This window comes from Pseudomonas sp. NFIX49 (genome assembly GCF_900115915.1).
GTDB classification, from domain to species: domain Bacteria; phylum Pseudomonadota; class Gammaproteobacteria; order Pseudomonadales; family Pseudomonadaceae; genus Aquipseudomonas; species Aquipseudomonas pharyngis.
Window position 1 is genome coordinate 114,531 of sequence record NZ_FOYE01000007.1, and the last position, 225,412, is coordinate 339,942.

A 225,412-nucleotide genomic window follows, 5' to 3' on the forward strand; every position below is an offset into this window, starting at 1 on the left:
CTACCCTTGAGGTAATACAGGACTGGCTTGTAGCCGTAGCGATAGGTGTCGAAAGGAAACTCGGTGACCCGGCCCTGGACGCTGATCGGCCGCGATTCGAGTTCGGCGAAGGCGCTCTTGTCGGTCGAGGCGAGGTTGCGGCTCAGGGGCAGGACTTTCACCTGTTCGAGGAAAATCGGCGTGACGTCGAACGACCACTGCAACGGTTGCAGGCGCAGACGCAGTTCGTTGCGGCCCAGGTCATAGCGGTTGAAGGTGCGTTCGGAGACCACCACTGCGCCGCTGAGCATGAACTCGCCGCGCAGGTTGTTGGTGATGCGCAGGGTCAGTTGATCCTTGCCCAGCAACGCCGCTTCGGTGTTCGGCGGCGTGCCGCACCAGGCGGTGCTTTCGCCGACGCCACCGAGATGACCGCCACGGTTTTCGTTGAACACATAGATGTAACCGGCCCACAGCGTCACCATCAGCAGCAACGCGGTGATGCCCAGAATTTTTTTGCCCGGACTCACTGATCAGACTCCCTTCTTCGTTCCGTCGTCCAGCCGAAAACCCGCTGGCGACGGGGACTCTACCAAAAGGCCACCATCGACCCAAGGAAAAATCCCCGATTCATCAGGGTTCTAAGGGTTTCCCCTGCATCACCGGCGCCGGAACAACGGTCGCGGTTCGATCACCGAGCGCCCGTACAACACGCTCATCCCGGCCAGTCCCTTGAGTGCATCCTCGGCGGATTTGTCCTCGCGCACGGCGAAGCTGTCGAAACCGCACTGGCGCATGTGGCTGAGCTGGTCGCGCAGTACATCGCCGATGGCGCGCAACTCGCCTTTCCAGCCGAAACGGCTGCGCAGCAGATAGGCCTGGCTGTAGGCGCGGCCGTCGCGAAAGCTCGGGAAGTCGAGGGCGATCAGTGGCAACGAGCTCAGCCACGGCAGCAGGCTTTCGACGCCGTCGTCCGGGCCGAGCCAGACCGCATGGGTCGAGGGTGATTCGAGCCAGTGGGCCAGTGGCAGAATCAGCATTTCAGTGCTTTCAGACGTTTCAGGCGAGCGGATCAGCGTCCACGGATCATCCAGCACGATCCGCGCCCCACTCTCCTCCATGCGCAACAAATTGTTCATGCCGACACCTCCAGCGCTTTCGGGTAGACCCGCTCCTTGAACGGCTCCAGGCCGATGCGCGCCACGGTATCGACGAACAGTTCTTCGGCCTCGCGATAACGCACGAAGGTGCCGATGATCCGCTCGATCACCTGCGGCACTTCGGCGGCGCTGAACGACGGGCCGATGACCTTGCCCAGTTCGCTGTTCTTGCCCTGGGCGCCGCCGAGGGTGATCTGGTACCACTCGCTGCCGTTTTTATCGACGCCGAGAATCCCGATGTTGCCGATGTGGTGATGGCCGCAGGCGTTCATGCAGCCGGAGATGTTGAGGCTGATGTCGCCCAGATCATGCAGGTAATCGAGGTTGTCGAAACGCGCCTGAATCGCTTGGGCAATCGGGATCGACTTGGCATTTGCCAGCGCACAGAAATCACCGCCGGGGCAGGCAATGATGTCGGTCAGCAGGCCGACGTTGGCGACGCCCAGCCCCTGCTCTTTCGCCAATTGCCACAGCGTGTACAGATTGGACTTGGGCACATCCGGCAGGACGATATTCTGTTCGTGGGCGATGCGGATTTCGCCGAAACCGAAACGCTTCGACCAGTCGGCCACGGCCAGCATCTGCGCATCGGTGACGTCCCCCGGCGGCGAGGCCAGGCCCGGTTTGGTCGACAGCACCACGCTGGTGTAGCCCGGCACTTTGTGCGGCTGCACGTTGCGCGCGACCCAACGGGCGAACGCCGGGTTGTCGGCCAGGTGCGTGCCGTAATCCAGATCGGTGCCCGCCAGCGTTTGGTAGCTCGGCGGTACAAAAGCACTGGCGACCCGCTGATATTCATCTTCGGTCAGTTGCGCCGGGCCGTCCTTGAGGTGTTGCCATTCCTCCTCGACCTCTTTGGCGAACGCCTCGATGCCCAGCGCCTTGACCAGAATCTTGATCCGCGCCTTGTACTTGTTGTCGCGTCGGCCGTGGCGGTTGTAAACCCGCAGCACCGCCTCGACGTAGGACAGCAAGTGTTGCCACGGCAGGCCATCGCGAATTTGCAGACCGAGAATCGGCGTGCGCCCCAGACCGCCGCCGACGATCACTCGCAGCAGCATCTGGCCGTCACGACCGGGGTAAAGGTAGAGACCGATGTCGTGCATCATGATCGCCGCGCGATCCTGCTTCGCCGAGCAGATGGCGATCTTGAACTTGCGCGGCAGGAACAGGAATTCCGGGTTGATCGTCGACCATTGCCGCAGGATTTCCGCCAGCGGACGCGGGTCGATCAGCTCGTCCGCCGCGACTCCGGCGAAGGCTTCGGTGGTGATGTTGCGCACGCAATTGCCCGAGGTCTGGATCGCATGCATGTTGACCTGGGCCAGACGCTCGAGAATGTCCGGCACCTCGTGCAGCTCGATCCAGTTGAACTGCATGTTCTGCCGGGTGGTGAAGTGGCCGTAACCACGATCATAGTCCCGGGCGATGCTTGCCAGTGTGCACATCTGTTCGGCGCTCAGCGTGCCGTAAGGAATGGCCACCCGCAGCATGTACGCGTGCTTTTGCATGTACAGGCCGTTTTGCAGGCGCAGCGGCAGGAACTCTTCTTCGCTCAACTCCCCGGCCATGAAGCGCTCGACCTGATCGCGAAACTGCGCAACGCGCTCGAACACCAGCGCCCGGTCGTAATCATCGTATTGATACATGCAACTGCCACCTCATCAGGAGTTTCCCACAGTTTTGTAAAAGCACTATGACGTTGCAGCGCAGCCCGTTACAGATTCACCTGAACGCATAAAAACCGTATCAGGACGCGGCAGATGGCCGCAGGCAGCGCCTGGATCTGATCCGCATAAATGATCAATTCCTGAGCCTGTTTTGTTTCCGGTGGGGTTTCTACAGTGCAGTTCGTGCCAGACCGGGTGGCCTGGCAAGACTTTGCAACCGTGGATGAACTGACCATGAGCACAGCAACAATCGGACAGGCTTATAACTACAAGGTCGTCCGCCAATTCGTCATCGCGACTGTTTTCTGGGGTGTCGTGGGCATGGCGATGGGGGTATGGATCGCCTCGCAACTGGTATGGCCGGACATGAATCTGGACTTGCCGTGGACCACCTTCGGCCGCTTGCGACCCTTGCACACGAGCCTGGTGATTTTCGGTTTCGCCGGCAGCGCGCAATTCGCCGCCAGTTACTACGCCGTGCAGCGGACCTGCCAGGTGCGGCTGTACTCGGACAAACTCGCCGCCTTCACCTTCTGGGGTTGGCAATCGGTGATCGTGATCATGCTGGTCACCCTGCCGCTGGGCTACACCACCACCAAGGAATACGCCGAGATCGAATTCTCCGGCGCGGTGTGGATGGCCGTGGTCTGGGTCGCGTACGCCGTGGTGTTCTTCACCACCGTGGTGCAGCGCAAGACCAAACACATCTATGTCGGCAACTGGTTTTTCGGCGCGTTCATTCTGGTGATCGCCATGCTGCACGTGGTCAATCACCTGTCGATCCCGGTGGACTGGTTCAAGTCCTATCCGGTGTATTCCGGCGCCACCGACGCCATGGTGCAGTGGTGGTACGGCCACAACGCGGTGGGTTTCTTCCTGACCACCGGGTTCCTCGGGATGATGTATTACTTCGTGCCCAAGCAAGTGAATCGGCCGGTGTATTCGTATCGCTTGTCGATCGTGCATTTCTGGGCGCTGATCACCCTGTACATCTGGGCCGGCCCGCACCATTTGCATTACACCGCGCTGCCGGACTGGGCGCAGTCGCTGGGCATGGCGATGTCGCTGATCCTGTTGGCGCCGAGCTGGGGCGGCATGATCAACGGGATGATGACCCTCTCCGGCGCGTGGCATAAATTGCGCACCGACCCGATCCTGCGTTTCCTCGTTCTATCGCTGGCGTTCTACGGCATGTCGACGTTCGAAGGGCCGATGATGGCGATCAAGACCGTCAACGCCCTCTCCCATTACACCGACTGGACCATCGGCCACGTCCACGCGGGGGCACTGGGCTGGGTGGCGATGATCACCTTCGGCGCGACGTATCACATGGTGCCCAAGGTCTTTGGCCGCGAGCGGATGCACAGCACGCCGCTGATCAATCTGCACTTCTGGCTGGCGACCATCGGCACGGTGTTGTACATCGCTTCGATGTGGGTCAACGGCATCACGCAGGGCCTGATGTGGCGGGCGATCAACGAGGACGGCACGCTGACTTATTCGTTCGTCGAGGCGCTGCAGGCCAGTCATCCGGGGTTTGTCGTACGGTTTGCCGGCGGGGTGTTCTTCCTCAGCGGCATGTTTCTGATGGCCTACAACGTGTGGCGCACGGTGCGAGTGGCGGATGTTGCGATTGCCCATCGTGAAGCGCAGATCGCCTGATCAAGGGAGCTGGTCATGTTCGATGTTTTATTGAATGTGTTGGGCGTGGTGTTTCTGTGGCTGGCGGTTGAGTACTGCTTGCGACACGAGACGGCCGAAAGTCTGGATGAGGCGAGTCTGACGCCGTTTGCGGATGATCCGGAGGTGGCGCGGCGGGTTGAGATGGCCACCGGTAAAACCGTGAAAGCGGTGGCGCCGGAGATAGCCAAACCGGGCTGGATCAACCTCGAAATGTGAGCCACCCCTTACTGATCGTTCCCACCCTCTGCGTGGGAATGCCTCAAGGGACGCTCCGCGTTCCAGCTCCGGAAGGGACGCGGAGCGTCCCGGGCTGCATTCCCACGCAGAGCGTGGGAACGATCAAGTGTGTCAACCTCGGTCGCGGGGGATGAGGCTTTGCAATTGCTGCGCGAGGAAATTCGCGTCGAAGGCAAAGGTATCCGGATCCTTCAACCCATTGGTCTTGCGCCACTGCCACTCCCCGCCCGGCAGTCCCACCAACGAAACACTCCCATACCGCGCCGCCGTCAACCCCATCACCGCCAGCGAAATCTGCCCGCCGCTGCCCATCACGTCCGGCACAAACTCGACCGGTTTGCCGGCAATCACGATGCTCAGTTTTTCAGTCTTGAAGGTTGAGGTCTCAACCGGTGTGCTCGGCCCGAACGCCACATAAGCCTCGCGACTCACCTCCAGCAACCCCGGCGCCTGCACCGGTTCCAGCCATTGCTGGATCCGCCCGAACAACTCGGTGATCCGGGTGGCCCAGGTCGCCGATTGCGTCTCGAACAGTTGCTTCTTGTGCGCTTCGCTGTCGGCATAGTGGCGAAGCATTTCGCCCAGTTGCTGTACGTCGTCCATTGCGGTGTTCCTTTGAGGAAGCAGTGCTGCGGACTCCGAGCATGGCAGATGCCGATGACGGCCGTGCAAGTCATTTGCCTGCACGGTCGCCCCATCGACCATTGACGGACAGAAGGTCAGCGTTTGCGCAGACGCGCCATGCTCAAGGTGTCGACCCATTGCCCATCACGCACGGCGTAATCGCGGAACAGGCCCTCATTTTCGAAGCCGAACTTGCGATAGAGGCCGATGGCCGCCTCGTTGTCGGCGTACACCGAAAGCTCGACCCGGTGCAGGTTCATCCAGTTGTCGGCGATGTCCAGCGCCGCTGCCAGCAGCTTCGAACCCACGCCCTTGCCCTGCCACGCCACCGCAACGGCCATGCCGACACTGCCCGCATGGCTGCGGCGAATTCGTGAATACTGCTCCAGCCCCAGATTGCCGATCACCACCCCCTGATGCAGCGCTACCAGTTGCACCACCCGCTCGTTGTCCGGCGCCAGGCGTTTGCGCCAGACCTCGGTGGTCTGAAACGGCATCTGCAACACCTGCCGGGTCACGGCCGGGTCGTTATAGAGCGCGGTGATGCCCTCGACGTGGGATTCGTTGTAGCGCTCAAGGTGAATGGCGGGGTTGTGCTCAGGCATGAAAGATCCCTCCTGGATCAGTGCGTGGCGGGTCACTTTAAACCGCTTCGTCGCGGTTTCGCCATGACCGTTTAAAACCGTTAACCGAAACGTCCGGCAAGCCACAACGGCTTGCGCCATTGCCTACGCATCCGCCAGAATCCGCCGGCTTGTGCGCCTTGAGGGCGGGCTCTATCGTTTCCGGGTCGCTGATGAATCAGCGATCGGGTTTCGCAGCCCGGATCAATCAAGGCGCCCAGAGCGTCGTTTCCGTTCAGCATTCTTTGCTGGTCGCGTAATGGCGGTTGTGCGCGGGATACCTTCGGGTATGCCGGGTTCCTTGATTCCCGGTCTGCGAACCCGCGTACAGCTGCCACCTCCATTCGTTTCGCAGCGAACCGTGGCAGCTCCATCAATCAGGGAGTACTACCATGATCAAACCAACGCCAAATCCACCCGAAACCGATACTACCTCGCCCTACGAATCCCTCGATTCCAAGACATTCCACGAAGCCGCCGAACGCGCCCTCGACCACTACTTCAATCCCCTGCTCCCCAGAAAACCGCTGCTCAAACCCAACACCCGCTACCTCATCGCCCCCGGCATCGACAGCGAAGAACTGCTGGCCGACGCCTGCGAAACCCTGACCTCGGCCAAAACCATGGCCACCGACTTCGCCGGGCTGGTGGACGGTTCGCATCGACACGTGCTGCTGGGCATTGCGCAACTGATCATGCTGGGTGAACTGGCGGTAAATCGGGCACTGGATAATCTGGAGTTGAAGGCCGAGGCGCCGCTGTAACCTGATCGCCTGATCGTTCCCACGCTCTGCGTGGGAATGCAGCCCGGGACGCTCCGCGTCCCTTCCGGAGCTGGAACGCGGAGCGTCCCTTGAGGCATTCCCACGCGGACGGTTCGACGCCTCGACGTGGGAACGATCTAAGTCCGCCTACTCAAACCACTCCTGCCGCTCATTGAACGTCCGCTGAATCAACTCAACCAACGTCTGTACTTCAGCCACATCCTGCGATGCGGAATTAATCGCCAACCACGCCTGCAACCGCATCGCCTCGTCAAACAACCCCGGCAACGCCACCAACCCGCGATCAAACCGGCTCATGTACATCGGCAGCAACCCGATGCACGCGCTGCACCGGATCATCTCCAGCATCAGCTCATAGGACTGCATCTGCACCACCCCGGCCAACCGCTGTTCGACCAGTTCGTTCCACGGCCGAAAGCTGTCGATCTGCCGATCGTGCTGCCATTGCACCAGCATGAAATCGGCGAGGTCATCGGGGCTTTCCGGGCGTGCAGTCACGCGCGAATAGCGTTTGGCGATATGCGGCTGGTATTCCAGTTGCGCGAGGCGTTGCGGTTCGCTGGTGGCGAAAGTCGGGCCCGGATGCGGGGAGTCGCCGTGGGCGAGCCACAGCACGATGTCGGCGCTGACGGCGCGCAGGGCCAGTTCGCTGTCGAGGGCGATGATCTCGAGCCGCACGCTGGCGTTGCGGCGCAGCAGTGCGATGAGGTCGCGGCCGAGGATGTCGTGCAGGATCGATTCAGCGACGGCCAGCCTTATCAGCGGTTGCTCGATCACCGGCAGTTTGCGTTCGTGGGCCAAAGCGATCAGTTGCGCCTGCAATTGCTGGCCTTCGCGGGTCAGGCTGAGCGCGCTGCCTTGAAAGCTGAACAGCGCGCATTGCAGTTGTTGTTCAAGTTGCGCCAGTTGTTTGCGCAGCAGGGTCGAGCGCACGTTGAGGCTGCGGGCGGCCTGCATGAAGCAGCCGCAACGGGCGCTGACCAGAAAGTATTGGGCGACGTCGCCGTCGAGGGTCGCGGCCTGCGCCAGCCAGGGTTCGTCCTTGTCCCGGGGCCAGCGGAAATCGGCGCTGCTCTGTCGTGCTGCGGGTTCGGTGAATGACATCGATGACTCCCTGTCGATCTTTGTTTTGATGTGCAGCGCTTAAGGTTTGGTCTCCAGCACCTTGTTGAGCTCGGCCCCGTCAATGCTCAGCGTCGCGGTGTTGAGCATGCCGTCCAGATACGCCTGGGCGATCTGCTCCTGACGTTGTGCCCGCAAGGCCTGGGTCAGTTGATCGCGCAACTCGTCGAGAGTCGCGGTACGGGCCGGTTGTTGTTCGGTGAGTTTGATCACGTGAAATCCGGCGCTGCTTTGAACGGGATCGGAGACCGCGCCAACCTTGAGCCGCGCCACGGCGCCACGTACTTCCGGCACCAGTTGCTGCAACGGTTGCAGGCCCGTGTCGCCGCCGCGTTCGGCAGTGAGGCGATCCTGGGAAAACTCCTTGGCCAGCGCTGCAAAGTCCGCCGGGGTTGCCTGGGCTTTCTTGCTCAACTCCGCCGCCTGCTTGCGCACGGCCTCAAGATTCTGCGGCTCATTCACCCCGAGGAAAATCTGGCTGACCCGATACAGCGCCGGCGTCTGCCAGTTGGCCTTGCCCGCGTCGTACGCCTGCTGCAACTCGGCGGCGCTCGGGTAATCCGCCGGCACTTGGCTCACCGACTGCAAATAGTCGCGGAACACGATCTGTTCGGTGGCGGCGCGGGTTTGCCGAACCACGTCCGGGCGCTGCGCCCAGCCTTGGGCGTCGGCCTGTTCCAGCACGGCTTTTTCGGCCAGGCGTGAACGAATCCAGCGCTCCAGCGCCTCACGATTACCGCGCAGTTGCTCGCGGGTCTGCGGCGGGACGGCCGCCAGCAGCGCCTGCAATTCCTCCGGCGAGACCTGCTGATTGCCCAATCGCGCCACCGCAGGCCCACTGTTCGCCGCAGTGACCGGCGCCGGTTGCTGGGCGGCGACCGGGTCATTACCCGGCCGCACCACCAGCGCCACGGCGACCACCAACAGCGCCACCGCAGCGGCGCTGATTACCATGGCAGGTTTTGTCACAGCGCGACTTCCTCTTGCTCAACTTTTGGCGCCTGGGCGGCAGCAGCGTTCTGGGTGAAATCACGCAGGTACACGATGAACTCCTGCAACAGGCGATCCCACAATTCCAGGTTGCCGCGCAGGTAATCGCCGCTGACGCCAGCAGCCACCACCACGTCCATCTCCATCACCAGAAACTCGCCCTGCAACGACAACCGGGCAAACCGGCGAGTCGCGTTCCACTGCTCAGCCACACCGGCCGGCAACTCACCCTGCACGCGCAAGGCGCAGCTGAACGTGAAGTCGACGTAGCTGCCCTGCTCCGCCACCGCCGGGTTGCCGAAACGCACGGCATAACCGATGCCCTGGCTGGCGCTGAGCAACTGGACGATGCCGTTCTGTTCGGTCTGGTTGACGCGGTAACCGGCAGCTTGCAGCACGTCGGTCAGGGATTGCGGGGATACGTGGGAGATCAATTGAGTCATTACTTCTTCCTTGTCCATGAGTCTTTTAATCAGTGCGCAATCGCGGCTTGCGGCGCATCGAATTGAGTCTTGTACAGTTCATCGCCAAAGCCCTGAGCCAGTTCATCGAACTTGACCCGGGCACTGCCGGCGAAGGGCTGGCGGATCTTCATCACCTCGGCCACATCGATGTTTTCGTAGGCGGTGAGAATCTGCTTGGCCACGCCGTACATCTGCTGATTCTTGACCGAACATTGCTGCACTTGTGTGTCACGTTCAGTCAATTGCGCTTGAAGCTTAGACCGTTCTGCCTCTTTGGCACGGGCCATGACCAACAACTCGTCATAGGCTTTCTTGAACTTGCCGGTCTGCTCGTTGCTGGCCGCGACTTGCGCCTGGGCCTGGCTGTGCAAGGCTTGCTGCTGCCCGGCCAGTTGCTCGGCGAGGCCTTTGGCCTTGGCCAGTTCGGCGGTCAATTGCTTGATTTGTGCCTGCGCAGCCTTGGCTTCGTTCTGCGCCGCCAGTTGCGCGGCGCTGGCCTGGGCCTGTTGGCTTTGCAGGGCTTGCAACTGCTGGGTGGTGCTGCGCAACTGGGTGCGCAGGCGTTCTTCCATGCCTTCGGCGCTCGCCCCGGTGGCGATCAACATCCCGAGCCCAAGCCATAAAAAGCGGATTTTCATATCCCTCTCCCGGCGCTTAGAAGCGCGTGTTGATCTCAAGCTGCATGACGTCGATGTCGAACGGCGCGCCATACACCGCCTCCGAACTCAGCCAGCGGCCGGTGGCGTAGACGTTCTTCGCCAGACCGTAATTGCCGCCCAGGAAGTAGCCCTTGGCGTTGGTGCCGCCGAGGTGGAACGACGAATCGTTGAAGCCGTCCGGCAAGGCATCCGGCTGGATGTACTTGTAGCCGGCGAACAGGTTCCAGTCGCCCTGCTTCTTCAGCTCCAGTGCGTTGCCGAGGGTGAACTGGACCATCCACGCATTGGCGCCGCTTTCGATGTTGCCGTTGCTGTCGAGGTTATTGACCAGTTGCCCGGCCGAGCGCTTGCGCATGTCGCCTTCGTCGTAGCCGAGGTTGTGGATGTAGTTGCCCTGGCTGCGCAGTTTGAAGTCTTCCGGCAGGTCGGCGTCCCACACCACGTTGAGGTCCAGCAGGTTGAATTCGGACGCCAGACCAACGAATTGAGGCTGCGGCGTAGTGCTCGGGTTGAGCGGGTTCGGCGTGATGTCACGCAGCAGGAACACGCTGTTGCCCTTCTGCATGAACGCCGCGCGGGTTCCGTCGCTGTCGCAGCCCGGTGCGCCGGCCCACGGTTCGCAAGGACTGGAGCGCTGGCCTTCGATGTCGTCGAAGCGGTAGTAGGCCAGCGCGCCTTTCAGGCGGTTGTTGCTGTTGATCGCCCATTTGGCGCCGATCTGCGCGCCGTACAGCCATTTGTTGTCGCTTTCTTCCTTGTCGAAGCCGTTGCTGGTGGTGGTGTCGTTGGTGTAGTCCACCGGGAACGCGCCGACGGTGCCGAATACGCCCCAGTCGCGGCTGAGCTTGTGGTCGAAAATCGCCGCCACGCCGTCGAAGTTCAGGTCGTTGGAGTACAGCATGTCGGTGGACATGAACGGGTTGGCGAAACGGCCACCGGTCAGCGTCAGCTCATCCGACGGCTTCCAGGTCAGGTAACCCTGATCGAGCCAGATGTCTTTTTTCGAGAAACCGCCGCCGAGGTTCTGGGTGGTCGACACCGGGTTGTTGTCCGAGCCGGTGCCGATGCGGATGCCGGCGGTCCATCGCGGCGAAATCTCCGCTTTCATGCCCAGTCGGGCGCGCAGGCGGAACAGGTTTTCGCGGTCTTCGCGGGTGTTGAGCAACGGGGGCAATGCGGTGCTGCTGTTGGGGTTCACGTCGTACGGGCCGTTGTTGTTGAGCTTGGCGAAGTCGACGATTTCGTTGCTGTTGCTGCCCGAGTAATAGCGCGATTCGTCACGCAGACGGATGTCGCCGTCGAAGCTGATGCGCGAAGCCCAGTCCGGGAAGGTGTTGGGCGCAGCCCAGTTTTCCTGCTTGGCGGTGGCCATGACCTCGGCCTTGACCTGATCGCGGATCTGGTCGCGCACCGCGGCCGGCACGTATTGCACCCGCACATCGCCAGGCGCTGCGACCGGCCCGGCGGCCACGGCAGTAGACGCCGCAGCCTGCTTGGCCTGGGCCGCTTCGTTCTGGGCCTGGGCGATCAGTGCGTCGGCCTTGTCCTGTTTCAGAATGCCCTGCTCGACCAGCAAGCGGATCAGATTGATCGTGGCGTTCTCCGAGGGCGCAGGCGCTGCCGCGGCCTGACCGACCAGGGTCGCGATGACCATGCCGACCGCCAGGGACAATCGATTCACGTTGGAAATCATCTGCACACAACTCCTTTTCATACAGCTTTATGAATTCGGTTAACCCGGACGCCGCCCTTGCAGGGACATGCGCACAGGCAAGGTGATGGAGGCCGGTGGCCGTTCGCTCAGGTGGGGCGCGTTACGCAAGGCGGCCAGCACCTGACTGTCAATCTCGGGGTTGCCGCTGGACTTGATGAGCTCGACCCGGGTGATCTCGCCGACGCTGCTCAGCCACACATCGGCCTGCAGCGAAAACGCCAGGTTGCGCAGGTCGGGGTTCTCGCGCAGCAGCTTCTGGAAGGTGAACGCCAGGAACTGGCTGTAGGTGCCGTTGCCCAGTCGCCCACCGCCGGAACCGGCCATGCCGCCGCCCTTGCCCGCGCCGATGTTGAAGGCGTCGCTGCCGCTCTGGGCGTCGCCGTCCATTTGCATCGGGTTGGCCAGGTCGTCCGCCGGCGATGGCGGTGCCTCTTCCTCGGGCTTGACCTCTTGCGGTTCGGGCGTTGGCTCGGGCTCGACGATTTTTTCTTCCACCGGGGTTTCCGGCTCCGGCGGTTTTTCCGGCGGCGGTGGTGGCGGTGGCGGCAACGGAATGATCGTCGGCACCTTCGGCGCTTCCCGGCGGATGCCGCTCATGTCGTTGGCCCACTGCCACAGCAGAAACGCCGCGACGGCGCCCAGCAGCAGCCCGGCGCCCCACTTCGCGTAGCGCAGTGGCGACTTCTTCACCGGCAAAGGCTCGATTGGCAGTTGTGCAGTCATCACTCAGCCCTGCGTCGGTTTGCCGGTAACGAGACCGACCTGGGACAGTTCGAGCCGGCGCAGCAGGTCCAGTACTTCGATGACCTTCTGGTATTGCACCGTGGCGTCGCCGCGCACGATCACCGGGAAGTCCGGGTTCTGCGCTTTTTCGATGCGCAGGCGTTCTTCCAGCTCCGGCAAGGTCACCGGGTAGGCGTCGAGGAACACCTGGCCGCCGTCGTTGACCGAAATCGCCTTGGTCTTGGCTTCGGACAACGACACCGCGGCGCTGGCCTTGGGCAGGTTGATCTGGATCCCGGAGACCTGCGCGGTGGCGGTGAGGATGAACATCACCAGCACCACCATCAGCACGTCCACCAGGGGCGTGATGTTGATGCTGTCCACTGCGGCATCTTCGTCATCGTCGTGGGAGGCATTTACGGACGCCATGTCTGTGCTCCTCAGGCCGGTACGGAGTGGTTGGCGTGATGACCGCGCTGATGCGCCGCTTCACTGGACTGGCCTTCGCCGTGCATCTCCGCCAGACGGGTGATGAACTCGTCGACGAACACGCGCATGTCAGCGCTGACTTCCTTGTTGCGGGTGATCAGGCGGTTGTAGCCAAACAGCGCCGGAATCGCGACGAACAGGCCCATGGCAGTAGCGAGCAACGCAGCCGCCATACCCGGCGCGATAGCGTTGATGTTGACGTCGCCGGCCATGGCCGTGCCGAGGAACACCACCATGATCCCCAGCACGGTGCCGAGCAGGCCGATGTACGGGCCGCCGGCGATGGCGTTGGACAGGGTCGAAAGTTTCGAACTCAGCTGCTGGTTTTCCCGGGTGCGCACGCCGTCCATGGAGCAGCGGATCGCTTCGATGGTCGCCGCCGAAACCGACGAGGTATCGGCGCCCTGCTCGCGGCGGGTGCGGATCTCTTTCACCGCCACCAGATACAGGCGCCACAGCGACGAGTGCTGCAAACGCTGGGCGAGTTGGGTGTCGTCGGCGAACATTTCCAGGCGAGTACCGACCTTGGCGAATTGCACGCGGAAGTCTTCGTTGGCAGCAGTGACGTGGCTCAGGGTGCGGTTCTTGCGCAGCATGATGATCCACGACTGGAACATCATCAGCACCAGCACCGCGATGATCACCCAAGCGTCCACCGGCACCGCGTTGAGCAGGAAGCCGAGGCTGCCGAAACCGAAACCGGACTGTTCTTCATCAACGCCATAGGCGACCAGTTTCGACTCGGCGCCTTGCGAAGTGGCGTCGGCCAGCAACAGCGGTGCCGGACGGGCGACTTTCGACAGGCGCAGTTCATCAATGGCGCCCACGAATGGCTGGAACGCGCTCGGGGAAAGATCAGCACCAATGGCCATGACCGAGTTGAACGCCGGCATCGCCTGAGCCAATGCCGCACTTTCGCGACCGTTGATGTACAGCGTCACTTTGGCGCCTTCAGCGGTCAGTGCGACGTGCTGCCATTGGCCCGGATTCAGTGGCTGCGTGGCCACGGCGCGCTGGCCGTCGATGTCCACGAACGGCACGCCCTGATTCACACCAACCAGCAGGCTGTTGGCGCCTTCGCGGCGGGCCAGAATCAGTTGCTCGCCATTGGCCTGATCCAGACGCAGCCAGGCACTGAAGGTGAACGCGCTGCCGGCGTTGTGCTGCAACGACGGACTGGCCGGTAACAGCAACGGCTGGCCGCTGAACTGCAAGGCCCGCCCTACTACGCCGTCAATGCTTGCGCCGGTCGCGCTCTGCGCGGTGTTGCCGTAAGCAGTGGTGTCTTTCGCCGGAGTGCCGGTGGCGCCGTCGAAGTGATAGAGCGCGGTGTAATTCGGATCGAACGTCAGTTGTCCGTTGCCGGTCGCCGGGGCTTTCTGATTGCCGTAATACATCCAGATGTCCTGACGCTGACCGCCCTCGACATTCGGCACATCGACCCAGATCAGCGCCATGCCCATCAGCGCGTCGAAGCTTTCGATCTGGTGGTTGAGCACGGTCTTGTCATCGGCGGCGACGAAGCGCAGGTCCGAGCCGTCCTCTTTAACGCCGTCGAAGGTGAAGTTGCCGGTGTGCAGGCGCACCAGCAGCGCGGTGCGGCCCAGGGCCTGATTGATCGCGGCGCCTTGCGGCGTGGTGTCGACGGCGATCTGTTTGCGGTAATGCCAGTCGTCCTGCCACCAGGCCTGAGCCGTGGCCGGGAGCACGAAGCCCAGGCAGATGAACAACGAAAGGAAAAGGCGCTGCATGAAAAGTGCTCCTGTTAGAAAGTGGCCTGAAGGTTGAAGTGCAGGCGCGATTCCTGTTTCGAGGTGTTCGGCCCTTCGAGTAGCGGGTAGCCCCAGTCGAGGCTGCCGGACAGCCATTTGCTCAGGCTGGCGCGGGTGCCGAGGCCGACGCTGGCCAGGGCGTAATTGGCGTCCTGATCCGGCAGTTCGTCGCGCAGGTAGAGTTGCGCGCCCTCGGCGAAGGCGTAGAAGCGCCAGTCCTGCATCCAGCCGCCGACGTACTTGGCCAGCGACGGTGTGCGCAGTTCTTCGCTCAGCAGGAAGCCGTCATCGGCGGTGCGTTCGGCGGCCAGATAACCGCGCACCGAAGTGGCGCCGCCGGCGGAGAATTGCTCGTTGGAAACCAGCGGTCCCGATGCCAGCTGGAACGCGGCTTTGCTTGCGCTCTGCCAGTCGCTGTCGAAGGTCCAGGTGAAGTTGGTATCGCCCTTGAGCACGGCGAAACTCGGGTTGGCGCGGTAGCGTTTGTAGTCGAAGTCTTCGTCGGAACTGCCGTAGCCGAAGATGCTGCGGGTGGCGGCGACCAGGCTCAGGCCGAGGCCGAGCTGGCTCTTTTCGCTGTAGCGATAGCCGTTGTAGGCGAAGGTGAACGGCGCGTATTTAAGCGGCACCTTGTCGCTCTCGCCGGACAGGGTCAGGCGTTCATCGAAGTCCTTGAAGTCGATACCGGCCGACAGCGAGTTCGACCAGTTGCCGCTGGACGGGATCGTGTAGATCGCCGCTACGCCGTAGGAATGGCCCTTGCCGAGCACGTTGCTGCCGCCGATGGTGGCGACGTTGCTGTCGGACTGGTAACCGGAGAACTGCACGCTCCAGCGCTCGGTCAGCGGCGCGGTGTAGGAGCCGGACCAGACCTTGGCATTATCGGTTTCCTGTGGCGCGGTGAAGAACGTCAGGTTGACGCTGTGTCCCAACTGCCAAAGGTTGTTGTAGCCGAGGCTGGTGACGGTCCGCAGTTTTTCGGTGTCGGCGCTGTAGTCGTTGTTCAGGCCGACGCTGGCGGTCCACGGGTTCTGGTCTTCGACCTGCAAGTCCACGTCCATGGTGCCGGGACGCTGACCTTCGCGCACCAGCGGCATCACCTGCCGGCCCGGGGTCTTGTTGAGTTGCGCCAGTTCGCCCTGGACCTTGGCGAAGTCCGGCACCTCGCCTTCCTTCAGCGCCGGGACGTTGTCGCGGATATCCAGCGGCGAATAGTGTTTGGCGCCGACCACCCGCACCCGGCCGACCTTGGTTTCGCTGACTTGCAGGTAGACGATGCCGTCGGCCACCGCCTGCTCGGGCAGTTCGACGAACACCGATTGATAACCGCGCTCCTGATAGGCCTTCTGCAGGGCATCCCGCGCGCCTTCGATGTCGCTCAAGGCTTTTTGCGGGCCGAGGAACGGGTACACCGCTTCTTCGATCGCCCGCGCATCGAGCACGGTGTTGCCGCGCACGAAGTATTCGTTGACGTCCACCAGACGCTGCGCCGCTGCGTTTTCGGCCCCCTCGGCGAACGCCGGCTGCGCACCGGCCGTCACCAGCAGCCAGCCCCACAGCGCCAGCCGTGACGTGAAAATCTGATCCACACTACCCCCTGAAAATTCGCGATGACCTGTTGGCGCTTTTGCGCCTTGCGTGTGCGTCAGTTACTGGCGTTCTTGATTGCTGAAGTGCAGGCCCCGGTGTGCTTGCCCAGCCAGGTGTGCAGCAGCGCGAAGTTCAAGGAGAACTCGGGCATTTGCAGCAGCGCGCCGCAGAACACTTCACCGATGATTTTCTGGATGAGCTGCACCGCACGCGGCTCGTTGAGCAGCGTGGCGATGTCGCGACTGAGGACGTTGAAGCTCCAGACTTTCTGGTTCAGGCCCAGGCCGACGAACCAGCGGAACAGCAGGTTGTAATTGAGCTGTTCGTAGAGCTGCTGCTCGCTGGGCACCGAATACAGCAGTTGCAGGAGCAGGATGTGCATGACCGTCTGCGGGGCGATCAGCATGCCGGGTTGGGCATTGAGGTCGTGCAGGAGGTCGCGGTGGGCGTCGAGCAAATCGTCGATCTGCGGGCGCAGTAGCACCAGCGAATGCCCCGGCGGAATGTAGCTGGAAACCTCTTTCAAGGCGCCCTGCCAGTCATCCTGCGACACGATCCAGACCCACGGCGCGCCGTAGCGATACACCGAAACCGGCTTCTTGCGCGCGGCCTCGACGATCTTCGACAGGCGTTGATCGAGTTCCTGCATGCCCACTTTCGAGTAGCGTTCCATAGTCCCCATTGCCTCACTCCCGGCGTCCCGCCTCGGCTTGTGAAAAGCGCCCCTCAGGGCCCCTCAAGCGCGTTACATAGGCATGACCGGACTGGCGATGTGCTACCGAACTTTTGTCATAAAAGCTTCATTACAGAAATTGATCGGGATTTGGCAGACAACACAAAACCCTGTGGGAGCGAGCCTGCTCGCGAATGCGGTGTGCCAGTCAAATAGATGCTGACTGAAAGGACGCCTTCGTCGGAACGCCGCCCGGAACAAGCTCGCTCCCACAGGGGGGATTTGTGGTGGTTTTGAGTCAGGTGTAGACCGGCCAGATGTCGACGATCTTACCGCCACGCACCGCCAGCAAGTCGCCGAATTGCAATAACACCGCCTCGGTCTGGGTCGGCCGCAGAAAGACTTGATCCTCCACCGTCAGGCCAACGGCATTCGAACCATTGACCATCTCCTGATTCGAGCTACGCCCATAAACGCCATTGCTCTGCAATCCGGGCGGTGATTCGAACTCGGCCATCCAGTTGCCGCCGTAGATGAAAAAGGTCTGCCGCTGGTTGGTGTCCCACCACGAAAACAGCCTCGACTTGTCATCCAGCGCCGGGATGTTCACCGGCCCCGTGCTTTTCAGCACCGGGGTGGAGATGTACGTGGCGGGCTCATGTTCAACCAGCGACGGCAGATCGTAATGCGTCGGCTTGAGCATCGCCGTCCCAACCGACACCTCACTACTCAGGCTCTCGTTTTCATGCATGCGATAACTCGGGCTGCCGGCGGTGTTCAAGCACAAGCCGTCATGCCACAGCGCGGGATATTGCTGCCGGGTGAAGTCGACGCAGCGCTGATAAATCACCATCACCTTGGCGAACAGTTCCTCGGGCGAACCGAGAATCCCCGGCACGCCCATACCCACGAACGGGTCGTAGCCCATGAACCCGGCGAACTCCAGATGCTGCGGGTTGGCGGCGATCAGCGCGAGCATCTGCCCGAGCACGTTCACGTCACTGACGCCGCCCCGGTGCAGGCCGACGTCGAGCTCGATATTGATCCGCATCCGCGTGCCCAATCCCTGGGCCAGCGCGAGGTATTGCTGCAAGCGTTCGGGGTTGTCGATCAGCCATTGCAGTTGCTTCGTCGGGTCGAACGGACCTTTGTGGGTTTGATAGAACAGCTCGGCAGAACGCACCGGCAACGGCTTGCCGAGCAGGATGTCGGACTGCGGGAACGTCACCGCATCGTGATTGAGAAACGGCTGATGAAACGACATCAGCCGCTGCGTCCCCGCCCGTTGGCCGATGTAGCTGAGCAACCCCGGTGACGGCAGGGATTTCTCCACCAGCCGCAACTGCTTGCCCGCGCGTTTGACCGAGCGCATCACCACGTCGATGTTGTGATCGAGGCGATCCAGATCGATCAGCAACACCGGGCGCATCGGGCCTTTGGTCTTGAGTTCGTTGTTCAGCGCTCGGAAATAGTCGCTGTAAGGCCCGCCGCGATCCCCCGGCCGCAGCCACGCCCCCACGCCCACAAGCAGGGCACCGACACCCAAAGTCCCGAGCACGAAATTACGTCGATTGACCGCCATCAGCTCACCCCCAGAATCGACGACAGATGCCCGTTGAGAAACTTGCCGCTCGGGTCCAGCGCCTGGCGTACCTGAATGAATTCCTGCCAACGCGGATAGAGCGTTTGCAACGTGCGGGCATTCAGCGTGTGCAACTTGCCCCAGTGCGGGCGGCCGTTGTATTTCCAGAAGATCGGCTCGACGGCGGCAAAGAAGTTGTGATGGTCCATCTGGTAGTGCTGGTGGACCGAGATCGAACAGCTGTCGCGGCCTTCGAACATGCTCAACGGAATGTCGTCGGCCTTGACGTAGCGGTACTCGATGGGAAACCAGGTGCGCAGGTCCTTGTCGCGGATCAGCTTGAGAATCTCGCGCAGGCAGGCCGGGCCGTGTTCGGCGGGCACCGAATACTCCATTTCGTTGAAGCGCACGGTGCGCACGTTGGCGTAGATGTCGAACGAGTCGCCGACCCGATCATCGAAACTCGCCAGATGACGCAGGCTGTTGAGCAGCGAACTGCGCAGGTTCGGGAAATCGCTGCCGTACTTGTCTATTTTCTCGATCAACGTCACGAACTCGTTGCCGCCCCCCTCTTCGGGCGGGATCGGTGGCGTAGGCGGGTCGGTGGTTTCGTTGAGGGCGATCGACAGGGCGTAGTCGGAATGGGTGACGACGAGCATTTCCCAGTGCTGGTTTTCGCTTGTGTTCTTGTCCAGGTCTTCCAGCAGTTCTTCGGTTTTGGCGATCCACTGGCGCTCCCGCAGGCGATAGGCCGGACGGTTTTGCAGACGGATTCTGGTGGCCACGCCCAACGCGCCGAGGGATACCCGGGCGGCGTTGAATACTTCCGGATGTCGCTGGCTGTCGCAGTCCAGCACTTCGCCGCTGGCAGTCACCAGTTGCATCCCGCAGACGTGGGCGGAATAGGACTGGAAGGTTTTGCCGGTGCCGTGGGTCGAGGTGGAAATGGCCCCGGCGAGGGTCTGGTAATCGATATCGGCCATGTTCTGCAGGGCCTGGCCGATGTCCTTGAGCGGCGTGCCCATGCGCGACATCGGCGTGCCGGCAGCGAATTCGGCTTGCAGGGTTTTCGGGTCGTGGTCGAGCAGACCGTTGAAGTAGCTCAAGGACAGCAACGTGCCGTCGGTGGGTACCAGCGCGCTGAAGGAATGCGCCGAACCGACCGGGCGAATCTTGCCCGGTGCCTGCTGAATGACCGTCGTCAGCTCATCGAGATTCTTCGGCGCCACCCGCGCCGCCGGCAGGCAACTCTGCCCGCCCGACCAGTTGCGCCAGGGAATCAGCCGCGGCGCGCGCATCAACTGGCCCAGCGCCGGATTGGAAGCCAGCGCGCTGAACGCGCCGACGATGCTTGCCCGTTGCAACAACTGCCGGCGTGTCAGATCTATCGGCATGCCAGGATCCTTATTGTGGGAGCGGCTGGTCGGCCATGAAGCCGATCAACTGAAGGAATTGGTCTTCCGAGCACTCGACGCACTGGCCCATCGGCGGCATGCCGTTGTAGCCGTTGATGGCGTGGTCGAGCAGCGTGTCGGCGCCCTGCTGGATGCGCGGTTCCCAGGCCTTGCGGTCACCGGTCAGCGGCGCATTGGCGGCGGGGTTGGCGTGGCAGAGCTGGCAGCTGTTGGCGTAGATCTGCGCCAGCGCCGGGTCTTTGGGAATGGTGTTGTTGGTGCTGGCCGGGGGTTTGGGGTCTTCGCCGCAGCCAGGCAGCGTCATGGCCAACGCCAGTAATAATGTGAGTCGGATTGCCCGCATAACGGCCTCGCTTATTGTTGTGGTCACACCTTAAGGCAGGCGGGTCGGCGGGTTGAGGGCATTGCGGGACATTGAGGGGGGCAAACGGGGCCAGCCCATTACCTGAAGACGATCGTTCCCAGGCTCCGCGTGGGAATGCAGCCCTGGACGCTCTGCGTCCGCTTGGAACGCGGAGCGCCCCTTGAGGCATTTCCACGCAGAGCGTGGGAACGATCATGTGTGGATGCCCGCTCTGCTGTGCGGTTTCGCGTGACATTCGCGTGACATTTGCGGGTTTAAATTTCCGCGCATTCAGGCGTATAACCTGTTGAGACTTTTTGATCTGCATGCGGACATCAACACGGGGTAGCGACATGACCACAGCAAACATCCTTGGCAATCTGTTCCCTTCTGTCAGCGACATCCCGGAAAAATACCGCCTCGACGGTCAGGTCGAGCAACGCGAATACCTGGTCGATGGCGAGTTGCGCCGCTGGGACGGCCCGCTCGCCACCGTGCGCAGCCCGGTCTATCTGCATGGCGACAACGGCGATGAACAAGTGATCCTCGGCAGCACGCCGCTGCTGGACGCCGACACCGCCCTCACCGCCCTCGACGCTGCCGTGCGTGCCTACGACCGGGGCCAGGGCCTGTGGCCGACCATGCGCGTGGCCGAGCGCATCCAGCACGTCGAAGCTTTCCTCGGGCGCATGCGCCAGCAGCGCGACGCCGTGGTGAAACTGCTGATGTGGGAAATCGGCAAGAACCTCAAGGACTCGGAAAAAGAGTTCGACCGCACCTGCGACTACATCGTCGACACCATCAATGCGCTGAAAGAACTCGACCGCCGGTCAAGCCGTTTTGAGCTGGAGCAGGATACCCTCGGCCAGATCCGCCGCGTCCCGCTCGGCGTGGCGCTGTGCATGGGCCCTTACAACTATCCGCTGAACGAGACGTTCACCACGCTGATCCCGGCGCTGATCATGGGCAACACCGTGGTGTTCAAACCGGCCAAGCTCGGCGTGCTGCTGATCCGTCCTTTGCTTGAAGCTTTCCGCGACAGTTTCCCGACCGGCGTGATCAACGTGATCTACGGCAGCGGCCGCGAGACCGTCAGTGCGCTGATGGCCAGCGGCAAGATCGACATCTTCGCCTTCATCGGCACCAACAAGGCCGCCAGCGACCTGAAAAAACTGCACCCGAAACCACACCGTTTGCGTGCCGCGCTGGGGCTGGATGCGAAGAACCCCGGTATCGTCCTGCCCGAGGTGGATCTGGACAACGCGGTCAGCGAAGCGGTCACCGGTTCGCTGTCGTTCAACGGCCAGCGCTGCACCGCGCTGAAGATTCTGTTCGTGCATGAAGATGTGGTCGACAGCTTCATCGAGAAATTCAACGCCAAACTGGCCAGCCTCAAACCAGGCATGCCGTGGGATAGCGGGGTTTCGCTGACGCCGCTGCCGGAGTCGGGCAAGGTCGATTATCTGCACGGGCTGGTGGCCGACGCGCAGAGCAAAGGCGCCCAGGTGGTCAACCCGAATGGAGGCGAGTCGCGGGAATCGTTCTTCTATCCGGCGGTGCTGTACCCGGTGACGCCGCAGATGCGCGTTTATCAGGAAGAGCAGTTCGGCCCGGTCGTGCCGATTGTGCCGTACCGTCACCTCGATACCGTGATCGACTATGTGCTGGAGTCGGACTTCGGCCAGCAATTGAGCATCTTCGGCACCAATCCGGTCGCCGTCGGCCGCTTGGTCGATACCTTCGCCAACCAGGTCGGGCGGATCAACCTCAACGCCCAGTGCCAGCGCGGCCCGGACACTTACCCGTTCAACGGGCGCAAGAACTCCGCCGAGGGCACGCTGTCGGTACACGATGCGCTGCGGGTGTTTTCGATCCGTACGCTGGTGGCGACCAAGTTCCAGGAACCCAACAAGGATCTGATCAGCGAGATCATTCGCGGGCGCGATTCGAACTTCATCGCCACCGACTACATCTTCTGAGGAGGAATCAGCGCTGAGCACTTTCAGCCCCCACCGTTGGCCGCCGCTGTTGCGGCGGATCCTGCGGCCATTGCTCGACCCGTATCGACGTTATCGCCATGCACGAACGATTCACGCGGTGCGGGTCGCGCTGGGATTGCTGGCGACGATCCTGCTGACCACCGGCATCAACCTGCCCCACGGCGAGTGGGCGTCGGTGACCATGCTGGTGGTGATCGGCGGCTTGCAGCACCACGGCAACATCGGCAAGAAAGCCGCCGAACGCGCCATCGGGACCTTGATCGGTGCTGGCGTCGGTTTGTTGATAGTGGCGCAACAGGCGTGGCTGGGAATGCCGTGGCTGACCTATTTTGCGATGGCGGTGGTGTGCGGATTCTTCTCGTATCACGCCATCGGCAAGGGCGGCTACACCGCCCTGCTCTCGGCCATCACCGTATTCATCGTCGCCGGGCATGGCGACAACCCGATCACTGACGGGCTGTGGCGCGGGGTCGATATCCTGATCGGCATCGCCCTGGCCCTGGCCTTTTCCTTCGCCCTGCCGCTGTACGCGGTGTACTCGTGGCGCTACAACCTGGCCGATGCGCTGCGCGATTGCGCCACGGTGTACGGACGGATCATCGGCGGCCAACCGGTGACCGCCGACGAACACTTGAAGTTGATGAACCGACTGAATGCGGTGATGGTGCAACTGCGTTCGCTGATGCCGTCGGTGTCCAAGGAAGTCAAAGTGTCGATGACCGAACTGGACGCGATCCAGCGCAACCTGCGCATGTGCATCAGCACTCTGGAAATCCTCGGCAACATCCGCCCGGACGCCAACGACCCCGACGCCATGACGCACCTGCAAGCGGCGCTCAAGGCCGAACACCGGCACATTCGCGTGCAATTGATCGGCATGGCCCGGGCGTTGAAAACCGGTGCGTCCGGTCGATTGGGGCGTCCGGTGGAGTTGCCGGACGCCAGCCTCGATACGCCTGTCTACAGCCCGCTGGACGGCTACCGTTTGTTGACCCGGCAACTGGCGGCCAACATCGGCGAGATGCGCCAGCGTCTGGCGAAGACTGCGCCGCGCTGGAACATCTGATAGCCATTTTTCGATGTAACAAACTCGACATCCTCTCTACAATGCGCCCCCACAACGGACGTGGATGGATGCCTCAATGCAATTCAGGACGAATATCAATGCCCTGCGGGCGCTCGCCGTGCTATCGGTGGTGCTCTATCACTTCGCTATTCAGGGATTCGGCGGCGGATTTGCGGGCGTAGACGTGTTCTTCGTCATTTCCGGCTTCCTGATGACCGGCATCATCTTCACCGGTCTGGAACGGCAGCGCTTTTCGCTACTGGGGTTTTACGCTTCGAGAGCCCGGCGCATCATCCCGGCGTTGTTGGTGGTGTGTATTGCCCTGCTGCTGTTCGGTTTCGTCTTTCTGCCGCTGGATGACTTTCGCGACGTCATCAGAACGATCAAAAGCAGCCTGCTGTTCAGTTCCAACTTCTTGTTCGCCAAGGGTGGCAGTTACTTCGACGCGCCGCTGCACGAGAACTGGTTGTTGCACACCTGGTCGCTGTCAGTCGAATGGCAGTTCTACATGCTGTATCCCTTGCTGCTGATGGCGCTTTACAAGTGCCTGGGCGCACAAAAGACCCGCTGCAGCTTGTTGATACTGGCTGCTGCGTCTTTTGCCGCCTCGACTGTCATCACACGCTCGGATCCGGTGTTTGCCTTCTACATGCTGCCGACCCGAGCCTGGGAATTGATTGCCGGCGGACTGGTGTATCTCTTTCCTTTGCACCTGAGCAAGCGCCACGGATCTATTGCTGAAGGCGTGGGGCTGCTGGCCATCTTGGGTAGTGTGTTGTGTTTTTCGGAACAGGACCTTTGGCCGGGTTACCTGGCACTCTTGCCGGTTCTGGGCACGGTACTGGTGATCTACGGTAATACCCGATCGGTCTTCAGCACGTTCAAGCCACTGCAATTGACCGGCACCATTTCCTACTCGGTTTATCTGTGGCACTGGCCGCTGGTGGTTCTTCTCTACACTTGCGGCCTGCTCGATAGCTGGCCACATGTCTGGGGCGCAGTAGCGCTGTCATTTGTTCTGGGTGCCGGGTCGTATTACCTGGTGGAATCCAGGGTCAAGCCGATGACGTCGGTACGCGGTACGCTCTTCAGGTTTGCATCGTGGGTGATCGCAATGGTTGTCGTGTCCGCCGCGACGGCGTCGCTGGTCAAGGAACACCCGACACTTCGCTTTGCCTTTGTCGACCTCGGGCAGCCCGAGTACACCAGCAAACTCTATACCCAGGAATGTAATCCGAATGCGTACGGCGCCGCTGATTGCAAACTGGGTAACGGCGAGGTGTCAGTCATTCTGTTTGGCGACAGTCATGCGCAATCGACCGCCGCCGCTGTGCAGATGGATAATCCGCAAGCAGCTTTGTCGTGGTCCCTGGGCGGTTGTCCGACATTGCAGAACTTCCAGATGCACGACAAAACACTCGAGCGTCAATGTCAGGCGTTCAATCGTGAAAAGCTGAAAATACTGAAGCACTCGTATGCGGCGATTCCCGTTGTGCTCTTCAGCAGAGCGGCGCTGTATGCCGATCCGAGCCGCAACAACAGCTATCGGATTCGTTTTCCCGACCAGCAGCAAAAGTCTTTCAGTGAGGCCTACGTTGATGAATACGCTAACACCGTGTGCGCCATCGCCGAAAAACATCCGGTTTACATCGTCAAACCAATCCCGGAGATGCCGTTCAGCGTCTATAAAGGCCTGAATCTGCATCAACGCATCTTTGGTGATACAGCCGATATTTCCATCCCGTTGCAGGATTACGAGCAACGCAACCGAATCGCCAACGATGCCATTGAAACTGTGGCGAAACGGTGCAATGCACAGGTGCTGGACCCGACCCCGCTGCTTTGTCCGGACGGTAACTGCATGGGGTCAAAGCAAGGTGTGCCACTTTATTTCGACGACAACCATCTGGTCGATGCCGGCAATCAACAACTGAAAGGATTATTCAAATCGGCAATCAAGGAGATCTGACTCACTGGGCCGCCAGACGGCGTGATTTCAAACCCCACCCCTGTTGCATGCCGGCCGCGGCCAGCAGAATGGCTGCCACGCCGATCCATTGCAGGGTTTGCAGTTGATGGCCAAAGGCAAACCAGTCGACGAAAATCGCCGCGATCGGGTAGATGAACGACAGCGCGCCGGTCAATGCGGTTGGCAGTTTTTGGATCGCGCCATAAAGCAGCACGTACATCAGACCGGTGTGGACAATGCCCAGCGTCACCAGGCTGGCCCAGGCACTCGGGGCCTCGGGCATCGCTGAAAAATGCGCGAACGGCGCGAGCAGCAACACCCCGGTGCAGACCTGGATCAGCGCAATCAGGTGCGGCGGCGTGCCGGTCAGGCGCTTGATGATCAATGCGGCGATGGCGTACAGAAACGCCGCCCCCAATGCCAGCGCGATCCCCATCAGGTAATCATTGCCACCCTCGCCCTGCCCCCCATGGGCACTGACAATGGCCAGCATTCCCATAAATGAAATCGCCAGCCAGAACAGCTTCTGAAGGGTGATCTTCTCGCCCAGAAACAATGCCGCCAAACCCACCAGCATGAACGGCTGGACGTTGTACACCGCCGTGCCGATGGCAATCGAGGCCCGTGAATACGAGGCGAACAACAGCACCCAGTTGCCGACGATTGCCATTCCGCTGAGCACCGCCAGCAGGAAGGTGGTGCGGGTCAGGATGCCTGGGCGCAGAAAGCCGAATGCGGCGCAGATCAGCAGCAAGGTCCCGGAGCCGAACACGCAGCGCCAGAACACCACGTCCAGCACCGGTTGCCCCGACACCAGCACGAACCAGCCGATCGTCCCGGATATCAGCATGGCGGCAGTCATTTCAAATGAGCCGCGACGGATTGTTTTGTCCATCATCAATCTCCTTAATGTGTGGCAAAAGTATGCCAAGCGTGGCCGGGGCTTCTCCAGCGCAAAAAGCAGGCTAAACTCGATTTCTGCCTTTTTTATCGAGGGTGGTTTGCATCATTCGCCTAATGCGGGAGTTTTTTTATGACCGACGATATCGACCAGATCCTGATCGGGGCCTTGATGGAGGATTCGCGGCGCTCGCTCAAGGCGCTGGCGCAGATCAGCGGGTTGTCCTCGCCCAGCGTGGCCGAACGCCTGCGGCGTCTGGAGGAGCGCGGTGTGCTTAAGGGTTACACCGTAGAGATTGACCCGAAGTGCTTCGGTTATCAGTTGCAGGCGATTGTCCGGGTGCGGCCATTGCCGGGGCAGTTGCAGGAGGTCGAGCGGCAGATCCTGTCGATTCCCGAGTTCACCGAATGTGACAAGGTCACCGGAGAAGACTGTTTTATCGCGCGCCTGCATGTGCGCTCGATGGAGCAGCTGGACACCCTGCTTGATCGGTTGAACACGCTGGCGGAAACCAATACCGCGATCGTCAAGAAGACCCCGGTGAAACGTCGGTTGCCGCCGATGGCGTGAGCGGCGTAGATTGTGTTTTTTCCGGCGAAGGATTGGCGGTATGAAAATTCAGGCATTGATGCTGGCGATGTTGATGCTGGCCGGGTGCGGGACGGTGCAGACCGTGGCGTTCAGCGATAAGTCTTCCACCGACCAGTTGAAGACTAAAAAATCCTACTGCGGCGCTGTACCGCGCATCTACAGCGGCGTGACGTACGATTTCTGCATGCTGCACGCCGAAAAGCCGGATGACGTTGATGCGTTCAACTACAAGAACGCGACGCCGGGTTTGATGGTCGATGCGGCCGTGTCGGGAGTGCTCGATACGTTGCTGCTGCCCTACACGATTTACAAGCAACAGGCCGATGGCAGCATCGTGATCAATTGATCGCCCGCTCTCTTTTTCGCAGGCAACAAAAAACCCGCTTTCGCGGGTTTTCTGTTTATAGCGGTGCAGCGATCAGTCGTCGCGGCTCATGATGCCGAAGATCTGCAACAGGCTGACGAACAGGTTGTAGATCGATACATACAGGCTGATGGTCGCCATGATGTAGTTGCGCTCGCCGCCGTGGATGATGGCGCTGGTCTGGAACAGGATGCAGACCGACGAGAACAGCACGAAACCTGCGCTGATCGCCAGTTGCAGGCCGCTGATCTGAAAGAACATGCTCGCCAGCGTTGCGCCCAGCAGGACGAAGAAACCGGCGGTGATGAAGCCACCGAGGAAGCTCATGTCCTTGCGGGTGATCAGCACGTAGGCCGACAGACCACCGAACACCAGCGCAGTCATCGCGAACGCGGAGCTGACCACTTCAGCGCCGCCCTGCATGCCCAGGTAACGATTGAGGATCGGGCCGAGCAGGAAACCCATGAAACCGGTCAGGGCAAATGCCGACACCAGGCCCCAGGCGGAATCACGAAGCTTGTTGGTGAGGAAGAACAGCCCGTAGAAACCGATCAGCACCACGAAAATATTCGGGTAGCCGACCCGCATCTGCTGGGCCACGAACGCCATCACACCGCTGAATGCGAGGGTGAGCGCCAGTAGACCGTAAGTGTTGCGCAGGACGCGGCTAACCTCTAGCTGCTCAGCCTGCACGCTGTTGTGAACTGCGTAATCCTGTTCGCGCATGGCGACACTCCTGTTGGTTTGAAACGTTCAGTCGCAAAGATCATAACAGACGCTCTGTAACAAGCCATGCACAGAGTTTGACAGTGTGTTTCATTCAGGTATTATGGCGCCCGCAACGCAACGGAGGTGTGGCCGAGTGGTTTAAGGCAACGGTCTTGAAAACCGTCGACTGTAACAGGTCCATGAGTTCGAATCCCATCGCCTCCGCCATATTTGATACGACAAAGCCCTGATTATTCAGGGCTTTGTCGTTTCTGGCATCCGGAAATTTTACTCCTCTCCCTCAGGAGGGTTTGCGCATCTTTTCGGTCATTTCCGCCCCCCTGCTCTTCCGACACGGCTGCGCGCGCCCCCAAAAAAATTTAGTTCCTCCACCTCGCAACTGAGGGAGGCAGCTGTCTTCAACATGCGGTTTTCAGTCAAAAGCCGACAGTCCCGAAATCAAGCGTTCTGACGTCCGAAACCTGACAATTGTGTTCGGAATGTAGAAAAGTCTTTCCCTGATTCGCTCCTGTTTCCACAAATCCCTCGAGCCTAAAGTTCGTCCTGCCAGCAAGATCACATTTACTTCAGGGAATCTCATCATGAAAACTGCAATGATCATCGTCGCACTCTTGGGCTTCAGCTCTGTGGTAGCGGCACAGGACGGTACTGCCAAGAATCAACAGGTCGAGCAATATGGCTACGGCACCCACCTTGATGTCGCCAAGGTCATCTCTGAAGACCCGGTGCCGGATATTTGTGCAGTCGTACCGACACACATGACCTACCAGGATTCGCAAGGCAAACAACACGTACTGGCCTATAAAGTCATGGGCCGGTGCAGCCAGGGCTAAGTAACCTGTTCGCCGATCATTGCGCCTCGGGAAGTTGCTTCATCGAGGCGCAAATACCTTTCTGCCCCGCAGCGTTTCAACCGATAAGTGCTTTGGCCGTGGCTGCCAGCTGACTGCCAACCTGATCTTTCAACGTTTCGATGAAACGCGTGATTTTTGCATCGACGAACTGTCGCGAGGTATAGACGGCATACACGTTACGCTCGTAGGTATGGTAGTCAGGCAAAACCCGCACCAGCTTGCCGGAGCGCAGATCGTCGATGGCCGTGAAACCGGCCAGCAAGCCAATCCCGGCACCCTCTCGAATGGCAAGCGCCATCGCATCCATATCGTTGACGCTGAAACTCGGCCCTGTCGGGATAAATGTCGCGTCCCCCGCCTTGCTTTTGAGCTGCCACTCATCCCGCGCATAGTCCACCGTACCCAGCAGCAAACACTGGTGATCACGCAGATCTTCAGGCGTCTCAAGAGGCGCATGCCGCGCCAGGTAGTCTGGCGACGCCACCAGAACACAATGGCTGACACCGATCTTTTGGCTGACGTATGCGGAATCGGGTAGCGCTCGGGCGATCAGAATCGAGACATCCAATTGGTCTTCCAGCAGGTTAGGCATGCGTTGCGAAAGCAGTAAATCCACGGACACATCCGGGAATTGCTGGCGGTAATCCAGCACGGCCCGCGTGACCAGATGCCGAGCCAACCCGGGGACGCAATGCACCCGCAGTGTTCCCCGAGGCTCCAGCGCCGCATTGCTGGCTTCGGCTTCGGCACTCTCCAGATCAGCCAGAATTTTCGTGCAGCGCTCATAGAACCGTCGCCCCGCATCGGTGACCGACAGGCGCCGCGTCGAGCGCTGCAACAGTCGTGCGTCGAGCACGTTTTCAAGCGCAGATACAGCACGCGATACGTTACCGACCGTGGAGTCCAGATGATTGGCCACGGCCGTGAAACTGCCCATCTCGACAACCTTTATGTACACCGACATGTTCGAAAGCTTATCCATCGCGACCTTCCTGTGGATCTGGCGCACACCCGTGATAACCGCTTTTTTCAGGATGCTACACGGTCGGCCCGCAGCCCGATATTACCTCTGCGGACAACAATGATTCCCTTTGGCCCGACTAAATCAACGGGCCCTCCTTCCATAGACTTGGTTGCACAAGCTTCCTGATCTGGCTTTGCAGTACAGCCCATCAGGCACCGAGCTTCATACGAATCTCACAACCAACTGAAGGCCACATCATGAAGACCTCCTACGATCCGCTTTATCTTTTCATCGGTGGTGAATGGCTCAACGCCGAAGGGCGCGAGACTGCCGCCGTTGTTAACCCGGCAACCGGCCGGGAAATCGGACGCGTCCCACTCTCCACCGCAGACGACCTTGATCACGCCCTGGCAGTGACTCGCCTGAGCTTCGAGCAATGGCGCCAGACCGTGCCCGACAAACGCGCAAAAATTCTCAAACGTGCCGCCGACCTGATCCTCGAACGTGCACCGCAGATTGCTGCGCAGATGACCCTGGAGGAAGGCAAACCGCTGGGTGAAAGCCTGGATGAAGTGACCCGCGCGGCGGAGTATTTCGAATGGTTCGCCGAAAGTGCCCGGCGCATCGACGGCCGTGTGGTCCCGGCCAATCGACCAGGCGTGCTGCAACTGGTCAAACGCCAGGCCATCGGCCCGGTGGCCGCATTCACGCCCTGGAATTTCCCGGCCATCACCCCGGCACGCAAACTCGCGGCAGCGCTGGCCGCGGGTTGCAGCGTCATTCTCAAGCCAGGTGAAGAAAGCCCCTCCACAGCGCTGGCCCTGGCGCGTGCACTCGATGATGCAGGATTGCCCAAGGGTGTGCTGCAAGTGGTCTTTGGCGTACCGGATCAAGTGTCCAGCCATCTGATCGCCTCGCCGATCATTCGCAAAGTGACGTTCACCGGTTCGGTGCCCATCGGGCGCCTGCTCTCCGCACGAGCGGCTGAAGGCGTGAAGCCCATCACCCTCGAACTGGGTGGGCACGGACCGGTTCTGGTATTCGAAGATGCCGACATTGAAAAAGCCGCCATCGAAGGTGTCGCCAATCGGTTTCGCGGGACCGGGCAAGTGTGCATTTCATCCACTCGGTTTCTGATCCAGCGTGGTGCCTATCAAGCCTTTGTTGATCACTTTGTCGCTGCGACCCAGGCCCTGCGAATCGGCGACGGCTTGCATCCTGACACCCAGGTCGGACCATTGGCCAACCCAAGGCAATTGGCAAAGATGGAAGAACTGGTCGCCGACGCCGTCGAAAAAGGTGCACGGGTATTGGTCGGTGGTGAAGCCTTGTCAGGCGAAGGCTACTTCTTCCAACCCACGGTTCTGGCGGATGTGCCGATGGATGCCCGCGTGATGCACGAAGAGCCTTTCGGCCCCATCGCCGTACTGATGCCGTTCGATGAACTGGCAGATGGTTTGAAAGAAGCCAACCGCCTGCCCTACGGCCTCTCTGCCTATGCGTTCACCACCAGCGCTCGCACGGCCATTGACGTCGCGGACGGATTGGAGGCCGGGATGATCGGGATCAACCAATACCGCATCGTCGCTACCGAGCTCCCCTTCGGCGGGATGAAAGAGAGCGGTCACGGCTCCGAAGGTGGCATTGAAGGTATCGAGCACTATCTCACCCACAAATTCATCAGCCAGGTTTAAGGAGCTCGCCCATGTCCAGGATCAATTTCAACAGTCCTCGCGAAGCCGCGCGCGCGTTCACGCCAAAGCTGGCGCAATTCGTGGACTCGACACTATATCCGCAAATCTGGAGCGATCCGGCGCTGTCCCCGCGCGACCGTAGCCTGATCACCGTAGCGGCGTTGATTGCCGGTGGTCATTCGGAAGAGTTGCCTGCCCACTTACGCCGCGCGGCTGGCAACGGTGTAACCCAAGACGAACTGGCGGCAGCGATCACCCACCTGGCTTTTTACGTGGGTTTCCCCGGCGCGATCACCGCATCGGCGATCGCCAACGCCACGTTCAGCGCAACGGAGAACAACTGAATGAAAGCCATCGACATCAGAGCGTTTGGTGCGCCAGACGTCCTCGAACTCGTAGAAGTTGCCAGCCCTGAAGTCCGTCCTGACGACCTTCTGGTACGTGTCTATGCCGCCGGGGTGAATCGTGCGGACCTGACTCACCGGACCGGTGGGTACGGCCGTCCTAATTTCGGCGACTCAATGATCATCGGTCTGGAAATCGCCGGCGAAGTGATCGGGAAAGGTAGCGCGGTGACGGGGTTCGAAGCAGGAGATCGAATCATGGGCGTGGTCGGTGGCGGTGCCTACGCCGAACTGGCACGCATCGATTACCGCATGGCCATGCACATCCCGGCGCAGCTTGGCTATGTACACGCGGCAGCCATTCCCGAGGTCTTCGTCACGGCCCATGAAGCGATGATGCATCTGGCTCGGCTCAAGGCCGGCGATTCAGTGCTGATTCATGCGGCCGCCGGCGGCGTCGGGTCGGCCGCGGTGCAGCTGGCGTACGCTACGGGTGCCACGGTGTATGCGACGACCGACGGCAGCAAGTTGGCGCGTGTCGAGCATTTGGGCGCTGACGTGGCGATCGACTACAAGACGCAGGATTTCGCTGACGTAATCGCCGCCAAAACCCAGGGGCGCGGCGTCGATGTCATCATCGACTTTATCGGGGCGCCCTACTTCGCACGCAACATTGCGTCCCTTGCAAAGGGCGGTCGCCTGGTGCAAGTGGGCATCCTCGGCGCAGGCGGCAACGTGACCGTAGCGCTGGAGGACATTCTTTACCGCCATTTGCAAATCATCGGTACGGTGATGAAGTCGCGTACGCAGCCGGAGAAGCACGACATGATCAAGCGCTTCCGCGAGCACTGGCTTGATCGCTTTGAGGGGGCCGGAAGCCTTGAGCCTGTCGTCGATAGCACGTTTGCGTTATCACGGGCTGCCGATGCTCACCGCCGAATGGAGTCTTCCGAGAACGTCGGGAAAATCATTTTGACGATGCAGCCTGAAGACTTGCTTTGAGTCTGGCCAAAACGGGGTGAAGACGCCTCCTGGAAAAATCGGCAAGACTATTTTGCTAACATCGCGCGCTCCAGCCCAATTGCACGAAGTAAACCGCAGGTATTTACATGTTCGACAGAAGCGACTTCGATCAACTATCGAGTGACCAGCAGATTTGTAGTGCTGCACGAAGTGAATGTCGCGGTCTCTACTACGTCACCTATCCAAACGACGCCTTTCGATATTCTGAGTCGCAGGAGACCATCAGAATAACTCGCGCACCCAAACGGCATGGTGAAGACGGACTGAAATTCTGGCTCCAGGCGGAGTACCTGGATTGGCGACCTGAAAGTGACAGCCGTTTCCCGCAACACGTATCCGACGCCAAGTTTGAGAAAATCCCGGAAGCTGTTTTCAATCAGATGATTGTGGATCGGACGATTGATTTGATTGCTCCGCTCAAGCAACCGCTGCATGAGCCGACAGGTTTTGTCGGAGCGTTGTTGATGTACTCAATGAAGACGGATTTCATCGTTTCACTGTTCGCGGAGTATGAAGACGAGTACATCCATTTCCACTGGTACACGATTTCATAAGCTCTGGCACCAAGGGCTCACGCGGACGTTTCCGGGGTTTGGAAATGACGAGCCAATAGCGCCAGGCTGTTCACGTGCGCGGACAAAGAGGTCCGCCAGAACGGGCCTCGATTTCCTGCATTTATCGCTACATCGGTTTGACTATTGCAGCCCGCGCCCTGGCGTCGGGACCGATCTTGAACCAGATCGAGTACATCGCGGGCAGGAACACCAACGTCATGACGGTGCCGACGAGCGTACCGCCAATCAGGGTATAGGCCAGCGTCCCCCAGAACACCGAGTGTGTCAGGGGAATGAACGCCAGGATCGCCGCCAGGGCCGTCAACAGTACCGGTCGCGCACGTTGCACCGTGGCTTCGACGACAGCGTGAAACGGATCCAGCCCTTCTTGCGCGTTGTGATGGATCTGACCGATCAAAATCAGCGTATTGCGCATCAGGATCCCCGACAGTGCAATCAACCCGACCAGCGCATTGATGCCAAACGGCTGATTGAAGATCAGCAGTGTCGGCACCACGCCAATCAAGCCTAACGGCGAGGTCAGGAACACCATGATCATCGCCGAGATCGAACGGACCTGCACAATGATGATGACCAGGGTCATGGCGATCATGATCGGCAACAACGGCAGGATCGCCTTGCCGGCCTTGCCGGACTCTTCGATCGCACCCGCCTGCTCGATCCGGTAACCGGAAGGCAGTTTCTCGATGATCGGCTGCAGTTGCTTCAGCAGCGCACTGGAAACGTCCGGTGGCTGCAAGTCTTCGGCAATGTCGCCGCGCACGGTGATGGTCGGGGTGCGATCACGCCGGCGCAGGATCGGATCCTCCATGCGCACATCGACCTCGCCTATCTGCGACAACGGGACCCGCTGCCCCGACGCACCGACCAGGGTGAAGCCTTCGATTTGCTGTGGATCGAGCCGGACATCGCCCGCTGCCCGCCCCATGACCTGTACTGAACGAATATCCTCGCGCACCGCCGTAATCGGTACTCCGCTGAGCAGGAACTGCAATTGTTGTGCAACCGCAGTCGATGTCAGCCCCACTGCCTGCAGACGGTCCTGATCCAGGTTGAAATGCAACGACGGCGTCAGCGGGCCCCAATCAGTGTTCACGGTTCTCATCATCGGGCTGTCCTGCATCACGCCCCGCACCTGCTCGGCGATCACGCGCAACTTGGCCGGATCAGGCCCCATCACCCGGTAGGCCACCGGAAACGGAGAGTAAGGACCAAACACGATTTGCGTTGCCCTGAGACGCGCCTCCGGGGCGAGCCCTTGAGCGACCGCGTCACGAAAACGCAACTTGAGGGTTTCCCGCGCTTCCTGACTGTCGGTCAGCACCACGATCTTGGCGAACGACGGATCGGGCAGTTCCGGCGCCATCGCCAGGAAGAAACGCGGCGCCCCCTGACCGATATAGGCCGTGACGATTTTCGCCTCATCCTGCTGGCGCAGCCAGGCTTCGACCTTGGCGGCCGTGGCGCTGGTCTGCTCGATGGAGGTGCCGTAGGGCATTTGCACCTCGATCATGACTTCGGGACGGTCAGAGGTCGGGAAGAACTGTTTCTTCACCAGGCCCATGCCTGCCGCCGCCACGAAGAACAGCGTAATAACCATGCCCGCGACCAGCCATTTGCGCGCAATGACCCGGGTCAGAACCCGGCGGAAGCGGTTGTATCGCGGCGTGTTGTAGATCGCCGCGTGTCCACCCTCGACTGCCTTGATGTCCGGCAACAGTTTCACGCCCAGATAAGGAGTAAACGCCACCGCCACGACCCATGAAGCGATGAGAGCGATGCCCACAATCCAGAACATGTTGCTGGTGTATTCGCCGGCCGTGGACTGAGCGAAACCGTTGGGCAAAAAACCGATCGCCGTCACCAGGGTTCCGGACAGCATCGGCGCCGCCGTGTGGCTCCAGGCATAGGCAGACGCCTTGATGCGATCGTAGCCCTCCTCCATTTTCACCACCATCATTTCAATGGCGATGATCGCGTCATCGACCAGCAGCCCGAGCGCCAGAATCAACGACCCCAGGGTAATACGATCAAAGTTTTTGCCGGTGGCCGCCATCACCACAAACACGATCGCCAGGGTCAACGGCACCGCAGCGGCGACCACCACGCCGACACGCCAGCCCATGCTCAGAAAGCAGACGAGCATGACCACCAGCAGCGCGACAAAGAACTTGACCATGAACTCGCCAACGGCGGAGTCGATATTCACCGCCTGGTCGGTGACCTTGGAGAGGCTCATGCCCAAGGGCATTTCCTCATTGATCCTGACGGTCTCGGCATCCAGCGCCTTGCCCAGATCAAGGCCGTTCCAGCCCTCACGCATCACCACACCGAGCAACAGCGCCTCTTCGCCGTTATTGCGCACCAGAAAGGTGGCCGGGTCTTCGTAACCGCGTTCGACCGTCGCCACATCAGACAACTTGAGTGTCCGCCCCTGCACGATCACAGGGGTGTCGCGGATTTTTTGCAGCGTGTCGAACGCACCATCGAGACGCAGAAAAACCTGCGGCCCGCTGGTTTCGATTGATCCGGCCGGGGTCAGTGCGTTCTGACTGTTCAGCGCGGCGAAGATGTCCTGCGGCGACAAGCCCAGAGTCGCCAACCGGTCATGCGAGAAAGAAACAAATATCCGTTCGGCTTGTTCGCCGATGATGTTGACCTTCTTCACACCCGGCACATGCAACAGGCGCTGGCGCATGGACTCCGCATCGCGGACCAGCAGACGCTGCGGCTCGCCCTTGGCTTTCAGGGCGAACAGCGCAAAGGTCACGTCCGAATACTCGTCGTTGACCATCGGCCCGATGACGCCCGCCGGCAACTTGATCGCTTCATCGTCGAGTTTTTTACGCGCCTGATAGAACTCTTCCTGCACTTGCGAGGGCGGCGTGCTATCGAGCAACGAGACCATCGTGAAAGCGAGCCCTGGCCGCGTATAGGTTTCCGAGCGGTCGTACCATTTGAGTTCTTGCAGGCGTTTTTCCAGTGGCTCCGCGACCTGATCCTGCATCTCCTGTGCGGTCGCCCCCGGCCACGCCGTGATGACGGTCAACTGCTTGACCGTAAACGGAGGATCTTCGGCACGCCCCAGCTGGAAGAACGCCAGGGTGCCGGCAACGGCGATCAGGAAAATCAGAAAGACCGTGATCGAACGCTCGCGAACGGCGATGGCAGAAAGGTTGAATCGGCCCTCGCTCATGGACGACTCCCGGCAACGGTCGCCGCATCAGGCACGGGCATTCTTACTCCTTCACCTTCGCGCAACAGGTGAGCGCCCAGCGCCACAATCTGTTCGCCGACCCGGAGATCGCCAGCGACTCGCGCTGAATCGTCGCTCAACCCCAACACTTGAACCGGTCGCCAGGTCACGGTTGGCGGTGTGCCGGCGATGATCCACACGCCAGGACCTTTACCGGCGTCGTAAAGAGCGGCAACAGGCACTTGCAACGATGCGGCAGGTGTCGAACCCTCGGCGATTCTGAGGGTGACTGTCGAACCTATCGGCGCATTGGCCAGCGCGCCTTCCAGTACATAGCGCGCCTCGAACGTACGCGTCGTGCGGTCCGCCGAATCCGAAAGCAACCTCAGTTTCGCGGTAACAGCACCCGAGGCGTCGCCATAGAGCGTGGCTTGCGCAGTGGATCCTGCTGCGGGGCGCAAGGTCTCGGGCAAGTGCACGATGGCCTCGCGCTGCCCTGCCCGCGCCAATCGAACCACCGGTTGTCCAGGGCTGACGACTTGTCCGGGTTCGGCGAGTGTTTCCACCACAACGCCGTCGGCATCGGCAACCAGCACCGCATAACCGGAAGCGTTGCGGGCAACGTCCGCTTGCGCTTCAGCGGCGCTGAGTTGGGCCTTGGCGGTATCTGCGGCGGCTCTGATCTGATCGTAGGCCGATGCGGAAATGGCGCCGGCGCTGACCAGAGTGCGATAGCGGGCTTCGTCATCGGCTGTCTGCCTGGCGCGGGCCCGTGCGGCGATGACCGACTCCTGCTGCGCGCGTGCCTGCAACCCCAAGTCGATGGGGTCGAGCCGCATCAGCGGCTGACCGCGTTTGACGCTCTGCCCCGTGTCAACCAGACGCTCGAGCACCTTGCCCGAAACGCGAAACCCCAGGTCGCCCTGAATGCGCGCAGTCACCACTCCCGTGAAGGTGCGAGAACCGTCAGCCGCAGCCTGAACGGCGGTGAACCTGACCAGAGGCGTCTGTGTGCGCGGGTCTGCAACGGATGAGGAATCACCGCACGCCGCCAGGGCGAGTGGCAACAGGCATGCGGCAATGGGGGAAATTCGAAGCCGGCGCATAGGTTCACTTACTGAAATAGGATGATCATCATATTCTCATCCTTGTGACCAACATCGTCAACAGTCACATTGCATGAGATATTCGACGCTCCGGTTTTATCATTTATGCCGTGATAGCCCTTTCAAGCCTAATTGACACATTGTGACCATTACGTAATATGGTCACGAAAATCTCGTTAAGGAACGCCGATGCCTCCCCTGCGCCCGATTGCTCTTTTAGTTACCGCCAGCCTCATGGCAGGTTGTGCGGTGGGTCCGGATTACCATCGTCCGGACGCCCCGCTTTCAGATCATTACCTGGGGCAGTCTGCTGTCGAACCACGATCCGGATCGACACCGGACAGCCTTGCCGCCTGGTGGGAAAGCTTCAATGATCCGCTGCTGACCGACCTCATCGACCAGGCCTTGCAGCAGAATCTGGATCTGGCACAGGCTTCGGCGCGCGTCACCCAGGCCAAGGCCGGACTGGGCGCCGCAAATGCAGCATTGCTGCCCTCGGCGAACATCAACGCACAGGCGGCACGCGCTTATCAGTCCGTCGAGACACCTCTGGGCCAGGTGTTGAATTCAACACCCGGCTATGACCGTTACGGCAATGCCTACGAGGTCAACTTCGAGGCGGGCTGGGAAGTCGATGTCTTTGGCGGACTGCGCCGTGGGCGTGAGGCGGCACTGGCTGAGTATCAGGCCTCAGCAGCCGGTGTCACGGCGACGAGGTTGGCGATCGCTGCGCAAACGGCCGATATCTACATCACTCTGCGCGGATTACAGGCGCGGCTGGACATCGCCAACCGGCAAGTCGATACCCGGCGTGCGTTGCTGGAAAAGGTCCGGTTACTTTACGGCAAGGGTCTGGCCGCGGAGTATCAGGTGCGCCAGGCCGAGGGTGAGTTGTCGCAAGTCCAGGCGACCGTTCCGGTACTGCAAAGCGGTCTGGAGGCAGCCATGAATGCGATGGACGTGCTGCTCGGCACGCCTCCCGGCACTCACCGCACGCAACTGGCACGTGAGGGCGAGATTCCCGATGTGCCGTCGCTGACTGCGCTGGGTACACCGGCAGATCTGCTGCGGCGCAGACCGGATCTGATCGTGGCCGAACGCCGTCTTGCGGCCTCCAACGCGCGTATCGGTGAAGCGATTGCCGAGTACTACCCGAAATTTTCCCTCAGCGCCTTGCTCGGCAGCGCGACAGCCGTATCCGGCGGCAATCTTTTCACTGGTGGCGCAAGCCAATCTGCCGGTGTGTTGGGTTTGCGCTGGCGGCTATTTGACTTCGGACGCATCAACGCCCGGATCGATCAGGCCAAAGGTCAGGAATCTGAAGCATTGGCGGCCTATCGCCAGTCGGTACTGCGCGCCACCGAAGATGTAGAGAACGCGCTGTCCTCACTGGTGAATCGGCAAACCCAGACCACGACCCTGACCGGCGGCGAAGCGGCGCTGACTCAAGCACGCCAGTCCTCGTTCACCGCCTATGAAAAAGGCACCGCCAGCCTGATCGATGTCCTGCACGCCGACGAAACATTGCTGCAGGCCTCCGACGCCAGAGCGCAGGCGCGGACGGAATCGGCCCGTGCGGCGGTGGCGGTATTCAAGTCGCTGGGCGGGGGCTGGCAACCCACTGAATCACAACCTGTAGCGGCACGCTGAGCAGCACCACCAGATCGCTTTCAGGTCAGGGCATCAGGCTACGCAGAATGAGGTTGGAGGTCAGCGTGGGCGCAACCTCGATAAAATCGAGATTGTGCTGCAGCAGCAACGGGTTTACGAAGGGGCGCAAGGCCAGATGAATCGCCTCGACGGTCTCGTCCAGCGGCGTCTTGCGCTCGAACTCTCCGAGCTCCCGCCCTTCACGCACGATGTCCAAGATAAAGCGCTTGATCTGCTCCTCATACACCTGAGCACTTGGCCAACGCTCCGCTGCCGAGAATGCCGCGATGTCGTAAAGCTTGCGATCATTGAAGAACAGGTCCACACCCGTGGCAATCACGGTCTTCACCAGCCGGCGTAAACGCTCGGTCGGCGAAATCGCCTCTGCGTTAACAGCCTGTTCGACCGCTGCAACCATTTGCCCCAGACAATTTGAGCAGATCGCTTCGCCGATCGCCTGCTTGGAATCAAAGAATTTATAGATGTACGCCTTGGAAAAACCGATGGCCCTGGCCAGATCGGAAACCGTGGTTTTGCCATAGCCGTATTGGCTGAAATGTTCATTGGCTGCCGCGACGATCTGATCACGAATGTCGTGATCGACTGGGCCACGTGGGCCGGGCGAAGATATGGATGGCTGATTCATGGGCGTAGCTTACTCACCCTGTCGAGGTCTTACAAATCGTGACCAATAGCGTACATATTTCACGAAAATCCGACTGGCTGAAAACGCGCTGACGCTCAAGTCATCGAACAGCGCGGATCGGCCCTTCTACGGCGTTTCCACTTCATCGACCGGCAGCACCGGTAATGAAGCAAACATTTCAGCGCGGCAAACCTCAAGAATTTCATCCGCCAATGCCGAATCATCCGGGCAAGCGCGTGACAAGACAATCGCGCCGACCGCACGCGACAGCAAGTCGATCATTTTCTTCCTCCCCTCGCCCTCCGCGGCATCCGGCCCTGTCGGATATTTTTCCCCCAGAGTTTGCAGGGTGCGTTCAATGCCTTCGGCAAACGTGGCTTTCACATCGTCCGACTGACGCGCCGCGTCGCCACACAGTGCGGCCATCGTGCAACCGCTGCCGCGTCCGTCGCGATGTTCTCTGTTCACGTAGACGTCGATGAAACCGGGAACATCGAGCGCCTGGGCGCCGGTCAACGATTTGCCAAGACTGCAGGCCGAGGCTTCGGCCATCAGATCAGCCTTCGAGCCGAAGTGCTTGTAAAAGCCTCCATGGGTGAAACCGGCAGCCGCCATGAGATCCGCCACACCGACGCCGTCAAAGCCACGCTCACGGAACAGCTCTGAGGCCGTCTCAACGATGTGTTCTCGATTGGCCTGCGCCTGGGCCTTGGTCACTCTCACGTGCAATACCTCGTGTTTAGCGGGAATTCCTACGTCCGATGATACATAGATGTCGCCCATAATCAAAACCGTTGACAGTTTAGATTTCGATCATCATCCTAATTTCACACCCACCGATCTCCATTCACGGGCACGGAAGATTCATCAGATGACCAAACAGACTCTTTTCTCCCCTTACACGCTAGGCAGTCTCACGCTGTCGAACCGCGCTGTTCTCGCGCCGCTGACACGCAACCGCGCGGGCCAGGGCTTTGTCCCGAGCGAATTCGCGGCGATCTATTACAGCCAGCGCGCCAGCGCCGGTTTGCTGATCAGCGAAGCGACGCAGATTTCCCGACAGGGTCAGGGTTATCAGGACACCCCCGGGATCTACACACAGGCGCAGATAGACGGTTGGCGCACGGTCACCGATGCGGTTCACGCCAAGGGCGGAAAAATCTTCCTGCAGCTGTGGCATGTCGGCCGCGTTTCACACGTTGACCTGCAAGAAAACGGCGCCGCACCGGTGGCCCCGTCTGCGCTGCGTGCCGCGACCAAAGTGTTCGTCAACAACCGTTTTGAAGACGTTTCCGAACCCCGCGCGCTGGAACTCGACGAACTGCCGGGGATCGTCTCCGATTTCCGCCAGGCCGCGGCCAACGCGGTCGCGGCCGGGTTCGATGGCGTGGAGATTCACGGTGCAAACGGCTACTTGCTGGATCAATTCCTCAAGGACAACGCCAATCTGCGCACCGACGCTTACGGCGGTTCGATTGAAAATCGTGCGCGTCTGTTGCTCGAAGTGACGGCGGCGGTCGTCAATGAGATCGGCGCGGATCGCACCGGTGTGCGCCTGTCTCCAGTGTCGCCAGCCAACGGCGTATCCAGCAGCGATCCGCAGGCGCAATTCAATTACGTCGTCGAGCAACTCGACGCCCTTGGTGTGGTTTATCTGCATGTGGTCGAAGGCGCGACCGGCGGCCCGCGCGACGTGGCGCCTTTCGATTGTGGCGCCCTGCGCCAGCGCTTCAAAAACACCTATATCGCCAACAACGGCTATGACCTGGACCTGGCGAACGCGCGGCTCGCCGAAGACCAGGCCGACCTGATCGCCTTCGGTCGCCCGTTCATTGGCAACCCGGATCTGGTGGAGCGCCTGAAGCAGGGCGCGCCGCTGTCCGCGTTCAATCCCGCCACCCTCTACGGTGGCGGCGCGGCGGGCTACATCGACTACCCGACGCTGGCTGAATCAAGCGTCAGCGCAAGCTGAGCGCGTTCCGTTTCTCACCTCCTGAAAGAGAGATACCCCATGAGCACTCGCCCTACTGTTCTCATCACCGGCGCCTCCACCGGCATTGGCGCCGTCTATGCCGAACGCTTCGCCAAACGTGGTCACGATCTGGTACTGGTCGCCCGCGATCAGGCTCGCCTGGACACACTGGCAGCGCGCTTGCGCAGCGAGCACGACGTCGCCGTCGATGTCATCCCGGCAGACCTGACCCAACTCGGTGATCTGACCACCGTTGAAAGCCGCCTGCGCGACGACGCCCGTATCGGCATCCTCGTCAACAACGCCGGCGCTGCGCTGTCCGGCCACTTTGTCGACCAAAGCACCGACAGCGTTGCGCAGCTGGTTGCCCTGAACACCACGGCGCTGGTGCGGCTCGCCAGCGCCATCGCCCCACGCCTGGCCAAGGCCGGCGACGGCGCAATCATCAACATCGGTTCGGTGGTGGGCCTGGCGCCGGAATTCGGCATGAGCGTCTACGGTGCGACCAAGGCCTTCGTGCTGTTCCTGTCCCAAGGACTGAGCCTGGAACTGTCGCCGCAAGGTGTCTATGTGCAAGCCGTGCTGCCCGCCGCCACTCGCACGGAAATCTGGGATCGCTCCGGCGTCGACATCAACACCCTGAGCGAAATCATGGAAGTGGGTGATCTGGTGGATGCCGCACTGGTCGGTTTCGATCGTCGCGAACCTGTGACCATCCCGCCGCTGCACGAAGCCGAGCGCTGGGATGACCTGCAGAGCGCACGCCAGGGCCTGCTGGGACAAATCCGCCAGTCTGCGGTTGCCCAACGCTACCAGACGCCACAGTGATTTTTTGCTAGCGAGCATTCGCGGCAGATTCGATGCAGGCACAGAGCATTGCATCGAATCCTGCCCGCTGGCCGGAGTGACAATGAGTTCAATACAGACAAATTCCCGCTCGGGTTCGCCGACGTCATTCATCGACGCGGCGAACCAGTCGATCACGGTCAACGGCATTCCCTACGCCTACCGCGACACCGGGCCCGCAACCGGCGTGCCCCTCGTGCTGTTCAATCATTGGGGCGCGGTGCTGGACAACTTCGACCCCGCGATCATCGATGGCCTGGCGCAAACCAGACGCGTCATCACCACCGACTATCGCGGCATCGGCAACTCGGGTGGAACCGCGCCACTGACGGTGGGTGAAATGGCCGACGATGCGATCCAGCTGATCAGGGCGCTGGGGCTGAAAACCGTGGATGTGCTCGGTTTTTCCCTCGGAGGTTTCGTCGCTCAGGACATTGCCCTCAAGGCTCCTGACTTGGTACGCCGGTTGATTCTGACCGGTACTGGACCGGCGGGCGGCACCGGCATCGACAAGGTCGGCACAGTGTCATGGCCATTGATCCTCAAAGGCTTGCTGACCCTGCGCGATCCCAAGTTCTACCTTTTCTTCACCTCGTCGGCCAATGGGCGACGATCTGCCTCGCAGTATTTAAGGCGCCTCAAGGCACGCAAGAACAATCGCGACAAGGGCCCGACACCACGCGCCTTCCTGCGGCAATTGAAAGCCATCACAGCGTGGGGCAAACAACCGCGGCAAGCGCTTGGACGCTTGCGCACACCGACGCTGGTCGTCAACGGCGACAACGACATCATGGTGCCCAGCGTTAACTCGTTTGAACTGGCCAGGCTTATCCCCGACGCACAGTTGGTGATTTATGAGGATGCCGGGCACGGCGGGATTTTCCAGCATCACGCCGACTTTGTGGCCAAGGCGCAGGCGTTTCTCGATGCTTGACCCCGTCACGCAGCAACACCGCACCCCACCGACTACCCTCCGTACAACCAGCAAGAGCCGCACCACGATGAAAGCATTTCTGATTGATGGCTATGGCAAGAACCCCGGACGCATTGACGAAGCGCCCGCCCCCGCAGTCGCTGCCCACGACGTCTTGATCGAGGTCCATGCGAGCAGTGTCAACGTGCTGGATTCGAAGATCAGCAAAGGCGAGTTCAAACTGATCCTGCCCTACGCCTTTCCGTTGATCCTGGGCAATGACCTGGCGGGAGTCGTGATTGAAGTCGGTTCGAAGGTGACACGCTTCAAACCGGGAGACGCGGTATATGCTCGCCCGCCCGAAGCGCGGATCGGGACGTTCGCCCAATTGATCGCCGTGAACGAAAACGCGGTTGCCCTGAAACCTGGCAATACCGACATGGTACAAGCCGCGTCCTTGCCCCTTGTTGCACTGACTGCGTGGCAAGTACTGGTTGAAACCGCCCGGCTGCAAAAGGGCCAGAAAGTGCTGATTCACGCAGGCTCGGGCGGCGTTGGCACCATTGCCATTCAGCTTGCCAAACACCTCGGTGCGTTTGTCGCCACAACCACCAGCACCGCCAATGTCGAATGGGTCAAGGCGCTGGGGGCCGATCTGGTGATCGACTACACACAGCAGAACTTCGAAAATGTACTGCATGACTATGACGTGGTGCTGAACAGCCTCGGCGCCGACGTACTGGAGAAGTCACTCAAGGTCCTGAAACCTGGTGGCCAGCTCATTTCCATCTCGGGCCCACCCACTGTGCAGTTCGCGTGGGAGCAAGGGTTGTCCTGGCCATTGCAGCAAGTCATGCGCCTGCTGAGCCTTGGCATTCGTCGCAAAGCGCGCAAGCAGGACGTCAGCTATGCGTTTGTGTTCATGCGAGCCAATGGCGCTCAACTGCAACGCATCACCGCGCTCGTTGAGGGCGGAATCATCAAACCTGTGGTTGATCGCTCCTTCCCCTTTGAATCAACGGCCGAGGCATTGAAGTACGTTGAGCGGGGACGCGCCAAGGGCAAGGTCGTTGTTGCGCTCAAATGACCACGCCGCCTGTTCCTGAATCGAACGTAGACACTGCACACCCTTTACTGCTGGAGCGGCCCTCAGCCGAAGTGATTTCGCCAGAGGAGCAGCAAGTGCTTCAACCGGATGATGTGCAGGTTCAACCGCCCGTTATCGTTTGGCACAGTTTGATGCTTGAGCCATAAGGAAGGTTGCAGGTGATCTCGTCAGGCTGTCGCGCTCGACTCGACAAGATGAATTTGCGTGGCATTGCGCCCGGCCAGCCAGGCCAGCACGGAAGCGGCGACCAGGACAGCGGCGCTAAGCTCGAAGGTGGCTTTGTAGCCGCTCAAATCAAAGGCCAGACCGCCAATGATTGCGCCGCCGGCGATCGCCAGCTGGACGATGGCTACCAGCAAGCCGCCTCCCGCTTCAGCATCATCCGGGAGCGTCTGCGCCAGCCATGTCCACCAGCCGACCGGTGCGGCCGTGGCGACCAGCCCCCAGAGTCCGAGCAACACGGCGGTCAGCACCGGCGATTTGCCGAAGCTGATCAACGCCAGCGCAATCACCGCCATGATCAGCGGAATGGCGGTCAGCGTGCGGTAGAGGCCGCGCCCCATAAACCGTTCGATCAGAAAGGTGCCGATAAACCCGGCCAGTCCCAGCCCCAGCAGCATGAGCGACAAGGTTGAGACACCGACGCCCGTCACGCCCTCAAGAAATGGTCGCAGGTAGGTGAACAGCATGAACTGGCCCATGAAAAAGACGCTGACGGCGACCATGCCCAAGGCCACTGGCAATTGCTTCATCAGACGCAGAACGTTGCCGCTACCTGCCTGGCGTTCGGCCTTGAAGGACGGCAGGCTGATCAGCAGCCACACGGCGGCAAGCACCGCGACCGGAACCACACAGAAGAATGCGCCGCGCCAGCCGATCAACGAGCCCAGGAAGCTGCCCGCCGGAGCGGCGATGACCGTGGCCAAAGCGTTGCCGCCATTGACGATGGCCAGCGCACGGGAAACCTGTTCAGGCTTCACCAGGCGCATGGCAGTCGCCGCCGACAACGACCAGAAACCACCGATCGCAATCCCGATCAGCGCACGTCCGAACATGAAGGACGGGTAGCCCGGGGCGAGCGCGACGACCGTTCCGGAGACGATCATAAGCAGGGTCAGGCCCAGCAGAAGCTGCTTGCGTTCGATGCGAGCGGCGACCGAGGCGATCAACAAACTGGTGATCAAGGCAAAGGCACCGGACACGGAAATCCCCTGCCCGGCCTGACCTTCGGTGATATGCAGGTCCGCCGCGATGGGCGTCAGCAGACTGACGGGCATGAACTCTGAAGCGACCAGGGCGAATGCGGCCAACGACATGGCCAGCACGGCGCTCCAGCCGCCCGTTCTTTTAGAAGATTTTGTAGAAGGTAACGTCATGAAAACTACCTGTGGTGCGAAAAAACGTAGGGGGGTGATGCGCAGGGGCAAGCAGTTTGTCGCCCGTCCGGGCACTGCCCCTGTAACAGATAGACACATTCTCCCGGTCAATCCGGTGCTTCCCTAGTGCATTCCTCTTGAATGCTTGCCTGATCCTCTGGGGATGCAGGGTGATAGATAGGAAACGTCTCGCGCGCGCATTAGAGTTCGGTCAAAGGAGTGAGCCCACATGATCCCTACCCCTCTGCCCCAGGAATCACATTTGGCACGGCACATCGACCCGCGTGTGAAAGCACCGGGTGACTTCGCCACGTCGATACCCGGGCTGTCGCTGTTTCGTCGCGACCAGCCGGCGCCCCCCGTGGTGTGCATGATCGAGCCCAGCCTGATTCTCGTGGGTCGCGGCGAAAAGCGCTTGTGGGTCGGCGGTGAGGGCTACAGCTATGACCCGTCGCGGTTTCTGGTCACGTCGCTGGACCTGCCCGCGAACTCCGAAGTGATGCTCGCCAGTCCCGGACAGCCCTGCGTCGGCCTCGTATTGAAACTGGATGTCAGCATGCTTGCCGAGGTCATTACCAAGAGCGGCTTGCCCTCGAAACGCCAGCCATCAACGGGTACGGGCGCTGCGATTGGCAGCCTGTCGTCAGCGTTGGAGGACGCGCTCGATCGCCTGCTGGCATTGCTCGATGAACCCGAGGCGATCCCGGTCCTGGCGCCGCTGATTCTGCGAGAAATCCACTATCGGCTGCTGCACACCGACCAAGGCCCACGGTTGCGGCAGATCACTGCCGTCGACGGTCAGGGCTATCGCATCGCCAAGGCCATTGACTGGCTCAAGGTCAACTACACCGATGCCCTGCGCATCGACGATCTGGCCGCGCGGGTGCAGATGAGCACGCCGACCTTTCACCATCATTTCCGCCAGCTCACCGGCATGAGTCCGCTGCAGTACCAGAAATGGCTGCGGCTCAACGAAGCGCGCCGACTGATGTTGGTCGAGCGCCTCGACGTGTCGCGGGCGGCGTTTGCAGTCGGCTATGAAAGTCCTTCGCAGTTCAGCCGCGAATATGGCCGGCTGTTCGGCACCGCACCGAGCCGCGACATGGCCCTTTTGCGCGGGCAGCCATTCGAGGCAGAAGCCCTCGGCACAGTCGCGAATTGAACGAAAACCGGTGATGCGCCGCGCCGCGTGTCACCGCTCATAACAATGCACGTCAACCGATGATCAGCGGGTGAATCATGGAACTACGAATCAACCAGAAGACCTATCAGGTCGATGCCGACGCCGATACGCCCTTGCTGTGGGTGATCCGCGATGATCTGGGCATGACCGGCACCAAGTACGGCTGCGGACTGGCGCAATGCGGCGCCTGCTCGGTGCTGGTGGACGGCAACGTCGTGCGCTCGTGCGTCACGCCGGTGGCCGGTGTGGTCGGCCGCGAGGTCACCACCATTGAGGCCATCGAGGCCGATGACGTGGGCAAACGAGTGGTCTCGACCTGGGTCGATCTGCAGGTCGCCCAGTGCGGCTACTGCCAGTCCGGGCAGGTGATGGCTGCCACCGCGCTGCTCAAGCAGAACCCCAAACCGAGTGATGCGCAGATCGAGGCGGCGATGGTCAATCTGTGCCGCTGCGGTACGTACAACGCCATCCATGCCGCCGTGCATGAACTTGCCGGCAAGGGGGACGCGTGATGAACGTTCGTATCGATCCTTCACAACACGCTTCAGTCCTGGATCTGCAGGAACCGATCAATGTGTCGCGCAGACGTTTTCTGACCGGTACCGCCGTCGGCGCACTGGTGCTCGGTTTCGGTCTGCCACTCGGTGCCACACGGGTGCAAGCTGCAGCGGCGACGACGGCCGAGCGCGGCACGCAGGTCCCGGCGTTTCTCGAGATCCGTCCGGATAACCGCGTGCGTCTGCTCTGCCCGTTCATGGAAGGTGGACAAGGCACGTTCACCGCCATGGCGCAGATCGTCGGTGAAGAACTGGATGCCGATCCGGCGACCTTCCTGGTCGAAGCCGCCCCGCCCGGCGAGGCCTACGTAGTCATGGAGAACGGCATGCGCATCACCGGCGGCAGTATGTCGGTGCGCATGAGTTACCCGGTCATGCGCCGCCTCGGTGCCCTTGCCCGCGCCATGCTGTTGCAGGCGGGCGCGCAGCAACTGGGCGTGCCGGTGAGCGAGTTGAGCACCGAGCCTGGCAAAGTGGTGCACGCCAAATCGGGCCGCTCGCTGGCCTACGGTGAACTGGCCGAGCGCGCGATGGATTTGCCGGTTCCCGACCCGGCCTCGGTGAAGCTGCGTGATCCGAGTCAGTTCCGCTGGATCGGCAAACCGGTGAAGCGCCTCGATGCCTACGACAAATCCACGGGCAAGGCGCTGTACAGCATCGATCTGAAGGTCGACGACATGCTGCATGCCGCCGTTCAACATGCCCCGCGCCTGGGGATGACGGTCGGCAATTTGCGTAACGAAGAGCAGGTCAAGGCGATGAAAGGCGTGCATTCCGTGCATCGTCTGCCGGGTGCCGTGGCGGTGGTTGCCGAGCGCTGGTGGCACGCCAAACGTGCCGTCGAGGCGATCCAGGTCGACTGGCAAGAGCCGACGGCCGACAGCCAAGTGCGGCCGATGCCCGCCGACTTTTCCAGCGATGCGTGGTTCAAGCGCCTCGCTGAAGATAAAAGCCCCGCCAAAGATGATGAACACGAAGGCGATGTGGCTTCGATTCTCAAGGACGCCAAGACCAGGATCGACGCCACTTACCACAACCAATACCTGAACCACGGCCAACTGGAACCGCCTTCAGCCCTTGCCCGATTCAATCCGGACGGTTCGCTGGAAGTCTGGTTGCCGAATCAGGCGCCGGACATGTTCCGCGCCGACATCGCCAAACGCACCGGGCTGGATCCGTCGCGCATCACCTTGCATTCGCCGCTGTTGGGCGGGTTCTTCGGTCGGCATTTCCTCTACGACTCGGCCAGCCCTTACCCTCAGGCCATCGCGCTGGCCAAAGCGGTTGGACGCCCGGTTAAATTGATCTGGAGTCGCGAAGAAGAGTTCCTGCGTGACGTGCTCCGACCGGTTGCCGCCGTGAATTTCCGTGCCGCGCTGGACAACGACGGCTGGCCGCTGGCAATCGAAGCGATCAGTGCCACCGAAGGCCCGACCGAGGCCCTCGCCGGCAAGCAGGGTGAAAAGCTCGACCCGACGGCGCTCGAGGGCTTATCGGGCAAGTCCTATGCGATCCCCAACAAGCGCATCGCGCAGATCTACGTCAAAGGTCCTGCGATGCTCGGCTATTGGCGTTCGGTGGGCAATTCCCTCAACGACTTCTTCTATGAATCGTTCCTCGATGAACTGGCCGACAAGGGCGGCAAGGACCCGTTCGACCTGCGCCTGCATTTGCTGCGCGGCAACCAACGGCTGACCACACTGCTGCAAGCCGTGGGTGAACTGTCGGGCGGCTGGAAGCGTGGGCCGTTTACCGCCGAGGATGGCAGCCGGCGTGCGCGCGGGGTGGCCATGGCTTCGCCGTTCGGTACGGAGACGGCGGTGATCGCCGAGGTGTCCATCGAGAACGGCCAGGTCAAGGTGCATGACATCTGGCAGGCGATTGATCCGGGCAGCATCGTCAACCCGGCGATTGTCGAGGCTCAGGTCAACGGCGCCGTGGCGCTGGGTCTGTCGCAAACACTGGTGGAAGAAGCCGTGTGGATCGATGGCAAACCCCGGGCGCGCAACTACGACTTGTATCCGATCCTGCCGCCTGCGCGGATGGCACGGGTCCATGTGCGTGTGGTCGAGAGCGGGGAAAAAATGGGTGGCATCGGTGAACCGCCGTTGCCTGCGGTCGCACCCGCTGTCGCTAACGCGGTGGCAGCGCTGACCGGTCAGCGGGTGCGCAGCCTGCCCTTGAGCCGACACACCTTCAGTTGATCAGCCCCGGAGCGTCCATGAATAACAGCCGATTCGCAAGAACCGCTGGCTGGCTGGCGGTGCCGTGCCTGGTCGCGGCAGGCCTGCTGGCCTGGTATGTCACCCGCGAGCCTGTCTCGCGCCTGGAAAACACTCAGATCGCCGTGGCCGATATCGACCCGGCGCTGGTCGCCCGTGGCGAATACGTCGCCAGGTTGAGCGATTGCGTGGCCTGTCACAGCGTGCCGGGTGGCGCGCCATTCGCCGGCGGCCTGGAAATGGCCACGCCGCTGGGCGCGATCCATGCGACCAACATCACCCCGGACTCGGAAACCGGCATCGGCCACTACAGTCTGGCGGACTTTGATCGTGCCGTGCGCCACGGCGTGGCGCCTGACAGTCGCCGTTTATACCCGGCCATGCCCTACCCGTCCTACGCCAAGCTCAGTGATGACGACGTGCGAGCGCTGTATGCGTTCTTCATGAAAGGCGTGGCGCCGGTCAAACAGGCGAACATCCCCAGTGCGATTCCGTTTCCGCTGAACCTGCGTTGGCCGATTGCACTGTGGAACGGTGTGTTTGTCGACGTCGAACCTTATGTGACCAAACCGTCGCAGGATGAGCTGTGGAACCGCGGCGCTTATCTCGTGCAGGGCGCCGGGCACTGTGGCAGTTGCCACACGCCGCGCAGCCTGGCGTTCAACGAGAAGGCACTGGACGAGTCCGGCAAGCCATACCTGGCCGGTGCCCTGCTCGATGGCTGGTACGCACCGAGCCTGCGCGATGACCACAACACCGGGCTGGGCCGCTGGAGCGAGCAAGAGATCGTGCAGTTCCTCAAGACCGGTCGCAACCAGCACGCGGTGGTCTACGGCTCGATGACCGAGGCGTTCAACAACTCCACGCAGTTCATGAACGATGACGATCTGACGGCCATTGCCCACTACCTGAAGTCGCTACCGGGGGATCGCGAACGGGATGGCGCGCCTTGGCAGTATCAAGCGGTTTCGGCAGCGCAACATCTGGACTCGCCCGGTGCGCATACCTACGTGACGCGCTGTGCGTCGTGCCACGGTCTGGACGGCAAGGGTCAATCGCAGTGGATGCCGCCGCTGGCGGGCGCCACCTCGGCACTGGCCAGGGAAAGTGCCTCGGCAATCAACATCACTCTGAATGGATCGCAACGAGTGGTGGCGGCCGGCGTGCCGGATGCCTATCGCATGCCGGCCTTCCGTGAGCAGCTGTCGGATCAGCAGATCGCCGAAGTGCTGACCTTCATGCGCAGCACCTGGGGCAATCAGGGCAGCGCTGTTGATGCAAACACGGTTGGCAAGCTACGTGAGCACACCGATCCGGCCAGCAGCAGTCCGATCATCCTGCAGATGCGTTAAGAGGAAAACCCGACGAGAGCCATCGACTTGCGTGTGGAAACGCCCTTGCGCCGTAGCACATTCCACACCTCGTCGAATGAACATACATTCATCTAAAACATCGTTCCAAACGTCTAGTCTGCGGGTTCCGACATAGTGACTACAGGAGTTACCCACCATGTTCTCGCATGAAAGCATCCCGCTGATCATCATCTTCACCATCATGCTGCTTGGCGTTCTCGTCGCCGTCCTCCACCCGGTACATGCTGTCGTCACGTGGCTTCGCAGACGCCGCGAAGCATCTGCAACGCAACGTACGCGAAACGCCGATTCGCGCTGAATACGTCCATCACCCGCCCGGCAAGGTCCGGGCTTTCGGCTCCCCCCTGCGCTGCACCCGGTTAAAACGGCCAGGGGTGAATACGAGATCAACCGCCAGTCAGCTCTATCTGTTTCACTCTGGACTAACGCCACCTGCAAGTCCTCTCCCACTTGCATCCAGCTGAAGTCAGGGGTAGGACATATAAGAGCGCTCACGTATCACTGCGCGCACAGCGTCAAAGTCGACACCGTTTCATCATCAGTCTCACTTGCTCTGCTCGGGAACCTTGTCTTTTTGTATTTGCAACGACGCCTTGCTTTTGTCGCCATCCTTGTTCGGAGCGTCATTCGAACCTTCGAAGCATCCCTGCAACAGGAAGACCGAACAAAGCCCCAGACAGACAAGCATTCTTCTCAAGGTTGCACTGGCGTAACTGATAGTGTCCGGCGCCTCGTGCATGACTGTTGGGACACCCTCAGCCTTCACATCGTGAATGTCGTGGCAGGTCATTGCTCGCATGGCGAAATCCTCTGGCGATGGAAATGGAGTTCCTCTTCATGTTCGGAAGGGCTCACCCACAGCGAGTTCACTCTGCTTTGCGTATTCCGGATCAGCGGGGTAATTGCCGTAAGTAAATCGTAAAAGGCGTGTCGGGGCGCTGGTTACCGGCCTCAGCGCTGCGGCGGTACATGAATCTTGCCGCTGAAAATCCTGAAGCCGTAAGTGTTGTAGGCCAAGGAACCCGGCTTCAAGAAAAAACGCCGCGAGCACTTCATGGAACATCAACGGCCCGAGATTATCTCCAGCCCGAACCGAAAGACGTGACCAGTTAAGACCAAACTGGTATTCCAGAATCAGCCCGGACGCCGTGCCTACCGCTACGGTCAAGGCAAACACCTTCAGCCAGTAGCGCTAGATGTCCAGGTAGAGCTGGCGTCCACTCCTGAGCCACAACGCCTCGAGCACCATCAGGAAATTCGCCAGTCCGATGGTGAATGCCGCCAGCACGATATGAAAACCGATGGTAATGGCGAACTGGATACGTGCGGCCAGGAGCGCGGATTCGAGGGTGTCCATCAACAGAAGCCGACCTCGCTACTTGGGCTTGCCGGGCAACACTGCCCCCAGTACCTGTTTAGCCGTTTGCACGATGACACCCGCTTCGTCGGGGTCGCCCTTGAGCAAGGTGGTGGCGAATTTCTTCGCTTGTTCCAGCTTGATATGCGGAGGCAACGGCGGCACGTTCGGGTCGGTCTTGAATTCGATGACGACCGGCACCTCCGAGGCCAATGCCTTTTCCCAGGCAGCGGCGACGTCTTCTTCCCGATCGACAAAAATGCCTTTGAGACCGATGGAAATGGCGAACAGGTGGTAAGGCACATCCGGAATACTCTGCGAGGCAACGAATTTCGGATCGCCCTCCATCACGCGCTGTTCCCAGGTGACCTGATTCAAATCCTCGTTGTTGAACACGGCGCAGATCCACTTCGGGCTGTCCCACTGCCGCCAGTATTTGGCGACCGTTATCAGTTCGGCCATGTTGTTCATCTGCATGGCGCCATCGCCGACCAGGGCGATCACTGGCCGTTGCGGGAAAGCAAACTTCGCCGCAATCGCGTATGGCACAGCGGCGCCCATCGAGGCCAGGCCACCTGAGAGCGAGCACTTCATGCCCTTGCGGATTTTCAGGTCACGGGCGAACCAGTTGGCGCAAGAACCGGAGTCGCTGGTGATGATGGCCTGCTCGGGCAGACGCGGTGACAACTCGTACACCACCCGTTGCGGGTTAACCGGATCGGCCTTGGCCATCGCGCGCTTCTCGAGGGTTTTATCCCAGCTCGCCCGCCAGCCTTCGACCTTTTTACGCCACTTGCGCAGCGGCTTGTGTTCGAGCAACGGTGCCAGTGCCGCGAGGGTCTCGGCCGCGTCGCCGACCAGATTGACTTCCATCGGGTAGCGCAGACTGAGCATGTCGGGCTGCAAATCGATCTGGACCCCGCGCGCCTGCCCCTCCTTCGGCAGGAATTCGGCATAGGGAAACCCCGATCCGATCATCAGCAGGGTGTCGCACTCCGTCATCAGTTTGTAGCTCGGTTCGGTCCCGAGCAGACCGATACAACCCGTGACCCAGGGCAATTCGTCCGGTAATACAGCTTTGCCGAGCAGCGCCTTTGCCACACCGGCGCCCAGTTTCTCGGCAATCGCAAACACTTGCTCGCTGGCGTGCAGCGCTCCGGCCCCCACCAGAATCGCAACCTTCTCCCCTGCATTCAGCACGTCGGCGGCACGTTGCAGATCAGCGTCGTAAGGCAGCACCTTCGGCTTGCTGTAACCGATCCCGGAATGCGCAGTGCCATGGGCCCGGGCGGGGGCCTTGTATTCGATGTCCTGCAGGTCGTTCGGCAATATCAGCGCCGTCACCCGGCGTTCGCCGACCGCCGTGCGTACCGCGCGATCCAGCAGGTGCCGGACCTGCGATGGTGCCGAAGCCTGCTGCACGAATGCGCCGGCCACATCCTTGAACATCGAGACCAGATCCAGCTCCTGCTGATAATGGCTGCCCAGTGCCGTGCGCGCCTGCTGCCCGACAATCGCCAGCACCGGCATGTGGTCCAGGCGAGCGTCGTAGAGTCCGGTGATCAGGTGCGAGGCGCCGGGGCCGGATGTCGCGATGCACACACCCAGTTCACCGGTGAATTTGGCATGGGCGGACGCCATGAACGCCGCCATTTCCTCGTGACGCGCCTGGACGAATTCGATCTTGCCACCTGCCCGGCTCAACGCACCGAAGACGCCGTTGATACCGTCGCCCGGATAACCAAAAATGCGCGTCACACCCCATTGGCTCAGGCGTTCGACCAGAAAATCACCCACTGTCACCGTCATGTCCGACCTCATCTTTTCATTGCGTATGACATCCCGGTGCGCCGACATCCACGACACGCTCGGGAGATGTAAAGGTCTGGACAGCCCGGCGGACGGCGAAGTTTCGATTAGTTGCGCCCTTGCCCCCTTCCACGCCGATACAGGCTACAGAGCGATACAAAAACATCGCTGCATGACACATCCCGGGTACACGCCAATGCAAAAGTGTGGGCCATCGGAACCTTCGCTGTCCGACATCAACCATCACTCAGGCAGGTATTTCCATGATCAATCAACTCGACACCGTGCTGTACACCGGCAAGACCCGCACCACTGGCGGGCGCGATGGCGCATCGCGCAGTTCGGACGGCAACCTGGACATCAAGCTTTCGCCACCGGGCTCGAATGGCAGCGGCACCAATCCGGAACAACTGTTGGCAGCCGGTTGGTCGGCCTGCTTCATCGGCGCCATGGGCAAGGCAGCCGCGGCACAGAAGATCAGGCTTCCGGCGGATGTGGCGGTCGAAACCGAAATCGATCTGGGCAAGGCCGGCGACGCATTCTTTCTTCAGGCGCGCTTGAATGTCAGCCTGCCGGGGCTGGAGCCTTCGGTCGCTCAGGCGCTGGTGGACGCTGCGCATCAGACCTGTCCTTACTCAAAGGCCACTCGCGGCAACATCGACGTCACCCTGCGGCTGATCTGAATCAGCCCTGTTTGATCCTGCAAACCGCCCGATGCACGGCTTCGGGCGGTTTTTTTTACAGGGTTGAGCAATGCCGATCCTCCGGTTCAAACAACCAGAGTCGCGAACGGTCATTGAAGGATTTACGCGAACGATGTCTCGTGCTCGCTTTCGTGGACGTAAATCCACGAAATACCCGATGGCGAATCCGGGTCGAGGCGCATGAGCGCCGAGTCGACTTTCTTCTTGGTGATCCCGTTCTTGACCAGGTCGAAAACCGTCAGGAAGAAGTCACCGGGAAGCGGCGTGATCGAGAGATTGATGATGTGCGACTCGGGGCTTCCGGCACGTTTGCCGTGCAGGCCCCAAAGACGTTCCCAGTAGTTCTCGCGGTCCATGATCTGACCGTCCGTGAGCACCACCCGGAAATCATTCGCCAGGGCATCGTACAAAGGCTTGATCGCGTCTTCCGACTGGGAAGCCACACCGCGCGACCACGGGAAAAAGAGGTTGTACCAGCGGTACACCTCGGCTTGGACCAGCGCTGTTTTATCGGTTGTTTCGGTGACTCGGCTGATTGCCATCTGCGTTCTCCTTAACGAGCTCAAAGGCGCGGGTTCTCCGTTACGCATCGCCTGGGCGATGCTCCGCGCCTCATTCAAGATCCATCCTGAAATCAACGTCACGGGGTCAGCTCGAAAGCGCTTAATGACTTCAGAATGTCTCCTGTCATTTGGCTGACCCGGCCACAAAAGTAGACACCAACCTGTTGGTTTGCATGGCAAGCTGACCAACGGTGTAACCGGCTCCTGCGCTGCAAGTGACGCGCTTGAGCGGTTCCTTGATCGCGTTTGCCCTCTCCCTCTCCTCCTGCGCTGTTTCACATTTTTTTCACGAAGCGCTTTGTTGCTGTAAAAAACCCTGACACAATTATTGGCAATGATTCTCAACTGCTCTTTGTTTGCTATTTAAAATCAGGAAGCCTCAATGTCGCGCCCAGCCTCGCCGCATCGTTTCAACCCGTCACGCAACCTCCTGTCCATGGCCATCTGCATGGCCGTCATGGCCCCGGCGCTGGCCGATGAAACCCGCGAGGCGCAGGACACCGCCCCGCCCGCCACCCTCGAGCTCGGCGCGACCGCCATCACATCGACACAGCTGGGCAGCACCACCGAAGGCTCCGAGTCCTACACCACCGGCACCATGGCCACCGCCACCAAACTGCCGTTGACCCTGCGCGAAACACCGCAAGCCGTCACCGTGATCACCCGCCAGCGCATGGACGATCAGGCGATGACCAGCATCAACGACGTGGTCAACGCCACGCCAGGGCTGTTCCTCGACTACTCCAGCGGCCCAGGCCGACAGGCCTACAAAGCCCGGGGTTTCGACATCGACAACCTGATGTACGACGGCATTCCGAGCGGCTACAACGGCGTGAACGTCGGATCCCAGCCGAATCTGGCGATGTTCGATCGGGTTGAAGTCGTTCGAGGCGCGACCGGTCTGGTCACCGGTGCCGGCAACCCTTCGGCGGCGATTAACCTGGTGCGCAAACGGCCATTGGCCGAGCAGCGCGTGACCCTGACCGGCGCCGCCGGGACCTGGGACAACTATCGCGGCGAGCTCGATGCTTCCAGCCCGCTCAACGACAGCGGCACCCTGCGCGGCCGGGTGGTCACTTCCTATCGCGACGCCAACAGTTTCATCGATGACGTGGACGAACAACACGGCCTGTTCTACGCCGTCACCGAAGCGGATCTGAGCGACGACACCACCCTGACCCTCGGCTTCTCGCACCAGAAGGACAGGACCAACTACTTCTGGGGTTCATCAATGATCGGCCTCGACGGCCATCACCTTGATCTGCCGCGCTCGTATAACCCCGGCACCTCCTGGGAAGACAAAGATCAAGAGATCAACACCGTATTCGCCGAGATCCGCCAGCAACTGGCCAACGACTGGAAACTGCAGGTCAACGCCAACTATTCCGAGCAGAACGCGCTGTTCTCCGGCTCGTACCAGTCGCGCTGGGTCAACGACACTCTGGCCCGCACGGTTTACCAGTCCAAGGCCGATGAAAACCAGGCAGGTCTCGACGCCTTCTTCAGCGGTCCGTTCGAAGCCTTCGGGCGCAGCCATGAACTGGTGGTCGGCGCCAGCAAACGCATCTACGACCTGACCACTCACAACTACTCGCCCTACGACACCAACTGGCCGATCAACGCCGGCAAACCGGACTTCGTCCACACCAACAACACGCGTGAAGTCACCACTCAGGACGGCGTGTACCTGACGACTCGCCTGAGCCTGGCCGACCCGCTGAAGCTGATCCTCGGCGGACGTCTGGACTGGTACGACTACGACAACCGCGATGGCGACGGCGACTACAAAGTCACCCGCAACGTCACCCGCTATGCCGGCCTGATCTACGAGCTGGACGACCATCATTCGGTGTACGCCAGCTACAGCGACATCTTCACCCCGCAGAGCAACAAGGGCACCTCCGGTAACCCGGTCAAGCCGATCGTGGGCAAGAACTACGAGGTCGGCATCAAGGGCGAATACCTGGGCGGCGCGCTGAACGCCAGCCTCGCCGTGTTCCGCGTCGATCAGGAAAACCGCGCGGTGCAAGTGTTCGTCCCGAACTGCCCGCAGTCGTCCTGCTATGAAGCCTCCGGCGAGATCCGCAGCCAGGGTATCGACCTCGAGCTGCAAGGCGCGCTCACCGACAACTGGCAGATCGGCGGCGGCTACACCTACGCCCGTACGCACACCATCAAGGACGAGGCGAACCCGCAGAACGTCAACAAGCAGTTCGACACCGACACCCCGGAGCACCTGTTCAAACTGACCACCCGCTACAACTTCCAGGGCCCGCTGGAAAAACTGCGTGTGGGCGGCAACATCTCCTGGCAGAGCCGCATGTACAACGACATCGAACTGCTCGATGGCGGCAACTACCGCCTCAAGCAAGGCGCGTACGCCGTGACCGACCTGATGGCCGGCTACCGGGTCAATGAAAACCTCGATCTGCAACTCAACGCCAACAACATCTTCGACCGCAAGTACTACTCCACCATCGCCAACTCCGTCAGCTACGGCGGCGACAGCTATGGCACGCCGCGCAACATGATGCTGACGGCCAAGTACACCTTCTGAGTTGTCCAGGCGCAGGGACGCGCCAACCCCGCAGCACTCCTCCCGCCACGCCCTGCATACCAAAGCGTTAATTTCAAAAACCCATGTCTGGTGGTCAGTCGTACCCCTTTGCCCAAAGATTACCTTCGGCCAGGGCTGCAGCCTTGCGCCGCCTGTGCAACTTCTTTAACTCAATGGGTGTTCAAAATGACTGACGAGAAAAACGGAACCACCCGTCGTGGCTTGATCACGACGGGCGCCATGGCCGCAACCCTGGCGGTGGCATTGCCGGCGCTGGCGACACAGCAGACACCAGCATCCGCGTCAGGGGTCAGCAAAAGCGCCGGCAACGGCAGTGGCTCGGGAATGCTCACCGTCAGGGATGGCACGCAGATTTTCTACAAGGACTGGGGCCACGGCCAGCCGATCGTTTTCCATCACGGCTGGCCCCTTTCCGGTGATGACTGGGATGCGCAAATGCTGTTCTTCCTCAACAAGGGCTTTCGCGTCATCGCCCATGATCGACGTGGCCATGGTCGCTCTTCGCAGACCGCCACGGGCAACGAAATGGACACCTACGCCGCCGACGTTGCCGAGTTGATGGCGCACCTGAACATCCGCAACGCCGTGCACATCGGCCACTCCACCGGCGGCGGTGAAGTGGCGCGCTACGTGGCGCGGCATGGTCGCGGCCGGGTGGCCAAGGCCGTGCTGATCGGCGCCGTGCCGCCGATCATGCTGCGCACCGCAAAAAATCCCGGCGGCCTGCCGATGGAGGTGTTTGACGGGTTGCGCAAAGCACTCGCGCAGAATCGCAGCCAGTTTTATCGTGACTTCCCGAGCGGCCCGTTTTACGGCTTCAATCGCCCAGGTGCGAAAGTGTCTGAAGCGATCGTCGAAAACTGGTGGCGTCAGGGCATGAACGGCGGGATCAAGGCGCAATACGACTGCATCAGCGCGTTCTCCGAAACCGACTTCACCGATGACCTGAAAAACATCGATGTGCCGACCCTGGTGCTGCACGGTGAAGATGACCAGATCGTGCCGATCACCAATTCGGCTCACCTCTCAATCAAATTGCTCAAGCACGGTACGCTGAAAACCTACCCCGGCCAGCCCCATGGCATGTGCACCACCCACGGCGACACCATCAACGCGGACCTGCTGGCGTTTATCAATGCATGAGGTTCCGGGGCCGCGCCCTCACGACAAGCCACGTACAGCCCCCTGAAAAGAAAAGCTCCGATCGAGTCGGAGCTTTTTTTATTGGGCGAATCACACAGCCGTTGCAGTTATCTACCGGGCCATCATCAACGCCTGATCGACGGGCAACGCCGGGCGTAATTTTGGCACTACCTGCAATTCAATCGGCGTACCGAAAAACGCCTGGCAGCGCGAACGCAGCCAACGCTGAGCGCAATCGTTGTGCGCAGCGGCACGCCAGACCATGGAAAGCTCCCGCGATGGCAGCAACAGAGGGGCCGGTTCAGCCCTGACACCCTCAACCGAGGCCATGGCCCTGGCCACGTAATCCGGGACGATGACCAGCATGTCGCTCTGCGCCAACAACCTTGGCAAGGCACTGAACTGCGGCACCGCCAGCACCACTTTGCGCCGACGCCCGAGCAGGTCCAGCGCGTGGTCGGTGTCATCCCTGGCCTTGCCCATGGACGACACGATGGCATGCGGGCGCTCGCAGAACTCATCGAGCGCCAGCAGGCCCGGGCGGGTATCCGAGCGCAGGAGCATTGGCCGGCTCGACCGTAGACTCTTGCGTCGAGCGTTGGCCGGCAGATCGAGCGTAGGGCTGATGCCCAGAGAAATCTCGCCATTGAACAGCCGCTGCGACATCTGCTGCTGATCGACGCGCAGCACCACCAAGGCAATATTCGGCGCCTCGCTACGCAGTTGGCGCAGCAGTCGCGGGAGCAGCGCGTATTCGACATCGTCGGACAGGCCGACCTGAAAGGTCACCTCGCTGGTAGCTGGGTCGAAGGGCTGGCAACGGCTCAACGCCACGGCAACGCCATCCAGCGCCGGCGTCAGGTTGGCGAAAATTTCCTCGGCCCGCCTTGTCGGCTCCATCACCCTCCCCGCACGAACGAACAACGGATCGTCAAAAAGCACACGCAAACGCCCCAACGCGGCACTGATGGTCGGTTGACCGAGAAACAGCTTCTCGCCGACCCGGCTGACGTTGCGCTCATGCATCAGCGTCTCGAAGACCACCAGCAGATTGATGTCGACACGACGGAGTTCATTTCTGTTCATGAAGTTCACCACCCGGCACGCAGCCATTGAGATCGACGGAGAGCTGTTAAAGGTTAAGGGCGCGGCTGCCGGACGTCTGTGGTACTTGGGGACAGCGGGATCATGCGTTAGGTGAGTGTTTTGATACTTGTGTATGAACCGTTTGAAACCGATAGCTGCATCGGGCCGCACAAAGACCGGTGCAATGGCCGTTTTTTCGGGTTTTTTGTCCTAGCTGACGGCGTGCTGCGCCACTACGATGCTTAACCGTCTATCTACTCACGCCCGCACCTGCGCAACGTGTCGCACGGCGCTATCGCCAGCGGACCGTGTCTCTGGTCGGGCATCAACCCGCACGAGCAAACACCGGCCGCCGGGCCGAGGGATTCGCCACAACGTCACAACCTTTTGGGAAAAGAGCAATGAACAACAATCCCATCAGCAACAACCCCAGCGAGCCGGTGGTATTCATCGTCGACGACGATGCCGCGTTGCGCGAATCCCTCGACAGCCTGTTGCGCTCCATTGGTCTGCGGGTGGAGCTATTCGGATCGGTCGCCGAGTTCATGACGTATCAACGTCCGGACACGCTGAGTTGCCTGGTACTCGACGTGCGCCTGCAAGGCAGCAGCGGGCTGGATTTCCAGAATGAACTGGCCACCGCCGGAATCAATGTGCCAATCGTGTTCATCACCGGACACGGCGATATCGCCATGACCGTGCGCGCGATGAAAGCCGGCGCGGTGGACTTCCTGACCAAACCGTTTCGCGAGCAGGACCTGATCGATGCCGTCTGCGCCGCACACTCGCGGGACAAGCAGCGTCGCGAGTCAGGGCGGCATGCCGATGAGCTGCGCGCCCGTCATGGGACGTTGACACCCCGGGAGCAGACGGTCATGGCGCTGGCGGCCTCAGGCTTGATGAACAAGCAGATCGCCGGGGAAATCGGCCTCAGTGAAATCACTGTGAAGATCCACCGGGGCCAGGCCATGCGCAAAATGGGCGCGCGCTCATTTGCCGACCTCGTGCGCATGGCCGAAGTCATCGCGGCGCTGCCTGCACATCGGTGACCGAATGAAACGATACGGTATGGTTCAAGCCGCCGTGGCTGGCAGGCACCATCAACACTCAAGTTCCGAACAACTAACACTTGGGTATATCCGCTTCATACGCAGTCATACTGCAAATGACCCAATGCAGCAGTGCCAGCGTAGAAGTCTTCGAATAAGATCTTTATTCAAATAACCATTACTCAATACAACGATTGGTGAATGACAGACAGTCGCCAACAACCGTCATGCCTGAAAAACAACTTCAGACTTTTTAACCTCTTCATCAATACGCCTTTCATAGCGTTTGCCTGCTTCATCGAAAGAACACGCCCTGCCGTCCGATAGCAAAAATCTGGAAGAATAAATGTCTATCATCAAACGTCGCGCACAACTTCTTTGTTCAGACGCCTTCGCCTGGCTTTGCGCCATAGCGGTCGGCAGCATGATCTATATCACCAATGCGTACCTTGATCTGGACGTTGCGCCGACGTTGTTCTACATCACGCTGGTATTCATGTCAGCGAACATCTTCCCGGTACCGGTATTTCTTGCCGTCGCGTTGGGTTGCCTCACACTGCTGACGGCCGACTTTCTGGTCGATGAAGGTTATCGCGATCACCGCAGCATCGCCGGATTCGTCAGGTGCCTGATCGCGCTGACGACTATTTCCCTGCTCGCGTTGCGCAGCAAACGCGCCACTGAAACGCTGCGGCGCAAGGAAGCGTTCTTTCTGGGCGCACAGAAACTTACCCACACCGGCAGTATCGGTTTCATCATCGATAAAAAAGTCAGCGTGTCATGGTCGCAAGAGTCGTCGCGTATTTTCGAGTATTCGCCGGACGTCACCCCGACACTGGCGCTGGTCAAGTCACGCACTCATCCCGACGACCTGCCGGTTATCGATCAGGTGCTGGAGCAGTTTGCGCGCCGGCAGGAGCTGGTCGAAGTCGAGCATCGGCTGCTCATGCCGGATGGTCGGATCAAGCACGTGCAGATGATCGCCAGCCCGTTGCCCAGACATCACGGGCGGACGCAATACGCCGGGGCGCTGATGGACGTCACCGCCAGCAAACAGTCGGAAGAGGCGTTGTTTCACTCGCAAGCCACCCTCGCCCACGTCACGCGCCTGACTTCCATGGGCGAACTGGCGGCCTCCATCGCCCACGAAATCAATCAGCCGCTGGCAGCGGTCATCACCAGCGGTGAATCCTGCAAACGCTGGATCAACCGGCCCGAACCCAACCTGGAAGAAGCCCGCCGTTCGCTGGACCGGATCATTCAAAACTCGGTCAGGGTCTCCGATGTCATCGCCTGTATTCGAGCGTTATCGCGACACAGCGAGGTGCAGCGCAATGTCGAAGTGTTCGACGAGATCGTCAGTGACTCGCTGACGCTGATGCAACATGACATCAGCTTCCATGAGGTTCGCCCGCACGCCCAACTGGGCACTCACGGTGCGCGGATCAAAGGTGACCGGGTACAACTGCAGCAAGTCATCATCAATCTGATCATCAACGCCTGCCAGGCCATGGCCAATGTGCTTGACCGCGCCCGGACGCTGCGGATCACCACCTCGATCCAGCACAACGAGGCTGTGCTTGAAATCGCCGACTCCGGCGTTGGCATTGCCGAGGACATCCTGCCTTCGCTGTTCGACCCATTCTTCACCACCAAGCCCACCGGCCTGGGAATGGGCCTCTCGATTTGCCGTTCGATCATTGAATTCCACGGCGGCCGCATCTGGGTCAACAGTACCGAGGGCGTCGGCACGCAGTTTGTGTTTGCGATTCCATTGGCTGCGCTCGAATACGATCAATGACAACCATCCACCCCTGATGTCGCCCGGTGGCGATATGGAGACCCGCATTGTCTATCCAACGTACAAACCCCGGCGCAGACCCCGAAACCCCGGTACACGAACGAACCGTCGTTTTCGTGGCATACCCGCAAATGGGCCTGCTGGATCTGACCGGTGCGCAGACCGTTTTCTGGGCGGCGACGTGCGGACTGGCGCAACTCGGTTTGCCCGGTTATGCCTTGCACACCGCGAGCCTGCAAGGCGGGCCGGTGCAGACCGGCGAAGGCCTGGTGGTTCAAACCCGGCGGCTGGATGAGCTCGGCGACGAGCCGATCAATACGTTGATCGTTCCGGGCTCGGCGTCCATCAGCCAGGCGTTGCGAGAACAATGGAGTCCACTGCTGCAATCACAACATTCAATCGCGCACGAGCGCTAGCCGGAGACGGTGGTCATGAACGCACCGCACAAACTGTATTTGGTCAGTCACCCGCCCTGCGTCACCCGCTATGGCACGCACACATCGTTGTCCACCGCTGAGCGCGTGGAGATCATCGACGCATTGACGCAGACCCTGAGCGCGACGCTGAGCATTCTGGCGCGGCTCAGGCACAGCCAGCAGACACTGCACGCTGTCAGCTTTTTACCGGTGCAGACGCTGTTTCGCAGGCTGTTGAATGCCAATACCCGTTACGCCGACTTTCTCGTCACCGGCATCACCGACCTGGGCGGCCATGCCCAGCGCGACGCGCTCTACCACCTCAATGAGGCTCCCGAACCTTTATGCTTTGCCGACTGCCTTAAAGGCATTGACCGCGCCCTGCGCCGACTGCGGGCCGCCGATGCCTTGTTCCGCGACTGTCGCGCCAGCGCAATTGCCAACAACGATTGCGCCAGCCGACAACTCTTTGAAGCCTGCACTCGACATAACAGTTACTTTCTTTCGTTAATCAACAACCATTTATTTGCTGAACATTGATTAACTTTCGCAACTAACAAAAAAACCAACTAAACATACCCACGTATACTATCCCACAATTTTTGAAAGCGTATCTTGCAAGTATGGCGGGCGCGACAGACACCCGCAAAGAACGCAAGGTTTCCCATGTTCAACTCAGCTATTGTTTCAGTTGTCGATGATGACGAACTTGTTCTGGTTTCAATGGACAGTTTGTTGCGGTCTTGCGGTTATACGGTCAAGACATTCAACAGCGCTTTTGCATTTCTTGAATCGAGCGCGCCAGAGCAGACCGGGTGTCTGATTTCCGACATTCAGATGCCGGGCATGTGCGGGGTCGAAATGTACGAGGCACTGGCGGCCAGGAAGATCCACATTCCGACGATCTTCATCACCGGCAAGCCAGGCCTGCCCCCTGAATTCAGCACCCGTGTGAAGACGCCGGAAGGCTACTTCTCCAAACCCTTCCATACCGAGGCACTGCTGGCCTGCATCGCGCAGGCGCTGATGCGCGGACGTTGAGCCCCAAAAAAGAGCCGCCTCCCTGCCCGACCGATAAACCTCAAAGTAAAAAAGGCCCCGCAAGTGATGAACTTGCGGGGCCTGATTTTTATCGAGCCCGGCCGAATGCAGCCAGGCCGCCGACAGCCGATCAGTAATCCCAGAACGCTGCAATCCAGCGGAACGCATCGCCATCGACCGCCACGCGGCCCACCGACGGGAACGGCAGGTGGGTGGCGACAAACCACTCGCCACTCGCCGCCGCCTCACGCATCAGGCGTACGCGGACACGCACCGACTCTTCAGGATCATGCTCGAAACCGTTGTGCCATTCCGGATGCTCGAAGGCCACCGGAAACAGGGCGTCGCCAGCAAAGGTCAGGCGTTCGCCGCCCGAGTTGACGTAGACAATGCTGTGCCCCGGCGTATGCCCGCCGGTGAGTTTCACCACCACCCCCGGCGCCACTTCGTATTCATCCTCGAAGGTGCGCACCTGGCGGCGGTAATCGTTGATGAACTGATTGGCCGTCGCGCGCAGAACGTCAGGCACCGGCGCCGGCATGACGGTCTGGGTGAAGTCCGGCGTCTCCCAGAACTCGACCTCTTTCGCCGAGACGTGGATACGCACGTCCGGACGCAGCCGGCTCTTCACTTCATCCACCAGCAGACCGCCGACATGGTCCATGTGCATGTGCGTGATCACGATGTCGGTCACGGCTGCCAGATCGATTCCGGCCGCTTCCAGCCGTTTCGGCAGCTGGCCGGCCCGAGGGAAACCGGGAAACTGCCCGCCCAGTCCGGCGTCGACCAGTATGATCTGCTCGCCGCTGCGCACCACCAGCACGTTGAGTGCCCAGTCAAACGCATCAGGCCCCAGGAACATGTCCTTGAACCAGGCGGCGCGAGCCTGCGGGTCGGCATTTGTGGACATGGTCGAGGTCGGCAGCGGCAGCACGCCGTCGCTGATCACCACCACGTCGATGTCGCCGACCTGCAGTGCGTAGCGCGATGGCACCAGCTCCTGCGCCGGAGCGAATGGCTGGCGGGTGACGGACGCCTGCCGGTCATCGGTTGCGTTGGTTTGATTGGAGTGATTCAGATACGTTGACATGGTCGCTTTCCTCTTGGCTGAGTCAAAATTTCCCGGACGAATGCCCTTGCTGGCGCAAGCGCTGAATGGCGCGCCTTGAAATCGAGTGTGCATCGCGACCACGACGTCCAACACCATACGCGGGTATAGGGCTTGAACCACATCGACCGAGTAACGCCGCTGTTGAGGTGGCTGTGGCCCATACCAATGTATATTCGCGCTCCTGCCCGCAAACACCGACACTACGGCGCACCGGATCGCCGAAAAGCGGGCGATCATCAGGTCCCTGAGCAGTCATGAACTCTATTTTTCACCAACCCGACCCTCTCACCTGCTTGCTCGCGCAACCGCGCATGCTGGTGTTCCTGGCGTATCCGCAGATGGGCTTGCTGGACCTGACCGGCGCACAAACCGTGTTCTGGGCTGCGTCCAAGGCGATGGCCGAACGCGGCTTGCCTGGCTACGCGTTGCACACCGCCAGCCTGGAAGGCGGATTGATCGCCACCGCCGAAGGGCTGTCGGTCAACACCTTGGCCCTGCGCACCTTTGACGAGACAACCATCGATACGCTGATCGTGCCCGGTGCGCCGAACATCCGTCAGGCCATGCTCGACAACGTTGCGTTGGTCGACTGGCTGCGCGCGGCATCGGCCAAGGCCAGACGCACCGCCTCGGTGTGCAGCGGCACCTTTCTGCTGGCCCAGGCCGGGCTGCTGGAAGGCTTGCGCGCAACCACGCACTGGGGCATGTGCGACATGCTCAAGGGTGGTTTTCCGAGTGTCGATGTCGACCTTGATGCGATCTACATCCAGCAAGGCAACGTCTGGACTTCCGCCGGGGTCACCACCGGGATCGACATGGCGCTGGCGCTGGTCGAGGCCGATTGCGGCCGCGCCGTGGCGTTGAAGGTGGCGCGGGAGCTGGTGGTTTTTCTCAAGCGCCCTGGCGGTCAGGCGCAGTTCAGCCAGTTGCTGCAAGCGCAGATCGACGACAGAGGCTGCTTCGAAGAATTGCACCTGTGGATCAGCGAAAACCTCGGCGACCCGCAATTGAGCGTCGAATCGCTGGCCCGACAGGCGCAGATGAGCCCGCGCAATTTCGCGCGGGTCTACAAACGCAAGATCGGCCGCACGCCGGCCAAGGCACTCGAGCTGTTTCGCCTGGAAGCGGCGCGACGAATGCTCGAAGACTCTCAGCGCAACATCGACCAGATCGCGCAGTTGTGCGGGTTCGGCGACGAGGAACGCATGCGCGACACCTTCTACCGTCACCTCTCGGTCTCGCCCCGGGAATACCGCAGCCGGTTCTCGCGCTGACGCCAAACAGCGCAATGGCGCCGGGCTCGCAGACGTTCAAATACTGTCGCTATACACACGTATAAGTACGCCGCCGAACCGAGCGGCGTATCGTGCGGCAATGCGGGCGTCCTCGACGGGCTACCCGAGATCAGCCCTGGTAAAGCAATGTCCCACACCGCTGTTGTATCGGTTGTCGATGATGATGAGTCCGTGCGCATGGCGCTGGACAGCCTGTTGCGCTCTCACGGCTACACCGTGCAGTTGTACCCGAACGCGGAGGCTTTTCTGGCGATGAAGGCGCCGCACCGCCCCGGCTGCATCATCTCGGACATCCAGATGCCCGGTCTGTCCGGCATCGAGATGTACGATGAGCTGTGCGCCCGAGGCGTGCGCATCCCGATCATTTTCATCACGGGTTACCAGGGGCGTCCGCCACGGGTCAACGCAGCATTCCCCGAGCCCCTCGCCTATTTCCCTAAACCCTTCCCGTGCGGCGAACTCATCACCTGCATCGAAAGCGCATTCAATCGCGCCGTTTGACTGCCCTCTTTCTATACCTGTGTATACCCCAACCCATACCTAAGCATGTCGGCACTGACCCTATGTAGAAGTGTCGCGCCGCACCTTCCCCGATAGCATCTTCCCCAGCGAATCGAACCGGCTCTGCGGTTGTTCACAACCACCTGCTTCGTGCAGTGCGGCAGACGGTCACGCATGAACGGACAATCCGTTCAACGACCAGAATTTCCACAGGAGTCATCCGATGAAACAGCACATTTTAGTGATAGGCGCAGGGTTTGGTGGAGTCTGGAGCGCCCTGAGCGCCGCACGTCTGCTGGACCAGCATGATCGTAACGACGTGCAGATCACCGTCCTCGCGCCCCAGGCAGAACTGCGCATCCGTCCGCGCTTCTACGAGCCGAATGTCCACAACATGAAAGCGCCGCTGGGTGAACTGTTCGATGCCGTGGGCGTGAAATTCGTCAAAGGCATCGCCGACAACATCGACACCGCCAGCAAGCAAGTGACCTACAGCGATGCCTTCGGCACACAAGGCACGCTGAACTATGACCGACTGGTATTGGCTGCCGGCAGCCGAGTAATCCGGCCACCGCTCAAAGGCATGATCGAACACGCCTTCGATGTCGATCAGATCGAAGAAGCAGCACGCCTCGAAGCCCATATCAAGTCGTTGAAGGACCAGCCGTCGAGCGCTGCGCGTAATACCGTGGTGGTCGCCGGTGGTGGTTTTACCGGGATCGAAACCGCCACCGAAATGCCGGCCCGCCTGCGTGCCGCACTGGGTGACGATGCGCCGATCAGGGTCATCGTGGTGGATCGCGCGCCGCAAATCGCCGCGACGCTGGGTGACGGTATTCGGCCCTCCATTGTGGAAGCGTCCCGAGAGTTGGGCATTGAATGGATAGTCGACGCCTCGGTGGCCTCGGTCGATGCCGGCGGCGTGACCCTGGCCGACGGCAAACGGATCGAGTCCAGCACCGTCGTCTGGACCGTTGGCTTCCGCGCCAGCCCGCTCACCGAACAGATTCCGGGCAGCCGTGATCCGCAAGGTCGCCTGCACGTCGACGGTCACCTGAAAGTGCTGGGGCACGTGGATGTCTTCGCTGCCGGCGACGTCGCTTATGCCGCCACGGATGACCTCGGAAACTACGCCGCGATGTCCTGCCAGCATGCAATCAGCCTGGGCCGTTATGCCGGCAACAATGTGGCCGCTGACCTGATCGGTGTCGCACCGGTCACCTACCGCCAGCCCAAGTACGTGACCTGCCTTGACCTCGGGGCCTGGGGCGCGGTGTTCACCGAAGGCTGGGACCGTCAATTGAAACTGGTCGGGCAAGAGGCCAAAGACCTCAAGACCCAGATCAACACCGTGTGGATCTACCCGCCGGCCGCCGATCGCGCAACCGCACTGGCCGCTGCCGATCCGTTGATTCCGGTGGCCTGATCACCCGACGGTTCACACTTCCCTATCGCTGCGCATTCCCAGGCGCCCGCCACGGTTTTTTTGGCGGGCGCTTTTTTATGCAGAACTCACAAAGCGTCGGGCGGCAATAAACGGCTCTCTAGCGTTGACGCGATGGCTCCGCCACCAGAATGTCTTCCAGAAAGTCGATGAACACATTGATACGGCTGGAGCCCCGGTGATTGGGCAGGTACAACGCATTGATGCAGCAGCTCGCATTACCGGGGTTGACTTCATAACCCTCCAGCAGCCGCGTCAACCGACCGGCCTCGACGTCGGCGCGCACCAGCCAGTCGGCCAGCAGGGCCACCCCGCGCCCCGCCACCGCTGCTTCGCGCAGGATGTCGGCGTTGTTGCTTTGCAGGCGACCATGCACATTGAGCTGGATGGTTTCCTCGTCGCCCTGGAACGTCCAGTGCTGGTGCGAACCCGCGTAGTCGAAGCGCAGGCATTGATGCTCGAGCAAGTCTCGCGGATGCGCCGGCACAGCGTGACGGCTCAGGTAATCCGGACTCGCCACCACCCAGCGCTGGAAGCCGCCCACCCGCTTGCTGACGATATCGTCACTGACCACCGATGATCCCAGGCGCACCGAGACATCGATCTGCTCGCTCAGCAGATCGCTGACCTGATCGCTCAACGACACACTGATTTCAAGCCCCGGATGGCGGTCGAGCAATACACCCAGTTGCGGTGCAATGATCTGTCGGCCGAACTCCACCGGCACGCTGATGCGCAGGCGTCCCTGCGCCTCGCTGCCCCGGTCGGCAACCACCGCGTCGGCCTCATCGATGGCATCGAGAATGGCCACCGCTTTCTCGAAATAGGTTTGTCCGGCGACCGTCACGCTGGTGTTGCGTGTCGTGCGGTTGAGCAGGCTGGCGCCCAACTCGTTTTCCAGCCCCGCCACCTGGCGTGTCACCGAAGAAGTGGAGATGCCGAGTTTGCGCGCCGCCGAGGAATAACCACCGCAACGGACGGTTTCAACGAACATCTTCAGTGCCAGCAACTTGTCCATAAGTGGAGCCCGATCGAAAGGAAACGGTGATGATTGTGCATCACCGTTCGCCAATCGTCTTGTAGGACCGTGCTTCATCGGACTCAGCGGTGCCTGCGGTTCAGGCATCGGCCTTGCGGCTCAGGAACAGCGCCAGGGCCAGCGCCGGCAGCAACGCCACGGTCACGGCGGACAGGTTCCAGCCAAAATGCTCGTAGAGCGGACTGGCGACCAACGATCCCAGCGCGCCGCCGACGAAGATGCTGGTCATGTACACGGCATTCAGCCGGGCCCGGCTGTGCGGGTCGATGGCGTACACCTCGCGCTGACCCAGCACCATGTTCAGTTGCACGGCGAAATCCAGCAGCACCGCGCAAACCACCAGCCAGACATAGCTGCTGCCCGGCAGCGCGGCGATCAGCAACGAGGCCGGCGCGAGCATCAGTGCCACGAGCGTCCCGCGCCGACCGTGCCCGGCATCGGCCAGGCGCCCGGCAATCGGCGCTGCGACCGCGCCGACAGCGCCGACCAGGGCAAATATCGCCACCTGTGCCTGACTGAAACCGTGGTGCCGCATCAGCTCAATCGGTGCGAGGGTCCAGAACAGGCTGAAGCTGGCAAACAGCAAACCCTGATACAGCGAACGCTGACGCAGAACCGCGTGCCGACGGGCCAGCGCAAACACCGAGCCGATCAGCGCCACGTACGTCGCCTGATGGCTCGGAACGCGGCGCGGCAAGGCAATCGCCGTGATCAGGGCGATGACGGCCATCAGTGCCGCTGCGCTGAAAAACACCCCGCGCCAGCCGAACACTTCCACCAGCAGACTCGACAGTGGCCGCGACAGCAGAATGCCCAGCAACAGGCCACTCATGATGTTGCCCACCACCCGGCCACGGGTCGCCTCGGGCGCCAGATGCGCGGCCAACGGCACGAGGATCTGCACCGCCACCGAAGTCAGGCCGATCAGCAACGACAGGACAAGGAACATCGACGGCGAATGCGTCAGGCCGGCGCACAACAGCGTCACGCTCGCCGCGAGGGTAAACCCGACCACCAGCCGACGGTTTTCCATCAGGTCGGCCAGCGGCACCAGCAACAGCAGGCCCAGCGCATAACCGAACTGCGTGAGTGAAACGATCAGACTGGCATTGGCGCTGGACAGGCCGATCTGCGGCGCGATCAGTTCGACGATCGGCTGAGCGTAATAAAGGTTGGCCACGACCGCGCCGCAGCAGAATGCCAGGAACGCGACCATCAGGCCGGAAAGAGAAGCGGATGGTTCGGCCTTGGCCGCCGCTGCCGGATTGCCCGTGAGCATGATGACACCTCGATGAGTTGGGAAAGTGACGCCAAGGCTAAGGGTCGCGCAGGCCTTCGAGTATCCATCCCAAAGGCAATTGAGTGATGCGCCAAATGCAACGACCCTCGGCGTTGCACTTGGCGCAACGTGCTATTGCGCGGTCTGGCAATACTCGGACGTTTGCACCTTCTCTACCCTTGGGCACCTGGCGCAGGGCTTTACATCGGCGCCCTTCCCCGGTCGTTCAAGGAGTTGTCGAAGATGCCGAATCCGTCCCTCACGCCCACCGCGTGCCTCTTGGGCAACCGCTCATGAACGGCCATTTCATGAAATCCAGAGCGCTGTGGGTCAGCGCGGCAGCCCTCGCGTCGATCGGTGCGATCGCGGCCCTGGCGCTGATGTGGCGGCCGGCAATTGCGCCGGTCGAACGCCCGCAAACCTTCGATTCCGCACAACTGCAACGCGGCGCGCGCGTCGTCGAGGCGGGCGACTGTGCGGTGTGTCATACGCGGCCCGGCGGCCAATACCTGGCCGGCGGACTGCCGCTGGTGACGCCGTTCGGCACCCTCTACAGCACCAACATCACCCCGGATCCACAGACCGGCATCGGCCAATGGTCGTTGCCGGCCTTTGAGCGGGCGATGCGTGAAGGGATCTCCCGCGACGGCCACTTCCTGTACCCGGCCTTCCCCTACGTTCATTACCGGCGCATGAGCCAGGACGACATCGCCGACGCCTATGCGTACCTGATGAGCGGCCCGGCCGTGAGCTCGCCGCCACAACAGAACCGCATGAACTTCCCGATGAACATCCGGCCTCTGGTGTCGTTCTGGAACCTGCTGTTCCTGCATGGGAAGCCGCTGACGCCGCTGGCGGAGCAATCGCAGGGGTGGAATCGCGGGCGTTACCTGGTCGAGGGGCCCGGTCACTGCGCGGGCTGTCATTCGCCGTTGAACCTGATCGGCGCCGAGAAATCCGGCGAAAACCTGGCCGGCGGCAGCGTGGATGGCTGGGACGCGCCGTCACTGCTGGGCATGGCGCACCGGGCAAACCCGTGGAGCAGCGAACAATTGGTGAGTTACCTGCGGGCCGAAGTGGTCGACGGACACGGCACGGCGGCGGGCCCGATGCGCCCGGTCAGTCTCGGTCTGGCGCGCTTGCCCACAGAAGATGCCCAGGCGATTGCCGAATACCTGCTGAGTCTGCCGGCGAAAACCGCGATCAACGAAATTCCGAGCGCCAGCGCTGAACCTGCGGATCGATCCTCTGGCGCGCTGCTGTTCGCCAGTGCCTGCGCCGGCTGCCATGCCCAAGGCGCGCCGATGCGTGACATCGACGGACGCCCGGCACTGGATCGCACCTCGGCGCTGCAGTCCGCCAGCCCGCGCAACTTTGTGAAAACCGTACTCGAAGGCATCCCGGCAGAACCCGGCCAACCGGGACCGGTGATGCCCTCGTTCGCCGCCAGTCTCGATAACACCCAACTCAACGCCCTGGCCGTCTACCTGCGCCATCAGGCCAGCCCCGATCAACTGTGGACCGACCTCCCTGCCACCCTCCAAGCGCTACGTCAGGAGACGAAATGACTCAGATCACCCTCAACGTCAACGGATCTTCCCGGGCTCTCGAGCTGGAACCGGACATGCCGCTGCTCTATGCGCTGCGCAATCACCTGGGCCTGAACGGCGCCAAGTACGGGTGTGGCCTGGGCCAATGCGGCGCCTGCACCGTCATCGTCGATGACCAACCGGTGTTTTCCTGCCTGACACCCTGCGCGGGTCTTGAGGGCAAAAAGGTGCGGACGGTCGAGAGCCTGGGCACGGCCGAACGCCCCGGCACTCTGCAGCAAGCATTCATCGACAAGCAGGCCGCTCAATGCGGTTACTGCATCGCCGGCATGTTGATGCGTGCGCAGGCACTGCTGGAAAGCAATCCGCATCCCGACGAACAGACCATTCGCGAGCACATGGCAGGAAACCTGTGCCGCTGCGGCACGCACTTGCGCATCATTGAGGCGATCAGCGTTGTCGCCCGGCAAAACGGGAGTGCGCAATGACCACGATCAATGAGGTCGATCACAGTCGCCGTGCGTTCCTGCGCGGGGGCGCGCTGCTGGTGGCGTTTGCTTTGGTGCCGGTCTCGCGCCGCGCCCTGGCTGACACCGAAGTCGATACCCTCGGCACGGTCGTCTTGGCGCCGGACCTGCCCGGCAGCCTGCGCACCAACCCCTGGCTCGATGCGTGGATCCGCGTCGGCCACGACGGCATCACCGTCTACACCGGCAAGGTCGAACTGGGCACCGGGGTCAAAACCGCGTTACTGCAAATTGCCGCTGAACGGCTGGAGGTCTCCCCGACCGCGATCAACCTGCTCACCGCCGACACCGCACTCACGCCGAACGAAGGCTACACCGCCGGCAGCCACACGATTTTTGACAGCGGCACCGCGCTGTTCAACGCGGCGGCACAAGTGCGCGAGATGCTGCTGGAATCGGCCGGACGCAGCTGGAACGTTGCGCCGGCGCTGCTGACGACTCGCGACGGCAGCATTCTCGGCCCGACCGGGCAACACATGTCTTACGCCGACGCCGTGCAGCAGGTCGATCTGCACCGCTATGCAACGTCCGAGTCACCCTCGATGCCGCCGGCGTCGTTCAAGCTCATCGGCCATTCGCTGCCACGCCTGGACATTCCGGGCAAAGTCAGCGGCGGCGCCGCGTTCGTGCAGGACATTCGCCTGCCGGGCATGCTTCACGCCCGGGTCATCCGCCCGCCGCGTCCCGGCTGCACGCTGGAAGCCATCGATATTGAATCGATCAAGACGCTGTCCGGGGTGGTGCAGGTGATTCGCGACGGCAATTATCTGGCCGTGGTAGCGCGGGACGAATGGCAAGCGATCAAAGCCATGCGTCATGGATACGCCTCGGCGCGCTGGAGCGGCGGACAGGCGATTCCCGAATCGCGGGACATCCATGCGCTGCTTGAGCGCCTGCCCTCGCGTCGTTATCCGATCAGCCATGAAGGCACGCCACAAGGCGCGACCGACAACGAATATCGCGCCCGGGTGACCAAGCAATACCTGATGCACGGTTCGATCGGTCCGTCCTGCGCCGTGGCCTGGTTCAAGGACGGCACCCTCACCGTCTGGACCCACACTCAGGGCGTGTATCCGCTGCGCGCGGGGATCGCCGAGATGTTGCGTTTGCCGCCCGAGCGCGTGCGCTGCATCCACACCGAAGGTTCCGGCTGTTACGGCCATAACGGCGCAGACGATGCCGCGGCCGACGCGGCGTTGATTGCCATGCGCGTACCGGGCACGCCGGTGCGGGTGCAATGGATGCGCGAGCAGGAAAACCTCTGGGAGCCGTACAGCTCGGCGATGGTCACCGAGGTGCAAGCCAACCTTGACCCACAGGGTCGGCTGCAGGACTGGAACTATGAGCTGTGGACCACGCCGCACAACGAACGCATCGTCAACGCCGGGCGCTTGCTGCCTGCACGCCTGCTGGCCCGGCCGTTCACTTCCGCACCCTCGGTGCCGATCGCCCAGCCTGAGGGCGATGGCGATCGCAACGCGGTGCCGCTGTACGCCGTGGCCTCCTCGCGGATCGACATGAACTTCATCACTGAAATGCCGTTTCGCACTTCAGCCATGCGCTCGCTGGGGGCGCACATCAACGTCTTCGCCATCGAAGCCTGTATCGACGAGCTGGCCACCAAGGCCGCAGTCGATCCGGTTGCCCTGCGCCTGGCACACCTGACCGATCCTCGGGCACGGGCTGTTGTGGAAAAGGTTCGCGATGCCGTCGGCTGGCTGCAAAAAAGCAGTGAACCCGGCGCAGGCCTTGGCTTTGCGTTCGCGCGCTACAAAAACATCATGGGTTACTGCGCCATTGCCGTGCGTCTGCGGGTGCATCCGCAGACCGGCGAAGTGCAGATCGATCACGTCGTCACGGCGGTCGACGTGGGACAGATCGTCAGTCCCGATGGCCTGCGCAACCAGGTCGAGGGCGGGATCGTGCAGTCCACCAGCTGGACGCTGTATGAAAAGGTCGCCTATGACGCCGGCGGCATCCGCAGCTACGACTGGAGCGGCTACCCGATCCTGCGTTTCTCGCAACTCCCCAAAAAGGTCGACGTTCACCTGCTCGACCAGCCGGGGCAACCGTTTCTGGGGGCCGCCGAAATCGTCCAGGGCCCCATGGCGGCTGCCATCGGCAACGCCGTGGCGAATGCCACCGGACGGCGCTGGCTGAACCTGCCCCTGACCCGCTCGCAGCAGCCTGCCTGAACCGCGCCACGTTGCATTTCACGCAATGCAGCGTGGCGTCGCGTGTGGATTATCAAGCACCGGACAGCCGCTTAACGTAGGGCCATCCGGTGTCGGACCCAATGTCCGACACCGCCCTGCCGATCCTTTTCGAAGACTGGAGAACCCCATGACACAACAACTGTTCCGTCCCATCGCCCTCGGCCCCTACACACTTCCCCATCGGGTGGCGATGGCGCCGTTGACTCGCTCCCGTGCCGGGCAACCGGGCGACATCCCGACATCCATGAACGCCGAGTACTACCGCCAGCGGGCGAGTGCCGCGCTGATCATTACCGAGGCGACGCAGATTTCCCGTCAGGGCCAGGGTTATGCGTGGACGCCTGGCATCTACAACGACGAACAGGTGCAAGCCTGGCGCGAAGTCAGCCGCCAGGTACACGAGGCCGGCGGGTTGATCTTCATGCAGCTGTGGCATGTGGGCCGCGTATCGCACCCAAGCTTTCAACCGGACAACGCGCTGCCGGTGGCGCCGAGTGCATTGCCCGTACCGGGCAAGACCTTCATCGTCGATGCCGAGGGCAACGGTGTCTGGGGTGACGTGCCGGTGCCGCGCGCACTGCAGGTTTCGGAAATCGCCGACATCATCAGCGACTACCGCCGCGCCGCCCGCAATGCGCTGAACGCCGGGATGGATGGCGTGGAAATTCACGCTGGCAACGGCTATCTGCTGGACCAGTTCATCAACAGCAACAGCAACCAGCGCACCGACGGTTATGGCGGCACCCTGGAAAACCGTGCGCGCCTGTTACTGGAAGTGGTGGCGGCCGTGGTCGACGAAGTCGGTGCCGACCGTGTCGGCGTGCGCCTGACACCGATGGGGCGCTTCATGGGCATGGGCGATGAAACCCCGCAAGCCACGTTCGGCTACATCGTGCGCTCGTTGAACCGCTGGAAACTGGCCTACCTGCATCTGGTCGAGCCGGCCGTGGTCGGCACCGTCAAGGACGAGAATTTCGACCCGCGCTGGGACGCGATCATCGGCCAGTTGCGTGATGCCTGGGATGGCGTGCTGATGATCGCCGGCGGCTACGACCCCGAGTCGGCGGAACAGGCCCTGGCCGACGGACGCGCCGACATCATCGCGTTCGGCCGACCGTTTCTGGCCAACCCCGATCTGCCTCGGCGAATCCGCGAAGGCCTGACGCTCAACGCACCGGACCCGAGCACGTTCTTTGGCGGCGATCAGCGTGGTTACGTTGACTACCCGACCCACGCCTGACCCGCTGACCGCAGGGCGCTGACCGAGGGAATTTAATAACTCTTCAGGATTGTTTAAGGACTTTAAAGGGCGTCGACGCAGAGACTTTGCACAACGATAAGGAGAGCAAACATGAGCCCGCAATCGCTGATTTCCGACCATCCACGCCCCCTGATGCGCCCGCTGGGATCGTTGACCAGTTGGCAGGAACGTCGCGCCAAGGAACTGATGCTCAGGGACCTGAGCCGCAGCGCGCGCATCAGCGAGATCGCCGGCCTCTGCAATCTTTCGCGCAGTCATTTTTCCCGTGCGTTCAAAAAGAACACCGGGTACTCACCGCAGGAGTGGTGGCTGAGGATGAAGATCGAGAAAGCCAAAAGCCTGCTGATCACTTCGATGCCGATCACCGAAGTCGTCTACGAATGCGGGTTTTCGGACCATTCGCACTTCACCCGCACCTTCAACCGCCTCGAAGGCATGCCGCCCCGAGAGTGGCGTCGCGCCTTCGTCGCCAACCGCGCGCCCATCGCGCTTCAGTTGCCTGCCATCGAACTCGACGCTGCACTCTGGAGCGTGCACAACGCTGGGCACGCCCACCCCTCGCACGCTTGACCTGATCGAACCTGACGTTACCCGCTCCTCCCCTTTGGCCGCTGATGCGGCCTTTTTTTATCCCGCGCCAGCCGGTTCCAGCGGCAGGTCGAAACTGAGTCGGGCACCCTGCTCGCTGTCCTCGATCAGCAATGTCCCGCCATGTGCGCCGATCACCGATCTGCAGATGGCCAGGCCCATTCCCATGCCGCTGCCCTTGGTGGTGTAAAAGGCATCGAATACCTGCTCGCGCTGAGGCACGCCAATCCCTGGCCCGTTGTCCTGGAACGTCACCCGCACATGGCCGTCCCTGACGGTGGAGCTGATGACGATGCGCCCATCCGGCACCCCGGCGCCGGCGATCGCCTCCATCGCATTGTTGATCAGGTTGTACACCACCTGCTGGATCTGCACCGAGTCGCCCCACACCTGACATTGCGCTTCGAGTCGGGTGTGCAGGGCGACGTTGCGGTTGGCCAGTTCGGTCGCCGTCAGTTGAACGACACCACTCACCAACTCGTCGATTTGCACCGGCAAGCGCTTGAGCGGCGCCTGCCTGGCCAGTGCGCGCAAGGCCTGGACAATGTCGGCGGCCCGCGTGCTGTCCGAGCGGATGTCTTCCAGGCCCTGAATCGCCTCGTCCAGATCGGGCTTTTCACGCTTGAGCCAGCGCAGGCTGGCCGAGGCATTGGACTGAATGCCAAGCAGCGGCTGACTGATCTCGTGGGCGATGGAGGCTGAAAGTTCGCCCATGACCTTGAGGTGCGAGTTGCGCGCCAGTTCGGCACGGGAGCTGCGCAGATCCGCTTCCATCTGCGCCCGCAGGCGGTTGTCTTCCACCAATTGCGCATACAGCCGGGCGGTCTCCAGCGACACCGCTGCCTGGGAGGCAAGAATTTCCAGCATGGTCAGCCGTTCGGCACCGAACAGGCCGGGCACCAGGCTGTTTTCCAGATAGACCAGACCGATCAACGTGCCTTGTCTGAGCAGCGGCAGGCACAACATCGAGCGGGTCTGCCGTCGACGCAGATCGGCGCCATAGGCTTCCGGGCAATCGACCCGCACATCGTCGAGCACCAGGGGTGCACGGGTGCGCATCGTTGCATTGAGCACCGACGCAGGCGCCAGCGCTTCAAGCGCCTGATCGCTGTCCAGCGCAATCAGCAGATTGCCGGCTTCCATCGACGCGGCGGCCGCCAGGCGCAGTTCGCCTTCAGCGACCATCATCAGCACACCTTGGTCAGCCCCGGCCTGAACCATCAGGTGGTTCATCAAGGTCTCGACCAGCCGATCCAGCAAGACCTCCTGGGAAAGTGCCCGCGCGGCCTCGATACCCGCCTCCAGGTCCAGCCGGCCCCGGTTGATCGGTTGTGAAGGTTGCGAAGCGGGTTCCGTGCGCAGAAACGGATGGCGGTTTTCCAGTTGCCGCGCCTTGGCGCTCGCCCCCCAGAGGTCGTAGCAATCCCGGGCAAAACGCAGGTGGTGATGAGCCCCCGAGACCAGCTCATTGGACATGCAGACGTCAGCCAGTTGCTCGTGCGCCAGTGCCTGTTCGTGAACGAAACCGGCGCCCGCCGCTGCGATCTGCGATTGATCGAAGCAACGGATGGCAATCAGGTCCTGACCGCGCAAGCGCGCGATCACGCCCTCGATCAACAGCAGTTTGTTGCGGAACGTCGCCGGATTGAGCGCGGCCCATGCAAGAAAGCGCTGGCGTTGCTGCTCAAGCATTTGCAGCTTTCGCTCAACGTCACCCGGCACTTGCGCACTGGCCAGTGCGAGGCTGCGAAAGAGATGGTAATCGGCAAGATTGATATGCGCAGGAATGGACCAGGCCACCGTCGCGGCGTCTTCGAAACGCCGCCAGGCATACAGCGCATCGCCTGCATAAAAAGCCGACATGCCGGAATACAGCCACGACAGGAACAACGTCGACTGCGAAACGCAGGCTCGATCGATGGGGCCGAAACGGTCGTGTTCCACGCCCTCCAGTTCAGACAGTGCCCGCACGGGGCGACCGTCACGCAGGTCGATGGCGAACGCCTGTTGCGCCAGCAGAATGCGTTCGATATCGACGTAATTGAACTGCCTCACCCAGGCCAGACCGTGCTCCAGTTCGTCCAGCACCTTTTGCAAGGGTTCGCCCATGAACAGCAGGTCGGAAACAATGTGATTGCAGGCATAGCAGGACATGCCCAGGTCACCCCCGGCCTGACCGCACTCGAACGCCGCGAGCGCTGTCTGCCGGGCATACGCCATCGGCCGGGTCCACGGGCTGACCTGATCGAGCGCCACCAGGGTGCCTGTGCGGCCGGCCTCATAGCCATGCAGGTCAGTCAGTTTCAGGGCGACTTGCGCAAATGCCAGTCCGTCCACGTATTCGCCAAAACGCTCGGCGATCATCACGCCAAACCACGCAAATCCGTAGCCACTGCTTGGCGTAGTGCCGTGCTCGAGCGTGAGTTCGACCATTTTCGCCAGGTGCAGCAAGCGGAGATCGTCATCGACGAAGAACGAAGGAATCAATGTGCCGAGCAGCTCCATGGCCGCCTCGATCTGCGCATCCTCAGCCTTGGGCAAATGAACCAGATCGGCGATCGCTCGCGTGCCGATCAGGTCGCGCACCTGCGCAAAGGCCCGGGTCAGATGGTCCTCGGGAGGTTTGCGTTGCAAGGTGATGCCCAGCAGCGCCAGGCCGGTCAAAGCCTCGGTGATCGCCCCTTCATAGTCGGAGTGCAGCGTGCGCAACGTGGCACGCAAGCGATAGGTTTTCGCGCGATCCGCGTCCGTGAGCGCGTGGTTCAGGCAATCATCGAGACGTCCCCGGGCCCCCGCCAGATCCGCCAGCAGCATCGCGCACTCGGCAGCCAGCCAGGTGCTGGCGAACGCTTGCGGATAGAGGTGGGTCCAGCCGCTCTGACCGAGCAGGCGTTCGGCCGTCTGCAGATAATCCGCCGCCAGTTGCACGGCGGCCGAATCCCTCGCGCGCTCGGCAGCCTCGACCAGGACATCAATAAACGCGGCGCTGCGCGACTGCGTCAATGCAGCATCGTCGACACGCTGGATCTGACCGGCAATCTCGAATACGCGCTCATGGGCCTGTTCGCCCCACAGGTCCAGCATGGCTGCGGCGATGCGCGCGTGCTCACTGCCACGCCCCACCGGCGAAGGCAGCTGACAGGCCGCCTCGAGCACCCGGTCGTGGCCGAACACCAGTTGTGCGCCGGCGCGCAGCAGTAATCCCCCCTCGACCAGACTTTGTACATCACGCGCCAGTTGCACCGAATCAAACGGCAACAACCGGCCCAGCAGCGACTCGTCACAGCGACCGCCGATGTAACCCGCCGTGCGCAGGACGTCTCGTTCGGTCAATGTCAGCCGGTCCAGTCGCTGCACCATCAACTCCGCGACGTTGTCGGCATAGCGATAGCTGTCCACATCGCTCTGGTTCCAGACCCAGCGATCCGCCGCCGCGTCGAAACGCACCAGACGCTCATCGATCAGCGCCCGCAACACCTGACTGACGAACAGCGGATTGCCGGCCGTTTTCAAATGCACGACCTGGGCGAGCACTTCAATGCTGGCGGGATCGGTGTCCAGTTCTGCGGCCAGCAGTTGCGCGACGGCGGACACCGACAAGGCGCCCAGCGTGATGTGAATACCGGGCAATGCCTGTTCGCCGCGCAGCACGTCGAGTAGGGCGTCCTCCCGCGCAAAGGCCTTCGACCCGCTGTCCCGGTACGCCAGGATCAGTACCAGATGCCGCGGTGGCCGGGCGAAGAAAGCGCGCAGAAACGCAAGCGTCGAATCGTCCGCCCACTGCACGTCATCCACGAAAAGCACCAGCGGCCGCCCGGGCTGAGCAAACACGTCCAGCGCATCGAGCAGCGTGCGATTGACCCGCTCAAGCGCGTGCCGGGCGGGCATGTTGGGTAGTTCCGGCGTGGCACCGATCACCAGTTCGGCCTCGGGGGCCAGATCCACCAGGATCCTGCCGCGCCCCTTGAGCCGTTCAATCAGTTGCGCGCCGAGGGTTTGCAGTTCCAGTGCGGGTTTGCCCAGCAACTGAGTCATCAGCGAACGAAAGATTTCCGCCAGCGGCGCATTGGGGATTTCCTGCTGCAACAGGTTGATCTTGCCGCTGGCCCAATAGCCGGGAACCAACGGCCGCACGCCCTGATGGATCAGGGTTGACTTGCCCGCTCCCGGTGTACCGCCCACCCACAGCACGCGGGCGATACCGTCGCTGCGCACCTGGCTGATCTGTTCGAGCAGTTGTGCGCGCTCCGCCTCCCGACCAAACAGTACCGGGTCGTCAGCAACGGATGGCAGTGCATCGAAGGTGCCCAGCCTGAAAGCCTTCACATGGCCATGCTCCAGCCATTGCTGACGGCACCAGACAAGGTCAGTGGCCATCGACTCCATGCTCTGATAGCGAGCGCCCGGCTCCTTGGCCAGGCCTTTGAGCAACACGCGACAGAGGCCTTCCGGCAGGTCGGCGACATGCACGGCCGGCGATGTCGGCTGGACCGCGGCATGCACATGCCGCCAGTGCGACGGGTCACGCGCCGTCAGGGGCGGCTGGCCGGTCAAGGCGTGATAAAGAATGCTCGACAGCGCGTAGACATTGCTGCGCTCATCGAAACCGGCGCCATCGCGCCGAACCTGCTCGGGGGCCAGGTAGGGCCAGTGCTCCAGCGCAGGAAGCTCGGCGACGGCGCCCGCCTGCTCGTCGGTGTGATAACCCAGAAGGCTCACCGAATCATCGGCGCCCACCCGCAAGTGCCAGGGCAACAGATTGGACTGCCGTGCGCCGGCCTTCCCGGCATTGACCAGCGCATGGGCCGCCGCGACCGCGATGGCAAGCAAGCGGCCCGGCGGCAGGCGGGACTGACCGAGCAGATCAGACAGGGCCACGCCCGTCTCGGGATAGACCAGCAACGGCCCTTCTGCCGAACGGATGAAGGCGACCGGCCGGATGGCCCAGGCTGAATCCGGGCGCAGATGAAAGTCCCGTTCCAGACGCTTGCCCACGTCAGGACGCTGGATCGGTGCGCGGGCGGCCAGCCAGCGGAAGTCCGACCGAGGATCGTGGATGGTGAACCAGGTCAGGTCGTTTTCCCGGCGCAGCAGCTCGAATGCACAGCCCTCCAGCCAGGCGTCATCCGGCACGACATCCGGGTTGCAGAGGGCTGGAGAGGAGGAAAGTCTGCCGGGCATTCGCTGTCACCGCTCATTATTTGTTTCAGGCCTGGCGCAGGAGTATACGCAAGGCTCTGGCGCAGAGGTTTCGTCGTGATGCCCATGTCCGCATCCGGCACCATCATGGCCGTCGAGCGCCTGTCCCGACCGGTTGCAGAGATTGAAAAACCACCGGCCTTATCCCTCGGGATAATTGCATTGTGCGAGGTCGTCGCCTAGCGTGTCGTCCTGATGAACCGGCGCCCTGTGCCTCTCCCTCGACACCACGCAGAGAACCGTATGATCCGACTCGGCCAAGCGACTATTTCCCTGGAGCGGCGTGAAGCCTTTCTTGACGGGCGGCCGCTGCGCGTGGGAGGACGGGCGTTCGAACTGCTGTCGGTGTTGATGCAGGCCGATGGCCGGATCGTCAGCAAAGATGAATTGCTCACCCAGGTCTGGCCCGATACCGTCGTCGAGGAAAACAATCTTCAAGTGCAGATCTCATCGCTGCGCAAGTTATTTGGAGAGAATGAGATCATCCAGACGGTCCCGCGCCGAGGTTACCGATTATTGAAAGACAGTGCCCCTTCCCTGCCCCCGTTTCACCCGGTCGCCGCGAGCGTCCCTGCAACAGAGGTTCAGCCTGCGATTGATCCGGACAGCGTGCCGGTGTTCATCGTGGACGACGAGGCTTCCGTGCGCACGTCACTCAGCCGCCTGCTGCGGGCCGAAGGCGTGCCCCACCGGATCTTCAATTCGGCAGAAGAGCTGCTTGGCGCTGACCTCGAGGCCGGGCCGGCCTGCCTGTTGCTCGATGTCAGCCTGCCGGAGGCGACCGGTCTGCAGCTGCAGTCGACGCTCGGCGAGCGAGGACATCCATGGCCGGTCATTTTCATGACCGGTTACGGCACCATCCCGATGTCGGTACAAGCGATGAAAGCGGGCGCCGTCGAGTTTCTGACCAAGCCGTTCGACGACGACCAGTTGCTGGCCATCCTGCAAGCGACCCGCCAGCGCGCAGCGGTTGATTTCCAGCAGTGGCAGCGGGTCCAGAGCGTGCGCCAGCGAGCCGCCCTGCTGACGCCACGGGAGCGTGAAGTATTGCCGTTGATCGTCGCGGGTCTGTCCAACAAGCACATCGCCAACAGGCTGGGCACCAGTGAAGTGACGGCCAAGGTTCATCGCAAACACATCATGGTGAAAATGCAGACGCGCTCGCTCGTCGGGCTCGTCGAGCTGTATGGCCTGATCAGCACGCCGCCACCGTCCGGCGTGCAGAACCCTTCATGAGTCAGGACACCGACACGCCCGCGCTCACTGTCAGCGCGGTTATCGTCTGCATCGTCGACGACGATGCTTCCGTACGTAAAAGCCTCGCCAACCTGCTGCGCTCCGCCGGTTACCACGCGCGGTTATACAGCGGTGGCGAGGATTTCCTGGCGCAGGAACATTTCGAGGACATTGCGTGCCTGTTGCTGGACCTGAAAATGCACGGTTTATCAGGGATCGAGGTGATGCAGGCGCTGGCGTCCCGAGACAGGAAATTCCCGGTCATTTGCATGTCCGCCCATTGGGACGACGCCGCCCTGGCCGAGACCCGTCGCTACAACGCCTTCGCCTGCCTGGGCAAGCCGTTCTCCGGTGATGTGCTGCTCAGGGCCGTGGAGTCGGCACTCGAAAACGACAGTTGAAGCGGTCGTTCGCCGCGACCCACGACTTTGGCTGCACGCCAGACGCAAGAAGGCCTGCCAAACCGGCAGGCCTTCTTTTTTTCGCGAAACGTTATTGCTTGAGAATCAGCAGCGGCTCGCCCTTCTTGACGATGTAGGTCGCCAGTTCCGAGCCCTTCTCGCTGCCGACGTTCCTGGCGATATGCGCCACACCCGCCGGGATGAACAGTGAATCACCCGCCTTGAGCGTCACCGGTGCCTGGCCTTCCAGTCGGTATTCGAAGGTGCCGCTGATCACGTAAGCCACCTCCACACCCGGATGCGCATGGTTAGGCGAAGTAACGCCCGGTTCGAAGTCGACGCGGGCCTGGATCACCTCGCGATCCGCCGCACCCAGATCCTGACGGACCAGATCGGTACGGCTCAGGCCTTGTTGCCAGTTCTTCGCCGGGGCGGCGGATGGGGTTTCCGCCGCGTGGGCGAGGCCGGTCAGCGAAACGAGTACGGCGGCAGCGGTCATCAGAAGTGTGCGGCGCATGGTGTTGTCCTCTTGGCAGTCGTGGTGTGTTGGCACCTACTTTGGGCGAGGCCTGTATGCGGGATGTGTCCTGATGACGGGGTTTGTTACCCGTTTGTGTACGGCGGCGCGATGGATACACGCTTATACAAAGGGTTTGGCCAGCACCTGCGATAGCCAGCCTCTGAACGCCACGATCTTTTTCGATTCGGCCTGATCGTGGGGCGTGACGAGGTAAAAGCCGGAAGCGGATTTCAAGCGCAGATCAAACGGCGCCACCAGCCTGCCCGCGCGCAGATCATCATCGACATAGGTCGAGCGACCGATGCACACGCCCTGCCCGTCAATCGCCGCCTGCACCGCCATCATCGCCAGGTCGAAGGTCAATCGCGGACCCTTCGCCGTCAGCGGTGGCTGGCCTGCCGTATGCAGCCAGTCGTTCCAGTCATTGGCGGTCACGCCGCTGACTTGCAGCAAAGGGTGATGGGCCAGGTCCACCGGCGTATTCAACGGCTTGTCGCCGGTCAGCAAGCGCGGGCTGCACATCGGGAAGATCTCGTCGGACATCAACCAGTCGGCGCGCAGCCCCGGCCAGTTTCCGTCGCCGTAGCGGATCGCCGCATCGATGCCACCCTTGCGAAAGTCCACCCACTCGGTGGAGGCGCTGATCCGCACATCAATCTCGGGATGCGCCTCGCGAAATGACGGCAGACGCGGCAACAGCCATTTGGACGCCACCGACACCAGGGTGCTGATGGTCAGGACGCTGTTGTTGCTCGACTCCAGCAGCTTTTCAGTCGAGTAGCGCAACTCAAGAAACGCCGAACGAATGCCGGGCAAGTAGGCATTGCCCTCCTCGGTCAAAGCCAAACCGTCTTTCAAGCGCATGAACAGACGCACGCCAAGCTCATCCTCGAGGCGACGGATCTGATGGCTGATCGCAGTTTGCGTGACGTTCAATTCTTCGGCGGCACGGGTGAAGCTCATGTGCCGGGCGGCACATTCGAAGGCGCGCAATCCGTTGAGCGATGGCAGTCGGGGGAGCATATGACCTCTTCAGTCCATGAGAATTTGTCATACGCTAGCACTGGATATGTCCTTTGCGAAGCCGAGCGGCGATGGCGGATTCTGAGCCTCCATCTATAAGGAGATCCCATGAAACTGTACTTCGCCCCCATGACCTGTTCATTGGCGCCGCACATCGTATTGCGCGAACTGGAGCTGCCGTTCGAGCTGATCCGGGTCAACAACCAGACCAAGCAAACCGCCGACGGCCGGGACTTTCGCCAGATCAATCCCAAGGGTTACGTGGCCGCGCTGATGCTGGACAACGGTGAAGTGCTGACCGAAGGGCCGGCGATTCTGCAGTACCTCGCCGACCTCGTGCCCGGTCATGCGCTGGCCCCGGCCAATGGCAGCTGGGAGCGCTCGCGTTTGCAGGAGTACCTGAACTTCATCAGCTCGGAAATTCATGGCGGCAGCGCGCCGTTGTTCAGCAGCGAAATTCCGGAAACCACCAAAACCATCTTCAAACACAAACTGTTCAAGCGACTGGATTACCTGAACCGCATCCTCGCCACCCAGCCGTTTCTGATGCAGGCCTTCGGCGTAGCGGATGCCTATCTGTTCACGGTGCTGAAGTGGTTGCCGACATTCAGTATCGCCATCGAAGACTGGCCAGCGCTGGCGAGCTACATATCGCGCATCGCCGAGCGGCCCAGTGTGCGGGCGGCCATCGCGGCAGAGGAAGCCACGCAACCGGTGCTCTGACGCGACCGATTGCGCGAACGCCCTCAAATGGGCCGGCGCGCAGTCAGGCGCCCGACTCCGGATCGCTCGCCGGCAGGCCCCGCGCTTCTCGGTCCTCATCATCCCTGGCGGTGCTCTGCGGGTTGGCGTCGGCGTTTCCCGAGCCGTTGCCGTCCTGCGGATGCTCAGAACCCACCGAATTGTTGGCCGCCACATCGCTCATGTCTTCTTCCAGTGGCGCTTCATCGTCCGGCGGCAAGGGGACTGGCGACTCGTCTTTGCGCGGATCATGGCCGGTTTCGTTGTCGGTCGTGCGGGTCACAGCCTGCTGTGACTGGTTACCGGGTGCATTTTCATCAATATCCATGGGGTTCTCCGTTCTGCTTCGCAATGTTCGTACCTGAAGGTGTGAAACGAGTGAGTGGTGCTTAGTGCCCGGTATTGGACGAATGGCACCCCGGTTGCCGAATGCCCCAGCGCTTCTATAGTGAAGAGGGTTCAAGCCCTCCTCCCGTCGAGCGCCCCATGGCCAGCACCGATCAACTGATCATCTGCGAGCATTGCGACTGCGTGTACGAAAAAGTCGCGCTGGCCAAACACCAGAAGACCCTCTGCGTGCGTTGCGGCGCCGTGCTCCAGCGCTACAACAACCTGAGCGTGGAGCAACGGCTGGCCCTGAGCTTCACCGCGGCGATGCTGTGGCTGTTCGCCAATTTCTACCCGGTGATGAGCATCAGCATGAAGGGCCTGAAAAACAGCGCGACCCTCTGGGATTCAGTGTTGGCCCTGAGTCAGGGGCCGATCACCTTCATGGCGATGGTCGCGGCGATCTCGATCATCATCGCCCCGGCCTTCCAGTTGGTGCTGTTGATCTGGGTCCTGAGCTTCGCCCTCGCTTCGCGCCGCTCGCCGGGGTTCAAGCTGTGCATGCGCTGGCTCGAAACGCTGCGGCCGTGGAGCATGCTCGAAGTCTGCCTGCTCGGTGCCATGGTCGCGGTGTTCAAACTGGCGGGCATGCTCGACGTCATTCCCGGCATCGGCCTGTTTGCCCTGGCCGTGCTCAGCCTGTTGCTGATCCGCATCGCCGGGCGCGACGTGCGTGAACTGTGGGACATCCTATGAAACGGCCACCGACTGCCAGCGAACTCAACCTGTGCCTGTGCCACAGCTGCGGACTGGCCTGCGACATGACCGGCGAACCGCACCAATGCCCGCGCTGCGACGCGCCGCTGCACCGGCGCAAGACCAACTCGCTGACCCGCACCTGGGCCTACATGTTCGCCGCGCTGGCGTTTTACGTGCCGGCCAATCTGCTGCCGGTGATGAACACCACCCTGCTCGGCAGCGGCGCCGACAGCACCATCATGAGCGGCGTGCTGGAGTTCTGGGAACACGGTGCGTGGGACATCGCCGTCATCATCTTCGTCGCCAGCATCGCCGTGCCGGGGGTGAAATTCGTGGCGCTGACCTTGCTGCTGGTCACCGTGCAACGGGACAGCCACTGGGCGCGCAAGGAGCGTTCGAAGCTGTACCGCTTCGTCGAGCTGATCGGTTATTGGTCGATGCTCGATGTGCTGGTGGTTGCGCTGGTGGCGGCGCTGGTGAAGTTTCAGGCGCTGGGGGATATCGAGCCGCGCGTAGGGATTCTGTTTTTCGGCCTGGTGGTCGTGTTCACCATGCTCTCGGCCATGAGTTTCGACCCGCGCCTGATCTGGGATAACGCGCCGGACGAAGAAACGGAAAAACCCCGGCACTCGACTGAACAAGTGCCGGGGCATCAAGCGGTTTAAATCAGATCGGATCAGATCTGCGCAGTACCGCCGTCAACGAACAACTCGATGCCGTTGACGAAGCTGCTGTCATCCGAGGCCAGGAACAGTGCAGCCTTGGCAATCTCGCTCGGCTCGCCCAGACGCCCGATCGGCACGATAGACGCCAGTTGATCGAACAGCCCCTGGGTGTGTTCCGCCGGCACCAGCCCTGCCAGACCTGGCGTACGCACCGGGCCAGGGCTGATGGCGTTGACGCGGATGCGCCGTGGTTTCAAGTCCAGCAACCATGACCGAGCGAAGTTGCGCACCGCCGCTTTGCTCGCGCTGTAGACGCTGAAGTTCTCCGTGCCCTGCACCGAGGTGGTCGACGAGGTCAGCAGAATCGAGGCGCCATCGCGCAGCAGCGGCAAGGCCTTCTGCACGGTAAACAGCGTGCCCTTCACGTTGGCGTCGAAAATCCGGTCGAAGTGCTCTTCGGTGATCGCGCCCAGCGGCAGCATGTCCCCGCCGCCGGCGTTGGCGAACAGGATGTCGAGGTGCCCGGCCTTGGCGGAAATCTCGCTGTAGATGCGATCCAGATCCTCCAGCTTCGCCACATCGCCCTGGATGCCGATGGCCCGTGGGCCGATGGCGGCGACCGCGTTGTCCAGTTCGGCCTGACGGCGGCCGGTGATGAATACGGTGGCGCCCTGGGCGACGAATTCCTGCGCCGAGGCCAGGCCGATGCCGGTGGTGCCGCCAGTGATCAGTGCGATTTTGCCTTCAAGTCTGTTGCTCATGATGAATCTCCAGTAACCGTTTCGAGGTAAGTGACGGGTCGTAGGTGAGCCGTTGGAAGCGACTTTAGGCCGATCGATTGAATTGAAAAATCCGCAAAATCGGTTTTTTTTGTGCACAGACATGCACAATACTCAACCGCATCTACCCCACCGAGCCCGAATCGATGAATCAGTTAATGGCGATCCGCACCTTCGCCCGCGTCGTGGAAAGCGGTTCTTTCACCAAAGCCGCCGACTCGCTGAACCTGCCGAAAACCACGGTCAGCAAACTGATCGGCCAACTGGAAAACCACCTCGGCGTACGCCTGCTGCAACGCACCACCCGCCGCCTCACCGTGACGGCCGACGGCGCCTCTTATTACCAGTTGACACAACAACTGCTGCATCAACTGGACGACATCGATCAAGGCTTCAGCCAGGCCCAGGGGCTGCCGCGCGGCAAAATTCGCGTGGACATCGGCGGCTCGACCGCGACGATGCTGGTGATCCCCGAGCTGCCGAAGTTCTTCGAACGCTATCCGGACATCCAGGTTGATCTGGGCGTCAGCGACCGCCCGGTAGACTTGATCAGCGAACGCGTCGACTGCGTGATTCGCGGCGGCCCGCTGACCGAACAAACCCTGGCCGTGCGCCGCCTCGGCGAAGTGTCCTGGACCACCTGCGCCACGCCCGACTATCTGCAACGCCACGGCACCCCGAGCCACCCGCTCGACCTGGCCAGCCATCAACTGATCGCCTACCGCTCGGCCTCCACCGGGCGCATCCTGCCGTCGAACTTCCAGCGCAACGGCGAACGCCATCAGATCGAAGGCAAAGGCCTGATCAGCGTCAACGAGAGCAACGCGCACCTGGCGGCCGGGCTCGCCGGACTGGGCATCATCCACACCTTCAGCTACACGGTCAGGACCGCCATCGAGCGCGGCGAACTGGTGCCGATCCTCGAGGATTGGCGGCCGCCAGCGTATCCGTTTCATGTGCTGTATCCGCCGAACCGGCATTTGAGCAATCGGGTGCGGGTGTTCATTGATTGGCTGGTGGAGCGGTTTGCGCAGGTCGATTGAAGTGCTGCGGGAGCATTGCTGACTTTTACGCAAAACACCTTTGACCCAGAGCCGGTTCTTCTCATGCCCGTTGCCACCGATACTGGCGGCCATTGACAGTCATGGGAAACCGCACAATGCAAACCGATTACGCTGCCTGGGCCTGGACGTCCGGCCAAGGGCTGGATGGCCTGACACTGACCCGTAAACCCCTCGGGCAACCCGGCCCCGGGCAAGTGCTGGTGGCCAACCGCGCCATCGCCTTGAACCCGGTGGACTGGAAGATCATCGAGTGGGGCCATCCCGCCTGGAGCACCGGCCGTGTGCCGGGTGTCGACGGCATGGGCGTGGTGGTCGCAGCCGGCGCCGACGTGACACTGCAACCCGGCAGTCGCGTGGCGTATCACCAATCACTGGCGAGCGATGGCAGCTTCGCCGAGTACTGCCTGCTCGACGCCGCCACCGTGCTGTCGGTGCCCGCCGCGCTCGATGATGCCGCGGCGGCGTCACTGCCCTGCCCCGGTTTGACCGCGTGGCAAGCCGTGGAAAAAGTCCCCGCGAATGGCGCGGCCGATGTGCTGGTGATCGGCGCCGGCGGCGCGGTCGGCCTGCTGCTGGTGCAACTGGCGGTACAACGCGGATGGCGGGTCTGGGCGACCGCGTCCGGCGCACATCATGAAAAGCTCAAGGCCCTGGGCGCAGTCGGCGTATTCGATTACCGCGAACCGGACTGGCAAAGCGCACTCGCAGCCAGCCTCGGCGAACGTCGTTTGCACGCCGTATTCGACACGGTCAGCGGCGCTCACGCGGCGAAAATGGCCGACCTGCTGGGCTACAACGGCCATCTGGTGTGCATTCAGGATCGTCAGGAAAGCGCGCCGCTGCCGGCGTTCACCAGCGCGATTTCGCTGCATGAAGTGGCATTGAACAGCTTCCACGTCCACGCCAGCCTGCACGATCGCCAGACCTTGCGCCGCAACGGCGAGCAGTTGCTGCAAGCCCTGCTGGACGGCAGCCTGATCGGCCCGGCGCTGCAGATGTTCAACTTCGATGAATTGCCCCAGGCCTTGCGCGCCCTGAAGGACGGCGCAGGTGGCGGGAAATGGGTGACGCGTCTGCCCGTCGTTTGAAAATCGCGTCAGTCGAGGCCTTCCCCAATGCCTTGACTGACCTCTCGGGTCAGACAATCAATCAGCGCCCGCGCCGAAGCCGACAGCTGCCGGTGCGGCGGGTAGATCACCGAGAACGGTCGGGAGCGCCCGCCCGACTGTTCAAGCAGGCGCACCAGTCGCCCGCTTTCGATCCGTTCGCGGACGATGAAGTCATAGGTCTGGCAGATGCCCAGCCCCTGCTCCGCCAGCGACACAATCCCCAACACATCGTCGGACACCTGAATATTGGCGCTGGGCAACCATTCGCGGTCTTCGCCCTGCTCACGGAACAGCCACGGTCCAACACGGCCAGTGCTGGGCATCACGAATGGCAGGCACGCATGCCGCTGCAAATCGTCGACGCGCTGCGGTGTTCCGGCCCGTCGCAGATAATCCGGCGCGGCCACCACACATAAATCCGCGTCTTCCAGCTTGCGCCCGATCAGCCCGCTGTCCGGCAACGCGCCCAGCCGAATAGCCAGGTCGAAGCCTTCGGCCACCAGATCGACGTTGCGATTGCTGATGCTCAACTCAACGCGCACTTGCGGATGCTGCCGGGTGAAACGGGCGAGCATGGCCGGCAAACGATAGTGGCCGTAAGTGGTCGGCACGCTGAGGCGCACGCGGCCGCTGAGTTCGCCGTCCTGTCCCTGAATCGTGCGCTCGGCGTCGTCGATCAGGCCGAATGCCGCCCGCGACTGCTCCAGGTACAACACCCCGGCATCGGTCAGACTCAGGCGCCGCGTGGTGCGCCGCAGCAACTGCACACCCAGGCGCGCCTCCAGCCGCGAAATCGCCCGGCTGACCACCGACGGCGTGGTTGCGAGAAACACTGCACCGGCGCTCAGCGACCCCTTTTCCACCACCGTGACGAACACTTCGACGTCGGCCAGATAATCGAATCGGCGACTCATCTTGATCTCCAGAGAACAAATGCTTTGCTGTGGTGCGAGTTTATCGCCGCGATGAGCATCAATACAGTGAGCCACACTTTCCTTCATCTTCTGGAATCGCCATGCGCTCAATCACACGTCTTGCTTTCGCCCTGTCTCTCTCCGTTGCCGCGTTGAACGCCCAGGCGGCCAATGTGCTGGTGGTGCTGTCGGACTCCGATCATCTCGATCTGAAGGACGGCAAGGTCTTCAGCACCGGTTTCTATCTCAACGAACTGATGCAACCGGTCAAGCTGCTGCTCGATGCCGGCCACACCGTGACCTTCGCCACCCCGACCGGCAAGGCGCCGACGCTGGATCGCTCCTCCGACGACAAGATGTATTTCAACAATGACGTGGCAGCCTTGCAGACCCACAAGGCGCTGCTGGAACAACTGAAGATCACCTCGCCCGGTGAATCGCCGGTCATCAGCCTGTCGCGGGTCGAGCAAGTCGGTTACGAGCATTTCGATGCCGTCTACATTCCGGGTGGCCACGCACCGATGCAGGATCTGCTGCACAGCCAGGCGCTGGGCAAACTGCTGAACAACTTCCATCAAACAGGCAAAACCACAGCGCTGGTGTGCCACGGCCCGATTGCACTGCTGTCGACCCTGACGGATCCAACCGCATTCACCCGCCGACTGGAAACCGGCAAAGCCACGACGGCAAACAACTGGACGTATGCTGGCTATAAGTTCACGGTCATCAGCAATCAGGAAGAAGAAATCGCCAAAGGCCTGTTGAACGGCGGCGCGATGAAGTTCTATCCGCAGACGGCGCTGGAAAAGGCTGGCGGTGTTTTCAGCAGTAACACGGCGCCGTGGGCCAGCCACGTAGTGGTTGATCGCGAACTGGTCACCGGACAGAACCCGGCGTCGGCCCTGGCCGTGGGCAAGACCCTCGTTGACCGCTTGAAGTGATCTCGGCGCCCTCGCACTTTCACCGTTTCGTCTAACCTGACGTTGCACCCGACGATGATTGCCCATCGACGGGTGCATCGACCTTGATGCCCACGAAACGGAGAATTCCATGCTCAAGCGAACCCTGGCACTGACCGCTGGTCTGGCCCTGTCCCTGTCCGCCGTGCTGGCGCAAGCCGCGGAGGTGTTGAAGGTCAGCGCGATTCCCGATGAAGCCCCGACCGAGCTGCTGCGCAAGTTCGAGCCGCTGGGCAAGTACCTGCAACAGCAATTGGGCATGGACGTGCAGTTCGTCCCCGTGGCGGATTACCCGGCGGTGGTTGAAGCGCTGGCTACTGACCGCCTCGATCTGGCGTGGCTCGGCGGTTTCACCTTCGTTCAGGCGCGGCTGAAAACCGGCAACGCCATTCCGCTGGTGCAACGTGAGCAAGACGCGCAGTTCACCAGCAAATTCATCACTGCCGACCCGAACGTCAAAAGCCTCGCCGACCTCAAGGGCAAGACCTTCGCCTTTGGCTCCGTGTCATCCACCTCCGGCAGCCTGATGCCGCGCTATTTCATGCTCAAGGACGGCATCAAACCGGAAAGCTATTTCAGCCGCGTCGGCTACTCCGGCGCCCACGACGCCACCGTCGCCTGGGTGCAGGCCGGCAAGGTCGACGCCGGTGTGCTAAACGCCAGCGTCTGGCAGAAACTGGTGGACGCCGGCAAGGTCGACACCAACAAGGTCAAGGTCTTCGCCACCACCCCGGCCTACTTCGATTACAACTGGACCGTGCGCGGCACCCTCGACCCGGCGCTGGCGGCGAAGATCAAAAAAGCCTTCCTCGACCTCGACCCGGCCAACCCCGAGCACAAGAAAATCCTCGACCTGCAAGCCGCCAGTCGCTTCATCGAAACCAGCCCGGACAATTACAAAGGCATCGAGGAAGCCGCCCGCGCCGCCGACTTGCTGAAATGACGCTGCGCCTCAAACAGGCTTTTCTGCACCACACCAATGGCGTGGAAGCCCTGCGCGGCTTGGATTTGCAGATCGAGGCCGGCGAGCAGGTGGCGATCATCGGCCCGTCCGGCGCCGGCAAATCCAGCCTGCTGAACCTGCTGGCGACCGCCATTCGGCCCAGCAGCGGCGACATCGAAGTGCTGGGCGAGCGCGCCTGGCATTTGTCCGCCCGCCAACGGCAACGCCTGCGTGCGCGCATCGGTCTGGTGCATCAGGCGCCACCGCTGCCGCCCCGGCAACGGGTGGTGACGGCGGTGCTGGCCGGCAAACTCGGGCAATGGTGCCTGGGCAAAAGCCTGATCAACCTGCTGCACCCGCTCGACGTGCCCGGCGCCCGCGCCGCCCTGGCAAAACTGGATCTGGCCGACAAACTCTTCAGCCAGTGCCAGCAACTGTCCGGCGGGCAATTGCAGCGGGTCGGCATTGCCCGCGTGCTGTATCAGGCGCCGGAGGTGTTGCTGGCGGATGAGCCGGTCTCGGCGATGGACCCGGTGCTGGCCGGGCACACGCTGTCGATCCTGTCGCGCCATGCCCGCGAGCACAACGTCACGCTGGTGGCGAGCCTGCACGCGGTGGAACTGGCGCTGGCGCACTTCCCGCGCATCGTCGGTCTGCGCGAGGGGCAGATCCTGTTCGACTGCCCGTCCGCGCAAGTCAGCCGCGACATGCTCGACACCCTCTACGCCAACGAACAACTGCAATCCCCGGCGCCCGCCGTTACCCCACTGATTGTGCAGATTCCGCGATGCTGAGCGCCGACACCCGCGACCCCGCCGCACTGCCACGGTTGCTGCTGACCGGACTGGCGATTGCCTTGCTCTGGCCCGGCATTCAGCTCAGCGAGCTGGATCTGGGCGTGCTATTTCATGCCGACAGCCAGAGCGAAATGGGCCGCTTCGTGTCGATGTTCTGGCCTCCGGCCCATGACCGCGAGTTTCTGCAATTACTGCTCAAAGCCACCCTGCAAACCCTGGCCATCGCCACCGCCGGCATGGCCCTGGCCCTGCTGTTGGCCGTGCCGGCCAGCCTGCTCGCCAGCCGCGCTTTGTCGCTGACCGCCGCCTCCCGCAGCGGCCGCCCGAGCCTGTTGGGCCGCCTGCTGCGATGGCCAGTGCGCGGATTGCTGATCTTCCTGCGCAGCGTGCCGGAAATCGTCTGGGCGCTGCTGTTCGTGCGCGCCGTCGGCCTCGGCCCGGCGGCGGGCGTGCTGGCCATCGCGATCACCTACAGCGGCATGCTCGGCAAGGTCTACGCCGAAATCTACGAATCCACCGACCAACGCCCGGCCCACGCCCTGCTCCAGGCCGGCAGCGGCCGCCTCTCCAGCTTCGCCTACGGCGTGCTGCCCAACGTCGCGGCGGAACTGCTCTCCTACACCGTCTACCGCTGGGAATGCGCCATCCGCGCCTCGGTGGTCATGGGCTTCGTCGGCGCCGGCGGCCTCGGCCAACAGATCGACCTCTCGATCCGCATGTTCGCCGGCGGCGAAGTCGCCAGCATGCTCCTCACCTTCCTCCTCCTCGTCCTCGGCGCCGACCAACTCAGCCGCCTACTGCGCTGGAGGCTGGCATGAAACGCCTGATCAACTCGGTGCTGATTCTCGCCATTGTTGCGGCCGTTATCGCCTCGTTTACCTACCTGGGCCTTGATCTTGAAGAACTCGGCAGCGCTACCAGCCTGAAACAGATGGGCTTGTATGTGGCACGTTTCCTCAGCCCCGACCTGAGCGGCGACTACCTGAGCGCCATCCTGCGCGGGTCGATGGAAACCCTTGCCATGTCGGCCCTCGGCACCCTCCTCGCCGCTGTGCTGGGCTTGTTATTGGCGCTCCCCGCCGCTGGCCGATTTGGCTGGTTTTTTCAGAGTGCCGCGCGCCTGGTGCTCAACGCACTGCGCGCCATACCCGAATTAGTGTGGGCTGCTTTGATGGTGCTGGCGGCTGGGCTTGGGCCGAATGCCGGGACACTGGCACTGGCCCTGCACACCACGGGCGTGTTGGGGCGGTTGTTTGCCGAGGCGCTGGAGAACACGCCGCCGGAACCGGCGGATGCGATTCGGTTGCAAGGGGGCAATCCGGTTTTGGCGTTCTGCTACGGCACGCTGCCGAACCTGGCGCCGCAGTTGCTGGCGTACTGTTTGTATCGGTGGGAGAACAATATCCGGATGGCCAGCGTGCTGGGGTTTGTCGGGGCTGGGGGGTTGGGACAGATGCTGTATGTGAGCTTGAGTTTGTTTCAGGAGGCGCAGGCGGGGACGGTGATTTTGGCTATGCTGATTTTAGTGTGGGGGGTGGATTGGTTGAGTGGTTGGGGTCGGGGGCGGTGGGTTAAGGCCTAAATATTTCCATTTCCCTTTGAACTGCCCCTACGTAACAAAAGAGGTTTTGCCTATTGAAAATGAAGCAATTGGTGACGAAAAAATCCAAAAAACCATACGAATAAAAAATCATCAAAAGTACCCATGCACTTTTATCATATGCCGCTTCAAATCTTGCTCCTTCACTTTCTTCTTACACTTCAAACAGACAACCAAATCCTTCTTTGCCAGAACCTTCATCTTTCTATTAACCCACTTATCAGTACCAAACACGTACGATGGCTCATCCAGTGGCCATATGCGACCAAAAGCAGGCTCATATACACACAACTTGCCCAAGAGAAAACCCGCATTATTTTTTATTCTCAAATTGATAGACTTCGACCTCCCCGTCTCAATTGTTATATTGGTATAAGTTTTTAACCCATCAACATTGCAAGCTTTGACGACACCTATAATCTCATCACCAACAGGACTGAACTGACCTTCACCAATGGAGAACAGAGCGTTCTGCACGCTTGCATCAGGCTCGAAACATGCATGCTTAAACCATGGAGGTCCTAGTGGAGGATCAATCCAGACTGAACCACCATTGTGCCGAATGAAGTAAACTTCCCCTTTACATACTGGACAGCTCGTACAAAAGCAATTGCTTTCTGAACTAATCGTATAACCTGAATAGTCAAAAACCTTCGAATTACCTGGATGGATACATCCGCCCTGTGAATGTATCGGTATGCATCTACCGTTTACATATCGAAAGTCTATTGAATTACCACATCGACTACATATACTCATATTTTTCGACTATAGAATTAATTAGAATAACAAAACAAATCCACATTCCAGAACCTTGCACCTTTACTTGATAAAAATTTAGCAATCTACCAAGCACTTATACTTATTTACAACTCTGCAACCCTCCAATTTTTTGAGATTTCAAGCCACATAACTATAAAATTATTGAATCCTCAACTGCACCGAAATATAAGCAGAGGGGCTGATTTATCTTGCTTCGAATAGAAAATTCGCCCCTCTTTCTTTTATTTTCGGGTTCTCTTCAGGCTCGGGAATATCTGAAAACGCCTTTAACATTTTCGGCAAGATACCCCCCAACTGAATCGGCACCTATCAAACCAATGAAGATACTTTTCGGCACATCAAAATACTGATAGAGCGTGCCATTCTTAAACTCTACCTCTAAAGTCTCACTTTCTTCATCATAGCCCACTGATTCTACGTTCGAAGATGACACAGAAACTCGTTCCATAACTTTCCCCTATGGTTTTACTTTTTCAATTCTTGGATTTTGAGCACGCCACGTCTCTACCAATTCTTCATAGTTAGGACTATCCTCCATCTTTATCCCCCAGCCACCCGGAGCAAGCGATTCATCCATTGGCAACTCGTCGTATACAACAGGATCTTGACTATCAGGTCTTCGATTCTTTGGAGGTGCTTGAATAGACGTTCTCATAGGAAGCTTTACCGCTTCACCTAAAATGATAGCTTCTCCGGTCCTCAAAATTGGAAGCATGCTAGTTAATCCATCTAAATTATCAGACAGCGCCGAGGTGATGTGCGCGCGATCTGTTGAATTGGCTAGCCGGAGGGCAAAAAAAGTTCCACATTGAGAAAGAACTGTAGGATCAATTTCTGATGGACGTTGGCTCACTATCATTGCCCCAATGCCATACTTTCGCCCTTCCTTTACAATTCGCTGTACAATTTTTGAAGCCATACCCTTGGCGCTATCATTTAGATATATATGAGCCTCTTCCATAACAATTAACAATGGTCGATGCCTGCCACCCTGAGATAAGTTTCTCGCCCAGAAAAGAGCTTCATATAATATCCTAAGCACGGCACCTATAGTAGTTTGCAAAATATCTGGAGGAACACCAGACAAATCCAAAATTGAAACAGCCTTTCCACCAATCCAACTTTCAAGAAGCTTATCCAAGTCGCTCGTCACACGACCATCCTCCTCAGGCATCCAATCACCCGGGCGAAATATAAAATCATACCTAGGGATTCGAAGTTTTGTGCCAAGCAGCAAAACGTTTTTACCGATATTCAGCGAACTCGGCAGATAATTTATTTTTTCCTCGCCAGCCTCGTTAACAACATTTTTGAATATTGGTGGAATACCTATTGAAGGATTCCCCTTTAATTCGTTCCCTTTAGCATCAAGCTCGTAGGCGAGATTATCCATCGGTTTACCTGGGCGCCCTTTGTAGTACGTTGCAAATGTTTCGACAAAAAGCTCATACCAAAGATGATGAATACTAAAAGGTATGGGGGAATCCACACTTATTGAGTCCAAAGAAGCACCAGCCTTAGGGTGCTTCGCAACCGAATCCACCTTCAACTTATGGACTCTCTCCATAACAATATTTTTTTCTTTTTCGTTGCTAAACTCACCAAAACTTATCTCGCAGAGCTCGTCAAAATTCAATGCCCAAAATGGAATTTGCAGTTCGTTCTCTTTAGTTTTAGATGACTTGATTGAGCTTATCTTAAAAATGTCAGCCTTATCACTTAGAGCTGACCCATATTCTCCATGCAAATCGAGCATAATAATTCGGGCGGACGGATATTTTGAATTATCGGACAAGGCATTCATAATGCTTGCTATAGTTGTTGATTTTCCTGACCCCGTAGTACCCACGACAGCAGAATGCCGGGTAATAAGCTTATTTATATCTATAAGAGCAGGAATTGACTCTGCATTTGAAACATGTCCGAGCTTTACAAAATAAGGCTTTTCAGGCCGACCATAAATTGCCTTTAGTTCCTTTTCCGAAACTAAATGAACTTCATCTCCAATAGTAGGATATTGCGACAAACCTCTTTGGAATGACCCGTTGCGCTGCCCCTCTCCGACAAGTTGAATTCTCATCCAACGATTACTTTGAGCGTCGCTATTCGTCTTGCTCTCCGGAACAGCACTAGCGCCAACCTGGCTAACAATTCCGAACAAATCGGAAAACCCTATAGGTATCCTCACAAAGCTTCCGATTTGCCCAACTCTATATCCTTGACCATCTATGTATATAAAACCTGTAAGAGACTGTTTGGATAAGGAAATACTAACCGCCGTCCCATTCACATCTTGAACGTCACCCAGATATGTTTCCTTACTAGCCATTAACTGCCTCCTTGAGCCGAACCAATTATTCTTTTGAGGAAGCTTGTAAATACAGAAAAATCACCCAACTTGACAGAGCTTACTGTTCGACCTGATTCATCACCAGATGTAGAAGACGTAACAAACGCTTTTATATCAACATCAGAATCATCACTTTCGGGAAACAAAGCCCACCGACCTATGTTAGTGCCTATGATCGCTTTATTGAAGGTCCAGACATTTAGATTATGCTGATTTTTTGCTAGGCGATACGCTTCTGGATATCGTTCTTTCTGCTCCGTGGCAGAAAGCGACTCCTCAAAATCCCCATACATCAGAGCAAGGACCATCGCAGTAGGATTAGCTTTTAGAGCATTTACTATGGCGTCATTTAAATGACCGTCATTAAATGAATAGCCAGACATAATTAGCAATGACGATTTTTTCCGAATAAAACGATTTAGCTGATCAATTAGCGCAAGATAGGGCATCTTCCGACTTTCTTCATACTTCAAATGCGAAGGATATATCAAGTGAGATGCGTCCTCTTTAATCTCCGAAGATCGATAGACCTTTTTTTGATTAGCCGCATCCACTTTATACCAATTAATTGACCCGTGAATCTTCCAAAGTCTAGTCCAGTGAATTGGTATTAGATTATCCTCCAACGCCCTCAAATCAAAAAAAGATCTCCGGGCACCCACGAATCCGTCAAAATACTCAATCTCCAGATCTTCCAGAGACTGCTCCATCAACAAATCGTAATTCGTGGTAAAAATCTCGACGGGAGTTTTTCTGTCAATGGAGCGAATCCACTTACACAATTGATGATATGGCGTATCTTGATTTGGAAGTAACACATCAATTTTTTTAACAATAATTTTGCAAACTTTCCTCTCTAATTCTAATAACGCCTCCTCGCTCAAGCCTCTGACATCTCCGCCCTTTGACACAGCCGAAAGGCTTCTTAAAAAGCTTAAAATATCCTCTATATTTTCGGAGTTCCTTTCTGCCTTAACCAATTCAGCCAAGAGAACTTGATAATGAGCGTCACCAGTAAGATGGTCATTAATAAATCTTGTAAGATTCGCCACATCAGGAATTAATGGCCATTCATCAGTCGGCATACTAACTGATAGAGGACAGCCTGCTGATAGAAAGAAGCCAATGGACTCATTATCTTGCGACAAGGATTGACGAAGATATTTTAAGTGTCTAACAGGATCATGAACTCCTTCCATTCAACCATTACCTCTCTGAAATAAATACTTCAATTATTCCCAAATCAGAGGGGCTTAACATGGCATCCCGCCTGATGTTTCCCTGCGTGCGGTGACTGAACCCTGCAGGTTAGCTTGCGTTGATACTAGCGCTTTTATAGCGAAATGCCATGTCAGTGACATGTATGAACGGGGAACGGTTTTTGAGCCCTTCAGCAGCAGCGTGTCAGTCGCAACAACACGAGAAAATAGGGGACGGAGAAAATAGGGGACGAATTTATTTTCACAAGATGAGCCCCTTCTCTTGGCCAATGAAGGCACTGTGATAGCATGCTTGCGCCTCCCCCCGGAGAGGGGGAATTTTTTCTACATCCCGCAAGGAATATGCCCTCGTGAAAGACTTCGTCATCAGCGTCAACAACACCGTCCTGTATCTCTCCCTGGCATTCATCTGGCTGGTCGCTATCGTCGCGATTTTCACCAGTGGGTTCTTGCCGGCGCTGGGTATCTTCGTGGCAGGCACCCTTTGCTGGTGCATCATTTCCGGCTTCTGGTTCGTCCAGTCGGCGACCTACGAAGAACTGCGCAAGCTGAACGCCAGCAAAAACTGAAACATCAGGGTGGGGTCGTAAGTGCCCCGCCCTACCCTGAACGCTTGGTTCCGTGCCAAGCGTTCTCGCCCACCGCGAATGGCTCGCAAAAATCCCGCATTTTCCGAAATCCTGAAATTCCCGCCTTCCCTTTCTGCCAATAAAGCCCAGTACTATCTTTCAAGAAATATCCCCGTCTCTTGTCCTCATCCACTGAGTGGCGAACTCAAGGAGTTTTGGTTTTGGGACATCTTCTGACTGAGCCGCAACTGACCGACGTCAGAGCTGCACTCTCCTGGCCTTTCAACGATTTCCCGACCGATTACGACTACATCGCGCGTGAGGTCGAAGGTGTCGATCCGGACGTGCTGTACAAAATCCTGTATTCCGAAGTGGCGCCCGTGTGTTTCACCAATCTTGCAGCTGTCTTGCCCACTATCTGGACAGGCTTCGATCCTGACTCGCTCAGAGCCTCAATAGAAGAAAGGCTCGCTGCGAGAAAACGTAACTGGTTTCGCAGGCAGTTTGATAAGGCGTTGGTTCGCTGGCTTCAATACAACTACGGCTACATCTGGAAGGAGATTTCCTCCAGGCTTTGAGCGCTTAAACAAGCCCGTTTAAAGCAACCCGCCGTAACTTCCCCAAGGCTACAACGCCTTGCGTCATTGCCTACGACTACGCCAGAATCCGCCGGCTTGTGTGTCTACAGCGCGGGTTTTATCGTTTCCGGGTCACTGAAAAACAGTGATCGGGTTTGGTAGCCCGAGACAAACACAAGATGCAGAGCTCACCATCGCGGCGGTCAATCGCCCCGGTTTTATGGTGGCCATGCACAGGGCGTCTTCGGACGCGCCGGTCTCCTTGTGTCCCGGTCTACCAACCTGCGTATGGCCACCACCCAACGTTTGGTAGCGTGTGGGTGATGGCTCCTGATGACGACACAAGGAGATACATCATGATCAAACCAACACCCAACCCACCCGAAACCGACCCCACCTCCCCCTACGAATCCCCCAACTCCAAAAAACTCCACGACGCCGCCGAGCGTGCGCTGGATCACTACCTCTTCCCCGCCGCCGGGATCATGTCGTCCTTGAACGAGCCCGAGCGGATGTACCTGGCCAATCCGAAATTCAACACTGAATGCCTGCTGGCCAACGCCAGCGAAAACCTGGGGGCGGCCAGTGAGATGCTCAGCAATTTCGCGGCTACGCTTGATCCGTCGCATCGCAAGACGGCGATCGGTATTACGCAGATCGTGATGATCGCCGAGCTGGCGGTGAATCAGGCGCTGGATCACGTCGAGGTCGCGTAACCAGGCGATGGCTGTAGGAGCCGTTCGCGGCGGCTTCTATAGCGCGATTCGTTGAGTCTCCCGCTGCTGCAGGAAAAAGCGCGGCTCAAGAGGTTATGGAATGCATAACAGCCCGGGCCGACACCCTCGTCAACGACGAAGGCGTCGGCCCGGGCTGTTTGCGTTTCAGTAAATCGAACCACGGGGCGTTGATCCAATTACTGCATCGAATGCACATATGAACTGCAGCCACCCCGACTAGTGCTCCCCACGCCGACCTTTAGACTCTTCCCCACGATCAACGTAAGGGAGCGTTCAACATGATCACCACCGCCGCCATCCATCAAACCGGTGAGCCTCAAGTCATTCAGCTGGAGCAATCCACCGCGCAAACACCCGGCCCCGGCGAGGTCTGGCTTGAGCAGTTCGCCATTGGCGTCAACCCGCTCGATTTGAGCCAACGTTCCGGTGCCGCGCCGTTGGCGTTGCCCTCCGGATTGGGGCTTGAAGGCGCCGGGCGGGTCGTGGCGGTGGGGGCCGATGTGACGAACGTGGCCGTCGGCGACCGCGTCGCTTATGCCACGGGCCCTGTCGGCGCCTATGCCAGCTCCCGCCTCTACCCGGCCAATCGGCTGGTGAAAATCCCCGACAGCCTGAGTTTCGAGGACGCGGCGGCGGTGCTGTTGAAGGGCGTTACCGCGCAGTATTTGCTCAAGTCCACTTACCCGGTCGGGCCGGGTTCGACGGTGCTGATCTACGGCGCGGCCGGTGCGCTGGGGCAGATCATGGTGCCGTGGGCGAAGCATTTGGGGGCGTTTGTTATTGGCGTTGTGTCCAGCGCCGAGAGTGTCGAGCGGGCCCGGTTGGCGGGTTGTGATGAGGTGTTGGTGTTCGATGCGGCGACGCTGGCCGACGCGGTGGCCGACCTCACCCAGGGCAAGAAAGTGGATGTGGTGTACGACCCGATTGGTCGGGTGTCTTTCGAGGCGTCGTTGAATCGCCTGCGCCCGCGCGGGTTGCTGGTGTCGTTCGGCATGGCGTCGGGGGCGCCGGCGCCGGTCGAGATCAGCACCTTGAATGCCAAGGGTTCGCTGTTCCTGACCCGACCGTCCCTCGCCGCCCACACCGCCACGCCGGAGGAATACCAGCAGCGCGCAAAGGACGTGTTGCAAGCGATTGACGCCGGTATCATCCGGCCCAATGTCGGGCGTCGTTATCCGCTGGCGGACGCCGCCCGGGCCCATGCCGATCTGCACCGGGGCGGTTTGCCGGGGGCGGTTGTGCTGGTGCCTTGAGTCTTTTTTCGGGTCATCCACGAGGGTTGTCGTTGCATGGATCTGTTCGATAGCCGTCAGGCCGATGAAGTCGCCACCCTGCTGGCCCTGGCCGAGCACGGCTCGTTTGCGGCGGCAGGCCGGACGTTGCAGCGCCATCCCTCGGTGCTGTCGAAACGGCTCAGCGCGCTGGAGTCGCGGCTGGGGGTGCGGCTGATCGAGCGCACCACCCGGCAATTGCGTTTCACCGATGAGGGGCAACGGCTGGTGGCGCGGTTCGGGCATGCGGTCAGCCTGATCGCCGAAGCGGAACAGGATGCGCGCGAAGGCGCCGCCGAAGTTCGCGGGCGTTTGCGCATCGCCCTGCCGGCCGCCATGGGTCGGCTGTGGCTGGGCGATATCGTTTCGGCGTTTGCCTTGGCCCATCCGAACGTCGCGCTGGAGGTGGAATATGCCGAGCGCTTTGTCGATATCGTCGCCGAGGGTTTCGACGCGGCGATCCGCATCGGCGAGCTGGCGGACAATCGGCTGGTGGCGAAGAAACTCTGCGATCACCGCCGAATCCTGTGTGCCGCGCCCTCCTACCTTCAACAGCACGGCGAGCCGAAAACGCCGGCGGATCTTGCCGATCATCATTGCCTGGGGTTTACCGGGTTGCATTCATATCCCGAGTGGCGGCTGACCCGAGGCGACGAGAAATACACTCTGAAAATCCGCAGCCGACTGGTCAGCAACGACAACGAAGCGCAGCTGTGTGCCGCGCGCATGGGCGTGGGGATTTTGGCCGGCGGCGACTGGCTGATGACCAAAGACCTGCGCGAGGGGCGTCTGGTGCGGGTGCTGCCCGAGTGGCAACTGGATGCGGACACGGGGGTTTATCTGGTGCGGCCTTCGGCGCGGTTCAACACGGCGACGACTACGGCGTTCAAGGACTGGATCGAGGGGGCGTTTGCTGAAGGTGCGCCTTGGGTGACGCTTGCCCGCTGATTTGCAAACCGTGATGGGAAATCGTGTCGGCCCTTTTTGCCCATTCCTGATGGGAATGCCCCCATAAAAAACATGAATTTTATTTAAAGCGCTCAATCTTTTAGCGTGGCCATTCTGCATATGGAGATGACGCTATGAATGACTCAAGCCTGCGCCTTTACGTCGATGCTCAATTCACCAGTCCCTACGCAATGTCGTGCTTTGTGGCCCTTCGAGAAAAGGGAATCGAATTCGAAATAAGCACCTTGGATCTGGACAAACTGGAGAATCAAGCCAGCGATTACGCCCGTCTTTCGCTGACTCAGAGAGTCCCCACCCTCGTGCATGGCGACTTTGCGTTGTCGGAGTCATCGGCGATCACCGAATACCTGGAAGATGTGTTCCCCCAGACACCTGTTTACCCCCAGAACCCACAAAAACGCGCTGCGGCGAGACAAGTTCAAGCGTGGCTACGCAGTGATCTGCTCCCGATCCGACAGGAGCGCTCTACCCTTGTCGTGTTCTATGGACAGAAATACGGACCGTTGTCAGCGTCGGCTGAGGCTGCCAGGCAAAAGTTGGTTGAGGTCGCTCAATGGCTGCTGACCGACAATCCGGATTACCTTTTTGGTGAATGGTCGATCGCCGACGTTGATCTCGCCTTGATGCTGAACCGATTGATACTCAACGGGGACACGGTGCCGGCTCAACTGGAGGATTACGCTCAACGCCAATGGCAGCGCCCGACGGTACAAGAGTGGATTAAGCTGGAACGACCTCGAATTTAGCGGTACTAAAAATGGGGACAGATTTACTTTTCAGAAAATAAATCCGTCCCCTTTTCTCTTGCGTCCCCTTTTCTGTCCCCTTTTCTCGCCACGCTCAGTTCGGGAAGGATTTCTCACTCAGCCCGCGCACCGACGCGGAAATCACCGCCCGCGCCGAGGGGATGGCGGACATGTTCAGCGCTTACATGATTGCGCTGAACGCCAGATGAAGTTCGCTTTGCACAACCATAGCTTGCCAATACCGAAATTCTGGTCTGCACAGGATTGATATTTAAATACCAATGCACGCCCCCCCACATTCTGATCAGTTTGTTACAACAAGGCTTTCTTTCACTTGGATATAACTATTAATCATAAGTATAAAATATTTTCCTCAGCCATTTACCCCACCATTCATTTGACAAGGAGAATACTGTCTAATACTGTTCATCCGCTTTGTACGATATCGGCATGCAGTCATGGCTGGAAACTCTACACAGGGATCGCATTGCCTTTTGCCAAGTCGCAAGCATATTAATACATGCGCAACCAACGACAAATTGGAGAGATAGAATGGAATCTCAGAAATGCGAAGTGGTCATTAGTGGAGAGCGTGAAATTGACAAGCCTGTTGTTGCATTAACCAACTGCGAGGTTGTCTTTTCCAGCAAGGATGAACTTGACCGGTGTATCATCGCCGTCAAAGAATCTGATAAAAAGCTGGCTGCACGCCCGCTGGAATCGGTTCTTTATGACTGGCAAATGATGACTGTCGTCAAAGGACTGACTATGTTTTTCGGAGTGAGGTGGTATGACCGCGAATACTTCGACAAAAACCGAGACATCTACAAGAACCAGATGCATGGACACTTGTTTTCGAAATTTGGCGTTAGTGCGGAAAGTTTTAACGTCAAGCACTTCGTAGCAGGTTAGCCTGACGCATGAGATCTGCAAGATGGATAACCCTTGCAGATCTCGTGCAATTAAAGGACATATGGCTTGAGCATATTTAGAAAGTATCTTTGCCTTGAAGCTTTAATATGGATATATCTCGGCTGTTGGAATGCAACCGTGCCCCTTATTATCGTTCAGCGTGGAAACTTGTTGGAGCTGGCAACCTATGAAACGGGGCTGGCCCTTGCCGCCGTCATTTCCATACTGTTTTTGGCGTCCCGCGTCGAAGTCATGCGACGCAGCACCGCTCTAAGAGCGGGTTGTATCGCCATTGCGTTGACCGGCATCCTGCGCTACGTGTCTGTTTCCGCTTCGTATTCGATAGAGGCTCTGCTGATAATTGACATCCTTGCGGTCGCGGCTTTCGGCGTCGTTCAATCTCTTTTCGGTGTTTATCCAGCTGAAACCGTAGAAAAAGTTCGAATAGAACATGCCTTTCGCATCCGGCGCATCATCGTAACCATAAGTCGCGTTATTGGCCCGCTCCTGGCGGGCGTTGTCATTGGATTGTCTTCCCCACAAGCCTCACTTCTCTTTGCAGCCATTGTGGGTGTGTTCGCAATGGGGTTAGCGTTCGTATTGCCGCACAGCGTCAAATCCGACTCGACACAGATAAAATCGCCGGCACAACGAGTTCGGGAAATGTTTTTGGGAATTAGACTTAAATTAATTCTTCCACCTGAAAGATTCCTGACTGTTGCTGGTTTCATGTTGAGCCTGGCTGTTACTGCCACAGTACCCATGCTGGTTCCAATTCAAATTCACACCCATAATCTCGCTGAAAGCAGTGTCGGCCTGTTCAACGCCATATTTGCGGGAGGCGCAATCGGTGGCCTGTTATTTTTGAGCCCGCTTGTTGCCAGAAGACACAACCAGCGAAACAAATATATTGGACTCTGGACTTTATTAACCGCCTCCCTCGTCACAGCGGCTCTCTCTGTCGAAGTCTGGCAACTGGCTCCATGCCTCTTTATTGCAGGAGCTTCCAGTGCCTCGCTTTCACTGATTGGGATGGATAAGAGAACTGTCTCGGTGCCGTCTGGAGTTCGTATCAGATTAATGGCCGCCACACTTATTGTCGGCCAACTCGCAAATTCGGCCTCTTATATGATGATGGGAACAACGATGATGCAGTTCGGCACCCATGGTTTGCTATTGGTTTACTGCGCAATTTTCCTGTTTGTCTTGTTTCATGCAGCACTTTCGAAGTCCATCTGGTTTTTCCTTGAAGATGCGGCAGACTCCGAACTTTTTTATAAAAATAACCATCCCGGACTGGAGTCGATCATGGTTTCGGTTGCAAAGTGATGGATGCCGGATACCCGCTGCCGCCAATAAACCCGGATTGATTCCGCAGAACACCACGTAAAGGTCTTCGGTCAGGATGTCTTCAAGCCGCATATGCCCCTATCTCCCCAAACCGAACTTTGCCCAAGGCCCACATTCGATCCAGTTGGCAACTGGTCCGTGGATCGGCCTCGAAACTGTAACTGTTCATCCTGCAGACCTTGAGCGAAATTAAGGCCACTCCCCGCCCGAAATGAAGTGAGCACACGCCGTGGATCTGACCTTCACCACCCTCCTCGTCACCTTCGCCGGCGTGTTCCTGATCTGCTTCATGAAGGGCGCGTTTGGTGGCGGCTTTGCGATTGTCGGAATTCCGCTGTTGTCGCTGGTGATGGACCCGATCACGGCTGGCGGGCTGCTGGCGCCATTGTTCGTCGCCATGGATCTGTTCAGCCTGCGCTACTGGAAGCCTTCCACCTGGTCAAAACCCGACCTGAAGTTGTTGGTACCAGGTTTGATCGTCGGCATCGGCGCCGGCTATTTGCTTTTCCGGGTACTGGACCACCGCGCCATCGCCATCGTCATGGCGGCGATCACGCTGTTGTTTGTCGGTTTGTGGTTCAAAGCGGGCGGAGAAGTCCGAGTGCGGCCGCGCTCCTCACCCAAAGCCGTGGCTGCCGGCATTACTTCGGGTATCACGACGATGGTGGCGCATTCCGGCGGGCCGCCACTGGCGATCTATCTGCTGCCGCTGGGGCTGAGCAAGCAGATGTATGCCGGAACGACCAGCCTGTTTTTCACCGTGGGCAATCTTCTCAAGGCAGTGCCATGGCTGCTGCTGGCCAAACCTACCGGCAACGTGCTGACACTGATGCTCGTCAGCTTGCTCGCTGTACCCTGCGGCGTCTGGCTGGGCTGGCGGCTGCACGCCAGACTGGACCAGCGTCAGATGTACCGCGCCTGTTATGGCTTGCTGGTGGTCACGGCGTTGAAGTTGTTGTGGGATGGAGTCGGGGGATACATGGCCTGAACGAAGTTCAGGCCGGGCCGGGGTTATTTGAACGCAGGCACGGCAACCGATTGATCCGAATGCTGGACGGATGAAATAGGCTTCATACCATTGCGAATCGACAACCTGGAGGTTGATTTGAAAACAGAGAGTGCAAGGCGTGTGATTGTCATCGGTGCCGGCATCGTGGGTGCGTCCGTCGCTTATCACCTGGCTTGCAAAGGTGCGCAGGTCACTGTGATCGAGGCCGGTGAGGTCGCGAGTGGCGTGACCGGGCGCTCGTTTGCGTGGATCAACACGTCGCACAGTGGGCCCGATCCCATTGCGCAACTGCGCGCTGCGGCAATCCAGGAGTATCACCGGCTCGAAGCGGAACTGCCGGACGTGAAGATTCATTGGACGGGCGCCCTGAGTTATCCGCCCGGCACAGACCTGGAAGCGTCAGCCAACCTGCTCACTCAAGCACAAATTCTCGACCTTGAGCCGAACCTCAAAAATCCCCCTCGACAAGCCTTTTACAATCCACAGGAAGGCGCATTGGACGCCGTGCAAGCCACCCATGCGTTGATCGCCGGTGCTCAGGCTCTTGGAGCGATGGTACTGGTGCATACCCAAGTGCAGGGTTTTACCCTCCGCGATGCAACGGTGACTGGCGTCGAAACCGCAACCGGTGCCATCGAAGCTGACGTGGTCGTATTGGCCGCAGGAACGGCCATCAGGCAACTGACTGAAACTCTGAACCTATCCCTTCCGATCGAGGCCTCGCCCGCTGTTTTCATCCGCTACAGGATGCAACCCGATCGGGTGAATACCCTGATCTCCAGTCCTGAGATGGAAGTCAGACAGGATTCGCAAGGGATCTTGCTGGCGGCGGAAGACTATCTGGACAACTCCCTGGAGAACCGCCCGCAAGCCATAGCGCAACGAACCGCGGCGGCCATCCGCAACGAGTTGGCGGGTATCATTTCCATTGAGCCAGAATTGGCGTGTATCGGGCTCAGGCCCATGCCTGCGGACGGCGTGCCCATCATCGGTTATCTGCCCGGGATCGGCGCAATGTACGTTTGTACGATGCACCCTGGCGTCACACTCGCGGCAGTCGCAGGCCGCCTGGTCAGTGACGAGCTGATCGACGATCAGATTTCACCTGCCCTGGCGCCATGCCGGCCTGACCGTTTTTTCAAGACGTAAGAACAAGCCCGCGGTGGCCGGGCCGAGCACTCCCATTGACCGCATCAATAACAACCATTAATTCAATGAAGTTCTCATATCAAATCGAAAGCGTAGGATCTGCTCCATACCAACCCACTGCACACGGAGTACAGAACCATGAAACGCCAGACAATCCTCGGCATCGCCTTTTCGCTCTTCGCCCTGAATGCTTTTGCGGCGACTGAAACCGATCCACTGTTCAGCGATGCTGTTGCCGCTGCGACTCAAACCGACCCACTGTTCAGCGATGCTGTTGCCGCTGCGACTCAAACCGACCCACTGTTCAGCGATGCCGTAGCTGCGACCGAAACTGATCCGCTGTTCAGTGACGCCGTTGCCGCGACTGAAACCGATCCGCTGTTCAGTGATGCAGTTGCCGAAGGTGGTTCTGACCGTCTGATCGAAAGTCGTAACGCCTGAATGCTGGGTTTTACCGCAGTACCCGACGAAAGCCCGGCCTTATCCGCCGGGCTTTTTCATATGGGGACAGATCTATTTTTCAATCAAAGGCGCCATTCAGCACTTCATAAATCAGCCCTGTAGCCAGCGCGACCAGGATCAGATCGGTGCCGACCTGCTGCCATTCATAGCCGTCGTAGTGCGGCAGTCTGCCGACCAGTCGACCATCGAGTTTCTTAGCTATCCCGGGCGGCAGCGGTTTGCCCCGCGCCAGGTTCTTCTGAATGCCGGGCGGCAACGCCGGGCCCGGGGTCCAGTAGCCGCGATAGCCGTCCACAATCCCGATCACCCCGCCGCGATCGATACTCGGGCCGTGCCCCTGATAACCGCCCCCGCCTTTTTTCCCCTGATTGCCATGATCCTGGCTGTTATGCGGGTTACCTTTGCCCTGCCCCTTTCCGTTGCCAGGATCGGCCAGCGCTGACACCGAAGTGCTCAACAGCGCAATACAGGTCGTGGTCGCAATCAACGTGCGTAAACCGGACATGGGTCGTTCCTTGAATGAATAGGTGTGTTTGGATTCTAGTCAGTTTTTTTTACAGGCATGGAGAGATGGCCCTGTCATCGCGGTCACGCGGCGACGCATCTGGAAACCGTGAGCCTCAGAAACATACGAATGGACACGACTGAGCGTTCGTTCCGGCTGACTTTGCGTTCGGGATCGTGAAATCATTCATTTGACTTGCTTGCCTAAGGCAACTATATAGTTGCCTAAAGCAAACATATGAGCATCACGCCATGTCCACGATCACCGACCGCGCCGACATCGTCCGGCAGTTCAACCGTTTCTACACCCATCAGATCGGCGTGTTGCAGGAACACTTGCTGCAAAGCGACTACTCGCTGACCGAGCTGCGCATCCTCTACGAACTTGCGTCCCAGGGCGATCTGACCAGCACCGACCTGCGCCAGATGCTGGGCCTCGACGCAGGCTACATGAGTCGCCTCATCAGCGGTTTCGACAAAAGAGGCCTGATCCAGAAAGTCCCCTCCGCCACCGACGCCCGCGCCAGTCAACTGCACATCACCGACCTCGGCCGCGAAATCCTCGCGCCGCTGGAGCAAGCCTCGCGGCAAGAAGTCATCACCCTGCTCGAACGCCTGTCCGAACCGCAGCAACTGCAACTGATCGCATCGATGAAGCAGATCCAGACGCTGCTCGAGGGTGGTCAGCCAACGACCTATCTGCTGCGCGATCCGCAGCCCGGTGACATGGGTCTGGTGGTGCATCAGCAAACCGCGATCTACAGCCGTGAATACGGCTGGAATTCAGAGTTCGAAGCGCTGGTGGCAGAGGTCGTCGCCAAATACCTGCGCGAATTCGACCCAACCGGCGAGCGCTGCTGGATCGCGGAGAAGGACGGCAAGGTGGTGGGTTCGGTGTTCGTCATCCGCCACGACGAAACCACCGCGAAACTGCGCATGCTCTACGTGGATGCCAGTGCGCGGGGATTGGGGATCGGCAATCGGCTGATCGAGGAATGCCTGCGTTTTGCCCGGGATGTCGGCTACAAAAAGATGATTCTGTGGACCACCAGCAATCTGGTGGATGCCCGCCGGTTATACCAGCGGGCAGGATTTGAGCTTGTCGAGGAAGAGCCGATTCACAGCTTTGGCAAGGATTTGGTCAGTCAGACGTGGGCGATTGCTTTGTGAGGTCTATGCCCAGTCTTTATAGCCAGGCGGAACGGGGCACAAACCACGTGTGATTGCGCCCGGAACGGCTCAGTGCGGACTGGCGGTCGGACGAACCACGATCTCACTCACATCGACATCGTCGGGCTGTTCGATGGCATAGGCGAGCGCTCGCGCAATGGCGTCTGCATTGAGCGCCACACGGCGGAAGGCTTTCATTTCCTCGCGGGCCACCTCATCGGAAATCGTATCCGCCAATTCGGACTCGACCACACCCGGGCACACCACGGTGACGCGGATCTTGTCCGTTTCCTGACGCAGACCATCCGAGATAGCCCTGACTGCGAATTTGGTCGCGCAGTACACCGCAGCGGTCGGAGAAACCGCGAGGCCACCAATCGACGAGATATTGATGACCTGACCGAAACCCTGCGCCTGCATGTCCGGCAGGACGGCGGCAATACCGTGCAGTACGCCGCGAACGTTGACATCGAGCATCTGGTTCCATTCGTTGACCTTCAACGAGGCCAGCGGAGACAACGGCATCACGCCCGCGTTGTTGATGATCACGTCGACCTTGCCATGTTGCGTCTTGGCGAACGCCACGAAGGCGTGCATCGATTGCAGATCCGTAACGTCCAGTGCGCAGGCACTTGCCGAGCCACCTTCGGCGCGGATCTCGCTGACCAGTTTGTCCAGACGCTCGGTACGGCGGGCACCGAGGACCACATGCGCGCCTTTGGCGGCGATCAGCCTGGCGGCCGCTTCGCCGATACCACTGCTTGCACCGGTAATCAGGACGACTTTGTTTTGAATGTTCGACATATCCGTAGCTCCTGCTGTCTGCTTTGAGGTTCAGCACCGACCGCTGAAGACGCGTTCGTTGCTGCGGGGTACGTCGAAAAGATTAAGGGCACGGGCCTCGTCGACGCGTGCCGAAACCTGCGCCACTTTTGCCTATTCGTGTCTGTGTGCATCGCTTGCAAATTTGTGATGAAGCGCCGCTCAGGCCCCACGGAACTCGCTGGGCGTTACGCCCACTTCACGTCGAAAGACCTGCGAGAAGTGGCTGGGGCTCGAGTAGCCGACCTCCAGCCCGACGTCAATGATGCTAAGGCGGGTTTCCAGTAGCAGGTGCCGTGCACGAACCATGCGCAAGCGGATGAAGTACTGCGATGGCGAAAGCCCCGTCGCCCGCTTGAACAGGCGGCTGAAGTGGTATTCGCTCAGCTCGGCAAGGCTTGCCAATGTTGCCAGGCTGAATTCAGCGCTCAGATGCGCGCGCATGGCGTCCGTGACTTTGCGCAACTTGTAGGCTTGCAAGGCGTTGACCCGACGCCCGGGCTGGCTTTCAGCAAGATAGCTGCGCACCAGATGCACGGCCAGCGCCTGCGCCAGAGAGCGGGCGAAAAGCGCGCTGGGCGAGCGTTCCAGGAGCAGTTCCGTGCGCAACTGCTCCATGACAAACGCGACGCGCCCGTCCCGTGCCCCTGAAACATCGCGCAAACGCACAGGCCCGGCGTGCTGGCCCGACAGCTCTCGAGACGCTTGCTCGATCAAGGGCAGCCCCAGATAAAGATGCATGACTTCGAAGGTATCGCCTCCGTGCGTCTGCCAGCGCATTTCATACGGCTCATCGGAACTGGTGAGGAAAAAATCGCCGGCACTGACCTCGGCAGCTTCCCACTCGCCCCCCAATGCGCGCTCCTCTACCGTCGCCGCCCCGGCCAGAACCAGAACGAGCAGCGGTTCCACCACTGCAGGCACGAGAATCGGCTCAGTAACGCTGCGATGGGTAAACAGCTGAATCACCACGTCCGTGATTTCCGGACGCGAGGGTAACGCCTGGGGTTCACCTGGCAGGAACTCACCCATCGACTCGCCGTTGATGCGCAAGTCTCGAGAGGATGTCGACAACGCGTCCTGGGAGGTACGCCCGGTATTTGCCATGAACTCGTCCTTTTCAGATTCGGCTGTGCGAAGCCAGACAGGTCTCCGATGCTTGCCCGCACGCCGCGTCAGCAGACCGGCTCGATGATATCGGGCTTTTGCCGTGGGTTGAATCGAGCACCGAACCTCCCTCACTGACATTCAGCGCAAAACCCCGACAGCGTGGGCAATCTCACGAAAGCCGACTTTGCCTCGCTGCGAGACAGTAGGCCCGTCGCCGATGACAGCGCCTCGCCGGCGCCAACACGGCTTATCCCTACTCGATCAAAAACGCTGGAGAACATCATGACCGACTTCAAGAACAGCACCCCAAACGAAGTAGCCGGTAAAGTCGCACTGGTCACTGGCGCGGCCAGTGGCATCGGCAAGGCCATCGCACTACTGCTGCATGCCCGCGGCGCCCAGGTCATTGCTGAAGATATAAACCCTGAGGTGGAAGCACTGGCCCGCCCCGGCCTGATCCCCCTGGTGGCCGACATCACTCAGGACGGGGCAGCCGAACGCGCGGTCGCCCTGGCCGTCGAGCAATTCGGACGGCTGGACATTCTGGTCAACAACGCCGGCATCATCATCAACAAACTGGTCATCGACATGACCCGCGAAGACTGGGAACGCATTCAGGCGGTCAACGCCACGGCGGCCTTTTTGCATAGCCGGGAGGCGGTCAAAGCGATGATGCCCAACAAGTCCGGATCGATCGTCAACATCGCGTCCTACGCCTCCTATTTCGCCTTCCCCACCATTGCCGCCTACACCGCCTCCAAGGGCGCGCTGGCCCAACTGACGCGCACCCTGGCGCTTGAAGTCATTGGCCATGGCATCCGCGTCAATGCTGTCGGTGTCGGCGATGTGGTGACCAATATCCTCAACAATGTGGTCGACGATGGCCCTGCCTTTCTCGCCCAACATGGCGAAGCGGCGCCGATCGGCCGCGCCGCCCAACCGGAAGAAATCGCCGAAGTGGTCGCGTTCATCGCCTCGGATCGGGCCAGCTTCATGGTCGGTTCGGTGGTCATGGCCGACGGCGGCATGACGGTCACGGCCGGCTGAGCCGCAGCACAAACGCGCCGCAGGACATGCCCGACCAACCCGAGAGGATCAGGCAAATCTGCGGCAGTTTCGTCCTAACACCGCTGCGCTCGGCTACGTAATCTGAAACCACGCAACGGATGCACACACAGGCCACGGCAGGCCGCTCAGATGAACAACGTCAATGAGGACTGAACAATGAAAAATGCAAAACGGCTTTCCCTTTCACTGGTGATCGGCGCGATGGTGGCCTGCGCAATCAACCTTTCCTCGACCAGCCTGTACCTGGCCGCTGACGGTGCTGATCGAACTCCCGGCATGCGCGTGAGTGAAGGTGGCAGTGATCGCACTCCGGGGTTCCGCGTTGCCGCAGATGGTTCGGACCGCACCCCCGGCATGCGCGTCACTGAAGGCGGCAGTGATCGCACTCCAGGGTTCCGCGTTGCCGCTGATGGTTCGGACCGCACGCCCGGCATGCGCGTAACTGAAGGTGGCAGTGATCGCACTCCGGGTTTTCGCGTTGCCGAAAACGGCTCTGATTGCACGGCTTTGGGCCGTATCGGCTCAGTCTGAACATCCGAGGAGAGAAGTGATGAAAGATGCCAAAAAAACCACTCACGACCATCGTTACGCAGGCATGTGGGTCACCGCGGATGGATTCATCCGTCATGAGCTTCTGACGACTGGTCGTTACGACGAGGCCCGTGGTAAAAACAAGAGCGCCTATCAGGGCCGCTACGAACTGGTCGGTGATTACATCCAGTACTGGGACGACACCGGCTTCACCGCTGATGGCCACTTTCATGACGACGTGCTGTATCACGCCGGAATGATCCTCTATCGGCAATGAGTACTTTGATGATGTCGGGTGAATATCGTCTGCCTGAAAAGCTTCAGGCAGACGCTCATGAACACTTGTGAGAGCCTTGAAATGGAACAGAGCGATGCTTTCATCCTTCAAAACACAGCCGTCTACCGTGACGAACTGGTTCGCCTGCTGACGCAACGCTTTACCACACCCGGGATCTATGAGACCGCCATAGCTCCCCTGCATGTCATCCGTTTCGATTCACCTTCGGAGCTGATCCATACCGTGCACAAACCGGCACTTTGCCTGATCGTGCAAGGGCAAAAGGAAATCGGCCTGAGTGACGACCACTACCTGTACGACCCCCTCAGCTACCTGGTGGTTTCGGTCACCCTTCCGGTGTCCGGTCGCGTGCTGATGGCCAGCCCGGAGGCGCCCTATCTGTGTATCCGGTTTGATTTCGAGCCCACGGAAATCGCTCAGATCATCGCCGATGCTCCGCCGGCAGGCGTCCCGGACGAGCCGGAGCTTGGTCTTTTCCTCGAGAAAGTCGATGTGCCCCTGCTGGAAACAATGCTGCGGCTGGTCCGGCTGCTGGAAACACCGAAAGACATCGGCATGCTGGCACCGCTCGCCCTTCGCGAGTTGTATTACCGCCTCCTGCGGGGTGTGCATGGCCGTCGTCTGTATGAGCTTGCCCTCGGCGACTCGCAAACACGGCGAGTAACACGGGCAATCGACTGGTTGAACAACCACTACACCCAACCCTTGCGCATCGAAGAACTCGCCCGGGTCGCCAACTTGGGCAACTCCACATTGCATCATCGCTTCAAGGCGGTGACGGCCATGAGCCCGCTGCAGTATCAGAAACAACTGCGCCTGCAGGAAGCCCGCCGCCTGTTGCTCGGCGAAGGGCTGGATGTGGCGAGCGCCTGTTATCGAGTGGGCTACGAAAGCCCGTCGCAATTCAGTCGGGAATACAGTCGCCAGTTCGGGTGCCCGCCCTCCAGAGATGCCAGCCGGGTTCGGCATCCTGCGTGATGGCCTGGCCGGAGCCGGTTCAGGGCAGCAGAGCGCCGGGGAAAGATCCAATACGAAGGTTATTGAAGGAGCCATCGGAGGTTGTTTAAGGGTTTCGGCCTTCGCTGTTTAAAGACACTCAGCGTTACTTCCTCAAGGCTACAACGCCTTGCGTCATTGCCTACGACTACGCCAGAATCCGCCGGCTTGTGCGTCTGGGACGCGGGTTTTATCGTTTCCGGGTCACTGAAAAACAGTGATGGGGTTTGGTAGCCCGAGTTAACTAGTCGCATAGCGCGCCATTCGCAGACCTCCCCAGGACTGCACTTGATGGTGGCCATGCGCAGGGCACTTTCGAGTGCGCCGGGTTCCTAGTTACCGGTCTACCAACCCGCGTATTGGCCGCCACCCTTCGTTTGGTAGCGAGGGTGAAGGCTCCTTTTCAATAATTAGGAGTTTCACCATGATCAAACCAACACCGAATCCCCCGGAAACCGATCCAGTCTCCCCCTACAAATTCCCCGACTCCCGAACCCTCAACGAAGCCGCCGAACGCGCCCTCGATCACTACCTCACCCCGCAGCAACGAGTCATGGGCAGCCACCACAAACACGACCCCATGTACCTGGCCAATCCGGCCTACGACACCGAATCCCTGCTGGCCAACGCCAGCGAATCACTGGGTTCCGCGAGCGAAATGCTTAACAACTTTGCTGCGACGCTAGAGCCTGCCCATCGCAAGACTGCGATCGGGATTGCGCAGCTGGTGATGTTGAGCGAGTTGGCGGTGAATCAGGCGTTGGATCATGTTGAGGTGAAGAGCTAAACGTTTGCCCTCTTTGGTGACGACCGGCTAGTTCGGAGCGAAAGAGGGAATAAGCGTTGGTCGAAGCTGCCATGGGGAATGGCAGCTTTCGGCCAAAAGCGGACATTCGACTGATTAGAATGAAGTGCTTAAAGCTGCACGACGAAGTTGGTCAGGGGAAGATGGTAAAGGCCTAATACTCGCCCAGAACGACTGACGCCACCCGATCTAACCGGAACATCCGGGCCGGTTGCTCGAGCCGAGTCCGCTTGTGCACTTGACTCCTTGGTTCGCCTCCAGCCATTTCGTATGATGGGCAACCTTAGTTTGGGATGCTTGGCGTGAAACCAACATCAAAAAAAGCTTCAATCAATCCGCCCTTACCAACCGGCGCCACCCAGAGTTTAAGCGAGGCTGCAAGTCGGCTTTCTTGGGACGATTTGCGAATCATCAAAACGCTAAGCGAATGCGGCAACAGAGCCACGACTGCAAAAAGCTTGGGAATCAATGTATCCACCGTATCGCGTCGTGTGGCTCAAGTGGAAAAGACACTTGGGGTCGTTTTATTTGACCACCGCCGTTCTGGGTACATGCTGACGCCCGAGGGCATTGAGTTAAGGGCGCTCGCCGAACGCGTCGAGCTTGATATCGTCAGCGTTACACGTCGGGTTTCTCGCGCAGGTCAAGGGCCACAGGGAAAGCTTCGGATCACTACTAGCGACTCCCTGCTTCTGTATTTCCTCACGCCGATCATCGCCGACTTCAAAGCGCTTAATGAAGGCATTGCCATCGAGGTTCTGGTTGGCAACGAGACGTTAAGTCTCGCTCGCGATGAATCTGACGTGGCGGTGAGAGCGACGAAAAAACCTGCCGAAAGTCTCGTCGGGCGCAAGCTCGCTTCGATCGCATGGGCGCCTTATGGCAGCATAAAACAAGCGACTGCTATCCCGTTCGCAGAAGGCCAACCGTGGGTGTCCTATTCCGCAGGATTATGTGGACTGAAGGCTAAGAGCTACGTCGAGAACAGAGTCAGCGCCGACTGTATTTCTTATCGTACCGACTCAGTCGCGGCGGCGAGCGTCGCCATTGCGGCAGGCCTTGGTTATGGGTTTCTTCCGTGCATGCTGGGAGACATTACGCCTGGGTTAAGACGCGTCGGCCCAGTTGTGCGCGAACTACAGGATGAGCTCTGGCTGCTTACGCATCAGGACATTCGAAAGTCATGGAGAGTAAAAGCATTCATGACTTTTTGTGCAGCAGCCGTAGCGCATCAAAAGCCTTTGATCGAAGGGCAACTGGATCTCCCGGTTGCGCAGGGCGAAACCGGGAGCGTCTCTTAGTCGGCGCTAGATCCGATGACAGCCTTGCAGACAATTTCAATCAGCTGTGAACGTTGAGCCAACCTGGATACACCGATTATATTGCTCGCGCACTGGGGCCGCTCAGTGCGATATGCGGCTTTGCGCACATCACCTACCACGGCGAAGGCCGCGTCCATATCCAATACGTAGAGCGTTTCTTCGACGACATCATTAAGGGTCGCTCCATAGAGCGCGAGCAACTTGGCGATGTTGTCGTAAGAGGCGCGCATCTGCTCTCCTATCGACGAGAAATCGCTGGGCTTCCCCTCGCTATTCAAAGGCGCGGGAGCAACCAGGTTACCCTCCTCATCGTGGTTGAACTGACCCGAGATATAGATCTCGTTTCCAACTTTTCTGGCCTGGGGATAGCCGTAGCCCTCCTCCCATGAGACTCCCCAGTAAGCGGTGTTTTTGCCGTGCGGTTGTGAAGCAGCCATTGCTTTCTCCTTGAAGATGACGAGTCGAATGATGTCGATTCGAGTTGTCGGGAGGCAAAGGCTAGCACCGGAAACACTATTGAAAATGCGCATTTTTGCGCCTCCAGCAGCGCAAAAATGCGCCCCTATTGCGACACGCATTCCGTTATTTTTTTTCCATCGACTGACCGCTGGATTGAGCTTATCAACCGGCTACTGGGAAAAAGGAATCAGGATGAAAAACGAAACATGCGCGTCCTCATTTAAGGATTTGACTAAACAGACTGGGCAATTGAAACCTTGGCAGATTCAACGCGCGGAGCAGTTAATGCTCGATAACCTGGACGCAGATATTTCAGTAGCAGCTATCGCACAGGCCTGTGCGCTATCGCGCAGCCATTTCACCCGTCAGTTTAAAAGAACCACTCTCGTCTCACCCAAAGAATGGATGCGAGAGCAGCGGATTCTGAGGGGCAAGCAGTTACTTCAGACGTCGAGATTGCTAATTGCGGACATTGCACTGGAGTGTGGCTTCTCTGACCAGTCTCACTTCTGTCGCACATTCGTGCGAACCGAAGGTGTAACTCCGCGGGCTTGGAAACAGAACAATCAATCGCCTGCGCTGTGATTTGATGAGCTGGATAGCGGAGTTAAGACTTACCTGGAGGTTTAACCCTAGGATGCGACGCATGTGAATGGCGCCTCGGCCGCATTACGATAAACAACACGATCATCGCGCGCTAATGGCCGTTAACGGTCGAGGGCGAACGTCTGCTATTGGCCGAAAGCAGCCACTTCCACCCGAAATATCCTCGGAAAACCCACATGAAAACCGCCCTGATCTCCGACACCCACAACCTCCTCCGCCCCGAAGCCCTCGCCGCGCTCCAGGGCTGTGACCAGATCATCCACGCCGGCGACATCGGCAACCCGGACATCCTCACCCAACTGGCCAAGATCGCCCCGGTCCACGCCGTGCGCGGCAACAACGACCTCAACAGCCAATGGGCCGAAAACCTCCCCGACCTCCTGACCTTCACCCTCAACGGTTGGCCAACCCTCCTCGTTCACGACATCGCCGATGTCCCCGCTGATCTCGATCCGGGCATCAAGCTCATCATCACCGGCCACTCCCACAAGCCCCGCATCGAATGGCGCGGTGACCGTCTCTACGTCAACCCCGGCAGCGCCGGCCCTCGGCGTTTCAAATTGCCGGTGACGCTGGCGATCCTCGAGATACAACCCGACCGCATCGAACCGCGCCTGATTTCCCTGCTGGATCCCCCCGCCTGAAACCGCTACCGTTCCCGCATCCAGTACCGGAGACCAACGCGCCATGTCCATCGCCGACAACCTCCTCGCCTTCACCCTCGCCGCCACGCTGTTGACTCTGACGCCCGGTCTCGACACCGCGCTGGTGCTGCGCACCGCCACCGTCGAAGGCAAGCAGCAGGCGTTGCGTGCGGCGTTGGGGATCAATGCTGGTTGTCTGTTGTGGGGCGCGGCGGTGGCGTTTGGGTTGGGGGCGTTGATTGCGGTGTCGGAGCTGGCCTACAACCTGTTGAAGTATTGCGGCGCGGCGTATCTGGCGTGGCTGGGGTTGAACATGCTGCTGCGCCCTCGCCGTTCGCTGGCACCGGCCGAGGCCGATGGAAAACCGGGGGCGAACTGGTTTTTCAAGGGCATGCTGGGGAATGTGCTGAATCCGAAGATCGGGATTTTCTACGTGTCGTTTCTACCGCAGTTCATTCCGCAAGGTCAGCCGCTGGTGCCGTGGACATTCGGGCTGGTGAGCATTCATGTGGTGCTCGGGCTGATCTGGTCGCTGGTGTTGATTGGCGCGACGCAGCCGCTGTCCGGGTTTCTGCGCCGGGAGAAAGTGATTCGCTGGATGGATCGCACCACCGGGATGATTTTCGTGCTGTTTGCTGCGCGGTTGGCATTCAGCAAGCGTTGAAGCGCCTGCGCTAAACAAATCTTCGGTCGAGAGCTGCCACCGTCATCAAACTCCAGGCTTGCCCAACACATATGGATATCCGTATATTCGGACAACCATATGTACTGAAGGCATCGTCATGCTCACCCCCGCTTCCGTTTTCAAATGCCTTGCCGACGAAACCCGCGCCCGGGCCACGCTGCTGATCACCCGTGAAGGTGAGTTGTGTGTCTGCGAGCTGGTCTGTGCGCTGGACGACAGTCAGCCAAAAATCTCCCGCCATCTCGCGCAGCTTCGCACCTGCGGGCTGCTGCAGGATCGCCGTCAGGGCCAGTGGGTTTATTACCGGCTCAACCCTGATTTGCCGACATGGATTCGCACGCTGCTTGAAACCACATTGGCCGCCAACACCGCCTGGCTGGAAGAAAACAGCGCGCGGCTGGCGGCCATGGGCGATCGCCCGCTCAATACGTCTGCCTGCTGCTGAGGATCAACCATGCGAGTTCTATTCATGTGCACCGCCAACAGCTGCCGAAGCATTCTCTCGGAGGCGATGTTCAACCATCTGGCGCCGGCCGGTTTCGAAGCGGTCAGTGCCGGCAGCTTCCCCAAGGGCCAGGTGCTGCCGCGCAGCCTGACCACGTTGCAGGCGGCCGGCATTTCCATCGCCGGGTTGAGCAGCAAGGGCAACGAGGCCTTCGAAGACAACCCGCCGGACATCGTCATCACCGTGTGCGACAAGGCCGCCGGTGAAGCCTGCCCGGTGTATTTCGGCCCGGCCCTGAAAGCCCATTGGGGGCTGGAGGATCCGTCGGATGTGCGCGGCGATGAAGACACCATCGACGCCGCCTTCCGCGCCACTCTCGCCCGAATCGAAACCCGCTGCCGAGCCTTCCTCGCCCTGCCCTTCGCCCAACTTGACCGTGATGCTCTCAAGCGCGAGCTAGACCGCATCAGCACGCTGTAACCGGAGCCGACATGACCGACCTGCCCAACCTCGATCCTTCACTGGTTCAAACAACCACGTGTGACGAAGACGCGCACAAGCCGCGCATCCTGTTGCTGTACGGCTCGACCCGCCCGCGCTCCTTCAGCCGTTTGCTGGTCGAAGAAGCCGCCCGCCTGCTGGAGCACTTCGGTGCCGAGACGCGAATCTTCAACCCTTCGGGTCTGCCGCTGCCGGACGATGCACCGGGCGATCACCCGAAAGTCCAGGAATTGCTCGAACTGATGCAATGGTCCGAAGGCCAGGTCTGGTGCTCGCCGGAACGCCACGGCGCCATGTCGGCGGTGTTCAAGGCGCAGATCGACTGGGTGCCGCTGGCCCTTGGCGCGGTGCGTCCGACCCAGGGCAAGACCCTCGCGGTGATGCAGGTCTGCGGCGGCTCGCAGTCGTTCAACGTGGTCAATCAACTGCGCGTGCTGGGCCGCTGGATGCGCATGTTCACCATCCCCAATCAGTCGTCGGTGCCCAAGGCCTATCTGGAATTCGACGAAGGTAACCGCATGAAACCCTCGGCGCTGTACGACCGGGTGGTGGACGTGATGGAAGAGTTGGTGAAGTTCACGCTGTTGCTGCGTGATCGCCCGGATCTGGTGGATCGCTATTCCGAGCGCAAGGAATCGGCGGAGGAATTGATGCAGCGGGTCAATCAGCGGTCGATCTGATGACCAACCCCCACAATTAAAAACCGGTGCGAACGTTCGCACCGGTTTTTTTTTCGTCGCCGGGTTACGGCTGGATGGAAGCATCGTCGCTTTGAGGTGACTTGTTTTCAGCGGGCAACCGTCGACGGCGCATCAGGCGATACGCCGCCGGTATGACAAACAGCGACAACAACGGCGCCGTGACCATACCGCCCACCATGGGCGCGGCAATGCGGCTCATGACTTCGCTGCCAGTGCCGCTGCCCAACAGAATCGGCAACAGGCCAGCGATGATTACCGCTACGGTCATCGCCTTGGGACGCACACGTTGCACGGCGCCTTCGCGAATCGCCGCGACCAGTCCACGTTCAGAGTGGTCGCCGAGGCCTTCGCGCTCGGCCCAGGCGTTTTTCAGGTAGAGCAGCATGATCACGCCGAATTCGGCCGAAACCCCGGCCAATGCAATGAACCCGACCCCGGTCGCGACCGACAAGTTGTAGCCCAGCAAATACAGGAACCACGCACCGCCGCTCAATGCAAACGGCAATGTGGCCATGATCAGTAGCGCCTCGTCGAAACGGGCGAACGTCAGGTAGAGCAGCACGAAGATGATCAGCAGCGTGGCCGGCACTACCAGTTTCAGCCGCGCGTTGGCCCGCTCCAGAAACTCGAACTGCCCCGAATAGCTCAGGCTCATACCGGGCCGCAATTTCACCTGCTCACTGACGGCACGACGCAGATCGGCCACCACCGAAGCGATGTCCCGCCCTCGCACGTCGATGTACACCCAACCGGACGGTCGGGCATTCTCGCTCTTGAGCATCGGTGGGCCGTCCGTGACCTTGATCTTCGCCAGCATGCCAAGGGTGATCTGGCTACCGGAAGGCGTGTAGATCGGCAATTGCTCCAGCGCGCCGGGCGAATCACGCCACTCTCGTGGATAACGGATGTTGATCGGAAACCGCGCCAGCCCTTCGATGGTTTCCCCGATGTTTTCCCCGCCAATGGCACCGGAGACGATGGATTGCACATCGCTAATGTTCAGCCCGTAGCGGCCGGCGGCGTTGCGGTCGATATCCACGTCGATGTAGCGGCCACCGGTCAGGCGCTCGGCCAGTGCCGAACTGACGCCGGGCACACCTTTGGCTACACGCTCGATAGTCTGGGTCGCGGCGTCGATCTGGGCCAGATCGTTGCCGGCGACTTTCACGCCGATGGGACTTTTGATCCCGGTGGCGAGCATGTCGATGCGATTGCGGATAGGTGGAATCCAGATGTTGGTCAGGCCCGGCACTCGCACCACGCGATCCAGTTCTTCCACGAGTTTTTCCGGGGTCATGCCCGGACGCCATTGATCGTGGGGCTTGAATTGGATAGTGGTCTCGAACATCTCCAGCGGTGCCGGGTCGGTAGCGGTTTCCGCACGACCAGCCTTGCCGAATACATGCTCGACCTCGGGCACTGACTTGATCAGCCGATCGGTCTGCTGCAACAGTTGCGCGGCTTTTTGCGCCGACAAACCCGGCAAGGCCGAAGGCATATACAGCAGATCACCCTCGTCCAGCGGCGGGAGGAATTCGCCACCGAGCCGCGAAATCGGCCAGGCAGCGCTGACAAACACCAACAGCGCCACCAGCAACGTGAATTTCGGCCGGCGCAGCACCACGTCCAGCGCCGGCTGATAAATCCGGATCAGCCAGCGGTTGAGCGGGTTGTGGCGTTCATCCGGAATCCGTCCGCGAATCCAGTAGCCCATCAGCACCGGCACCAGCGTCACCGACAATCCCGCTGCCGCCGCCATGGCGTAGGTCTTGGTGAACGCCAGCGGGCCGAACAGCCGCCCTTCCTGGGCCTGCAAGGTAAACACCGGAATGAACGACAGCGTGATGATCAGCAAACAGAAAAACAGCGCCGGCCCCACCTCCGCCGCCGCGTCGGTCATCACCTGCCAATGGCGCTCGCCCTTGAGCGCCTGCCCAGGATTGGCCGCGTGCCACGCCTCGATTTTCTTGTGGGCGTTCTCGATCATCACCACCGCCGCATCCACCATCGCACCAATGGCGATAGCAATCCCGCCTAGCGACATGATGTTGGCGTTCACCCCCTGATAACGCATCACGAGAAAAGCGATCAACACGCCCACCGGCAGCGAGATAATCGCCACCAGCGAAGAGCGCAAATGCCAGAGGAAGATCCCGCACACCAGCGCAACGACGATGAACTCTTCGAGCAGTTTGTGGCTGAGGTTTTCCACGGCGCGATCAATCAGCTTGCTGCGATCGTAAGTGGTGACGATCTCTACGCCGGGCGGCAGGCTGCTTTTCATGTCATCGAGTTTGGCCTTGACCGCCGCGATGGTTTCGCGGGCGTTCTTGCCGCTGCGCAGAATCACCACGCCGCCGACGGTTTCACCCTGGCCGTCCAGCTCGGTAATGCCCCGGCGCATGTCCGGCCCGGTCTGAACCGTTGCAACATCACCCAGGGTTACCGGTACGCCACCCACGCCAAGTTTGAGCGGGATCGCCCGAAAATCATCAAGCGTCTTCAGGTAGCCGGTAGCGCGCACGATGAATTCGGTTTCGGCCATTTCCAGCACGGCGCCACCGGTTTCCTGATTGGCCTTGCCGATGGCTTCGCGCACCTGCGCCAGGGTGATGCCGAGGCTGGCCAGCCGCACCGGATCAGGCTGCACCTGATACTGCTTGACCATGCCGCCGACGGTCGCGACCTCGGCGACGTTGGGCAGGGTCTTGAGTTCGAACTTGAGGAACCAGTCCTGCAACGCCCGAAGCTGCGCCAGATCATGCCCGCCGCTGCGATCCACCAGCGCGTACTGATAGATCCAGCCAACGCCGGTGGCGTCCGGACCCAACGCCGGTTTGGCGCTGGCCGGCAGACGACTCTGGATCTGGCTCAGGTACTCCAGCACCCGCGAGCGCGCCCAGTACTGATCTGTGCCGTCCTCGAACAGCACGTACACGAAGCTGTCACCGAAGAACGAATAACCGCGCACGGTTTTCGCCCCCGGCACCGAGAGCATGGTGGTGGTCAGCGGATAGGTCACCTGGTTCTCGACAATCTGTGGCGCCTGTCCGGGGTACGGCGTGCGGATGATCACCTGCACATCGGACAGATCCGGCAGCGCATCAATCGGCGTGCTCTGCACCGACCACACGCCCCAGCCCGTGACGAACAGCGTCGCCAGCAGCACCAGAAAACGATTGGCGACGGACCAGCGAATCAGCGCGGCGATCATGGCTGGCTCCCCGAAACGTTCCCGCTCGTTTCGAGCGGCTCGGCGATGATGCCCTTGAGACTGGCCTCGGAATCGAGCAGGAACTGGCCGGATGTCACGACGCTCTGCCCTTCTGCCAGGCCGTCGAGGATCACCGTTCTGCCCGCGCTTTCCTGACCGAGGCGCACCTCCACCGGACGATAGTGCCCCGCGTCTTCGGCGAGCATGACCAAGGCGCGCTTGCCGGTGCGGATCACGGCTTCACTCGGCACCCACAATTGACTCTGCCCGGTCGAACGGTTCAGCCGCACTTGTGCTGTCATCCCCGGCCGCAAGCGGCCATCGGCATTGGCCAGCTCGACCCGCACGCGCAGGGTGCGGCTGTCCGGGTTGGTGTCCGGCAGAATCGCGCTGACCGCTCCGTTGAACACACCACCGGGAAAGGCCGGCAGGCGCACTTCGACGGCCTGCCCCACGGCAACCGAACCGGTCTGCGATTCCGGCACCGCCACCGCGAGCCAGACACTGCTCAGCCCGTTGACCCGCGCCAGGGTTTCACCTGTCGCCACGGCCATACCCGCCCGCACATCGAGTGCTTGCAGCACGCCGCCCAAAGGGCTGGTGACCGTCAGTTCGGACTGCACCTTGCCGCTGCGCTCCACTTGAGCAATCAGGCTCGACGGCATCCCGGTCAGCCGCAAGCGCTGGCGTGCCGCGGCGATCAGGTCGGCATCGCCGCTACGCCTGAGCGCCAGAAACTCGCTCTGGGCCGCCGTCCATTCCGGCACGAGAATGTCAGCCAACGCCGCGCCAGCCGTGAGCACGTCCCCCGGCGCTCGGGCGTAGACCCGCTCGACAAACCCGTTGGTGCGCGCCTGAATCACCGCGACATCGCGCTCGTTGAACGCCAGCACACCGCTCACATCGAAGCTCGAGGTGAAGGCACCGCGACTGACCGGCGCCACACGCACACCGAGGTTCTGACTCAGCCCCGGATCGATGCTGACGGACGCACTGCCCTCCCCACCGCTGGCGTATCGCGGCACCAGTTGCATGTCCATAAAGGGTGACTTGCCCGGTTTGTCGAACTTCTGCTGCGGGTACATCGGGTCGTACCAGTACAAGGCCTTGGGCTCAGTGCTCGGCGCCGGGGCTGAAGCCGCTGCTCCGTTCATTCGCTGGTAGGCCAATCCGTAACCGCCACCCACACCCACCGCCAGCGCGAGGCCGGCCAGCCACACGCCGTTCCATTGTTTAAGGTTCACAGGCTGGTCTCCCCATAAGCGAAATGCAGACGCGCAGCGGTCAGCGCGCGTTGTTCTTCCATGTCGATCTGTCTGAGGCGGGCCTCGATGAGTTCGCGGCGGGCGTTGACCACCGCGTTCAAATCGCCCTGGCCGGCGCGATAACTGGCCAGGCTCAGATCGACTTTCTCTCTGGCCAGCGGCACCAGGCTGTCCTCGGTGCGGCGCACGGCCCGATCGAGGCGCTGGTAGTCGGCCAACTGGTTTTCAAGCTGCTCGGTGTGCTCGCGGGACAGTGCTTCGCGCTCGGCTTGCAACTGGCTGACTTCGGCCTGTCTGGCGGCGATTTTCGGGTTCTGGCGCGTCTCGGGAAACAGCGGCAGATCCCAGGAAAACTGCACGCTGACCATGTCGCCAAACTCACGGCCACGATGCTGGTAATCCACTTCCCAGCTCCAGTCGGACTTCTTCTCGGACACCGCCTCTTGCACCCTGGCCTGGGCTTCGCGGGTCATGGGGGCGAACGCCGCCAGTTCGGGGTGGTGTTGCAGTTGATGATTGAAGGTCGGGGCATCGACCGGCCACACGGGCAAACCGCCTTCGGGCTTGTCGTTGGCGGCGGTGCCGATCCAGCGTTTGAGCGCGGCTCGAGCCTGGGTGCGTTCGAGGGTCAGGTTGTCCTGTTGCTCGGCGAGTCGGGCCGCTTCCTGTTTCGGCGTCACTGCGTCGGCAGGTTGTGCGCGACCACCGGCAATCTGCGCCCGGACGGTCTCACTCAGCAGACGGTTTTCCTTGAACAATTCCTGGAACAACGCTTCTTTGCGCTCGACCGAATAGCCTCTGATCCACGCCAGCGCCGTCGCCTCACGCACCTTCAAACGCTCGACACGGCGCTCGGCCGCCGCGCGCTCGATGACTGCGTCGGCAACTTCGATGCGCGCCTTGCGCTTGTCTGCGTTGGGCATTTCCTGCCGGTAACCGACCATCTGCATGGTCATGAAGTCCTGATCGACGCTCCAGCGATCCGGGCCGCCCACGGGGTAGTTCTGCAGACCGAGCACCAGCTTGGGATCGGGCAACTCGCCCGCCGGAATGGCCGCGCTGCTGGCGGCCTGGATTTTCTGATCTTGTGCGGTCAGCGACGGCGCATTGTTTTCGGCCAGCCGCAGCGCTTCATCGAGCGTCAGCGCGGCGGCGAAACCCGGCCACGCGAGCACGCTTGCCGCAAGCCCGGCCACCAGAGGCCAACCCGTGCAATTGCACTTGAATGTCATGTTTACGATTCCTGTGATCGTCCACTGCGCGCGGCGTAAAACACGCGCACAGCCAAATCACTCCGCCTGGGCGAAATGAGCTTCAAGGGGAGACAGGAATCAGGTGCGGGGCGGTCGCCAGACCCCGGACGGGGCCGCTAGCGGCAGGGAATCACTGAAGAACGAATGCGTGACAGGACTGAACACGGTAACGGGCGGCTTGAGGATCGCGACTTGCAGCAGGCCGCCGGTCTTGCACTCCTGGCCGGGTTTGCAGGGGGAGCCATGGTCGGCAGGACTCTTCATGTCCTGGCAGCAATCCATGTTCATGCCGTCCATCATCGCCATGCCCATCGTTTGCATCGGGCACGGTTCTGTCGGTGCCTGCACGCCCGCCATCCCGCTGAGGGGAAGCGCCAGGCTGATCAGGAAAACGAGACAAAACCGCAGATAGCGTTTCATGGCCGGGAGTCTAGTCGTGAAAACGGGCGCCTACAATCGGCTGCCCGGCGATCTCACCGGACACGCATTAAGCCAGGATTAGCAGCAGAAAATGATGCAGTAGGCGCTCCATCACCTAACCTCAATGTTTGTGTGATCAACCGGAATCGCCCAGTCCCATGCGTAATGCATTGAAGTCATTGATGTTCATCACCCTGACGCTGCTCTGTCCGGGTGTCTCGATGGTGTCGGCCGCCGACCTGTCCGGCGCGCCCGATGTCGGCGCCCCGCTCCCCGGCGTCACGCAAAGCGATCTGCAAGCCCTTCAACTGCGCCTCGACGGCCTCAAGCAGCAGATCTCGTCCGCCAACAATTACAACCAGCTCGAAGGCCCGCAGGATCGGGTGCAGACGTTCATTCTGGACATCGATCGGCTGTCGGCCTCGCTGTTGCCGCAGCAGGCGCAATTGACTGTGCAACTGGGCGTACTCGGTGCCGCGCCGGCCGAAGCGGTCGCTGCCGAACAAGCCGATATCGCGGCGCAACGGGCGACGCTGATCGAGCAGAAAACCAAAGTCGATACGGCGTTGAAGAACCTCGCCAGCCTCAAGCAAAACGCCACGGAGCTGATCACCCAGATCGCCGGTATCCGCCGCACGTTGCTCGAAAGCGAACTGACGCTCAGCACCGACAGCATTCTGAATCCCGGCTTCTGGGCTCCCCTTGTCAATCCGTCGGCGGATGACCGCGAGCGTCTGCGCTCTTTCGTCGAACAGGTGCAACAGACCGGCGCCGAAGCCTGGCAACCGGGTCAGCGCTTTTACACCGCCCTCTTGGTGGTGCTGGCCTTCGTCGTCTGGACGCTGGGCCGGCGGCTGGCCGACCGCTGGCTGGCCTGGGTGTGCATTCACCGCATGCCGGAGGGTCGACTGCGCCGCAGTTCGCTGGCGTTCGCCTCGGCGCTGGCGACTCTCGCGACCACCGCCATCGCCCTGCAACTGCTCTATTACGCCTGCACCCGTCACGTGCCGTTGCCGCCGATGCTGGCGACATTTTCCGATGAGTTCGGGAAAGTGGTTTATGCCTGCGTGCTGATCACAGGGCTCAGCCGCGCGTTGCTCTCGACCGAGCATCCGTCCTGGCGACTGCCGGCGGTGGCTGACCCGGTGGCGCTCGCGCTGCATCCCTACGCACGGATCCTCGCCGCGACGCTGCTGGTGCTGGTGACGGCGGTGCAAGTCAGCAATGCCGCCGGCATGAGCAGTCAGATCGTGCTCGCAGGCAGAGGCATCATTGCGCTGGCGGTGCTGGGTATCGTCACAACGCTGCTGATGCGCGTCGGCAGGGTGCGCAAAACACTGGCCGCAGCCGGTGACACCCAAGTGGCGGGCAACACCTTCGCCGGGGTGGTTTACACCATTGCCACGCTGGCGATGGTGCTGTCGTTCGGCGCCCTGCTCACGGGTTACGTGTCGCTGGCGCGGTTCATCACCTATGAACTGGTGTGGGCGTTCATCGTGTTTTCCGGGTTTTACCTGCTGATGCAATTGCTCAGCGACAGCTGCGAGTACTTCTTCTCGCCCCGCCATTCCAGCGGCAAGGCGCTGAAACAGCTGCTGGGGGTCGGCGACCGACGCCTTGAGCAGGCCTCAACGCTGCTGGCCGGTTTCGGTCGAGCCGCGCTGTTGCTGCTGGCGGTCATCACCCTGTTCGTCGGCGGGATCGGCACCACCCTCGGCCAACTGGCCAACAACATCGGCACGATCCTCGGCGGCGCCGGCCTGCGCAAGCTGAACATCGTCCCCGGCCATTTGCTCAATGCGATGCTGGCGCTGCTGATTGGCATCTACCTGATCCGCGCCCTGCGCCGCTGGCTCGACAACGAGTTCCTGCCCAAGACCGACATGGACCCGGGCATGTGCGCCTCGCTCAGCACGCTGTTTTCCAACATCGGTTATGCGGTGGTGATCCTGCTGACCCTGTCATCGCTGGGGGTGCAATGGACCAACCTGGCGTGGATCGTCAGCGCCCTGTCGGTGGGCATCGGCTTCGGCTTGCAGGAGATCGTGAAGAACTTCGTCTCCGGCCTGATCCTGCTCACCGAACGCCCGGTCAAGGTCGGCGACCTGATCAGCATCAGCGGTGTCGAGGGCGACATCCGCCGGATCAACGTGCGCGCCACCGAGATCCAGCTCAGTGACCGCTCGATCGTGATCGTGCCCAACTCGCAACTGATCTCGCAGAATCTGCGCAACGTCACCCTCGGCGGCAGCGCCCAGGGCGTGGCGACGCTGGAGCTGATGTTCCCGCTGGATATCGACCCCGAACAGGTGCAGAACCTGCTCTTCGACACCTACAAGGAACACGAAACCATCCTCGAAAAACCGGCGCCGTTCGTGCGCTTCAGCAAGCTGACGCCGGACGGGATTACGTTGACGGTGACCGGGTATGTGGCGAGCCCGAGGATTGTCGGGACGACCAAGAGTGATTTGCTGTTCGAGATTCTCAAGCGGCTGGGGGCGGCGGGGATTGAGCTGGCCAAACCTGCACAGCCGGCTGGCTGAGGGGAAGCGCTGCGCTTTACTTGCCTGATCAGGACTCAGGCGCGTCGACTGCCTCGGGAGTGGCCTCGGCCGCCAGTTTCAAACGATCCGCCTTGCTGATGTACTTCGGTTTGTTGCTCTTGGGTGCCAGTTTGGCGTTGGCCTTTCTGGATTTTTCCTTGAAGAGTTGCTGCAGTTTTTTCTGGCGGTTCATGTTCATCTACCCGGCTGTAAAGGCTTGAATGATAACAGCTGAATCAGCCGACGCAGAGGCAGGCGAAACCTCACGCTCAATCAAGCCTTCACGATAACCGGCTCGCAAATCCGGTTAAACGCCGGAGAGCACCCCGAGGTCGCCCGTGCGCCAGACGTTGTCAACCGTGACGCTTTGAATCAGCCAGGCGTCGCCTGCCCGCACCAGTTTTACGTCGTAACGGTTTTTCATCAGGTAATGGCGTGAATGATCATTTTGCGGCACGTGCTGGGCTTCCACGAGTGCATCTACCTGCGCCTGATCGCCAGCGATGCTGACTCGCGGATTGTTGACGGAGTGCGTGGTGTCGATACCGGCTAGTGAACCTGAAAGCGCCGCCACGATGGTCTGGCGCCCCTGCAGAACAGGGTATTCGAACCCGGCCTTTGCAGCGGCAGGCCGGAAGTCGGAAATCGCATCTTCGGTAAACGCCGAAGCCAGCAATACTTCGTCGCGCAGATCGATTCCGGCGGCAAACCGGTACAGCGTTTCAACCACCGCAAGTTTGTCTGCGGTGTCCTGCAACTGTGTGGATGACATGTTTGAGGCCTTAGGTGAAGTGAGCTTGAGGATTTCGCCAGGCGCGAGGCCGAAGCGGACTCGCGTTTCAGAAATCAGTAACGGTTGTGCCTGCAATGCTTTCGGCGAACCCGATGCCGAGCAACCGGGCCGGCGTTTCAAATCCCGGCCGTCGCTCCCCGCTCAGTACGCGACGTGCAGCTTCGACAGCCGCGAGCGGCGTGTAGGTATAGCCGTTGACGGTCTCGATCACCGAGCGCGCAACACTGCCGTCGGCGCCGCTGATTTCAGCCACCGCTCGGGCGCGATGAGTTTCGCGCTGTTCGACGCTCGGCCCTTCGGGCAGTTGTGACAGATCACCCTCCGGAAACGCGTCACCGCTGATGTGCACGAACATGGCGATATCGGGAATGCCGGTGGAATGCCAGCCGGTCACCAGATCACCAAACGACAGCGGCGCACAGAGCACCGGTCCGTCACCAAAATCGAAGTGACGGGGTTGCGCATCGGGCGTTGCGACCAGTTGTCCATCGACCCGCGCCAGCAGGCCTGCGCCAATGATTTCGCCGACGCTCAGGGCCGACCCGCGCGACATCGAACCCGTGACCTGCAAGGCGATTCTCAATGAACGCGGTTGCGACACTCGCCGAGCGACATGCATCGCCAGACAATCGGTCGGCACCACATCCCAGCCGACGCCGGGCAGCAACATCACGTTTGCACGGGCGGCTTGAGCACCCAACTGCTCGACGCGCCGGTAGACATTGATCTCCGCCGTGATGTCCAGATAGTCGACACCTGCCTGGATGCACGCCTGCATCAAGGCGTCCGCCGTCTGGACGAACGGCCCCGCGAAATTCAGCAGTACCGCGATGCCCTCCAATGATTGAGCTGTCAGTTCATTGGGCTTGAACACCCGAAAAGGCACATCCAGTTGTGCTGCAAGCGACTCGAGTTTTTCGGCCGTGCGCCCAGCGATGACCAGGTCCAGGCCCAGTGCCTTGGCATGTTCGACCGCCATGCGTCCGGTGTACCCGGTCGCGCCGTAGATCATCAGTGTGCTCATTCGCCGTGCTGACATTTTTTGAAGACGAATTCGAGGCTGTAACCGTCCGGATCGAGGACGTTGGCGGCGTAGTAATCGGGGTCGTAATGCAGGCGTGCGCCCGGAGCGCCTTTATCGACAGCACCACTGTTGATCGCCGCCGCGTAAGCTGCATCAACCTCGGCCTCGCTGTTGGCGACAAACCCGACATGCACCGCCCCTCCCTCCACTACGCCTGCGCGCAACCAGAAAAACATCCGGCCATGGGCACCGAAACCTTTTAGGTCCGGATGCCCCGGCGGGCCGTCCTTGCCGTCGTAATCAAGCCTTGCGGTGATGCCCAGCGGGGTCAGTGCGGCGGTGTAGAAATCAATGGAGCGTTCAATGTCGCTGACTGACAGAAAGATGTGATCAAGCATGGAGTTACCTCGCCTTCAAATGAAATAGCCGCCCGCGACTTCAATGGATTGGGCGTTGATCCAGCTGCCCTCTTCGGACAGCAACATGGCGATGACACGCGCGACATCCTGCGGTTCGCCAACCCGGCCCAGAGCCGTTTGCGAGGCGAGCAATGCCTCGAACTCGTCGTTCAGACCACCGCCCAACTCGGTACGGATCGCTCCCGGCGAAACAGCGTTGGCCCGTATGCGCCGATCCGCGAATTCCTTGGCCATGTAACGGGTCAGCACTTCCAGCCCGCCCTTGAACGCGGCATACGGCGCAACTCCGGCGGTAGCCACTCGGGTGGTCGCGCTGGTCAGGTTGACGATGCTGGCGCCCTCGCCCATCAGCGGCAACAAGGTTTGCGTGAGGAAAAACGGGCCCTTGAGATGAACGCTCAGCAAGCCGTCGAACTGCGCCTCGGTGACCGCTTCAAGCGGATTGAACAACCCGTGGCCCGCGTTGTTGACCAGTCCCGCCAGCGTAGCCGCGCCCCAAATACTGTCGAGGTTATGTCGCACGGCATCACGGAAACGGTCGAATTGACTGACATCCGCAACGTCCAGTTCAAGCGCGACGGCTTTGCCGCCCGACGACTGAATCCGCTGCACGACAGCGGCGGCTGCATCGGCATTGCTCTTGTAGGTCAGGATGACGCCCATCCCGAGACGGGCACAGTGTTCGGCAGTACTGGCGCCGATGCCACGGCTGCCACCGGTAATCACGATAACGCTCATGCGCTGCTCCAATGTCTCTGTGGTGAGTGGCCACAGTAGTCATCGGCTTCGAGGCGAGCGCAGCCGTTCCTCTTCGAAACCTGCCTGTTTCTGCTTTTTGCTTGCGTGGGAGTGATCGCGTGGGTTCAGATGCCTGGCATGAATAATCAACTGACAGAACTTCGCGCCCTGGCGCAACACGCCGAAAACCGCCGCACGGAGACGGGTATCCCGCGCGTTGCCATGGTTCAGGGTGAAATCCCCGAGCACATGCTGGCCGCCGTTTACGAACCGATGATCAACCTGATTCTGCAGGGCAGCAAATGCATGACCATCGCCGATCGTACGCTTCATTACGACCCGGCGACCTATTTCGTGATGTCCATCGATCTGCCGGCGGTGGGCCAGGTTCACCCCTCTGCGGACGGCGAGCCCTACCTGGCGATCAGTCTGACACTGGATCCGGTGGTGCTGACGACCCTGTTGGCCGACTTGCCCAAACCGCTCGGGCAGCACGAACAGGACAGCGGTTTCTCGGTGGCCGCTGTCACGCCTGAGTTGATGGATGCCTGGGTGCGCATGTTGCGCCTGATGGGGAGGCCGGAGGAGATCGCGGCCCTCGCGCCCGTCTACGAACGGGAGATTCTGTATCGAGTCCTGCAAGGCCCCCACGGCTGGATGCTGCGCGACATTGCGGCCCCCGACAGCGCCATGGCTCGCGTCAATCTGGCCATTCAGCACATTCGCCAGGACTTTGCCGAACCGATTCGCGTGGACGCATTGGCGCAACTCGCGTCGATGAGCGTGTCAGCCTTTCATCGGCATTTCAAAGCCGTCACGGCGCTGAGTCCGTTGCAATACCAGAAGCGCGTTCGCCTGCTACAGGCCCGCAAGCTGATGGTGGCCAATGCCAGAAGCGTCACCCGCGCGGCGTTCGAAGTCGGTTACGAAAGTGCTACGCAGTTCAGCCGCGATTACGCACGGGTGTTCGGCTTGCCGCCCTCGCGTGACGCGGTGCGGATACTCGCAGAGACGCGAAGCAGCGCGCATCACTGATCAGCCCTTCACGCCAACACGTCAGTAATCCACCGCACCTGCCGCGCCAGATCCTGCATTTTCTCCTCGGATACCGCATGCCGCGCCCGACCGAAGTGAGTCAGGGTCTGCTGTTTGTGGCGCAGGCGGTGCTGCCATTTGCTGACAAACGCCGGACTGCGCGCCTGTAACTGAAGCGGGCCGAAGTACAGTTCCTCGGCGGTGTAGCTCACCGGCCCGTCGCGCTCGGCAACGATGATCTCGTAGTCGAAACGGTTCTCCCGCAGGACTTCTTCAACGAGGATGCGGTAGTCGTTGTCCATCAGCCATTGGCGCAGCGGTTGCTCGCCGCCGTTGGGTTGCAGGATCAGACGTTCGCGGCCGCTCAGGCGCGCCTTGCCGGCTTCGAGGATGTCGCGGATGGTCTCGCCGCCCATGCCGCACACAGTAATTGCCGTGACCCCGTCTGCCGGTTCGACGGCTATCAAACCATTGGCCAGGCGCACGGTGATCTGCTGCTCAAGATCGTTTTCGCGCACGGTGCGTTGCGCCGAACGGAACGGCGTCTCGGCCATCTCGCCCGCCACCGCCGCCGCGATCGCGCCACGGCGCATCAGGGCCACCGGCAGGTAGCCGTGATCCGAGCCGATATCAGCCAGCCGCGCACCGGCGGGCACGTGCGCCGCCACCCGCTCCAGGCGCATGGACAATGTCTGTTCGTTCAACCGCAACCCCTTTCACTCTGAACGCCCGGCACTGGTGGCCGGATCGGGGCGCGATTCTGGGGGGCAACGGCGGGGATTTCAAATGCGTGTGGTCGGATTCGTCGCTCGCCCCCGGATCAACGCACTCGACGCGTCAACCACGCGCCCCAGAACAGGCTGCTGAAAAACCGGGTGACCTCGCCGAATCCGGCCTCATGCAAGAGCTTTTGAACCGCCGCCTCGGAATGCGGAGGATCAGCGCCCTGAAGAATTTTCCCCAGTTTGGCCTTTACCTCATCGGCGCTGGCCCCGTTCTGGCGCCAGCGTTGTCCCCACGCTTCCAGTAGCAACGGTTGGCTCGCATAGGCGTAGTGATTGCCGGCCACGATCAGCGGAGCACCCGGTTTTAAACGTGCCCGAATGGATTGCAGAAGCACTCGCTTGGCCTCATCGCCTTCCAGATGATGCAGAACCCCGATCACCGTGGCGGCGTCGTATGACTCATCGGCAGGCAAATCATCGACCGGCCCCAGATGCAGATCCGTTCGCGCCAGCAAGTCATGCAACCGCAACTGCTCGGTCGCCACCGCCAGCATCGGCTCGGAAGGGTCAACCGCCATGAATCGCCAGCCTGGCTCCAGAGCCCCCATCGCGATGATTTCCTGAGCTGTCCCGCCTGCGCCCACCGCCAGAATCCGCGGCGAACCGGCATTACCCAAGCTGGCCGCCAGCATGCACGCGGCAAGGTCATGGCAAGCGTCATAGCCCGCCAGCGCAATGCGGCTCTGCTTGCCATATTCATTGGCGCGGGAGGTGTCGAATTTTTCAGTAGAGGAAGCGTTCAAGGTCGTTTCTCCGTGTCCTTGAAGCACCCTACGTCACGAGAATCGATAATAGAAATTCATTGATTTTATGCGGTGCATTCCTGTTGGGAATGCGGAAACCACCGACTCCTAGACCAACACCGCCAACCAAGCCGACAGCAACAACAAAACCGCCAGCACGGCATTCATGCGCCGCAATGCCCGGGGCGAGCCAAAGAACCGCGCGCTGCCCACGCCCAACAGCGCCCACGCCGTCATGCACGGCAGACTGACCAGCAGAAACGCCAGCGACAACATCGCCATCCGGGCGGTGTCCTCGCTGCCACCAGCAAATACGCTCACCACCGCCACGGCCATCATCCACACCTTGGGATTGATCAATTGCAGGCCGGCGGCGCCGAACACGTTGAAGCCGTCATCAGCCGCTGTTGCCGAGTCCAGCGACGGCGGCGTGCTGCGAAAGATCTGCCACGCCAGCCAGCTCAGCCACAACACCCCGGCCCAGGCCATCGCCTGCTGGACACGGGGATAGCGCAGCAAGGTTTCCCCCACGCCGAGTCCGACCACCAACACCACCAGCGCCGCCGACACACACGCACCGAAGATGATTGGCAGTGTGGCCGTCATGCCGCGCCGTGAGCTGTGGCTCATCACCAGAATATTGGTCGGCCCCGGGGTGATCGAGGCGACGAAGGAAAACAGCAGAAAGGGCAGCAACGATTCCATGACAGGACTCCCGAATCAAAACAGGAGGCCATGGTCGCGGTTACGCGGGGTTCAGTCTGGAAGGTTTGAGCAGCGCTTGCGGTAGTCCGCCGGCGTCAGGTGATAGGCACGGCGAAACCAGCGCCCGAGATGGCTTTGATCGGCGAAACCGAGGGTGCTGGCGACGGTGGCGGGTGTTTCGCCGCGCGCCAGCAACTGGCGGGCGCGGGCCAGGCGCAGCTGGATCAGATAGGCATGCGGCGCCAGCCCGAAAGCGGCCTTGAACGCTCGGGTCAGACGAAAGCGATCGACCCCGCAGGCCTGGGCCAGGTCGTCCAGCCCGATATCGTCGAAGGCGTGCGCATGCAGATAGTCCCGCGCCACCTGGGCCACCCATGGCAGGCGCGGATCGAACGGCTGGCGCTTACGCCAGTCGAGGTGGGACGTCAGCGCACCGAGCAAGGTGTCGATGGCGGTCTGGCGCACGATGCGCAAGTCGCCTTGATGCAGGGCGTTGAAGGCCTGATTGATGGCGGTGGACAGGCGCGAATCCTGACTCAGGGTATCGGTGAACCCGAGCTGGCTGTTGTCCGGCGCATGCTCGAACAGCACACGCAATTCGCGCTCCAGCCAGTGCGGGTCGAGGTAGAGCATGGAATAGGTGAAACCCTCCTCCGTCGGCGCGTGCCCGTCGTGGATCTCCCCCGGTTCCAGCATGAAAATCTTGCCTGGCGTACTCAGATGGCGCACGCGCCGGCAATGAAACTGCTGCACGCCCTGCTCGGTGACGCCCACCAGAAAGCTGTCATGCCAGTGCGGATCGTAGGCATGGCCCTGGAAATGGGCACGAATCGACTCGATCCCGGTGTCGGCATCCTGAGACAAGTCGATCCAGTTGCGTTTGTCCACGCAAGGCTCCGAAGGCAGTGATTGTTCGTCAAAGGCGTCTACGTTACCGCGACTTTGCCGATCGGTTTAGAACATTTGTGCACGTGAGCCAGGCAGACCACCCAGCAAATTTAATGAACCCTGAGTGCCACGGCCCGCCTAAGCCAAAGACCATCAGGAGGTAGCTCATGCAAATTGAAACCACGTGGATCGTACTGGCCGTCGTGCTTTTGCTCATCGAATTGTGGGCGATCAACCGGGTGCGCAAGAGTGAGGGGAAAGCCAGCAACAAAGGCGTCTGGATCGTATTGATCGTGTTTGTGCCACTGTTCGGGCTGATCGCCTGGGCGCTGGCCGGGCCCAAGCACGTCACTCAGGCCTGAAGCCCAAGACAAGCAAGAGCCCCGAACATTCGGGGCTTTTTGTTGGCCGCTGGTTTGTATCGCAGTGTGTACGAACGCCTCCCGGATACATGCCCGCGCATCAGCTGATGAAAACGGAAACAGCGCAGATACGTGGCCAGTCTTTAATGGGCTCCAGATTCGAAGGGTTCAGCCAGAACCCGGCCCTCGCCGATCATAAGGAGACTTGCCATGAAGCACGCACCACACGCCACCGTCACTACCGGGAAAAACCGTCGTCGCCTGTTGGGCTTGTCGATGCTCGCCACCGCGCTGCTGCAATTCGGTGCCTTCGCCCAGGCACAAACCGCTGCCCCCGAGCCGGTCAAGACCGCAGCCGCCAGCGTCAAGGCCGATCTGCCCTTCGGCCCGCTGAAACACGTGAAGGCTGGCCTGCTGGACGTGGCCTACGCCGAAACCGGCCCGGCCAATGGCCCGGTGGTGATTCTGCTGCACGGCTGGCCGTACGACATTCACAGCTATGACGACGTAGCGCCGCTGCTGGCGGCCAAGGGTTATCGGGTGCTGATGCCGTATGCCCGGGGTTATGGCGACACGCATTTCCTGTCCGACAAGACCGTGCGTAACGGTCAGCCGGCGGCGCTGGCCAGTGACGTGATCGATTTCATGGACGCCCTGAAGATCAAGCAAGCCGTGCTCGGCGGCTACGACTGGGGCGCGCGTTCGGCGGACATCGTTTCGGCGCTGTGGCCGGAGCGGGTCAAGGCACTGGTGTCGGTCAGCGGTTACCTGATCGGCAATCAGGCCGCCGGCAAGAATCCGCTGCCGCCCAAGGCCGAGCTGCAATGGTGGTATCAGTTCTACTTCGCCACAGACCGTGGTGAGGCGGGTTACACCAAGAACACCCATGATTTCGCCAAGCTGATCTGGCAACTGGCGTCACCGAAATGGGCCTTCGACGACGCCACTTTCGACCGCAGTGCCAAGGCGTTGCAGAACCCGGATCACGTCGCCATCACCGTGTTCAACTACCGCTGGCGCCTGGGCCTGGTGCAGGGTGAAAGCCAGTACGAGGCACTGGAACAGAAACTCGCCACTGCGCCGTCGATCAGCGTGCCGACCATCACCCTCGAAGGCGATGCCAACGGCGCCCCGCACCCGGCGCCCGAGGATTACGCCAAACGCTTCACCGGCAAATACCAGTTCCGCCTGATCAACGGTGGCATCGGTCACAACCTGCCGCAGGAAGACCCGAAAGCCTTCGCTCAGGCGATCATCGACGCCGATCACCTCTGAAGCGGCACGCCAAACGGCTCGTCATTTGACGAGCCGTTTTTCTTTGGACGGGCGATAACCGAAATAGGCGCTGTAGCACTTGCTGAAGTGGCTCGGTGACACGAATCCGCAGGCAACCAGCACGTCCACCTGCGACAGCTCGGTGTGTTGCAGCAGCCGCCGAGCCTCGGTGATGCGCAGTTCCATGTAATAACGCTGCGGCGTGGTGCCCAGTTGCTCCTTGAACAGCCGCTCCAGTTGACGCCGGGAACGCCCGGCATACACCGCCAGTTGCTCCAGTTCCAGCGGCTCTTCGAGGTTGGCGTCCATCAGTTTCACCACTTCACGCAGTGGCGCGCTGACGCAGAGGTTCTCGGTCGGTTTGATCCGCCGGTAACGCGATTCCTCGAACGCCAGAATGTCTTCGATGCCTTCGACCAGCGCCTTGTCGTGCAGGCCCTTGATCCAGTCCAGCGCCATGTGGAACGCGCCGGAGGGACTGGACGCGGTCAACCGGTCGCGGTCGATCACATAGGGTTCGCTGCTGACCTGAGTCGCCTTGGAAATTTCCGCCAGCGCCGGCCGATGCTCCGGGTGAATCGCACAGCGATAACCTTCCAGCACCCCTGCCCGACCCAGGAACCACGCGCCGTTCCACAACCCGGCCAGTATCACGCCAGCCTCGGCGGCCATTTTCAGCAGGTTGATGAACTCGTCGCTCGCCTTCAATTCCGTACGGTAACCGCCGCAGATCACCAGCAGATCCAGTTCCTGCAACACGCTGGTTTCCAGGCGCGCGTCCGGGCGGATCACCAGCCCCAGGTCGCTGATCACTTCACCGTCGCTCAAGCCAAAGGTGCACGTGGAAAACAGACCGGGGCGCAGCAGATTGGCGGTGACCAGGGTGTCCAGCGCCTGGGTGAAGGCCGGCAGGGAAAAATGCTCCAGCAGCACGAACCCGGTGCGGGTCATACGTCCCCGCCCACTGGCGGGCTCGTTCAGGTAGCGAAGGTTCTTGCCCTTCATGCCACCGCTGAATTGGCGTCGTTCGATCAAGGTGGGGTCCATCGGTTTCATTGTTGTAGCGCCATGCTAACCGGCGCCGCAGCAAATTACTCGCGAACGACGCAAGCACCCATCCAGAAATCGTTCCCACGCCGTTGACCTTGATCGTTCCCACGCTCTGCGTGGGAATGCCTCCATGGACGCTCTGCGTCCGGCGTTGGGAGGGACGCGGAGCGTCCCGGGCTGCATTCCCACGCGGAGCGTGGGAACGATCAGTCACCCAATCCCCGCCGGCCTGCGTCCCAACGTCGCAGGCCCGGCACCTTGGCAAACGCTGCACAAGGCTTAAAATCGCGCCTCCTCTTGCAGTCGCCCGAACGGCGCCTGCCCGCAGCCATGACAACCCTCAGGTTTGAACAGCCGGCCACTTCCACGAAGCGCGCCTGGCTCAATCGTCCTGCCCGTTCGGCGGTCGTTTGTCTTCAACACACTTCGGCTTGGCACTCGCATGCGCAGAGGCGCACGTTCCGCTGTTCGATCACTTGAGGTTTTTATGACACCGCGTTTGCTGGCCATGGCGCTGGCGCCCCTGCTCGGGCTATTCATTGTTGCCCTGGGCAACGGCTTTCTGTCTTCTTTGACCACCCTGCGTCTGGGCGCGGCCGGCGAATCGGCGACGATGATCGGCATCGTGTCCTCGGCCTATTTCATCGGCCTGACGCTGGGCGCGATCTTCAACGACCGGTTGATCCTGCGCATCGGCCACATCCGCGCCTACAGCAGCTTCGCCTCGCTGATCGCCGCGACCATCCTGCTGCAAGGGTTGTTTTATGACACCTGGGGCTGGGTCGTGCTGCGACTGATCAACGGCTGGGCCACGGTCGGTGTGTTTCTGGTGATCGAGAGCTGGCTGCTGCTGGCCGGTGACGCGAAGATTCGCGGCCGTCTGCTCGCGTTGTACATGATCGTTCTCTACGGCGCCGGCGTGCTGGGTCAGGCGTTTTTGGGGAAAATCACCGGGCTGGGCGACACGGCGCCGTTCATGGTCGCCGGCATGCTCGCGACCTTGTCGGTGCTGCCGATCGTGATCCTGCCGCGGGTTTCGCCGCTGCTGGAACAGGTCGAACCGCTCAAGCCACGGGCGCTGCTCGGCGTATCGCCCACCGGGCTGGTCGGCTGCTTCGGCTCCGGCGTGACCATCGCGGCAATCTACACCCTGCTGCCGCTGTACCTGCAACGCATCGGCCTGAACGTCGGCGAAGTCGGCAGCATGATGGCCTGGACGATCCTCGGCGCGATGCTGCTGCAATACCCGGTCGGGCGCTGGTCCGATCGCAAGGATCGCCTGCAAGTGCTGACCGTGCTGTGCGCCGCGTGCACCGTGCTGTCCCTGGTGATTGTGCTGGTGCCGCTGTCCTCGGTCATGCTCGCGGCGATGCTGTTCCTGCTGGGCGGCGGCGTGTTCGCGTTGTACCCGGTTGCGGTCAGCCACGCTGCCGACCGTGCACCGGTCGAAACCCTGGTGCCGATGATTCAGGGCATGTTGCTGATTAATTCGCTGGGCTCAGCGATGAGCCCGCTGCTGATCTCCCCGGCGATGAATGCCCATGGCGAAACCGGCCTGTTCTGGGCCTTCGCGCTGGTCAACCTGAGCATGGTGACGTTCTTCTTCTGGCGTCGCGGCAAGCGTCCGGTGCCGGCCAATCCGGCGCCGTTTGCGGCGGCAGCGACCTTCTCGCCGACCGGTGCAGAGCTGCGGGTGACCGAGGATCTGCGTCAGGCGGCGCAGGACCATCCGCCGATGGTCGATGCGTTGAGCGGCGAAGCGGCGCCGCAGACAGGATCGCGCTACGAAGCCAGTTGAGTTTCTGGCGGGCATAAAAAAACCGGTGACTTTCGTCACCGGTTTTTTTTATTTATCGCACAGCAGCCTCTGAATCAGTGCGGCGCGCGCGGGATCGTTTTCATCAGATCCTCAGGGCTGATATGCCCCACCACACTGCCCGGCTGCGGCAGATTCAGGATGTGGCCCTTCATCTTGCCGATCACGTGCATTTCGCACGGCTTGCAGTCGAACTTCAGGGTCAGCACTTCATCGCCGTGAATCAGCTGCATCGGCGCGACCTTGGTTTTCACACCGGTCACGCCTTTGGCCTGTTTCGGGCACAGGTTGAAGGAGAACCGCAGGCAGTGCTTGGTGATCATCACCGGCACTTCGCCCGCCTCTTCGTGAGCCTCGTACGCGGCGTCGATCAGCTTCACGCCGTGACGGTGGTAGAAGTCGCGAGCCTTCTGGTTGTAGACGTTGGCCAGGAACGACAGATGCGCCTCCGGATACACCGGCGGTGGCGTGGTCTCGGCCTTGCGCGAACCGCGCGGGTGGGCGGCAACGCGGGCGGCGGTCAGCGCTTCGATCACTTCACGGCGCAACGACTTGAGCTGCGAGTTCGGGATGAAGAACGCTTGCGGCGCATCCAGTTTGATCGAGGTCGCGTGGTACTCGGTGGTGCCGAGCTGGCCGAGCAGGTCGTGCAAGGTGTCCAGCGCCTGTTCCGGTTTGTTGGCGACGCCGAACGGGCCTTCCAGCGCGACGCTGGCGCTGATGCCCTCTTCGCTGGTCACGGTCAGTTCCAGACGCTCTTCACGCAGCTTCGCCAGCCAGCTCACGCCGATCCGACGCTCGGCAGAAGTCTTGAGCAAGGCCTGCTGCCAGTTGTGGTCGAGGTTGCGGTTCAGCGGGTGGTTCGGGCGCAGCTTGTACAGGCCTTCCGGCATTTCGTTCGGCTCGACGCGGTAGCGGTAGCGCTTCTCGCCTTCTTCCTCGAACTCGCCCTTGGCTTCGGCGATGTTGGCGCGGAAACCCACCACTTCGCGCTTGACCAGCACGTTGAGACCGTCGCCGTTGGACAGCGGCTCGTGGGTGATGACCTGCATGTCACGCTTGCCGACTTTCTCGACCACGCCCACCGCCAGACCGGTGAAGGTCGGCGAATCGAACGCGCCGATGTCGATCTTGCGTTCGCTGACGAAGTAGTCGGTGCTGCCACGGTGGAAGGTCTTTTCCGGGTCCGGCATGAAGAAATGCGCGGTGCGGCCGCTGGAGGCGCGGGCCAGGTCCGGACGATCGTTGAGCACGTCGTCGAGGCGCTGGCGGTAATAGGCGGTGATGTTCTTCACATAGCCCATGTCCTTGTAGCGACCTTCGATCTTGAACGAACGCACACCGGCCTCGACCAGCGCGCGGATGTTGGCGCTCTGGTTGTTGTCCTTCATCGACAGCAGGTGTTTTTCGTAGGCGATCACACCACCCTTTTCGTCTTTCAGGGTGTACGGCAGACGGCAGGCCTGGGAGCAGTCGCCACGGTTGGCACTGCGCCCGGTCTGCGCGTGGGAAATGTTGCACTGACCGGAAAACGCCACGCACAACGCGCCGTGAATGAAGAACTCGATGGCGGCATCGGTTTCATCGGCGATTGCGCGAATTTCCTTGAGGTTCAGTTCACGGGCCAATACCAGTTGCGAGAAACCGGCCTGATCGAGGAACTTGGCCCGCTCAAGGGTGCGGATGTCGGTCTGGGTGCTGGCGTGCAGCTCGATGGGTGGAATGTCCAGCTCCATCACGCCCAGGTCCTGGACGATCAGCGCATCGACGCCGGTGTCGTACAACTGATGGATCAGCTTGCGCGCCGGTTCCAGTTCGTTGTCGTGCAGGATGGTGTTGATGGTGGTGAAGATGCGCGCGTGATAGCGACGGGCAAATTCCACCAGTTCGGCGATTTCGCTCACCTCGTTGCACGCGTTGTGGCGCGCACCGAAGCTCGGGCCGCCGATGTACACCGCGTCGGCGCCATGCAGGATGGCCTCGCGGGCGATGGCCACGTCACGGGCGGGGCTGAGCAGTTCCAGGTGATGTTTGGGCAAGGACATATGTTTTTTTAGTCAGGCTGTCACGGTCGAGGCGCGCATTGTAGCCGCGAAACGCGTGGGCGGCACGCCTGTGCTGCCGGGTGGCTGTTTTCAACCCGTCACGATCAGATCGCTCCCACGCGGTCCGTCACTGATCGTTCCCACGCTCTGCGTGGGAATGCAGCCCGGGACGCTCCGCGTCCCTTCCAGAGCTGGAACGCGGAGCGTCCCTTGAGGCATTCCCACGCGGACGGTTCGACGCCTCGACGTGGGAACGATCATTACGGGGTCAAGCCTTGGCAGCCATCGCAGTCACTTCCACCTTCATCCCCTCAACCGCCAGCGCCGCCACGCCAACCGCCGCGCGCACCGGCCATGGCTTGGCGAAGTAGCGCTTGTACACCTCGTTGAACGCAGCGCGATCAGCCATGTCGGTCAGGTAGATGGTCAGGTGCAGCACGCGATCCATCGAGCTGCCGGCCTTTTCCAGCGCCACTTTCAGCGCCTGCAACGTGCATTCGCTTTGCGCGGTGACGTCGCCCAGTTCCAGGCTGCCATCGGCACGGGTCGGAATCTGGGTCGACATCAGGATGCCGTTGAATTCGGTCACGTCCGAAGAGATCGAGTCTGCATCCGGATCCGGGGTGTAGGTGATGTCTTGGTTGGCCATGGGAAAGTCCTTCGCTGGCAGTGAGGACGGCGCCATCGCGCGCCGTTTCGGGCGGCCAGTTTACAGACCCGGTCGGCGGTTGGAAGTCCCGACGCGGTGTGTCAGCCTCGTGCCAGTATCCGCCGCAGTTCCAGCGCATTGCCGAGTGCCGCGCCGCTGGCGGTGTTGTCGAAAATGCACCAGGTGTCGATGCCATCGACAGCCGCCACCTGCAAATCGCCGGCGAGCGTTTCTAGATACGCCGAGTCGTAGGGGCTGTGATAAATCCGTGGCGAACCGTGCAGCCGCCAGTAGCGCACGCCCGGCCAGCCGCACGGAGCAGTGTCGGTGCTGATTCGCGAGGGATCGACCACCGCATGCGCGATGCGATATGCCATCAACAGCAGTTCGGCGGCGGCCCAGGATTCGTGGCGCGGCTCAAGCACCACAGCCCCGGAATAGCGCTGACGCAACGCGATGAAAAACGCCTCGGCAACCGCTTCGTCAAACACCAGCGACGGCGGCAACTGCAGCAGCAGGCAACCCAGGCGATCACCGAGTCCCGAACACTGCTCGAGAAAGGCGTCGAGCTCAGGTTCACAGTCCCGCAGGCGTCGCTCATGGCTGATCGATTTCGGCATCTTCACGCAGAAGCGAAATCCGTCCGGCACCGACTCGGCCCAACGGGCATAGGTTTGCAGTTTGTGCGGACGGTAGAAGGAGCTGTTGATTTCCACGCCATTGAGCAGCGCGGCATAACGTTGCAGATGAGTGCCCTGCTCCGGAAAGGCCGGCCAGTGCTGCCGGGGCAGGCTCCAACCCGCGCAACCGATGAAGATCGACGGCACACTCAAAACAGCACCCTGCCCGCTTCGCGCATAAAGATTTCCACAGTTTTCGGGCCGATGCCGTCGAAGGCTTGCAAACGCTTTTCGAAGTCCTGGCGGTCGGCGCTCGCCTCGACCATGTTCATCACCCGACCGGCATACTCGTCATTGAGTTTGGCGGCCAGGGCCAGCAACCGTTCGGCGGTGGTTTCGTCGTAGCGCACGTAATGTGCTTGGCCGAGCATCCGCACCAGTTCGCGGTGGGTGCAGTGGGCGAGTTTGCGCGGGGTGTCACGCTGGTGCTGTTCAACGATCACTCGGTAGGCTTCGGCGGCGATGTCGGCCTGGATGCGTTTGCCCATCAGGAAACTGGCGAGCAGCCATTTGAACAGGGCTGATTCGCTCCCCGGGTGGAGGCTGATATGCAAGTCTTCGGCGTTGATGGTTTTGGTCATGCAGCTTTTGAGCGAGGGGCGGCGTGATGAGTGCGAGGCTGGCGACGAATGGTTCTGGGGGCGTAAAGCGTCAGGCTTTTCCTCGTTGGGCAAGGATCGATAAACAGGCTTGGATCGCGCCGTTTAAAGACATGTCGAAATGCTTCCGAATGCCTACAAATCCTTGCGCCAGAGCCTACCGCTACGCCAGAATCCGCCGGCTTGTGCGCCTTGGGGTCGGCCGGTAACTTGGATCGGGTCACTGATTTGCAGTGATCGGGTTTAGCAGCCCGTGGTCAACCTAAGGTCGTACGTGCACTATCAATCAGGTTCCATGCCTGCATTTGATGGCGGCTGTACGCAGGGCGCTTCGGCGCGCCGGCTTCCTTAGGTTCCCCGGTCTGCTAACCTGCGTCCAGCTGCCTCCCTTCTTTTAGCAGAGAAGCGGTTTCAGCATCATTTCGGAACCTGAAAATGATCAAACCTTCTCCAAATCCCCCGGTTACCGCACCGGCCAGCATCACCAATCCAACATCCCCCTACGAATGCCCTGACTCCAAAAAATTCAACGAAGCCGCCGAACGCGCCCTCAACTACTACCTCGGCCCGCCCGCCCCTTACATCATGGCCGCGCCCTACGTTCCCAACCGCCTCTACCAGGCCAACCCGGCCAGCAACACCGAATCCCTGCTCGCCGACGCCGTCGAAACTCTCGGCTCGGCCAACGTCATGCTCAACAACCTCGTCGACGCCCTCGAAGGCCCCCACCGCAAGACCGCACAGGGCATCGCGCAGATCGTGATGCTGGCGGAACTGGCGGTGAATCAGGTGCTGGATAACGTCGTGCCAACGGAGTAAACCGCACCGTCGAAATTCATCTTCGCTACCACACAAATCAAAAGGGGACGATTAAATAAACCTGTCCCCTTTTGATCGTCCCTTTTGATTCATTTTCCGGTACTTTATTTTTGTTCAGTATCATTCGACCCAGGGTCAGGAATGAATATTGCCCCTGGCACATGGATGGGTTTTTTTGGAGGTTTTTCCGGCATCGGGTTACAGTTTTGATCAAGCTTAGCTGCATCAGCCCTTGTTAATTGAGGCCCATACCTATTCCGACATTCGTTATAGTGCTCTTCAATTACGTCTTTATCCGACAACTGAAAACGATCAGCATCAGCTTCACGACAAACCCCAAACCCAACTACAATTGCCGAGATGGCAAACACAAAAGACATTGCCGGACAGCCACTGCCAATAGATGATTTCATCTTCATTAGATTTACAACCCCTATAACAAAATAACAAAATGGGACAGAATCATTTCCCGACCCAACCCACCAAAATTATCAACACAAATATCCGCAACCGCACCTGATAGAAATGACAGTCTTTAATATTTATTTAGAACAACATAAATTCTGAGCAGCTATAAAAACACTAGACGCCGACTCATTAATCTATCTCCTCAGTTCAGCCGGATACATCCTCTAACACATCCTGCCTGCTTCAGCGTAGCTCCGCTCTAAACTTCATCCGTCACAACAAGGACGCAGGAATACATAAAAGCCCTCGCCGGGCGGATGACGCGGTATCGCAACAAGGCTGAGGGGCGGGCTGGCACGCTGTGGGAAAGTCGCTACAAATCCAGCGTTGTTCAATCCGACACCTATCTATTGGCTTGCAGTCGTTACATCGAGTTAAACCCGGTGCGAGCCCACATGGTGGAGCGTGCAGAAGACTACCCCTGGTCAAGTTTCGCTCTGCGCCTGAACGATTTTTCAGAAAGCACCTGGCTGGACAAAGATCCTTGCTTTCTGGAATTGGGACCTGACGATGCCACCCGGCGTGAACGGTATAAGTCGTTTGTTGAAATGGCTACACCCACCAATGATTTGCAACTCATCAGGGGTGCACTGCAGCGCGGCCAACTGACTGGCAACATGAGATTCGTCGATGAAATCGAACAAATCACCGGAAGACGCATTGAATTAAGAGATAGAGGACGGCCAGAGAAAAGTGCTTAACGCCAAAAGGGGACAATTAAATAAATCTGTCCCCTTTTAATCTTTTCAACCTGATCGATCGACCTGTTAACACGAGCCAACTTTCAGAAAACCATTACAATTACCAAGCTTTGGCACATCTTCAAGCTTAATGACTGCAGCAGGATACACATTTACTCGATTATTGGGAGACGCATACAAAGCATTATTGTAATTAATGCTCTGGGTTCCACTTGATTGACGACAGTAGCCTTCGAGCACGCAGGACTCACCATTCCTATTAATGTCCTTGGTATAGAATGTACAGCTACCCTTGGCGCTGCTGTTATTCCATGCCTTCTCGCAATCAGGATCTCCAGCAAAAACGCTTTGACCAGTCAAAACCAACGAGAGAAATACCGTAAACCTAAACAGCTTGGAAAATTTCATATTCTGTTCCTTCAATAGAAAAGTTAACATCCACCGACCAAACGAGAAACATCCATTCCCGCCCCAGCCAACCTTAAGCCTTTAACAACTCCGGCCTGTTCTATACTTGAGTTTAAAACTCGATAAAACCACTGTCAGAAATACCAGTCTTTTATATCCATTTGATATTTAACTCATCACGTTTTCTTCTTTAATTCGAATACCATGGGTTTCCCCGATTCGACTATCCGGTCTGCGCCACTCCCTCCCACAGCTGGATATCCCCCGATTCCCAATTATGCTCAATGAAACCCCGCCCTCCCGCGCGGGGCGGTGATTCTGTGCACGCTCCACGAAATACCTGAACCGGCATCCGCCACAGGCCTTGGGTACGCGACGTTGATGAAGTGCTCCGGCCTACAAAAACAAGCACGACGGAGAACACCCATGGCAGTACTCGACAGCATGTCCACAGGCAGTGCCCCGCACCACAGCGTCAGCCGGGAGGAGCGCAAGGTCATCTTTGCGTCGTCGCTCGGCACGGTGTTCGAGTGGTACGACTTCTACCTCTACGGCTCCCTGGCCGCGATCATCGCCAAGCACTTCTTTGCCGGGGTGAATGAGACCACGGCGTTCATCTTCGCCCTGCTCGCCTTCGCCGCAGGTTTTGCGGTGCGGCCGTTCGGGGCGATTGTGTTTGGGCGACTGGGTGACATGATCGGTCGCAAGCACACGTTTCTGATCACGATCGTGATCATGGGTGTATCGACGGCGATTGTGGGTTTCCTGCCCGGTTACGCGACCATCGGGGTGGCGGCGCCGATCATTCTGATTACCCTGCGCCTGCTGCAAGGCCTGGCGCTGGGCGGCGAGTACGGCGGCGCAGCAACCTATGTGGCCGAGCATGCGCCGAAGGGCAAACGCGGTTATTTCACGTCATGGATTCAGACCACCGCGACCCTGGGCCTGTTTATGTCGTTGCTGGTGATCCTCGCCTGCCGTACCGCGCTGGGCACCGAAGCGTTCGAGGCCTGGGGCTGGCGGATTCCGTTTCTGCTGTCGATCCTGCTGCTGGCGGTCTCGGTGTACATCCGGCTGCAACTGAACGAGTCGCCAGTGTTCAAGAAAATGAAGGAAGAAGGCAAGTCGTCGAAAGCCCCGCTGACCGAATCCTTCGCCCGTTGGGACAATCTGAAAATCGTGATCATGGCCCTGCTCGGCGGCACCGCCGGGCAAGCGGTGGTCTGGTACACCGGGCAGTTCTACGCGCTGTTTTTCCTGCTGCAAACCCTGAAGATCGACGCGCAGACCGCCAATCTTTTGATCGCTGGTTCGCTGCTGATCGGTACGCCGTTCTTCGTGATTTTCGGCAGCCTGTCCGACCGCATCGGGCGCAAGGGCATCATCATGGCCGGGTGCATTCTGGCGGCGGTGACCTACTTCCCGATCTTCCATGCGCTGACCCAATACGGGAATCCCGACGTATTCGTGGCCCAGGAGAAGAACCCGGTCAAAGTGATCGCCAACCCCGACCAGTGCTCGTTCCAGTTCGATCCGGTGGGCAAGGCCAAATTCACCAGCTCCTGCGATCTGGCGAAAACCATCCTGGCGAAACGGGCGATCCCGTACGAAAACGTGGTGGCGGAACCGGGCACCGTGGCTCAGGTGCGTATCGGCGACAAGGTCATCGAAAGCTTCGAAGGCACCACCCTGCCGGCCGCTGACTTCAAGACCCGTAACGACGCGTTCACTGCCAGCCTCGGCGCCGCGCTGAAAGAAGCCGGTTACCCGGAAAAAGCCGACCCGGCCAAGACCAATTACCCGATGGTGCTGCTCCTGCTGACCGTTCTGGTGATCTACGTGACCATGGTTTACGGCCCGATTGCGGCGTGGCTGGTCGAGCTATTTCCGGCGCGCATCCGCTACACCTCGATGTCGCTGCCGTACCACATCGGCAACGGCTGGTTCGGCGGGTTCCTGCCGACCGTGGCGTTTGCGATGGTTGCGGCCACCGGGGATATCTACTACGGCTTGTGGTACCCGATCGTGATTGCGGTGATGACGGCGATTCTCGGGATCTTCTTCATGCCGGAGACCAAGGATCGCGACATCCATCACACCTGACCCGCTTCGCTCGATGCTGTGCGTGACGTTCGCGCACAGCATCGAGCGTTGTCACATCGGCGTCATTCTCCCTTGGTAACGTCGTCGCGCCCCGATGCCCCGACCACCAAGGTGACCCTCCCGGTGTACTCAAGCCCGACGCGCCAGACCCTCATCCTGCGATCCGACAACATGGCCAGTGACGACTTCGGCGCCCTGTTCTCGCGAATGTTCGGCAACCGTTATGGCGACACACCACCGCCGCCCAAAGACATCATCATTGGCGGCGTTTACGGGCGGTACGAAGGCGTGAGTTTCCGGCGCATGCATTACCGGGGCGATTTCACCGTCGCCTTCCCCGAGCCGTTCGATGAAATCACCTTCGTCATTCCCACCGCCGGCAAGATCGTGTTCAACCATGAATCCGTGGGGCTGAGCGATGTAGGGCTGGCCATCGACAAGGCTGACCTGCGTTCGATGCGTTTTATCGACAATCATGCCCAGCACGGCATGTCGATCAGCCGTGCGGCGCTCACCGAACGGCTGTCGACCCTGCTGGGCAAACCGATCGTGCACAAGCTGCATTTCGAGCCGAGGGTGGATCTGAACAGCCCGGCGTTTCAGGGCATTCGCGCGCTGATCGATCTGGCCACCGGCACGGAATTCGATCTGCTGTTGAACGCTGGCTCGCTGATGCCGTCACGGCTGCGGGAGATGCTGGTGGACGCGGTATTGGAAGCCTGGCCGCACAATTTCAGCCAGGCCTTGCGCCGTCCAGAGGCATTGATTGCGCCCAGGCATGTGCGGCAGGCGATCGATTACATTCAGGCGCATCCCGAGATTCAGGTCAGTGGCACGGATCTGGCGCGGCTGGCCAACGTCAGCCTGCGCGCATTGCAGGAAGGGTTTCGACGGTTTGCCGGGATGTCGATTGTCGGGTATCAACGGCAGGTGCGGCTGGAGCGCGCTTACGAAACGTTGCGTCAGGGCGTTTCGCCGTCGGTGACTGAGGTGGCGCTGCGATTGGGCTTCAGCAATGTCGGCCGGTTCAGCCAGTATTTCCAGAATGCCTACGGCGTGAGCCCGGCCGAGGTGCGAAAAGGATTGCGCTGAGGCAATCCTTTTTCTTCACCTTCAGTTGATCAGAACTGATAACTGGCCTTGAGCGCGCCGCTGAAACCGTGGCTGTCGCCGCCACCGCTGGCACCGACTTCTGCACCCAGACTCAGGGCACCGAGGTTGGCTATCAGGTTGACGCCGCCGCTGAACTGATCGCGGTTGTCGAACGCCGCGCGCTGCTCGATATCCAGCCCCAGCAGATGCCCTTCGCTGTTGACTTGATGATCGCCCAGCACACGCTCGTAACCAACGCGCACGCCCGGCACCAGTTGCCACGCGCCCATCGGCACCGGGGCGAACGAAACGTCGAGATTGGCCACCGCGCTGCGCCGGGTTTCTTGAATGTCATCAACGTCCAGAGCCAATTCGCTGCCCTTCTCCTGAAAGCCCGACAGGTCCAGACGGCTGACCCGCACGCCGAGGCTCGGCTCCAGAATCACAGTGTTCAGCGGCATGCGATAACCCAGCGCCAGCGTCGCGCCGCTGAGATTACCGTGGGTGTCGCCCTTCGCCGAGCCGAGGCCGCCGCCGAGGTCGCGTTTGCTGTCGTAGTCGACATAACCGGCGCTGATGTTGGCATCGACAAACAGGCCACGTTCCAGACTGGTGAAACCATAACGGGCACCAAGGTCGAGGAAGGTGAAATCGGTGTCAGCCTCCCCACCTGCGCCGCCCACCGAGCCTTTGCTGTAACCGATGCCGCCGCGAGCGCTGAATTGTTCGGAGAAGCGCTGAGTGACGCCAACCATCAGGCCCTGACTGTGTTCGTTGCTGCTTTGCGCATGGGCCGAACCGTCGGTGCCCAGGTAACCGGCGAGCGCGGTGCTCCACAACCGGTACTGGCCGACCTTGAGGTCGGTGCCGCTGGCGAACGGCGCGGCGGCCTGCTCGATCATTGCGTTCTGACGCAGCAGGTAACTCGCAGCATCGGCGTGCACCTGACCGCCGACCGTGGACTCGACACCGCCGAGGGTGCCGGCGTCGATGGCCGATTGCAGGTAGTAGTTGTAGGCGCTGTAGGTGCCCGAGAGTTTACTGTTCTGCAACTCCCGCAACAGTTGCGCACCGGCGGCAGCGTTGCCGATAAGCCCGGCCTGACCCGGCAGGCTGTTGTACTCGACCATTTTGCCGCGCAGCACATAGATGGTTTCCTGGGACAGACCCAGCCCCTGCTTGAGGTAGTTGTCCATGCTGCCGTACTGCGCGGCCACCTGATCGAGGCCCGCTTGCAGATAACTCGCCTCGACACCCAGCAGCGGCGCGTAGATCGCGGCCATGCTCGGCGGCATCATCGCCAGGGTCTTGGCGACCCGTTCGGCGGTGTAGTCGTTGGTCGCCAGGTAATTGCTCATGATCGTGGCGTTATCCACGCCGGCGATGCTCAACAGAACGGCAGCGGTCCAGCCGGTGCGGTCCTTGCCGGCGGTGCAATGGAACAACGCGGCGCCGTCGACACCGGCCAGTTCATTGAACAGCGCACCGAACTGACCACGCATGCCGGCATCGCTGACGAACGCGCGGTTGGTCTCCTGCATCATCGCAATCGCATCGGCTGCGCTTTTGAACGACACGGTGGTGATGTTCGCGCCGGAGGTGGTGCTGCCGATGATGTCGATGTTCTGGTAGGTCGCACCGCTTGGCATCGTGTCCGGCGTGCTGGCAATTTCGCTGGGCGTGCGCAGGTCGTACACCGACTTGATCCCCAGACCGTTGAGGGTCGCCAGGTCCGCCGCCGTCGGCGTCAGGGCATTGGAGCGGTAGAACACACCGGCGCGCATTGTGCCGTCATGGGCCGTGGAATAGGCGGTGGTGGTGCCTGCGATATCCCGAAAATTGTCGATGCCCGCCAGACGCGAGGTATCGAGATCGGCGGCCTGGGCGGCAGCAATGGACAGACTCAGCACGGACAGCGAACACACAAGACGTTGAAACACGGGGCAGCCTCACTGGAAACAGGTTGGGCTGCCCACTATCTGCATTGAAATGTGACCGAATATGACAATTGCGCGAGGGCCAGAAATAGCGGCGCGATCTGTCCGTTTGCCGCGTTTTCTGTCCGTTTTACCTGCACTGACCGTGTAAATCTTCGACACGTTTTGACGTTTTTTTTGCAAGGGCGAACGTAGAATGCCCTCTCCGGCCATCGTGGAAACCGTCAATGAACGACGCAGATGAAGAAATCCTGAACCAGGCAGCGCACTGGTGCCTGCGCCTGCAGGAGGACGATTGCACGCCCGACGAACGCCAGGCGTTTGAGCAGTGGATTCAACTCAGCCCGGGCCACGCCTTTGAATACGCGAAAATGCTGGAAATCTGGGACATCAGTGAGCAATTGCCGAACCACTCGACGACTCGCAAAAAACTGCTGACCGATCCTCCCCGGCCCGCCGCGAAGGAGCAATCCTCACGGTGAGCATTCGGGGTTAGAATCCGCGGGGTTCGGCTTACAGTTTAAGGATGATCCCGGCATGGCCACCCCCGACATTTCCCTGCAAGACACCGCCGCCCCCGAGGGCGTCTGCTTTGGCTGCGGCAGCAGCAACCCACACGGTTTGCACATCAAGAGCTTCTGGCACGAAGACGGCGTGCACGTCATGGCCGAGCATGTGCCCGAGGCCAAATACTGCGGCTGGCCGGAACTGGTCTACGGAGGTTTGATCGCGATGCTGGTGGACTGCCATTCCAACTGGACCGCGATGGCCTACCACTATCGGACCGAGCAACGCGAACCCGAAAGCCTGCCGCGCATCAACTGCGTCACCGGCAACCTCGGCATCAAGTTCATCAAACCAACGCCAATGGGCTTGCCGCTGACATTGAAGGCAAAAGTCGAAGGTGAAGTCGGGCGCAAGACCCGGGTGATCTGCGAGGTCTACGCCGGGGAAGTGCTGACGGCGGTGGGTGATTCGGTATTCGTGCGGGTGGATACCGAGCAGTTGGCAGCGGCCGCGCACGGTCGCTGAAATCCGTCATTGAAGGAAAACACGATGTCCGACCGCAAAATCATCATCCCCGAATCCATGAAAACCATCGTCGAACGCGCCGGATACGCCCCGGCGGTTCTGGTCGGCGACACGCTTTATTGCGCTGGTCAGGTGGGCCGCACCGCTGATTTGCAAGTCATCGAAGACCCCGAGCAACAGTTCATCCGCGCCTGGGAAAACCTCGACGAAGTGCTGAAGGCCGGCGGTTGCACCTTCAACGATGTGGTGGAGATGACCACCTATCACGTCGACATGAGCCAGCACATGCCGGTGTTTCGTGACGTGAAGAACCGCGTATTCCCCAAAGGCTTCTGCGCCTGGACCTGCATCGGTGTCAGCGAGCTGGCCCATCCGGGGCTGCTGGTGGAAATCAAATGCGTGGCGGTGCGCAGGCGCGCTATACCTGAGTAACGCCATTCCCCCTCATCGAGGTGTTGAACGATGGACTTGACCCTCTATTACCACCCGTTGTCGTCCTACTGCCACAAAGCGCTGATCGCCCTCTACGAACACGGCGTCGCCTTCGAGAAACGCCTGATCGACCTGTCCAGCGAAGCCGAACGGGCCGAGCTTCAGACGTTGTGGCCGCTGGTCAAATTCCCGGTGCTGCGCGATCACGCGCGCCAGCGCACGGTGCCGGAATCGAGCGTGATCATCGAGTATCTGGATCATCAACCTGGGCCGTCGAAGCGACTGATTCCCGAAGACTGGGAGACCGCGCTGGACGTGCGTCTGTGGGACCGGTTCTTCGACCAATACCTGATGACGCCGATGCAGCAGATCGTCGCCGACCGCATCCAGTCCGCCAATGGCGACCTGAGCAGTCACCGGGCGCTGCTGGCCACGGCGTACGGCATGCTTGAACAGCAACTGGCGGACCGCGAATGGATCGCCAGCGCGGATTTCAGCCTGGCCGATTGCTCCGCCGCGCCGGCCCTGTTCTACGCCAGCACGCTGGTGCCGTTTGCCGCAGAACAACCTCGTTTGAGCGCCTATTTCGAACGGCTGGTGCAGCGCCCGTCGTTCTGCCAAGTCATCGAAGAAGCCAAACCGTGGTTCGACTTCTATCCCTTTGCCGAGGTCCTGCCCCAACGTTTCCGCTGAGGCTCGGCCTTACGCCGGCTGGTGACTGGTCACGCAGTGAATCCCGCCACCGCCGGCCGCAATGGCGTCGATGTTGACCTGCACCACGTCGCGGTTCGGATAGAGTTTTTTCAGCAGGTCGAAGGCCTTTTTGTCGGCGTCCTTGTCGCCAAACTCCGGAGCGATCACCGCGCCGTTGATCACGAAGTAGTTGATGTAACCGGCCGCGAAATCGTCGTTGTCCTTGTTGAATTTGGTCTTGCGCGGTTTCAGCGGTGGCGAAACGGTGTGGATCTGCAACGGGCGACCGTCGGCGTCGGTGGCCTTTTTCAGGATTTCCAGGTGCGCCAGGGTGACCTTGTTGTCGTAGGAGCGCGGGTCGGTGTCGAGGTTGGCGATCACCACGCCGGGCGTGACGAAGCGCGCGTAGAAATCGACGTGGGCGTCGGTGATGTCCTTGCCCTTGATGCCCGGCAGCCAGATGATCTTGCGCAGACCGAGGCGTGCTTTCAGTTCCGCCTCGACGTCAGCCTTGCTCCAGCCGGGGTTGCGGTTTTCGTTGACCCAGCAGCTTTCGGTCATGATCGCGGTGCCTTCGCCGTCGACTTCGATGCCGCCGCCCTCGCCCACCAGTTCGCTGCGCTGGTAGGTCGCCTGCGCATCGGCCGCCACGCGCTTGGCGATCTTCGCGTCTTTCGAATGCTGTTGCTTGTTGCCCCAGCCGCTGAAGTTGAAGTCCACCGCGCCCAGGCCGTTCTTGTCGTCGATGACGAAGTTGGCGCTGATGTCACGCATCCAGATGTCGTCGAGGTTGGCGATCTGGTAGGTGATATTGGAGGTGCCGCAAATCTCTTCGGCCAAGCTGCGTTCTCCGCTGCGGCAGTAGATGGTCAGCGGTTCGTAGCGGGCAATAGCGCGGGCGATCCGGCCGAGGGCTTCCTGGACGTCTTCGGTGAAGTCTTCCCAGATCGCGTCCTGCGCGCCGAAGGCCATGTAGGTGCGTTCGTGTTTGTCGCCCTCGTCGGGCATGAACCAGCGACCTTCGCTGGCCGCCAGCAAACGCGCCGGTGACAGGCCAAGGCCCATGACGGCAGCGCCTGCGCCGGCGGCGACTGAAACCTGTTTGATGAACTCGCGACGAGTCGGCATGTGTACGTTCCTGATGGGTAAGGGGCCACCAAGGCAGCCCGGAAAAATCACTGTGCAGTGGCGGTCTTGAATTTGGTCCAGGTGCGCATGCGGGCGCGCATGTCGGCCTGGGGAATATCCTTGCCCGTTATCAGACGAGCATAGGTCGCTTCGTCGAGGTAGATGTCCGGGTTGTTGCGCATCGCCTCGTCCACGTTCGGCCGGGCCTTGGCGTTGGAGGTCGGGTAACCGGTGAAATTGCTGATCGCAGCCATGTTCTCCGGACGCATCACGAAGTTGATGAATTCGTAGGCGTATTCCGGATGTTTGGCATCCACCGGAATGGCCATGGTGTCCATCCACACCGTGGTGCCCTCGCGCGGCACGCGGTACTGGAAGCGCGTCTGCTTGCCGGCGCTGTCCGAGGTGCGCTGGGCCTGGGTCATGTCGCCGCTGTAGCCGAGGGACAGGCACAGGTTGCCGTTGACCAGATCGGTCACCGGTTGCGACTGGAACTTGCGGATGTACGGCCGCAGCTTCATCAGCAAGTCACTGGCCGCTGCCAGATCCGCAGGCTTGGCGCTGCGCGGGTCGCGGCCCAGATAGTTGAGCACCACGGCCAGTACTTCATCCGGCGAGTCGATCATCGAAATCCCGCAATCGGCAAACTTCGCGGCCAGTTCCGGTTTGAACAGCATGTCGAGGCTGTTGACCGGGGCGTCGGCCATGCGTTGCTTGATCTGCTCGGCGTTGTAGGTCAGGCCGATGGTGCCCCAGGTGTACGGCACGGTGGCCTTGTTCGAATGCTCGTAATGGCTGCGCAGCTTTTGCAGGCCCGGCTCGATGTCGTTCATCGCCGTGATTTTCGAAGGATCCAGCGGCAACAGGCTGCCGGCGCGCATCAGGCGTTCGGCCACGGTGTCGCCGGGGAAGATCAGGTCGTAGCCGCTGCCGCCGGAGAGCATCTTGGCTTCCAGGGTTTCGCTGCCGTCCATCACGTCGTAGATCACCTTGATCCCGGTTTCGGCGGTGAATTTGCTCAGTGTGTCTTCAGCGAAATAGTCAGCCCAGTTGTACAGCCGCAGGGTCTTGTCTTCGGCGTGTACAGCAGGCATCAAACCGGCCAGCGCCAGGCCCAGAGCGCCCAGTAACCACTTGTGTGAAGTAGGCATATCAGACTCCTTGAGGATTCCAGCGGGCGTTAAGGTGACGGCCGTCCTGGCTCAACAATGCGCCGTACATTTCCGGGCGGCGGTCGCGGTAGATGCCCCAGCTCAGGCGATCTTCACGCATGGCTGCCAGATCCAGGCTTTGCACCAATACGCCGGTGCTGGCGCGATCGGCTTCGGCGAGCATTTTTCCCTTGTGGTTGCAGATGAACGACGAGCCGTAGAAATTCATTTGCAGCGCCGCATCAGTGCCCGCCACTTCGCGGCCAACCCGGTTGGAAGCGATCACCGGCAGCAGGTTGGCAGCGGCGTGGCCACGCATGGTCATCTGCCAGTGGTCCCGCGAATCCAGATCCGCGCAGCCCGGTTCCGAGCCGATGGCGGTCGGAAACAGCAGCACTTCAGCGCCCATCAACGCCAGGCAGCGGGCGGTTTCCGGGAACCACTGATCCCAGCAGATGCCGACGCCGAGGCGACCGAACGCGGTGTCCCAGACTTTGAAACCGGTGTCGCCGGGGCTGAAATATTCCTTCTCTTGATAGCCGATGGCGTTGGGGATGTGGGTCTTGCGGTACATGCCCAACAGGCGCCCGTCGGCATCCGCCACGCTCAGCGAGTTGAAGTAGGCGTTGCCGGCCTTCTCGTACCAGCTCAACGGCAGCACCACGCCCAGTTCACGGGACAGCGCGGCGAAACGCGACAGCACCTGACTGTCGCGGTACTCCTCGGCCAGCGCCATGTGCTGATGGCTCTGCTCGATGCAGAAATACGGCGTGGCGAACAGCTCCTGCAACAGGATCACCTGGGCGCCCTGCGCGGCCGCTTCACGCACCAACTGCTCGGCGCGATCAAGGTTGCTTTTCAGGTCCCAGGTGCACGGCATCTGGGTAGTGGCGACTTTCAGCAGCGTCATCGATCAACCCTCCACCGGCCAGGCTGGCTGTTGCTGGGTGATACAGTGCACACCGCCGCCGCCATGGGCCAGGTGATTGATCTGCACCGGCACCACTTCACGGCCTGGGAACGCCTCGGCCAGGGTTTGCGCCGCGACATGGTCGGCCTCGATGCCGTACGCCGGCATGATGATCGCGCCGTTGGCGATATAGAAGTTGGTGTACGAGGCGCAGAACACTTCGGCTTCGGTGTCCACGGCATCGGTGGCTTCGTACAGTTCGATCAGCTCGAATTTGCGGCCCTGGGCGTCGGTGGCCAGTTCCAGTGCGCGACGGTTTTCCCGCACGACTTCGGCGTACACCGAGCTGCGATCGTGCGTCGCGTCCACCAGCAACACGCCAGGGCGAGCGAAGGCGCACACACCATCGACGTGGCCGTCGGTCATGTCGCCGGTGACGTAATCCGGATCGCCCGGCAGCCAGATGGTTTTCTTCACGCCGAGCAGGCGGCTGAAGATCTCCTCCATCTCGGCCTTGCTCACGCCGGGATTGCGGTTGGGGTTGAGCAGCACCGATTCGGTGGTGATCAACGTGCCCTCGCCGTCCACGTGAATCGCGCCGCCCTCGTTACTCAGCGCCGTGCCGAAGCACTCGCCGCCCAAGTGATTGAGCACGCGGCGGGCCAGGCTTTCGTCCAGATCATGGGCCGACTTGCCGCCCCACGCGTTGAAACGCCAGCTCACCCCGGCCAGACCTTGCTCCGCATGAACGACGAAGCTCGGGCCGGAGTCGCGGCACCAGCTGTCGTTGACCGCCAGCGGAATCAGTTCGATGTTCGGCCCGCACAAGGCTTTGGCACGGGCGATGGCCGACGGATCGACGACCATTTTCACCGGTTCGAACCGGGCGATGGCGTTGGCGACGCGGGCGAAATCTTCCTGCACCAACGGCAAGGTCACGCCCCAGCCCGACTCCCACAGGGCCTGATTGTGGGGCCAGACCATCCAGGTCGCCGCATGCGTCACCCACTCTGCCGGCATCATCCAACCGCTGTTGTTGTTTTTGTTCTGCTGCATGGTAAAAAGCCCTTTGAGTTAAGCCATTGTGTTCAATGAAAACAGCCTTGGCGGCGTTGACATGCATGCTAATGGCGGCCTGAAGGGCAAACAAACGATGGATTTTGCGGAAAACTGATTAGAGGAACTTATCGATCATGCTGAAACACTGGCCACCCCTCAGCTCGTTGCGCGGCTTCGAAGCCGCCGCAAGGCTGGGCAGTTTTCACAAGGCCGCCGAGGAACTGAGCCTCACGCAATCGGCCATCAGCCAGCAGATCCGCAGCCTTGAGGCGTACCTGGAACAGCCGCTGTTTTTCCGCAGCGGGCGCAGTGTCAGCCTGACCGACGCCGGCCACGATCTGCTCAGCACCACCCAGGCCATGCTGCAGCAACTGTCGGTGGGCATCCGGCGGCTGGGGCAGTACCAGAAACCCAATCAACTGGTGCTCAACACCACGCCGGCGTTTGCCCGGCACTGGTTGCTGCCACGGCTGGGGGATTTCCGCCGTCAGCATCCGAAGGTGGATCTGTGGATTTTCAGCACCGATGAAGTGCCGGACATGGCGACCCAGACCATCGATCTGGCGGTGCGCGACGACATCAGTTCGCAGGCTGAATGCAGCTTCAAGGTGCTGCATGCCGACCGCCTCTACCCCGCGTGTCATCCGAGCTTGTTAAGCGTGCCGAGCGCGCAGCGGACCACGCTGCACGGCGAGCGGGAAATGGACTGGAGCCATTGGGCGGTGGAGTCGGGAATCGATGTCGGCCAGCAGGATCAAGGTTTGAATTTCTCTGATCCCGGCTTGCTGCTGGATGCGGCGTGTTCAGGTCTGGGGATTGCGCTGGTCAGTCAGCTGCTCAGCCGGCAGGCGCAACAAAACGGGCTGTTGCAGCCACTGGTGGAGCAAACCATTCGCGGCCCGAACTGGGCGATGCTGACGCACCGCGACAGCGAGAACGACCCGATGGCGCGATGCTTCAGTCAATGGCTGACAACTCAGCTGGCAGAACCCGATCCGCAGGTTCAGACCGCCGTGAAATGACCTGCGCCGAGCCGGCCTTCCAGTCGACCGAACAGTACGTAATGCTGATAACCGCTGGTGAACGCACCCGTGGAAATCGCATTCCTGACGTCCTGATTCATATGCAGGTATTGCGCTTCGTCGAAGTTCTCGGCACTGACTTCGCCATTGCGCCCAAGCTTGTCGCTCTCGACCGGCGCCCCCATGATAGTGCGCCGCTGGAAATCGATGATCCGGTTGACGGCGTGACTTTCCAGCGGTCCCCGATTGGAGTGTGCCGAGTAGATGTGCAATCCGTTGTTCGCGCAGCGATTGCACATGTCGATGCAGTTCGACTGGGTGGACTTGCGTTCGGTCAGTTGCGCCAGCGGCATGTCCAGGTATTTGCCGACCTGATATTCGGTCTGATTGAAAATCGAACAACACAGGATGGTGTTGCCATTGCAGTCGAGCACCAGCCAGTCATCCTTGAGCGTGCAGGCCTGCTGAGGGTACTGGCGGACCAGATTGACCAGATCGTCGTAGGGTGGCAGCGCGAGTCGCTGCAGGGTCTCGCGATCAGTATCGGTCACCGACGGGTCGCGCTCGATCAGCGCCAGCGTCTTCTCCAGCGGCATCATCACTGAATAGCCGGTCGAGAACTGGAAGCCCAGGCTCTGGCTGAATTCGCGCATCAGCCCTTCTTCTTCCATGTTGTCCAGGTAGCGGTGGTAATAGACCTCGATCCGCGTGTTCAAGCCATGTTGCTGCTTGAGCTCATGCAGTTTGATCATGTTGGCCTTGACGACTTCAATATCGCCGCCCACGTGTCCCTGTTCGTACGTCTGCTGATAAAACCCGGACAGCGAGATACGGAAGAACCATGGATTGGCGAGCATCGCCGTCTCCATGTTTTTCGCCAGATTCAGGTTGGAACTGATACCGCTGCGCAGACCGGCCGCGTTGATGATTTCGACAAACTCGCCGATTCGCGGGTGGATCAACGGCTCGGTCCAGTTATACAGAAAAATCGCCTCGACCCCTTCGCTGCGGGCCTTCTCGACGATCTTCCTGAACATGTCAACTTGCATGGCTTTCTTGAAGTTGACGTTTTCCGAGTTACCCATCGGACACGAAGGGCAGCTCAAATTGCACGCGCCGACAATATCGATGTACATATTCATTGCGAGTGACGCTCCTGGGGTGAATAGCGGTGCATCCAGACTGTCGACTTTTGTGATTGCCGTTATTCGCTATTTTTTTGACAGTCCGAGAGCGCCGCCAGCAAGTTCCGCGCCATTGGCATGCGTGGCCATCAATTCCACGATCCAATCGATAAATACCCGCAGCTTTTGGCTGATATGCCGGTTCGGCGGGTACGCAACGTACAGCGGCATCGGTTCAAGCGCCCAACCCTCGAACAGCGCCACCAACTCACCGCGGGCCTCGTGCACCGCCGACATGTAGCGCGGCAGCCAGAGCACACCCAGACCGGCAAGGCCTGCGGCCAGATAGGCGTTGCCATCATCGACTGCCAGAACATGCCGGCCCTTGATCAGCAGGTTCTCCGTGGCATTGCGCAAGGTATAAGGCACTGGCCTGCCAGTGCGCGCCCAAAGGAAACCGACCACCCGATGATGGCTGTCTTCCAGCTCCCGGGGATGCATCGGGGTGCCGGCGCGGGCCAGGTAACTCGGCGCGGCGTACACGCCAAGTTGAAGATCCGCCACCTTCCGGGCCATCAGCGACTGATCCCGCAGCTCGCCGCCACGGATAACGCAATCGACGTTTTCATCGATGATGTCGACGATCCGGTCGCTGACGCCCATGTCGATCTGGATCTCCGGGTAGCGCGCGTAAAACTCGGGCAGCGCCGGCACCAGAATCAGATTGGCCAGGGGGCTGGGTACGTCGACCCGCAAGCGCCCCTTGGGCTGGGCCGCAGCGCCGGGAAGGCTGGTCTCGGCGTCGTCCATGTCCGCCAGCAACTTGATCACCCGCTCGTAATAGGCCGCGCCGTCCGCCGTGGCGTTGACCTTGCGCGTGGTGCGATTGAGCAACTTCACTCGCAGCCGCGCCTCCAGTTGCTGGACGAGCTGGGTCACGGTGGTCTTGCTCATGTGCAACGTCTCGGCGGCTTTGGTGAAACTCCCCGCCTCCACCACCCGGGCGAAGGCTTGCATCGCGTCAAAACGGTCCATACACCACCTCTGTTAGCGGCTCGATTGTTTGGGATTTGCAAACAGTGAACGCCAAGGTTGCGCGTTTATCACGCCGAGGCAAGTCCCTAAAGTTTCTCCATCGCAGGTTTTCAACTCATTGAAGGAGACTCCCCATGACTAATGTTCAGCCAAAACGCGACGTGGTTTTCCCGCCCGGACGCCATGCGCTTTACGAGCGCAACCGTTATTCCCCGGCGGTTCGTTCCAACGGTTTTCTGTTTGTCTCAGGCCAGGTCGGCAGCCTTGAGGACGGCTCGCCGGAGCCGGATCTGCAACAACAGGTGCGACTGGCCTTCACCAATCTCAATGCGATCCTCGGCGCGGCCGGCGGCAGTTTCGATGACGTGGTGGACGTGACGGTATTCATGGTCGACCCGCAATCGACCTTCGAAACCATCTGGGAAGTGGTGCCCGAGTTCTGGGGCGAGGCGCCGCATCCGACCATTACGGCGGTCGGCGTGACGTGGCTGTATGGGTTTCAGTTCGAGATCAAGGTGATTGCCAGGTTGCCGGAGGAGACACGGGCGTAGGCTTGCGGCAATTGCTCACAATCCGTGTTCAACGGCTTCACTGAAGCGCTCTTGATGCCGTTTCCGCGATCAATATTCTGTCCTCATGTTGTTTTTGCCCCGGACAGAAAAGAGCGCAAGCCATGCCCAGCCCGAGAACGCTGTACCAGAAGCACATCGACAGTCACACCGTCTGCACCCTCGACGATCAGGGCCACGTGCTGCTTTACATCGACCGCCAGGTCGCCAACGAATACACCAGCCCGCAAGCCTTCAGCGGCCTGCGCGAGGCCGGGCGCACGGTGTGGCGGCCTGCGGCGACGCTGGCGGTGGTCGATCATGTGAACCCCACCGCACCGAAACGCATCGCGACCATGCCCGACGCCGGGGGTGCGCGCCAGGTGTCGTACTTCGAAGAAAACTGCCGCGACTTCGGCATCGAGCTGTTCGATGTGCTGGACAAGCGCCAGGGCATCGAACACGTCGTGGCGCCGGAACAAGGCTTCATTTTGCCGGGCATGGTGGTCGCGGCCGGTGACAGCCACACCACCACTTACGGCGCACTGGGCGCCTTCGGTTTCGGTATCGGCACTTCGGAAATCGAACACCTGCTGGCGACGCAGACTTTGGTCTACAAACGCCTGCAAACCCTGCGGGTGACGGTCAACGGTGAGCTGGGCGCAGGTGTTACGTCCAAGGACATCATCATGGCGCTGATCGAGAAGATCGGTGCGTCTGGTGCCACCGGTTACGCCATCGAATTCACTGGGCCGGCCATCAGCGCCCTCAGCGTCGAGGCGCGCATGACCATCTGCAACATGGCCGTCGAGGCCGGCGCCCGGGGTGCGTTCATGGCGCCGGACGACAAGGTGTTCGCCTACCTGCAACACAAGCCGCGTGCGCCCAAGGGCAAGGTCTGGGAGCAGGCCGTCGAACGCTGGAAAACCCTGCACAGCGACGAGGGCGCGGTGTTTGATCGCGAAGTCATCCTCGATGTCGCCGCGCTGGAGCCGATGGTGACCTGGGGCACCAGCCCTGATCAGGCCGCGCCGATCAAAGGGCACGTGCCGGACCCGGCCACCCAGCCCGATCCGATCCTGCGTCAGGGCCTGCAGCGCGCCCTCGACTACATGGGCCTGACACCCGGCATGCCATTGAACGAAGTGACGATCAGCCATGCCTTCATCGGTTCCTGCACCAATGCGCGGATCGAAGATTTGCGTGAGGTCGCCCGGGTGGTGCGCGGCAAGCGTGTGGCGGCCCACGTGCGGGCGATGATCGTTCCCGGCTCAACCCTGGTGCGCAATCAGGCCGAGGACGAAGGCCTGGCGCAGATTTTTCTCGACGCCGGTTTCGAGTGGCGGCAATCGGGCTGCTCGATGTGTCTGGCGATGAACGACGACGTGCTCGCGCCGGGTGATCGCTGTGCGTCGAGCACCAATCGCAACTTCGAAGGCCGTCAGGGCGCCGGTGCGCGCACCCACCTGATGAGCCCGGCGATGGTCGCCGCCGCCGCCATCAGCGGCCATTTGACTGACGTGCGCACCGTCGCGCTGGAGGCTTGAACCATGCAACCTTTCGACACCGTCAGCGGCAGCGCCGCGCCGTTTCTTGCATCCAACATCGACACCGACGTGATCATGCCCAAGCAGTTTCTCAAGGGCATCGATCGTCAGGGGCTGGATCGCGGGCTGTTCTTCGATCTGCGCTTTCTCGCTTCGGGCGAACCCAACCCTGAATTCGTGCTCAACCAACCGGCTTGGCAGGACGCGGCGTTTCTGGTGACCGGCCCCAACTTCGGCTGCGGTTCGAGCCGCGAACACGCGGTGTGGGGCTTGAAGCAAGTCGGCATCCGGGCCTTGATCGGCACCACGTTCGCCGGGATTTTCTACGACAACTGCCAGCGCAATGGCGTGCTGGCGATTCAGCTGGGCGACGCGCAGTTCAAGCGCGTGGCCGAGGCGATCAGCGTCCCGGAAACCGCGCGAATCAGCGTGAACCTGGCACAGCAAACCATCGAGCTGGCGGACGGCACGCTGATCAGCTTCGAGATCGATCAGTTGCGCAAACAATCGCTGCTGCTGGGACTGGACGCCATCGGCACCACGCTGCAACGCACCGAGCAGATCCGCGCCTTCGAGACACGGCATCTGGCGGACAATCCCTGGCTGGGTTGATGGCAAAAAAAAACGGGCGGTTCATTGAACCGCCCGTTTTCATTCCACGGACAAATCGCGGAAGTACTCCTCCAGAAACTCCACGCACACCCGCAATTTCGCCGACTCGCTGAGCCGGGTCGGATAGACCGCCCAGACGTTGGCGCTCTGGGTGTAGCCGTCCAGCACCTGCACCAGCCTGCCCTGCTCGAGCATCGGTTTGACGTCCCACATCGAGCGCAACAGAATCCCGCCGCCGCTCAAGGCCCACTCCAGCACAATCTCGCCGCTGTTGGAGGACAACGGGCCATTCACTCGCACCGTTTCTTCCTGGCCGTCCTTGCTCAGGGTCCAGATGCCGAACGCATTGTTACGCTCCTTGAGCACCAGACAATCGTGGTCTTTCAGGTCTTCAAGGGATTGCGGCGTGCCCCGGCGTTCGAGGTATTCCGGCGTGGCGCACAGCACGCGCCGGTTGCTCACCAGTTTGCGCGCCAGATGCTGGCCCGGCAGGTCATCGCCGACGAGAATTTCCAGGTCGAAGCCCTCGCCCACCAGATCGACCACCCGGTCGAACACGTCTAGCCGGATGTCGAGTTTCGGGCACGCGCGGGACAACTGGCTGATCGCCGGCGCCACATGATTGCGGCCGAAACCGAAGCTGCTGCAAATGTGCAGCGACCCCGCCGGCTGGTGCCGGGCCTGGGAAATCTCGCCGAGAAACTGATCGAAATCCCCCAGCAGTTTCTCCGCCCAGATCCGCACCCGCTCGCCATCGTCGGTCAGCGCAATGCGCCGTGTGGTGCGGTGCAGCAGCTTGGTCGCCAGCGTGGTTTCCAGCACCGAGATGCGCTTGCTGACGTAGGCCGGTGAGAAGCCCAACTCGTCGGCGGCGCTGGCAAAGCTGTTCTTGCGGATGACGGTGAGGAACACCTTAAGGTCTTCGGGCAAGGGAAATTGGTCACGATTCGTGTTCATGGACAATATATTTCCGCTGATAGCATGCAGTTTGCGCAGAATACCACCGAGGCTTTCATTGCTGGTTTGTGCCGCCGACCTGAATGCCATCAAAAAACTCGAACTCGCTCCATGGCGCTGCATCCAACGTTTAACCCAACGGAGGTCAGTGCCATGAACAACGACAGCAAAGCCCCAGCCACGGATACGTCCGGCAAACCGGTCGATGTGGTGAAACGCGATCTTGAGGACCCGGACGACAAGACCCGCGGCGTGGATGAGGTCATCACGCCCTCGTCGACCCGCACCAAGGAGCAGGACGCTGAGGAGTTGCAACGCAAGGTCGACGAAATCGAACGCAAGGTTGCAGACGGCAACTGATCGGTTCATCGAGGCAGGTCTTTGCCAGGTTTTCGGGCTACAGCGGTCGCGCCGGTTTTCTTGGCAATCGCTGAAAAGCCCGAAAAACCTGACCGGCGATACCGTCCGGGAAATAAGTAGCTGTTTTCCCTGAAATTTATTGGTTTCAGGGGTTCACAGATCGCAAGAGCGCTGGTAAAGTGCCGCCCACTGTTGCAGAGGTCCTCCCGGGACTGAAACCAATAGCTACAGGGGCGTCGCCAAGCGGTAAGGCAGCAGGTTTTGATCCTGCCATGCGTTGGTTCGAATCCAGCCGCCCCTGCCATTTTCTTCCTCGTTTCACCCTCCTCCGTTTCACCTCTGCCTCAACGGCAAATCACTTCTTTGAATTCAACGTAATCGCCGAACGCACCAGCGTTTTCAGAGCTTTTGCATCTATTTTGTCGTCTTCGTGAATATCAATCGCCCGCCGGGTATTGCCCTCCAGGCTGGCGTTGAACAGTCCTGACGGATCCTCCAGCGCCGCGCCTTTGGCGAAGGTCATTTTCACCACGGCCTTGTAGGTTTCCCCGGTGCAGATGATGCCGTTGTGCGACCAGACCGGAACGCCGCGCCACTTCCACTCTTCGACGACCTCCGGGTCCGCTTCATGAATGATCGCGCGGATCTCGGCCAGCTTCTGGCCGCGCCAGTCGTTCAATTCCTTGATTCTTGCGTCGATCAGCACAGAGGGATTCTCGGTCGCCGCGTCGCTGCTGTCCTTCTTCATATCCTTGTACTCCCGAAAACCTTTTCCGCTATCCAGCGTAGCGCCGGCTGCGCCAAACGCCGGGCAAAAAAAGCCCCGCAAGGTGCGGGGCAAAGGAATTGGTTGGTTGCGGCCAACCAAAGGAGCATCGTCAAAAGCGTTAACCGTCAGGCGTTACAGGCACTCCTGGGCAGCCCGTTCAAAACTCGACGGCATGAAACTCGACGCCAGCAAGTGGCGCTCATACAAAAACACCTTGCCGCCGTCCTGCGCCTTGTAGGCTTCCAGAACGTTGTCCGCCGCCACCTTGCTTGGCACCACGATCCGGTAGCTGCGCTGGGTCTGCGACACTGTCGGATTCAGCGCACTGCCCTGCAGTTTCGGCACCACGCATTCGGCGTACTGGGCGGGCGTCTTGTGCGTCTGCAAGGTCAGCGTCGGATCGTTCGGCGCAGAGGCGCAAGCGGTCAGCAGCAAAGTGGCAGAAGCCATGGCAGGGATAAAAAAGGTACGCATGGATAAAATCCTGAAAATAAACGGTTCGGTTCTTCGGCAACGTTCAGTGTCACGGGCACTGCCGTTGCCGTTTTTGATTTGGGTGTTCAGCCTGCACTCACCAGGGCTTTGAGCGAGTCATCGAACTGCTTCAAGGCACTCAGTTGCAGATCGCGTTGCTGTTCGATCCCTGCAGCGATTTCGGGCGCTGCCTTGTTGTGTACCCACACCGACGGCAGTTGCTTCTCCACCGCGCCCTCGGCCTTGCCGATGTATTGCAGGTTGGCGTTATAGAAGCGTGCGGCGAACCGCGCTTCGACCTGGCTGTTGCGTTGGGTCAGCAGACGGTTGTGGGTGTCGAGCATCACCACCACGTCCGGATGAGCCTGTACCAGCGCATCAAGGCTGTCGTAGACGGTCACCGAGAGAAACTGTTGTTGCAGCGAACTCATCAGCCAGTCGATGGCCAGCTCCGGGTCGGAGCTGTCGACGAAGGCGTCACGGATCCGCGCATCGAGCGCATTCCTGGCTCCGTTCACCGCCACGTCGTGGTAACGCTCGAGGTATTGCAGGTTGTCCAGGGTGTTTTCGCTGTACAGCACACCGACGGTTTGCGAGTGCTGCAACGCGGCGCTGCTGGCGGCGACGGGCAGAAAATGGCACGACTTGGCGTCGTCTGCATAAGCCGGGGCTACGGTAGCGGCCACCCCGCCCATCAGCAGGGCGACTACAGCCAGTCGGTTCAAAGTCTTCATCGCGCAATTCCTTCAGCGGTGTGTTCGATGGAGGCGATTTTCCGCCCATCGGTGCCAAAGCAGAACTTGCGTTTCTTGATGGTCACTATTACTTGAACCAATAGTTGCGCGGCGTGCAGACTGCGGCACACTCAATCACAACGAAAACAGATGAGGATTACCCGTGCGAACCTTTGATCTGATCCGCGATGCGGTCGTGCCCGAATTCCGCGACCGCGTGGCGGAATACCTTGTCGAATACGAAACGGTCCTGGGCCAGAACGTTGCCGACTCCGAATCAGTGCGGGCCGTCGCCTATCAGCTGCGCGGCTATTTGCGCGGCCTGAACACCACGCGCGTTTTGGGCATGGCGGACTGGGAAGAACTCGACCGGCGCGTGCTTAACACTTGGCTAGCGCCCGCTCGATGACACGCTAGACTCTTCAGGCTGCGCCCGCAGCGCCAGACCTGGAGGTGTCCCATGAGCAATAACACCGAACCCACGACATTCACCGGCTGGGCCGCCACCTCGGCCTGCGCGCCGCTGGAGCGCTTCAGTTACGACCCTGGCCCGCTGGGGGATGAGGAAGTCGAAGTCGCCGTGGAATATTGCGGCGTCTGCCACTCCGACCAGTCACTGATCGACAACGACTGGGGCATCAGCCAATACCCGTTCATTCCCGGCCATGAAGTGGTCGGCCGCATCGTGCGCACAGGCCCGCAGGTACGTGGTCTGGAGGTCGGTCAGCGCGTGGGGATCGGCTGGTACAAGGGCAGTTGCATGCATTGCTCGTCCTGCATCGGCGGTTCCCATCACCTTTGCGCCACCGCCAAACCGACGATCATCGGCAGCCATGGCGGTTTCGCCGATCGACTGCGCACTCACTGGGCCTGGGCGCTGAAGCTTCCGGACAACCTCGACCCGGCCCTCGCCGGCCCGCTGTTCTGCGCCGGCTCCACGGTCTTCAATCCGCTGGTGGAATTCGACATCAAGCCGACCGACCGGGTCGGCGTGGTGGGCATCGGCGGCCTCGGGCACCTGGCGCTGCGTTTTCTCAATGCCTGGGGATGCGACGTTACCGCGTTCACCTCTTCCCTGAGCAAACAGGACGAAGCCAAGCGCCTCGGCGCCCACAAGGTCGTCGCCTCCACCGACAGCGAAGCGCTGAAAGCGATGGCCGGCACCCTCGACTTTCTGCTGATCACCGCCAACGCCAACCTCGACTGGACGGCCATGCTCGCCACCCTGCGCGGCAAGGGCAGGTTGCACTTCGTCGGCATCGTGCCCGACGCGATTCCGGTACACGTGTTCAACCTCATTCCTCAACAGAAATCCCTGTCAGCCTCCCCGGTCGGCTCGCCCGCCACGGCAACGACCATGCTGGAATTCTGCGCGCGGCATCAGATCCTGCCGCAGGTAGAGGAATTTCCGATGAGCAAGGTCAATGAGGCTGTTGATCATCTGCGCAGCGGCAAGGCGCGGTACCGGATTGTGTTGAACGCCAGCAAATGAAGGATTGGCGCGCCGGTTGCATCGGCGCGCCAATCATTTCATATAGAACCCAATTGAATTAATAAATAAACAATCAGTATTTATCGTTATAAAAATCTCGGCGTACTCTCACCTCATCCCGTCATTGAACACAGTGAAGTGCGCCATGAAACCGACTGACAACCTGATCGACTTCGCCGTCTACCGCAAACGCCGCCACGCCCAGCAACAGGCCCGGCTGATGTGGGAAATGTATGCGCGCAATGCCGGTTATCAGGCTTACCAGTGGGTGCAGGCCGCTCGTTCCGGCGAGACGCGTCAAGCGTGAACGCGCGTGAACCCTCGCGCTTTCTGGCGAGCGCCGATGAACCTGTGCTGGACCTGAACAACCTTGATTCCCTGGAAGAAGACCCAATCTGTGAACGTGTCGCGCAGAACCTGCAACGTCTGCGCGGCAAGCGGCACCTGTCGCTCGATGCCCTCGCCCGCCAGTGCGGCGTGAGTCGGGCGATGCTGGCGCAGATCGAGTCCGGGCGCAGCGTGCCGTCGATCAAGGTGCTGTGCAAAATCGCCAAGGGTTTGAAGGTGTCGGTGGCGGCGTTTCTCGAACATCGCGCGTTCGAAGGCGTGGCCGTGTTGTCGGCGAGCCAGAGCAAGCGGCTGGTCAGCGCCAGCGGTGCCTTTGTCAGCCGCGCGCTATTTCCCTTTGATGTGGCGCGCCAGTCGGAATTCTACGAACTGCGCCTGAGCCCGCTGGGCGAGGATCAATCCGAGGGCCACGGCCCGGGCGTGCAGGAAAACCTGGTGGTGGCTCAGGGCGTGCTGGAGATCAGCGTCAACGACGAGCGTTATCTGCTGTCGACAGGCGACTCGATCCTGTTTTACGCCGACCAGCCCCACCGCTACCGCAACCCCGCCGACAGTGAAGCGGTGGCGTATCTGGTGGTGACCTACCCCGAACGCCTGGACTGACAGACAGACAACAAAAAGCCCGACCGGGAATTTCCCGGTCGGGCTTTTTCATGCCTGAAGACTTAGCAGGTGCAGCACATCATCGGCATGCCGTTGCAGCTCATCATCATCGGCATGCTGCAGTCGTTCATCATTTTCATCATCAGGGCGCAGCAGTTCTTCATCATGTCCATGTTCATGCCCGGCATCGGCATGATTTTGCACATCATGCAGTCGGCCATCATGGTGCATTCCATCACGCACTTCATCGAAGGCATCGGCATGCCCATCATCGGCATCGGCATCATCATGTTCATCATCGGCATGGCCATGGCCGCCGGGGACATGCACATCATGCTCATGTTGCCGCAATGCATCATCATCGGCATGCCGCAGTCCATCATCATCTGCATCATTTGCGCGCTGTTCTTGAACATGGCCATGTCCATGCCAGCGGCCGGCATCATCTTGCACATCATGCCGTCGTCCATCATGTCGCAGCTCATGGTCGCCATCATCATGGGCATGCCAGTCATCGGCATCATCGGCATGTTGGCGTTCATCGGCATTTGCATCTGCATGGCGTTCATCATGGTGTAGCTCCCTGAGGATTAAGAACTGGATGAGAAGTTGATGGAGCGGATTCTAAGGATTGAAAAATCCGCAACAAGCTGTCCATCGAGCAGCAAAAACTGCTGTTCAAACGCTTCAAGTGCAGCATTCCGTGCGACTTGAACCGTTGCAGCAGCAGAGTAGACGCAATGACAGATCCGGCAAATGCGGGAGCAGGTTTTTGAATGCAATAGATATGCGATCAAACACCAAGCAAATAACTTAAAGAAATAATCGTTCTAACCAGCAGGCAATATTTTCACTGTGCTTGCTTATTCCATTAGTTCAGCGGCGATCCACTTTTTAATCTTTTATTGCTATTAACCGTCCCCTCTATAATTCGGGACAGTTCTTAACAATAAGGAAGTTCCATGCCGCAACGTTTACTACTGGCTGCACTGTTCCTGGCGGTCGCCGGGTGTGCCAGCCCTCCTCCGGTTTCCGTGCATACCAAGGATCCCGTCAGTTCGACTCTGCAAGGCGATGCCACGCGGCCGGCGCAGGCGCAGTGGGTGCGCACCGAGTTGTATTTCTCGGTGGGGCCGCTGGAAGGCAAGGAAGGTGTGGTGAGCCCGGCGCGCTGGCGCGAGTTTCTCGATCAGGAAGTGACGACGCGGTTCCCGGACGGGTTCAGCGTGTTGGATGCGTATGGGCAGTGGAAAGACCATGACGCGAAAGTACCCGAGCGGCTGGCGACCAAGGTGATTGTGATCCTGCACGAGAGCAGCGCGAAACGTGAGAGTGACATTGAGGCGATTCGTTTGGCTTACAAGCGGATTACGGGGGATTTGTCGGTGCTGCGGTTGTCGCAGCCGGCGGTGGTGTCCTTCTGATCCGAGGTCTTTTGCAGAGTCTGCCGAGGTGTCGACACCAGGCGGCTCAACCCGGCCAGCAACAACCCGCCAACCACCAAAACCCCAATCCCCAGTAACGCCCCCAACCCCACCACTGTCACGCTGGAATACAGCATGTAAACGCACAAGCCAGAAAACAGCAGCGGCAAAACCGGATAAAACGGCACCCTGACCGGCCGGGGGATCTCGGGGAAACGCCGCCGCAGAATGATCAACGCCAGACTGCTCAGACTCAGAAACAACCAATACACCGGCGTCAGATACTCAACCATGGTGTTGAAACCGCTCTGGGTAAAACTGCCAAACAACACCAGCAACAACGCGACCGCCCCCTCCGCCAGCAACGCCTTGCGCGGCACGCCGTCGCGTTCGTCCCATTCGCCGAAACGGCGCAGTTGCGGCACATCGCGGGCGGCGGCGTAGGTGGTGCGGGCGCCGACCAGCAAGGTCGAGTTGATGGTGGCGATGGCCGCGATGCCGACCATCAGCAAAATCAGCAGCACGCCCGGAGCACCGAAGGCGCGGTTCAACAGTTCCACCGCCGGCGCGTTGCTCGCCGCCAGGCCTTCGAATCCCAGCCCTTGGACAAACGCCCAGTTCAGCGCCAGATAGATCGCCATCAGCACCGTCAGCGCACCGAGCATGGCAATGAAAATGCCGCGTCGACCGTCGCGCACTTCGGCCGACAACGTCGCCGCATCACTCCAGCCGCCGAAGGCCAGAAACACGAAGATCATCGCCGCAGAAAACCCCGCCGCACCGTTGTGTTCGGGCACCACCGGATCGCTGGGCAGCGTTGGTTCGATCCCTTGCCACGCCAGCCAGACCCCGGCGCTGGCGATGCTCAGAAACCCGAGAGCAAGCAGCCCGACCAACACAGTCTGAGTAATGAAACCGATGTGCTTGCCCGTCAGATTCAACAGCACCAACGCGGCAATGATCGCACCGGCAAACACTCCCGATCCGTAATGCCCCAACGGCACGACCGCATTGAAGTAGTCGGCAAACATGAACGCCGACAACGCGATCCACCCGGTGTGCATCACCGAGAATCGCGACCAGGCAAACAGGAAACCCATGCGCTCGCCGTAAGCGGTGCGCAGGAAATGATAGTCACCGCCCGGATGCGGGAACGCGGTGGCCATCTCGGCAAAGCACAAGGCCCCGGCCATCGACGCCAATCCGCCGAGCACCCAGACCCAATAGAAATGTTCCGGCCCGACGTTCAAGGCAACGGTCGGCGCGGTTTTGAGAATATCGGTGGTGATGACCATGCCCAGCGTGATCAGCAATGCCTGGAACACCGGCAGGTGCCGCTTGGGGCCATTGGTTTGAGTCATGAAGGTTCCCGCTGATGATCCGCCATCCATGGCGGAAAAGACTCAGAAGCCGTAAGTAGCGGTGGCGTAGTAATAAGCGCCGTTGGTACCGATCGGCGAGAGCACGTCGTACGGCAGGTTGCCGCCGTAGTTGATGGCCGAACCCGAGCGTTCCGGGTAGTTGTCGGTCAGGTTGTTGCCACCCAGGGCGATGCTGAATTTCGGGGTGAATTTGTAGGTCACCTCGGCGTCCAGTTGCCATACCGCGCCGTAGGTTTGCTCAGGCTGCGAGTCGCCGAAATCGAACACCCGAGTGGTTTCGCCCTGACGGGTCAGACGCCCGAGCAGGCCCCAGTGTTCGCTGGTCCAGTTGGCGGAAAACACGAAGCGATCCTTGGGCGCGGCGTCGGTCAGGGTGTTGCGTTCTTCGACCCCGACCAGCGCGTCGTTGCCGATCCCTAAGGCGGTCAGTTGCGACGGCGTGCCCTTGGTACTGGTGACCTTGGTGTGGTTGTAGGTGTACGCGGTGGTCAGGCCCAGTTGCCCGTCGTAGAACGGCTGATGGTAGTTGAGCACCAGTTCGGCGCCGTCGGTGCTGGTGTCAGCGGCGTTGGTGAAGAAGTTGACGTCGTGCACGCCTGCCACGCCGAAGTTGTCATTGATGTAGCTTTCCAGCGCGTCGCTGCCGATTCGCTGGGACAGGGTGATGCGGTCCTTGACGTCGATACGGAACACGTCGAGCGACGCATCGAAGCGTTCGTTCAACTGGAACGTCAGGCCGAGGCTGAAGTTCTTCGAGGTTTCCGGATCGAGTTTTTCCGCGCCCAGGGCACGGGCAATCGGATCGTTGACCGACAGCACGCGGATATCGGTGAGCGTGCCGCCGTCGCCGAAGTTGCTGGTGGTGTTCTGGAAGCCGCTCTGGGCCAGCGACGGCGCGCGGAAGTTATTCGACACCGCACCGCGCAACGCCCATTGATCGGTCAGCTTGTAGCGACCGCTGAGCTTGCCGGTGAGTTTGCTGCCGGCGTCGTCGTAATGTTCCCAGCGCGTGGCGGCATCAACGAAGAAGCGGTCGGTGAGATCACCGGACAATTCGGCGTAGGTGCCGAACACGTTGCGATCCAGATCCGACTCTTCACTCGGGCGCAGCCCGTTGGCGCCATCGGCCCCGGAACCGATGTAAGAGGCTTCATCTCCAGCAAAGGTCAGGTAGTTTTCGTAGCGATATTCACCGCCCACCGCCAGCACGAACGAACGGCCACCGATGCGCAATTCACGGCTGAAATCCAGGTTGGTGGTGGTCTGGCGCAACTCGTAATCGCCGGTGTCGAAGCGGGTCGGCGAGTCCGCGCCGAGGCTGACGTTGAGGGTGCGGCGGGTCGCCGATTCGAAGCGGTTGCGCCCGTGGGTGACGCTGCTGTCGAAATCCCAGTCGTCGCCGATCAGGCCCTTGTAACCGGCGGTGGCGGAGATGTCGGTGTTGTCACCCAACGATTGCGGCAAGTAGCCGTTGGGGTAGAACTGCGGCTGCTCGGACGGATAGCGATAGAACTCGGCGCCGGTGGTGTGGCGTTCGTTGTAGGTGCCGAAGCTGTAGGCCTTGCCGCCGGCCAGCGGCAACTCGCCGTTGAACCAGGCGTTGACGTCCCGCGCCACGCCGTCGCCCATCACATAGTTGCGCTGGCCCGGGGTGTCGGCAAAACCGTCGTAGCCGGCGCGGTTGGTGGGGTTGCGATCCTTGTACTCGGTGCCGCCGCGAATGAAGCCGCCCTCCTCACCCAGCCGCGTGCCGATCTTGGCGGTGGTCACGCTGTTCTGGCCATCGGTGGTGGTTTTGCCGATCGCGTCCTGATGGGTGTGGTAGGCGCCGTAGCTGGTGGAGACTTCGCCGCCTTCGGGGGCGTCGTCGAGGATGATGTTGATGACCCCGGCAATCGCGTCGGAGCCATACTGCGCACCGGCGCCGTCGCGAAGTACTTCGATGCGTTTGATCGCGCTGATCGGGATCGAGTTGAAATCCACCGGCGCCGTGCCGCGACCGATTTTCGACGAGTCGTTGACCACGGCCGAGGTGTGCCGGCGCTTGCCGTTGACCAGCACCAGCACCTGATCCGGGCTCATGCCACGCAGCTGCGCAGCGCGCACGTGGTCGGCGCCGCCGGAGTTGGACTGGCGCGGAAAACTGAACGACGGCAACAGCGTCTGCAACGCCTGGCCCAGCTCGCCGCCACTGGCGCCGGCGGTCTTCAGGTCCTCGGCGGTCAGCACATCCACCGGCACCGGCGAATCCAGCACCGTGCGAGCGGTGCCCCGGGTCCCGGTGACCAGCACGGTGCCCAGCCGGGTGTCATCGTCGACGCGCGCGGAAGTCTCTTCAGCTTGCGCAGGAAGTTGCCAGATTGCACTGACAACAGCGATGGCGAGTAATGAACGCGAACGGTGAATCATGCGACAGCTCCTTGAATCGCAGTTAATAACCGGCCGCTGCCGAATCATGAAGTGTCGGCAATCAGCGCACGGCAATTTCTGCTGTAGTTTTGATATTCAGAAAGGCAGCCAGGTGTGTTGAACAACTATCGGCTGTTAGAGCGCAAGAACCCCAAAGTTAGTAGAACCCCCTGTTTACCGATGCTAGACGAGCGGTCGCACGCCGCAAAAGAACCAATAACGCTTAGGTTATGCCCGACGAACGGAGTGTTGCCTGAGCAACACTTGTGTTTGCGCAACAACATGAACACCCAACTAACCAACAACTAATCACGCACGAAAACGCACTCCACGTTGTTGTAGAGAGCGTTATTAATCTGTGTTTTTTCGGTGCGAAGTTAGAGGCCGTCAGTCGAAGTCCTTTTCCCGCCAGGCATCTTCGGCAATGTCCAGCGCGTCGCCGCTGAAGCGCTGCTCAATGAACGGATCGGCGTGCAAATGAAAGCCGTTGCGCTCCCAGAAGCCCGGTTGTTCCTGATCGGTGAACTCGAGCCCGCGCAGCCATTTCGCGCTCTTCCAGAAGTACCGCCCCGCCACCACCAGACGCAGCGGCCAGCCATGTTGCGCGGTCAGCGGCTGACCGTCGTAATGGGTGGCCAGCAGGCTGTGCGGATGCAGCAGGTCTTCGAGATGCAGGTTGGTCTGGTAACCGTGATCGGCGTGGGCCATGACGAAGGACGATGTCGGCCGAATGTCCAGGGCCTGCAACAGGTCTTGCAGGTGCACGCCGCTCCAGCGGGTGTCGAACTTCGACCAGCGTGTCACGCAATGAATGTCGCATTGCAACGAGCGTTGCGGCAGCGCTTGCAGATCGGCGTAGGTCAGCTCGACCGGGTTGGCCAAAGTGCCGAACAGGCGCAGCGACCACGTCGCCAGGTCATAGGCCGGCACCTCGCCTTCGTGCAGGATCGGGAAACGCTCGGTCAGCACCTGCCCCGGTGGCAGCCGTTCGCCCAACGCCACATCGGCTTTCGGCGAACGGCTCTTGCGCAGACGCGCAGCCTTGTCGTGCATGTCGGCTCCTCAGTTCGCCACGGGAATCCACGGCGACCGCGCGACGTTGGCGGTGTCACCGAAGGCCGGCAGTTTCTGCCCAAGGTCGCGCACGTTTTTCACGTCCAGATCCAGCAGTTGCTGACGGGTAATGAGAGTCGGCGGCACCAGCACCTTGTGCCCCGGATTTTCCCCGGCAATCAGCATCGCCAGACTGCGCACGCTGATCGCCCCGGCCACTTGCGGATTGACCGCAGCGGTGGCGGCCCAGGCGCTGTCCGGTTCTTTCATGATCTGGATGTCGGCAGTGGAAATATCGGCGCTGTAGATCTTCACCTTGCGGCTCAGACCGGCCTCATCGACGGCGATCTTCGCGCCTTTGGCGAACTCGTCGAACGGCGCGAAGATCACGCTGATCCCCGGATTGGCCCGCAACACGGCGCTGGCCTGATCCGCCACCGAGTTGGCAATCGGCGGATTGAGCGTGCCGAAGCGCGCCTTCTCGATGATCCCCGGATTGCTCGCCTTGACCTGGCTCCAGATCTCGTCGCGGCGCTCCATCGGCGTGAAGCCGCTGATGTAGACATACCCGGCGTCGAAGCGGGTGCCGTTGTCCTTGAGCGCTTGATCGAGTGCCAGCCGCGCCAGTGCGTGGTGATCCTGCTCGACCTGAGTCACTTGCGGCGTGTTCAGGTCGACGTCGAATGCGACGACCTTGATGCCTTTGGCCAGCGCCCGCTCAATCGGCCCTTTGAGGGTTTCCGCCAGCCCCAGTTGCACGATGATCCCGTCGACACCGAGATCGGCGGCCTGATCGATCATCTCGCCCTGACTGGCTGCCTGCTGCCGCGCGTCGAACACCCGCAGGTTGGCGCCCAGCGCTTCGGTCTGTTTCTCCACCCCGCGCAGATAGGCTTCAGGGAAATCCCCGGAGAACAGATAGCCCACCAGCGCGATCTGTACCTGACCTTTATCGAACGGCGCCGGTGCGCCGGGCAAGGCCTTGGCCTGCGCATTGAAGGCCAGTGCCGAGAGCAACGCCCCGGCGAGGCAATGACGTGCGAACTGCTTGATTGAACCGTGCATGGATCTTTCCTTGAAGCATCAATGAACCGGCTCAGCGCGCCCGATGCGCGAGGCCGAAGGTGAACATCAGGGCCAGCACCAGCACCAGTCCCTTGACGAAATCCTGCGCGTAATACGGCGCGTTGAGCATGGTCAGGCCGTTGAGCAACGAAGCCACCAGCAACGCGCCGACCAGCGTGCCGAACGCGTTGGGCTTCTTCGCCCCGAGCACGGCAAAACCGATCAGCGCAGCGCCCAGTGCATCGAGCACCAGACCGTTGCCGGAGCTGACATCACCGCGCCCCAACCGCGCCGCCAACAACAATCCGCCCAGCGATGCCAACAACGCCGAGAGCACATAAGCCAGCAACTTGAAGCGCTGCACCGGCGCACCGGCCAGACGCGCCGCCTGCTCGTTGCCGCCAATCGCATAGAACAACCGGCCGATGCGCGTGCGTTCGAGAAACAGCCACACCGCCACCGCGACCACCGCCGTGATCAACACCGGAATCGGCACGATGTCCCACAGCCGTCCCCGGCCCAGGGCCAGAAACACTGCACTGAACGAACCCTCGGCTTCATCGCCGTTGGGTAAAGTCATGCCCACCGCAATCGAGCGCCCGCCCGTGGGAATCAGTTGCACGCCGATCACCAGGAACATGCTGCCGAGCGTGGCGAGAATGTCCGGCACGCGCATCTTCACGATCAGCCAGCCGTTGAGCAGCCCCACCAGTGCGCCACCGGCCAGGCTGATCAGCACCGCCGGCACCGCGCCCCAGCCGAGCACCACCATCACGTAACTGGCGATCATCAGGCTCATGGCCGCCACCGCGCCGATCGACAGATCCAGCCCGCCCACGGCCATGGTCAGCGTCACGCCCAAGGCCAGCAGCGCGACAATCGACACCGACTGCAGAATGCTGAACAGGTTGCCAACGCGCAGGAACGCCGGTTCCGCCACACTGAAAAACACCACGATCAACGCCAGCACCCACAGCAGGCCGTAGCGGATCAGCGCTTGCACGAAGCGCTCGGACGCCGCTGGGGCGGATGACAACAGGGAACTCGAATCAGGCACTCGCTCTACTCCTTGGCGCGGCGTGAACAATAGAATTTTGCGGATCGTTGCCGGCCAGCGCGGCGACCAGGGTGGCGCGATCCAGCCCGGCACGCGGGTACTCGGCCACCACCGCGTGATCGCGCACCAGCAGAATCCGGTCGGCGATCTCCAGCGCTTCATCGACGTCCGAGCAGATCACCAGCGTGGCGCGGCCAGCGGCGCTGTCGCGCAACAACTGGCCGATCTCGCGCCGGGCACGCACATCGACGCCCTGAAACGGCTCGTCGAGAATCAACACTCTGCCCTCGCCAAGCAACCAGCGGCCGAGCACGACTTTTTGCTGATTGCCGCCGGACAACGCACTCATCGGCACATCGATGCCGGCGGTCTTGATTCCCAGCGCTGCGACTTGCGCCTCCACCGCCGCCGCTTCGGCACGGTTGCGGATGAAACCGCCACGGGTGAAGCGTTCGAGGAACGGCAAGGTCAGGGTTCGGCGCAATGAAAAGTCCGCCACCAGCGATTGACTCGCGCGATCCTCGGCGGCGAAGAACACGCCACTCTGGATCGCCTGGCGGGGCGAGCCCGGTTGCCAATCGATGCCGTCCAGTTGCAGAGAACCGGACAATGTTTTGCGCAGCCCGAACAGCACTTCGGCGATCTCGCTTTTGCCGGCGCCGAGCAATCCGGTCAGCACCACCACTTCGTTTCCGTGCAAGGACAAATCAAAGGCACGGGTGCGCGGCAGGACTGTCACGCCGCGCAGTTTCAGCACTTCGCGCCCCGCCGCTCGCGGTGTGTAGACGTGAGCCTCCAGCGCCTGACCAAGCATCGCTTCCAGTGCCTCTGGCAATTGCCGGGCACTGAACTCACCGGCCAGTTGCCCGTCGCGCAACACCACGGCGCGATCGGCCACTCGTTGCAGATCGGACAGCCGATGGGAGATGTACAGAATCGCCACACCACGACTGCGCAAGGTGTCGATCAGCCCGAACAGGCGCTGCGCTTCGGCATCCGACAGGGCCGCTGTCGGCTCGTCGAGAATCAGCAGGCGCGGTTGCAGGGCAAAGGCGCGGGCCAGCACCACCAGTTGCCGCTCGGCCTGGCCGAGGTGTTCGATCGGTTGCTCCAGCGGCAGCACCAGACCGAGCCCCGCAGCGATACTCGCGGCGCGTTCCAGCAGGCGTTTGCGGTTGAGCCAGAAGTCAGCGTCGGGGCGGCACAGTTCATCGAGCAGCAGGTTTTCCGCCACGCTCAATCCGGGCGCGATGCCCTCGTTGATCTGCTGATGAACCGCGACGATGCCGAAGCGGCGCGCCGACAGCGGCGAACTGAAATGCCGGGGTTGGCCATCGATCCGGATCTCGCCGCCATCGTGGGCCTGACTGCCGGCGAGGATCTTTACCAGCGTCGACTTGCCCGCACCGTTGGCGCCGAGCAGCGCCACCACTTCAGCGGGAAAAATATCCAGGCTGACCCGGTCCAGCGCCCGGTTCGAGCCAAAGGTCTTGCTCAGTTCACGTACACGAATCAGTGGCTTGGAGACCACAGCGACAGGCGCACCCATAAAATTCCTTAACGTCGATGAGCCAGCGAACGCACCAGTCGATCGCCCAGGCTTTGCACGCCCTGGACGAGGATGACCAACACCACGACGGTGGCGACCATCACTTCATTGTTGAATCGTTGATAGCCGTAGCGGATCGCCAGATCGCCCAGTCCACCGCCCCCGATCACCCCGGCCATGGAAGAAAAACCGATCAGCATCACCAGCGTCAGGGTGATGCCCGCCAGCAAGGCCGGCAGCGCTTCGGGCAACAGCACTTTGAAAATCACGTGGCGGATGTCACCGCCCATGGCGAGGATCGCTTCGATCCGGCCCTTTTCGACTTCGTCCAAAGCGTTCTCGACGATCCGCGCGAAAAACGGAAAGGCACCGATGGTGATCGGCACCACGGCGGCAGTGCTGCCCAACGTAGTGCCGACCACCAGCCGGGTCAGCGGGATCAGGGCAATCAGCATCACCACGAACGGCAGCGAACGACCGAGGTTGATCACCGCGCCCAAGGCCTGATTGAGCCTTGGCAACGGATAAAGACCCTGACGGCGACTGATGAACAGCAACACCCCCAGCGGCAAGCCGATCAGCAAGGTGAACAGCCCGGCGAGCAGCACCATGTACAGGGTTTCGCCGGTAGCGTTGAGCACCAGTTGCAGGATTTCATTCCAGTCGATCACGCGGTTCATGAGTGGGCCGCCCGTACGCCGTATTGCCGCAGAAAGCTCAAACCGGGCGCGTCATGCCCCAGCGGCAAGCCGCAACTGGGCCGCAGGGAAGCGCCGAGGGCGGACTGCGGATCGGCCAGCAATCGAGCGACTGGCCCCGCCTCCACCAGTTTCCCGTTGGCCATGGACGCGGCGTGATCGCAGATCGACTTGACCACATCCAGCTCGTGGGTGATCAGGACGATGGTCAAACCGAGCTGGCGGTTGATGTCGCGCAACAGCTCCAGAATCGACGCGGTGGTTTCCGGGTCGAGGGCGCTGGTGGCTTCGTCCGACAGCAGATACGCCGGCCGCGCCGCCAAGGCCCGGGCGATCCCGACCCGCTGCTTCTGCCCGCCGGACAGTTGCGACGGAAAGGCTTCAGCCTTGTCGCCCAGGCCCACCAGATCCAGCAGTTCCCGAACCCGTTCATAACGCTGTGGCTTGGCAACCTTGGCGATTTCCAGCGGCACCGCGACGTTGTCGAACACGTTGCGCGAATGCAGCAGGTTGAAGCCCTGAAAGATCATGCCGATGCGCTGACGCTGGCGGCGCAACTCACGGTCGGACAGCGCCGTGAGGTCTTCGCCGTCCAGCAGAATCCGCCCGGCATCCGGGCGTTCGAGCAGATTGAGGCAACGCAGCAACGTTGATTTACCCGCGCCGCTGCGCCCGAGAATCCCGTAGATCGCGCCATCGGGAATGCTCAGCGACACCTGATCCAGCGCCGGGCTCGACGCTGACGGATAGGTCTTGCTCAACTGCTCGACGACGATCATGGCTTGGCATCCGCCACCGGGATCACCGAGCCCTTGAAGTTCTCGGCGATGTACTTGGCGACTTGCGGCGAGGTCAGGTCCTTGGCCAGTTGCTGAATGCGTGGATCGTTTTCCAGTTTCGGCGTGGTCACCAGAATATTGGCGTACGGGTTGTGCTCGGCCTTCTCCAGCCCCAGCGCATCCCTGGCCGGCACCAGCCCGGCTTCCAGCGCGTAGTTGCCGTTGATCACCGCCAGGTCGACGTCGTCCAGTGCGCGGGGCAGTTGCGGCGATTCGATTTCGAGGATCTTCAGCTGTTTCGGATTTTCGGCGATGTCCTTCGGTGTCGCCTGATCGGCCGCCGGGTCATTGAAACCGGGCTTGAGTTTGATCAGGCCATTGTCCTGCAACAGATACAGCGCGCGGCTCAGGTTGGTGACATTGTTCGGCACCGCGACCGTGCCTTTGTCCGGCACCTGGGCGAAGGTTTTGTGGCGATGGGAATAGATGCCCAGCGGTTCGATGTGCACCGTGGCGGCCACCGCGAGTTTTTCGCCGAGAGCCTTTTCCTGGGATTGCAGGTACGGCAGATGCTGGAAGTAGTTGGCGTCCACATCGCCGTGCACCAGCAACTCGTTGGAGTTCACGCCCTGCGGGATTTCGATCACCTTGAGGTTGAGCTGCGGATCGAGTTTCTGGATGTACGCCAGAATCTGCGCGTGGGGCACCGGGTCGGCGGCAACCCGCAATGGCTCCAGCGCTCGAGCGCTGAACGAAGTCACCAGCGCGCCGAGGACGGCCAGGGTCAAGCCTGCTTTTTTCAACATGGAAAGAGTCCTTCTGCGAATGATGGATCAGGCGTTGGCGGTCTTGCGAAGCGGTGTCTGGGTATTCGACGCATCGGCGTAGAAGCGCTGCGCGACATCGGGATGGGAGCGCAGTCGGCCCTTCAGGTAATTCCAGCCGACATCGCGAAACAACGGATTGAGCGGATCGCTGGCCGGGCCGCGCGCCTCACGCAACAGCGCCGTCGGCAACGGATACAGCGGCACCACCGCATCCAGTTGCGCGCCGAGGAAAAACGCGATGGACAAGCGCTCGCTGCCAACTGGCGGCGACACCACCCGATGCACCGTGGCACGCAGGTAACCGTTGGTGGCCAACTCCAGCAGCTCGCCGATGTTCACGACCAGCGTATTGTCCCGAGGCAGCGCATCGATCCAGCGCCCCTCTTCGATCTCCACTTGCAGCCCGGCCTGCCGGTCTTGCAGCAGGAAGCTGAGAAAACCCGAATCCTTGTGCGCACCGACGCCCTGATTGCTCGCCGTCGAGGCTTGCCCCGGATAGCGCATCAACTTGATGTGTTCGTTGGGTTTGTCGCCGTACAACCGGTCGAAGGCGTCTTCCGGCAACGACAGTGACTGGGCGAATGCACGCAGCAGGCGCAGCGACATTTGGGTCATCGCCTGCTGCCAGTCGAGCAACAGCGGCTTGAGTTGCGGCAACGCCTCGGGCCATTGATTCGGCCCTTGCAGCCGCGCCCACAACGGACTGTCGGCGTTCAACGGCAAGACCTCACGCTCGGCGCCCAGATCAAATTGCTCACGCTGATCGGGCTGGCCACGGGTGATCTCGGAAGCGGCGCGGTTGTAGCCGCGAAAGTGCGGCGAATTGATCATGCCGACAGCGGTTTTCTCGCTGTCGGGCAAGGCGAAGAACTGGCGTGCGTGATCCTGCACTTGCTCGAGCAGGCCGGCGTCGATGCCATGGCCGGTCAGGTAGAAAAAACCCACATCGCGGGCGGCATGACGCAGGTCATCAAGAAAGGCCTGGCGTTGCGACGGCGTACCGTCGAGCTGGGACAGGTCGAGGATGGGTAATGCGGTGATGTCTGAGGTGTGCGGCATGATTCACTCCCGTGTGAATCAAACCTGAAGAGTCCGTGATCGATTCAGCGCGTGCCGTCATGGCAATCGGGAGGTCTATCGGTTTGATGCATTTGATTCGTCTATGAAACAAAACTAAACGATATTAAAAACACCGAACAAATACCTTTTTTGCATTAGCTTAGGTCTGTCTTACTACAGGGCTCAGCTGACCACCGCGCCCTTCGGGCCGCTGGCAATAAGCGCCGCCCCACACGAAGTTTTCATACCGTCGAGCGCAATGGGCACCCCATCGACGGTGTAGGTGCTGCTGCCCTCGGCAATCGGGAAAATCCCCTTGCACAATGGGCAACTGACCTTGTGACCGAGCCCGGCAATCGGCTTGCCGTTAAGGTCAGTCCGGGAGAAGGCTTCGAGGACCTTGCCACCGTGGGTGGTGGAGTCGCCGAGGCGGATTGCGTCTTTCATGTTGTCACTCCTTTGACCTGACTTCTGGCATGCCAAATGGGGCCGTGGAATCCATCAAACGTGAAAACGGCGGGCCTTGAGTCGTATCAGGGGAAGTAGCTTTCGATCTCGGGATACTCATCCAGGAACTCATCACTTCGAATAAAGGCGTCAAGATCCGGGGACTTCTTCGCAGCCGCGACAATCGCCTTGATCTTCTCTGCGTTGTCCGAGTTCACGACACGACCGATCAGAATAAGAGGCCATTCCTTGCCACTTGCCTGTCTTTGCAACGTTGAGAAGTTCACCGCAAGCCTTTCAGCAAAAACGCCCGCTTCAGCATGATCAAGAACACCCACCACGCGCTCTTGCACACCGTAGTCGTCTTCATCGCAAAAGGTCGACAGTAGTACATCAATGGTTTTTGCATCGAGTTCGTCGCGGACACTGCTCACGAGCGCCGAGAACTCACGAGCATCTTCCGGGTTCTCGTAGCGATCCAATGAAACCAGTTTATCTCGCCACACTTTGAACGCTTGATCATTCATGGTTTCTCTCACTTATCCAGAAATTTACGGCACTTGGCATACGCCAGCATTTCTTGCATTGCTTCATTGTACTTTCTGGGTTGTCCGACCTGAGTGGCTACACGGCGCACATCTCTGATCTCCATCGCCATTGCACCTCTCATGTCTCCCACTTCGATTTTTGACTGAACCTGAGCTCGATAGGCTTTTCCGGGATTACCCTGGTGGCCGTGACTCATTGTTTGGCTATGGTCATAGGGCTCCATTTGTATTGCTGGCCCCTGGCTTCTCTTAATCGGACTGGTGCTGTCTGCCGGCATGTGATGCGACTCGATCCCCGAGGCCGTGGTGCCTCCGTAAGATCCACCTCTGAATGGCCCGGTTCCTTCAGGGTTGCCTTTCTTCAGATCGGCACACGGACATCTTGCCAAGCCTAGCGGGTCAATCCAGCCCAGTGGACTCGGCGCATATACAAAGAGGTTCAACCCACCGTCATAACCGATGGGATCTTTGCTGATGAAGCGTCCAATCAACGGATCGTAATAACGATAACGATTGTAATGCAGCCCCGTTTCATGATCGTGATATTGCCCCTGGAAGCGAATCGGGTTGCCAATACCCTGTTGCTGCGCCATTGGCGAACGCTGCTCAGACACGCTCCCCCATGCCTTGTACTGAGCGCTCCAGGCTATTTCGCCATTCTGGTCGGTCAACTCCAGAGGCGTCCCCATTCGGTCGCATTGATACCAACTCAACACGTCGATTGGCAGTGCCACAGGTACGTGATTCCACAGCGGGTCGTCCTCCAATTGATACTCGCCGCTGAAGTCAGGCTGCCCCATCAGAATGATTGGCTGGTGTCGCAAAGCTTGCGCAACCGGAATGTAAGTACCCGGCTCATAGATGTAATGCACCGTGCGTCCGGGATCACCATCCAGCAGAGCCGGACTGCTCTCCCAGGCCAGCGTATCGCCGTCCCAGCCATACAATGTGAAACCACAACCCGACTCTCGCTGCTTGCGGACAAACTCATTGTCGTTCCACTGTGATCCGGCTTCAGGCCGTCGCTTGAAATGCGCAGTCGAGTTCTTGTAAAGGCGGCGTCCCAATACATCGTAGGCATACTCGACTTCCAGTCGGGCATCATCAAAGTGAACCAAACGGTCGAACAAATCCCAGCGCATTCTGGCGATACTGCCGTTGTGCCAACGCTGTATCAGATTGCCTCGATCATCGTATTCATAGTGGGTACCCGAGTACTCGCGCAGCAGGTTGTCCACCCGCTTGCTACGCATCGGGTCCTGATCCAGAGGTCGGCGCATCTGTTCAACCGGCTCATCAAGCAAGTTACCGGCAGGATCAAAGGCGAAAGTTTCCACACCCTGTCGACTCGCCGCCTTGATCAGGCGCCCCACCGGATCGTACTGATACGTCAGCGGCCCGCGTCGCGTGTCGTTGAGAAGGATCAGTTGGCCCGCAGGATCATATTGATATTCACGCTTGAGCAACGTGCGCTTGTCATCGCTGCGACCCAACAATTGCTCCTGCAACTGCCCAGCCGGGTCCCACTTCTGCGTCTGCAATAAATGGTTGCCCTGATGACGGGCGATTTCGCGATGCAGATCATCACGCTCCCAGGCCAGCAACTCGTGGTCATCCACTTTCAATCCCAGCAAGTGCCCGCTGCCGTAGGTCATCCAACTGACTCTTTGGCCATCCGGACGCACAGTCGCTACTCGCTGATTCAGGGCATCGTATTCATGTTGCCAGACTGCGATCCGAGGCTGCTCCAGACTCAGATAATGCTGATGTTCACGCAGCAGGTTGCCCGCCGGATCGTGGAACCACTGCAAGCGACTGTGATCATTTTCAGCCAGTGTCATATTGCCGTTGCCATCGTAGGCAAATGTTTCACTTTGTACCTGTTCGCCCAGACTCGCACGGCGCTCTATCAGACGGCCCATCAGGTCGAATTGGAAAGCCACTCGCCGCTCGCCATCAAGCTTGCTGCTCAAACGACCTGATTCAGTGTCGTACTGGTAGCGCGTAATATGGCCGTCGAAACCTGTTTCCTCCAATAACCGCCCCATCGGATCGTAGTGAAAATGGGCGCTACGCTCATTTTCGTTCTCCAAAGCGGTCAAACGACCGAGACGGTCCCAGCGATAGCGCAACGTTTGCTCAGCCGCATCCACTCGCTCGGCGATAAGGCCGGCGGCGCTGTAGTTCCAGGTGGTGCAGCGGTTCAGGCCGTCGACATGGGCCAACAGTCGCCCTTCGGCATCGCGACTGAAACGCTCCTCAGACTTGTCCGGATGCCTGATCAACACCAGTTGACCTGCCACATACTCATACTCGGTGCTTTGCCCTGCCGCATCGGTAAAGCAAATCAACTGACCCAGGCCGTTGTACTCCCAGGTACTGGTTTTGCCGGAACAATCGGTGTACCCGGTCAACTGACCGGCATCGTTGTATTCGAATTTCTTCTCTGCTCCGTTAGCATCCTTGACGGTCTCCGGATAGCCGGCAGATGTGTAGGTGTACTCCGTCTTGTTACCCAGAGGATCGACAGCTTCCACAAGATTGCCGCTGTCGTCATAAGCTCTGGTCCACTGTCCGCCCTCTGCATCACTAACCTTGATCAGTTGGTCCAGATCATCGTATGCGTAATGCACTACGGTGTTATCGGCACGGATGTGTTCGAGAAGATTGCCACGCTCGTCGTAGCTGAACCGATCAACGCTTCCATCGGTGTGGACATGTCGCACGACATTTTTGGCCTCATCGCGGAACAACCATTCCGAACGCTCATCCGGATGACGGATACGGTACGTGTAGCCAAGAATGTCGTAGTAGTGCCAGGTCTCATTGCCGTGAGCGTCAGTGACGTAGGTCAGACGAATGTTTTCGTCCCACTCAAGTCGAGTATCGAAGCTTCCATCATCCGCCCATTCACGAATCGCTTTGGCATCGGAGCCGTCCCCCTGCCATTGCAAATTCATGCCCCGCCCGGTCCGGTCGGTGTATCGCGTGATCAGATGGCTGCGGAATTCATAATTCCAGGCATAACCGTTTTCATCCCGTGCCTGAACCAGATCGCCCAACGCATCATAGTGATAGGCACACAGTTGGCGCTGAGGAATGCCATCGGCGATCTCCCACAAACCTGTCAGACGTCCGTGGTCATCGATCAGTGTTCCGAGTTGTAGATGAACCTTTGTAACGTCCCCCTGATAGGTGAGCAGGTCAGAGAGCACCGGCTCATCACCATGCATGTGCTCATAGTGCAGCATGATTCCAGCACCGCTGCGCAGCTCGATGCCGGCGAGCAGAAAGCGTGCCCCACGACGCACGTAGGTCTCCTTTCGCTCGACGCCGCGGCACAGCAGCAATTGATTTTCACCTGAGCGAATCAGAGTCAGGTTTTCAATCGGGTCATGATGGGCTTCGCCGACTTTGGGCAACGCAAACTCATGACTTCGGCCATCGGCCGCATGAAAGACCAACCCGTCATCCACATAATCGAAACGAGTGGTGAACTCGTTGATCCAGCGAGCACCCAGGCTGCCTTTGTCGTAGGCCTCCAGATTCGAGTAATAAGTACGGTTCCAGACGACGGGAAACGGGCCCGGCAAACGGAAATCCGTGTGGGTGATGGTTTCCGTGCCGCGTGCAAAGCTGATGTTTCTTTTCGTGCCTGTCGGGACGCGATTCTTGCAATCACTGGCATCAGAACGGGCTCGAGCCTGGCTTTGCTGCAACTCCAGTTGGCCTTTGCCGGCGCGTTGTTCTGCCTTGCTCGTGGCCCCCGGTTTGACACTGGCGGCCTGACCATGAGAGCGACGTTTGCGCCAAGTTACTACAGAGCCCGCCAACATCTGCAACAGCCAGCCGATGGAATGCTGAACGCCTGGGTCACCAAGCTTTTTCATCTGGGATTGCAGCTCCACCCCCAGCGTGCGAAGCATCGATGTGTTGCTCAGTACCAGAGCCTTGGCTTTCTCCGGCAGCAAGTTCTTGGCGGCACTGTTGGCAACGCCTTTGCCTGCAGCTTTGTAGGCACTGAAAGCGGCACCGAAAATGTTGCTGATAGCCGCCTTGGGGTCATGCAACAACTGACCGCGCGCCGCCGTGATTTTCGAACCGGCCGCATTGAGGTCTCCCTTCGCATCGAGCTTGCCGTTGACCACCTTTTCCAGGCCCTTGGCGATCTCGTTCACCACGCTTTGACCCAGTTTTCCAGCGTCGTCGAGAATGCCCGCCAGTTTGGGTTGTGCCTGTTTGACGAAGTCATCGATGGTGCCGACGATGGTCGCGTTCAGATGCCCGATCAACACTTCAATCAGAGAGTCCCCCAGCAGCATCTTGGCGCTGTTACGCAGCTCCTGACGCACCAACCCCAGGGTCGGGCGTAGTGTCATGCGCGCAGAAGCCATGGTCGGTGGCGCAGGCAATACACCAATCAGGTTGATACCCAGGCTGACCCAATCCAGCACCTGACGCTGTTTGCTTTTGGCCAGGGTGACGATGTCTCCAAGGGCATCAACCAACGCCATGATGTTGCCCACGACAGGAAGAGCACCCGCGACGTTCTTGACCCGATCGAGTGTGACGACACCGCCGCTGATAGACTGCAACCAGGCATCGAATTTGGCAGCGCCGCGTCCAACATCCTGAATATCGATCGTGTTGAGTGGCACCACCGCGACTTGCGGCTCACGCTGTTTCGCACCACCGCCCCCAGTTGTCATGACAGCACCTCACCCGCCAGCAATTCCGGAGTTTTCAAAGAAGGTTTTGGAAGTGTCGGCGTTGGCAGACTCGGCAACTTGCCCGCCTTGCTCGCCGCCCCGAGAATCCCCGACGCACTCGGCATTGCCGCACTCGCCAGTTTCGGCAGCCCGGCCCCTCCGCCCTGCATCACGCCTTTCACCTGCTGCGCCGTTTGCATCGCACCTTGCGCGGTCTGCACGGCGCCCATCCCTGTTTTCGCCATGTCCTTGCCCTTCTCCAACATGTCCCAGTTCTTGCTTGGCAGCACCTGCGCCACCATGGCCTGAACCTGACTCGGCACGTCTTCGGCCCCCGGCGGATTCAACGGCCATTCCGGCTTGCCGATGTAGCTGCCGTCGCTCCAGGTGTCCGCCGGATCCTGGCCGAACAGCACCCGCGCCGGGCCTGGTGCGGCGCCGGCAACGCTGGCGAACCCCTTCGCGTCGAGCTTGCCCTTGATGCTTTTGCCCAGCGCATCGATGACTTCGTAGTCGCCGTCCTTGATGCCCTGACGCCCGGCGTACTGGTTGAACAGCTCCAGATTGCCCTTGCCCGGTTTCGGTGGTTCCGGGAACACACCGGCCAGGGATTTCGCCCCGGTGTAGGCGAAGTTCGCCGCGTGGGCGGTGTACGGGCCGCTGGTGGCGTGGGTGATGCCGCCGGCGTTGTAGGTCGTGGCGCTGCCGCCACCCTGGATCACCAGTTCGGTCTTGGCGGTGATGGTGATGCGGTCGGCGTTGGCGGTGATGTTGAGTTTGGCCAGCAGGTTGATGCTGTCCTTCAGCGCCTTGACGTCGATGTCGCCGGACGCTGCGACCAGACGCCAACCCATGCTTTGCACGAACAGACGCATGCCACGGCTGGCGCTGGCCAGCAGGCGTTTGCCGATGGAAAAACTGGTGTGCCCGGTACTGCTCAGCGCCAGGTGTTCGCCGGTGGCTATGTGGCTGGAGCGCGGGGTGGTCAGGGCGATGCCGGCGGGACTGGCGAGTACCAGATGCGGCTCGGTGAACTCGGGAAATTCGTTGGCGGTGAGGTTCGCCGGGCCACTGCCGAGTACGCCTTGATGCTGCGCGTGCAAGGCCTTGGCCACGTCGTCCTGATCGCCCGCTTCCTGGGCCTGAAGCTCTTTGGCTTGTGTGGCGAAACCGTCCTGTTGGTCGCTGGCGGTGGCCAGGCGCTCGGCGGTTTCCGGCAGGTCCTTGTGGTGTTTCGATTCGTTCGGACGCGGTTCGGTGGTGATCAGCAGACCGGCTCCGGCACGCACGGCGCCGTGGCGGTCGGTTCTTAACTCAAAACCTTCACCCCGAGGCTGACCGCCGCTTGGGCGCGGGTGGGTCAGGTAACCAAGGTTGATCGCGCTCGCGCCGTGATCGCTGCGCAGCGCGATGCTGATCTCGCTGGTGGTGTCGTCGATGCGCAGTTCGTTGGCGCGGCTGCCCTTGTATTCCTTGCTCTTGACCGTGGCCAGGGTCTTGAAGTCCGGCAGCTTGTACGGCGGCAGATTGGCGCCGTGGTACAGGCAACCGGTGATCAGCGGCTGATCGGGATCGCCTTCGAGGAAGGTGATCAGCACTTCCATGCCGACCCGCGGAATGTTGATCGAGCCAAAGGTTTCCGCCGCCCAACTGGAGGCCACGCGCATCCAGCAGGTGGTCTTGTCGTCGTGCTGGCCTTCGCGGTCCCAGAAGAACTGCACCTTCACCCGGCCGTACTGGTCGCAGAAAATTTCTTCGCCTTCGGGACCGGTGACCACGGCGCTTTGCGAACCGAGGACTTTGGGTTTCGGGTGGTCCAGCGGCGGACGGTACGGCACGTCCCACGGGATCGCGTTGAAGCGGTTGCGATAACCCTGATGGAAATCGTCTTTGTTGTCCGTGGTGTCGCTGGTCACCGACTCTTCCAGCACTTGCGGCTGCTTGCCTTCGTGGAAGATTTCGGTGAGCAGCCACAGGTCGTTCCACGTCGGATTGGCGTGGTCGGTCAGGGCCAGAAAATGCCCGGTGACCAGAATCGGCTGATCACTGTTGCCCTCGGCCAGGCGATAGTCGCTGCGGTGGCGTTCGAGGTTGCGGTTGGCCAGGTGCTTGCCACGCTCGCGATCCACGAAACGGCCTGGGTAATCGTAGTCTTCCAGGTCCGGCTGGGCGCTGCTCTTGGCGTCGCTTTCCAGCTCGATCTTCGGTTTGACGAAGTCGTAATCGCGGCGCGTGGTACGGCTGGTGCGGGTGGCCAGGCGCAGGCCGAAACGCTTGACCACCGGTTGGTCCGCCACCAGCCCGGAGTCCTGCTGATACGCCACCGGCGCCAGTTTCGGGAACACCGTCTGGTCATCGCCGAAGGTCAGTTTGTGGCCGCTGGACGTGTGCTGGAAGTGGTAGTGAATGCCTTCTTCTTCGCACAGGCGCTGGACGAAATGCAGGTCCGATTCGTCGTACTGCGTGCAGTAGATCCGCTCGGGATACACCGCACTCAACTGGAAGTGGTAATCGCTGGCCAGAATGCCGTGCTCTTCCAGCACCTGACTGATGATCTGCTGCACGGTCATCTGCTGGAAGATGCGCTGGTTGAAGCGGTGCGCCAGGTACGAAAGCTGCGGTCGCAGGGAGATCTTGTAGCGGGTCAGGCGCTTGCCCGCCTCGCCCTGGGCGATGCTGTAGATCAGCCCGTGAATACCGGTGCCGCTCGGCGACAGCTGAAGAAACGCCAGTTTGTGCAGCAGGTTTTCGAGGTTGATCGAGGCCTTTTCGCTGACCAGTTCCAGCTCGAATTCGAAGGGAGTGTTGAGGGCTTCCCGACCGGTAAACGACAGGACCTGGAAATCGCTGTCCGCGCCATCGATGGTCAGATTGAAGTGAGGCTGGTTGGCCGGTGAGAACATTCCCTTGTCCCTCGTGCTGTGCTGCAACCCACGCCAGATGGATAAGCATCTGGCGGCAGTAATCCTTTAAGAACTCAGAGGTTCCGGCCAGTAACGCTGGCCGGAACGGTACAACCATCAGCCGCGTTTAAACGACCGGAGCACGCCAGTCATCGGAGCCCGAAGTACCGGAGACTTCGTGGGTCCAGGTGATCTTGCGGTAGGTGAAATGCACCTCTTCCAGATGAGTGAAGTGGGCGTTTGCCGGGTCCTGGCAGTTGTGCATCTTGTTGTTGATGGCGACGATGATCGCGTCTTCCAGTTTGGTGGTGTAGTAGTGCTCTTGGGTGCCTTGCGCCGAAGTACGGTACCACTGGATAACGATTTCGCTCATGCGCTCGCCGGAAGTCAGAGCCGCTTGCAGCAGAGGCGAAGCCTTGTCGTAGACCTTGGTGATCACGACTGGCTTGTGCACGCGCTGACCGGTTGGCTGACCGGATTGCGGGTCACGCGGGATAATCACGTCGTGGGTGAAAGCCTGAACCATGACCTGGTCTTCGTGGCCTTCCTGATAGGTGTTGCCAACGGAGTCGGCGGTGAAGGCGCCGGCAGTGATCAGGCCTTGTTTTTCGCCGGTAACCGACATGTACGCTGGTGTTGCCATGGGGTGTGCTCCTTGCTCAAAAGACAGGACCGGACGGCGTGATTGCCTGCCCGGGTGGCCAAGGAGTTATCAAAAGTCGTGCCAGCCGTATCAGGGCTGTTACCCATCAAAGACTTACGACGTTTACGTGAGATTCGTTCGATTTTGGCTGTAGGAAACAGGGAAAAAGTGCGCAAGAAGTTGCGCAATGCTGTGCAACTTCTTGCGCACTTGGCTGTAAGCCTCGATATAGAGAGCTTGCCGTGGCTTTCACCGTGATTTTATTACGGGCAACTGCGCAACTTTTTGCGCAGTTGCGCCAATCCGATCAGAGCTCCGAAATCAGACTTCCTGCAACGCCCGTGGTCGTTGACTGCGCTGCTGCGCCGCCGCATCCGGCGCCTGCTGCAACTGAAAGTCGAACTTCAATTCGGCTCGACGTCCCGCTGCATCCTCCAGAAATTCGACCTCCCCGACCAACCCTTCACGGGTCGCATACGCAAAGTCATCCCACAGATACTTGTCCCCGGACAGATTGATCTGCGTCGTAAGGTGCCGATGCCCCGGTGCAGAAATGAAGAAGTGAATATGAGCCGGGCGCTGGCCGTGGCGGCCGAGCAGGTCGAGGCATTCCTGGGTCGGGCCTTGCGGGTCGCAGCCATAACCGGAGGGCACGATGCTGCGGGCGCGGTAGCGGCCTTCGGCGTCGGTGATGATCCGCCGGCGCAGGTTGTATTCGGACTGGCTCTGGTCGAAGAACGAGTAAGTACCTTTGGTGTTGGCGTGCCACAGGTCGACCGTGGCGCCGACCAGCGGCTGGCCCTGCGGGTCGAACACCTGGCCTTCGAGCAACATCAGCGTGGCGACGCCCTCCTCGCTGCCGTCGTCCATCCGGCATTCACCTTCGTACAGCGGCGCGCCGGCCACGTACAACGGGCCTTCGATGGTGCGCGGCGTGCCGCCGGTCAAGCCGATCTGCGCATCCTTGGCGTCCTGCAGCAGGTCGAGAAAATGCTCGAGGCCGAGGCCGGCCACCAGCAGCCCGGCTTCCGAGCGGCCGCCCAGGCGGTTGAGGTAATCGACGGCTTTCCAGAATTCGTCTTCGCTGATCTCAAGGTCTTCGATGATCCGGGCGGTGTCCTGCAACACCCGCAGGACGATGGTTTTCAGACGCGAGCTGCCGCCGTCGTTGGCGAAACCGGCGGCTTGTTCGAAGAACGCTTGCAGCTCGGCAGTGTGGGCAATCTTCACGGTCATGGTGTTCACCTCATCTTGTTGTTGTGGGGTCGGGTCCGGGCTCAGCGGTCGTCGGTGTGGATCGATGAGGGATGGCGGCAGAGGCCGTCGATCTCGATGTCCATGTAGGGAAACAGCGGCAACAGCATCAGGGTGTCGTGCAGCGCTTCGACGCTTGGGACGTCGAACACGCTGTAATTGGCGTAGTGCCCGGCGATGCGCCAGAGATGGCGCCACTGGCCTTCGCGTTGCAGGCGCTGGGCGAGTTCCTTTTCGTCGGCCTTGAGCTTTGTGGCAACGGCCGGGTCCATGTCGGCGGGCAATTTCACGGTCATTTTTACGTGGAACAGCATGGCGTTCTCCTTAAGGAATCAGTGCCGGCGAAAACGCGCCAGACGCTCTTCATCCAGCGTCAGGCCCAGGCCCGGGGTGCGTGGAATGTGCAGGTGAAAGTCGCGGTACTGCGGGCGCTCGGTGACGATGTCTTCGGTCAGCAACAACGGGCCGAACAGCTCGGTGTCCCAGGTCAGTTGCCTGAGCGTGAGGAACGCATGGGCCGAAGCCAGCGTGCCGACGGAGCCTTCGAGCATGGTGCCGCCGTACAAAGCGATGCCGGCGGCTTCGGCGATTTGCGCGGTGCGCAACACGGCGCGCGGGCCGCCGTTCTTGGCGATCTTCAGGGCGAAGACGCTGGCGGCTCCGTCGGCGGCGAGGCTGAACGCATCCTCGACGCTTTCAATGGATTCGTCGGCCATGATCGGCGCCGGGCTGCGCTGGTTCAGGCGAATCTGCCCCGAACGATTGACCCGCGAGATCGGCTGCTCGATCAGATCGATACCGTTGTCGCCGAGCACCTGGCAGCCACGAATCGCCTGGGATTCGTCCCAATACTGGTTGACGTCGACCCGTACGCTGGCGCGCTCACCCAGGGCTTTTTTGATCGCCACCACGTGTTTCAGATCCTGCTCCAACGGGTTGGCGCCGATCTTCAATTTGAAGATCCGGTGCCGCCGCGCTTCCAGCATTTGTTCGGCCTCGGCGATGTCGCGGGCGGTGTCGCCGCTGGCCAGAGTCCAGGCGACTTCGAGGCTGTCGCGGACCCGGCCACCGAGCAGTTCGCTCACGGGCAGACCGAGACGTTTGCCTTGGGCATCGAGCAAGGCGCTCTCGATGCCGGACTTGGCGAAGGTGTTGCCCTTGGCGATCTTGTCGAGTTTCTGCATCGCGGCGTTGATGTTGTCCGCGTCCATGCCGATCAGCGCCGGCGCCAGGTGCGCGTCGATGTTGGCCTTGATGCTTTCCGGGCTTTCGTAGCCGTAGGCCAGACCGCCAATGGTGGTGGCTTCGCCGATGCCTTCGATACCGTCACTGCAACGCAGGCGCAGGATCACCAGCGTCTGGTTCTGCATCGTGTGCATCGCCAGTTTGTGCGGGCGGATGGTCGGCAGGTCGACGATGACCGCCGACAGGTTTTCAATCAGGATCCGGTTCATTTCAGTGTCCATTCAAGCGTGATCAACCGAGGTCACCGCCACCGACCGGCAGGGTCACACCGGTGATGTAGGAGGCGTCGTCCGAGGCGAGAAACAGAATCGCACCGACCTGTTCGTCAATGGTTCCGTAACGTTTCATCAGGCTGCTATCGAGGGTTTGCGCGACGATTTCCTGATACCAGGCCTGCTCCTGCGCGGACTGTTCGGCGGCGTTACGCGGGATGCGCCGGGGCGGCGCTTCGGTGCCGCCGGGCGCGGTGGCGTTGACCCGAATCCCGCGCTCGGCGTTTTCGAATGCCAGGCAGGCAGTCAGCGCATTGATCCCGCCCTTGGCTGCGCCGTAAGGGACGCGGTTCAGGCTGCGGGTCGCAATCGACGACACATTGACGATCGCGCCGCGCCCCTGCTTGAGCATGTACGGCAATGCGGCGTGGCAGCACCACAGCGTCGGGAACAGCGAGCGGCGCACTTCGGCCTCGATCTGCTCGACTTCGTAATGCTCGAACGGCTTGGCCCAGATGGTGCCGCCGACGTTGTTGACCAGCACATCCAGGCGCCCGAACGCATCGACGGATGCCCTCATCACCCGCGCACAATCGGCGTATTGCTCGAGGTCGGCGGTCAGCGACAGCACGCCCTCGCCTTGCAGTTCGTGAACCAGTTCGGAGCGGTCGACAGCAATCACCTGCGCGCCCTCCTCCAGCAAGTGCTCGCACACCCGGCGACCGATGCCCTGCGCCGCGCCGGTGACCAACGCGACCTTGTTGGCGAATCTGTTGCTCATGACAACCTCGCAATTCAGAAAGAAGACTCAGGCCGCCGCGAATTTCTCGTAGTAGAAGTTCGCCGGCGTGATGCCCTGCTCGCGGATGTACTGGCTGACCGCCTCGACCATCGGCGGCGGGCCGCACAGGTACACGTCGACGTCGCCTTCGTTGAGGTGGCGCGGTTCGATGTGTTGGGTGACGTAGCCCTTGAGCGGGTGCTGGCTCTGCGGATTGGCCACGCAGGCGCCGAAGCTGAAATTCGGAATGCGCGCGGCGAAGGCTTCGAGGCGGTCGAGTTCCACCAGATCGAAATCGTTGGTCACGCCGTAGATCAGGTGAACTGGATGCTCGCTGCCCTGCTCGGCGATCTTCTCCAGCATCGCCGTGAAAGGCGCCAGCCCGGTGCCGCCCGCCAACAGCAACAACGGCCGCTTGATCTCGCGCAGGTAAAAACTGCCCAGCGGCCCGGCCAGATTCAGGCTGTCGCCGGCCTTGGCCAGCCCGGTGAGGAAGCTGCTCATCAGGCCGCCGGGGACATTGCGGATCAGGAAACTGACCTCGCCGTTCTTCTGCAACGAGCTGAAGGAATAGGCGCGGGATTGCTCGCTGCCCGGCACTTGCAGGTTGACGTACTGACCGGGCAGGAACGCCAGTTTGCTCAGGGATTCGCCCTTGAGCGACAGCGCGATGGTGCTTTCGGAAAGCTGCCGGACATCGCTGATCGACGCCTGATAACTCGCCTGCTCGGTCTTGCACACCTGCGAGCCGACCGGCACTCGCACCACGCAATCGCTTTCGGCGCGCATCTGGCAGGTCAGCACATAACCCTGGGCCAGTTCGTCTTCACTCAGGGCGTCTTCGATGAAGTTGTCGCCCATGGCGTAGCGCCCGGCCTCGGCGAAACATTTGCAGGTGCCGCAGGCGCCGTCGCGGCAGTCCAGCGGGATGTTGATGCCTTGGCGATACGCCGCGTCGGCAACGGTTTCGTGGCCCGAGGCCTCGATGAAACGGGTGACCCCGTCTTCGAAATTCAGTGCGATCTGGAAACTCATGGTGCACCTCGCTCACAGCGTCGAGCCCGGCTCGCCGCCGTCTCGATCAGATGTGATAGATGTCGATGACCTGACGGACGTAATCGTTCTTCAGCACGACTTTCTTGGCCTTGATCAGCGGCTGTTCGCCGCGCAGGTCGAGGGTGTAGAAGCTGGTGCCGAAATAACTGTCGGTGACCTGATAGCGAAAGCTCAGGGTGTGCCAGTTAAAGCGCACCTGACATTGCCCTTCGCCTTGCTCGACGATCTCGATGTTGCTGAGGTTGTGCGAGGTGCGAGTGTCGGGGATGGTCGCGCTGGAGCGCTCGGTCTTGATCCGGAACACCCGGTCTTCGAGGCCGCCACGGTTGCCATACCAGATCAACGAGATTTCGCTTTGCGGGTCTTCGGTCAGGGTGTCGTGGTCGTCCCAGGCCGGCATCCAGAAACTGGCGTCGGCGGCGTAGAGTTCCAGCCACTGATCCCACTGGCCGTCGTCCAGATAACGCGCTTCGCGGTAGAGGAAATCGCGCACGGTGTCGTAGAGGTTGCTCATCACACAGCCTCCACGGGAATCAGAACCTGCTCGGCCGAAGCGGCCTTGAGCATGGTTTCCTGCCAGTACTTGTGTTGCAGCACGAACAGGCCTTCGTCCTCGGTGCGCATGCCGGACAGCAAGGGCTTGAGGTCGATTTCCTCCGCCGCCGCGTCCGCGCCTTCGACCCAATGGGTCGCGCCACGGGACATGTCGTTCCAGCCGCGCCCGGCGCCGTAACCGGTCTGGCACGAGCGGAACTCTTCGAGGTCATCCGGGGTGGCCATGCCGCTGACGTTGAAGAAGTCTTCGTACTGGCGGATACGCTTGGCCCGGGCCTCCGCGCTTTCGCCTTTGGGCGCGATGCAGTAGATGGTGATCTCGGTCTTGTCGACGGAGATCGGCCGGGCGATGCGGATCTGCGAGCTGAACTGATCCATCAGGTACACGTTGGGGTACAGGCACAGGTTGCGCGAGTTCTCGATCATCCAGTCGGCGCGGGCCTGGCCGAAGTCCCGGGCCAGTTCATCACGACGCTCGTAGGCCGGACGATCCTCGGGGTTGGCCCAGCGGGTCCAGAGCAGCAGATGGCCGTGGTCGAACGAGTAGAAACCGCCGCCCTTCTTCGCCCAACTGCCGGCGCTCATGGTCTTGATTTCTTCACCGGCGTCACGCTGCTGACGCTGGTTCTGGGTAGCGGCGTAGTTCCAGTGCACGGAGCTGACGTGATAGCCGTCGGCACCATTTTCGGCGGTGAGTTTCCAGTTGCCTTCATAGATGTAGGAGCTGGAACCGCGCAGCACTTCCAGACCTTCAGGGGACTGATCGACGATCATGTCGATGATCTTGGCCGACTCGCCCAGATGCTCGACGAGGGTTTTCACATCGGCATTCAGGCTGCCGAACAGAAAGCCGCGATAGGACTCGAAACGCGCGACTTTGGTGAGGTCGTGGGAGCCTTCGCAGTTGAAGCCTTCGGGATAGCCGGCTTCGCCCGGGTCCTTGACCTTGAGCAGTTTGCCGCTGTTGTTGAACGTCCAGCCGTGGAACGGGCAGGTATAGCTGGAACGGTTGCCGGACTTGTGCCGGCAAAGCATGGCGCCGCGATGGCTGCACGCATTGAGAAAGGCATTGAGTTCACCGGCCTTGTTGCGGGCGATGAACACGGGTTGGCGACCCATGGTGGTGGTCAGAAAATCGTTGGCGTTGGGGATCTGGCTTTCGTGGGCGAGGTAGATCCAGTTGCCTTCGAAGATGTGCGCCATCTCCAGTTCGAACAGCCGCGGATCGGTGAACATCTCCCGCTTGCAGCGGTAGGCCCCCTTTTCGGGGTCCTCTTCAAGCATGGCATTGAGGTAGTCGATTCCCAGGGACATGGCCGGGGCCTCCATTGTTATTGTTCAGGCCAGGTCAGATTAGGGAGGCAACGCGGGCGGCAATATCCGAATCCTGCAGAGCGCTATCCGTTTTGTGCAGGACGGCGCAGCAGGTGCTTCAGATTGTTTCGAGGCGGGACTTCAGTGGCGGCGCTTGAAGGTCACGGACGGCAATTCGCCGAACTGCTGGCGGTAGCTTTCGGAGAAACGCCCGAGGTGCAGGAAGCCGTAGTCGAGCGCCAGTTCGGTGAGGTTGCGCACCGGGCAGCTCGGGTCGCTGAGACAGGCATGAATGCGTTCCAGCTTGCGCTGGCGGATGTATTGCATCGGGGTCACGCCGAGCTGGCGTTCGAACAGCGCGTACAGGGAGCGCGAGCTCATGTTTGCCTGGGCCGCCAGGTGTTCGGCGGGCAGATCCAGCTTCAGGTTGCGCTCTATATAGTCGAGGATCCGCTCGAAACTGACGCTCGGCGAACTCAGGCATTCACGGCTGACGTTGGTGTTCATCAGCGAGATCAGTTTGCTACCGACGATCTGCGCATAATGCTCCTGCACCCGCAGCAACGGGTCGCTGGCTTCAGCTTCCTGGCAGATCATGCCCAGCAGATTGGTAAAGCCTTCCAGTTCGTCGAGCCGGTAATGATTGCGCAGAAACCGGATGCCGCGGGCAGGATGCAGCCAGCGCTGTTCGTCGCACACCGATTCCAGCACGCTGACCGGCACCTTGAGGATGAACTTCTCGCAATCGTCGGAATAAGTCAGGTCCACCGGATCGTCCGGGTTGATCAGCAGCAATTCGCCCGGCACCAGATGATGCTCGCGCTTGTGCCCGCGCCACAGGCAGTTGCCTTGCAGCAGGACTTGCAGGTGATAGACCGTTTCCAGTGCAAGTGAAGTGACGCGAACGCTGCCGCCATAGCTGATGCGGCACAGATCGAGGTCGGCGAGTTTGCGGTGGTTGAGGCTGGCTTGCGGGTGGGTGGTTTTGGACAGGCCGATGAAATGCTGGCCGACGTGCTGGTTCACATAGTCGGAGACGGCATACGGGTCAGCGTGGCGAAACACGCTGCTGCGGTCGCTCAGCAGGCGGCTGTCCATGGGCAAGGCACTCGATCTTGTCGTTATGGTGATGGTCACGGTTTACGCCATCACCGGTCACAGTACGCCGGCGAACAAGATCGGGCAATTGGACGAAGGTTCGGGTGTCCGGTGATCGAACGCTTTCAGCGAATCGGGATTGACGGCCCCCAACGAAAAAACCACCTGCGAACAGGTGGTTTGATCTGGCCGGCACACCCGATCACTCAGCGATCGGCATGCTGCTCCAGCATCGCATAGGCCTCGCCGGTGAAACGGTAGCTTTTGTCGGGCTGAAACACGATGACGCCCTCCTCGCACAAACGCTTGAGCACTTCCCTCACGCTGATGAACTGAATGCCGCTGACAAATGCCTGCAGGTACCCATGCACCCCGCGCCCGCCAACGGCGCGTCCTTCCCGTGTGGCAACCAGCAAGGCATCGATCACCTTGATCCGGATCAGGCTGGTGCGCAGCCCGTAATAATGCAGCAGCTCACGGATATGCTCGTTGGTGCTGCGCTCGAAATCGAAGGCTCGCTGGACTTTCGGGATCGGCAATGGCGTACCAGAGGAAGTCGATGCCGGGCTGGTTAACATTCGAATACTCCTTTTCCTTGAAGGCTCTGTGATCAACCGCTGTGCGTAGCTCTATATATAAGAAGGCGCACCCGACAGTGCGCCCCCGGATCAGAAGTCGACGGTCGCCGACAACTGCAACGTGCGTGGATAGCCCGGGGAGAACGCGCCATAGGACGCCACACCCGACCAGTACTCGCGATCAAACACGTTCTGCACCGTGGCGCGGAACGTGGTCGGCCGTCCTTCGATCTTGGTGGCGTAGCGAGCGCCGGCGTCGATGCGGGTCCAGGAAGGCAGTTCCTGGGTGTTGGCCTGATTGACGTATTGGCTGTCGGTGTAGATCGCGCCGCCGGTCAGGGTGAAACCTTCGACCCACGGTGTGTCCCACTCGGCCCAGAGGTTGGCCTGGACATCCGGCACGCCCACCGGTTTGTTGCCACGGTTGGCGGCGGTGGCCGAATCCGTCAGTTCGCCATCGAGCAAGGTCACGCCGCCCATCAGGCGGGTGCCCGGCGCCACTTCACCGAACATGCTCAGCTCGACACCACGGTTACGTTGTTCGGCTTGCACCGAGAACACGTTGCCGGCGCCGATTTCGCCGCTCGGCTTCTCGATCTGGAACAGCGCCAGAGTGGTCATGAACGTGCCGTGTTCGTACTTGACGCCGATTTCGTGCTGCCTGGATTTGTAGGGTGCGAAGGTTTCACCGGAGTTCGCCGCCGTGCCCGGAGCGATATCACCTTTGCTCAGGCCTTCGACGTAGTTGTAGTACAGCGAAACGTCTTCCCACGGTTTGACCACCACGCCTGCCAACGGCGTCGTCGCGTTGTCGTCGTAACGGGAGCTGACCGCACCCGAAGCGTTGTAGTTACGCGATTCGATGTCCTGACGGCGCACGCCGAGGGTCAACTGGATCCGGTCATCGAGAAAGCCCAGGGTGTCGGTCAACGCGATGCCGGACAGTTCCGATTCGGAAATGCGCAGCACTTTCGGCGAGTTGATGTACTGCTTGGGCACGTCCACCGGGTGGTAGATGTTCGAGCGGATTTCCGTGCCGTTGTTGATGCCCCGGGACAACTCATCCTGATAACGGGTCGCCATGACCGTGGTCGTGTGGGTGACCGGGCCGGTGGCGAACAGCGCACGCATGCCCACGTCGGCCGTCGAACGGTCGACGTTGAATTTGTAATAGCCGGGGATGTTGCTGGTGTCGCCGGCGTCGTTGAGGATTCGCGGCACCTGGTCGGACATGCGCTTGACGTCGGAGCGGCCACCGCCGGCGTGGGCGAATACCGTCAGATTATCGTTGAGGTCGTACTCGCCGCCGAGCAAGGCCGACTGCTCCTTGGTGTCCGACCAGCCCCAGTCCTGCGGCAGGTTGGTGCGGCCGTTCGGCGCCGATGGAATCTCGACGCCCGGTGCGATGGTGAACGGGCGCGACGCCGCCTCGAAGCTCTCTTTCTGGCTGATGAAATCCAGGTTCAGACGCAAGCGCTCGCCCTGGTAGTCGAGGGCGATTGCACCGATGTTGAGGTCCCTCTCCTGATCATCCACCGCAGTGTCGCCGCCCTGGAGGCTGCCATTGAAACGTACGCCGAACTGGTTTTCGTCACCGAAACGCCGACTGATGTCCAGGTGCCCGCCCACTTGCGAGTCCGACGCGTAACTGCCGGTGAAGCGGGTCAGGTCTTCGGCCAGCGGCCGTTTGGGTACGATGTTGATCACGCCGCCAACACCACTGTTGGGCGAAATCCCGTACATCAGCGCGCCCGGCCCCTTGAGCACTTCGACGCGCTCGGCGTATTCGGTGAACACGCGATAGTTGGGCGCAACGCCGTACACACCGTCATAGGCCAGCTCGCCGAGGTTGCCCTCGCCTATCGCAAATCCCCGGATGAAAAACGAATCGACGATCCCACCGGTCTGCCCGGTCGAGCGCACCGATGGGTCGCGCTCCAGTGCATCAGCCACGGTGACCGTTTGCAGATCCGCGAGGGTTTTGGCGGTGTAGCTGGTCACGCTGAACGGCGTGTCCATCACGTCTTTGTTGCCCATCATCCCCAGCCTTGCGCCTCGGGCGACCTGCCCGCCGGCGAGGACTTCCGGCAATGCGGTTGCGCCGTTGTAACGGGCGTTGACGTTGGTGGTGTCCAGCGTCAGCCCTTCGGTGGCGGCGGCGTCCTGTTGCTCGGGTTGCTTGGGGTCTGCTGCCCAGGCAGTGGCGCTTCCTGCGGCCAGGATAGAACTCAGCATCGCGGTGCGAATGGCCAGTGTGAGGGCGCGTTCACTGCAGGGTCGGCGTGCAACAGACATGACGATTGGGTCCTTCTCGAATGGCTGAAAATGGTAATGACTCCTATTTGCCAGTCGACAATCGAAAAAGTATCAGCGTGGCCGAATATTTTTTTGCGCGGATCGCCCGCAGGGGAACACGCCGGAGGATGGGGCAGTGAAACCCACCCTCCGACGCCGATCAGTCATACAGGCAGTGCAGCGGGATGGAGACCACCGGCAGCGCGGGGTCGAACGCGTGGCGGGTGGTCTTGTACGGGAACAATTCGCCACGCTCGATGGTGGTGAAAATCTGCGCCACTTCGAACGCTTGTCCGGTTTGCCAGTGGCGCACACAAACCCGTGGGTCGGCGTAGTCGAGCTGGATGCACGGCACGCGTTTCAACCCCAGTGCCCGCGCTGCGTTGAACCGGTGGTTGCCGTCCATCACGATGCCCCGGGAACGCTCGACGATGATCGGTTCCAGCCAATGCCCGGCCTGGATGATCGCCTCGCGCAGACGTTGCACGTTGAGCGGATCGACCTGCTCGGATTGCCGCACGTCGCACAGCGCACGCAAGGCAATCTGGTAACCATGTCCCATGCTTCACCCCCGGTTTCAGCAGGCATCCGCGTTGGCGACCAGCGCGTACTGGCTGGCCATGTCCCGCAGGCGCTGGGCCTGTTCGATGAGCGGCAGATCGACCATTTCGCCGTCGACCTGCACCGCGTGACTGCCCCCGGCCACCGCGTTCAGGACCCGATCCGCCCACGCCAGTTGGCGGGCGTTGGGCAGGAAGGCTTTCTGCACCGTAGTGATTTGCGAAGGATGGATACACAGCTTGGCGCCGAACCCCAGTGACCGGGCGTAACGCGAGTCGCGCTCGACCACCGGCATGTCGCTGATGGCCGGGGTCACGCCATCGATCGGCGCCGGTAACCCGGCCACCCGCGAAGCCAGCACGATGCGATTGCGGGCGAACAGAAACGCTTCGGGAATCTGGCTGCAATCGATGTCCAGGGAAAAATCCAGCGAACCGAATGCCAGCCGCGCCAACCCGGGAATCGCCGCAATCGCCTCGACCTGATGCAAGCCCTTGGCGGTCTCGATGATGGCGACGATCTGCAGCTCGGGGTTCCATTCCAGCAGTCGCCCGACGACATGGGACAGGCTCTCCGGGCATTCGGCCTTGGGCAGGAAAATCCCCGCGCAGCGCTCGGGGTAGCGCATATCACCCAGCCACGTCATGTCCTGGCGAAACAGCGAACTGCCGACGCTGTTCAGCCGGATGTAACGCCGGCAGGCGGTTTCAGGCGTGCTCTGTTGCCAGGCCCAGATCGACGCCCGGGCCACGGCTTTGCTGTTCGGATGAACGGCATCTTCGAGGTCGAGAATGATCGCGTCCGGCCCGGCGTCGACCGCTTTGGAAAAACGCTCCGGGCGGTTGCCGGGAACGAACAGGTAGCTGATGGGAAGCGTAGCGTTGGTGCTGTGACGAACAGTCATCGGGACTCTCCTGAGCGTGCTTCAGTCGTGGGTTTTCAAAAAAAATTCGAACACCTGTTACAGGGGAAAAACCGGGTTGATTTCAGGCGCATTGAATCAATCGTCAACACCTTGAATAACAAGGCGTTAAGAGAATTTTTAATCAATACGCGAGCGCTTACTTGAGCAGGCGAACAAACGGCTTCGCACTCCCCTGTTGTGTGTGTTCATTCAAAAATATTTGAAAACCTTACTTGATAATCGTTCCCGTTCGCAATATTGTTCGAGCCGCTGACAGGGTCGAGACTCAAATCAAGACCTGCGATTTTGTTCACGGAAAGTTCGGCGCAATGATGTCATTTACATGTCAGGCAATGGCACTTCAAAAGCGAAAAGGCCATATTTTATTGGCCTTCTCCTTGCCTGCCTGAGCCTTAAGGAGTGGGGTTCTCATGAAACAGATTTGTGAAAATTTTATGAAAGAACATGCCCCTTGTTTAATTCCAGAGCGGATCTGTCATCCGCCTCCACCTTTTTAAACATTCGTATCTGACGAGCAGCAAGAACACGCAACATACATATGGCGATTATTTACGCCAGAGGTTTTCTATGCCTGAATTAATTGCGCCGCCCGTTAAACACACAACTGAAGCTCATTACACAAAAGTGCTGAAACCGTTACTTGATCCTGTTATCGAAAACTTTCTTCAACATTCACCAGGAAAACTTGTTGAGCTTGTTAAACAACACGGATCGCCGCTGAATCTGGTGTGGCCACATGCCTTTGAGGCCAACGCCCAGGCGCTGCAATCGGTGCTGAAAAAGCATGACGTCGACTGCGCGATTTTCTACGGCGCCAAAGCCAACAAGTCCCAGTGCCTGCTGGCTGCGGCTGCGTCTTCGGGCATCGGCACTGACGTATCGAGCCTGTTTGAGTTGCAAGCTGCACTGCGCGCCGGGACCAAAGCGGAACATTTGTGCGCAACCGGGCCGGCCAAAACCAACGCGTTTCATCAAGCGCTGGTGCAAGGCGGTTCGCTGATTTGTGTGGATTCCCGAGAAGAATTCAGCGAGCTAACAGCGTTGCTCGACACCTCGCCGCCACCGGCAAAAGCCCGAGTCCTGCTGCGTTACAGGCCAACAAATTGCTCGTCGAGCCGCTTCGGAATGGGCGCCGATGACGTGTTTCAGTGCTTGCAATGGCTGACGGAACATCGGGAGTCGTTGCACTTCGAAGGTTTCCATTTCCACCTCGGCGGATACGGCTACGAAACCCGGGCACAGGCCTTCCGTGAAGTGACCGGGTTCTTCGATGCCGCCAGGGAAATGGGCCTCGACCCGGTCATGATTGACATCGGTGGTGGCCTGCCGATGCGCTACGTCGACCCGCAGGAGTACGACAGTTTTTTGCAGAACGACAACAACCCTGGTCATTATCAGAATCGTCGAGTGCCCAACTCTTTTTATCCTTATGGCAGCAGTCTGACGGCTTGCCAGTGGCTGGACTTATTCCTGGAGTCGGAGCACTCCCCGGGAAAAACCATTGCCGGTTACTTGAAGAGCCAGAATATAAAACTGGCACTGGAGCCAGGCCGAAGTCTGGTAGATCAAGCAGCCATTACTGTCTTTCGCGTGACCCGTATCAAACAACTGGCCGACAACAAAGTGGTGATCTTTGCCGAAGGCAGCAGTTTCAGCGCGTGCGAAACCTGGTTTTCATCTGAATACCTTGTCGATCCAATCCTGATCACTTCGAAAGAATCGAGACAAGTTCCGATGCAAGCCTACATCGCCGGACATAGTTGCCTGGATGATGACGTGATTACTCATCGATTGATCAACTTCGAAACAACACCGCAAACCGGCGATTTATTGATCTACGCCAATACCGCCGGTTATCAGATGGACTTGCTGGAAAACGAATTTCATCGCCACCCGTTGCCACGGCGACTGACGGCGACTTGTTGTACGGAAGGTAACTACGCATTCACACCTGACTATTAAGGGAAGACGTCCAGATGATACTGAATAAAGTTTCGGATCTTATTGGCAATACACCAATGTTGGGCATTGATGTTCCGGATACCAACGCTCGACTTTTGCTCAAGATAGAGAAGAACAACCCCGGCGGCAGCATTAAAGACCGTATGGCGCGCAACATGGTCTTGGCGGCGCTCAAGTCCGGAAAGTTGAAACCCGGTGGCGTGGTCGTGGAATCGTCCTCCGGCAATACCGGCATCGGCCTGGCAATGGCAGCCGTGGAGTTCGACCTGCATTTCATTGCGGTGGTCGATCACCATGCGGCGCAGGACAAGATCGCGGTGATGAAGGCACTGGGCGCCGAGATCCGCTTCGTCGCCGGCACGTACCGGGAAGACGAAGTGGCCGTGGTCGAGCGTCAACGGTTGGCCGCCGAACTCGCCTCGCAGATCCCCGGCGCGGTGTTCATGAACCAGTCCGACAACGCGGCCAATGCCGGCGGCTACAGCGACTTCGTCCGTGAAACCATCGCCCAGGCCGGTGGCCACATCGGCGCGTACGTTGGCTGCGTCGGCACTGGCGGTTCGATGACCGGCATCGCCCGCGGCCTGAAACTGCACAACCCGGACATCGTTACCGTCGCCGTCGAACCGGCCGGTTCCATCGTCTTCGGCCATCCCGGCTATCCGTACTACCAGTCGGGGACCGGCACCCCGGCCGGCGACACCGTTGGCCTGGTGCTCGACTACAGCTGCATCGACCTGGGCTTGCAGGTGACCGATTCTCAGGCGTTCGAAACCGCCCGCTACATCGCACGCAATCTGGCCCTGCTGGTCGGCGGTTCGACCGGCGGAGCGATCTTCAAGGCGCTGGAGCTGATTCACAAAGGCACGCTGACCGGCAACGTTGTGGTGCCGATTGCCGACGGTGGCGAGAAGTACCTGCACACCGTATTCGACGACAAATGGCTGGAAGAACGCGACCTGCTGGACCCGGACGTCGCCCCGCAACTGGACCGCTGGCTGGGCAAGACCCGCTGGCTGGAATCCGACGCCACTCCCCTGCAATTGAGCGTCGCCTGACGCGTCTCCCACACAGGAAAGTCTCTGTATGAAACCGCTGAAAGTCGCCATCTGCGGCGCAGGCAGGACCGGGCATCTGAATGCCATCCTGTTTAAACAGTTGCCCAATGTTCAGGTTTCGATACTCACCAATAATCAAGAGGTGGTCGACCGGCACCTCGCCAACCAGCCGATGCAGGCGCTGATGCCGGACGGCTCGACGCTGAGCGCGCGACCGGACCGGGTCAGCACCGACGCCGGCGTCGTGGTTGCCGACGCCGACATCGTGATCATCACGGTGCCGGCTCACGCACGGCCGCAAGCCTTGCAAGCCATCGCGCCGCATTTGAGTTCGAGCAAACCGGTTTATGTCGGCGCGATCCCGGGTTTCTGCGGTTTTGACTGGCTGGCGGAAGCTTCGCTGGGCGAACGCTCCAATGTGGTGATCTGGGGAATGAAGGATGTGCCGCACACCGCGTTCGATCTGAAGCCTGGGGTGTCGGTCAAGATGGGCGGCGGCAAGAGCCAGTTGTATGTCGCGCTGCACGACCGCGAATCAGCGCAATCACGGCAGCACCTGGAAAAAATCCTCACCACGCTTTATGGCCCCTGCGTGACGATGCTCGACCACTACCTGGAAATCACCCTGACACCAGGCAACCCGATCATGCACAGCTCGGTGATCTACGGTTTGATCGGTCCTTACGGCCAATGGCATCGCAAGATCTTCCCGCAACGAATGTGCTGGTGGACCGAATGCCCCGAGTTGGGCGCCTATTTCCTCGAGCGAATGGATCAGGAAAGTCAGGAACTGTGCACGGTGATCAGCCAACGCATGGGCATCGACCTGTCGTCGGTCAAATCCCTCAAGCAGGAAATCATCGAGGCCTATGGCGAGCAGATCCGCGATCAGAGCAGCATGCTGTCGATCCTGCGCACCAACCAGGCCTACAACGACATCCTCGCGCCAATGATTCCGGCCGACGACAACCGCGCCGGCTACGTGATCGAGCGCGAAAGCCGCGCCTTCAACGAAGACGTTGCCTACGGCCTCGTGCTGCTGGTGGAAATGGCCCGGCGCTTCGAACTGAAAGTCCCCTACATCGAAGAAGTCCTGCAATGGAGCGTTTCCTACATGCAGGGCCTGCGCGACTCGGCGCTCGACTACTTCCCCAGCCAATGGCCGCGCACCGCGTGAGCGGGTTCAACTTTTCATTAACTTCTCGACGAGCAGATAGCTGATATGGATGACTTCAAGACACTCATCGCCTACTCCCGCAAGAACGCCCTGCGACGGATGATCCGTTGCCTGTTTGCCGAAAACATTCTGGATCGCGCGGGCTTGCGCTTCTCTGAGGCCGGTAATGAGGCCACGTACGCGCTGAAAGACGGTCGTGCCCATGTGTTCTTTTCCAACATCGCCAAGGGCCCGGCCGATACCGTAGTCAATGACGGCGACGTGATCCTGATGACCGATGAAGGCGTACGCCAGGTGATCTACACCCATCATGACCTGCTGGATGTGCTGCGCGACAGCTTCGATTTCGAACCCACTGATGAAGGCATCGCCGGGCTCAAGTCGGACATGGAAAACAGCCTGATGAACGACGCCCACGCGCGTCAGCATCGCCAGCAATGGAACGCTCGACTGGCCGCCGCCGCCCGGGAACAGGGCCTCGACAGCCTGACCGATTACCTGCGCCAGCACGCAAGCACCAAGGACGCCGCGATCCTTCTCGACCAGTGGGGCTCGCTGGAAGGTCACCCCTACTATCCGACCTGGAAAGCGCGACCGGGCCTCAGCGATGAGGAAGTCGAGCAACTGTCACCGGAGTTCAACGCCCAGGTGCCGCTGCGCATTGCCGCGCTGCGGGCCGACATGGCGAAAAGCGAAAGCATGCCTCACGTCAGCGATTACCACAGCTGGTTCGCCAGTAACTTCCCAACGCAATGGGCGCAATGGAAGGCGTCGCTCAACGACAAGGGCCTGGACGAATCCCAGTGGTTGCCGCTACCGATTCACTCATGGCATTTGCAGGCTTACGTGCTGAAAAACTTTGCGGCGGAAATTGCAGAAGGCATTCTCATCACCGACGGTCCGGACATCCAGACCCTGCCGACCATGTCCTACCGCACGATGATGCCGGTGCTCAAGGAGAGCGCGCCGCTGATCAAGTTGCCGATTGCCGTGTGGATGACCAGCGAGCTGCGCAGCCTGCAAGCCAAGTCGATTCACATGGGGCCACGCATCAGCACCGTCATCACGAAGATCCTCGAGGTCGAAAACGGTTTCGAGCAACGCCTGGAAATCTTCCCGGAGGAGATCGGCTTGCGTTACAAGCACGCGATCACTCAGGACGACCATCCCGGCCGGCATCTGTCGGTGGTGTTCCGTGCCAGCCAGCAAGCGTTCGAGCGTAACGACGATTGTCTGCCGATCACCGTGGCTTCTCTGTTCACTCGCTTGCCGGGCAACGGTCGACCACTGTTCACCGAGCTGATCGAGCGCGACGGCGTTCGGGCCAATGCCGCTCAGGTGGAAGACTGGTTCCGTCAGTACGCCAAAGTGGTCACTCATCCGGTAGTGGCGATCTACCTGATGTACGGGATCGGGCTCGAAGCGCACCAGCAGAACACGATGGTGCTGTTTTCCCCGGATGGCAAAGCACGTAGTCTGCTGATCCGCGATTTCGGCGATGGCAGGACCTACGCGCCATTGCTGGAAGGACGCGGCTACACCCTGCAACCGCATGTGCAGCCGGGCATTCTGCCAACGGTGTTCGAGGGCGATATCGAGCCGGTGCGCATGTTCGTGCTCGACGCAGCCTTCCTCACGCACCTGCATGAAATGGCCCTGTGGCTGACAAAGGAGTACGCGCTGGACAACAACCGGATGTGGGGCATTCTGCGTGAAGAAACCGAGCAGGCGTTCGCAGCGGTGCGCGAGCGTGTCGCGCCGGACCTATGGGAAGTCGAACGCAAGGCCTTCCTCAATGATCCATGGCCGACCCGTTCGTTGCTGCGCATGCACATGATGCAGTATTCCAACTACCGGATTCAGCACACGCTGACCAACCCGCTCAATGTCGTTCAATAACCGAGGCTGACTCATGACCCAAGCAGGTGCCATCGCGGGTTCGCGCGTAAGAGTCCTGATTTATCTTCTGTTCGCGATCCAGCTCATTTCGATGGGCGCGATGGAAATGAGCGGGCCGTTCTGGCCTGTCCACCTGCGCGGGCTGACCTCCTCAGACTCGCTTTTCAGCTTCGCCAGCATCGCCGTGTACGTCGGGCCGATGCTGGGCATTATTCTGACCAGTGCATTCTGGGGCCGTATCGGCGACCGCTACGGCCACAAGTTGATGATGATCCGCGCCCTCGCCGGCCTGTCATTGACCCAGCTTGGGCTGGCCCTGTGCAGTGACATCTGGGTGATCCTGATCCTGCGCTTCCTGCAAGGCGCCTTCGCCGGCTACATCGCCCCGGCCCAGGCGTACGGCGTGAGCATTGAAGCACCTTCGCGGCGGGCACGGCTGTTCGCGATCCTGCAGATCTCCACCAACGTCGGCTCGTTGCTCGGCGCAGTGGTCGGCGGACTGATCCTCGATTACGCGACATTCTTCTGGATCAACATGATCGCCGCTGTGCTATGCGCCATCTGCACCGTGGTCGCAGCCGTGACGTTGCCGGATGTACCGCCAGTGAAGAAAGCGCCGGTCGCTGATAAAGCGGCTCCTGCCAGCCATAACACCAGCGTCTGGCAAGGCACGCCCCTGCTGTCGCTGCTGGGTGTCATGGGCATCCTGCTGCTGGCGCGGATGCTGCCGCAGACGTCGTTCTCGCTGTACGTCAGCTCGGTGTTCGAGGTCAGCAACTCGGTGGTCGGGCTGTGCTATGGCTTGCTGGCATTGGGTTTCATTCTGTCGGCAACCGCGTGGTCGCGTTACTTCGAGCACCGTACCCAGCAGGACACCCTGCAACGCATCACTTATGTCGTCCTCGGCTGTATTGCGCTGACGGCCCTTGCCGGCTACACGCGCAACCCGATCGTGTTCGTCGGTGCCTATTTCATCTGGGGCGTATTGCTGGGGGCCACCACGCCGGTGCTGATGGCCCTGATTTCCAAAACCGCCGACAGTTCGCGCCAGGGCTACGTGCTGGGCATTGCCCAAAGCACTGCGCAATTCGCGTCCATTGCCGGGATCTCGGCCGGTGGTCTGCTCAGCCAGGTCTATGGTTTGCAGTACACCTACCTGTTTGTCTGCCTCGCCTACATGCTCGCGCTGATGCCCATCGTTGCCTTGCGCTACCGGCCGATGGTCATGCAACCGAGCCAGATGCCGCCGGGCGACTGACCAAGGAGTTTTCGTTGAACATTGAACAACTGCGCGCCGACACCCCTGGTGTCGAGCAACTGATTCACTTCAACAATGCGGGCGCGGCGCTGATGCCCAATCCAGTCATCGAAGCGGTAACCCGTCACTTGCAACTTGAAACCCGGATCGGCGGTTACGAAGCCGCCGGGCAACAGGCCCGGGAAGTGGAAGACGTTTACGACGCCATCGGCCAACTGATCAACGCGCGTCCCGAAGAAATCGCGGTGATTGAAAACGCGACCCGCGCCTGGGACATGGCCTTCTATTCATTGCCGCTGCGGCCTGGCGATGTGGTGCTGACATCGACCACCGAATACGCCGGCAACTACATTCCCTACCTGCAACTCAAGCAGCAGCGCGGCATCGAGATCAGGGTGATTCCCAACGACGAACAGGGTCAGGTGTCAGTGCCGGCGCTGCGGGACATGCTCGGCGATGACCGGGTTGCCCTGGTGTCGCTGCCGGTGATCGCCACCAACGGCGGCCCGGTGCAGCCTATCGAACAGATCGGCGCCCTCGCCCGCTCGGCCGGGGTTCTGTTTCTGCTGGATGCCTGCCAGGGCGTCGGGCAGATGCCGATCGATGTGCAGAAAATCGGCTGTCATATGCTGGCGGCCACCAGCCGCAAATACCTTCGTGGCCCTCGGGGCATGGGGTTTCTCTACGTCGAAAAAACCTTGTGCGAAAACCTCGAACCGACGTTTCTCGACCTGCACGCGGCCTCACTGCTGACCCCGGATACCTTCAAGATCCGAGGCGATGCCCGACGATTTGAAAACTGGGAATGCAACGTTGCCGCGAAACTGGGCATGGGGGCGGCGGCCCGTTACGCCCTGGCGCAAGGCATCGAACCGATGTGGCAGCGCATTCAACGATTGTCAGCGCATCTGCGCAATCGTCTGGCTGATGTGCCGGGTGTTACGTCGCAGGATCGGGGCGCGGTCAAGTCAGGCATCGTCACCTTCACCTGTAAGGACGCCAGCGCAGCACAAGTCCAGGCATGGCTCGCGGCGCAGGAAAAACGCATCAACGTCACCACCTCGACCTTCCGCTCGACGATGCTCGACATGCAGCAACGGGACCTGCTGGAAGTCAGCCGCGCATCGCTGCACGCTTACAACACCGAGGATGAAATCGATGCCATGGTAAACACGTTGTTGAGAATGCCCCGCGCCTGAAAACGGATGCTGATTCGAGCTTGCGTCGCAGGCTCTTTGTAAACTAGCATTGGGAATACTTCTCAATTGCAAAACACTGCAGCCATGAGCGAAACCCTTCCCGCGAACAACGACAACCATCTGCGCGTGATCGAAGCGCTGTACAGCGGCCATCACGGCTGGCTGTACGCCACGCTGAAGAAAAAACTGGGTAACGCCATGGATGCGGCGGATCTGGCGCAGGATACCTTCACCCGGATCCTCGCCTCCCAAGTCACGACCATCGAGCAACCCCGGGCCTACCTGAGTTGCGTGGCGAAGGGCATCCTCATCAACTGGTATCAGCGCAAGGCTCTGGAACGCGCCTACCTTGATGCCCTCGCGCATTTGCCCGCACCGGAAGTGCCCTCCCCCGAGTTGCGCTTCGTGGTGCTGGAAACCCTGCACGAAATCGACGCGATGCTCGACACCCTGCCGCCACTGGTCAAACGCGCGTTCCTGCTGTCGCAGATCGGCGGCTTGAAATACGCCGACATCGCCGAGCAGCTGGACGTCTCGCTGATCACCGTCAAGCGCTACATGAAACAGGCTTTCGTGCAGTGCCTGATGCTGGTGGAATGAATGCTTACGCGCCGCAGTGAACCGCCGCTCGATCCGAAAATACTCGAAGAAGCCGCCGAGTGGCTGATGCGTCTGAGCGAAAACGACCTCAGCGAAACCGAGCGTGCGGAGTGGGAGTACTGGAAAGTCAGCAGCCCCGAGCGCAACCGGGCGTGGGCCCGCGCGCAGTTGCTGCAAAGCAAGTTCGGCGGCCTGCCGCCGTCGCTGGCGATGTCGGCGCTGGATCGCCCGAGTAACCCGGAACGCCGCGCAGCGCTGGGCAAACTGGCCTTGCTGCTGGCGGCGATACCCGCCGGTTGGGGCAGCTGGAAACTGGCGCAGTCGCAGCAATGGTCCGCCGATTACCACACCGCCGTCGGGCAGCGTCGCGAACTGACCCTGGCCGACGGCTCGCAAATCACCCTGAACACCGACACGGCCATCGACGTTCTGTTCGACACCCGGCAGCGGCTGATCCATTTACGCGAAGGCGAAATCCTGGTGCAGACTGCGCCGGACAACGCCGCGCAGCCTCGACCTTTTCTGGTCAGCACCCGTCAGGGCCGGATGCAGGCGCTGGGCACGCGCTTCACCGTTCGTGAATGGCAGCCGCGCACCCAACTCGCAGTGCTCGAAGGCGCTGTGCAAGTCGAGCTGGCCGACAGCCCACAGAGCGCGCCGATCATCGTCAACGCCGGGCAACGTACCGACTTTTCATCACAGGCCTTTGGCTCGCTGAACCCGACCGACCGCAACGTTGGCGCCTGGACCGAGGGCATGCTGATGGCGGACAAGATGCGGCTGGCGGATTTTGCTGTCGAACTGGCGCGCTATCGCCGAGGCATTGTGCGGTGCGATCCAGCCATTGCCGACCTGCGCATTTCCGGGGCCTTTCCCATCAGTGATACCCAACGCTCGCTGAACATGCTGGCGCAGACCTATCCCGTGCGCGTCTCCGGGCACTTGAGTGGTTACTGGGTGACGCTCTCACCCGCCTGAGCAAAAAAATCACCGCACGGGTGATACTTTTTTTGATCTCGGCTGGCTATGAAAGGAACAACCATTCCACCTCGTCCATAGGGTCATCCCTTCATGCTCGTTGCACGACCCTTGCTTGCGGATCGTCTGCTAAAGCCCGTTATGCGCGGCGTGTTGCTCAGCGTTGTGCTGGGCCTGGCCAGCAGCGCGCTCGCCGAGGCAGCCAGGCCGGTGCAGCTGGACGCGGTCACTGTGCGAGCCTACAACATCGGGCCCGGCCCGCTTGGCGTGACCCTCTCGAGCTTTGCCGTGGACGCCGGTATCGCCTTGTCGTTTCAGCCGTCGATCACCGAAGGCCTCGTCAGCCCTGGATTGTCCGGCAGCTACTCGGTGCAGGAAGCGGTGTCTCGACTGCTCGAAGGCAGTGGCCTGGAGATGGTCGCTCGCAGCGACGGGACCTGGACGCTGGTAGTGCGCCGGGTCACGTTGTCGGACACCACGGTCGAAGGCATCGACACGCGCACCGACAGCTTGCCGCCGGTGCTTGCGGGCGGTCAGGTCGCCCGCGGCGGACGCCTTGGCATTCTGGGCAACCGCGATGCGATGGACGCTCCGTTCAGTGTCAGCAGCTACACCTCGACACTGATCAAGGACCAGCAGGCTGTCACCGTCGGCGACTTGCTGGAGCGCGACTCATCGGTGCGTTCCACAGGGCAGACAGGCGGGATTGTCGACTCGTTCTTCATCCGTGGTTTTCCGGTCGGCGAAGGCAACCTCGGTGAACTGGCGTTCGACGGCGTGTACGGCGTGGCCTCCAACTACCGGGTGTTCACCGAGTACGCCGAACGGATCGAACTGGTCAAAGGCCCCGGCGCCCTGCTCTACGGCATGTCGCCCAACAGCGGTGTCGGCGGCGTGATCAACGTGGTACCCAAGCGTTCACTGGACGAAGACCTGACTCGTTTCACCACCAGTTACGCCTTGAATACCCAGCTCGGCGGCCACCTCGATGTCAGCCGACGCTTCGGTGAAGAACGCCGCTTCGGCGTGCGGATCAATGGCAGCGTCCAGCAAGGCGATACGGCTATCGACAAGCAATCCCGAGAGGTCGGTATCGGCGCGATGTCCCTCGACTACCAGGGCGAACGCCTGCGCACCACCCTGGACCTGATCAATCAGAAAGAGAGTTTCGACGCCGCATCCCGCCCCTTCCTGATTGCCTCCGGCGTGGAGATTCCGTCCGCAGCCAACGGCCGCACCAGCGTCAGCCAGGAATGGGGCTGGTCGGAAACCCGCGACAAATCAGCGTTGCTCGGCGGCGAATACGACCTCAACGACAACCTGACCGTGTTCGCCCACGCGGGTGGTGGCCGATCGGATGTCGCGCGCATGTCCGACCAGACGCCGACCATCATCAATGAAGCGGGCGACACCTCGTCGATCCCCGGCTATTACAAATTCGAAGTCCAGCGCTACACCGTCGATGCCGGTGCGCGGCTGCGGTTCGACACCGGGCCGATCAGCCATAGCACGGCGCTGCAAGTCACCCGCTATCGCGATAACTTGTCCCGGGGGATTATTTCCGGCCCGGCGATCCTGTCGAACATCTATCACCCGCTCGATCGCCCGAAACCCGCGATCGCCAAGCCGGATACCCCGAAGGTTTCCGAAAGCGAGCTGTCGGGCGTGGCCCTCGCCGACACCCTGTCGGTGCTCGATGAACACCTCCAGGTCACGCTCGGCGTGCGCCAGCAGAACATCAAGTCGGATAACTACAACACGGCAGGCTCAATCACCACGTCCTACGACAAAAGCAAATCCACGCCGCTGTTCGGGATCGTCGCCAAGCCCTGGGACCACGTCTCGTTCTACTACAACTACGTCGAAGGCCTGGGCAAGGGTGACATCGCGCCGTCTGCCGCTGCCAACGCGGGCGAGATCTTTTCCCCTTATGTGTCGCGCCAGCAGGAAGTCGGGGTCAAGCTCGACTACGGCCGTTTCATGTCCACCATCGCCCTGTTCCAGCTTGAAAAGCCCAGCGGTGAACTGGCATCCGGGGTGTTCTCGGTCAATGGGGAACAGCGCAACCGTGGCGTCGAACTGAACATGGCGGGCGAGATTGCAACAGGCACACGCCTGATCGGGGGCGTGACGCTGCTCGACGGCGAACTGACCCGAACCGGTGTCGCTGCCAACCGTGGCAACAAACCGGTCGGGGTTCCCGAAGTGCAAGCCAACCTCTGGGCCGAATGGGACGTGCCGCAAGTCGAAGGCCTGACATTGACCAGCGGCGCGATCTACACCGGCACCCAGTACGTCAATCAGGCCAACACCCAACAACTGGACGCCTGGACCCGCTTCGATGTCGGCGCGCGCTACGCCACCCGCATCGCCGAACGGCCGACCACTTTGCGGGCCACCGTGCAGAACGTGTTTGACCGTGAATACTGGTCGGGCGTCGCCTCCTACGGCGCGTTCTCCCAGGGCGCGCCTCGGACCTTGTTGCTCTCGGCCACTGTCGATTTCTGAAACGTCCGGTCCGGAGCGGCGCCTGGCGTCGTGGTCCGATCCGGCTTTTGCAAAGGCATACACCATGGTTAATGTTTTTCGCCGCCGCCAGACCTTCGCCGCCCTGCTGATCGCCGGGCTGCTGGGTTTGTCGATTTCTTCCTTGATGCCAAGCCGCGTACAGGCTGGCGAAGCGGATCCGGCACTGGGCACCGTGACTGACTTGCAGGGCCGCACGGTCAAGGTTCACCTGCCGGTGCGCCGGGTCATTCTGGGTGAAGGTCGCCAGCTGTATCTGGTGGCCGCGCTGGATACGCAGAACCCTATCGAACGCATCGTCGGCTGGCGCAAGGATTTGATCCAGTCCGACCCGGACACCTATAACGCCTACCTGCGCAAATTCCCCGACATCGCGAAAATCCCGACCTTCGGCGGTTTCGAGAGCGGCACCTTCGACATCGAGCAGGCGATCTCGCAGAAGCCTGACGTGATCATCCTCAACATCGAAGCGCAGCACGCAACCGAGGATGCCCGCTACATCGAGAAACTCGATGCCCTGGGCATCCCGGTGGTGTACGTCGACTTTCGCAACAACCCCATGCAGAACACCGAGCCGACCATGCGTCTGTTCGGCAAGTTGTTCGGCAAGGAAGAGCGCGCCGAAGCCTTCATCGATTTTCGTAACCAGCAGATCCACCGAGTCACCGACGTGATCGAGAAATACCATCCTGCCCGTCCCAACGTGTTCATCGAGCGCATCGGTGGCTATACCGATGATTGCTGCCTGAGTTTCGGCAACGAGAACTTTGGTCTGTTCGTCGACATGGCCGGTGGCAATAACATCGCCCGTCGGATCATTCCGAGCACCTTCGGGCAACTTAACCCTGAGCAAGTGATCGTCGCCAATCCCGACCATGTGGTGGTTACCAGCGCCGACTGGGAAGCCTTTGCGCCGCGGGGCCATTGGGTCGGCGTCGGCCCGGGCGCAGACCTGACCGAAGCCCGGCGCAAACTGGCCTGGTACACCCAGCGCCCGGCCTACGCCGGCATCAAGGCGCAGAACACTCAGGCGTTTCATGCGATCTGGCACCAGTTTTACAACAGCCCTTACCAATTCGTGGCCATTCAGCAATTGGCCAAATGGTTCCACCCGGAACTGTTCGCCGATCTTGATCCCGATGCGGAATTTCGCGAAATGCACGAGCGCTTCCTGCCGGTGCCGTATGAACCGGGCTATTTCGTCAGCCTGCAAAAAACCGAGGACAAGCCATGAGTTCGCTGGGCGAAGCACCGATTGTGCAGAGCGTCACCTACCGGCGGCTGGTGCTGCGTAAACGGCTGATTCTGCTAGGGCTGGCCGTGCTGCTGATCTTCAGCGTGTTGCTCGATCTGGCACTGGGCCCGGCCCGTTACAGCCTCAGCGAAGTGCTCGGTGCTTTGATCTCGCCGGAAACCGCATCGGCACAAGTGCGGGTGGTCATGTGGGACATCCGCCTGCCGGTGGCGTTGATGGCGGTCGCTGTCGGCGCGGCGCTTTCGCTCGCCGGGGCGCAGATGCAGACCATCCTCAACAACCCGCTCGCCAGCCCGTTCACCCTCGGTATTTCGGCGGCGGCCGGTTTCGGCGCAGCGCTGGGGCTGGCCTTCGGCGTGGCGCTGTTTCCGCTGGCGGCGCAATACATGGTGCCGCTCAACGCGTTCATCATGGCGATGCTCTCGGCGCTGTTGATTCACTTCATGAGCATGCGTCGTGGCGTGACCGCCGAAACCATCGTGCTGCTCGGCATCGCGCTGGTGTTTACCTTCAATGCGTTATTGGCGCTGGTGCAGTTTTTCGCCACCGAACAAGCCGTGGCAGCCGTGGTGTTCTGGACCATGGGCAGCCTGACCAAGGCCACGTGGCCGAAACTTGGGATGATCTGCGTGGTGATCCTCATCACCCTGCCGATCTTCGCCAAACGTGCGTGGGCGATGACGGCCCTGCGCCTGGGCGACGACAAGGCTGCGAGTTTCGGCATCAACGTGCGCAGCCTGCGCTTTCAGACGCTGATCATGGTCAGTCTGCTCGCGTCGTTTCCGGTGGCGTTCGTTGGCACGATCGGCTTCATCGGGCTGGTTGGGCCGCACATCGCGCGGATGCTGATCGGCGAGGATCAGCGGTTTTTCCTGCCGGCCTCGTTGCTGACCGGTGCGCTGATCCTGTCCGCCAGTTCGGTGGTCAGCAAGACCCTGATCCCGGGAGCGATATTCCCCATCGGTGTGGTCACGTCACTGATCGGCGTGCCGTTCTTCATTTCTCTGATTCTCAACGGTAAGAAAAACTCATGGTGAAGATCCGGCTCGACAACCTCGGCGCCCGCTACGGGCAGCGCGAGATCATTTCCGGCGTCAGTACCGCAACGTTTACCGGCGGCCAGGTCGTGGCCGTCGTCGGCCCCAACGCGGCAGGCAAATCGACACTGTTCAAGCGCATGGCCGGGCTGATCGACGGGCCGGGCGAAGTGATTCTGGAAGGCTCGAAAAAAGGCACTCAAGGCATCAGCTACATGCCCCAGGGCCTGAACGCCAGCGCCCGGCTCACGGTGTACGAATCGGTGCTGCTGGCGCGCAAGCAACTGACGCCCAACTGGGCGGTTCACGATGATGAACTGAAACTGGTGGACGAGATTCTCGAAGCGCTAGGGATCACCGAACTGTCGTTTCGCAACCTCGGTGAACTGAGCGGCGGCCAACAGCAATTGGTGTCAATCGCCCAGACGCTGGTGCGCGAACCGGAAATCCTGCTGATGGACGAACCCACCAGCGCACTCGACATGCACCGACAGGTTCAGGTGTTGAACTTCATGAACGCCCTCGCGCGCCGTCGCGAAGTGATCGTCTTCATCGCCATCCACGACCTGAATCAGGCGCTGCGCTTTGCCGATCAGGTGCTGGTCATCGCGGGTGGCACGGCCCATGGCAGCGGGCCCAGCCATGAAGTCATCACCGAGCCGATGCTGCGCGCGGTCTACAAGGTCGAGGCGCGGATCGAGCAATGCAGTCGCGGGCAGCACCATATTCTGATCGATGACATTGTTTGAGGGTTGCACCGTCAAACCGCAAACGCAGGGATGCCGAGAGCTATTTCGTGACGGGTAGAAATTTCAGGCAGGCGAAACCGGTCTTGATACGCAATTGTTGGATGGGCTGGACACTTTCCTGATCGCCGACCTTTTTCACTACACCGATCCCGCAGTGATACTGGTCGTACTTGAACACCGGAATGATGCCGGGCTTGGTCTCGCTCCAGAAACCGGTCTTTATGGTGTAGACAGCGCCTTCCTGAGGCGTGAAGGAAAAAGGTATCTGGCACTGAGTACCGCCCACTACATCGCGGTAAGTCAGCACCAGTTCTTTACCGACGGCGACTTTGGACTCGATGAAGTCGCCGTTATAGGAAAGCGGCGTAAAGCCGGCATAACAACTTTTTTCGTTGAACGTCATCGCGTCCAGCGTTGTGCCACGATCATATTTAAGGCGAACGGTCGCAGAAGGCTCATCCGGGCGGGGAAACTCGTACTGTTTGCCCATGAACAGTGACGTGCAACCACTGAGCGCAAACGACCCGGCCAACAGTGCACACCAACCAAACTTGTATTTACCGACCATCAACCAGTCCTTGAGACGTTTGAATAGGGAACTGCCTGCCCCTCAGAGCAAACTCCACGACACCCCGACATACATCGCCATGCCCTCACCCGGCGTGGAGCGTGCGGCGTCCAGACCTTTATCGTCATAGCCCGGCGTAACTGTAGCGGCGTAGTGCTTGTCGGTCAGGTTGCGCATGTCCAGCCAGGTCTGCCAGTCGCCTTTCGGTGCGTTGTAACCGAGGGTCGCACCGAAGGTGGCGTAAGGATCGGCGTAATAGCTGTTGGCGTAATCCACTGCGGTTTTCGAGACCAGTTGCGTGTTGACCGCCGCGAAGAAACCCTGCGGGAAGTCGTAGCGCAGTTCGCCCTGGTAGTAATGCATCGGCAGGCCCGGCAAGCGGTTATCACCGAAGCGGTCGTCGTCGCGGTAGTGGAAATCGCTGAAGGTGTAGGCCTGACGCAGGCTCAACTTGCCGCCATCGTTCGCTGACCACAGGTTGCTGAGCAGGCTGGCTTCCACGCCTTGGTGCACGGTCGGGCTGGCGTTGAGTTCGTAAGGCGTGGTGGCGTTGGCGTCCGGCAACACCGAAAGCAATTCGTGGCGCACCTGAGCGTAGTACCACGCCAGACTCCACTCGCCGAACGCGCTGTCGCCACGGCCGCCGAGTTCCAGGGTGGTCGCGGTCTGGTTTTGCAGCTTGACCGGATCGCGCTGGGCGCCGGTGGCGGCGCCGCTGCCGGTCGGGAAGCGTACGTTGGAGCTGTAGATCAGCGACCACGGATGCGGCGCTTCGACCGAGCGGCTCAGGTTGCCGAACAGTTGCAGGTCCGGCGTCACCTGATAGCGCAGGCCCAGACGTGGCGCGTGATCCCAGTCACCGAGGCTGGTCTTGCCGCCACCTTCCGGGTAGGTCACGGCGCTTTCGCGACGGGTGTAGATCGCGGCGAGGCCGGTGGTCAGCCACAGGTCATCGGCGATTTCCAGGTCGTTGCCCACGTGCAGGACAGAATCCGAACCCTGATACGTAAAGTTGCGCATGTGAGTGCCCGGCGCATAGCCGGCGGTGTTGCCGGTAGGAATCCGCACCAGCTCGCTGGCCCCGTCGTTGGGCAGGTGTTTGGTCACTCGCAGGCCCACGGTGCTGTTGCTCTCCATCCCCCAGAGCGTGTCGCGGCGCTTGTAGTCAAACGTGCC

The 225,412-nt window shown here is 60.5% G+C and carries 216 protein-coding genes, 2 tRNA genes and 3 pseudogenes (2 of these 221 only partly in view); 112 read left to right on the forward strand and 109 right to left on the reverse strand.

Annotated elements, in window-relative coordinates:
- From BMZ46_RS20615 to BMZ46_RS20625, 3 genes are all read right to left on the reverse strand, one after another.
- Positions 1-509 carry the 5' portion of a hypothetical protein gene (locus BMZ46_RS20615; protein WP_074690901.1) on the reverse strand. The gene continues 466 nt to the left of window position 1, outside the view, so 509 of the gene's 975 nt are visible here — the first part of the coding sequence; its start codon is at positions 507-509; its stop codon lies beyond the left edge, outside the window.
- A 129-nt stretch (positions 510-638) separates the two neighbouring features.
- Complete coding sequence (locus tag BMZ46_RS20620; protein ID WP_074690900.1) at positions 639-1,118, reverse strand: DUF934 domain-containing protein; 480 nt, start codon at positions 1,116-1,118, stop codon at positions 639-641.
- A complete protein-coding gene (locus BMZ46_RS20625) occupies positions 1,115-2,788 on the reverse strand; it encodes a nitrite/sulfite reductase (protein ID WP_074690899.1) in 1,674 nt (557 codons plus the stop codon). The genes BMZ46_RS20620 and BMZ46_RS20625 overlap by 4 nt, the downstream gene beginning before the upstream one ends.
- A gap of 255 nt (positions 2,789-3,043) precedes the next feature.
- Here BMZ46_RS20625 and ccoN point away from each other — a divergent pair, with 255 nt between their 5' ends.
- Positions 3,044-4,471: a cytochrome-c oxidase, cbb3-type subunit I gene (ccoN, locus tag BMZ46_RS20635; protein ID WP_039772414.1), complete on the forward strand. Its 1,428-nt coding sequence runs from the start codon at positions 3,044-3,046 to the stop codon at positions 4,469-4,471.
- A gap of 15 nt (positions 4,472-4,486) precedes the next feature.
- Positions 4,487-4,708 (forward strand): hypothetical protein, encoded by a 222-nt coding sequence (locus tag BMZ46_RS20640; protein ID WP_074690898.1) that lies wholly within the window; start codon positions 4,487-4,489, stop codon positions 4,706-4,708.
- Between the two features lie 132 nt (positions 4,709-4,840).
- Here BMZ46_RS20640 and BMZ46_RS20645 read toward each other — a convergent pair whose 3' ends face one another.
- A complete protein-coding gene (locus tag BMZ46_RS20645; RefSeq protein WP_074690897.1) occupies positions 4,841-5,332 on the reverse strand; it encodes a hypothetical protein in 492 nt (163 codons plus the stop codon).
- Positions 5,333-5,448: 116 nt separating this feature from the next.
- A complete protein-coding gene (locus tag BMZ46_RS20650) occupies positions 5,449-5,958 on the reverse strand; it encodes a GNAT family N-acetyltransferase (protein WP_074690896.1) in 510 nt (169 codons plus the stop codon).
- A 410-nt stretch (positions 5,959-6,368) separates the two neighbouring features.
- Here BMZ46_RS20650 and BMZ46_RS20655 point away from each other — a divergent pair, with 410 nt between their 5' ends.
- On the forward strand, positions 6,369-6,740 hold the full coding sequence (locus BMZ46_RS20655; protein WP_039772362.1) for a DUF6124 family protein: 372 nt from the start codon (positions 6,369-6,371) through the stop codon (positions 6,738-6,740).
- Between the two features lie 147 nt (positions 6,741-6,887).
- Here the strand turns inward: BMZ46_RS20655 and BMZ46_RS20660 are convergent, their stop codons facing one another.
- The 13 genes from BMZ46_RS20660 to BMZ46_RS20720 all read right to left on the reverse strand — a co-directional run bounded on the left by BMZ46_RS20660 (position 6,888) and on the right by BMZ46_RS20720 (position 20,297).
- Entirely contained in the window at positions 6,888-7,865 is a 978-nt protein-coding gene (locus BMZ46_RS20660) for a LysR family transcriptional regulator (RefSeq protein ID WP_074690895.1), read from the reverse strand.
- Between the two features lie 39 nt (positions 7,866-7,904).
- Positions 7,905-8,852 (reverse strand): peptidylprolyl isomerase, encoded by a 948-nt coding sequence (locus BMZ46_RS20665; protein WP_074690894.1) that lies wholly within the window; start codon positions 8,850-8,852, stop codon positions 7,905-7,907.
- On the reverse strand, positions 8,849-9,316 hold the full coding sequence (locus BMZ46_RS20670) for a YbjN domain-containing protein (RefSeq protein ID WP_039772356.1): 468 nt from the start codon (positions 9,314-9,316) through the stop codon (positions 8,849-8,851). Before BMZ46_RS20670 ends, BMZ46_RS20665 begins: the two co-directional genes overlap by 4 nt.
- Before the next feature lie 29 nt (positions 9,317-9,345).
- The gene (locus tag BMZ46_RS20675; protein WP_074690893.1) at positions 9,346-9,975 is read right to left on the reverse strand and encodes a DNA repair protein; all 630 of its coding nucleotides are present in this window, start codon (positions 9,973-9,975) and stop codon (positions 9,346-9,348) included.
- Positions 9,976-9,991: 16 nt separating this feature from the next.
- Positions 9,992-11,689, reverse strand: coding sequence for a putative porin (locus BMZ46_RS20680; protein WP_074690892.1), 1,698 nt, complete (start codon positions 11,687-11,689; stop codon positions 9,992-9,994).
- A gap of 39 nt (positions 11,690-11,728) precedes the next feature.
- Positions 11,729-12,433 (reverse strand): energy transducer TonB family protein, encoded by a 705-nt coding sequence (locus tag BMZ46_RS20685; RefSeq protein ID WP_074690891.1) that lies wholly within the window; start codon positions 12,431-12,433, stop codon positions 11,729-11,731.
- 3 nt (positions 12,434-12,436) lie between these two features.
- The gene (locus BMZ46_RS20690) at positions 12,437-12,862 is read right to left on the reverse strand and encodes an ExbD/TolR family protein (RefSeq protein ID WP_007955109.1); all 426 of its coding nucleotides are present in this window, start codon (positions 12,860-12,862) and stop codon (positions 12,437-12,439) included.
- 11 nt (positions 12,863-12,873) lie between these two features.
- A complete protein-coding gene (locus BMZ46_RS20695) occupies positions 12,874-14,673 on the reverse strand; it encodes a DUF2341 domain-containing protein (protein WP_074690890.1) in 1,800 nt (599 codons plus the stop codon).
- 14 nt (positions 14,674-14,687) lie between these two features.
- Positions 14,688-16,283: a ShlB/FhaC/HecB family hemolysin secretion/activation protein gene (locus BMZ46_RS20700; protein ID WP_074690889.1), complete on the reverse strand. Its 1,596-nt coding sequence runs from the start codon at positions 16,281-16,283 to the stop codon at positions 14,688-14,690.
- A 56-nt stretch (positions 16,284-16,339) separates the two neighbouring features.
- Complete coding sequence (locus BMZ46_RS20705) at positions 16,340-16,966, reverse strand: transposase (protein WP_074690888.1); 627 nt, start codon at positions 16,964-16,966, stop codon at positions 16,340-16,342.
- A gap of 289 nt (positions 16,967-17,255) precedes the next feature.
- Entirely contained in the window at positions 17,256-18,464 is a 1,209-nt protein-coding gene (locus BMZ46_RS20710; RefSeq protein ID WP_166742319.1) for a DSD1 family PLP-dependent enzyme, read from the reverse strand.
- Positions 18,465-18,538: 74 nt separating this feature from the next.
- Positions 18,539-19,867 carry a D-arabinono-1,4-lactone oxidase gene (locus BMZ46_RS20715; protein WP_166742320.1) on the reverse strand — a complete coding sequence of 443 codons (1,329 nt, stop codon included), beginning with the start codon at positions 19,865-19,867 and terminating at the stop codon, positions 18,539-18,541.
- 76 nt (positions 19,868-19,943) lie between these two features.
- Complete coding sequence (locus BMZ46_RS20720; RefSeq protein WP_039772345.1) at positions 19,944-20,297, reverse strand: c-type cytochrome; 354 nt, start codon at positions 20,295-20,297, stop codon at positions 19,944-19,946.
- Between the two features lie 353 nt (positions 20,298-20,650).
- Between BMZ46_RS20720 and BMZ46_RS20725 the strand changes: the two genes are divergently transcribed.
- From BMZ46_RS20725 to BMZ46_RS20735, 3 genes are all read left to right on the forward strand, one after another.
- Positions 20,651-22,276 (forward strand): NADP-dependent glyceraldehyde-3-phosphate dehydrogenase, encoded by a 1,626-nt coding sequence (locus tag BMZ46_RS20725; protein ID WP_074690886.1) that lies wholly within the window; start codon positions 20,651-20,653, stop codon positions 22,274-22,276.
- Positions 22,277-22,322: 46 nt separating this feature from the next.
- Positions 22,323-23,363 (forward strand): FUSC family protein, encoded by a 1,041-nt coding sequence (locus BMZ46_RS20730; RefSeq protein WP_170844937.1) that lies wholly within the window; start codon positions 22,323-22,325, stop codon positions 23,361-23,363.
- 76 nt (positions 23,364-23,439) lie between these two features.
- Positions 23,440-25,332: an acyltransferase family protein gene (locus BMZ46_RS20735; protein WP_074690884.1), complete on the forward strand. Its 1,893-nt coding sequence runs from the start codon at positions 23,440-23,442 to the stop codon at positions 25,330-25,332.
- 1 nt (position 25,333) lies between these two features.
- On the opposite strand, the gene BMZ46_RS20740 is transcribed toward BMZ46_RS20735, so the two are convergent.
- A complete protein-coding gene (locus BMZ46_RS20740; RefSeq protein WP_074690883.1) occupies positions 25,334-26,227 on the reverse strand; it encodes a DMT family transporter in 894 nt (297 codons plus the stop codon).
- Positions 26,228-26,365: 138 nt separating this feature from the next.
- Between BMZ46_RS20740 and BMZ46_RS20745 the strand changes: the two genes are divergently transcribed.
- Together BMZ46_RS20745 and BMZ46_RS20750 are read left to right on the forward strand one after the other, a co-directional pair.
- Positions 26,366-26,803, forward strand: a complete 438-nt coding sequence (locus BMZ46_RS20745) for an Lrp/AsnC family transcriptional regulator (protein ID WP_064381847.1) — start codon at positions 26,366-26,368, stop codon at positions 26,801-26,803.
- Between the two features lie 40 nt (positions 26,804-26,843).
- Positions 26,844-27,170, forward strand: a complete 327-nt coding sequence (locus tag BMZ46_RS20750; protein ID WP_074690882.1) for a YceK/YidQ family lipoprotein — start codon at positions 26,844-26,846, stop codon at positions 27,168-27,170.
- A gap of 72 nt (positions 27,171-27,242) precedes the next feature.
- Here BMZ46_RS20750 and BMZ46_RS20755 read toward each other — a convergent pair whose 3' ends face one another.
- The gene (locus tag BMZ46_RS20755; protein ID WP_007955123.1) at positions 27,243-27,914 is read right to left on the reverse strand and encodes a Bax inhibitor-1/YccA family protein; all 672 of its coding nucleotides are present in this window, start codon (positions 27,912-27,914) and stop codon (positions 27,243-27,245) included.
- A gap of 122 nt (positions 27,915-28,036) precedes the next feature.
- Here BMZ46_RS20755 and BMZ46_RS20760 point away from each other — a divergent pair.
- Both BMZ46_RS20760 and BMZ46_RS20765 read left to right on the forward strand, forming a co-directional pair.
- Positions 28,037-28,124: transfer RNA gene (locus tag BMZ46_RS20760), tRNA-Ser, on the forward strand.
- Positions 28,125-28,498: 374 nt separating this feature from the next.
- Complete coding sequence (locus BMZ46_RS20765; protein ID WP_074690881.1) at positions 28,499-28,750, forward strand: DUF2790 domain-containing protein; 252 nt, start codon at positions 28,499-28,501, stop codon at positions 28,748-28,750.
- Between the two features lie 76 nt (positions 28,751-28,826).
- On the opposite strand, the gene BMZ46_RS20770 is transcribed toward BMZ46_RS20765, so the two are convergent.
- The gene (locus tag BMZ46_RS20770) at positions 28,827-29,753 is read right to left on the reverse strand and encodes a LysR family transcriptional regulator (RefSeq protein WP_039772208.1); all 927 of its coding nucleotides are present in this window, start codon (positions 29,751-29,753) and stop codon (positions 28,827-28,829) included.
- A 239-nt stretch (positions 29,754-29,992) separates the two neighbouring features.
- Here BMZ46_RS20770 and BMZ46_RS20775 point away from each other — a divergent pair, with 239 nt between their 5' ends.
- The 4 genes from BMZ46_RS20775 to BMZ46_RS20790 all read left to right on the forward strand — a co-directional run bounded on the left by BMZ46_RS20775 (position 29,993) and on the right by BMZ46_RS20790 (position 33,350).
- A complete protein-coding gene (locus BMZ46_RS20775) occupies positions 29,993-31,429 on the forward strand; it encodes an NAD-dependent succinate-semialdehyde dehydrogenase (RefSeq protein WP_074690880.1) in 1,437 nt (478 codons plus the stop codon).
- 11 nt (positions 31,430-31,440) lie between these two features.
- Positions 31,441-31,773 (forward strand): carboxymuconolactone decarboxylase family protein, encoded by a 333-nt coding sequence (locus BMZ46_RS20780; RefSeq protein ID WP_074690879.1) that lies wholly within the window; start codon positions 31,441-31,443, stop codon positions 31,771-31,773.
- Positions 31,774-32,775, forward strand: coding sequence for an NAD(P)H-quinone oxidoreductase (locus BMZ46_RS20785; RefSeq protein WP_074690878.1), 1,002 nt, complete (start codon positions 31,774-31,776; stop codon positions 32,773-32,775).
- Positions 32,776-32,882: 107 nt separating this feature from the next.
- Entirely contained in the window at positions 32,883-33,350 is a 468-nt protein-coding gene (locus BMZ46_RS20790) for a hypothetical protein (protein ID WP_039772200.1), read from the forward strand.
- Between the two features lie 127 nt (positions 33,351-33,477).
- Here the strand turns inward: BMZ46_RS20790 and BMZ46_RS20795 are convergent, their stop codons facing one another.
- Both BMZ46_RS20795 and BMZ46_RS20800 read right to left on the reverse strand, forming a co-directional pair.
- Positions 33,478-36,567, reverse strand: a complete 3,090-nt coding sequence (locus BMZ46_RS20795; RefSeq protein WP_074690877.1) for an efflux RND transporter permease subunit — start codon at positions 36,565-36,567, stop codon at positions 33,478-33,480.
- Positions 36,564-37,673, reverse strand: coding sequence for an efflux RND transporter periplasmic adaptor subunit (locus tag BMZ46_RS20800; RefSeq protein WP_074690876.1), 1,110 nt, complete (start codon positions 37,671-37,673; stop codon positions 36,564-36,566). The genes BMZ46_RS20795 and BMZ46_RS20800 overlap by 4 nt, the downstream gene beginning before the upstream one ends.
- A gap of 189 nt (positions 37,674-37,862) precedes the next feature.
- On the opposite strand from BMZ46_RS20800, the gene BMZ46_RS20805 reads away from it, so the two are divergent.
- On the forward strand, positions 37,863-39,323 hold the full coding sequence (locus tag BMZ46_RS20805) for an efflux transporter outer membrane subunit (protein ID WP_074690875.1): 1,461 nt from the start codon (positions 37,863-37,865) through the stop codon (positions 39,321-39,323).
- 25 nt (positions 39,324-39,348) lie between these two features.
- On the opposite strand, the gene BMZ46_RS20810 is transcribed toward BMZ46_RS20805, so the two are convergent.
- On the reverse strand, positions 39,349-39,969 hold the full coding sequence (locus tag BMZ46_RS20810) for a TetR/AcrR family transcriptional regulator (RefSeq protein ID WP_074690874.1): 621 nt from the start codon (positions 39,967-39,969) through the stop codon (positions 39,349-39,351).
- Positions 39,970-40,095: 126 nt separating this feature from the next.
- Positions 40,096-40,692: a TetR/AcrR family transcriptional regulator gene (locus BMZ46_RS20815; RefSeq protein ID WP_170844938.1), complete on the reverse strand. Its 597-nt coding sequence runs from the start codon at positions 40,690-40,692 to the stop codon at positions 40,096-40,098.
- A 148-nt stretch (positions 40,693-40,840) separates the two neighbouring features.
- Between BMZ46_RS20815 and BMZ46_RS20820 the strand changes: the two genes are divergently transcribed.
- The 4 genes from BMZ46_RS20820 (at position 40,841) to BMZ46_RS20835 (ending at position 44,787) form a co-directional block, all read left to right on the forward strand.
- A complete protein-coding gene (locus tag BMZ46_RS20820; protein WP_074690872.1) occupies positions 40,841-41,941 on the forward strand; it encodes an alkene reductase in 1,101 nt (366 codons plus the stop codon).
- Positions 41,942-41,980: 39 nt separating this feature from the next.
- Positions 41,981-42,769: an SDR family NAD(P)-dependent oxidoreductase gene (locus tag BMZ46_RS20825; protein WP_074690871.1), complete on the forward strand. Its 789-nt coding sequence runs from the start codon at positions 41,981-41,983 to the stop codon at positions 42,767-42,769.
- 82 nt (positions 42,770-42,851) lie between these two features.
- Positions 42,852-43,721 carry an alpha/beta fold hydrolase gene (locus BMZ46_RS20830; protein ID WP_039772187.1) on the forward strand — a complete coding sequence of 290 codons (870 nt, stop codon included), beginning with the start codon at positions 42,852-42,854 and terminating at the stop codon, positions 43,719-43,721.
- Positions 43,722-43,788: 67 nt separating this feature from the next.
- On the forward strand, positions 43,789-44,787 hold the full coding sequence (locus BMZ46_RS20835; protein WP_074690870.1) for an NADP-dependent oxidoreductase: 999 nt from the start codon (positions 43,789-43,791) through the stop codon (positions 44,785-44,787).
- Positions 44,788-44,975: 188 nt separating this feature from the next.
- On the opposite strand, the gene BMZ46_RS20840 is transcribed toward BMZ46_RS20835, so the two are convergent.
- Positions 44,976-46,184: an MFS transporter gene (locus BMZ46_RS20840; protein WP_074690869.1), complete on the reverse strand. Its 1,209-nt coding sequence runs from the start codon at positions 46,182-46,184 to the stop codon at positions 44,976-44,978.
- A gap of 229 nt (positions 46,185-46,413) precedes the next feature.
- Between BMZ46_RS20840 and BMZ46_RS20845 the strand changes: the two genes are divergently transcribed.
- The 5 genes from BMZ46_RS20845 (at position 46,414) to BMZ46_RS29385 (ending at position 51,817) form a co-directional block, all read left to right on the forward strand.
- Complete coding sequence (locus tag BMZ46_RS20845) at positions 46,414-47,346, forward strand: AraC family transcriptional regulator (protein WP_074690868.1); 933 nt, start codon at positions 46,414-46,416, stop codon at positions 47,344-47,346.
- A gap of 77 nt (positions 47,347-47,423) precedes the next feature.
- Positions 47,424-47,879, forward strand: a complete 456-nt coding sequence (locus tag BMZ46_RS20850) for a (2Fe-2S)-binding protein (RefSeq protein WP_027613020.1) — start codon at positions 47,424-47,426, stop codon at positions 47,877-47,879.
- On the forward strand, positions 47,879-50,128 hold the full coding sequence (locus BMZ46_RS20855; RefSeq protein ID WP_039772178.1) for a xanthine dehydrogenase family protein molybdopterin-binding subunit: 2,250 nt from the start codon (positions 47,879-47,881) through the stop codon (positions 50,126-50,128). The genes BMZ46_RS20850 and BMZ46_RS20855 overlap by 1 nt, the downstream gene beginning before the upstream one ends.
- Before the next feature lie 17 nt (positions 50,129-50,145).
- Positions 50,146-51,498, forward strand: a complete 1,353-nt coding sequence (locus tag BMZ46_RS20860) for a c-type cytochrome (RefSeq protein ID WP_074690867.1) — start codon at positions 50,146-50,148, stop codon at positions 51,496-51,498.
- A 157-nt stretch (positions 51,499-51,655) separates the two neighbouring features.
- Entirely contained in the window at positions 51,656-51,817 is a 162-nt protein-coding gene (locus BMZ46_RS29385; RefSeq protein ID WP_166742318.1) for a hypothetical protein, read from the forward strand.
- Positions 51,818-52,063: 246 nt separating this feature from the next.
- On the opposite strand, the gene BMZ46_RS20865 is transcribed toward BMZ46_RS29385, so the two are convergent.
- From BMZ46_RS20865 to BMZ46_RS20875, 3 genes and pseudogenes are all read right to left on the reverse strand, one after another.
- The gene (locus tag BMZ46_RS20865) at positions 52,064-52,318 is read right to left on the reverse strand and encodes a hypothetical protein (RefSeq protein ID WP_074690866.1); all 255 of its coding nucleotides are present in this window, start codon (positions 52,316-52,318) and stop codon (positions 52,064-52,066) included.
- 36 nt (positions 52,319-52,354) lie between these two features.
- Positions 52,355-52,876, reverse strand: a pseudogene (locus tag BMZ46_RS20870) (cytochrome ubiquinol oxidase subunit I).
- 18 nt (positions 52,877-52,894) lie between these two features.
- A complete protein-coding gene (locus tag BMZ46_RS20875; protein WP_074690865.1) occupies positions 52,895-54,685 on the reverse strand; it encodes a thiamine pyrophosphate-requiring protein in 1,791 nt (596 codons plus the stop codon).
- Positions 54,686-54,948: 263 nt separating this feature from the next.
- On the opposite strand from BMZ46_RS20875, the gene BMZ46_RS20880 reads away from it, so the two are divergent.
- Positions 54,949-55,368, forward strand: coding sequence for an organic hydroperoxide resistance protein (locus BMZ46_RS20880; protein ID WP_039772166.1), 420 nt, complete (start codon positions 54,949-54,951; stop codon positions 55,366-55,368).
- A gap of 122 nt (positions 55,369-55,490) precedes the next feature.
- Here BMZ46_RS20880 and BMZ46_RS20885 read toward each other — a convergent pair whose 3' ends face one another.
- Positions 55,491-55,931, reverse strand: coding sequence for a hypothetical protein (locus BMZ46_RS20885; protein ID WP_064596053.1), 441 nt, complete (start codon positions 55,929-55,931; stop codon positions 55,491-55,493).
- A 403-nt stretch (positions 55,932-56,334) separates the two neighbouring features.
- Between BMZ46_RS20885 and BMZ46_RS20890 the strand changes: the two genes are divergently transcribed.
- Together BMZ46_RS20890 and BMZ46_RS20895 are read left to right on the forward strand one after the other, a co-directional pair.
- On the forward strand, positions 56,335-58,509 hold the full coding sequence (locus BMZ46_RS20890) for a TonB-dependent siderophore receptor (RefSeq protein ID WP_074690864.1): 2,175 nt from the start codon (positions 56,335-56,337) through the stop codon (positions 58,507-58,509).
- Between the two features lie 345 nt (positions 58,510-58,854).
- Positions 58,855-59,673: an alpha/beta fold hydrolase gene (locus BMZ46_RS20895; protein ID WP_217634498.1), complete on the forward strand. Its 819-nt coding sequence runs from the start codon at positions 58,855-58,857 to the stop codon at positions 59,671-59,673.
- Positions 59,674-59,784: 111 nt separating this feature from the next.
- Here BMZ46_RS20895 and BMZ46_RS20900 read toward each other — a convergent pair whose 3' ends face one another.
- On the reverse strand, positions 59,785-60,759 hold the full coding sequence (locus BMZ46_RS20900) for a LysR family transcriptional regulator (RefSeq protein ID WP_074690970.1): 975 nt from the start codon (positions 60,757-60,759) through the stop codon (positions 59,785-59,787).
- A gap of 401 nt (positions 60,760-61,160) precedes the next feature.
- On the opposite strand from BMZ46_RS20900, the gene BMZ46_RS20905 reads away from it, so the two are divergent.
- The 5 genes from BMZ46_RS20905 to BMZ46_RS20925 all read left to right on the forward strand — a co-directional run bounded on the left by BMZ46_RS20905 (position 61,161) and on the right by BMZ46_RS20925 (position 65,066).
- Entirely contained in the window at positions 61,161-61,808 is a 648-nt protein-coding gene (locus BMZ46_RS20905) for a response regulator transcription factor (protein ID WP_074690862.1), read from the forward strand.
- A 346-nt stretch (positions 61,809-62,154) separates the two neighbouring features.
- Positions 62,155-63,609: a sensor histidine kinase gene (locus tag BMZ46_RS20910; RefSeq protein ID WP_074690861.1), complete on the forward strand. Its 1,455-nt coding sequence runs from the start codon at positions 62,155-62,157 to the stop codon at positions 63,607-63,609.
- 116 nt (positions 63,610-63,725) lie between these two features.
- Positions 63,726-64,025 carry a type 1 glutamine amidotransferase family protein gene (locus BMZ46_RS20915; RefSeq protein ID WP_305955797.1) on the forward strand — a complete coding sequence of 100 codons (300 nt, stop codon included), beginning with the start codon at positions 63,726-63,728 and terminating at the stop codon, positions 64,023-64,025.
- A gap of 15 nt (positions 64,026-64,040) precedes the next feature.
- On the forward strand, positions 64,041-64,565 hold the full coding sequence (locus tag BMZ46_RS20920; RefSeq protein ID WP_039772157.1) for a hypothetical protein: 525 nt from the start codon (positions 64,041-64,043) through the stop codon (positions 64,563-64,565).
- Between the two features lie 126 nt (positions 64,566-64,691).
- On the forward strand, positions 64,692-65,066 hold the full coding sequence (locus tag BMZ46_RS20925; protein ID WP_039772155.1) for a response regulator transcription factor: 375 nt from the start codon (positions 64,692-64,694) through the stop codon (positions 65,064-65,066).
- A gap of 130 nt (positions 65,067-65,196) precedes the next feature.
- Here BMZ46_RS20925 and BMZ46_RS20930 read toward each other — a convergent pair whose 3' ends face one another.
- A complete protein-coding gene (locus BMZ46_RS20930; RefSeq protein WP_074690860.1) occupies positions 65,197-66,156 on the reverse strand; it encodes an MBL fold metallo-hydrolase in 960 nt (319 codons plus the stop codon).
- A gap of 275 nt (positions 66,157-66,431) precedes the next feature.
- Here BMZ46_RS20930 and BMZ46_RS20935 point away from each other — a divergent pair, with 275 nt between their 5' ends.
- From BMZ46_RS20935 to BMZ46_RS20945, 3 genes are all read left to right on the forward strand, one after another.
- Entirely contained in the window at positions 66,432-67,451 is a 1,020-nt protein-coding gene (locus BMZ46_RS20935; protein WP_039772153.1) for a GlxA family transcriptional regulator, read from the forward strand.
- Positions 67,452-67,598: 147 nt separating this feature from the next.
- Positions 67,599-67,973, forward strand: a complete 375-nt coding sequence (locus tag BMZ46_RS20940) for a response regulator transcription factor (RefSeq protein WP_039772152.1) — start codon at positions 67,599-67,601, stop codon at positions 67,971-67,973.
- A gap of 223 nt (positions 67,974-68,196) precedes the next feature.
- Entirely contained in the window at positions 68,197-69,399 is a 1,203-nt protein-coding gene (locus tag BMZ46_RS20945) for an NAD(P)/FAD-dependent oxidoreductase (protein ID WP_039772150.1), read from the forward strand.
- 118 nt (positions 69,400-69,517) lie between these two features.
- Here the strand turns inward: BMZ46_RS20945 and BMZ46_RS20950 are convergent, their stop codons facing one another.
- Entirely contained in the window at positions 69,518-70,435 is a 918-nt protein-coding gene (locus tag BMZ46_RS20950) for a LysR family transcriptional regulator (RefSeq protein WP_074690859.1), read from the reverse strand.
- Positions 70,436-70,535: 100 nt separating this feature from the next.
- A complete protein-coding gene (locus tag BMZ46_RS20955; protein ID WP_074690858.1) occupies positions 70,536-71,735 on the reverse strand; it encodes an MFS transporter in 1,200 nt (399 codons plus the stop codon).
- Positions 71,736-72,043: 308 nt separating this feature from the next.
- Here BMZ46_RS20955 and BMZ46_RS20960 point away from each other — a divergent pair, with 308 nt between their 5' ends.
- The 5 genes from BMZ46_RS20960 to BMZ46_RS20980 all read left to right on the forward strand — a co-directional run bounded on the left by BMZ46_RS20960 (position 72,044) and on the right by BMZ46_RS20980 (position 77,859).
- Complete coding sequence (locus BMZ46_RS20960) at positions 72,044-73,303, forward strand: c-type cytochrome (protein WP_074690857.1); 1,260 nt, start codon at positions 72,044-72,046, stop codon at positions 73,301-73,303.
- Positions 73,300-73,773 (forward strand): (2Fe-2S)-binding protein, encoded by a 474-nt coding sequence (locus tag BMZ46_RS20965; RefSeq protein WP_074690856.1) that lies wholly within the window; start codon positions 73,300-73,302, stop codon positions 73,771-73,773. The genes BMZ46_RS20960 and BMZ46_RS20965 overlap by 4 nt, the downstream gene beginning before the upstream one ends.
- Positions 73,770-76,007 carry a xanthine dehydrogenase family protein molybdopterin-binding subunit gene (locus tag BMZ46_RS20970; RefSeq protein WP_074690855.1) on the forward strand — a complete coding sequence of 746 codons (2,238 nt, stop codon included), beginning with the start codon at positions 73,770-73,772 and terminating at the stop codon, positions 76,005-76,007. Before BMZ46_RS20965 ends, BMZ46_RS20970 begins: the two co-directional genes overlap by 4 nt.
- Positions 76,008-76,155: 148 nt before the next feature.
- Positions 76,156-77,268, forward strand: a complete 1,113-nt coding sequence (locus BMZ46_RS20975) for an alkene reductase (protein WP_074690854.1) — start codon at positions 76,156-76,158, stop codon at positions 77,266-77,268.
- Positions 77,269-77,379: 111 nt separating this feature from the next.
- Positions 77,380-77,859 carry a helix-turn-helix domain-containing protein gene (locus BMZ46_RS20980; protein WP_039772141.1) on the forward strand — a complete coding sequence of 160 codons (480 nt, stop codon included), beginning with the start codon at positions 77,380-77,382 and terminating at the stop codon, positions 77,857-77,859.
- A 57-nt stretch (positions 77,860-77,916) separates the two neighbouring features.
- Here BMZ46_RS20980 and BMZ46_RS20985 read toward each other — a convergent pair whose 3' ends face one another.
- Positions 77,917-83,058 carry a trifunctional serine/threonine-protein kinase/ATP-binding protein/sensor histidine kinase gene (locus BMZ46_RS20985; protein WP_254778448.1) on the reverse strand — a complete coding sequence of 1,714 codons (5,142 nt, stop codon included), beginning with the start codon at positions 83,056-83,058 and terminating at the stop codon, positions 77,917-77,919.
- 261 nt (positions 83,059-83,319) lie between these two features.
- Between BMZ46_RS20985 and BMZ46_RS20990 the strand changes: the two genes are divergently transcribed.
- Positions 83,320-84,312, forward strand: a complete 993-nt coding sequence (locus BMZ46_RS20990) for a response regulator (RefSeq protein ID WP_074690853.1) — start codon at positions 83,320-83,322, stop codon at positions 84,310-84,312.
- Positions 84,309-84,713 (forward strand): response regulator transcription factor, encoded by a 405-nt coding sequence (locus tag BMZ46_RS20995; protein WP_052266604.1) that lies wholly within the window; start codon positions 84,309-84,311, stop codon positions 84,711-84,713. Before BMZ46_RS20990 ends, BMZ46_RS20995 begins: the two co-directional genes overlap by 4 nt.
- A gap of 91 nt (positions 84,714-84,804) precedes the next feature.
- On the opposite strand, the gene BMZ46_RS21000 is transcribed toward BMZ46_RS20995, so the two are convergent.
- Both BMZ46_RS21000 and BMZ46_RS21005 read right to left on the reverse strand, forming a co-directional pair.
- Positions 84,805-85,230: a cupin domain-containing protein gene (locus tag BMZ46_RS21000; protein ID WP_074690852.1), complete on the reverse strand. Its 426-nt coding sequence runs from the start codon at positions 85,228-85,230 to the stop codon at positions 84,805-84,807.
- Positions 85,231-85,353: 123 nt separating this feature from the next.
- Positions 85,354-86,256 carry a transcriptional regulator GcvA gene (locus BMZ46_RS21005; protein WP_074690851.1) on the reverse strand — a complete coding sequence of 301 codons (903 nt, stop codon included), beginning with the start codon at positions 86,254-86,256 and terminating at the stop codon, positions 85,354-85,356.
- Between the two features lie 108 nt (positions 86,257-86,364).
- Between BMZ46_RS21005 and gstA the strand changes: the two genes are divergently transcribed.
- Positions 86,365-86,979: a glutathione transferase GstA gene (gene gstA / locus BMZ46_RS21010; protein ID WP_074690850.1), complete on the forward strand. Its 615-nt coding sequence runs from the start codon at positions 86,365-86,367 to the stop codon at positions 86,977-86,979.
- A gap of 154 nt (positions 86,980-87,133) precedes the next feature.
- Here the strand turns inward: gstA and BMZ46_RS29595 are convergent.
- Positions 87,134-87,325 (reverse strand): annotated as a pseudogene (locus BMZ46_RS29595) (hypothetical protein); the annotation flags it as partial.
- Between the two features lie 158 nt (positions 87,326-87,483).
- On the opposite strand from BMZ46_RS29595, the gene BMZ46_RS21020 reads away from it, so the two are divergent.
- Complete coding sequence (locus tag BMZ46_RS21020; protein WP_074690848.1) at positions 87,484-88,080, forward strand: paraquat-inducible protein A; 597 nt, start codon at positions 87,484-87,486, stop codon at positions 88,078-88,080.
- On the forward strand, positions 88,077-88,748 hold the full coding sequence (locus tag BMZ46_RS21025) for a paraquat-inducible protein A (RefSeq protein ID WP_064381884.1): 672 nt from the start codon (positions 88,077-88,079) through the stop codon (positions 88,746-88,748). The genes BMZ46_RS21020 and BMZ46_RS21025 overlap by 4 nt, the downstream gene beginning before the upstream one ends.
- A gap of 11 nt (positions 88,749-88,759) precedes the next feature.
- Here BMZ46_RS21025 and BMZ46_RS21030 read toward each other — a convergent pair whose 3' ends face one another.
- On the reverse strand, positions 88,760-89,509 hold the full coding sequence (locus BMZ46_RS21030) for an SDR family NAD(P)-dependent oxidoreductase (protein ID WP_074690847.1): 750 nt from the start codon (positions 89,507-89,509) through the stop codon (positions 88,760-88,762).
- A gap of 164 nt (positions 89,510-89,673) precedes the next feature.
- On the opposite strand from BMZ46_RS21030, the gene BMZ46_RS21035 reads away from it, so the two are divergent.
- Together BMZ46_RS21035 and BMZ46_RS21040 are read left to right on the forward strand one after the other, a co-directional pair.
- Positions 89,674-90,570, forward strand: a complete 897-nt coding sequence (locus BMZ46_RS21035) for a LysR family transcriptional regulator (RefSeq protein ID WP_011333860.1) — start codon at positions 89,674-89,676, stop codon at positions 90,568-90,570.
- 116 nt (positions 90,571-90,686) lie between these two features.
- Positions 90,687-91,679, forward strand: coding sequence for a zinc-binding dehydrogenase (locus tag BMZ46_RS21040; protein ID WP_039772129.1), 993 nt, complete (start codon positions 90,687-90,689; stop codon positions 91,677-91,679).
- Positions 91,680-91,687: 8 nt separating this feature from the next.
- Here the strand turns inward: BMZ46_RS21040 and BMZ46_RS21045 are convergent, their stop codons facing one another.
- Entirely contained in the window at positions 91,688-92,614 is a 927-nt protein-coding gene (locus BMZ46_RS21045; protein WP_074690846.1) for a LysR family transcriptional regulator, read from the reverse strand.
- 101 nt (positions 92,615-92,715) lie between these two features.
- Here BMZ46_RS21045 and BMZ46_RS21050 point away from each other — a divergent pair, with 101 nt between their 5' ends.
- From BMZ46_RS21050 to phnE, 5 genes are all read left to right on the forward strand, one after another.
- Positions 92,716-93,555, forward strand: coding sequence for a type 1 glutamine amidotransferase domain-containing protein (locus BMZ46_RS21050; protein ID WP_074690845.1), 840 nt, complete (start codon positions 92,716-92,718; stop codon positions 93,553-93,555).
- A gap of 109 nt (positions 93,556-93,664) precedes the next feature.
- Positions 93,665-94,516, forward strand: coding sequence for a putative selenate ABC transporter substrate-binding protein (locus BMZ46_RS21055; RefSeq protein WP_007955223.1), 852 nt, complete (start codon positions 93,665-93,667; stop codon positions 94,514-94,516).
- Positions 94,513-95,310, forward strand: coding sequence for a phosphonate ABC transporter ATP-binding protein (locus BMZ46_RS21060; protein ID WP_074690844.1), 798 nt, complete (start codon positions 94,513-94,515; stop codon positions 95,308-95,310). Before BMZ46_RS21055 ends, BMZ46_RS21060 begins: the two co-directional genes overlap by 4 nt.
- On the forward strand, positions 95,304-96,131 hold the full coding sequence (locus BMZ46_RS21065; protein ID WP_074690843.1) for a PhnE/PtxC family ABC transporter permease: 828 nt from the start codon (positions 95,304-95,306) through the stop codon (positions 96,129-96,131). The genes BMZ46_RS21060 and BMZ46_RS21065 overlap by 7 nt, the downstream gene beginning before the upstream one ends.
- Positions 96,128-96,895 (forward strand): phosphonate ABC transporter, permease protein PhnE, encoded by a 768-nt coding sequence (phnE, locus tag BMZ46_RS21070; RefSeq protein WP_074690842.1) that lies wholly within the window; start codon positions 96,128-96,130, stop codon positions 96,893-96,895. The genes BMZ46_RS21065 and phnE overlap by 4 nt, the downstream gene beginning before the upstream one ends.
- Positions 96,896-97,006: 111 nt before the next feature.
- Here the strand turns inward: phnE and BMZ46_RS29460 are convergent, their stop codons facing one another.
- From BMZ46_RS29460 to BMZ46_RS21090, 4 genes are all read right to left on the reverse strand, one after another.
- Entirely contained in the window at positions 97,007-97,390 is a 384-nt protein-coding gene (locus BMZ46_RS29460; RefSeq protein ID WP_217634497.1) for a hypothetical protein, read from the reverse strand.
- A gap of 544 nt (positions 97,391-97,934) precedes the next feature.
- Positions 97,935-98,144 carry a KTSC domain-containing protein gene (locus tag BMZ46_RS21080; RefSeq protein ID WP_074690840.1) on the reverse strand — a complete coding sequence of 70 codons (210 nt, stop codon included), beginning with the start codon at positions 98,142-98,144 and terminating at the stop codon, positions 97,935-97,937.
- A gap of 9 nt (positions 98,145-98,153) precedes the next feature.
- A complete protein-coding gene (locus tag BMZ46_RS21085) occupies positions 98,154-100,025 on the reverse strand; it encodes an ATP-binding protein (protein ID WP_074690839.1) in 1,872 nt (623 codons plus the stop codon).
- Positions 100,025-101,245 (reverse strand): SIR2 family protein, encoded by a 1,221-nt coding sequence (locus tag BMZ46_RS21090; RefSeq protein WP_074690838.1) that lies wholly within the window; start codon positions 101,243-101,245, stop codon positions 100,025-100,027. The genes BMZ46_RS21085 and BMZ46_RS21090 overlap by 1 nt, the downstream gene beginning before the upstream one ends.
- A gap of 371 nt (positions 101,246-101,616) precedes the next feature.
- Here BMZ46_RS21090 and BMZ46_RS21095 point away from each other — a divergent pair, with 371 nt between their 5' ends.
- The 11 genes from BMZ46_RS21095 (at position 101,617) to BMZ46_RS21150 (ending at position 110,997) form a co-directional block, all read left to right on the forward strand.
- The gene (locus BMZ46_RS21095; protein WP_011333849.1) at positions 101,617-101,835 is read left to right on the forward strand and encodes a hypothetical protein; all 219 of its coding nucleotides are present in this window, start codon (positions 101,617-101,619) and stop codon (positions 101,833-101,835) included.
- 221 nt (positions 101,836-102,056) lie between these two features.
- Positions 102,057-102,413 (forward strand): DUF7079 family protein, encoded by a 357-nt coding sequence (locus tag BMZ46_RS21100; protein WP_064381890.1) that lies wholly within the window; start codon positions 102,057-102,059, stop codon positions 102,411-102,413.
- A gap of 356 nt (positions 102,414-102,769) precedes the next feature.
- Complete coding sequence (locus tag BMZ46_RS21105; RefSeq protein ID WP_039773181.1) at positions 102,770-103,129, forward strand: DUF6124 family protein; 360 nt, start codon at positions 102,770-102,772, stop codon at positions 103,127-103,129.
- Between the two features lie 299 nt (positions 103,130-103,428).
- Positions 103,429-104,403 (forward strand): quinone oxidoreductase family protein, encoded by a 975-nt coding sequence (locus tag BMZ46_RS21110; RefSeq protein ID WP_074690837.1) that lies wholly within the window; start codon positions 103,429-103,431, stop codon positions 104,401-104,403.
- 36 nt (positions 104,404-104,439) lie between these two features.
- Positions 104,440-105,369, forward strand: a complete 930-nt coding sequence (locus tag BMZ46_RS21115) for a LysR family transcriptional regulator (RefSeq protein ID WP_074690836.1) — start codon at positions 104,440-104,442, stop codon at positions 105,367-105,369.
- Between the two features lie 134 nt (positions 105,370-105,503).
- Entirely contained in the window at positions 105,504-106,136 is a 633-nt protein-coding gene (yfcF, locus tag BMZ46_RS21120) for a glutathione transferase (protein ID WP_074690835.1), read from the forward strand.
- A 552-nt stretch (positions 106,137-106,688) separates the two neighbouring features.
- Positions 106,689-107,048 (forward strand): hypothetical protein, encoded by a 360-nt coding sequence (locus tag BMZ46_RS21130; protein WP_039773174.1) that lies wholly within the window; start codon positions 106,689-106,691, stop codon positions 107,046-107,048.
- 138 nt (positions 107,049-107,186) lie between these two features.
- Positions 107,187-108,377: an MFS transporter gene (locus BMZ46_RS21135; RefSeq protein ID WP_239065548.1), complete on the forward strand. Its 1,191-nt coding sequence runs from the start codon at positions 107,187-107,189 to the stop codon at positions 108,375-108,377.
- A 250-nt stretch (positions 108,378-108,627) separates the two neighbouring features.
- On the forward strand, positions 108,628-109,386 hold the full coding sequence (locus BMZ46_RS21140) for a sulfite exporter TauE/SafE family protein (protein ID WP_074690833.1): 759 nt from the start codon (positions 108,628-108,630) through the stop codon (positions 109,384-109,386).
- A gap of 117 nt (positions 109,387-109,503) precedes the next feature.
- Positions 109,504-110,556 (forward strand): NAD(P)/FAD-dependent oxidoreductase, encoded by a 1,053-nt coding sequence (locus BMZ46_RS21145; RefSeq protein ID WP_074690832.1) that lies wholly within the window; start codon positions 109,504-109,506, stop codon positions 110,554-110,556.
- Positions 110,557-110,694: 138 nt separating this feature from the next.
- Positions 110,695-110,997 carry a hypothetical protein gene (locus BMZ46_RS21150; protein WP_074690831.1) on the forward strand — a complete coding sequence of 101 codons (303 nt, stop codon included), beginning with the start codon at positions 110,695-110,697 and terminating at the stop codon, positions 110,995-110,997.
- Between the two features lie 79 nt (positions 110,998-111,076).
- On the opposite strand, the gene BMZ46_RS21155 is transcribed toward BMZ46_RS21150, so the two are convergent.
- Positions 111,077-111,523 (reverse strand): anti-virulence regulator CigR family protein, encoded by a 447-nt coding sequence (locus BMZ46_RS21155; protein ID WP_011333836.1) that lies wholly within the window; start codon positions 111,521-111,523, stop codon positions 111,077-111,079.
- A gap of 251 nt (positions 111,524-111,774) precedes the next feature.
- Here BMZ46_RS21155 and BMZ46_RS21160 point away from each other — a divergent pair, with 251 nt between their 5' ends.
- Entirely contained in the window at positions 111,775-112,692 is a 918-nt protein-coding gene (locus BMZ46_RS21160) for a bifunctional helix-turn-helix transcriptional regulator/GNAT family N-acetyltransferase (RefSeq protein ID WP_074690830.1), read from the forward strand.
- A 69-nt stretch (positions 112,693-112,761) separates the two neighbouring features.
- On the opposite strand, the gene BMZ46_RS21165 is transcribed toward BMZ46_RS21160, so the two are convergent.
- Positions 112,762-113,496 (reverse strand): SDR family oxidoreductase, encoded by a 735-nt coding sequence (locus BMZ46_RS21165; protein ID WP_074690829.1) that lies wholly within the window; start codon positions 113,494-113,496, stop codon positions 112,762-112,764.
- Positions 113,497-113,676: 180 nt separating this feature from the next.
- Positions 113,677-114,621: a helix-turn-helix domain-containing protein gene (locus BMZ46_RS21170; RefSeq protein ID WP_074690828.1), complete on the reverse strand. Its 945-nt coding sequence runs from the start codon at positions 114,619-114,621 to the stop codon at positions 113,677-113,679.
- 285 nt (positions 114,622-114,906) lie between these two features.
- On the opposite strand from BMZ46_RS21170, the gene BMZ46_RS21175 reads away from it, so the two are divergent.
- The 6 genes from BMZ46_RS21175 (at position 114,907) to BMZ46_RS21200 (ending at position 119,623) form a co-directional block, all read left to right on the forward strand.
- A complete protein-coding gene (locus BMZ46_RS21175) occupies positions 114,907-115,671 on the forward strand; it encodes an SDR family NAD(P)-dependent oxidoreductase (RefSeq protein WP_039773162.1) in 765 nt (254 codons plus the stop codon).
- A 177-nt stretch (positions 115,672-115,848) separates the two neighbouring features.
- The gene (locus BMZ46_RS21180) at positions 115,849-116,223 is read left to right on the forward strand and encodes a hypothetical protein (protein WP_074690827.1); all 375 of its coding nucleotides are present in this window, start codon (positions 115,849-115,851) and stop codon (positions 116,221-116,223) included.
- A gap of 19 nt (positions 116,224-116,242) precedes the next feature.
- Positions 116,243-116,500: an Atu4866 domain-containing protein gene (locus BMZ46_RS21185; protein ID WP_074690826.1), complete on the forward strand. Its 258-nt coding sequence runs from the start codon at positions 116,243-116,245 to the stop codon at positions 116,498-116,500.
- Between the two features lie 81 nt (positions 116,501-116,581).
- On the forward strand, positions 116,582-117,499 hold the full coding sequence (locus BMZ46_RS21190; RefSeq protein WP_074690825.1) for an AraC family transcriptional regulator: 918 nt from the start codon (positions 116,582-116,584) through the stop codon (positions 117,497-117,499).
- Positions 117,500-117,941: 442 nt separating this feature from the next.
- Positions 117,942-118,304 (forward strand): DUF6124 family protein, encoded by a 363-nt coding sequence (locus BMZ46_RS21195; RefSeq protein ID WP_074690824.1) that lies wholly within the window; start codon positions 117,942-117,944, stop codon positions 118,302-118,304.
- A gap of 311 nt (positions 118,305-118,615) precedes the next feature.
- Positions 118,616-119,623 (forward strand): LysR family transcriptional regulator, encoded by a 1,008-nt coding sequence (locus BMZ46_RS21200; protein WP_039773153.1) that lies wholly within the window; start codon positions 118,616-118,618, stop codon positions 119,621-119,623.
- Here the strand turns inward: BMZ46_RS21200 and BMZ46_RS21205 are convergent.
- On the reverse strand, positions 119,620-120,081 hold the full coding sequence (locus tag BMZ46_RS21205; RefSeq protein ID WP_074690968.1) for a Rid family hydrolase: 462 nt from the start codon (positions 120,079-120,081) through the stop codon (positions 119,620-119,622). The two genes, BMZ46_RS21200 and BMZ46_RS21205, sit on opposite strands and share 4 nt — an antisense overlap.
- A gap of 85 nt (positions 120,082-120,166) precedes the next feature.
- Between BMZ46_RS21205 and BMZ46_RS21210 the strand changes: the two genes are divergently transcribed.
- The 6 genes from BMZ46_RS21210 (at position 120,167) to arsH (ending at position 123,664) form a co-directional block, all read left to right on the forward strand.
- Entirely contained in the window at positions 120,167-120,688 is a 522-nt protein-coding gene (locus tag BMZ46_RS21210) for an AraC family transcriptional regulator (protein WP_371855497.1), read from the forward strand.
- 197 nt (positions 120,689-120,885) lie between these two features.
- Positions 120,886-121,353 (forward strand): metallophosphoesterase family protein, encoded by a 468-nt coding sequence (locus BMZ46_RS21215; RefSeq protein WP_074690822.1) that lies wholly within the window; start codon positions 120,886-120,888, stop codon positions 121,351-121,353.
- 43 nt (positions 121,354-121,396) lie between these two features.
- Positions 121,397-122,017, forward strand: a complete 621-nt coding sequence (locus tag BMZ46_RS21220) for a LysE family translocator (RefSeq protein WP_064595875.1) — start codon at positions 121,397-121,399, stop codon at positions 122,015-122,017.
- 118 nt (positions 122,018-122,135) lie between these two features.
- The gene (locus BMZ46_RS21225) at positions 122,136-122,483 is read left to right on the forward strand and encodes a metalloregulator ArsR/SmtB family transcription factor (RefSeq protein ID WP_039773145.1); all 348 of its coding nucleotides are present in this window, start codon (positions 122,136-122,138) and stop codon (positions 122,481-122,483) included.
- A 9-nt stretch (positions 122,484-122,492) separates the two neighbouring features.
- Positions 122,493-122,963, forward strand: a complete 471-nt coding sequence (locus BMZ46_RS21230; protein WP_039773144.1) for an arsenate reductase ArsC — start codon at positions 122,493-122,495, stop codon at positions 122,961-122,963.
- Positions 122,964-122,974: 11 nt separating this feature from the next.
- A complete protein-coding gene (gene arsH, locus BMZ46_RS21235) occupies positions 122,975-123,664 on the forward strand; it encodes an arsenical resistance protein ArsH (protein ID WP_039773143.1) in 690 nt (229 codons plus the stop codon).
- A gap of 64 nt (positions 123,665-123,728) precedes the next feature.
- Here arsH and BMZ46_RS21240 read toward each other — a convergent pair whose 3' ends face one another.
- The 4 genes from BMZ46_RS21240 to BMZ46_RS21255 form a co-directional block, all read right to left on the reverse strand.
- On the reverse strand, positions 123,729-126,899 hold the full coding sequence (locus BMZ46_RS21240) for an efflux RND transporter permease subunit (protein ID WP_074690821.1): 3,171 nt from the start codon (positions 126,897-126,899) through the stop codon (positions 123,729-123,731).
- Positions 126,896-128,143 carry an efflux RND transporter periplasmic adaptor subunit gene (locus BMZ46_RS21245; protein WP_074690820.1) on the reverse strand — a complete coding sequence of 416 codons (1,248 nt, stop codon included), beginning with the start codon at positions 128,141-128,143 and terminating at the stop codon, positions 126,896-126,898. Before BMZ46_RS21245 ends, BMZ46_RS21240 begins: the two co-directional genes overlap by 4 nt.
- Positions 128,140-129,396 (reverse strand): TolC family protein, encoded by a 1,257-nt coding sequence (locus BMZ46_RS21250; RefSeq protein WP_074690819.1) that lies wholly within the window; start codon positions 129,394-129,396, stop codon positions 128,140-128,142. Before BMZ46_RS21250 ends, BMZ46_RS21245 begins: the two co-directional genes overlap by 4 nt.
- A 99-nt stretch (positions 129,397-129,495) precedes the next feature.
- Positions 129,496-129,837 carry a hypothetical protein gene (locus BMZ46_RS21255; RefSeq protein ID WP_039773137.1) on the reverse strand — a complete coding sequence of 114 codons (342 nt, stop codon included), beginning with the start codon at positions 129,835-129,837 and terminating at the stop codon, positions 129,496-129,498.
- 158 nt (positions 129,838-129,995) lie between these two features.
- Here BMZ46_RS21255 and BMZ46_RS21260 point away from each other — a divergent pair, with 158 nt between their 5' ends.
- Positions 129,996-132,380 (forward strand): DUF3772 domain-containing protein, encoded by a 2,385-nt coding sequence (locus tag BMZ46_RS21260; RefSeq protein ID WP_074690818.1) that lies wholly within the window; start codon positions 129,996-129,998, stop codon positions 132,378-132,380.
- Positions 132,381-132,408: 28 nt separating this feature from the next.
- Here BMZ46_RS21260 and BMZ46_RS21265 read toward each other — a convergent pair whose 3' ends face one another.
- The 5 genes from BMZ46_RS21265 to BMZ46_RS21285 form a co-directional block, all read right to left on the reverse strand.
- Complete coding sequence (locus BMZ46_RS21265) at positions 132,409-132,573, reverse strand: DUF2986 domain-containing protein (protein ID WP_074690817.1); 165 nt, start codon at positions 132,571-132,573, stop codon at positions 132,409-132,411.
- A 114-nt stretch (positions 132,574-132,687) separates the two neighbouring features.
- Positions 132,688-133,152: a nuclear transport factor 2 family protein gene (locus tag BMZ46_RS21270; protein WP_039773134.1), complete on the reverse strand. Its 465-nt coding sequence runs from the start codon at positions 133,150-133,152 to the stop codon at positions 132,688-132,690.
- Positions 133,153-133,219: 67 nt separating this feature from the next.
- Positions 133,220-134,197 (reverse strand): saccharopine dehydrogenase family protein, encoded by a 978-nt coding sequence (locus tag BMZ46_RS21275; RefSeq protein WP_074690816.1) that lies wholly within the window; start codon positions 134,195-134,197, stop codon positions 133,220-133,222.
- A complete protein-coding gene (locus BMZ46_RS21280) occupies positions 134,194-134,595 on the reverse strand; it encodes a VOC family protein (protein WP_074690815.1) in 402 nt (133 codons plus the stop codon). The genes BMZ46_RS21275 and BMZ46_RS21280 overlap by 4 nt, the downstream gene beginning before the upstream one ends.
- A 15-nt stretch (positions 134,596-134,610) precedes the next feature.
- The gene (locus BMZ46_RS21285) at positions 134,611-135,354 is read right to left on the reverse strand and encodes an SDR family NAD(P)-dependent oxidoreductase (RefSeq protein WP_039773129.1); all 744 of its coding nucleotides are present in this window, start codon (positions 135,352-135,354) and stop codon (positions 134,611-134,613) included.
- A 138-nt stretch (positions 135,355-135,492) separates the two neighbouring features.
- Here BMZ46_RS21285 and BMZ46_RS21290 point away from each other — a divergent pair, with 138 nt between their 5' ends.
- On the forward strand, positions 135,493-136,389 hold the full coding sequence (locus BMZ46_RS21290) for an AraC family transcriptional regulator (protein WP_074690814.1): 897 nt from the start codon (positions 135,493-135,495) through the stop codon (positions 136,387-136,389).
- Positions 136,390-136,397: 8 nt separating this feature from the next.
- Here BMZ46_RS21290 and BMZ46_RS21295 read toward each other — a convergent pair whose 3' ends face one another.
- From BMZ46_RS21295 to BMZ46_RS21310, 4 genes are all read right to left on the reverse strand, one after another.
- Positions 136,398-137,093 (reverse strand): tRNA (adenine(22)-N(1))-methyltransferase, encoded by a 696-nt coding sequence (locus BMZ46_RS21295; protein WP_074690813.1) that lies wholly within the window; start codon positions 137,091-137,093, stop codon positions 136,398-136,400.
- 116 nt (positions 137,094-137,209) lie between these two features.
- On the reverse strand, positions 137,210-137,917 hold the full coding sequence (locus BMZ46_RS21300; protein ID WP_074690812.1) for a class I SAM-dependent methyltransferase: 708 nt from the start codon (positions 137,915-137,917) through the stop codon (positions 137,210-137,212).
- Positions 137,918-138,025: 108 nt separating this feature from the next.
- On the reverse strand, positions 138,026-138,622 hold the full coding sequence (locus tag BMZ46_RS21305) for a LysE family translocator (RefSeq protein WP_074690811.1): 597 nt from the start codon (positions 138,620-138,622) through the stop codon (positions 138,026-138,028).
- Positions 138,623-138,673: 51 nt separating this feature from the next.
- On the reverse strand, positions 138,674-139,510 hold the full coding sequence (locus BMZ46_RS21310; RefSeq protein WP_074690810.1) for an AraC family transcriptional regulator: 837 nt from the start codon (positions 139,508-139,510) through the stop codon (positions 138,674-138,676).
- Positions 139,511-139,677: 167 nt separating this feature from the next.
- Between BMZ46_RS21310 and BMZ46_RS21315 the strand changes: the two genes are divergently transcribed.
- Complete coding sequence (locus BMZ46_RS21315) at positions 139,678-139,872, forward strand: PLDc N-terminal domain-containing protein (RefSeq protein WP_041475233.1); 195 nt, start codon at positions 139,678-139,680, stop codon at positions 139,870-139,872.
- A 210-nt stretch (positions 139,873-140,082) separates the two neighbouring features.
- Positions 140,083-141,147 carry an alpha/beta fold hydrolase gene (locus BMZ46_RS21320; RefSeq protein WP_074690809.1) on the forward strand — a complete coding sequence of 355 codons (1,065 nt, stop codon included), beginning with the start codon at positions 140,083-140,085 and terminating at the stop codon, positions 141,145-141,147.
- A 21-nt stretch (positions 141,148-141,168) separates the two neighbouring features.
- On the opposite strand, the gene BMZ46_RS21325 is transcribed toward BMZ46_RS21320, so the two are convergent.
- On the reverse strand, positions 141,169-142,194 hold the full coding sequence (locus tag BMZ46_RS21325) for a GlxA family transcriptional regulator (RefSeq protein ID WP_074690967.1): 1,026 nt from the start codon (positions 142,192-142,194) through the stop codon (positions 141,169-141,171).
- 490 nt (positions 142,195-142,684) lie between these two features.
- Between BMZ46_RS21325 and BMZ46_RS21330 the strand changes: the two genes are divergently transcribed.
- Entirely contained in the window at positions 142,685-143,995 is a 1,311-nt protein-coding gene (locus BMZ46_RS21330) for an MFS transporter (protein ID WP_074690808.1), read from the forward strand.
- 74 nt (positions 143,996-144,069) lie between these two features.
- On the opposite strand, the gene BMZ46_RS21335 is transcribed toward BMZ46_RS21330, so the two are convergent.
- The 4 genes from BMZ46_RS21335 to BMZ46_RS21350 form a co-directional block, all read right to left on the reverse strand.
- On the reverse strand, positions 144,070-146,058 hold the full coding sequence (locus BMZ46_RS21335; RefSeq protein ID WP_074690807.1) for a peptidase U32 family protein: 1,989 nt from the start codon (positions 146,056-146,058) through the stop codon (positions 144,070-144,072).
- A gap of 268 nt (positions 146,059-146,326) precedes the next feature.
- Entirely contained in the window at positions 146,327-146,707 is a 381-nt protein-coding gene (locus tag BMZ46_RS21340) for a RidA family protein (protein WP_007955413.1), read from the reverse strand.
- 101 nt (positions 146,708-146,808) lie between these two features.
- On the reverse strand, positions 146,809-147,540 hold the full coding sequence (locus BMZ46_RS21345; protein ID WP_074690806.1) for a DUF72 domain-containing protein: 732 nt from the start codon (positions 147,538-147,540) through the stop codon (positions 146,809-146,811).
- Positions 147,537-147,968, reverse strand: coding sequence for an HhH-GDP family DNA glycosylase (locus BMZ46_RS21350; RefSeq protein ID WP_074690805.1), 432 nt, complete (start codon positions 147,966-147,968; stop codon positions 147,537-147,539). The genes BMZ46_RS21345 and BMZ46_RS21350 overlap by 4 nt, the downstream gene beginning before the upstream one ends.
- A gap of 453 nt (positions 147,969-148,421) precedes the next feature.
- Between BMZ46_RS21350 and BMZ46_RS21355 the strand changes: the two genes are divergently transcribed.
- Positions 148,422-148,805, forward strand: a complete 384-nt coding sequence (locus BMZ46_RS21355; protein WP_074690804.1) for a DUF6124 family protein — start codon at positions 148,422-148,424, stop codon at positions 148,803-148,805.
- Positions 148,806-148,909: 104 nt separating this feature from the next.
- Here BMZ46_RS21355 and BMZ46_RS29150 read toward each other — a convergent pair whose 3' ends face one another.
- Positions 148,910-149,224: a hypothetical protein gene (locus BMZ46_RS29150; RefSeq protein ID WP_139184876.1), complete on the reverse strand. Its 315-nt coding sequence runs from the start codon at positions 149,222-149,224 to the stop codon at positions 148,910-148,912.
- A 279-nt stretch (positions 149,225-149,503) separates the two neighbouring features.
- On the opposite strand from BMZ46_RS29150, the pseudogene BMZ46_RS21360 reads away from it, so the two are divergent.
- Positions 149,504-149,974, forward strand: a pseudogene (locus BMZ46_RS21360) (transposase); the annotation flags it as partial.
- 66 nt (positions 149,975-150,040) lie between these two features.
- Here the strand turns inward: BMZ46_RS21360 and BMZ46_RS29155 are convergent.
- Positions 150,041-150,382 carry a hypothetical protein gene (locus tag BMZ46_RS29155; RefSeq protein WP_139184877.1) on the reverse strand — a complete coding sequence of 114 codons (342 nt, stop codon included), beginning with the start codon at positions 150,380-150,382 and terminating at the stop codon, positions 150,041-150,043.
- Positions 150,383-150,808: 426 nt separating this feature from the next.
- Between BMZ46_RS29155 and BMZ46_RS21365 the strand changes: the two genes are divergently transcribed.
- Both BMZ46_RS21365 and BMZ46_RS21370 read left to right on the forward strand, forming a co-directional pair.
- Positions 150,809-152,485, forward strand: a complete 1,677-nt coding sequence (locus BMZ46_RS21365; RefSeq protein WP_039773110.1) for an MFS transporter — start codon at positions 150,809-150,811, stop codon at positions 152,483-152,485.
- Between the two features lie 123 nt (positions 152,486-152,608).
- Positions 152,609-153,577, forward strand: coding sequence for a helix-turn-helix transcriptional regulator (locus tag BMZ46_RS21370; RefSeq protein ID WP_074690966.1), 969 nt, complete (start codon positions 152,609-152,611; stop codon positions 153,575-153,577).
- 29 nt (positions 153,578-153,606) lie between these two features.
- Here BMZ46_RS21370 and BMZ46_RS21375 read toward each other — a convergent pair whose 3' ends face one another.
- A complete protein-coding gene (locus BMZ46_RS21375; RefSeq protein ID WP_074690803.1) occupies positions 153,607-155,517 on the reverse strand; it encodes a tyrosine-protein phosphatase in 1,911 nt (636 codons plus the stop codon).
- Positions 155,518-155,741: 224 nt separating this feature from the next.
- Here BMZ46_RS21375 and BMZ46_RS21380 point away from each other — a divergent pair, with 224 nt between their 5' ends.
- The 4 genes from BMZ46_RS21380 to BMZ46_RS21395 are packed head-to-tail and all read left to right on the forward strand — an operon-like array spanning position 155,742 to position 157,671.
- Complete coding sequence (locus BMZ46_RS21380) at positions 155,742-155,996, forward strand: FecR/PupR family sigma factor regulator (RefSeq protein ID WP_074690802.1); 255 nt, start codon at positions 155,742-155,744, stop codon at positions 155,994-155,996.
- A 55-nt stretch (positions 155,997-156,051) separates the two neighbouring features.
- Positions 156,052-156,546 carry a PaaI family thioesterase gene (locus BMZ46_RS21385; protein WP_074690801.1) on the forward strand — a complete coding sequence of 165 codons (495 nt, stop codon included), beginning with the start codon at positions 156,052-156,054 and terminating at the stop codon, positions 156,544-156,546.
- Positions 156,547-156,570: 24 nt separating this feature from the next.
- Positions 156,571-156,978: a RidA family protein gene (locus tag BMZ46_RS21390; protein ID WP_074690800.1), complete on the forward strand. Its 408-nt coding sequence runs from the start codon at positions 156,571-156,573 to the stop codon at positions 156,976-156,978.
- A 30-nt stretch (positions 156,979-157,008) separates the two neighbouring features.
- Positions 157,009-157,671 (forward strand): glutathione S-transferase family protein, encoded by a 663-nt coding sequence (locus BMZ46_RS21395; protein WP_074690799.1) that lies wholly within the window; start codon positions 157,009-157,011, stop codon positions 157,669-157,671.
- Between the two features lie 9 nt (positions 157,672-157,680).
- Here BMZ46_RS21395 and BMZ46_RS21400 read toward each other — a convergent pair whose 3' ends face one another.
- The 4 genes from BMZ46_RS21400 to BMZ46_RS21415 are packed head-to-tail and all read right to left on the reverse strand — an operon-like array spanning position 157,681 to position 161,916.
- Positions 157,681-158,799: an agmatine deiminase family protein gene (locus tag BMZ46_RS21400; RefSeq protein WP_074690798.1), complete on the reverse strand. Its 1,119-nt coding sequence runs from the start codon at positions 158,797-158,799 to the stop codon at positions 157,681-157,683.
- A 47-nt stretch (positions 158,800-158,846) separates the two neighbouring features.
- Positions 158,847-159,950 (reverse strand): extracellular solute-binding protein, encoded by a 1,104-nt coding sequence (locus tag BMZ46_RS21405; RefSeq protein WP_074690797.1) that lies wholly within the window; start codon positions 159,948-159,950, stop codon positions 158,847-158,849.
- A gap of 1 nt (position 159,951) precedes the next feature.
- On the reverse strand, positions 159,952-160,860 hold the full coding sequence (gene aguB / locus BMZ46_RS21410; RefSeq protein ID WP_039773094.1) for an N-carbamoylputrescine amidase: 909 nt from the start codon (positions 160,858-160,860) through the stop codon (positions 159,952-159,954).
- Positions 160,861-160,863: 3 nt separating this feature from the next.
- Positions 160,864-161,916: an agmatine deiminase family protein gene (locus BMZ46_RS21415; RefSeq protein WP_074690796.1), complete on the reverse strand. Its 1,053-nt coding sequence runs from the start codon at positions 161,914-161,916 to the stop codon at positions 160,864-160,866.
- Between the two features lie 137 nt (positions 161,917-162,053).
- Between BMZ46_RS21415 and BMZ46_RS21420 the strand changes: the two genes are divergently transcribed.
- Positions 162,054-162,941 (forward strand): LysR substrate-binding domain-containing protein, encoded by an 888-nt coding sequence (locus BMZ46_RS21420; RefSeq protein WP_039773090.1) that lies wholly within the window; start codon positions 162,054-162,056, stop codon positions 162,939-162,941.
- Here the strand turns inward: BMZ46_RS21420 and BMZ46_RS21425 are convergent.
- On the reverse strand, positions 162,923-164,083 hold the full coding sequence (locus BMZ46_RS21425) for a radical SAM protein (protein WP_074690795.1): 1,161 nt from the start codon (positions 164,081-164,083) through the stop codon (positions 162,923-162,925). The genes BMZ46_RS21420 and BMZ46_RS21425 overlap by 19 nt on opposite strands.
- Positions 164,084-164,152: 69 nt before the next feature.
- Positions 164,153-165,100, reverse strand: coding sequence for a LysR family transcriptional regulator (locus BMZ46_RS21430; RefSeq protein ID WP_039773086.1), 948 nt, complete (start codon positions 165,098-165,100; stop codon positions 164,153-164,155).
- A gap of 134 nt (positions 165,101-165,234) precedes the next feature.
- Here BMZ46_RS21430 and BMZ46_RS21435 point away from each other — a divergent pair, with 134 nt between their 5' ends.
- The 3 genes from BMZ46_RS21435 (at position 165,235) to leuD (ending at position 167,807) form a co-directional block, all read left to right on the forward strand.
- The gene (locus tag BMZ46_RS21435) at positions 165,235-165,651 is read left to right on the forward strand and encodes a RidA family protein (protein ID WP_074690794.1); all 417 of its coding nucleotides are present in this window, start codon (positions 165,235-165,237) and stop codon (positions 165,649-165,651) included.
- Between the two features lie 122 nt (positions 165,652-165,773).
- Entirely contained in the window at positions 165,774-167,195 is a 1,422-nt protein-coding gene (gene leuC, locus BMZ46_RS21440; RefSeq protein WP_074690793.1) for a 3-isopropylmalate dehydratase large subunit, read from the forward strand.
- A gap of 3 nt (positions 167,196-167,198) precedes the next feature.
- Complete coding sequence (gene leuD / locus BMZ46_RS21445) at positions 167,199-167,807, forward strand: 3-isopropylmalate dehydratase small subunit (RefSeq protein WP_074690792.1); 609 nt, start codon at positions 167,199-167,201, stop codon at positions 167,805-167,807.
- Between the two features lie 39 nt (positions 167,808-167,846).
- On the opposite strand, the gene BMZ46_RS21450 is transcribed toward leuD, so the two are convergent.
- A complete protein-coding gene (locus tag BMZ46_RS21450) occupies positions 167,847-168,764 on the reverse strand; it encodes a LysR substrate-binding domain-containing protein (RefSeq protein WP_039773187.1) in 918 nt (305 codons plus the stop codon).
- A 153-nt stretch (positions 168,765-168,917) separates the two neighbouring features.
- Between BMZ46_RS21450 and BMZ46_RS21455 the strand changes: the two genes are divergently transcribed.
- Positions 168,918-169,124 (forward strand): hypothetical protein, encoded by a 207-nt coding sequence (locus tag BMZ46_RS21455; RefSeq protein WP_039773079.1) that lies wholly within the window; start codon positions 168,918-168,920, stop codon positions 169,122-169,124.
- Between the two features lie 229 nt (positions 169,125-169,353).
- Positions 169,354-169,428: transfer RNA gene (locus BMZ46_RS21460), tRNA-Gln, on the forward strand.
- A gap of 51 nt (positions 169,429-169,479) precedes the next feature.
- Here BMZ46_RS21460 and BMZ46_RS21465 read toward each other — a convergent pair.
- The 3 genes from BMZ46_RS21465 to BMZ46_RS21475 all read right to left on the reverse strand — a co-directional run bounded on the left by BMZ46_RS21465 (position 169,480) and on the right by BMZ46_RS21475 (position 171,101).
- Positions 169,480-169,872 carry a DUF1801 domain-containing protein gene (locus BMZ46_RS21465; protein WP_074690791.1) on the reverse strand — a complete coding sequence of 131 codons (393 nt, stop codon included), beginning with the start codon at positions 169,870-169,872 and terminating at the stop codon, positions 169,480-169,482.
- Between the two features lie 153 nt (positions 169,873-170,025).
- Entirely contained in the window at positions 170,026-170,367 is a 342-nt protein-coding gene (locus tag BMZ46_RS21470; RefSeq protein WP_074690790.1) for a YajG family lipoprotein, read from the reverse strand.
- 86 nt (positions 170,368-170,453) lie between these two features.
- Positions 170,454-171,101: a hypothetical protein gene (locus BMZ46_RS21475; RefSeq protein WP_039773075.1), complete on the reverse strand. Its 648-nt coding sequence runs from the start codon at positions 171,099-171,101 to the stop codon at positions 170,454-170,456.
- Between the two features lie 163 nt (positions 171,102-171,264).
- Between BMZ46_RS21475 and BMZ46_RS21480 the strand changes: the two genes are divergently transcribed.
- From BMZ46_RS21480 to BMZ46_RS21490, 4 genes are all read left to right on the forward strand, one after another.
- Entirely contained in the window at positions 171,265-171,510 is a 246-nt protein-coding gene (locus BMZ46_RS21480) for a hypothetical protein (RefSeq protein WP_039773074.1), read from the forward strand.
- 51 nt (positions 171,511-171,561) lie between these two features.
- The gene (locus BMZ46_RS21485; protein ID WP_074690789.1) at positions 171,562-172,593 is read left to right on the forward strand and encodes an NADPH-dependent aldehyde reductase Ahr; all 1,032 of its coding nucleotides are present in this window, start codon (positions 171,562-171,564) and stop codon (positions 172,591-172,593) included.
- A gap of 145 nt (positions 172,594-172,738) precedes the next feature.
- Positions 172,739-172,900 carry a hypothetical protein gene (locus BMZ46_RS29390; RefSeq protein WP_166673434.1) on the forward strand — a complete coding sequence of 54 codons (162 nt, stop codon included), beginning with the start codon at positions 172,739-172,741 and terminating at the stop codon, positions 172,898-172,900.
- 53 nt (positions 172,901-172,953) lie between these two features.
- The gene (locus BMZ46_RS21490) at positions 172,954-173,544 is read left to right on the forward strand and encodes a helix-turn-helix domain-containing protein (RefSeq protein ID WP_162130482.1); all 591 of its coding nucleotides are present in this window, start codon (positions 172,954-172,956) and stop codon (positions 173,542-173,544) included.
- Between the two features lie 62 nt (positions 173,545-173,606).
- Here BMZ46_RS21490 and BMZ46_RS29605 read toward each other — a convergent pair whose 3' ends face one another.
- Positions 173,607-174,116 carry a hypothetical protein gene (locus BMZ46_RS29605; RefSeq protein WP_074690788.1) on the reverse strand — a complete coding sequence of 170 codons (510 nt, stop codon included), beginning with the start codon at positions 174,114-174,116 and terminating at the stop codon, positions 173,607-173,609.
- A 390-nt stretch (positions 174,117-174,506) separates the two neighbouring features.
- Here BMZ46_RS29605 and BMZ46_RS21500 point away from each other — a divergent pair, with 390 nt between their 5' ends.
- On the forward strand, positions 174,507-174,968 hold the full coding sequence (locus BMZ46_RS21500; RefSeq protein WP_074690787.1) for a DUF3574 domain-containing protein: 462 nt from the start codon (positions 174,507-174,509) through the stop codon (positions 174,966-174,968).
- Here BMZ46_RS21500 and BMZ46_RS21505 read toward each other — a convergent pair.
- The 27 genes from BMZ46_RS21505 to BMZ46_RS21635 form a co-directional block, all read right to left on the reverse strand.
- Positions 174,902-176,329, reverse strand: coding sequence for an APC family permease (locus tag BMZ46_RS21505; protein ID WP_254778446.1), 1,428 nt, complete (start codon positions 176,327-176,329; stop codon positions 174,902-174,904). The genes BMZ46_RS21500 and BMZ46_RS21505 overlap by 67 nt on opposite strands.
- A gap of 42 nt (positions 176,330-176,371) precedes the next feature.
- Positions 176,372-178,759 carry a TonB-dependent receptor plug domain-containing protein gene (locus BMZ46_RS21510; RefSeq protein WP_074690786.1) on the reverse strand — a complete coding sequence of 796 codons (2,388 nt, stop codon included), beginning with the start codon at positions 178,757-178,759 and terminating at the stop codon, positions 176,372-176,374.
- A gap of 387 nt (positions 178,760-179,146) precedes the next feature.
- Entirely contained in the window at positions 179,147-179,812 is a 666-nt protein-coding gene (locus BMZ46_RS21515; protein WP_074690785.1) for a sulfite oxidase-like oxidoreductase, read from the reverse strand.
- Between the two features lie 9 nt (positions 179,813-179,821).
- Complete coding sequence (locus tag BMZ46_RS21520) at positions 179,822-180,877, reverse strand: substrate-binding domain-containing protein (RefSeq protein WP_074690784.1); 1,056 nt, start codon at positions 180,875-180,877, stop codon at positions 179,822-179,824.
- A gap of 31 nt (positions 180,878-180,908) precedes the next feature.
- Entirely contained in the window at positions 180,909-181,934 is a 1,026-nt protein-coding gene (locus BMZ46_RS21525; RefSeq protein ID WP_074690783.1) for an ABC transporter permease, read from the reverse strand.
- Entirely contained in the window at positions 181,927-183,483 is a 1,557-nt protein-coding gene (locus BMZ46_RS21530) for a sugar ABC transporter ATP-binding protein (RefSeq protein ID WP_074690782.1), read from the reverse strand. The genes BMZ46_RS21525 and BMZ46_RS21530 overlap by 8 nt, the downstream gene beginning before the upstream one ends.
- A gap of 8 nt (positions 183,484-183,491) precedes the next feature.
- Positions 183,492-184,163: a methionine ABC transporter permease gene (locus BMZ46_RS21535; protein ID WP_074690781.1), complete on the reverse strand. Its 672-nt coding sequence runs from the start codon at positions 184,161-184,163 to the stop codon at positions 183,492-183,494.
- On the reverse strand, positions 184,160-184,960 hold the full coding sequence (locus BMZ46_RS21540; RefSeq protein ID WP_074690780.1) for a methionine ABC transporter ATP-binding protein: 801 nt from the start codon (positions 184,958-184,960) through the stop codon (positions 184,160-184,162). The genes BMZ46_RS21535 and BMZ46_RS21540 overlap by 4 nt, the downstream gene beginning before the upstream one ends.
- Positions 184,957-185,766: a MetQ/NlpA family ABC transporter substrate-binding protein gene (locus BMZ46_RS21545; protein ID WP_074690779.1), complete on the reverse strand. Its 810-nt coding sequence runs from the start codon at positions 185,764-185,766 to the stop codon at positions 184,957-184,959. Before BMZ46_RS21545 ends, BMZ46_RS21540 begins: the two co-directional genes overlap by 4 nt.
- A gap of 27 nt (positions 185,767-185,793) precedes the next feature.
- Positions 185,794-186,846, reverse strand: coding sequence for an isopenicillin N synthase family dioxygenase (locus tag BMZ46_RS21550; RefSeq protein ID WP_074690778.1), 1,053 nt, complete (start codon positions 186,844-186,846; stop codon positions 185,794-185,796).
- A gap of 183 nt (positions 186,847-187,029) precedes the next feature.
- Complete coding sequence (locus BMZ46_RS21555) at positions 187,030-187,293, reverse strand: PAAR domain-containing protein (protein WP_074690777.1); 264 nt, start codon at positions 187,291-187,293, stop codon at positions 187,030-187,032.
- Positions 187,294-187,379: 86 nt separating this feature from the next.
- Positions 187,380-187,820 (reverse strand): hypothetical protein, encoded by a 441-nt coding sequence (locus tag BMZ46_RS21560; protein ID WP_074690776.1) that lies wholly within the window; start codon positions 187,818-187,820, stop codon positions 187,380-187,382.
- 8 nt (positions 187,821-187,828) lie between these two features.
- Positions 187,829-192,550 carry an RHS repeat-associated core domain-containing protein gene (locus BMZ46_RS21565; protein WP_074690775.1) on the reverse strand — a complete coding sequence of 1,574 codons (4,722 nt, stop codon included), beginning with the start codon at positions 192,548-192,550 and terminating at the stop codon, positions 187,829-187,831.
- On the reverse strand, positions 192,547-195,453 hold the full coding sequence (locus BMZ46_RS21570; protein WP_074690774.1) for a type VI secretion system Vgr family protein: 2,907 nt from the start codon (positions 195,451-195,453) through the stop codon (positions 192,547-192,549). The genes BMZ46_RS21565 and BMZ46_RS21570 overlap by 4 nt, the downstream gene beginning before the upstream one ends.
- Positions 195,454-195,580: 127 nt before the next feature.
- Positions 195,581-196,096, reverse strand: coding sequence for an Hcp family type VI secretion system effector (locus tag BMZ46_RS21575; RefSeq protein ID WP_011333753.1), 516 nt, complete (start codon positions 196,094-196,096; stop codon positions 195,581-195,583).
- A gap of 321 nt (positions 196,097-196,417) precedes the next feature.
- Positions 196,418-197,332, reverse strand: coding sequence for a catechol 1,2-dioxygenase (gene catA, locus BMZ46_RS21580; protein WP_074690773.1), 915 nt, complete (start codon positions 197,330-197,332; stop codon positions 196,418-196,420).
- 41 nt (positions 197,333-197,373) lie between these two features.
- Complete coding sequence (gene catC, locus BMZ46_RS21585; protein ID WP_039771165.1) at positions 197,374-197,664, reverse strand: muconolactone Delta-isomerase; 291 nt, start codon at positions 197,662-197,664, stop codon at positions 197,374-197,376.
- Between the two features lie 18 nt (positions 197,665-197,682).
- Complete coding sequence (locus tag BMZ46_RS21590; protein WP_074690772.1) at positions 197,683-198,804, reverse strand: muconate cycloisomerase family protein; 1,122 nt, start codon at positions 198,802-198,804, stop codon at positions 197,683-197,685.
- Positions 198,805-198,826: 22 nt separating this feature from the next.
- Positions 198,827-199,588 carry a 1,6-dihydroxycyclohexa-2,4-diene-1-carboxylate dehydrogenase gene (locus BMZ46_RS21595; protein ID WP_074690771.1) on the reverse strand — a complete coding sequence of 254 codons (762 nt, stop codon included), beginning with the start codon at positions 199,586-199,588 and terminating at the stop codon, positions 198,827-198,829.
- Between the two features lie 27 nt (positions 199,589-199,615).
- Positions 199,616-200,623, reverse strand: a complete 1,008-nt coding sequence (gene benC, locus BMZ46_RS21600) for a benzoate 1,2-dioxygenase electron transfer component BenC (protein ID WP_064381965.1) — start codon at positions 200,621-200,623, stop codon at positions 199,616-199,618.
- Between the two features lie 46 nt (positions 200,624-200,669).
- Positions 200,670-201,158 (reverse strand): benzoate 1,2-dioxygenase small subunit, encoded by a 489-nt coding sequence (gene benB, locus BMZ46_RS21605; protein ID WP_011333747.1) that lies wholly within the window; start codon positions 201,156-201,158, stop codon positions 200,670-200,672.
- Positions 201,158-202,513 carry a benzoate 1,2-dioxygenase large subunit gene (gene benA, locus BMZ46_RS21610; protein ID WP_074690770.1) on the reverse strand — a complete coding sequence of 452 codons (1,356 nt, stop codon included), beginning with the start codon at positions 202,511-202,513 and terminating at the stop codon, positions 201,158-201,160. Before benA ends, benB begins: the two co-directional genes overlap by 1 nt.
- 141 nt (positions 202,514-202,654) lie before the next feature.
- Positions 202,655-203,611 (reverse strand): AraC family transcriptional regulator, encoded by a 957-nt coding sequence (locus BMZ46_RS21615; protein ID WP_074690769.1) that lies wholly within the window; start codon positions 203,609-203,611, stop codon positions 202,655-202,657.
- A 206-nt stretch (positions 203,612-203,817) separates the two neighbouring features.
- Positions 203,818-204,189 carry a fe2+ zn2+ uptake regulation protein gene (locus BMZ46_RS21620; RefSeq protein WP_074690768.1) on the reverse strand — a complete coding sequence of 124 codons (372 nt, stop codon included), beginning with the start codon at positions 204,187-204,189 and terminating at the stop codon, positions 203,818-203,820.
- 90 nt (positions 204,190-204,279) lie between these two features.
- Positions 204,280-206,484, reverse strand: coding sequence for a TonB-dependent receptor (locus BMZ46_RS21625; protein ID WP_074690767.1), 2,205 nt, complete (start codon positions 206,482-206,484; stop codon positions 204,280-204,282).
- 160 nt (positions 206,485-206,644) lie between these two features.
- The gene (locus BMZ46_RS21630; RefSeq protein WP_039771147.1) at positions 206,645-207,046 is read right to left on the reverse strand and encodes a ParB N-terminal domain-containing protein; all 402 of its coding nucleotides are present in this window, start codon (positions 207,044-207,046) and stop codon (positions 206,645-206,647) included.
- 15 nt (positions 207,047-207,061) lie between these two features.
- Positions 207,062-207,949: an HpcH/HpaI aldolase/citrate lyase family protein gene (locus BMZ46_RS21635; RefSeq protein WP_074690766.1), complete on the reverse strand. Its 888-nt coding sequence runs from the start codon at positions 207,947-207,949 to the stop codon at positions 207,062-207,064.
- Positions 207,950-208,537: 588 nt separating this feature from the next.
- Between BMZ46_RS21635 and BMZ46_RS21640 the strand changes: the two genes are divergently transcribed.
- From BMZ46_RS21640 to BMZ46_RS21695, 12 genes are all read left to right on the forward strand, one after another.
- Positions 208,538-209,932: a Y4yA family PLP-dependent enzyme gene (locus BMZ46_RS21640; protein WP_074690765.1), complete on the forward strand. Its 1,395-nt coding sequence runs from the start codon at positions 208,538-208,540 to the stop codon at positions 209,930-209,932.
- Positions 209,933-209,946: 14 nt separating this feature from the next.
- Positions 209,947-210,990 carry a PLP-dependent cysteine synthase family protein gene (locus BMZ46_RS21645; protein ID WP_039771145.1) on the forward strand — a complete coding sequence of 348 codons (1,044 nt, stop codon included), beginning with the start codon at positions 209,947-209,949 and terminating at the stop codon, positions 210,988-210,990.
- A 28-nt stretch (positions 210,991-211,018) separates the two neighbouring features.
- Positions 211,019-212,167, forward strand: a complete 1,149-nt coding sequence (locus BMZ46_RS21650) for an NAD/NADP-dependent octopine/nopaline dehydrogenase family protein (protein WP_074690764.1) — start codon at positions 211,019-211,021, stop codon at positions 212,165-212,167.
- A 45-nt stretch (positions 212,168-212,212) separates the two neighbouring features.
- Positions 212,213-214,066, forward strand: coding sequence for an IucA/IucC family protein (locus BMZ46_RS21655; RefSeq protein ID WP_074690763.1), 1,854 nt, complete (start codon positions 212,213-212,215; stop codon positions 214,064-214,066).
- Positions 214,067-214,079: 13 nt separating this feature from the next.
- Entirely contained in the window at positions 214,080-215,324 is a 1,245-nt protein-coding gene (locus BMZ46_RS21660; RefSeq protein ID WP_074690762.1) for an MFS transporter, read from the forward strand.
- Between the two features lie 14 nt (positions 215,325-215,338).
- On the forward strand, positions 215,339-216,523 hold the full coding sequence (locus BMZ46_RS21665; RefSeq protein WP_081353137.1) for an aminotransferase class V-fold PLP-dependent enzyme: 1,185 nt from the start codon (positions 215,339-215,341) through the stop codon (positions 216,521-216,523).
- An 84-nt stretch (positions 216,524-216,607) separates the two neighbouring features.
- Positions 216,608-217,123 carry a sigma-70 family RNA polymerase sigma factor gene (locus BMZ46_RS21670; protein WP_039771138.1) on the forward strand — a complete coding sequence of 172 codons (516 nt, stop codon included), beginning with the start codon at positions 216,608-216,610 and terminating at the stop codon, positions 217,121-217,123.
- The gene (locus tag BMZ46_RS21675; RefSeq protein ID WP_039771136.1) at positions 217,124-218,101 is read left to right on the forward strand and encodes a FecR domain-containing protein; all 978 of its coding nucleotides are present in this window, start codon (positions 217,124-217,126) and stop codon (positions 218,099-218,101) included.
- A 93-nt stretch (positions 218,102-218,194) separates the two neighbouring features.
- Complete coding sequence (locus tag BMZ46_RS21680) at positions 218,195-220,609, forward strand: TonB-dependent receptor (RefSeq protein WP_074690761.1); 2,415 nt, start codon at positions 218,195-218,197, stop codon at positions 220,607-220,609.
- A 64-nt stretch (positions 220,610-220,673) separates the two neighbouring features.
- On the forward strand, positions 220,674-221,861 hold the full coding sequence (locus BMZ46_RS21685) for an ABC transporter substrate-binding protein (protein WP_074690760.1): 1,188 nt from the start codon (positions 220,674-220,676) through the stop codon (positions 221,859-221,861).
- On the forward strand, positions 221,858-222,919 hold the full coding sequence (locus tag BMZ46_RS21690; protein WP_074690759.1) for a FecCD family ABC transporter permease: 1,062 nt from the start codon (positions 221,858-221,860) through the stop codon (positions 222,917-222,919). The genes BMZ46_RS21685 and BMZ46_RS21690 overlap by 4 nt, the downstream gene beginning before the upstream one ends.
- Positions 222,913-223,668, forward strand: coding sequence for an ABC transporter ATP-binding protein (locus BMZ46_RS21695; protein ID WP_074690758.1), 756 nt, complete (start codon positions 222,913-222,915; stop codon positions 223,666-223,668). Before BMZ46_RS21690 ends, BMZ46_RS21695 begins: the two co-directional genes overlap by 7 nt.
- A gap of 40 nt (positions 223,669-223,708) precedes the next feature.
- Here the strand turns inward: BMZ46_RS21695 and BMZ46_RS21700 are convergent, their stop codons facing one another.
- Positions 223,709-224,236 (reverse strand): hypothetical protein, encoded by a 528-nt coding sequence (locus BMZ46_RS21700; protein ID WP_039771126.1) that lies wholly within the window; start codon positions 224,234-224,236, stop codon positions 223,709-223,711.
- A gap of 42 nt (positions 224,237-224,278) precedes the next feature.
- Positions 224,279-225,412: the 3' portion of a TonB-dependent receptor family protein gene (locus BMZ46_RS21705; protein WP_074690757.1), read on the reverse strand. The gene runs 993 nt beyond the window's last position; 1,134 of the gene's 2,127 nt are visible here — the last part of the coding sequence; its start codon lies beyond the right edge, outside the window; it ends in the stop codon at positions 224,279-224,281.

Excerpts from the sequence above, each read along its gene's own strand:
- BMZ46_RS20620 (WP_074690900.1), bottom strand. The coding sequence starts at position 1,118 with ATGAACAATTTGTTGCGCATGGAGGAGAGTGGGGCGCGGATCGTGCTG.
- BMZ46_RS20625 (WP_074690899.1), bottom strand. The coding sequence starts at position 2,788 with ATGTATCAATACGATGATTACGACCGGGCGCTGGTGTTCGAGCGCGTT.
- ccoN (WP_039772414.1), top strand. The coding sequence starts at position 3,044 with ATGAGCACAGCAACAATCGGACAGGCTTATAACTACAAGGTCGTCCGC.
- BMZ46_RS20640 (WP_074690898.1), top strand. The coding sequence starts at position 4,487 with ATGTTCGATGTTTTATTGAATGTGTTGGGCGTGGTGTTTCTGTGGCTG.
- BMZ46_RS20645 (WP_074690897.1), bottom strand. The coding sequence starts at position 5,332 with ATGGACGACGTACAGCAACTGGGCGAAATGCTTCGCCACTATGCCGAC.
- BMZ46_RS20650 (WP_074690896.1), bottom strand. The coding sequence starts at position 5,958 with ATGCCTGAGCACAACCCCGCCATTCACCTTGAGCGCTACAACGAATCC.
- BMZ46_RS20655 (WP_039772362.1), top strand. The coding sequence starts at position 6,369 with ATGATCAAACCAACGCCAAATCCACCCGAAACCGATACTACCTCGCCC.
- BMZ46_RS20660 (WP_074690895.1), bottom strand. The coding sequence starts at position 7,865 with ATGTCATTCACCGAACCCGCAGCACGACAGAGCAGCGCCGATTTCCGC.
- BMZ46_RS20670 (WP_039772356.1), bottom strand. The coding sequence starts at position 9,316 with ATGACTCAATTGATCTCCCACGTATCCCCGCAATCCCTGACCGACGTG.
- BMZ46_RS20675 (WP_074690893.1), bottom strand. The coding sequence starts at position 9,975 with ATGAAAATCCGCTTTTTATGGCTTGGGCTCGGGATGTTGATCGCCACC.
- BMZ46_RS20680 (WP_074690892.1), bottom strand. The coding sequence starts at position 11,689 with ATGATTTCCAACGTGAATCGATTGTCCCTGGCGGTCGGCATGGTCATC.
- BMZ46_RS20685 (WP_074690891.1), bottom strand. The coding sequence starts at position 12,433 with ATGACTGCACAACTGCCAATCGAGCCTTTGCCGGTGAAGAAGTCGCCA.
- BMZ46_RS20690 (WP_007955109.1), bottom strand. The coding sequence starts at position 12,862 with ATGGCGTCCGTAAATGCCTCCCACGACGATGACGAAGATGCCGCAGTG.
- BMZ46_RS20695 (WP_074690890.1), bottom strand. The coding sequence starts at position 14,673 with ATGCAGCGCCTTTTCCTTTCGTTGTTCATCTGCCTGGGCTTCGTGCTC.
- BMZ46_RS20705 (WP_074690888.1), bottom strand. The coding sequence starts at position 16,966 with ATGGGGACTATGGAACGCTACTCGAAAGTGGGCATGCAGGAACTCGAT.
- BMZ46_RS20720 (WP_039772345.1), bottom strand. The coding sequence starts at position 20,297 with ATGCGGGCAATCCGACTCACATTATTACTGGCGTTGGCCATGACGCTG.
- BMZ46_RS20725 (WP_074690886.1), top strand. The coding sequence starts at position 20,651 with ATGACCACAGCAAACATCCTTGGCAATCTGTTCCCTTCTGTCAGCGAC.
- BMZ46_RS20735 (WP_074690884.1), top strand. The coding sequence starts at position 23,440 with ATGCAATTCAGGACGAATATCAATGCCCTGCGGGCGCTCGCCGTGCTA.
- BMZ46_RS20740 (WP_074690883.1), bottom strand. The coding sequence starts at position 26,227 with ATGGACAAAACAATCCGTCGCGGCTCATTTGAAATGACTGCCGCCATG.
- BMZ46_RS20745 (WP_064381847.1), top strand. The coding sequence starts at position 26,366 with ATGACCGACGATATCGACCAGATCCTGATCGGGGCCTTGATGGAGGAT.
- BMZ46_RS20750 (WP_074690882.1), top strand. The coding sequence starts at position 26,844 with ATGAAAATTCAGGCATTGATGCTGGCGATGTTGATGCTGGCCGGGTGC.
- BMZ46_RS20755 (WP_007955123.1), bottom strand. The coding sequence starts at position 27,914 with ATGCGCGAACAGGATTACGCAGTTCACAACAGCGTGCAGGCTGAGCAG.
- BMZ46_RS20765 (WP_074690881.1), top strand. The coding sequence starts at position 28,499 with ATGAAAACTGCAATGATCATCGTCGCACTCTTGGGCTTCAGCTCTGTG.
- BMZ46_RS20770 (WP_039772208.1), bottom strand. The coding sequence starts at position 29,753 with ATGGATAAGCTTTCGAACATGTCGGTGTACATAAAGGTTGTCGAGATG.
- BMZ46_RS20775 (WP_074690880.1), top strand. The coding sequence starts at position 29,993 with ATGAAGACCTCCTACGATCCGCTTTATCTTTTCATCGGTGGTGAATGG.
- BMZ46_RS20780 (WP_074690879.1), top strand. The coding sequence starts at position 31,441 with ATGTCCAGGATCAATTTCAACAGTCCTCGCGAAGCCGCGCGCGCGTTC.
- BMZ46_RS20785 (WP_074690878.1), top strand. The coding sequence starts at position 31,774 with ATGAAAGCCATCGACATCAGAGCGTTTGGTGCGCCAGACGTCCTCGAA.
- BMZ46_RS20790 (WP_039772200.1), top strand. The coding sequence starts at position 32,883 with ATGTTCGACAGAAGCGACTTCGATCAACTATCGAGTGACCAGCAGATT.
- BMZ46_RS20795 (WP_074690877.1), bottom strand. The coding sequence starts at position 36,567 with ATGAGCGAGGGCCGATTCAACCTTTCTGCCATCGCCGTTCGCGAGCGT.
- BMZ46_RS20800 (WP_074690876.1), bottom strand. The coding sequence starts at position 37,673 with ATGCGCCGGCTTCGAATTTCCCCCATTGCCGCATGCCTGTTGCCACTC.
- BMZ46_RS20805 (WP_074690875.1), top strand. The coding sequence starts at position 37,863 with ATGCCTCCCCTGCGCCCGATTGCTCTTTTAGTTACCGCCAGCCTCATG.
- BMZ46_RS20810 (WP_074690874.1), bottom strand. The coding sequence starts at position 39,969 with ATGAATCAGCCATCCATATCTTCGCCCGGCCCACGTGGCCCAGTCGAT.
- BMZ46_RS20820 (WP_074690872.1), top strand. The coding sequence starts at position 40,841 with ATGACCAAACAGACTCTTTTCTCCCCTTACACGCTAGGCAGTCTCACG.
- BMZ46_RS20825 (WP_074690871.1), top strand. The coding sequence starts at position 41,981 with ATGAGCACTCGCCCTACTGTTCTCATCACCGGCGCCTCCACCGGCATT.
- BMZ46_RS20830 (WP_039772187.1), top strand. The coding sequence starts at position 42,852 with ATGAGTTCAATACAGACAAATTCCCGCTCGGGTTCGCCGACGTCATTC.
- BMZ46_RS20835 (WP_074690870.1), top strand. The coding sequence starts at position 43,789 with ATGAAAGCATTTCTGATTGATGGCTATGGCAAGAACCCCGGACGCATT.
- BMZ46_RS20840 (WP_074690869.1), bottom strand. The coding sequence starts at position 46,184 with ATGACGTTACCTTCTACAAAATCTTCTAAAAGAACGGGCGGCTGGAGC.
- BMZ46_RS20845 (WP_074690868.1), top strand. The coding sequence starts at position 46,414 with ATGATCCCTACCCCTCTGCCCCAGGAATCACATTTGGCACGGCACATC.
- BMZ46_RS20850 (WP_027613020.1), top strand. The coding sequence starts at position 47,424 with ATGGAACTACGAATCAACCAGAAGACCTATCAGGTCGATGCCGACGCC.
- BMZ46_RS20855 (WP_039772178.1), top strand. The coding sequence starts at position 47,879 with ATGAACGTTCGTATCGATCCTTCACAACACGCTTCAGTCCTGGATCTG.
- BMZ46_RS20860 (WP_074690867.1), top strand. The coding sequence starts at position 50,146 with ATGAATAACAGCCGATTCGCAAGAACCGCTGGCTGGCTGGCGGTGCCG.
- BMZ46_RS29385 (WP_166742318.1), top strand. The coding sequence starts at position 51,656 with ATGTTCTCGCATGAAAGCATCCCGCTGATCATCATCTTCACCATCATG.
- BMZ46_RS20865 (WP_074690866.1), bottom strand. The coding sequence starts at position 52,318 with ATGCGAGCAATGACCTGCCACGACATTCACGATGTGAAGGCTGAGGGT.
- BMZ46_RS20875 (WP_074690865.1), bottom strand. The coding sequence starts at position 54,685 with ATGACGGTGACAGTGGGTGATTTTCTGGTCGAACGCCTGAGCCAATGG.
- BMZ46_RS20880 (WP_039772166.1), top strand. The coding sequence starts at position 54,949 with ATGATCAATCAACTCGACACCGTGCTGTACACCGGCAAGACCCGCACC.
- BMZ46_RS20885 (WP_064596053.1), bottom strand. The coding sequence starts at position 55,931 with ATGGCAATCAGCCGAGTCACCGAAACAACCGATAAAACAGCGCTGGTC.
- BMZ46_RS20890 (WP_074690864.1), top strand. The coding sequence starts at position 56,335 with ATGTCGCGCCCAGCCTCGCCGCATCGTTTCAACCCGTCACGCAACCTC.
- BMZ46_RS20895 (WP_217634498.1), top strand. The coding sequence starts at position 58,855 with ATGCTCACCGTCAGGGATGGCACGCAGATTTTCTACAAGGACTGGGGC.
- BMZ46_RS20900 (WP_074690970.1), bottom strand. The coding sequence starts at position 60,759 with ATGAACAGAAATGAACTCCGTCGTGTCGACATCAATCTGCTGGTGGTC.
- BMZ46_RS20905 (WP_074690862.1), top strand. The coding sequence starts at position 61,161 with ATGAACAACAATCCCATCAGCAACAACCCCAGCGAGCCGGTGGTATTC.
- BMZ46_RS20910 (WP_074690861.1), top strand. The coding sequence starts at position 62,155 with ATGTCTATCATCAAACGTCGCGCACAACTTCTTTGTTCAGACGCCTTC.
- BMZ46_RS20920 (WP_039772157.1), top strand. The coding sequence starts at position 64,041 with ATGAACGCACCGCACAAACTGTATTTGGTCAGTCACCCGCCCTGCGTC.
- BMZ46_RS20925 (WP_039772155.1), top strand. The coding sequence starts at position 64,692 with ATGTTCAACTCAGCTATTGTTTCAGTTGTCGATGATGACGAACTTGTT.
- BMZ46_RS20930 (WP_074690860.1), bottom strand. The coding sequence starts at position 66,156 with ATGTCAACGTATCTGAATCACTCCAATCAAACCAACGCAACCGATGAC.
- BMZ46_RS20935 (WP_039772153.1), top strand. The coding sequence starts at position 66,432 with ATGAACTCTATTTTTCACCAACCCGACCCTCTCACCTGCTTGCTCGCG.
- BMZ46_RS20940 (WP_039772152.1), top strand. The coding sequence starts at position 67,599 with ATGTCCCACACCGCTGTTGTATCGGTTGTCGATGATGATGAGTCCGTG.
- BMZ46_RS20945 (WP_039772150.1), top strand. The coding sequence starts at position 68,197 with ATGAAACAGCACATTTTAGTGATAGGCGCAGGGTTTGGTGGAGTCTGG.
- BMZ46_RS20950 (WP_074690859.1), bottom strand. The coding sequence starts at position 70,435 with ATGGACAAGTTGCTGGCACTGAAGATGTTCGTTGAAACCGTCCGTTGC.
- BMZ46_RS20955 (WP_074690858.1), bottom strand. The coding sequence starts at position 71,735 with ATGCTCACGGGCAATCCGGCAGCGGCGGCCAAGGCCGAACCATCCGCT.
- BMZ46_RS20960 (WP_074690857.1), top strand. The coding sequence starts at position 72,044 with ATGAAATCCAGAGCGCTGTGGGTCAGCGCGGCAGCCCTCGCGTCGATC.
- BMZ46_RS20965 (WP_074690856.1), top strand. The coding sequence starts at position 73,300 with ATGACTCAGATCACCCTCAACGTCAACGGATCTTCCCGGGCTCTCGAG.
- BMZ46_RS20970 (WP_074690855.1), top strand. The coding sequence starts at position 73,770 with ATGACCACGATCAATGAGGTCGATCACAGTCGCCGTGCGTTCCTGCGC.
- BMZ46_RS20975 (WP_074690854.1), top strand. The coding sequence starts at position 76,156 with ATGACACAACAACTGTTCCGTCCCATCGCCCTCGGCCCCTACACACTT.
- BMZ46_RS20980 (WP_039772141.1), top strand. The coding sequence starts at position 77,380 with ATGAGCCCGCAATCGCTGATTTCCGACCATCCACGCCCCCTGATGCGC.
- BMZ46_RS20985 (WP_254778448.1), bottom strand. The coding sequence starts at position 83,058 with ATGCCCGGCAGACTTTCCTCCTCTCCAGCCCTCTGCAACCCGGATGTC.
- BMZ46_RS20990 (WP_074690853.1), top strand. The coding sequence starts at position 83,320 with ATGATCCGACTCGGCCAAGCGACTATTTCCCTGGAGCGGCGTGAAGCC.
- BMZ46_RS20995 (WP_052266604.1), top strand. The coding sequence starts at position 84,309 with ATGAGTCAGGACACCGACACGCCCGCGCTCACTGTCAGCGCGGTTATC.
- BMZ46_RS21000 (WP_074690852.1), bottom strand. The coding sequence starts at position 85,230 with ATGCGCCGCACACTTCTGATGACCGCTGCCGCCGTACTCGTTTCGCTG.
- BMZ46_RS21005 (WP_074690851.1), bottom strand. The coding sequence starts at position 86,256 with ATGCTCCCCCGACTGCCATCGCTCAACGGATTGCGCGCCTTCGAATGT.
- gstA (WP_074690850.1), top strand. The coding sequence starts at position 86,365 with ATGAAACTGTACTTCGCCCCCATGACCTGTTCATTGGCGCCGCACATC.
- BMZ46_RS21020 (WP_074690848.1), top strand. The coding sequence starts at position 87,484 with ATGGCCAGCACCGATCAACTGATCATCTGCGAGCATTGCGACTGCGTG.
- BMZ46_RS21025 (WP_064381884.1), top strand. The coding sequence starts at position 88,077 with ATGAAACGGCCACCGACTGCCAGCGAACTCAACCTGTGCCTGTGCCAC.
- BMZ46_RS21030 (WP_074690847.1), bottom strand. The coding sequence starts at position 89,509 with ATGAGCAACAGACTTGAAGGCAAAATCGCACTGATCACTGGCGGCACC.
- BMZ46_RS21035 (WP_011333860.1), top strand. The coding sequence starts at position 89,674 with ATGAATCAGTTAATGGCGATCCGCACCTTCGCCCGCGTCGTGGAAAGC.
- BMZ46_RS21040 (WP_039772129.1), top strand. The coding sequence starts at position 90,687 with ATGCAAACCGATTACGCTGCCTGGGCCTGGACGTCCGGCCAAGGGCTG.
- BMZ46_RS21045 (WP_074690846.1), bottom strand. The coding sequence starts at position 92,614 with ATGAGTCGCCGATTCGATTATCTGGCCGACGTCGAAGTGTTCGTCACG.
- BMZ46_RS21050 (WP_074690845.1), top strand. The coding sequence starts at position 92,716 with ATGCGCTCAATCACACGTCTTGCTTTCGCCCTGTCTCTCTCCGTTGCC.
- BMZ46_RS21055 (WP_007955223.1), top strand. The coding sequence starts at position 93,665 with ATGCTCAAGCGAACCCTGGCACTGACCGCTGGTCTGGCCCTGTCCCTG.
- BMZ46_RS21060 (WP_074690844.1), top strand. The coding sequence starts at position 94,513 with ATGACGCTGCGCCTCAAACAGGCTTTTCTGCACCACACCAATGGCGTG.
- BMZ46_RS21065 (WP_074690843.1), top strand. The coding sequence starts at position 95,304 with ATGCTGAGCGCCGACACCCGCGACCCCGCCGCACTGCCACGGTTGCTG.
- phnE (WP_074690842.1), top strand. The coding sequence starts at position 96,128 with ATGAAACGCCTGATCAACTCGGTGCTGATTCTCGCCATTGTTGCGGCC.
- BMZ46_RS21080 (WP_074690840.1), bottom strand. The coding sequence starts at position 98,144 with ATGGAACGAGTTTCTGTGTCATCTTCGAACGTAGAATCAGTGGGCTAT.
- BMZ46_RS21085 (WP_074690839.1), bottom strand. The coding sequence starts at position 100,025 with ATGGCTAGTAAGGAAACATATCTGGGTGACGTTCAAGATGTGAATGGG.
- BMZ46_RS21090 (WP_074690838.1), bottom strand. The coding sequence starts at position 101,245 with ATGGAAGGAGTTCATGATCCTGTTAGACACTTAAAATATCTTCGTCAA.
- BMZ46_RS21105 (WP_039773181.1), top strand. The coding sequence starts at position 102,770 with ATGATCAAACCAACACCCAACCCACCCGAAACCGACCCCACCTCCCCC.
- BMZ46_RS21110 (WP_074690837.1), top strand. The coding sequence starts at position 103,429 with ATGATCACCACCGCCGCCATCCATCAAACCGGTGAGCCTCAAGTCATT.
- BMZ46_RS21115 (WP_074690836.1), top strand. The coding sequence starts at position 104,440 with ATGGATCTGTTCGATAGCCGTCAGGCCGATGAAGTCGCCACCCTGCTG.
- yfcF (WP_074690835.1), top strand. The coding sequence starts at position 105,504 with ATGAATGACTCAAGCCTGCGCCTTTACGTCGATGCTCAATTCACCAGT.
- BMZ46_RS21130 (WP_039773174.1), top strand. The coding sequence starts at position 106,689 with ATGGAATCTCAGAAATGCGAAGTGGTCATTAGTGGAGAGCGTGAAATT.
- BMZ46_RS21150 (WP_074690831.1), top strand. The coding sequence starts at position 110,695 with ATGAAACGCCAGACAATCCTCGGCATCGCCTTTTCGCTCTTCGCCCTG.
- BMZ46_RS21155 (WP_011333836.1), bottom strand. The coding sequence starts at position 111,523 with ATGTCCGGTTTACGCACGTTGATTGCGACCACGACCTGTATTGCGCTG.
- BMZ46_RS21160 (WP_074690830.1), top strand. The coding sequence starts at position 111,775 with ATGTCCACGATCACCGACCGCGCCGACATCGTCCGGCAGTTCAACCGT.
- BMZ46_RS21165 (WP_074690829.1), bottom strand. The coding sequence starts at position 113,496 with ATGTCGAACATTCAAAACAAAGTCGTCCTGATTACCGGTGCAAGCAGT.
- BMZ46_RS21170 (WP_074690828.1), bottom strand. The coding sequence starts at position 114,621 with ATGGCAAATACCGGGCGTACCTCCCAGGACGCGTTGTCGACATCCTCT.
- BMZ46_RS21175 (WP_039773162.1), top strand. The coding sequence starts at position 114,907 with ATGACCGACTTCAAGAACAGCACCCCAAACGAAGTAGCCGGTAAAGTC.
- BMZ46_RS21180 (WP_074690827.1), top strand. The coding sequence starts at position 115,849 with ATGAAAAATGCAAAACGGCTTTCCCTTTCACTGGTGATCGGCGCGATG.
- BMZ46_RS21185 (WP_074690826.1), top strand. The coding sequence starts at position 116,243 with ATGAAAGATGCCAAAAAAACCACTCACGACCATCGTTACGCAGGCATG.
- BMZ46_RS21190 (WP_074690825.1), top strand. The coding sequence starts at position 116,582 with ATGGAACAGAGCGATGCTTTCATCCTTCAAAACACAGCCGTCTACCGT.
- BMZ46_RS21195 (WP_074690824.1), top strand. The coding sequence starts at position 117,942 with ATGATCAAACCAACACCGAATCCCCCGGAAACCGATCCAGTCTCCCCC.
- BMZ46_RS21200 (WP_039773153.1), top strand. The coding sequence starts at position 118,616 with ATGCTTGGCGTGAAACCAACATCAAAAAAAGCTTCAATCAATCCGCCC.
- BMZ46_RS21205 (WP_074690968.1), bottom strand. The coding sequence starts at position 120,081 with ATGGCTGCTTCACAACCGCACGGCAAAAACACCGCTTACTGGGGAGTC.
- BMZ46_RS21210 (WP_371855497.1), top strand. The coding sequence starts at position 120,167 with ATGCGCATTTTTGCGCCTCCAGCAGCGCAAAAATGCGCCCCTATTGCG.
- BMZ46_RS21215 (WP_074690822.1), top strand. The coding sequence starts at position 120,886 with ATGAAAACCGCCCTGATCTCCGACACCCACAACCTCCTCCGCCCCGAA.
- BMZ46_RS21220 (WP_064595875.1), top strand. The coding sequence starts at position 121,397 with ATGTCCATCGCCGACAACCTCCTCGCCTTCACCCTCGCCGCCACGCTG.
- BMZ46_RS21225 (WP_039773145.1), top strand. The coding sequence starts at position 122,136 with ATGCTCACCCCCGCTTCCGTTTTCAAATGCCTTGCCGACGAAACCCGC.
- BMZ46_RS21230 (WP_039773144.1), top strand. The coding sequence starts at position 122,493 with ATGCGAGTTCTATTCATGTGCACCGCCAACAGCTGCCGAAGCATTCTC.
- arsH (WP_039773143.1), top strand. The coding sequence starts at position 122,975 with ATGACCGACCTGCCCAACCTCGATCCTTCACTGGTTCAAACAACCACG.
- BMZ46_RS21240 (WP_074690821.1), bottom strand. The coding sequence starts at position 126,899 with ATGATCGCCGCGCTGATTCGCTGGTCCGTCGCCAATCGTTTTCTGGTG.
- BMZ46_RS21250 (WP_074690819.1), bottom strand. The coding sequence starts at position 129,396 with ATGACATTCAAGTGCAATTGCACGGGTTGGCCTCTGGTGGCCGGGCTT.
- BMZ46_RS21255 (WP_039773137.1), bottom strand. The coding sequence starts at position 129,837 with ATGAAACGCTATCTGCGGTTTTGTCTCGTTTTCCTGATCAGCCTGGCG.
- BMZ46_RS21260 (WP_074690818.1), top strand. The coding sequence starts at position 129,996 with ATGCGTAATGCATTGAAGTCATTGATGTTCATCACCCTGACGCTGCTC.
- BMZ46_RS21265 (WP_074690817.1), bottom strand. The coding sequence starts at position 132,573 with ATGAACCGCCAGAAAAAACTGCAGCAACTCTTCAAGGAAAAATCCAGA.
- BMZ46_RS21270 (WP_039773134.1), bottom strand. The coding sequence starts at position 133,152 with ATGTCATCCACACAGTTGCAGGACACCGCAGACAAACTTGCGGTGGTT.
- BMZ46_RS21275 (WP_074690816.1), bottom strand. The coding sequence starts at position 134,197 with ATGAGCACACTGATGATCTACGGCGCGACCGGGTACACCGGACGCATG.
- BMZ46_RS21280 (WP_074690815.1), bottom strand. The coding sequence starts at position 134,595 with ATGCTTGATCACATCTTTCTGTCAGTCAGCGACATTGAACGCTCCATT.
- BMZ46_RS21285 (WP_039773129.1), bottom strand. The coding sequence starts at position 135,354 with ATGAGCGTTATCGTGATTACCGGTGGCAGCCGTGGCATCGGCGCCAGT.
- BMZ46_RS21290 (WP_074690814.1), top strand. The coding sequence starts at position 135,493 with ATGAATAATCAACTGACAGAACTTCGCGCCCTGGCGCAACACGCCGAA.
- BMZ46_RS21305 (WP_074690811.1), bottom strand. The coding sequence starts at position 138,622 with ATGGAATCGTTGCTGCCCTTTCTGCTGTTTTCCTTCGTCGCCTCGATC.
- BMZ46_RS21315 (WP_041475233.1), top strand. The coding sequence starts at position 139,678 with ATGCAAATTGAAACCACGTGGATCGTACTGGCCGTCGTGCTTTTGCTC.
- BMZ46_RS21320 (WP_074690809.1), top strand. The coding sequence starts at position 140,083 with ATGAAGCACGCACCACACGCCACCGTCACTACCGGGAAAAACCGTCGT.
- BMZ46_RS21325 (WP_074690967.1), bottom strand. The coding sequence starts at position 142,194 with ATGGACCCCACCTTGATCGAACGACGCCAATTCAGCGGTGGCATGAAG.
- BMZ46_RS21330 (WP_074690808.1), top strand. The coding sequence starts at position 142,685 with ATGACACCGCGTTTGCTGGCCATGGCGCTGGCGCCCCTGCTCGGGCTA.
- BMZ46_RS21335 (WP_074690807.1), bottom strand. The coding sequence starts at position 146,058 with ATGTCCTTGCCCAAACATCACCTGGAACTGCTCAGCCCCGCCCGTGAC.
- BMZ46_RS21340 (WP_007955413.1), bottom strand. The coding sequence starts at position 146,707 with ATGGCCAACCAAGACATCACCTACACCCCGGATCCGGATGCAGACTCG.
- BMZ46_RS21350 (WP_074690805.1), bottom strand. The coding sequence starts at position 147,968 with ATGACCAAAACCATCAACGCCGAAGACTTGCATATCAGCCTCCACCCG.
- BMZ46_RS21355 (WP_074690804.1), top strand. The coding sequence starts at position 148,422 with ATGATCAAACCTTCTCCAAATCCCCCGGTTACCGCACCGGCCAGCATC.
- BMZ46_RS29150 (WP_139184876.1), bottom strand. The coding sequence starts at position 149,224 with ATGAAGATGAAATCATCTATTGGCAGTGGCTGTCCGGCAATGTCTTTT.
- BMZ46_RS29155 (WP_139184877.1), bottom strand. The coding sequence starts at position 150,382 with ATGAAATTTTCCAAGCTGTTTAGGTTTACGGTATTTCTCTCGTTGGTT.
- BMZ46_RS21365 (WP_039773110.1), top strand. The coding sequence starts at position 150,809 with ATGGCAGTACTCGACAGCATGTCCACAGGCAGTGCCCCGCACCACAGC.
- BMZ46_RS21380 (WP_074690802.1), top strand. The coding sequence starts at position 155,742 with ATGAACGACGCAGATGAAGAAATCCTGAACCAGGCAGCGCACTGGTGC.
- BMZ46_RS21385 (WP_074690801.1), top strand. The coding sequence starts at position 156,052 with ATGGCCACCCCCGACATTTCCCTGCAAGACACCGCCGCCCCCGAGGGC.
- BMZ46_RS21390 (WP_074690800.1), top strand. The coding sequence starts at position 156,571 with ATGTCCGACCGCAAAATCATCATCCCCGAATCCATGAAAACCATCGTC.
- BMZ46_RS21395 (WP_074690799.1), top strand. The coding sequence starts at position 157,009 with ATGGACTTGACCCTCTATTACCACCCGTTGTCGTCCTACTGCCACAAA.
- BMZ46_RS21400 (WP_074690798.1), bottom strand. The coding sequence starts at position 158,799 with ATGCCGACTCGTCGCGAGTTCATCAAACAGGTTTCAGTCGCCGCCGGC.
- BMZ46_RS21405 (WP_074690797.1), bottom strand. The coding sequence starts at position 159,950 with ATGCCTACTTCACACAAGTGGTTACTGGGCGCTCTGGGCCTGGCGCTG.
- aguB (WP_039773094.1), bottom strand. The coding sequence starts at position 160,860 with ATGACGCTGCTGAAAGTCGCCACTACCCAGATGCCGTGCACCTGGGAC.
- BMZ46_RS21415 (WP_074690796.1), bottom strand. The coding sequence starts at position 161,916 with ATGCAGCAGAACAAAAACAACAACAGCGGTTGGATGATGCCGGCAGAG.
- BMZ46_RS21420 (WP_039773090.1), top strand. The coding sequence starts at position 162,054 with ATGCTGAAACACTGGCCACCCCTCAGCTCGTTGCGCGGCTTCGAAGCC.
- BMZ46_RS21425 (WP_074690795.1), bottom strand. The coding sequence starts at position 164,083 with ATGAATATGTACATCGATATTGTCGGCGCGTGCAATTTGAGCTGCCCT.
- BMZ46_RS21430 (WP_039773086.1), bottom strand. The coding sequence starts at position 165,100 with ATGGACCGTTTTGACGCGATGCAAGCCTTCGCCCGGGTGGTGGAGGCG.
- BMZ46_RS21435 (WP_074690794.1), top strand. The coding sequence starts at position 165,235 with ATGACTAATGTTCAGCCAAAACGCGACGTGGTTTTCCCGCCCGGACGC.
- leuC (WP_074690793.1), top strand. The coding sequence starts at position 165,774 with ATGCCCAGCCCGAGAACGCTGTACCAGAAGCACATCGACAGTCACACC.
- leuD (WP_074690792.1), top strand. The coding sequence starts at position 167,199 with ATGCAACCTTTCGACACCGTCAGCGGCAGCGCCGCGCCGTTTCTTGCA.
- BMZ46_RS21450 (WP_039773187.1), bottom strand. The coding sequence starts at position 168,764 with ATGAACACGAATCGTGACCAATTTCCCTTGCCCGAAGACCTTAAGGTG.
- BMZ46_RS21455 (WP_039773079.1), top strand. The coding sequence starts at position 168,918 with ATGAACAACGACAGCAAAGCCCCAGCCACGGATACGTCCGGCAAACCG.
- BMZ46_RS21465 (WP_074690791.1), bottom strand. The coding sequence starts at position 169,872 with ATGAAGAAGGACAGCAGCGACGCGGCGACCGAGAATCCCTCTGTGCTG.
- BMZ46_RS21470 (WP_074690790.1), bottom strand. The coding sequence starts at position 170,367 with ATGCGTACCTTTTTTATCCCTGCCATGGCTTCTGCCACTTTGCTGCTG.
- BMZ46_RS21475 (WP_039773075.1), bottom strand. The coding sequence starts at position 171,101 with ATGAAGACTTTGAACCGACTGGCTGTAGTCGCCCTGCTGATGGGCGGG.
- BMZ46_RS21485 (WP_074690789.1), top strand. The coding sequence starts at position 171,562 with ATGAGCAATAACACCGAACCCACGACATTCACCGGCTGGGCCGCCACC.
- BMZ46_RS29390 (WP_166673434.1), top strand. The coding sequence starts at position 172,739 with ATGAAACCGACTGACAACCTGATCGACTTCGCCGTCTACCGCAAACGC.
- BMZ46_RS29605 (WP_074690788.1), bottom strand. The coding sequence starts at position 174,116 with ATGATGAACGCCATGCAGATGCAAATGCCGATGAACGCCAACATGCCG.
- BMZ46_RS21500 (WP_074690787.1), top strand. The coding sequence starts at position 174,507 with ATGCCGCAACGTTTACTACTGGCTGCACTGTTCCTGGCGGTCGCCGGG.
- BMZ46_RS21505 (WP_254778446.1), bottom strand. The coding sequence starts at position 176,329 with ATGACTCAAACCAATGGCCCCAAGCGGCACCTGCCGGTGTTCCAGGCA.
- BMZ46_RS21510 (WP_074690786.1), bottom strand. The coding sequence starts at position 178,759 with ATGATTCACCGTTCGCGTTCATTACTCGCCATCGCTGTTGTCAGTGCA.
- BMZ46_RS21515 (WP_074690785.1), bottom strand. The coding sequence starts at position 179,812 with ATGCACGACAAGGCTGCGCGTCTGCGCAAGAGCCGTTCGCCGAAAGCC.
- BMZ46_RS21520 (WP_074690784.1), bottom strand. The coding sequence starts at position 180,877 with ATGCACGGTTCAATCAAGCAGTTCGCACGTCATTGCCTCGCCGGGGCG.
- BMZ46_RS21530 (WP_074690782.1), bottom strand. The coding sequence starts at position 183,483 with ATGGGTGCGCCTGTCGCTGTGGTCTCCAAGCCACTGATTCGTGTACGT.
- BMZ46_RS21535 (WP_074690781.1), bottom strand. The coding sequence starts at position 184,163 with ATGAACCGCGTGATCGACTGGAATGAAATCCTGCAACTGGTGCTCAAC.
- BMZ46_RS21540 (WP_074690780.1), bottom strand. The coding sequence starts at position 184,960 with ATGATCGTCGTCGAGCAGTTGAGCAAGACCTATCCGTCAGCGTCGAGC.
- BMZ46_RS21545 (WP_074690779.1), bottom strand. The coding sequence starts at position 185,766 with ATGTTGAAAAAAGCAGGCTTGACCCTGGCCGTCCTCGGCGCGCTGGTG.
- BMZ46_RS21550 (WP_074690778.1), bottom strand. The coding sequence starts at position 186,846 with ATGCCGCACACCTCAGACATCACCGCATTACCCATCCTCGACCTGTCC.
- BMZ46_RS21555 (WP_074690777.1), bottom strand. The coding sequence starts at position 187,293 with ATGAAAGACGCAATCCGCCTCGGCGACTCCACCACCCACGGTGGCAAG.
- BMZ46_RS21560 (WP_074690776.1), bottom strand. The coding sequence starts at position 187,820 with ATGAATGATCAAGCGTTCAAAGTGTGGCGAGATAAACTGGTTTCATTG.
- BMZ46_RS21565 (WP_074690775.1), bottom strand. The coding sequence starts at position 192,550 with ATGACAACTGGGGGCGGTGGTGCGAAACAGCGTGAGCCGCAAGTCGCG.
- BMZ46_RS21570 (WP_074690774.1), bottom strand. The coding sequence starts at position 195,453 with ATGTTCTCACCGGCCAACCAGCCTCACTTCAATCTGACCATCGATGGC.
- BMZ46_RS21575 (WP_011333753.1), bottom strand. The coding sequence starts at position 196,096 with ATGGCAACACCAGCGTACATGTCGGTTACCGGCGAAAAACAAGGCCTG.
- catA (WP_074690773.1), bottom strand. The coding sequence starts at position 197,332 with ATGACCGTGAAGATTGCCCACACTGCCGAGCTGCAAGCGTTCTTCGAA.
- catC (WP_039771165.1), bottom strand. The coding sequence starts at position 197,664 with ATGCTGTTCCACGTAAAAATGACCGTGAAATTGCCCGCCGACATGGAC.
- BMZ46_RS21590 (WP_074690772.1), bottom strand. The coding sequence starts at position 198,804 with ATGAACCGGATCCTGATTGAAAACCTGTCGGCGGTCATCGTCGACCTG.
- BMZ46_RS21595 (WP_074690771.1), bottom strand. The coding sequence starts at position 199,588 with ATGAGCAACAGATTCGCCAACAAGGTCGCGTTGGTCACCGGCGCGGCG.
- benC (WP_064381965.1), bottom strand. The coding sequence starts at position 200,623 with ATGAGTTTCCAGATCGCACTGAATTTCGAAGACGGGGTCACCCGTTTC.
- benB (WP_011333747.1), bottom strand. The coding sequence starts at position 201,158 with ATGAGCAACCTCTACGACACCGTGCGCGATTTCCTCTACCGCGAAGCG.
- benA (WP_074690770.1), bottom strand. The coding sequence starts at position 202,513 with ATGTCCCTGGGAATCGACTACCTCAATGCCATGCTTGAAGAGGACCCC.
- BMZ46_RS21615 (WP_074690769.1), bottom strand. The coding sequence starts at position 203,611 with ATGGACAGCCGCCTGCTGAGCGACCGCAGCAGCGTGTTTCGCCACGCT.
- BMZ46_RS21620 (WP_074690768.1), bottom strand. The coding sequence starts at position 204,189 with ATGTTAACCAGCCCGGCATCGACTTCCTCTGGTACGCCATTGCCGATC.
- BMZ46_RS21625 (WP_074690767.1), bottom strand. The coding sequence starts at position 206,484 with ATGTCTGTTGCACGCCGACCCTGCAGTGAACGCGCCCTCACACTGGCC.
- BMZ46_RS21630 (WP_039771147.1), bottom strand. The coding sequence starts at position 207,046 with ATGGGACATGGTTACCAGATTGCCTTGCGTGCGCTGTGCGACGTGCGG.
- BMZ46_RS21635 (WP_074690766.1), bottom strand. The coding sequence starts at position 207,949 with ATGACTGTTCGTCACAGCACCAACGCTACGCTTCCCATCAGCTACCTG.
- BMZ46_RS21640 (WP_074690765.1), top strand. The coding sequence starts at position 208,538 with ATGCCTGAATTAATTGCGCCGCCCGTTAAACACACAACTGAAGCTCAT.
- BMZ46_RS21645 (WP_039771145.1), top strand. The coding sequence starts at position 209,947 with ATGATACTGAATAAAGTTTCGGATCTTATTGGCAATACACCAATGTTG.
- BMZ46_RS21650 (WP_074690764.1), top strand. The coding sequence starts at position 211,019 with ATGAAACCGCTGAAAGTCGCCATCTGCGGCGCAGGCAGGACCGGGCAT.
- BMZ46_RS21655 (WP_074690763.1), top strand. The coding sequence starts at position 212,213 with ATGGATGACTTCAAGACACTCATCGCCTACTCCCGCAAGAACGCCCTG.
- BMZ46_RS21660 (WP_074690762.1), top strand. The coding sequence starts at position 214,080 with ATGACCCAAGCAGGTGCCATCGCGGGTTCGCGCGTAAGAGTCCTGATT.
- BMZ46_RS21670 (WP_039771138.1), top strand. The coding sequence starts at position 216,608 with ATGAGCGAAACCCTTCCCGCGAACAACGACAACCATCTGCGCGTGATC.
- BMZ46_RS21675 (WP_039771136.1), top strand. The coding sequence starts at position 217,124 with ATGCTTACGCGCCGCAGTGAACCGCCGCTCGATCCGAAAATACTCGAA.
- BMZ46_RS21680 (WP_074690761.1), top strand. The coding sequence starts at position 218,195 with ATGCTCGTTGCACGACCCTTGCTTGCGGATCGTCTGCTAAAGCCCGTT.
- BMZ46_RS21685 (WP_074690760.1), top strand. The coding sequence starts at position 220,674 with ATGGTTAATGTTTTTCGCCGCCGCCAGACCTTCGCCGCCCTGCTGATC.
- BMZ46_RS21690 (WP_074690759.1), top strand. The coding sequence starts at position 221,858 with ATGAGTTCGCTGGGCGAAGCACCGATTGTGCAGAGCGTCACCTACCGG.
- BMZ46_RS21695 (WP_074690758.1), top strand. The coding sequence starts at position 222,913 with ATGGTGAAGATCCGGCTCGACAACCTCGGCGCCCGCTACGGGCAGCGC.
- BMZ46_RS21700 (WP_039771126.1), bottom strand. The coding sequence starts at position 224,236 with ATGGTCGGTAAATACAAGTTTGGTTGGTGTGCACTGTTGGCCGGGTCG.